A 225,482-nucleotide genomic window follows, 5' to 3' on the forward strand; every position below is an offset into this window, starting at 1 on the left:
CTAAGCCTTTCAGCGCCGATGGTACTGCAGGGGGGACCCTGTGGGAGAGTAGGACGCCGCCGAACAATTTTTAGCCTCAGTCTTCCCGGACCTTGTGTCCGGGGAGGCTGAGGCATTTTTGCGTTCACCACCCTTTTCCAGACCCGTGCCTATTCCATGCTCAGCCGATAGTGGATCACCGGGTGCTTCAGCAGCGGGCGTGGACCGGGACAGGGCCCGGTGGAGGCTCGCTCGCCGTGGCCGCCTTCTCGACCTCGGCCAGTAGCCGGGCGCGCTCGGCACGATCGATATGGCGGCCGGCGACGACGACCGAGTCGATACGGCGGGTATGGGAGATGTCGTCCAGCGGATTGGCGTCCAGAATCACCAGATCCGCGCGGTCGCTCTCCAGCCCCAGCACCCGGGCGGGGGCTGTCGTCGCCGAGGCCAGCACCCCGTCGGCACGGCAGCGGTGCCTCGCTCGGCCAGCCGGTCGAACAGCCGGCGGGCGCTGGCGGGGCCGTAGGTGCGGACCGCCTTGTGCTCCAGCGGGTGCACCTGGCGGAACCAGGAGCGGTAGCGCGCGAGGCTCGACGGCTCGCGCGGGTCCAGACGTACCCTCGCCAGCTCCCGGCGGATCTCCTGTCCCTTGACGAAGTCCGCGCCCTCGCGCTTGACCCGGCGTACGGCGCGGCGGGCCGAGGCCGCGTCGGGGACCTCGATCACCTCACTGCCGCTGTCCTGGGTGAAGAGGGTCGGCGGGCCGTCCAGGATCGGGCTCGCGATCACCCAGCGCGCGCCCTCGATGAGGGTGGCGCCCGTGAACGCGAGTGTGCGGTCGTGATCTCCCGAGTCGCGGGGAGCGGCGCGGGCGGTGTGAGCTGTGGGGTGAGCAGTGTGCTGCCCGCGGTGGCGGCCGTTGTGGTGAGGACGCGGCGTCGGGTCGGCATACGGAAACCCCCTGGGGCGGGCGGCCGTTGGACGGCCGCTGACACGACTCTGCCGTCCGGCGGGGGTGAAGTCAGGGGGCTCAGACCGGTGATGGGGGTGTATTCACGACCACCCGGCGGGTCAGTGACTCAGCGGTTCGGGCCAGCGGGCGCGGGCCTGTTCGGCCGAACGCAGGAGGACCAGGGTCGGCAGGCCCTGGTCCTGGCCGGTGGCCAGCAGCTCCGGGAGCCGGGGAAGGGGGGCCACCGCGGCGATGTCGTCCAGGACGAGGGCCATTGGTGGGTCGAGCCGGCCGGCGGATGACCGTGCGGCCATGCGGCGGCCGTGCTCGACCACGTCTGCTGCCAGTGCCGTGAGCAGAGGCATCGCTCCTGGGCGGGATCTGGGGTCCTCAATGGGTTCACCCACCAGATAGAGGGTTCCCCCTTCATCCGCAAATGATTCCAAGGTGAGGGAATCAGTTCGGTTCGGAGTGCATGCCTCGCGAATATGGATGGAGGAGAGTCCGGAGAGCGCGCGGGCCACCAGCTCCTGGGCGACCTCGCGTCGCTCGGGGTGGGCGATGAGCGCCGATTCCAGCAGCCCGGCGAGTCCGCCCGCGGCCTTCGGGTGCGTACGGAGGATGCGTACGGCCTCCTGGGCGCCGCCGCCCTGGGCCCAGCGGTGGACCTGTTTGACGGGGCGGCCGTCCACGGCGGCGGCATGCAGCCAGCAACGCAGCAGGGTCTCGGCGGTGTCGGCCATCGCGGCGTCGATCAGGGCGCGGGGGCGGACGGGTGCGAGGAGGGCGGTGGCGCGGGCCGCGGCGGTGTCGGCGTCCTCGCAGCGGGAGGTCGGGGACCAGTGGAGCCGGGCCGGGGTGTCGCAGAGGTGGCCCGGGTCGTAGACGAGGACCGGGCCGAGTTTGGCGCGGGCGTCCTTGGTCTCGGACCAGACGAGCGGGTCGGAGGTGACGACGACGGCCGGGCCCTCGGCGTCCAGGACGGCCTGGAGCGCCGCCGGGCGGCGGGTGGCGGGGTCGCCGTAGACGAGACGCGGTGCGCGCGGGGCGGGGACGGCGGCGGGCGGTTCGGCCGCCGCGGCGGTGGGAGCCGGTGTCGCGGCGGCCGCCGCGACGACGGGTACGGGATCGGCGGCTGTCGCGGTCGGCGCGGGATCGGCCGGGGCCGCGTGGGGTGCGGCTTCGCGGGGTGTGGCTTCCTTGGTCATGGCGACCGGGGGTGGTGCGGGCACCGGAGCGGCCGCGGGGGCTCGCTCGTATCCCCTGTCTCGTACGGCCTCCGCGTTCTGCCGGTCCTGCTCGCGGCGGACGGCGTCCTGGTGGAGCCGCTCCGCGCGGCGGGCCGCCCGGAGGGTCTTCCAGCGGGCCAGGGTGCCCAGCGCGAAGACCGTCAGGACCAGCAGCACCATCAGCTCGCCGATCGCGATGCCCCAGAACAGGCCGTACCCCGACAGCTCCGCCGCCGGGGTCCCGGGCCAGGCCGCGGGCAGGTCCTGTGGGGCGGTGACCAGGGAGCGCACCGCCTGGGGGGCGTTCTTGAAGGTGACGTGCGCCGGCCAGGAGCCATGGGCGAAGAGACCGGACAGACCGGTCGCCGTCCAGGCCAGCACCAGCGAGCTGACGCCGAGGCCGAGCAGGCCCAGCAACAGCCCGTCGGGGACGCCGCCCGCCCGCTCCCGGTCGTGGCGGAGTGGTTCGGAGCGGCGCATCACGCCACCGTCGACTCGGAGGATTCGTCCAGTTTATGACGTTCGATCAGGGCCGCGCGCTGTTCCGCCTCCCACTCCGCGGCTTCCAGATCCTCGGAGAGCACGGGGCCCGAGGACTCGGTCATGGCCCGGTCGGTGAAGACCAGGGGCCGTTCCGCCTCGGTGATCAGGTGTTTGACGACCTGCACATTGCCGTTCACGTCCCAGACGGCGATACCGGGGGTGAGGGTCGGAATGATCTCTACCGCCCAGCGGGGCAGTCCGAGGACGCGGCCGGTGGCCCGTGCCTCGTCGGCCTTCTGGGCGTAGATCGTCCGGGTGGAGGCCATCTTGAGGATCGCGGCGGCCTCCCGGGCCGCCGCGCCGTCGACGACGTCGGAGAGGTGGTGGACCACCGCCACGAAGGAGAGTCCGAGCCGGCGGCCGAACTTCAGCAGCCGCTGGAAGAGCTGGGCGACGAAGGGCGAGTTGATGATGTGCCAGGCCTCCTCGACCAGGAAGATGCGCTTCTTCCGGTCGGGGCGGATCCAGGTGTGCTCCAGCCAGACGCCGACGATCGCCATCAGGATGGGCATCGCGATCGAGTTGCGGTCGATGTGGGAGAGGTCGAAGACGATCAGCGGCGCGTCCAGGTCGATGCCCACCGTCGTCGGACCGTCGAACATGCCGCGCAGGTCGCCGTCGACCAGCCGGTCCAGCACCAGGGCGACGTCCAGGCCCCAGGCCCGTACATCGTCTATGTCGACGTTCATGGCCTCGGCGGACTCCGCCTCCGGGTGGCGCAGTTGTTCCACGATGTCGGTGAGGACCGGCTGTCGGTTGGTGATGGTCTCGTTGACGTAGGCGTGGGCGACCTTGAGGGCGAATCCGGCCCGCTCGTCCAGGCCGTGCCCCATCGCGACCTCGATGATGGTGCGGAGCAGGGCCAGCTGGCCGGTGGTGGTGATGGCGGGGTCGAGCGGGTTGAGCCGGATGCCGCCGTCGAGGGCGGTCATCGGGTCGAGCCGGATGGGGGTTATCCCCAGCTCCTGCGCGATGAGATTCCACTCGCCGACGCCGTCCTCGCCCTGGGCGTCGAGGACGACGACCTGCCGGTCCCGGAAGCGGAGCTGGCGCAGGACATAGGTCTTCTCCAGCGCCGACTTGCCGTTGCCGGACTCGCCGAGGACCAGCCAGTGCGGGGCCGGCAGCTGCTGGCCGTACAGCTGGAAGGGGTCGTAGATGTATCCCTTGCCGCTGTAGACCTCACGGCCGATGATCACGCCCGAGTCGCCGAGGCCCGGTGCCGCGGTGGGCAGATAGACGGCCTGCGCCTGCCCGGTGGAGGTGCGCACGGGAAGCCGGGTGGTCTCCACCTTCCCGAAGACGAAGGAGGTGAAGGCCTCGGTGAGGACGGACATCGGATCACGCATGAGGATCAGGGCCCCTAACGGCGGATGCCGGTCGCGAACGGCAGGGTGTTCACAAAGGCCCGGTGGTGCTCGCGGTCGCACCACTCCAGTTTCAGATACGACTTGCCCGCCGACGCCCTGATCGTCCGCTTGTCCCTGGCCAGCGCCTCGGGCGAGCGGGACGACACCGTGATGTACCCGACCAGGTTGACGCCCGCCGCACCGCTGGCGAGATCTTCACCCCGCTGGTCGAGCCGTCCGTGCGCGGCGATGTCGCGCGGGTCGACCGTACGGTTCATCTTGGCGGCGCGGCTGGCGTCGGCCTCGTCGTTGGTCTTCTCGGTGAGCATGCGCTCGATGGCGACCTCGGTGGGCTCCAGATCCATGGTGACCGCGACCGTACGGATCACATCGGGGGTGTGGACGAGGAGCGGGGCGAGGAAGTTGACGCCGACCGGGGTCATCGGCCACTCCTTCACCCAGGCGGTGGAGTGGCACCAGGGCGCGCGGGTGGAGGACTCGCGGGTCTTCGCCTGGAGATAGGTGGGCTCCACGGCGTCCAGCTCGGCCGGCCAGGCGTTCCGCTTGGTCATCGCCTGGATGTGGTCGATGGGGTGGTCGGGGTCGTACATGGAGTGCACGAGGGAGGCGAGCCGGCCCTGGCCGAGCGGCTGGCGGACCCGGATGTCGGCCTCGGCGAGCCGTGCGCAGATGTCCGTCAGCTCGCGGGCCATGACGACGGCGAGCCCGGCGTCCTTGTCGAGCTTGCGGCCCTTGTTGCCGGCGGCCGCGCGGGCGGCGCGCGCCATGGCGTTGGCCTCGGCGGCCAGCTCGCGGGTGTAGTGCATACAGGCCACGAGGTAGGCGCGGTGCTGCTCGCTGGAGGTGGAGACCATCGACTGGAGCTGGTCGTAGGACTCGCGCAGCCACGGCGGGGAGTGGGTGTCGCCGCGCTGGGTGACGTCCTTGGCGTGGGCGTCGGGGTCGGCGGGGAGGGTGCGGGCGAGGATCTGGAGGCGGGTCACGAAGCCGTCGCCGTTGGCGACGTGCTTGAGGAGGGTGCCGAAGCGGTCGACCAGGGCCTCCTGGTCCTCGCTGTCGCGCAGCCCGACGCCGGGGCCCTCGATCTCGATGGCGGCGGTGACGGTGCGGCGGTCGGCGTGCAGCAGTACGGCGATCTCGTCGGGGCCGAAGGGGGCGGCGAGCCAGTTGATCCGGCCGATGCCGGGCGGCGGGCCGACTTCGACCTCACGGCCGTCGAGGGCGGTGCCGGCCTCGACGGCGGAGGAGCGGTAGGCGGTCTTGCCGCCGCGCACACTGCGTTTGAAGCTGCGGTTGATCTCGAACCATTTGTAGAAGGTGCGGTGCTTGTACGGGACGTACACGGCGGCGAGCGCGAGCATGGGGAAGCCCATCAGCAGCACGATCCGCAGGGTGAGCACGGGGACGATCAGCCCGCTCATCATGCCGAGGAACGCGCCGGCGATGATCAGGGCGATCTCGCCCGTCTCGCGGTTCTTGCCGATGATCGCGTTCGGCCGGGCCCGGCCGATGAGATACGTCCGGCGGGGCGCGATGGGATGGGACTGGGTCGTCAACGCCCTCCACCTCCTGTGCTCTTGCGGTTGCTGTGCGGGGTGTTCGTGCTGGGGGCGCTGCTACGGGGCGGTGGCGCGGTGCTGCCGCCGCCCGCTCCGGATCCGGCCGGGGAGGCGGTGCCGGTGGGGCGGCTGCTGTGGGCGGCCATGCCGCCGCCGACCGGGTTGGCGGGGCGGGGGGCTGAGCCGCCGCCGCTGTCGCCGCCGCCGGGGTTGCCCCGGGCGCTGTGGGTCTTGATGCCCTGGGAGACGAGGGCGGCGGGGGAGCTGATGACCGCGGCGGCGCGGTTCTCGACCCCGCCCTGGACGCGGTTGTTGCGGGAGGCCACGATCTCGTCGCCGAAGCCGGGGACGAAGCGGTAGATCATCCCGGAGGCGATGATGGCGAGGATGATGATGGCGAGGCCGGAGACGATCGCGCCGATGGAGTCGGTCTTCTCGGAGTTGGTGAGGGCGCCCGCGAGGCCGAGGACGATGGCGATGATCGGTTTGACCAGAATGATCGCGATCATGATGCCGGCCCAGCGGCGGACATTGCCCCACATGTTCTTGTCGACGAGTCCGGAGTAGACGACGACGCCGAGGAGCGCGCCGACGTACAGGACGATGGCGCGGATGAACAGTTCGAGGTAGAGGACGCCGGCCGCCACGATGGTGACGAGCGAGACGACGATCTGCATGATCGGGCCGCCGCCGATGTCGTTGCCCTGTTTGAGGGCGGCGGAGAAGTTCCCGAAGAACTGGTCGGTCTGGTCGCCGGTGCCGCCGGTGATGACCTCGGTGACGCCGTCGGTCGCGGAGACCAGGGTGTAGAGGATCAGCGGGGTGAAGGCGGAGGCGAGGACGGCGAGCCAGAGGAAGCCGATGGCCTCGGTGAGGGCGGTGGTGAGGGGGACGCCGCGGATGGCTCGCTTGGCGACGGCGAGGAGCCAGAGGAGGAGGGTGAGGACGGTGGTGGCGGCGAAGACGATGGCGTACTGGGAGAGGAAGGTGGTGTTGGTGAAGTCGACGGTGGCGGTGGACTTCACCGCTTTGGAGAGGGTGTCGACGGTCCAGGAGGCGGCGTCGGTGCAGGCGCGGCCGAGGGCGCCGAGGGGGTCGGCGGCGCTGGTGGGGTCGAGGGAGTCGGCGCCGCGGGAGCCGGAGCCGCCGTTGTTCTCCTCTTCCTCGCAGTAGCGCTTGGCGTTGCCCCGGAGGTGCCGGCACTTGTCTTCCTGGCTCGGGCTGGGGCTCGGCGAGGGCGCCGGAGTGGGCGCGGCGGCGGCGCGGGACGCGAACAGCACGAGCGAGGTCTGTGCCGCCGCCAGCAGAGTGACGACGGTCGTGGTCCGTCCGCGTCGCCGGGCGCGGTCGGCGGGCTGCCGGGATGCGGCTGTCGGCCGTGCCGGGCCGGCCGTGCGAGGGCGGGGGCTACCGGGCATAAGTGAACCCTCCGAATTCCGCGACGGCCTTGCTGATCTCGTCAGAGGTGGAGGCGGGGACGTCTCCCGGCACGGGCGCGGGCCCGTCCTTGTCCGAGTCGGCCGCGATTCGCCAGTCGCCCGCCGTCCACTTCAGCTCGAAGGTCCAGGTCTTCCAGGTGGTGCGTACGGGGTCGGTGGAGCCGGGACCGGACATGCCGATCAGTCCCATGTACCAGACCGAGACCCGGGCGGTGTCCTTGTCGAAGCTCTCCGTCCTGGTGCCGACGGGGACGGTGCGGGAGACGAAGGTGCTCCCCTTGGGCGCCTGGCCGCGGGCGTCGAGCCCCATGGTGCTCAGGAAGTCCGCCGAGTAGGCCTCGTCCTGAGGCCCCTTCAGCTTGGCCGCCGCTGCGGGGGTGTAGACCGTGTCCACGATCGTGTGACGGGCCTCGGTGTTGAACATGCCGTTCGAGCCGAGGGCGATGGCGAAATTGGAGGCCGCGCTCTGCGCGCCCTGTTCGTCGTGGGCGTAGCCCGTCGGGATGCCCTGGGAGTGGCCCTTGACCGGTTTGACGCCGGTGGCGGCCGTGGGCGCGGATCCGGGGCGGGGGGTGGCGCCCGGGGCGGCGGAGTCGGTGTCGGCGCCGTCGCCGCCGCCCCGGTTGGCGAAGGCGATGGCGGCGATGAGCAGGACGACGACTCCGACGACGGTGATGACGGAGCGGGAGCCGCGGGGCTGCCTGCGCGGCTCTCCGTAGCCGTCGGTGTCGCCGGTGCCGGGCAGGCGGGTACGGGTCTGGCCCGAGCCGCCGAAGCCGTCGTCGCCGCGGCTGCCCGGATCGCTTCGGTAGCCGTGGTCGTCCCCGAGGCTCATCTCGCGTACTTCCCCTCGCTCCGCCGGGGGAGACGCCCTCCCTCAGCCAGGTGCGGACCCGTGCCGTATGACACGGAGTCATACGACGACGGTAGTCGCGCTGCTGTCCGCGCGGGCGCGGTGTGGTGACTCGACATCGGGGAGACGCAACCTCTGAGGGTGGGCCGGGCACACGGGGAGGAGGGAAGGGGGCCGGGGGAGTGGGGGCGGGAGTGGGGTCAGACGGCCATCCCGTACACGATGGTGAACACGGTGCCCAGGGAGCCGATGATGAAGACGCCGGCCAGTCCGGCGACGATCAGGCCCTTGCCCTGTTCCGCGCTGAAGGTGTCGCGCAGTGCCGTCGCGCCGATGCGCTGTTTGGCCGCGCCCCAGATCGCGATGCCGAGGCAGAGCAGGATGGCCACGGCCATCACTACCTCGATCATCACCCGGGCCTCGTTCCCCAGGCCTCCGAAAGGCCCCCAATTTGGAGCGATTCCGCCAATGATGGTGGTGATATCGCCCTTTTCGGCTGCCAGGATCATGTGTAACTCACCGCCCCTGTCGGGTTGTTCGCTGCCCGTGCCCCTCGGCATGGGCCATCGCTCTATCTTCGCTGATGAAACCGCTCTCGTATGCCGACTTGGCGGGTCTCTTTACCCGATCTCCGCACGTATGACCGATGCCACTGTCCTGACCTGCGGAGAACTGGATCAGATCGCGATGTGGAGCCCATACCGTCACTCTGTGTATCACGGAGCGTGACTCCGGGCAATGACTGTCGTTGTTCCACCTTTGGGGCGCTCCTCACGTTTCGGGCGCGCTCTGTCCTCTTTGATGACGGAGGCGTCCGTTCTGTCGGGTGGGGCGCGTGGGGCCGCGGGGGCGGTCCCGGGGGCCGGGGCGGGGGCCGGTCGGGGAGGGTTTCGGCAACCCCCTTTCCGGCGGTGCGCACTTGGGTACGGTGTCCGGGGTGACCGGACACCAGGACCTTCGCGGCCGGATCGACACCACCCGCCCGCACACCGCCCGTATCTGGAACTACTGGCTCGGCGGGAAGGACAACTACCCCGTCGACCGCGAGGCCGGCGACCGGATCCGGGCGATCCATCCCGGTATAGGGGAGTACGCCAGGGCCGACCGGCTCTTTCTGGGGCGGGCGGTGCACCATCTGGCCGCCGGGGCCGGTGTGCGGCAGTTCCTCGACATAGGCACCGGCCTGCCCAGCGCCGACAACACCCATGAGGTCGCCCAGCGGAGCGTTCCGGACGCCCGGATCGTATACGTCGACAACGACCCGCTCGTCCTGACCCACGCCCGGGCCCTGCTCACCAGCACCCCCGAGGGGCGTACGGACTATCTGGACGCGGATGTGCGCGACACGGACGCCATTCTGGAGCGGGCGGCCCGGACGCTGGACTTCTCCGAGCCCGTCGCGCTGATGCTGCTCGGCGTGGTGATCTTCATAGAGGACGACGAGACCTCGTACGAGGTGGTCCGGCGGCTGATGGCCGAGCTGCCGTCCGGCAGCCATCTGGTGCTCTCCCACACGATCGTCAGCCCCGCGATGCCGGAGGTGGACGCGGCGGTCGCCTTCTGGAACGAGCACGGCACCCCCCGGCTCACCCAGCGCACGCCCCGTCAGGTCGAGCGGTACTTCGACGGTCTGGAGCTGCTGGAGCCCGGGGTGGTCTCGTGCTCCCGCTGGCGGCCGGGGTCGGAGCCGGGGCCGGTGTCCTCGGCGGCCGGGCCCGGTGGACCGGAGGGGGCCGATGGGCCGGGCGGGTCCGGTGAGCCGGACGAGGTCGCCATGTTCGGCGGTGTGGCCGCGAAGCCCTGACGGCCCGTGGACACCCCGTTCCGTCCCCTTCGTCCACCTCCTTAATCGACTGCTCCCGACCTACACTGACGCGGGGCGACGTACTCCCCATGGGTGAAGGGCGGTTGACGGTGCGTAAGGCGTGGCTGATCGCGGGTGTGTCCGCGGGCATGGCCCTGGTGTTCGTCGCGCTGCTGGTGATCGGGACCTTCTCCGCCGCGGCCGGCCTCTTCGGCGGCGCGGTCAACGGCAAGAACGGGGCCGTCGGGCTGGCCAAGGGCGCGGTGCCCGCGCGCTATCAGCCGCTGGTGCAGAAGTGGGGCAATCTCTGCCCGGCCCTCAACCCCGCGCTGCTCGCCGCCCAGCTCTACCAGGAGAGCGGCTGGAACCCGCGCGCGCAGAGCCACGCCGCCGCGCAGGGCATCGCCCAGTTCATCCCCGGCACCTGGGCCACCCACGGCGTCGACGGGGACAACGACGGCGACCGCGACGTCTGGGACCCGGCCGACGCCATTCCGTCCGCCGCCACCTACGACTGCGCCCTGGCCGGCTATGTGAAGAAGGTCGGCGGCGACCCCACCAGCAATATGCTCGCCGCCTACAACGCGGGCCCGTACGCCGTCATCAAGTACGGCGGGGTCCCCCCGTACAAGGAGACCCAGAACTACGTCAAGATCATCCGTTCGCTGGAGAAGAGCTTCGCCCGGCCCATCGGGCGGGTCGATCCCTCGCGGCAGGCGGCCGGGGCGATCGAGTTCGCGCAGAAGCAGCTCGGCAAGCTGTATCTGTGGGGCGGGAACGGCACCCCCGAGCAGGACGGGCGCTTCGACTGCTCCGGGCTGACCCAGGCCGCGTTCCGGACGGTGGACATCGAGCTGCCCCGGGTCGCCAATGACCAGTACAACGCCGGACCGCACCCCTCGCGGGACGAGCTGCTCCCCGGCGATCTGGTCTTCTTCTCCGACGATCTGACCAATTCCCGGGCCATCCGGCACGTCGGCATCTATGTCGGCGGCGGATATATGATCAACGCTCCCCGTACCGGCGCCGTGATCCGCTTCGACAAGATCGACACTCCGGACTACTTCGGGGCCACCCGGGTGACCGAGGATGGCGCGAAATCGCTTCCCACGCACCCTCCGGCGGCCTGACAGGGGCGCGCGGCATGGCCGGAAGCATCTGGTGAGCCACGGTCCTGAGCTGCGGCGACGTATTTCTCTTCGATAACGTCATGGTGATCGTTCGGTGGAGAGCGGAACGTCGGGCGTGAGCGGGCCGTTTCCTGGACGGAACAGCCGCGCGGCGGCGATCGCGGAGCGGCGGCGGCGCGCCTCCCGCGCGCCGGGGCCGGGGCCGTGACGGGCGCCGGACGGCACACACCGAGCATTTCAGGGCGATACAAAGGCAAGGGGCCGCAGCAGATGGCTGGACTCGCATCGGGGATCCCCCTCGCGGAGCCAAGGACGGGGCTTCCCCTCGCGGAGGCGAGCAGCGGGTCGGGCGCCGATCTCAATCTGCTCTACGACATCAACGGCCTGTCCAAAGCCGCCCCGCCGTGGGTCGATCGCGTCATGGGTTTCGTCGGCGAGTACGGCATCATGCTCGGGCTCGTGGTCGTCGGCCTCTGGGCCTGGTGGAGCGTGCGCGGCCGCGGCACCGCCGAGGACTCCGTCGCCGCCGTCACCGCGCTGGTCTGGGCGCCGCTCGCGGCCGCCGCAGCGGTGGTGGTCAACATCCCCATCCGCGGCTTCGTGGAGCGGCCGAGACCGTTCGTCGACCACAAGGGTCTGGAAGTCCTGGTCTCCGGCAAGACCGACTACTCCTTCGTCAGCGACCACTCGACGATGGCCATGGCGATCGCGGTCGGCATCTTCCTCGCGCACCGCAGGCTTGGATTCGCCGCGCTCGGCCTGGCGCTCACCGAGGGCTTCCTCCGCGTCTACATGGGCGTGCACTACCCGACCGACGTCATCGGCGGCTTCGCGCTGGGCACGGCGGTGACCCTGCTGCTCGCGCCGCTCGCGATGGCGCTGCTCACCCCGGTGGTGTCGGCGATCGCCGGATCGAAGCACGGCGGGGTGCTCGTACGCTCCAAGCGGCCCCGCTCCGGCGGGGACGGCGACCGCGCCGAGCCGCTGGGCATTCCCGAGCCGAGGACCGAAGGCGGCGGCGAGAAGGATCTCGCGGCCTGAGCCGCGGCCGGCGGCGGCCCGGAGCCGCTGAGGCCGACCGGAGCGCCTGAGGCCGACCGGGAAGACCCGCTGGGCCGCCGGGAAGCCCCTACGGCGGTACTGAGAGCCCGTCCGGACCGTTCCCCCTCCCGGGGGCGGCCCGGGCGGGCTCTCGGCTTCTCTGCTTCCCCGCTTCTCGGCCTCTCGGACCTCTCAGCGCCGCCCGTTGCGGCTGCGGCGCTGGTGACGGCGGACTATCAGGACGGTGGAGGCCGCGGCGAGCGCTCCCGTGCCCGCGACGGAGAGCGAGCTTTCGACCGGGCCCTCCGGCTTGGCCGCGCTGGGCGCCGGGGCGGGGCCGTGCGGCGCGGCGGACGCCGTACTCCCGAGGGGGAGGGCGAGCACGAGGACGGCGGCGGCGGTGAGCACGGCCGCCCGGCCGCCGGGGAGCGCGGAGCGGCGGAGGGATCGCCGCACGGTTCGCGGCGGGGACGGTATGGGCCGCGGTATGGACGGCACGGGCCGGGACATGGGCGGCTGTACGGATCGCTCTGCGGATCGCTTCATGGGACGACGTCCTTGGGGCCGGCCGGCGAGCGGCCGTCGAAGGCGGGTCGGCGTTCTCGCGAACACCCTGGTGAGACAAGGGCACCGCCCCCGCGCCCCGGCGGCCATTCGGACACCCCCGTACGGGCTACCGGCCCGCCGGCCCGGCTCCCCGGCCTCAGCCCCCGGGCGGCCCCGCCGGCTCCGGCGCGTGCGCCCGGGCGTCCGCGCGGGCGCGCTCCCGGGAGCGCCGGGCCGGACCCGACCAGCCGCAGGAACAGCGGGCCACGGCGAAGGAGCCGCGCTCGGAGTCGGTGGTGCGGTGCGGCGCCGCCGCGGGCGCCGGGATCTCTGACGGAAGCACAGGACCACGGTACGGGGGCGGGCGCGCCCGGGCGTCCGCGGTACGGGTCCGGGCGCGCGCCCCGGTGTTCGCGGCGGCGTTCGCGGTACGGGGACCGGGCGGGCCGGGGGCGTCCGCGTGACGGCGGGCCCCGGTTCTCGTTAGGCGGGACGGGCGGAGGTCTCTGGAGAACAGCGGTCCGGTGTTGGGGGTTGGCAGGCGATGGTGGTGCAGCACAGGCGCACGGGCGGGGCGGTCGCGGCGGTCGCGGTACTGGGCGCGATGGCGGTCGGCGGCTGTTCGGCGGTCGGGGCCGGCCCCGCCGACGGCGGCCCGGGCCACGAGACCGTCCACGGACAGGCCGGACAGGTCGCGGACGGACGGTCCGGCGAGGTGCGTACGGCGGCGGACACGCTGATCGCGGCGGGCAGCGCCCGGACGCGCACCGAGATGGAGTCGGCGGCCGGGGGCACCCGGGTGACCATCCGGGCGGCGGGCGGCTACGACTTCACCCGGCGCGAGGGCCGGCTCACCGTGGTCCTGCCCAAGGACCCGGCCGGGACCGACGACCGCCGTCCGGTCACCGAGCTGCTCACGCCCGGGGCGCTGTACATGAAGAACCGGGGCGCCGGGGTGCCCGCCGACAAGTGGGTGCGGATCGACACGACGACCCTGGCGGACGGGAACCTGGTCACCGGGGGCGCGACCGATCCGCTGGCCGCCGCCGAGCTGCTGCGGAGCGCCCGGAACGTGGTTCTGCTGGGGGAGGAGCGGCTCGACGGCGTCACCGTCCGCCACTACCGGGGCGACGCCGACATCGCGCGCGCCGCCCTGGCCGCCCCGCCGCACGCGCGGGCCTCGCTCGCCGCGGCGGCGAAAGGGTTCGCCACGGACGCCGTCCCCTTCGACGCGTATCTCGACGAGCAGGGCCGGCTGCGCAAGGTCCGCCACCGCTTCAGCTTCGCCAACGGCCGCGGCGCGGTCGCGGTCACCTCGACCACACTGCTGTACGACTTCGGGGCCCCGGTCACCGTGCGCCTGCCCGACCGACGGGACATTTACGCCGGAAAGATCAGGGGCTAAATGGTCCGGACGTGCCATGCGCGGTCGTCTCGCCACTCCCTACGCTAGGGAGTCGGTAACGGCAGGAAGAGGTGAAATGCACGTGGCTCCGCCCAGTACGACATTGGTCCAGGACCACGTGGCCCTCGCCGAGATCGAGCTGTGCGGCGATCTGATCATCGCGGCGTCGGCCGCGGACGGGGAGCGGCTCAGCTTCGACCGTATCGACGAGGTGCTGAAGGTGGCGGCCGAGCGCTCCGCGCGGCAGGCCGGTCACGGGCAGGCGCAGCAGGTCCGGCGGCCCCGGCACGGCTGACGGGGTGGGGCCGGGGCGGCGGTGCGCCCCGGCCTCTCCGCGTACAGAGCCCCGGCCTCTCCGCGTACAGGATGCCGTTCTCCCCGCGTACGGGGCGCCGGTCTCCCCGCGGGCCCCGGTCTCTCCGCGTACCGGGCCCGGTCCCCTGCGCCGACCGGCCCCGGTCACGGGTGACGGGCCCGGGGCGTCCAGGGCCCGGGACGCCCGCATACCGCCTTTTACGTACTACGTACGCAGAAGACGGGCGATCGCCTTCGTCGCCTCCTCCACCTTGGAGTCGATCTCGTCGCCGCCCTTCACCGCCGCGTCCGCGACACAGTGCCGCAGGTGCTCCTCCAGAAGCTGGAGCGCGAAGGACTGGAGGGCCTTGGTGGACGCCGACACCTGAGTGAGTATGTCGATGCAGTAGACGTCCTCGTCGACCATCCGCTGAAGGCCCCGGATCTGGCCCTCGATCCTGCGCAGCCGCTTGAGGTGCTCGTCCTTCTGGTGGTGGTAGCCGTGGATGCCGCGGTCGTGGTCCGTGACCGGGCCGCCCGTCGCTGCGGCGGTGTCCGTGACCGGGGGGCCGGCCGCCTCGGTGGTCGTCATCGGGTCCTCCCGTAGTCCTGCGCTGCGTGTCCGAAAATGATGTGCTGAAAGTGCGGGGCCGTATACCCCTCATGGGTATATGGTACCCAACCGCCGGAGAAAGGGTCGGCCCGCGCGCCCGAGGGTCCCCCGCTCATCCGAGTCCAGGATGGGCGACACTGAGGAACACCGGTTGGCCGTGGCCGGATGAATGCGCCTAGCATCAGCCTGTCCGAACCCAGAGCACCCGAGGACCCCACGTGCGATTTCGTCTGACCCCCAGGGAGACGAGCTTCTACGACATGTTCGCCGCGTCCGCGGACAACATCGTCACGGGCTCCAAGCTCCTGATGGAACTGCTCGGGGCCGACGCACCCGGACGGGCCGAGATCGCGGAGCGGATGCGGGCCGCGGAACACGCGGGCGACGACGCCACCCATGCCATTTTCCACCAGCTGAACTCCTCGTTCATCACGCCGTTCGACCGCGAGGACATCTACCGTCTCGCCTCGTCCCTCGACGACATCATGGACTTCATGGAGGAGGCCGTCGACCTCGTCGTGCTCTACCAGGTCGAGGAGTTGCCCAAGGGAGTGGAGCAGCAGATCGAGGTGCTCGCCCGGGCGGCCGAGCTGACGGCGGAGGCCATGCCGCATCTGCGGACCATGGACCACCTCACCGAGTACTGGATCGAGGTCAACCGGCTGGAGAACCAGGCGGACCAGATCCACCGCCGGCTTCTCGCGACGCTCTTCAACGGGAAGTACGACGCGATCGAGGTGCTCAAGCTCAAGCAGATCGTGGATGTGCTGGAAGAGGCGGCCGACGCCTTCGAGCATGTGGCGAACACTGTGGAGACCATCGCGGTCAAGGAGTCCTGACACCCGTGGACACCTTCGCCCTGATCGTGACCATCGGTGTCGCGCTCGGATTCACCTACACCAACGGCTTCCACGACTCCGCGAACGCGATCGCGACCTCGGTCTCCACCCGGGCGCTGACGCCGAAGGCGGCGCTGGCGATGGCCGCGGTGATGAACCTCGTGGGCGCGTTCCTCGGACAGGGCGTGGCCAAGACGGTCAGCGAGGGCCTCATCGCCACCCCCCAGGGCAGCAAGGGGATGGGCATCCTCTTCGCCGCGCTGCTGGGCGCGATCGTCTGGAACCTGGTCACCTGGTACTTCGGTCTGCCGTCGTCCTCGTCCCACGCGCTGTTCGGCGGGATGGTCGGCGCGGCGCTGGCGGGCGGCACGGAGGTGATCTGGTCGGGCGTGCTGGAGAAGGTCGTCATCCCGATGTTCGTCTCGCCGCTGGTCGGGCTGGTCGCCGGTTATCTGGTGATGGTCGCCATCCTGTGGATGTTCCGCAAGGTCAATCCGCACAAGGCCAAGCGCGGCTTCCGGATCGCGCAGACGGTCTCGGCGGCGGCGATGGCCCTCGGCCACGGTCTCCAGGACGCGCAGAAGACGATGGGCATCGTGGTGATGGCGCTGGTCATCGCGGATGTGGAGCAGCAGGGCGACGAGATTCCGGTCTGGGTGAAGATCGCCTGTGCGGTGATGCTGTCGCTGGGGACGTACGCGGGCGGCTGGCGGATCATGCGGACCCTCGGCCGCAAGATCATCGAGCTGGATCCCCCGCAGGGGTTCGCGGCCGAGACCACGGGGGCCTCGATCATGTTCGGCTCCGCGTTCCTCTTCAACGCGCCGATCTCCACCACCCATGTGATCACCTCGGCGATCATGGGCGTGGGCGCGACGAAGCGGGTGAACGCGGTCCGCTGGGGCGTCGCGAAGAACATCGTCATGGGCTGGTTCATCACCATGCCGGCGGCCGCGGCGGTGGCCGCGATGAGCTACGGAGTGGTCTGGCTGGTCTTCGGCTGATCGGCCCGCCGCCGGGGCCGGGCGACGAACGGGCCCGGTTCCCCGGCCCGCCCCCCGCCGTTGCCGATACGGCGCGTCACGGCCCCGAGACCACCGTCCCCCGGTGGCCCGGGGCCGTTGCCGTGTCCCGCCCGCGCCCGTGCTCGCCGTTCCGCCCCTGAGCCCCCCAGCCCAGCCCCCACCCGCGCCGCGCCCGGCCGTCGTGGCGCCGTACGACCGTGCCGACCGCGCGCGCGGCGGCCTCGGGCGGCTGCCCGGACCGGACCGTGCCGCGCCGGGCGGACCGGGCCGCGCGCGGGCGGGTCAGGGGCCGGAGACGCGGGCGGGCCCGTCCTCGAGGGGAGAGGACGGGCCCTTCGCCTCGCGGTGGCACCGCCATGCAGCACCGCGAGACGTCGTGGGACGGGCCCCGGGCGTACCGGGGCCGGCCGGGGCGGGATCAGCCGAAGCGGCCGGAGATGTAGTCCTCCGTCGCCTGCACGGACGGATTGGCGAAGATCCGCTCGGTCTCGTCGATCTCGACGAGCCTGCCGGGCTGGCCGACCGCCGCCAGGTTGAAGAAGGCGGTGCGGTCGGAGACCCGGGCCGCCTGCTGCATGTTGTGGGTCACGATCACGATCGTGAACCGCTCCTTCAGCTCGCCGATCAGATCCTCGATCGCCAGGGTCGAGATGGGGTCCAGCGCCGAGCAGGGCTCGTCCATCAGCAGTACGTCCGGCTCGACCGCGATCGCGCGGGCGATGCACAGCCGCTGCTGCTGGCCGCCGGAGAGACCCGAGCCGGGCTTGTTCAGCCGGTCCTTGACCTCGTTCCAGAGGTTGGCGCTCCGCAGGGACTTCTCGACGATGTCGGCCAGCTCGTTCTTCTTGTACGAGCCGTTCAGCCGCAGCCCGGCCGCCACATTGTCGAAGATCGACATGGTGGGGAACGGGTTCGGCCGCTGGAAGACCATGCCGACCGTACGGCGTACGGCGACCGGGTCGACGTTCGACCCGTACAGGTTCTCGTCGTCCAGCAGCACCTTGCCCTCGACCCGGCCGCCGGGGGTGACCTCGTGCATCCGGTTGAGCGTGCGCAGGAAGGTGGACTTTCCGCAGCCGGAGGGGCCGATGAAGGCCGTCACCGAGCGGGGCTCCACCGTCATCGAGATGTCCTCGATCGCCTTGTGGGCGCCGTAGTAGGCCGTCAGCCCGCTGACGTCGATTCGCTTGGCCATTTCAGATCACTTCCAGGAGGCCGCTAGCGGCCGGTCTTCGGGGCTTTCCAGCGGGCGATGCCGCGGGCCACCAGGTTGAGGAGCATGACGAAGGCGATCAGGACCAGGGCGGCGGCCCAGGCGCGGTCGTACGACGCCTCGCTGCCGACCCGGTACTGCTCCCAGATGTAGAACGGGAGCGACGACTGCGCGCCCTCGAACGGATTGGCGTTGATCAGCTGGCTGCCGAAGACCAGCAGCATGATCGGCGCGGTCTCACCGGCGATACGCGCGATCGCGAGCATCACACCTGTGGTGATACCCCCGAGCGCGGTCGGGATCACCACCTTCAGGATCGTGCGCCACTTCGGCACCCCGAGGGCGAGCGCCGCCTCGCGCAGCTCGTTCGGCACGAGCTTGAGCATCTCCTCCGCGGAGCGGACGACCACCGGGATCATCAGGATCGCCAGCGCCAGCGCGCCCATCAGGCCGGAGGGGCTCAGCTCGAACATCAGCATGATCGAGAGGATGAAGAGTCCGGCGACGATCGAGGGGATGCCCGTCATGACGTCGACGAAGAAGGTGACGGCCTTGGCGAGCGCGCCCCGGCCGTACTCGACCAGGTAGATCGCGGTCAGCAGACCGATCGGCACCGAGAACACGGTGGCGAGACCCACCTGCTCCAGGGTGCCGATGATGGCGTGGTAGACGCCGCCGCCCGCCTCGAAGCCGGGCACCCCGGCCATGGAGTGGGTGAGGAAGTAGCCGTCGAGCACCTTCGCGCCCCGGCTGACCGTCACCCAGATCAGCGAGAAGAGCGGCACGATCGCGAGGATGAAGCAGACCCAGACCACGCTGGTCGCCAGCCGGTCCTTGGCCTGCCGCTTGTTCTCGACCGCGGAGGTCACCGTGTACGAGATGAGGACGAAGAACAGGGCGGAGACCAGGCCCCACTGCGTCTTGCTGTGCCAGCCGGCCACCGCGCCCAGTCCGCAGCCGAGCGCGACCGCCGCGGCGGCGAAGCCCAGCGGGGCCCAGCGGGGCAGCGTACGGCTGCTGAGGCTGGAGCGCGGCGGGGGCGGGGTGGGGGTGGGCCGGTCCTGTACGGCTGTCTGGCTCATGCGTTGGCCCCCGAGTACTCCTTGCGGCGGGCGATGATGAGGCGGGCCGCGCCATTGACCAGCAGGGTGAGGACGAAGAGGACGAGCCCGGAGGCGATCAGGGCGTCGCGCCCCAGCTCATTGGCCTCGTCGAACTTCGCCGCGATGTTCTGGGCGAAGGTTCCGCCGCCCGGGTTGAGCAGATGCAGGGAGATCACGAAGCTCGGGGAGAGGACCGTGGCCACGGCCATCGTCTCGCCGAGCGCCCGGCCGAGGCCCAGCATCGAGGCGGAGATGACGCCGGAGCGGCCGAAGGGCAGCACCGACATCTTGATGACCTCCCAGCGGGTGGCGCCGAGCGCCAGGGCGGCCTCCTCGTTCATCTTCGGGACCTGGAGGAAGACCTCGCGGCTGACGCTGGTCACGATCGGCAGGATCATGATCGCGAGCAGGATGCCCACGGTGAAGAGCGAGCGGGCGACCCCGATCTCGGTCTTCTCGAAGACATAGGTCCAGCCGAGGAACTCGTCGAGCCAGAGATTCAGCCCTTCGAGGTACGGCACCAGGCAGAGCGCGCCCCAGATGCCGTAGATGATCGACGGGACGGCCGCCAGGAGGTCGACCACGTAGGCGAGGGGGGCGGCCAGTCTGCGCGGGGCGTAGTGCGAGATGAACAGCGCGATGCCGACGGCGATCGGCACGGCGATCACCATCGCGACGATCGAGCTGACGACGGTGCCGAAGAGCAGGACCGCGATGCCGAAGACCGGCGGGTCGCCGGCCGGGTTCCAGTCGAAGGTGGTGAGGAAGTTGCCCTCGTCCTTCGAGATGGCGATGGCGGAGCGATAGGTGAGGAAGGCGGCGATCGACGCCATGATCACCAGGAGCAGGATGCCCGAGCCGCGCGACAGCCCGAGGAAGATCTTGTCGCCCGCGCGCCCGGTGGAGGCGCTCTTCTCCAGTGGGGCCGGCGGGACCGGCGGGAGGTCAGTGGGTGTGGTGGATGCCATGGTCTTTCCGGTCTGGGTGAGGGGAGCGGGGTGACTCCCCCGGCGGCGGTGCACCGGATGGGGCGGCGGGCGGGGAGTGTCGGTCCCCCGCCCGCCCGCCCGGATTACTTCAGGCCGGCGACGGTCTCGCGGACCTTCGCGTTGATCTCGGCGGGGATCGGGGCGTAGCCGGCGCCGGAGAGCACCTTCTGGCCGTCCTCGCTCGCGGCGTAGCCCAGGAAGGACTTCACCGTGTCCAGGGTCTCCGGCTTGTTGCCGGTGTCGCAGACGACCTCGTAGGTCACCAGGACGATCGGGTACGCGCCCTCGGCCTTGGTCGTGTAGTCCAGCTCCAGGGCCAGGTCCTTGCCGGTGCCCTTGACCTTGGCGGCGGCGATCGCCTTGGAGGCGTTCGCGGAGTTGGCCTCGACCGGGGCGGAGGCGCCGGTGTCGATGCTGACCGTGGGGATCGACTGCGAGCTGGCGTAGGACAGCTCGAAGTAGCCGATCGCGCCGTCGACCTGCTTGACCTGGGCAGCGACGCCGGAGGAGCCGGAGGCGGCCTGGCCGCCGGGGGCGGGCCACTTCTTCTCGGCCTCGTAGGGCCAGTCGGCCTTGGCGGTGGCTCCCAGGTACTTGCCCAGGTTCTGGGTGGTGCCCGAGTCCTCGGAGCGGTGGAAGGCCTGGATCGCCTTGTCCGGGAGGGGCGTGCCCTCGTTCAGCTTGGCGATCGCCGGGTCGTTCCACTTCTTGATCTTGCCGTTGAAGATCTTGGCGATGGTGGCGGCGTCCAGGTTCAGATCGTCCACGCCGGAGAGGTTGTAGCCGATCGCGATCGGGCCGCCGACCATGGGCAGGTTGATGCCCTGGCCGGTCTTGCAGATCTGCTTGGACTCGGCGACCTCTTCGGGCTTGAGCGCCGAGTCGGAGCCGGCGAAGCCGACCGTGCCCTTGTTGAAGGAGATGATCCCCTCACCGGAGGACGAGGACTTGTAGTTGATCTCCACGCCCGAGCAGGCCGCCATGTAGTCCTTGACCCACAGGTCCATGGCGTTCTTCTGCGCGCTGGAGCCGGAGGCGAGGAGCTTGCCCTGGGCGCCTTCGCAGTCGATGTTCGAAGCGGCGCTGGTCTTGCCGTCGCCGCCGCTGCCGCCTCCGGTGTTGTCGTCCGAACCACACGCCGTGAGGACCAGGGCGCCGGTGACGGCCAGGGCGCCGAGCGCGGTGGCGCGAAGCCCGTTCTTGCGCTGAAGCTTCACTTTCGGGTGTTCCTTCCAGAAGCCGCCGGGGCGCTCTCCGTTGCCGGGCGCTGGTGGCGGCGTGTGTCGGGGGGTGGGGAATCCGGCCTGCTGCCGGTTACCGCGTAAGGCCGAAATTAGGCAGATCAGGTGAAGCGGCCCACGGGGGCGAGTGAACGCGAGGTGAACCGTGTCGGGCGGCTGGGTGCGGGCCCGGCGGGGGCGTACGGGGCCCGCCCGGGGAGCGCGGGGCCGGGGCGTACGAGGTCCGTCCGGGGGAGGGCCGTACGGGCGGGCGGGCGGCCCGCGCCGGGCCCGGCCTCAGCGGGTCGGCCGTATCAGCTCTCCGGCGTCCGGCCGCTCGGCGGGCGCGGGCGCGCGGTCGGGGGAGGGGGTGTGGCGAACGGGCATGATCCGCGACCGTACACCCCTTGTCCGGTACGCGGGGCGGCGTCGAACAGGCGCTCGGGGCGCTCGGGCCGGGTGCGCGCGTTCCCGTCCGGACGGAGGTCCGGACGGCGGACCGGCGGAGGTCCGGGCGGCTGTCCGGCGGGAGGTCCGGCGGTGTCCGGGGACGGTCGGGAACGGTCGGGGTGCGCGGTCAGCGCCCGCCGGACTCCGGGTGCGCGCCGTCGAGGAAGGCGGTCACCAGCTCGCGGTCGCGTTCCTGGGTGAGCCGCTCCCGCGCCCGCCCGGGGGAGAGCCAGACCACCCGGTCGACCTCGCTGTTGGGGGCGAAGACGCCGCCGGTGGCCTCGGCGGCCCAGTAGCGGACCTCCTTGGGGCGGCCCTCGACCTGATAGCGGACGGCGGGCAGCTCCTTCCCGGGCGCGCAGGTCGAGCCGGTCTCCTCCAGCACCTCGCGCAGCGCGCCGTCCAGCGCGCTCTCCCCGTGCTTGAGCTTGCCCTTGGGGTGCGACCAGTCGTCGTACTTCGGCCGGTGCACGAGACAGATCTCCAGGCCGTCGCCGTCCCCGGCGCGCCGCCACAGCACGCATCCGGCGGCGAGCACCGGTTCGCCGGCCGCCGTCACCGTCCGGCTCCGGTCCGGACCGAGGAGGTCTCCCGCCAGGTCTCCTGGAAGGCGAACCGGACCGCCTCCACCTCGTGGCGCTGGTCCGCGTGGAGGACGCCCAGCGCGTACGCGGTGGCCGGGGCGATCCTCGGGGTGCGGGCGGCGGCAGCGGCGGCGGCGGCCGCCTCGGCGGCGTCCCGGTGGCGGTCCAGCAGCCGCCCGGCGCGGGCCAGCACCGGATCCGGCTCCGGGCCGAGCACCTCCAGGGCGTACCGGTGGAGCCGCAGCAGCCGGCGGACCCGGTGCCAGGGGGCGTCCTGGGCCTCCTCGGCGCTGGCGGTCAGACCGTGCACCAGGGCCTCGGCGTTGTACGGGAGTCCCGCGCGGGCGAGCGGGAGCGCGGCCACCGACTCCAGCAGCAGCCGCCCGGTGGTCTCGGCGGCCGGGGGGTGCGCCGGGGCGGGCGCGCCGGGCCGGGTGCGCGGGGCGGGCGGCAGCTCGGAGGCGAGGAGGGCGACGGAGTCGGCGACCGCGTGGAAGCGGGCGGAGCCGAGGGCCTGGAGGGCGGCGGAGTGGGCGCGGGTCCGGCCCAGGGTCAGCTGCCGCTCCAGCAGCGCCCCGGCCCGGGCGGCTCCCACGGTGAGCGCGCCGCCCTCGGCGGCGGGGGAGGGGCCGGGCCGCCGGGCCCGGGGGGCGGCGGCGGTCCCGGCCGGGGCCGCCGACCTCGTCAAGGCTCCGGACCCGCCCGAGGACCCGGCCGAGGCCCCTGACCCCGTAAAGGCTTCGGACCCCGCGAGGGCTCCGGACCCGGCCGGGGCTCCGGACCCGGTCACGGCGTCGCCCGGTCCGGCTGTCCCGGGCCCCGGGGCCCCCGACAGCCGGCCGAGCGCGGCCAGCAGCCGGTTCAGCCGGGAGACGCAGGCGTGCTCCTGGGCGAGCGTGGTGGCGAGCCAGGCCAGCTCGGCGCGGAGCCCGTCCGCCCAGACCGGCTCCAGCAGCGGCCGGAAGGTGTGCAGTGTGCCGCCGATCCGGCGGGAGGCGGTCCGCAGCGCGCGGGCCGCCTCCGCCGCCCCCGCCGTGTCCACACCGCTCTCGCCGTGCAGCCGCAGACCGCGCAGGAACTCGCCGGCCCGCGCGTGCAGATATCCGGCGAGCGCGTCCCCGGCCGGGGAAGGGGCCGGGGACGCGGCCGGGGCGGGGGCCCCGGCCTGGGCGGGCACTCGGGAGAGTTCAGGATTGAGCACGCCTTCGCCTCCGGGCGTCAATGAGCATCTCCTGGACATTGCGCAGCGGCTGACCGTCCTGGTCGTTCGCGTGCCGGGTCCAGGCGCCGTCCGGGCCCAGATGCCAGGAGGACGTGGAATCGGACATGCCGGTCTCCAGCAGCCGGGTGAGGGCCGCGCGGTGGGCCGGGTCGGTGACGCGCACCAGCGCCTCGATCCGGCGGTCGAGATTGCGGTGCATCATGTCGGCGCTGCCGAACCAGACCTCGGGCTCGCCGCCGTTGCCGAAGGCGAAGACCCGGGAGTGCTCCAGGAAGCGCCCGAGGACCGAGCGCACCCGGACGTTCTCGGAGAGCCCGGGGACGCCGGGGCGGATCGCGCAGATGCCGCGCACCCAGATGTCGACGGGCACGCCCGCCATCGACGCCCGGTAGCAGGCGTCGATGATCGCCTCGTCCACCATCGAGTTGACCTTGATGCGGACATAGGCGGGCCGGCCCGCCCGGTGGTGGGCGACCTCCTTGTTGATCCGGGAGATCAGACCGTCGCGGAGCGACTTGGGGGCGACCAGCAGCCGGCGGTAGGTCTCCCGCCGGGAGTATCCCGACAGCCGGTTGAAGAGGTCCGAGAGGTCCGCGCCGACCTGCGGATCGGTGGTCAGCAGCCCCAGGTCCTCGTACAGCCTGGCCGTCTTCGGGTGGTAGTTGCCGGTGCCGACGTGGGAGTAGCGGCGCAGGGTGTCGCCCTCCTGGCGCACCACCAGGGAGAGCTTGCAGTGGGTCTTCAGCCCGACGAGCCCGTACACCACATGGCAGCCCGCCTCCTCCAGCTTGCGGGCCCATTTGATGTTGGCCTGCTCGTCGAAGCGGGCCTTGATCTCGACCAGGACGAGGACCTGCTTGCCGGACTCGGCGGCGTCGATCAGGGCGTCGACTATGGGGGAGTCGCCGGAGGTGCGGTAGAGGGTCTGCTTGATCGCCAGTACGTCGGGGTCGGCCGCGGCCTGCTCCAGGAACGCCTGTACGGAGGTGGAGAACGAGTCGTACGGGTGGTGCAGCAGCACATCGCGCTCGCGCAGCGCCATGAAGATGTCGGGCGCGGACGCGGACTCGACCTCGGAGAGGTCGCGGTGGGTGCCGGCGATGAACTTGGGGAACTTCAGCTCGGGCCGGTCCAGCGCGGCGATTCCGAAGAGGCCGGTCAGATCGAGCGGCCCGGGCAGCGGATAGACCTCGGCGTCGGACACCTTCAGCTCGCGGACCAGCAGGTCGAGGACGTACGGGTCGATCGACTCCTCGACCTCCAGGCGCACCGGCGGTCCGAAGCGCCGCCGCATCAGCTCCTTCTCCAGGGCCTTGAGGAGGTTCTCGGCGTCGTCCTCCTCGACCTCCAGGTCCTCGTTCCTGGTCACCCGGAACATATGGTGCGCGAGCACCTCCATCCCGGGGAACAGCTCCTCCAGATGGGCGGCGATGACGTCCTCCAGCGGCACATACCGCTGCGGGGAGGCCTCCAGGAAGCGGGAGAGCAGCGGCGGCACCTTCACCCGGGCGAAGTGCCGGTGTCCGCTGACCGGGTTGCGCACGACGACCGCGAGGTTCAGCGAGAGGCCGGAGATGTACGGGAAGGGGTGCGCGGGGTCCACGGCCAGCGGGGTCAGCACCGGGAAGATCTGCTGCCGGAAGAGGGTGAACAGGCGGGCCTGCTCCTTCTCGGTGAGATCGGGCCAGCGGATGAGGTGGATGCCCTCGTCGGCGAGGGCGGGGGAGACGTCCTGCTGGAAGGCGGCGGCGTGCCGGGCCATCAGCTCGCGCGAGCGGGTCCAGATCAGGTCCAGCACCTCGCGGGGCTGGAGGCCGGAGGCGGAGCGGGTGGCGACCCCGGTGGCGATGCGCCGTTTGAGGCCGGCGACCCGGACCATGAAGAACTCGTCCAGGTTGGACGCGAAGATCGCGAGGAAGTTGGCGCGCTCCAGCAGCGGGGTGGCCGGGTCCTCGGCCAGTTCGAGGACGCGCTCGTTGAACGCGAGCCAGCTGCGCTCGCGGTCCAGGAAGCGTCCCTTGGGCAGCTCGGTGCCGGAGCCGCCGCGATCGTCCTCCTCGTACCCGTCGAGATCCGAGTCGAGATCGGGCTCCAGATCGGAGACCGTGGCGGCGACGGTGTGCGGTCGGTGCGCGGCTATGGAACCGACGGACGGCTGGGGGTGCTGGACCGATGCCTCGGCGGGCTGCTGACTCATAAGCCCATTCTTCCGCGCGAAGGGGGCGAGGGGCGCGTCGGAGCGGGCGGTGGTGATCATTCCGTTGACGGCGGAGGGGCCGGAGGCGGGCACGGCGGGCTGCATTGAGTGAGGGTCGCAGCGCTGTCTGAATGGCCGGTGAAGTCGGGATGACGGCTGGGCAGCGCCCCGGTGCCGGGCCGTGCGGCCCGGGCGCCGGGCCGCCCGGGAGCCCGTGCGGCCCGGCTCAGGGGCCCGCCCGTACGGGTTCCCCCGCGCCGGGCGGTGTCGCTCAGGACTCCGTGCGGTACATCAGATCGACCTCGTGCGTGGTGAAGCCGAGCCGTTCGTAGACCGTGACGGCGGCCGTGTTGTCGGCGTCGACGTAGAGCATCGCGGTGGGCAGCCCCCGGGCGGCCAGATGGCGCAGTCCGGTGGCGGTGAGCGCCTTGCCGAGGCCGCCGCCCTGGGCGTCGGGGCGGATGCCGACCACGTACACCTCGCCGAGCCGCTCGGCGGCGTGCGTCTTGGTCCAGTGGAAGCCGATGATCTCCCCGTCGCGTTCGGCGAGGAAGAACCCCTCGGGGTCGAACCACTCCTCGGCCTTGCGGTCGTCCAGGTCCCGCTGGGTGAGCGAGCCCTGCTCGGGGTGGTGGGCGAAGGCGGCGGCGTTCACCGCGAGCCAGGCGGCGTCGTCCTGGCCGGGGACGAAGGCGCGCACCGTGACGCCGGGCGGCAGGACGGGCTCGGCGATGTCGAGGGGCTGGAGGGGGCGGCGCAGCTGGCGCAGCTCCCGGAAGAGGGTCAGCCCCAGCACCTGGGCGAGGTGGCGGGCGGCGGAGCGGCCGCCGTGGGCCCAGACCCGGAGCCGTTTGCCGGAGGCGGCGAGCAGCGCGTTGCCGAGCGCCCGGCCGTGGCCCCGGCCCCGCTGGGAGGGGTGGACGACGAGTTCGGCGGCGGGGGCCTCCACCGGGTCGACGTCCTCCAGCTGGGCGTATCCGGCCAACTGGCCGTCGACGGTGAGCAGGAGGTGCCGTACGCCGTCGCGCCGGCCGCCGCGCAGCCGGAGCCGGCCCTGTTCGGAGACGGCCTGGGTGCCGTCGTTCTCGGCGGCTTCGGCGAGCAGGTCGAGGACCGCCCCGGCCTGCTCGGCGGTCAGCTCCTCGTACGTGCCGATCTGCCTGCCGGGTCCCGGGTTCGCTGCGTCAGTCGTCATGGGAAGAGCCTACGGCGGCGGCCGTCCCGGGCGGCGGTCGTGGTCAGGCGCAACCGTGTGACGGGCGTCGCACTCATCGTGGGGGACCGTGGCAGAGTGTGGGCGCACATCGCTATCACGCACAGGGAGGCGCGCCATGCCGCCGAGGAGCTATCCGACCGCCCGTCAGCGGCGGTTGGGGGCGGAGTTGCGCAAGCTGCGCGAGCGCGCGGGCATGTCGGGCAGCACCGCGGCGGCGTTCCTGGGCGGCGAGCGGGCGCAGATCAGCCATATCGAGTCGGGCCGGTACGGGGTGAGCGCCGAGCGCGTCCGCCGGCTCGCCGCGCACTACTCGGCGACCGACCGGCATCTGGTGGACGCGCTGGCGGGGATGGCGGAGGAGCGGACGAAGGGCTGGTGGGAGGCGTATCGGGGGGTGCTCTCGCCCGGTTTCCTGGATCTGGCCGAGCTGGAGCACCACGCCACCGCGCTGCGGCAGATCGAGATGCTGCACATTCCGGGGCTGCTCCAGACCAGGGAGTACGCGCGGGAGTTGATCCTCGGGGGGATCTCCGAGCCGCCGCTCGCCGAGGTGGGCCCCCGGGTGGAGCACCGGATCGCGCGGCGCTGCGTCTTCGACCGTCCCGCGCCCACCCGGTACGAGGCGCTGGTGCACGAGGCGGCGCTGCGGATGCGGTACTGCGCGGGCGGGGTGGTGCGCGAGCAGCTGGACTTCCTGCACGAGGTCTCGCAGTGGCCGAGCGTGACGCTGCGGATCATCCCCTTCGACGCGCAGATCACCGGCTCGGTGCACTCCGTGACGTATGCGGCGGCGACGGTCGCGCCGCTGGACACGGTGCAGCTCGACAGCGCGTTCGGGAGCGGTTTTCTGGACGCGGAGGCGCTGCTCGCGCGCTATCGGGTGCTCTTCGACGTGGTCGGGGCGGCGGCGCTGGATCCGGACGAGTCGCGTGCGACGCTGCGGCGCATAGCTCGGGAACGGTGAGTCGGGGAGCGATGAGCGGACCGATCAACTGGCAGAAGTCCTCGTTCTCGGGGTCGGACGACAGTCAGAACTGCGTCGAGGTGGCCGGTGTCGACGGGGTGATCCAGCTGCGGGAGAGCGAGGATCCCGGGCAGGTCATCACCATGCCGGTGGACCGGCTCCGGGCGTTTCTGCTCGGGGTCAAGGCGGGGGAGTTCGATCACCTGGTCTGACCGGGGCCGGGTCCGTCCGCGTCTCTCCGCCTCCCTCCCCGTCTCTCCCCGCCTCTCGCCCCGTCTCTCTCCGTCTCTTTCTCCGGCGGTACGGGCGGGGCGTGCGCCGGGGTGTTTCGGTGCAACGGTGTGACGTCCCACTGTTGCGACTTGCGCTGTGTGGCGATACGGTCGCTGTGCGTCGCCCTCTCGGGCCGGCTTCTCCGGCGCGGCCCCCGGATCTGGAGGCGAGACATGCTCGCACCGTCCCATCTGGCGATTCTCGATGACACCGGGCCGAGCGCCCGTCCCGCCGGGCCGCCGACGCGCCCGGGGCTCTGGTACGAACTGCTGCTGCACCGGCCCTGCGCCGAGCACGAGAACGAACGGAGCCCGGAGCCGCGGGAGCTGGCCGCGCCCGACAGTCCCCGCCAGGCGATCCGGATGCTCCGCGGCTCGGTCCGCGCCTGGGCCGGGCGGATGTCGCCGCGCGACCGGTACGCGATCCTCGAAGCCCTCGACGACCACAGCGACAACGGGCTCTCCGGCGATGTGCAGGCGGTCGCCGCGCTGCACCGGGGGCTGCCGGTCGGCTTCGCCCACACCGCGCAGAACGGCGAGCACCTGGAGTGGGTGGTGCGGCCGGTCCGCTTCCTCACCCTGGTGTGAGCCGGGGGGCCCGGCGGGCGCGCGGCCCGCCGGACCCGCTGTCGTGCGGTCGGACGTTCCTCCCGGGGCCGCCGCTCAGAACTTCGGCCGGGGCTTGGCCGCGGCGGTTCCGCAGAACGCCGCGTCGGTGATGTCGACGGGCATGGCCCAGTCGCCGTTGAGGTTGTACGAGAGCTGCCGCCGGCCGTCCTCCGTGGTGACCGCGCCCGAGAGCGAGCCCAGGATCCCGCCGCCGTGGCCCCACAGCTCGGTGCCGCAGCTCGTCCGCTGGCTGATGATGCCGAGGCCGTAGCGGTACTGGCCGCCGAAGGCGTCGGCGGGCACGGTCGTCTTCATGGCCTTGAGCTGCTTCTCCGGCAGCACCTGACCGCGCATCAGGGCCTTGAAGAAGCGGTTGAGGTCGCCCGCGGTGGAGATGATGTCGCCGTCGGCCCAGCCCTGGGACCCGTTCATCTCGGTGACGTCGTGGATCGTGGTCGAGTCCGGCAGGGCGAGCGTCGAGTACGCCCGGCCGCTCGGCCTCGGCATCTGGACGCTGTCGCCGGGCTGGCTGGTGCCGCGCAGCCCCAGCGGCTTGATGATCCGCTTCCGCACCTGGTCCTCGTAGTCGTCGCCCGAGACCTTCTCGATGATCATTCCGGCCAGGACATAGCCGGTGTTGGAGTACTGGAACCGGGCCCCGGGCGCGAAGTCCGGCCGGTGGGACATGGCCACCTTGACGTGGAACTCCGGCGGCAGGGTGTCGTAGCGGTGCTTCAGATAGCTCTCGCCCTCCAGATACTTCGCGGCGTACTCCGGGTCGGCGGTGTAGTTGAAGATCCCGCTGGTGTGGTTGAGCAGCTGCCGTACGGTGATCCGGCCGCCGTCGTTGCCGTTGCCCGCGACGACTCCGGGCAGGTGCTTCTCCACCTTGTCGTCGAGGTCGAGCCTGCCCTCGGCCTCCAGCTGGAGCAGCACGGTGGCGACGAAGGTCTTGGTGATGCTGGCGATCCGGAAGCGGTCGTTCGCCCCGCGTTCCCCGCCGGTCTCCCGGTCGCCGACGCCCGCCGTTCCCCGCCAGACGCGGCGGCCGTCCCGGGACTCGGCCAGCACCCCGGGTATCCCCGCCGCGACCGTCGCGTCCAGCGCCCGCTGGGTGGCGCCGTGCCCGGGGGCGGTCCCGGTCCGGTCCCGCTCCCCGGCCTGGGCGGGGACGGTGAAGGCGGTGGCGGCGACGGCCGCCGCGGCCAGTCCGACCAGGCCCGTGCGCGCCGCGTTCCGTGCGTTCATGCCGTACTCCTCATGCGGTCGTGGGTGGTGGAGGTCATCGGTGAAGGGGCGCGAAGCTCTGGGCCCCGGCGGCCCCGCCCCGGGGGGCGACGCCGCAGTACTCGGCCTCCACCACTTCCTCCAGGCCCGCGACGCTCCAGTCCCCGTTGGCGTTGTACGCGAGTGAGTGCCGGCCGTCGGCGGTGGTCAGCGCGTTGGAGAGGGAGCCGATCCAGCCGCCGCTGTGGCCCCACAGCTCGACGCCGCAGCTGGTGTTCACCCGGTCGAGGCCCAGCCCGTAGCCGCCGGAGGCGTGCTCCGAGTGCGCGGTGGTGGTCTTCATCGCCTTGAGCTGCTTCTTCGGGAGCAGCTTTCCGCGCAGCAGGGCGCTGTAGAAGCGGTTGAGGTCGCCCGCGCTGGAGATGATGTCGCCGTCGGCCCAGGACTGGGAGGCGTTCTGGAGCGTGGCGTCGTAGATCTTCGTGGCCGCCGGGTCGAAGCTCAGCTTCGAGTAGCCCCGGCTGCTCGGCGCCGGCATCGAGGAGTCGTTCCCGGGCACGGTGGTGGCCCTGAGCTTCAGCGGCTTGATGATCCGCTTCCGCACCTGGTTCTCGTACGAGTCCCCGGTCACCCGCTCGATGACCAGCCCGGCCAGCACATAGTTGGTGTTGGAGTACGCGTAGTCCGTGCCCGGGGCGAAGACGGGCGGGTGGGACATCGCGACCTTGATCGCGGACTCCGGCGAGCGGTAGGCGTAGCGGTTCTTCAGAAAGCCCTCGGCGAGCATGTACTTCCGGGCGTAGGCCTCGTCGCCGTAGAAGTCGAAGATCCCGCTGGTGTGGTTGAGCATCTGCCGCACGGTGATCCGGCTGCCGTCGTGCCCCTGGCCCCTGACGAGTCCGGGGAGGTGCTTCTCCACGGTGTCGTCGAGGTCGAGTCTGCCCTCGGCCTCCAGCTGGAGCAGCACGGTGGCGACGAAGGTCTTGGTGATGCTGGCGACCCGGAAGCGGTCGTCCTCGCCGCGCGGTGCGCCGGTCTTGAGGTTCCCGACCCCGGAGACGCCCTTCCAGACGCCGTGCCGGTCCCGGACCTGGCCGGTCGCCCCGGGGAGGCCGCCCGCGACGATGGCGTCCAGCGCCTGCTGGGTCGCCTGGTGCCGCGGCTTCGGCGGCTCGGTCGCCGCCCGGGCCGGCGCGGCGAACGCGGTGAGGCCCACCGCCGCCGCCAGGAGTCCGACCGTCCCGGTGTGTGCCCTGCGCCGTACTGACATGCCCTGCTCCTCACTCGGCCCCGGCTGTTTCCGGGGTGCGCGGCCGCTGTGCCGCTCCGGCGCGGCGGCGGTGTCCGGCTGCCGGGCCCGGGGCGGTCCGCGGACTGACCTGTGACTGTGCGACCGCGGCGGCCGCCGCGGGCCGGCATCGCCTGAAGTGACCCCGGCGGGGGGCGGGGTGGTTGACCGGCGTGCCGCCGAAGGGCACCGAATGGCCGAAGACAGCTGTTGGCCGAAAAAGCGTTATTTGACCGGAAGTAACAGCGAAGGCAACCAGATCGTCATCTCATTCCCCTGTCGCGCTACGCGCGTTGACCCTAGGCTGCGCTCGCAGCCCTCATATCCACCGCGCAACCACCAAGGGGAGCGATGTCAGCCAGACCGCACAGGACGGGACGCCCGTCCATCAACCGCCGGATACTCGCCGTGGTCGCCGGACTGACCACCGTCGGCGCGCTCGTCGCGGCCATGCCCGCCGGATCCCACGAGGCGCAGGAGCGCAGCCACGGCCACGGCCGGACGGTGGATGTGCAGCTGCTGTCCTTCAACGACCTCCACGGGCACCTCCAGCCGCCCTCCGGCTCCGGCGGCCGGGTCACCCACACCAACCCCGACGGCACCACCAAGACCATCGACGCGGGCGGCGTGGAGTACCTCGCCACCCATCTGCGCGACGCCCGCAAGGGCAACCGCTACTCCGTCACCGCCGCCGCGGGCGATCTGATCGGCGCGACGCCGATGCTCTCCGGTCTCTTCCACGACGAGCCCACCGTCGAGGCGCTGAACCGGCTGGACCTCGATGTCTCCTCCGTCGGCAACCACGAGTTCGACGACGGCGCCAAGGAGCTGGCCCGGATCCAGAACGGCGGCTGTCACCCCACCGAGGGCTGCTACGAGCAGGGCAAGAAGTTCAAGGGCGCGGACTTCCCGTACCTGACCGCCAATGTGACCCAGGAGAAGTCCGGCAAGCCGCTGCTGGACCCGTACTTCATCTGGAAGAAGAACGGCGTCAAGATCGGCTTCATCGGAGTGACCCTGGAGGGCACCCCGGACATCGTCAACGCCGGCGGCATCAAGGGCCTGAAGTTCGGCGACGAGATCGAGGCGATCAACAAGTACACCAAGATCCTGGAGCGCAAGGGCGTCAAGGCGATCGTCGCGCTGCTGCACGAGGGCGGCTACCCCGCGTCGACCTCGTACAACTACGACTGCGACAGCCCCGGCGCGGGCGACGGCATCTCCGGACCGATCGTGGACATCGCCAAGAACGTCAGCCCGCAGGTCGACGCGCTGGTCACCGGTCACACCCACGAGGCGTACGCGTGCACCATCCCGGACCCGTCCGGCAAGCCGCGCACCGTGACCTCCGCCGCGTCCGCCGGCCGGCTGTACACGGACACCACGCTGACCTACGACCGCCGCACCCGTGACGTCGTCCGCACCTCCGTCGAGGCCGCGAACCACGTCGTCACCCGTGACGTTCCCAAGGCCCCGGACATGACCCGGCTGATCGACCGCTGGAACACCCTGGCCGGCCCGATCGCCAACCGTCCCGTCGGCCACATCGCCGCCGACATCGAGACCTCGGCCACCGAGGAGAGCCCGCTCGGCAATCTGATCGCCGACGCCCAGCTCGAAGCGCTCGCCCCCGCCGACAAGGGCGGGGCCCAGCTCGCCCTGATGAACTCCAAGGGCATCCGCGCGAGCATGGTGCACAAGGCGTCCGGAGCCGAGGGCGACGGGGTGGTGACCTACGGCGAGGCGTTCACCGTCCAGCCGTTCACCAACATGATGAACGTGGTCGACCTGACCGGCGCCCAGGTGATCACCGCGCTCCAGCAGCAGGTCAGCGGCGCGAACCTGGAGACGCCGAAGATCCTCCAGATCTCCCGCGGCCTCACCTACACCCTGGACTGGACGAAGACCGGCGCGGACCGCGTCGTGGCCTCCTCCGTGAAGCTCGACGGCGTGCCCGTCGACCCGGCGAAGACCTACCGCGTCGCCATGAACGAGTTCCTCTCCGGCGGCGGCGACGGCTTCGCCGTGCTGAAGGACCACACCAACAAGGTCGTCGGCGCGTCCGACCTCGACGTCCTCATCGGCCACCTGGCCGCCCACTCCAGCGCCGCCTCCCCGCTGACCCCGCCGGCCGTCGGCCGGGTCACGGTCGTGAAGTAGCCCCGTACGGTACGGCGGCGGGGCGGCGGGTCCACGGACCGGCCGCCCCGCCGGCGTTCGTCCCCGCGTCCCCGCGCAGCGGCCGTACCGGTCCGGCTCAGGGGTGGGTGGACGGGGGCGGGACCGAGGCTCCGGGGAGGCGGACGACGGCCCGCGTGCCGCCGCCCGTGGCGCGTTCCAGACGGATCTCGCCGCCCGACTGCTGGACGGTGCGGGCCACGATGGAGAGACCGAGCCCCGAACCCGGCAGCGACCGCGCGGACGGCGAGCGCCAGAACCGCTCGAAGACATGCGGCAGCTCGTCGGCCGGGATGCCCGGACCGTGGTCCCGCACGGTGAGCGTGCCGCCCTGGAGCCGCACCTCCACCGTGCCGCCCGGCGGGGAGAACTTCACCGCGTTGTCCAGCACATTGACCAGCGCCCGCTCCAGCACCGCGGCCTCCGCCCGGACGTACCAGGGCGCGAGTTCGGTCGAGAAGACCAGCTCGGGGCCGCGCAGCCGGGCCCGGCCCAGCGCCGTCTCCAGGATGTCGTGCAGCGCGACCACCGTCACCGGACCGCCCCGGACCGCGTCCGGCCGGGACAGCTCCTGAAGATCGCCGATCAGCGCCGCCAACTCCGTCATCTGCGCCTTCACCGAGGCCAGCAGCGCCCGCCGGTCCGCCGGCGGGATCGCCCGGCCGGTGTCCTCGCTCCGTGCCAGCAGCTCGATATTGGTCCGCAGCGAGGTCAGCGGCGTCCGCAGCTCGTGGCCCGCGTCCGCGATCAGCCGGGCCTGCCGGTCCCGCGAGGAGGCCAGCGCGGCGGTCATCGCGTTGAACGAGCGCGACAGCCGGGCGATCTCGTCCTCGCCGTCGGCCGGGATGCGGACGGTCAGATCCTCCGTGCGCGCCACATGCTCCACGGTGTCGGTGAGCCGGTCCACCGGCCGCAGCCCGGTCCGCGCGACCAGCAGCCCGGCCGCGCCCGCGCCGATGACGCCGACCCCGGCGAGACCGCTGAGCAGCAGCGCGAGACGGTTCAGCGAGGTGCTGATCTCGTCCAGCGGCCGGGAGACGGAGACCGCGACCTCGATGCCGCGGCCGATCTGCATCAGCGTGGTGTGCACCCGCACCGGCGATCCGTCGTCCGTGACGCTGTCGTGCAGGGTGCTCTTCAGGGTGCCGTTCGCGACGCCCACGTCCGAGGGCCGCACCTTGACCGGCTCGGAGTACAGACCGACACAGCGCGCGCCGTCGGGCGTGACCAGCTGGGTGTACGCGAAGTTCGGGGAGTCCTTGTCGGCGGGCCGCACGTTGTAGCAGCTCTCGTACGCCTGCCGGACCATCTCCACCGGTGCGCTGGTGTTCCGCAGGGTGGTGTTCAGCTCTTCGTACAGCTGGGCCCGGGTCAGCAGCCAGGAGACCACGGACACGGCCGCGACGGCGACCGCGACGGCGGTGGCCACCAGCAGGGCGAGCCGGGACCTCAGGGGGAGTGTGCGGAACCGGCCGGCCAGGCCCGTCACCCCTCACCGCCGCCCGCGCGCAGGACATAGCCCACCCCGCGCACGGTGTGCACCAGCCGGGGTTCGCCGCCCGCCTCGGTCTTGCGCCGCAGATACATCACATACACATCCAGGGAGTTGGAGCTGGGCTCGAAGTCGAAGCCCCAGACGGACTTGAGGATCTGCTCCCGGGTGAGCACCTGCCGGGGGTGCGCCAGCAGCAGTTCGAGCAGCGTGAACTCGGTGCGGGTCAGCTCGACCGGGCGCTGCCCCCGGTGGACCTCGCGGGTGACCAGGTCCATCCGCAGATCGCCGAAGGACAGGACGTCGTGCCCGTCGTCGCCCCGGGTGGCCGCGCCGGCGGCCGAGGCGTACGCGCTGCGCCGCAGCAGGGCCCGGATCCGGGCGAACAGCTCGTCCAGCTCGAACGGTTTGACGAGATAGTCGTCGGCCCCGGCGTCCAGCCCGGTGACCCGGTCGCCGACGGTGTCCCGCGCGGTCAGCATCAGGACGGGCACGGTGGAGCCCGTGGCGCGGATCCGCCGGGCCGCGGTCAGACCGTCCATCCGGGGCATCTGGATGTCGAGGACGATCAGATCCGGCTGGTACGTCTCCACTTTCGCGAGGGCGTCGACGCCGTCGACGGCGACCTCCGTGCCGTACCCCTCGAAAGCGAGGCTGCGGCGGAGCGCCTCCAGGACGGCGGGCTCGTCGTCGACGATGAGGATGCGTTCGCCTTCACGCGGAGTTGTCATGCCACCAGCCTTGCACGCGGTCGCCGGGGTCAGGCGTCGCCGTCGCGGAGGCCGCCGAGGACGTCCTTGACCGTGTCGACGGGGATCGCGAAGCCGAGGCCGACGCTGCCCGCGGCGTCGCCCGCGGCGCTCGGCGCGTACATGGCGGAGTTGATGCCGACGATCTCCCCGCGCATATTGATCAGCGCGCCGCCTGAGTTCCCGGGGTTGAGCGAGGCGTCGGTCTGGATCGCCTTGTACGTGGTGGTCGAGTCGCCGGTGTCCCCGTTGAACTGCTGCCCGCCGAACTCGAAGGGCCATCCGGTGTCCGGCCGCTGCTGCTGCCGCTCGGGCTCCTTCGCCACGGTGACGTCACGGTCGAGCGCGGAGACGATCCCGCTGGTGACGGTGCCGGTCAGCCCCTCGGGGGAGCCGATGGCGACGACCTCCTCGCCCACCGCGAGCTTCCCGGAGTCCCCGAGGGCCGCGGCCTTCAGACCGCTCGCGCCGCGCAGCTGGAGCAGGGCGAGATCCTTGCCGGGGTCGGTGCCCACGACGTCGGCGGTGTACGACTCGCCGTCGCTGAGGCGGACCGACACGGTCTGCGCGCCCGAGACGACGTGGTTGTTGGTGATGATCTCCCCGTCGGAGCTGATGACCACTCCGGAGCCGGTCGATCGGCCCGAGGTCCCCTCCGCCCGGATCTCGGCGATGCTCGGCATGACGGCCTCGGCGACCCCGGCCACCGTGCCGGCGCTGGTCGTCGACACATTGGTGCCCGCGACCCCGGCGCCCGGCGAGCCGCTCTCCGTCCCGCCCGTCCGGTCCACCAGCGTCGCCACCCCGCCCCCGACGGTCGCGGCCACGATCGCCACCGCCAGCAGCAGCCCGACCGGCCGCCGCGCCCGGGCGCGGCGCGTCCGCGGCGGCTCGGGGGGCTGCTCGGGCGGGGGCGGCCAGGCCGTGTCGTACGCCTGCGGCTGGTAGGGCTGCTGGGGCTGCGCTCCATGGTGGTCCGTCATGGGTACGACTGTTCCGGGCCCGGATGAGAACCGTCTGAGGCTGCCGTAAGAAGCGGGCGAGAAGTCGGTGGGACCCGGGTAAGAGGACGGGCGGTCCCGGCGGGGCGGCGCGCGGGCGGGCGGGCGGAAGCGGCTCCGGCGGGGCGGCGCGCGGTCGCGGGGCGGCGGTCCCGCGCGGCCGGCCCCCCGGATAAGGGCGCGCGGTCCCCCCCGGTTAAGGGCGCGCGATCCCCGGCGGTCCTTGCGATCATGGGCGGTCCGCCGCCCTCGAAGGAGCCGATGCACCGTGCAGGCCGTTCCCGCCGACCCGACCGTGGTCCACCCGATGCCCGGACAGCCGCGTGTGGTGCTGCTGAAGCCGCTGATCACCTCGCCGCTGATCGAGGCGGGGGAGTACTCCTACTACGACGACCCCGACGATCCGACGGCCTTCGAGACCCGCAATGTGCTCTACCACTACGGGCCGGAGAAGCTGGTCATCGGCAAGTTCTGCGCCCTCGGCGAGGGCGTGCGGTTCATCATGAACGGCGCGAACCACCGTATGGACGGGCCCTCCACCTTCCCCTTCCCCATCATGGGCGGCTCCTGGTCCGACCACTTCGACCTGATCACCGGTCTCCCCGGCCGGGGCGACACCGTCGTCGGCCACGACGTCTGGTTCGGCTACCGCGCCACCGTGATGCCCGGCGTCCGCATCGGCCACGGCGCGGTCATCGCCTCCGGCTCCGTCGTCGTGGACGACGTCCCCGACTACGGAGTCGTCGGCGGCAACCCGGCCCGTCTCATCCGCCGCCGCCACAGCGACGCCGACATCGCCCGCCTGCTCGACATCGCCTGGTGGGACTGGCCCGCCGAGCACCTCACCGAGCACCTCCGCACGGTGATGTCGGGCACGGTCGACGAACTGGCGGCGGCCGCGCCCCGGCCCGCCGACGGATAGGGCCGCCGTACCGTCCGGTCGCCGACGGGCAGCGCCTCTCCGCCGGGCCGCGCGCGCCCCGCGACCGGACCCCGCTCGGCTGTGCCCGGCCCCGCCCCGCCCGCGGCGCGCTATCCGCAGCCGCAGGAGCTGCGGATCACCAGACCCGAGGGGAACTGGCGGACGCGTTCGCGGCGGGAGCCGGCCAGCCGCAGGCTCTCGTCGAGGACGAGGTCGACGGCGGCCCGCGCCATGGCGGGGCGGTCGGAGGAGACGGTGGTGAGGGGCGGGTCGGTGAGGTGGGCTTCCTTGACGTCGTCGAAGCCGGCCACCGCCAGCTCCCCGGGGACGTCGATCCGCAGCTCCCGGGCGGCCCGCAGCACCCCGATCGCCTGGTCGTCGGTGGAGCAGAAGATCGCGGGCGGCCGCTCCGGACCGGCCAGCAGCTTCAGGGCGACCTGATACGCCTCGTACCGGTTGAAGGGGGCCTTGAAGAGCCGGCCCTCCACCGAGCGGCCCGACTCCAGCATCGCCCGGCGCCAGCCCTCGACATGGTCGGTCACCGGGTCGCCGACGGGCGGGGTGGTGTCCGGGCCGCCGAAGCAGGCGACATAGGCGTAGCCGTGCTCCAGGAGATGGCGGGTGGCGAGCTGGGCGCCGCCGATGTCGTCCGTGACCACCGCGACGTCGTCGACTCCCTCGGGGCGCTCGTGCAGCAGCACCACCCGGGCCTCCCACGCCTCGATCTCCTGCGCCGCCTGCTCGGTCAGCCCCTGGCTGACCAGGATCAGTCCGGCGACCCGCATCCCGAGGAACGCGCGCAGATAGTGGACCTCGCGCTCACGGCGGTAGTCGGAGTTCCCGACCAGCACCATTTTCCCGCGCTCGGCCGCCGCCTGCTCCACCGCGTGCGCCATCTCCGCGAAGAACGGCTGGCGCGCGTCGGGGACGATCATGCCTATGAGGTCGGTCCGCCGCGATGCCATGGCCTGTGCGACCCGGTCCGGCCGGTACCCCAGCTCCTTGATCGCCGCGAGTACCCGCTCGCGCGTGGCCGGGGCGACCGGCCGGGGTCCGTTGTTGATGACATAGCTGACGACGGCGGTGGAAGTACCCGCCAGTCGCGCCACATCGTCCCGCGTCACCTTGGCCACGCGCGGCAGTCTACGCGTGGTGACCTACCTCTGGGCAGGTCGTACGGCGGCTTTCTGCTGCTCGGAGGCGTCCTCCGAACGGGCGATCGCCGAGGCCGCCTCGGCCGCCTCCCGCTCCGCCTTCTCCGGCGCCACGAAGCGGTAGCCAACATTCCGTACGGTCCCGATGAGCGACTCGTGCTCCGGGCCGAGCTTGGCGCGCAGCCGCCGCACATGGACGTCCACGGTCCGGGTGCCGCCGAAGTAGTCGTAGCCCCAGACCTCCTGGAGCAGCTGCGCCCGGGTGAACACCCGACCGGGGTGCTGCGCCAGATACTTCAGCAGTTCGAACTCCTTGAAGGTCAGATCGAGGACCCTGCCCTTCAGCTTGGCGCTGTAGGTGGCCTCGTCCACGGAGAGGTCGCCGTTGCGGATCTCCATGGGGGAGTCGTCCGAGGTGATCTGCCGGCGGCCCATCGCGAGCCGCAGCCGGGCCTCGACCTCGGCCGGTCCCGCCGTGTCGAGCAGGACGTCGTCGACGCCCCAGTCCGCGGTGACGGCGGCGAGTCCGCCCTCGGTCACCACGAGGATCAGCGGGCTGCCGGGGCCGGTGGAGCGCAGCAGCTGACAGAGCGACCTGATCTGGGGCAGATCGCGGCGGCCGTCCACCAGGATCACATCGGCGCCCGGGGTGTCGACCAGGGCGGGTCCCTCGGCGGGCGCCACCCGCACGCTGTGGAGCAGCAGTCCGAGGGCGGGGAGCACCTCCGCCGACGGCTGGAGGGCGTTGGTCAGCAGCAGGAGAGAGCTCATCGCGCTCCACCCGCCTGTGCCCGGAGTGTCGTCGTCCTGAGGTCGTGCACGGTTCGCTCACCCATAACGTCGGTTCCTCCTCGGTCCCTGCGAGGACGTGGTGCTGCGGCCCTGCTTCGTACGGTTGGTTCACCTGTCTGTAACAACAGACAGGAAACACAAAAGGACCCGGGGGCTGCGTCGCCCGGATCCTCTCCCGAGCACAATAGCTCACATACGTTCTGAGCCAGAGGGCCGATTTCACCCTGTGGACGCCTCTTCGATCCCAGGCGGCTCCTGGTACAAAACTACCCGTACCGCCCTTATCGCGTCGGACGGTGTACGGATCGACGCGCGGTACGCGCCCGATACGCGTCCGGTGCGCGTCCGGGAGGAGGGGCCCGCCGCTCCCGCCGCCGTCGTCGCGACCGGCCGCGCCGGGACCGCCGGCCGGACCGCCGGACACCGTGCGGCGTACGGCGTCCGCCCAGCGTGCGGCGGGGGCGGACGGGCTTCTTCCGGCTTCTTCCGGCTTTTCCCGGGGGCGCGGCCGGTCCGGCGGGGACCGCTCCGGCGGCGGCCCCGGCGCGTCCGGCCGCACGCCGGCCGGGCGCTCCCCGTCGCCGGGGGCGGCGGCGGCCGGCCGGGCGGCGATCCGCATCCCGAAACGGTTCCGGGAAAGTCCGGAACTCCGGGGGCGCACGGAAGCACGGACGGTGGTGCGGGGATCACCGGGGGCGTGGGAGGCGCACGGAGAGCGAGCGCCCGCCCGGGCCCCGGCCCCTCGACCGAGCCCCGGCCGCACGCGGCTCACCGGCCTCCGGCCGTACCCGGATGGCTCATGATGGATGCCGACGAAGGGAGTCGCGCATGCCGGCGGGGACGATCCGCTACTGGGCCGCGGCCAAGGCCGCGGCCGGGGTCGCGGAGGAGCCGTACACGGCGGCGACGCTCGCCGAGGCGCTCGACGGCGCGCGGCGCAGACATCCGGGGGAGCTGACGCGCGTCCTCGCCCGCTGCTCGTTCCTCATAGACGGCGATCCCGTCGGGACCCGGGACCATGAGACGGTACGGCTTGCCGAGGGCTGCACGGTCGAGGTGCTCCCTCCGTTCGCAGGAGGGTGAACCCCAGCATGAGCAGTGATCAGCAATATCCGTACGGGCGGCAACAGCAGCCGCCGCAGCAGCAGCCGTACCCGGGACAGCAGTACGACGACCCGTCCCGCCAGGGCCCGTACGACGGCGGCCCGCACCAGGGCCAGGGGCAGTACCAGGGCCAGTACCAGGGGCAGCCGCAGGGCCAGTACCCGCGGCAGGAGCCGTACCAGGACCCGTACGCGCACCAGGCGTACCCCCAGCAGCACCAGCAGCACCAGCAGCACCAGCAGTCCGCCCCGCACCAGGACGCGGCCGCGCAGACCTGGGAGGGCGAGACCTGGGACACCCAGTACCAGCCGACCGTGCCGCCCCTCCAGCGGCCCGCCCCGGTCGCGGCCGAGGAGACCGCCTACCTCCCGCCGGTCCAGGGCCACGCCCAGCCCATGCCGCCCGCGAACCAGGCCGGGGCCCCCGCTCCGTACCCGAACCGGGCCGGAGCCCCCGGAGCCGCGGCGCCGTACGCGAACCGGGCCGCCGCGCCCGCGCCCGCCCCCGTCGCCGCTTCCGCACCCGAGGCCGCCGCCGGATACAGCAGCCCCACCATGGGCGGGAACACCCGGGTCACCGACGCCCAGCGCGCCCGCGCCGAAGGCCGTTCGCCGATCATCCCGCCGGGCATCGAGCCCGCCGCGCTGACCGCCGGACTCGGCGTGCTGCTCGCCGTCGGCGCGGCCGTCGGCGCCTACGGACTGCTGGTCCCGCTCGTCCTGCTCCAGGCGGTCACCGCGGCCGGCTGGTTCCGGCTGAACGGCATGTGGCCCGCCCGGCAGGGCATCGCCCTCGCCTTCGCGGGCGGTCTCGCCGCCGACATCGCGCTGCTCGCGGTCGGTCGGGAGCACGCGCCCGCCGCGATCCTGGGCACGCTCGGCGTCTGGGTGCTGATCATCCTCGTACTCCAGCTGCGCAGCCGCGCGAGCGCGGACGAGCGGATGCAGGGGCTGATGGCGACCCTCGCCTCGGCCGCGCTCGCCGTCCTCGCCACCGGCCATCTGGCGGCCGCCGACTACGCCGTGATCACCGGCGGGTTCGCGGTCGCCGCCGCCGCCGTGCTCCGCGCGCTGCCGCTGCCCGCCCCCGTGTCCCTGGTGGCGTCGCTGCTGGCCGCCGCCGCCGCGGGCCTCGCGGCCGGCGGGCTGACCGCCCTCGGCCCGACCGGGGGCGCGCTGCTCGGACTGGCCGCCGGAGTGCTGGCCCTGGTCGGACTGCGGGTGGCGAGCTACGACTACCCCTCCCGCTTCGTCCACTTCACCGCCGGGGTGGCGCTGCCGCTGACCGCCGCCGCGCCCGCGGTCTACCTCCTCGGCCGGGTGCTCGCCCCCTGAGTCCGCCGGGTCGCCGGCTCATGGGCCGGCGACCCGCGCGCCCCGGCGCGGGATCCTCGCCGGGGCCGGGACGCGCCAGGAACCATTGGGGTCGCCCGAACGTCGATCAGTACCGAGAAGGCGTCGGCGGCCGGGCGGTTGTCCCGGCCGGGTGAGCGGGCGCGGAAGTCGGACGGACCAGGGTGGGAGACACCGGACAGTGCGCGCGCTGCGAATACTTCTGATCATGGCTGTGGTCCTGGGCGTCCTCTTCACCGCCGCGGACCGGCTCGCCGTCAATTTCGCGGAGTCCGAGGCGGCCGACAGGATCCGCAGCAGCCAGGGGCTCCCCTCGGCGCCCGAGGTGTCGATCAAGGGCTTCCCCTTCCTCACCCAGGTCATGGACAAGCGGCTGGACGACGTCGACATCAGCCTCACCGGCATCACCGCCCGGGCCGGCGGCCGCACGGTCGCGGTCACCGAGGTGAAGGCCGGGCTGGACGACGTCAGGATCGGCGCGGGCTACTCGTCGGCCGTCGCCGCCCGCGCCGAGGGCTCCGCCCATATCTCGTACGAGGACCTGAGCAAGTCCGCGCCCCGGGGCGCCTCCATCGTCTGGGCGGGCGCCGAGCGCTCCGCGAAGAACCAGGTGAAGCTGGTGGGCCCGCTGGTGGAGGTGCTGAAGGGCGCGGGCATCGAGGTGCCGGGCCCGGCCGCGGCCCTGATCGGGGACCGCGAGGTCACCGCCTACAGCACGGTCGAACTGAGCGGCGGCGGCACGGTGCGGATGAAGGCCGACGCCCTGCCGGAGCTTCCGGTCCCGGGCCTCGACGAGCAGCTGCGCCGGGTCGTCGACTACGACCTGAAGATCGAGGGCATGCCGTCCGGCATCGCGCTCGACCGGCTGGAGACGACGAAGGACGGGCTGCGGATCACGGGCACGGGCAAGGACGTGGTCCTGGCCGGTTAGCTCCGGTGCGCCCGGGCCCGGAGCCGGTGGGGGCCCGGGACTCCGAGGCCGGCACGGGCCCCGGGCCCCCAGCTCCGAGCGCCGGGCCTTCAGCTCCGAGCGCCGGGCCCCGGCCCCGAGACGGGGCCGAGCCCTTCGAGGACCTACGCGCCGCCCCGGCAGGCGGCGAGCAGCAGGCCCAGATGGCGGCCCGCCAGCAGCAGCGGGCGCTCGTCGCGGGAGACCTGGGCGGCGAGTTCCGCGCCCTCCAGGGCGCTGATCACGGTGACGGCCAGTTCGGCGGCCTCCGTCTCGGGGATGCCCGAGGCGCGGAGCTTGGCGACGACCAGCTCCTGCCAGCGGGTGAAGGCGTCCGCCGCGGCGCGCTGGATGTCGGGGAAGCGCCCGGCGGTGCCCAGGGCGGTGGCGGTCACCGGGCAGCCGTCGGCCCAGTCGGATTCGCGCAGCCCCTCGGCGAGCACGCGGGTGAGGGCGGCGAGGGCCTCGGCGGGATCGTCGTGGCCGTCGAGGATCTCCCGCAGGATGGCGGAGAACTCCTCGTCGCCCCGGTGGACGGCGGCGACGGCCAGCTCCTGCTTGCCGCCAGGGAAGAAGTGGTAGACGGAGCCCAGGGTCGCCCCGGCCTCCTGGGAGATCTGCTTGATCCCGGTGCCGTCGTACCCCTGGCGCTGCATCAGCGCCGAGGCCGCCCGTACGATCCGCTCCCGGGTGCCGGGCCGGTCGCCGGATCCCGGATCCCCCTGCTGCCGTGTCCTGGTCTGCATCCTGACGAATCTACTGGATGGAACGACCATTACAGAACCGTGCGGAGTCCGCCCCCGAGCGGTGCGCGACCGCTACGGAACAGCACGGTCCGGTGACTGGCCGCATGGTGAGACGTGCTTGTCCGAGGGGTAGAAGGCAGGGGAGCGCGAGCCGCCGAAGCGCCCTCCGGCGACCTTGTGCGCCCCTTCTTCGTATTGAATACTGGACGATCGCGTCTCAATATGCGACACACCGGTGACATCGCCCCCGAGTCGTCCCTACGATCGGGCGTATGAAGCAGCGACAGGCGGATCTCACGAAGCGGCGGGCAGTCGACCTGTGCCGCGTCGCCGCCATGCTCTGTCGCGCCGTCTGAGCGGAGCGTTCGCTCCCCGTCCCGTGGCCCTTCGACCTCTGATCAGGGCCGCCCCCCGTGCGGTACTGCCGCCACTGGCGTGTACCCGCGCAGCGTTCTTCGCACCACCCGCCGCACACTGCCCCGGAGGAGAAACAGCATGAGCCGCAGCGACGTCCTGGTCGACGCCGACTGGGTCGAGGCCCACCTCGACGATCCGCAGGTCGCCATTGTCGAGGTCGACGAGGACACCTCGGCCTACGAGAAGAACCACATCAAGAACGCGATCCGGATCGACTGGACCAAGGACCTCCAGGACCCGGTCCGCCGCGACTTCATCGACCAGGAGGGCTTCGAGAAGCTCCTCTCGGCCAAGGGCATCGGGAACGACACCACCGTCGTCCTCTACGGCGGCAACAACAACTGGTTCGCCTCCTACGCGTACTGGTACTTCAAGCTCTACGGCCACGACAACGTCAAGCTCCTCGACGGCGGCCGCAAGAAGTGGGAGCTGGACTCCCGCGACCTGGTCGACGCCGTTCCGTCCCGCCCGGCCACCGAGTACCGGGCCAAGCCGCAGAACCTCGCGATCCGCGCCTTCCGCGACGACGTCGTCGCCGCGATCGGCACGCAGAACCTGGTCGACGTGCGCTCCCCCGACGAGTTCAGCGGCAAGCTGCTCGCCCCGGCGCACCTCCCGCAGGAGCAGTCGCAGCGCCCCGGCCACGTGCCCAGCGCCCGCAACATCCCGTGGTCCAAGAACGCCAACGACGACGGCACCTTCAAGTCGGACGACGCCCTCAAGGCGCTCTACACCGACGAGCAGGTCGATCTGGCGAAGGACACCATCGCCTACTGCCGCATCGGCGAGCGCTCGGCCCTGACCTGGTTCGTCCTGCACGAGCTGCTCGGCGTCGAGAACGTCAAGAACTACGACGGCTCCTGGACCGAGTACGGCTCCCTGGTCGGCGTGCCGATCGAGCTCGGCGCCAACAAGTAACCCTGACCCGCGAGCATTTGGAGAGAGCTGTATGTGTGGAGCGAAGGCGGGCGGCCCCGACGCCTCGACGATCAAGCCCGGTGAGACGACGATCCAGGGACAGGTGACCCGCGACGGCGAGCCCGTCACCGGCTATGTCCGTCTGCTGGACTCCACGGGCGAGTTCACCGCCGAGGTCCCGACCTCGGCGACCGGTCAGTTCCGCTTCTACGCGGCCGAGGGCACCTGGACGCTTCGCGCCCTGGTCCCGGGCGGCACGGCGGACCGTACGGTCGTCGCGCAGACCGGTGGTCTCGCGGAGGTCGCGATCGCGGTCTGAGCGCCGGCACCGCGATCGCGGGTGACCTTCGCGGTCACACCGAAACGGCCGAAGGGCCGCACCCCCGGGGGTTGGACGCCACTGGAATCGGGGTGCGGCCCTTCGGTCGTTCCCGCCCGGCCCTCGCCGCGCGCGGGCATCCGGGGCACCGGGGGCGGTACGGGGGAGGGCCCTGCTCCACGGCCCCCGGCGACGGGCGTGTCGGGGGCGTTCCGCCGTACCCTGGAGGCATGTACGCACGGCGTCGGCGTGCCTATTTCCTGCTGATGGGCGGATGTCTCCTGCTCTTCGTCTCCGCCTGGGCCTTCGTGCGGCTCTGGTCGGTCCCCGCGGCCGTCGCCATGTGCGTGGTCGCCATGGTCATCCCGCCGATCGCGGCGATGGTCGCCAACCGGCGGGGCCCGGACGACCGCTGGTGGGACGACCCGTCCGGGGACCCCGAGTCCGACCGGTGGTGGGACGAGCTGGACGGCCGCCGCAGACCGGGCTCGGGAGACCGCCAGTAGCCCGCCCCGACGCGCCCGGGTGACCACGACGCGCCCGGGCGGTCCGGACCCGCCCGGGCGGTCCCGGCACGCCCTGTGGAGCGCCCGCCGGCGGGTCTCGTCGCGCCCGGGCGGAGGCCGGCGGCCCGGCAGGAGAGGTCCGTCAGTAGACGAGGGCCTGCGCGTCGTCCGCCATGATCTCGCTGACGAAGACCTGCGCCCCCGCGACGCGCACGCCCTCCAGCACATCCCCCTCGCCGATCTCCCGGCGCGCCGCGCACTGGGTGCACAGGGTGATCCGCCCGGCCGCCAGGATCGAATCGATCAGGTCCGGCAGCGGGGCCGCGTGCGGCAGCTCGAACTCGGCGGCCCGGCCCGGCAGCGCGAACCAGGAGGACTCCCCGGTCAGCCAGAGCGACACCTCCACCCCGCTGGCCACGGCGACCGCCGCCACCGTGAAGGCCTGGGAGCAGCGCTCGGGCGCGTCGGCGCCTGCGGTCACCTTGATCACGAGCTTTTTCGCCATGACCGCACTGTAGTGCGCGGCCCCGGCGGCGCGTCCGCGGCCGCCGGCGGGGCGACCTCACCGGGATCGCCGGGCCCCCACCCATTAGGCTGGGCCCCGGACCGGACGTACCGTCCGTCCCGCCCACCGCTCATCCGAGGAGCCCCCCGTGCTTGAGGCATTCTTCGAAGCCCTGCTGGTCCTGGTCTGCATCGGCGTCGGCGCCTTCGCCTTCCTGACCGTGAAGAAGCTGTACCAGGGTCAGCGCTAGCCGTACCGCGCGGACGCCCTCCCACCGCCCGACGGCGCACTCCGCCGACGTCCTACAGATCGCCAGAGCTGATCATGATCGAGATTCCGTCCGACCTGAACCCGGACCTCGTCCCCCTCGTCTTCCTCCTGGGCACATGGGAGGGTGCGGGCGTCTCCGACTTCCCCGGCGCCGAGAAGTGCAACTTCGGCCAGTCCGTGACCTTCAGCCATGACGGCCGGGACTTCCTGGAGTACGTCTCGCACAGCTGGGTCCTCGACGCCGAGGGCAACAAGGTCAGGCCGCTGGAGAGCGAGCACGGCTACTGGCGGATCGACAAGGACCGCAAGGTCGAGGTCGTCATGGTCCGCGACCAGGGCGTCGTGGAGATCTGGTACGGCGAGCTGGCCGACCAGAAGCCCCAGATCGACCTCGTCACCGACGCCGTCGCCCGCACCGCGGCCTCCGGCCCGTACAGCGGCGGCAAGCGGCTCTACGGCTATGTGAAGAGCGATCTGATGTGGGTCGGCGAGAAGTCCACCCCCGATGTGCCGCTGCGGCCGTACATGTCGGCGCATCTGAAGAAGGTCGTCACCGCCGACCAGGTCGAGAACTGGGCCAAGGACCTCGGCGACCTCCCGGACGACGGAATCGCCTTCTTCAAGTAGCCGGCGGCCCCGCGCGAGGCGCGGCGGGGCGACGCGACAACGGACCGGAACCCCGGCGCGGCCCGCCGCCGCCCCCGGGGCCCGGTCCGTTCCGTTTCACGGCCCGCCGCCGCCGCGGAATCCGTTCGCGGCATCGGCCCGCGCCGGTCTCCCGCCTACACTGAGGGCGTGGTGAGCACCGACTGGAAGAGCGATCTGCGGCAGCGCGGCTATCGGCTGACTCCGCAGCGCCAGCTTGTCCTGGAGGCCGTCGACAGGCTGGGGCACGCGGGCCCCGACGATATTCTGCACGAAGTGCGCAAAACCGCCGCCGGCGTCAATATCTCCACGGTCTACCGCACCCTGGAGCTGCTGGAGGAGCTGGGCCTGGTCGCCCACACGCACCTCGGCCACGGCTCCCCCACCTATCAGCTCGCCGACCGGCACCACCACATCCACATGGTCTGCCGGGACTGCACCCGGGTGATCGAGGTCGACGTCGAGATCGCCGCCGCCTTCACCGACAAGCTCCGCGCGGACTTCGGGTTCGACACCGACATGAAGCACTTCGCGATCTTCGGCCGCTGCGGTGACTGCACGGCTGAGGCTTCAACTACCGAGTCGTAGGCTTTCCCCATGGCCACTGTGAAGAGCCCCCTGCTGTCCCTCCCCGGCGCCGTGCCCGCCGAGGGATCCGACGAAGGCGTCGCCGCGCACTACGGCGACCTCTTCCGCGAACAGCGCGCCCTCGCCGACGGCGCCGGGATGGTCGACCTCTCCCACCGGGGCGTCGTCACCGTCACCGGCGACGACCGGCTGAGCTGGCTCCATCTGCTGCTCACCCAGCACATGACCGACCTCCCGGCCGGACGGGCCGCCGAGGCGCTGATCCTCACCGCCAACGGCCACATCGAGCACGCGCTCTATCTGGTCGACGACGGCACCACGGTCTGGGCGCATGTCGAGCCCGGGACCCAGGAGGCGCTGATCGCCTATCTGGAGTCGATGAAGTTCTTCTACCGGGTCGAGGTCGCCGACCGCACCGACGACATCGCGGTGGTCCACCTCCCGGCCGGCTCCATCGCCGACCTCCCGGCCGGAGTCCCCGTACGGGAGACCGCGTACGGCCGCGATCTCTTCCTGCCCCGCGCCGACCTGGAGGCGTACGCCTCCGTCCACGGCCCGCCGGCCGGGATCCTGGCGTACGAGGCGCTGCGCGTCGAGGGCCACCGGCCGCGCGTCGGCTTCGAGACCGACCACCGCACCATCCCGCACGAGCTGGGCTGGATCGGCACCGCCGTCCATCTGGACAAGGGCTGCTACCGGGGCCAGGAGACCGTCGCCCGCGTCCAGAACCTGGGCAAGCCGCCGCGCCGGCTGGTCTTTCTCCACCTGGACGGCAGCGAGGTGCATCTGCCCGGCCCCGGCACCCCGGTGCGGCTCGCGTCGGACGGCGAGGACGGCCGTCAGCTGGGCTTCGTCACCAGCTCCGCCCGCCATCACGAGCTGGGCCCGATCGCCCTCGCGCTGGTGAAGCGGAACGTTCCGCTCGACGCCCGGCTGCTGGCCGGGGAGACGGCGGCGGCCCAGGAGCCCGTGGTCGAGCCGTAGCCCCGGCCGCCCCCGGACCGCCTACAGGTCCAATACCACCGTGAACGGGCCCTGGTTCGTCAGCGAGACCCGCATGCTCGCGCCGAACCGGCCCGTCTCCACCCGCGCCCCCAGCTCCCGCAGCCGCGCGACCACCTCGTCGACCAGCGGCTCGGCCACCGGGCCGGGCGCCGCCGCGTTCCACGTCGGCCGACGGCCCTTCCGGGCGTCCCCGTAGAGAGTGAACTGCGAAATCACCAGCAAGGGCGCATTCACGTCCGAGCAGGACTTCTCACCCTCCAGAATCCGCAGCGACCACAGCTTGCGGGCCAGCCGCTCCGCCTGCTCCGGGGTGTCCTCATGGGTGACCCCCACCAGCACACACAGCCCCTCGCCGACGATCTCGCCGACCGTCTCGGACCCCGAATCGTCCGTCACGACGACGCTCGCGCCGTCGACTCTCTGCACCACCGCACGCATACGGACCAACCTATCCGGGGCTGAACGGGTGCAGAGCACCTGCGTCGGACGGCGGGGGAGTGGCACGATGCACGAAGGCGGGGTGCCGCACCGGTCGAGGGGACGGAATTACGCATATGAGCACATCTGGAACCGGGCAGCCGGCCGGTCCCTTCACCACTTCGGCCCACCCGCCCCCGACGGCCGCCAGAGCCGCCGCCACGGCCACCGTCCACCCCCCGCTCGGCGGACCGCACGCCCTGCGCCCGCCCCAGCAGCGCACCACCATGGACGCCTTCGCCGACCCGCCGCAGTACGATCTGCGCGCGCTGCGCCTGCCCGAACTGCGCACCCTGCGCCGGGACTCCCAGCGCGACGAGGCCGATCTCAGCTATGTACGGCGGCTGCTGCACGGCCGGATCGACATCCTCCGGGCCGAGCTGGCCCGGCGCACCCAGCCGCAGGCCGCCCCCGTCGTGGACCGGCTCGTGGTGGACCGGCTCTCCGAGATCCTCGCCGACGCTCCCTCGCGCCACCGCGCCTCCGCCCGCCATGTCACCCTCTCCACCCCGCACGGCGAGGAGTACCGGCGGCTCGCCTCCGACATGCTCGGCGATGTGGAGCTGTCGGACCTGACCGCCCGGACGGACGAGGAGCTGCACGCCGGAATGGGCCGGCTGATCCGATACGAGCAGCAGGTCTCCCGCCGCCGCCAGCTGCTCCAGCGCACCGCCGACGATTGCAGCGCGGAGATCGCCCGCAGGTACCGTGAGGGAGAAGCCCAAGTAGACGACCTGCTGATCTGAAGCGATCCTTCCGGAAGCGGGTTCCCACCCGCCCTGGAGACCGACCATGACCACCGCAGCCCCCGCCATACCCCCGGTCCTCGCCGACGTCGTACGATCCGGCTTCGTCGAGGGCCACCACCGGGGCTCCCTGGTCGTCCTGGCCGCCGACGGCAGTGTGGAGTTCGCGCTCGGCGACCCCGCCGCCCCCGTCTTCCCGCGCTCCTGCAACAAGCCCTTCCAGGCCGCCGCCGTGCTCCGGGCCGGTCTCGATCTGTCCGGCGAGCGCCTCGCGCTGGCCGCCGCCAGCCACTCCGGCGAGGACTTCCATCTCGACCTCGTCCGCACCATGCTCCACGAGCAGGGCATCGACGCCGATGAGCTGCGGACCCCGCCCGATCTGCCGCTGGACCCGGTCGAGGCCGAGCGCTATCTCGCGGCCGGCCGGACCCGCGACCGGATCACCATGAACTGCTCCGGCAAGCACACCGCGATGCTCGCGGTCTGCGCCCTCAACGGCTGGGACCGCCCCTCCTATCTCGACCCGGCCCACCCCTTGCAGCGGCTGGTCCACGAGGTCGTCGAGGAGGCGGCGGGCGAGCCGGTCGCGGCCGTGGGCGCCGACGGCTGCGGCGCGCCGCTGATGGCGATCAGCCTGACCGGCCTCGCCCGCGCCTTCCGCTCGCTGGTCCTCGCCGAGCCGGGATCGCCCGGCCGGCGGGTCGCGGACGCGATGCGCGCCCACCCCGAATATGTGGCGGGCACCCGCCGCCCCGACACCTGGCTGATGCGCGAGGTCCCGGGGGCGCTCTCCAAGATGGGCGCGGAGGCCGTACAGGCGGTGGCGCTCCCCGACGGCCGGGCCCTCGCGTTCAAGATCGACGACGGCTCGGGCCGGGCGCTCGGCCCGGTGCTGGCCCGCGCGCTGTCGCTGCTCGGGGTCGACTCCCCGGTGGTCTCCCGGATCGGGGACGCGCCGCTGCTCGGCGGGGGCGAGCGGGTCGGGGAGATCCGTCCGGCGTTCTGACCGGTACGGCGCGCTGACCCGGCCGCCCCGGGCCGGTCGTGCCGGGCCGCCCCGGACCCGGCCGCCCGGGACCCGGCCCGGGACCGGTCGCGCCGGGGTCCCAGGAGCGGTCGCGGTGAAGGGCGGCGGGGCGTGGGGATCGGTCGCGGCGGGGACCGGCGGCGGGTCGGGCCGGGTCGCCGCGAGGACCGGCGCCGGGGTCCCAGGAGCGGTCGTCGTGGGCGCCGGCTGCGGGCGGGAAGGCCGGGGAGGCCGGGCGGTGCGGGGCCGGGCGGTGCGGGGCCGGGCGGGTCCGGCGTACGGCCGCGCTCATCGGTTCCGTACCCGGAACAGGGCCGCCGACGCGGCCACCGACACGATGAGGATCCCGCCGCACCAGGCCAGCGCCGTCCACGGGTCGTTCCCCACCGGCTCGGAGAGCAGCAGCCCGCGCAGGGACTCGATCAGCGGGGTCGCCGGCTGGTGCTCCGAGAAGGCGTGCAGCCAGTCGGGCATGGTGTCGATCGGGACGAACGCGCTGCTGGGGTAGGGCAGGAACGACATGAAGAAGGTGAAGCCGCCCGCCGCCTCCGGGCTCCGCGCCAGCAGTCCGACCGCGGTGGAGAGCCAGGAGAGCGCCACCAGGAACGCGGTCAGCAGCCCCACGGCCGCCAGCCACGACGCCGGGGAGGCGGTCGGCCGGAAGCCGATCAGCAGCGCGGCGGCCACCACCAGGGCGGTGGAGAGCAGATTGCGCAGGGTGCTGGCGGCGACATGACCGGCCAGGATCGCCGTACCGCCCACCCCGAGCGAGCGGAAGCGGTCGACGATGCCGGTCTTCATGTCCTCCGACACCCCGATCGCGGTGGTGGCCGCGCCGAAGGCCGCGCACAGCACGAGGATGCCGGGGACGACATAGGTGACATAGGCCGTGCCCGTGTCGATCGCGCCGCCGAAGAAGTAGACGAAGACCACCATCAGCATCAGCGGCAGCGCCATCGAGGTGATGACGGCGTCGACATTGCGGACGCTGATCCGGATCCGGCGGCCGGTCATGGTCGCCATCCGGCCGAACGGACCGAGCGGGGCGAGGGTCTCAGACATGGGCGGGCTCCTGGCCGGTCAGGGTGAGGAAGACGTCGTCGAGAGTGGCCTGCTGGACGGAGAAGCGGAGCACATCGCACCGCTCGGGGTCGGCCCGGTCCAGCAGCGCCCGGATCCCGGCGGCGCTGCCGTCGGTGGGAAGGGCGATGGTCAGGCTGTCGGGGGAGTGCCGGATCTGCCAGGGCCCCTGTGCGGAGCTGTGGCCCGGGCCGTCGGCCCGGGCCGGGATCCCCCCGGCCTCGGGGCCCACCCGGGAGGCGACCCGCAGATAGGCGGCCGTGTCGGCGAGCACGAGGTCCAGACGGTGGCCCGCGACCTTCGCCTTCAGCTCGTCGGCGGTGCCCTGGGCGATCAGCCGCCCGCCGTCGACCAGCGCGATGCGGTCGGCCAGCCGGTCGGCCTCCTCCAGATACTGCGTGGTGAGGAAGACCGTCGCACCGCCCGCCGACAGCTCCCGCACCACGTCCCACAGACCCGCCCGGCTGCGCGGGTCGAGACCGGTCGTCGGCTCGTCGAGGAAGATCACCTCCGGTTCGCCGACCAGCCCGGCGGCGAGATCGAGCCGCCGGCGCATCCCGCCCGAGTAGGTCTCCGCACGGCGGCGGGCGGCCCCGGTCAGATCGAAGCGCTCCAGCAGCTCGCCGGCGCGGCGGCGGGCCGCGGGGCGGGAGAGACCGGAGAGCCGGGCCATCATCCGGAGGTTCTCCTCGGCCGTCTGCTTCTCGTCCACCGCGGCGAACTGCCCGGTCAGGCTGATGAAGCGGCGGACGCGGGCGCGCTCGGCGACCACGTCGTACCCGGCGACGCGCGCCCGGCCGCCGTCCGGGTCGGTCAGGGTGGCGAGGATGCGGACGGTGGTGGTCTTGCCCGCGCCGTTGGGGCCGAGGAGCGCGAAGACCTCGCCGCGCTCGACGCTGAGATCGACGCCGGCCAGGACTTTGACGGGGCCGAAGGACTTGGTGAGGCCGGTGGCCTCGATGGCCGTCGATCCGGCCCGGCCGCCCGCGGGGAGTCCGCGGCGGTGGGGCTGTTGGGGCGTGTGCCGTTCATGGCGCTGGTGCGCGGAGTGCCGCTGATGCATGGCCAACCCTTCTGCGTATGCCATACGCGTTATTGCGTAAGGTTTACGCATTACTAGGATGGGCGTCAAGCCGACGGCCGAAGGCGAGGGGTGATGAAGGACAGCAGTGACGCGGACACGGGCCTGCCCGCCAGCATCGAGGCGGCGTGGGGTCTGCGCGAGCGGCCCTCCAAGGGGCCGCGGCCGGGACTGAGTCTCGACCGCATCGTCGCCGCCGCGGTCGCGGTGGCGGCGGCGGAGGGGCTCGGCGCGGTGTCGATGGGCCGGGTCGCCAAGGAGCTGGGCGTCTCCACCATGTCCCTCTACCGCTATGTCGCGGCCAAGGACGAGCTGTACATCCTGATGCTGGAGGCGGCCGTGGGCCCGCCGCCCGCGCCCCCCGCCCCCGGGACGGGCTGGCGCGAGGCCATGACCGCCTGGGCCCTCGCCCACCGCGCCGCCCTGCGCCGCCATCTCTGGGCCCTGCGCATCCCGGTCTCGGGCCCGCCCGCCACGCCCAACTCGGTGGCCTGGTGGGAGCAGGGGCTCGTCGCCCTGGCGGAGACCGGGCTCGACGAGGGCGAGAAGCTGTACGTGATCATGCTCGTCACCGGTTACGTCCGTGACGAGGCCCTGGTGATGGCGGACGTCGACACCGCGATCGCCTCCACCGGGCTCACCGCCGACGAGGTCATGCGCCGTTACGGCCGCACCCTCCAGCGCCTCGCCGACCCGGCCCGCTACCCCTGTGTCGCCCGGGTCCTCGCCTCCGGCACCCTGCTCGAACCGGGCGAGCCCGACCGCGATTTCGCCTTCGGTCTGCGGGTCCTCCTGGACGGCGTCGAGGCGCTGATCGACCGGACGGCCGCGCGGGGGTGAGGGTGCGCGGGCCGTTCCCCGTTCCCTGTGCGGGGCCCGTTCCCCGCACCCGGACGGTGCCTCGTGCCCGGGCCGTTCCCCGTACCCGGACTGCGCCTCGTGCCCGGGCCGTTCCCCGTGTCCGGGCCGGGGCGGCCCTCCCCGTACGCTCGGCTCCATGAGCGGTGAGACGGGCGGTCTGCGGGAGCGCAAGAAGCGGCAGACATATCAGGCGATCTCCGATGCGGCGATCGCGCTCTTCCTGGCCAGGGGCTTCGACCGGGTCTCCGTCGCCGAGATCGCCGCCGCCGCCGGGATCTCCAAGCCGACCCTGTTCCGCTACTTCCCCGCCAAGGAGGACCTGGTCCTGCACCGGCTGGCGGACCACGAGGACGAGCCCGCCCGCGTGGTGGCCGCCCGGCCGCCGGGGACCTCGCCGCTCGACGCCCTCCTGGCCCACTTCCTCGCGGGCCTCGACCGCCACGACCCGGTGACCGGGGTCAACGACGAGCCGGAGGTGCTCGCCCTCCACCGGCTGCTGTACGGGACCCCCGGCCTCGTCGCCCGGCTGTACGCCTTTCAGGGCCGCTCCGAGCGGGCGCTCGCCGAGGCGCTCGGCGGCGGCGGGGTCCGGGAGCGGCTGGCCGCCGGGCAGATCGTCGCCGTACTGCGGATCCTCGCCGAGGAGAACGCGCGGCGGATCGCGTCGGGCCGGAGCGCCGACCAGGTGCGCCCCGGCGCGGCCGACGCCGCCCGGCTCGCCTTCGGCCAGCTCCGCGACGGGCTGGAGCGGCGAGAATTCTAAAACCCGGTTAAAAATGTAACTCAGTTACGCTAGCGTCGCCGCCATGACCGATCTGAGCCATGCCCTGAACCGGGAGCGCGCGCACCACGAAGCCTGCCGCGCGGCCCTGTCCCGAATGGCGGAGGACGCCGTGCGCGATGTCCGCACCGGGGAGAACGCCTTCGCGTCCGGAGCCGACGCCGAAGTCCTCGGCCGCCATCTTCGCGGCCGCGCCGAGGAATTGCGGGAGGAGCCCGACGGTCCTCTCTTCTTCGGCCGGCTCGACTTCGCCCACGACGACAGCGCGGGCGACCACCGCGCGCAGAGCTACCACATCGGCCGCCGCCGAATCGCCGAAAACCCCCTGAAACCACCCCTGGTCATCGACTGGCGCGCCCCTGTCGCCCGCGCCTTCTACCAGGCGAGCGCCCGCGATCCCCAGGGAGTCGCGGTCCGCCGCCGCTTCGGCTGGGCCCCCTTCGGCTCCGGTGAGCCGGCCGATCTCACGGGTCTGGAGGACGAGCGTCTGGGCGGCGCGGGGACGACTCTCCGGGACGGGCCCGCTTCTTCGGCCGGGTCCGCCTCGCCGGACGAGCCCGCCGGGTCCGCCGAGCCCGCCGGGTCCGCCGAGCCTGCCGAGCCTGCCGAGCCTGCCGGACCCGCCCGGCCCGCCGGGTCCACGGGGTCAGCCGGAGCCCTCGGCACCCTCGGCACCCTCGTCGCCGAGGAGATCGAGCGCCCGCGCCTCGGCCCCATGCGCGACATCGCCGCCACCATCCAGCCCGAACAGGACGACCTCGTACGCTCCCCCCTCGCCCAGTCCCTCTGCGTCCAGGGCGCGCCCGGCACCGGGAAGACCGCCGTCGGTCTGCACCGCGCCGCCTACCTCCTCTACACCCACCCCCGGCGCGTCCAGCGCTCCGGACTGCTGGTCCTCGGCCCGAACCGCGCGTTCCTCTCGTACATCGCCGAAGTCCTGCCCTCCCTCGGCGAGAGCGGCGTCCGGCAGTCCACCGTCGACGACGAGATCGCCCGCCACGAGGTGCGCGCCCGGGACAGCCCCGCCGCCGAGGCCGTCAAACACGACGCGCGCATGGCCGGGGTGCTCCACCGGGCGCTGTACGCGCGCGTGGTGCCGCCCGCCGACGGGATCACCGTCCCCGACGGCTCCTACCGCTGGCGGGTCCCCCGGGAGGAGCTGGACCGCGTCGTCGCCGAGGTGCGCGCCGAGACGCCCCCGTACGCCGTCGGTCGCGAACGCGTCCGCAGCCGCGCCGTCCGGGCGGTGCGGCTGACGGCCGAGCGACGGGCCGGGCCGAGGGGCGGGGCCTGGGAGCAGCGGATCGGGCGCTCCCGTCCGGTCGCCGCCTTCGTCGACGCGGTCTGGCCCGGCGTCCGGCCCGAGGAGGTGCTCGCCGCCCTGCTCGCCGACCCGGCCGACGAGGCGCTCCGCCCCGGCGAACGGGAGGCGATCCGCTGGGCCCGGCCGCCGCGCTCGTACCGCGCCGCGCGGTGGAGCGCGGCCGATCTGGTGCTGCTGGACGAGATCGCGGGGCTGATCGAACGGCCGGAGGGCTTCGGCCATGTCGTGGTGGACGAGGCCCAGGACCTGTCGCCGATGCAGTGCCGCGCGATCGCCCGGCGCGCCGGGTTCGGCTCGCTGACCGTCCTCGGCGACCTCGCCCAGGGCACCACCCCGTGGGCCGCCCGCAGCTGGCCCGAGCAACTCGCCCACCTGGGGCGGAAGGACGCCGCCGTGATCCCGCTGACCACCGGGTTCCGGGTGCCGGCCGTGATCGTCGAGCTGGCCAACCGGCTGATCGGCGGGCTCGGCGTCGAGGTGCCCGAGGCCCGGTCCCTGAGGGCCGGCGGCGAGCTGACGATCCGCCGCGTGGACGATCTCGTCGCGGCGACGGTCGACGCGGTGCGGTCCGCGCTCTCCCGCGACGGCTCGGTCGGGGTCGTCGCCGACGGGCCCGAGGTGCCCCGGCTGCGTACGGCGCTGGCCGCCGAGGGCATCGGGACGGCCGACGTCACCGGGCCGAACGGGCCCGGGGCGGCCCGGGTGACGGTCCTGCCCGCGACCCTCGCCAAGGGACTGGAGTACGAGCATGTCGTCGTGGTGGAGCCCGCCGCGATCGCGGGCGCCGAACCGCGCGGTCCGCACCGGCTGTACGTGGTCCTCACCCGCGCGGTCTCCCGTCTGGACGTCCTGCACCGCCGCCCGCTGCCGGCCGCACTGACGGACCCCGGCCCGGGTCCTGGCCCCGGTCCCGGTCCCGGCTCCCGCCCCGGTCCTGCTCCCGGCCCGGGCCCTGCTCCCGGTCCCGGCTCCCGCCCCGGTCCTGGATTCGGCCGGTGACCGGGGCCGGTGGTCGGTACGCGGGTCAGGCCGGGGCCGCCTCCCGGAGGAGAGGCACGGCCGGCGCGCCCTCGGCCAGCGGAAGGCCCCACCACCAGGCGACGACCGGGATGTCCAGCGGTACGTCCCGGTCGTCGGTGGGCGTGTCGCTGAAGGAGCTGGGCAGCTGGGCCGGGTCGTGCGGGGTGGTGTAGCGCAGAGAGCTGATGCCCCAGTCCTGCGCGCCTCTGATGAAGTGGGCCAGGCTGGTGAGATAGCGGCGCAGCTGGGGGCTCGCGGTCGCCATGAGCGAGTCGTTGAGCCGCAGATACCGGCACATCACCCGGTCGCGCTGGGCCACGGCGGTGGCGAGCGCCTGGCCCGGGCCCAGTCCGTGGTGGTGCTCCAGCACCCGGATCACATTGAGCCAGTAGCCCGGGCCGCGGCTCTCCTTGTGGTGGGACAGGAGGTCGTTGTCCCAGGTGATGATGAAGGACGCCATCTCGGCGGCGGCGCGGGTGGCGGGGCTGTCGCGCTCATGGGGCTGGAGTTCGTAGCCGTGGGCCATCTCCAGCAGCGGGAGGACGACGGTGGTGGCCCCGTCGTAGAGCCGCATGAGCGTGTAGTCGTTCAGGTCGGGCACGGTGCCGGCGCGGCGGTGGTCGGCCTCCCACGCGACGGAGAAGAAGTACTCGCGCAGCGCGTCGACCCAGCGGGCGGTCTGGCCGTGGGTGCCGTATCGGGAGACGCGGGCGCGCAGATCGCGGAGTCCGACGGCGAGCGGGTCGTGGGCGAGCAGCGGCGTCTCGGGGTTCTGCGCGATGCGCAGCAGCCGGTGCAGTACGGCGATCAGCTCGCCGGGGCGGTGCCCGAGGTCGCTCTCCTCGCAGTAGCCGTCGTCCACGCCGAAGAGCCAGAGGACGAAGTCGGAGAGCAGGGAGACGACCTCGTCGCGGCCCTCGGGGAGGATCATGGCCGAGAAGGTGCCTATGTCATGGCGGACGAGCCGGGCGCGGAGTTCGTCGGTGCCGATGCCGATGGTCTCGGCCCAGGCGGAGGTCTGGGCGTCGATGGCGGCGTGCCGGGGATGGATGGCGGGGGGTATCGGGGAGAAGATCGGCGGAACGGTCAGCTCGGGCCCCACCTTCGGCCACCTCTCTGCTGGACCGGATCCGGTCTGCGGGTCCGGTCTGCGAAACCTTCTTCGGAACCTTGTTCGGAACCTTCTGCGGAACCTTCTTCGGGGCGGCGGTCCGCCGGCGCGCCCGGCGGAGGGCGCTGTGCGGTCCGCTCTCGTGCGGTCGGGTCGTCGGCTGCCGGGGCGTCGGGGCGTCGGGGCGGTGGGGCGTGGGGTGTCGGGCGTTGTTCGGCCGGTCGGCCGTCGCCGCTCGGTGAAGGACTCTGGTGTGAAGGCCGGTGGTGGAGAGGCGGCGTCCGGACTGCCCCCGGGAGAGGACGATTTGCGGAACGCGCTGTGCGAAATGGTTCTCGGCGGTGCCTCTTTCGGGCCGGGTGACACCCTGCGACTGATCAACTACGGCGCATCGTACTCACCGGTCACACGGCTTCCAACAGGCCCTTTACGCCACCTCGGACCCCCTGCGCACCTCCCGTGCCGGGGTCGCCGTGCCGTCCGGAGCCCGGCCCCGGAGCGTGGCGGTGCTCTCGAACGCAACGGTTCTGAACGGAGATTCCCTGATGGCGGGGGATCGGTCCGCGGGGCCGGAGGGCGACACGCCGAAGCGGCGCTCGCGGGCCCGGGACGGCCGGCCGGTCGGCGCGGCACGGTTCCGGAGGAGCGGGTTCCCCGGAGAGCCGAACCGGCAAATCATCCGATACGGCCGGGGATCGGCGGCGTCGGCGGCCGTCCGGACCGCCTTCCCGGCGCCGATTCCCCGCGTGTCGACCTCGCGCCGGGCCGCCGCGAGCCCCTGGCGTGGCTGGAAGTGTTCGCTCTGATGTTCAGAGAGTTGCGGGCAGGTCTGGATTCCCTCCCGAGGCGGGTCCGGCGGGCGGTCCGCCGCCCATCACACGGTGATGGAAGAGGGCTTTCGGGCGGCGGCCGTTGCCCTCCGGGGCCTCTGTCCGGTTATCACTCATAGAATCTTCATAATGTGATGCAACCATTCACTCATCCCCCCTGTCTGGACGTTATGAGTCAGCAGACTCATAGACCTCCGGGCACCCAGAGGGCGCGTGTGTCGCGTCTCGGAGCCCCCTCTGAACTGGGAAAAATATGCGCATTCGTGCATCTGTCGCCGTGGTAACCGGCGCTCTGGCGCTCACTTCTCTGACCGCTCCCGCCGCTCAGGCAGATGACAGCCCCTCCGCGGCGGCCGCTCGTTCGGCGTCCGCCGCCAATGGCGCGAAGGGCGCGAACGATGTCCAGCTCGGCGACACCAAGATCTCCAAAGTCGTGATCAACGGCGGCAAGCCCGTCGTGGCCGCGACCGCCGACAAGACGATCAAGGTCTCCTTCACCGCCAGCGACAAGTCCGGCATCGAGAGCGCGGACGCCTTCCTCTGGCACGGCACGGAAGCCAACACCGACGGCTTCATCGGCGCCGTGGAGGACTCCGCCAAGTGCGGCAAGGGCACCACGCCGACCTGCACGCTGACCTTCGTCATCGAGCCCTGGTGGAATCTCAGCAAGAACTCGCTGGGCACCAACTGGAAGGTCGACGCCACCGCGTTCGGCAACGACGGCGACTTCACCATGCGGGACAACGTGAAGTCCTTCAACATCCTGCGCGCGGCCAAGCTCACCGTGAACGCCACGCCCGAGCCCGTGAAGAAGGGCAAGACCCTCACCGTCACCGGCGCCCTGACCCGGATCAACTGGGAGACGGAGAAGTACGCGGGCTACACCGTCCAGCCGGTGAAGCTCCAGTTCCGCAAGAAGGGCGCCAAGACCTACTCGACCCTCAAGACCGTGAAGACGGACAAGAAGGGCAATCTGAAGACCACGGTGAAGGCGACCGTCGACGGCGACTACCGCTACAGCTTCGCCGGCACCAACACCACCCAGGCCGTGGACTCCGGCGCCGACGCCATCGACGTCCGCTAGGTCCTTCGGGCCTCATCGGTCACACCCGCGCACGGAAGCGCCCGGGTCGCACACGGCAGTGCCCCGGCCCGTCGGGCCGGGGCACTGTGCCGCCGGGGCCGCCCGGCGCCGGGGGCCGCGCGGGGGCGCGGCCGGCCGGGCGGACCCGTACCTCGGGGAGCCGGGGGCTCCCGCACTACTTCTTGAACAGGGTCCCGTCGAACCGGGCCCAGTCGTACATCTGGTGCACGGCCTGGCCGAAGATCGGAATGCTGATGTGCTCGAAGACGTCCTCGAGGAGATCGATGTCACCGGTGGAGATCAGCGGCCCGTTGATGTTGATGAGTCCGCCGGACAGGGCGCCTGCGCGGGGCTCCTGCTCCTGAGCGTGCGCGGTACCGCCCGACATCGCCAGGGCGATGCCCGTGGCCACCGAGACCGCCAACCCCGCACTGCGTACGCGACGCTTCATTAGCTCTCCGATTCTGAGAATCCCAGGGTGTCCGGATCAGCCCAGCGCCAACCGCCCGTCGAGACGGGTGAGTTGAGGGTGTTGCCACTGGGGCTGAAGTTCCGTCAGCTTCCCATCGGGTCAAGGGCAAGTAAAGCGCCTGACAACAGGTTAATGATCATCGGCTGATTCTCGACCCGACGGCCTTCCGGCCTTGCTCCGCGTGGGATTGACGAGACGTCAGCGACGGCTCAGGATCTCGGTGATCCGGGTGAGACCGTCGCTCCCGCGGCCCCTTCCCGCGGCTCGGCGGGCCATGCCCTCGGCCGCGCGCATCACCCCCGCGCCGCCTCCTCGGGTCTGCGGGCGAGGAGGAACGCCTGCCTGCCCTGCGTGGCCCTCTCGCTCTCGTACGGCTCGCGGACCGTCCGGGCGGTCAGCACCAGGCCCGCCCCGCGCAGCAGCTCGGCGACGCGGCCGGGATCCGTCCAGTAGACGTCGAGCGAGAGTTCATGCCCGTACGCCCGGTCCAGCCGCCGGTGCAGATCCCCGGCCTTGAACGCCAGGAGCAGCCGCCCGCCCGGGGCCAGCACCCGGTGGAACTCGGCGAACACGCCCGGCAGCAGCTCCGGCGGGGTGTGGACGGTGGCGTACCAGGCGACGATCCCGCCGAGGGAGCCCGCCTCCAGATCGAGTCCGGTCATCGAGCCCTCCTCGAACCGGATCCCCGGGTGCGTCCGGCGGGCGACCTCCACCATCCCGGGCGACAGATCGACGCCGAACGCGTCCACGCCGAGCGCCCGCAGAAGGGCGGTGACGCGCCCGGCGCCGCAGCCGACATCGGCGACCGGTCCGGCCCCCGGCGTCCGGACGAGTTCGGAGAACGCGGTGAGCATCGCCCGGTCCAGCGGCTTGTCGTCCAACTCGCCCCGGGCGAGCCGCTCGTAGTCCACGGCGACGGTGTCGTAGGCCGCCCGGGTGGCGTTCACATGATCGGCTTCGGAAGTGGTCATGACCGCCGACCGTATCCCCGTCCCTGCCCCGGCCCCCCTCGATTCCGGCCGGTTCTTCGGATGTCGGAAGCCGGCCCTAGGGTGGTCGTCACACAGGTCCGCCGACCGGTTGGAGGCTCCATGTCCCTGCGGATGACCCTGAGCGCGGTAAACCTCGACTGCCCCGATCCGACGGCCCTGGCCGCGTTCTACCAGCGGGCCACCGGGCTGGAGCCCGATCCGAAGTCGACCGCCGAATTCGCCGGACTCCGCCGTTCGGACGGCTTCTACATCGGCTTTCAGCGAGTCGCCGGCCACCGGCCGCCGACCTGGCCCGACCCGGACGTTCCCCAGCAGCTCCACCTCTGCTTCGACGTCGTGGGCGCGGACCTCGACGAGGCCGAGGCCCGGCTGCTGGAGCTGGGCGCGGGCAGACCGGACCACCAGCCGAACGAGGACCGCTGGCGGGTCCTCACCGATCCGGCCGGGCACCCCTTCTGCATCATCGCCAGAGGCTGACCGGGAGCGGTCCGGGTATCACGCGCGCGATGCCGGACCCGGCGCGCTCTCCTGGAAGACTTCGACCGTGCCCACGTGGATAACCCCGCGCCGGTTAGGCGTGACCGCCGTCCTGTACGCCGTCTTCGTCGGCGGCTGGTTTCTCGGCCAGCCCCTTCACCAGGTCGGCTGTGAGCCCTCCGGGCCGCCGACCGCGGCCGCGCGGCCGGTGACGATCGCGGAACCCGGCGATGTCACCGACGACTTCTCCCGGATGGCGGTGCAGGTCACGACCATCGCCGACTACGAGATCATCCCCGCCGACGCGGTCGTCGCGTGCGACCTGTGGACGCCCCGCCCCCGTCTGGTGGCCTGGGTGATCGGCGACTGGCGCTGACCGGCTGACCGAACGGCCGGCTGACCGACTGGCCGCGCCGGGACCCGCGCCGCCGCCTTCGGGCCCGTACCCCGCTACAGCCAGTCGTGTTCGCGTGCGTAGCGCGCGGCCTCGTGCCGGGTCCGGGTCTGGGTTTTCCGCATGGCGTGCGAGAGATAGTTGCGTACGGTGCCCTCCGCCAGCCGGAGGCGGGCGGCGATCTCGGCGGCGGAGTACCCGTCGCCGGTGACGCGCAGGACGTCGATCTCGCGGTCGGTGAGCGGGCAGTCGTCGACGACCGCGAGCGCGGAGACGTCCGGGTCGATCCAGCGCCTGCCCTCGTGGAGGGTGTTGATCACCCAGGTGATGTGCGACGGCTCCGCCGACTTGGTGACGAATCCCTGGACGCCGAGTTTCAGCGCCTTGCGGAGCACTCCGGGCCTGGCGTGCCGGGTCAGCATCAGGACCACCTGGTCAGGGCGGGTACGGCGGATCTCCGCGACGGCGCCGAGCCCGTCCACCCCGGGCATCTCCAGATCGATGACGAGCACGTCGGGCCGGTGCCGCAGGGTCGCCCGGACGGCCGACTCGCCGTCGTGCGCCTCGGCGAGCACGGTGATCTCGCCCTCCAGGGTCAGCAGGGACGCCAGCGCCTTACGGAGCAGCGCCTCGTCGTCGGCGAGCACCACGGTGGTCATGGGCCGTCCTCCCGTGCGGCGGAACGCGATCTCGCGGAGGCCGCGCTCAGGGGGCGGGGCGCGGTCCCCGGGCGGGGCCCTGGCGAGCGGGGTCCGGGCGAGGGGGCCTCCTTCGCGGGGGCCTCCGCCGGGCCGGGCTCCGCCGAGGGGCGGGCCGCCGGGCGGGTCTCCGGTGAACGGGGTTCCGCCGGGCGGGGTTCCGGTGAACGAGATTCCGCCGGGCGGGCCTTCGGTGAACGAGGTTCCGCCGGGCGGGCCTCCGGCGGGCGCGGCGTCGTGGCGTCGCGCGGGCCGGGGAAGGACGCGGCCGTGAGAAAGCGCCCGTCCCGCTGCTCCACGGTCAGCTCGCCCCCCTCGTCGCCCACCCGCTCCCCGAGGGCCGCCAGCCCGCCGAGCGCCGGAAGGGGAGTCTCGGGCGCGCCGTCGTTGACGATGGAGATGCCCGAGTCCGAGAGCGTGATCCGCACCCGCGTGGCCCGCGCGTGGCGCAGGATGTTGGTCGTCGTCTCGCGCAGGACCTGGCCGAGCAGCGCCTTGACCCTCTCGTCGGCACCGGCACCGGCACCGGCACCGGCGCCCGTCCCGGACTCGCGGTTGACGCGTACACGGATCCCCGCGGCCTCGAAGAGGTTCCTCGCGTTCTCCAGCTCCACGGCGAGATTGAGCCGCCGCTGCGCGTGGGCCAGCTCCCTGGTCTCCGTGATGGTGTCGCCGACCAGGGCGTACACCTCCCGCAGCTCCCGCTCCGCGCGCTCCACATCGGTGCGCATCAGCTTCTCGGCCAGCATGATCTTCAGTTTCACCACATGCAGGGTGTGCCCCTGGATGTCGTGCAGATCCCCGGCGAACCGGATCCGCTCCCGGACGACGGCCAGCTCCGCCTCGCGTTCCCGCGCCTGCTCCATGAACGCGTAGAACAGCCGGTTGGCGAACATCAGCCCGGTCGCCACCACGGTGATGCCCGCCGGGATGAAGACGTACTGGATCAGCACGCCGGGCACATCGTCCGGGGACTCCAGCAGCTTCGCCGCGCCCACCGCGCCGACGAACGCGGTGAGCCCCAGAGCCGCCGCGCGCCGGTGGCGGGTCAGCCGGGGGACGAGATAGGGGCCCACGATCGTGATGCCGTAGTACGCGGTGTGACTGTCGGCCACCAGCACGCCGAACGGCCACACGGCCGCGGTGACGATCAGGCAGGGGAGCGCCACCCTGGAGGTGTCGCCCGCGGTCCACCGCTCGACGACCACCAGGGCCGCCAGTACGCCCACGGCCAGCACGACGGCTTCCCACCAGGTCCGCGCGTCGACCGCCACCAGCAGCGCCCCGACCGCCGCGAGCGGCGGGACGATCATGGTGAGGTTGAGTCTGCGCAGCCGTTCCTCCGTCGTCCTGATGTCCTCGGGCATCTCGTACGCGGTCGGCGGGGCGGGGCTCATCGGCCGTCTCCCGGCCGCCGCGCGGGGGCCGGCGGAGCGCTCGGCGCGGCGGGGGTCGCGGTGATTCCGGTCGGCCCCTGACTGTTCTCGGACCAGGGCTCCATTCAGCCAGGGTAGAGACCGAGGCGCTCCGCGTCATACGACGGCCGTTTCCCGGGCCGCCCCGGGGCTCCTCTCCCGACGAATGTCATGGCGAAGTGATGACACCACGCCACTGCCGGACGGACGCGACGGACGATGTGATCGGTGCATGACCTCGAACCCCGTCATCGACGTTGAACGTCTGAACCTCAGCTACGGCGACTTCCACGCCGTGAAGGATCTGTCCTTCCAGGTGGCGAAGGGGGAGCTGTACGCGCTGCTCGGCACCAACGGCGCCGGCAAGACCTCGGCCCTGGAGACCGTCGAGGGACACCGTACGGCCGACTCGGGCACCGTGCGGGTCTTCGGGCGGAACCCGCGGGACCGGCGCGCCGTGCGGCCCCGGATGGGCATCATGCTCCAGGAGAGCGGGTTCTCCCCGGACCTGACGGTGCGGGAATCGGTCCGGCTGATCGGCAAGCTCTCCCTGCGCGCCGACCGGGTCGAGCGGGTGCTCAGCCTCGTCGATCTCACGGAGAAGGCCGGCACCCTGGTGTCCCAGCTCTCCGGCGGCGAGAAGCGGCGGCTGGACTTCGCCACCGCCGTGTACGGACAGCCTGAGCTGATCTTCCTGGACGAACCCACCACCGGCCTGGACATCCAGTCCCGGGACGCGCTCTGGGACGCCGTGGACAGACTCCGCGAGGACGGGTCCACCATCGTGCTGACCACGCACTATCTGGAAGAGGCCCAGCAGCGCGCCGATCGCATCGGGCTCATGCACCAGGGCGTGCTCCACCGGGAAGGGACCGTCGCCGAGCTGACGCGGACCCTGCCCGCCGTCATCCGCTTCTCCCTCCTGGCCGCCGCGTCGTCGTCGCCGGTGCCGGTGCCGGTGCCGACGCTGCCGCTGCCCGCCGCGCGGGAGAGCGACGGGAGGTTCCTCGTCGAGACCTTCGGCCTGCAGAAGGACCTGCACACCCTGCTCGACTGGGCCCACGCCAACGGGATCGAGCTGGGAGAACTCCACGCCGGGCCGACCCGGCTCGACGATGTCTTCCGCTCCCTCGGCGACGGCTAGGGCCCTTCCTCCGGCTCCCCCGGACGCCCGCGCGCGTCGCCCCTCGGGCCGGCCCCGGCGCTCGGGGCGCCCGTCCCCTCCACCCCTCCCGGACGCTTCCGGAACGTCCCCGAAAGGACCTTCGCCATGCTCTCCATCGCTCTCGGCGAGCTGATCCAGATCTTCCGGAACCGGCTGGTTCTGGTCACCAGCATCCTGATGCCCGCGGCCGTCAGCGCGTACTTCATCTACCAGCACGAAGCCTTCGCGACCCTGGGCAGCCTCGGATACATCGCGGCGGTGGTGACGTTCACCGTGGGCGCCTTCGGGCTCTACACCACCACCGTCACCACCCTCGCCTCGCGCCGCCAGAACCTCTTCCTCAAGCGGCTGCGCTCCACCCCGGCGAGCGACGCCGGCATCCTCTCCGGGCTGATGCTCCCGGTCACCGTCCTCGCGGTGGTCCAGGTGATCGCCATCCTCACCGCGCTGGCCGTGGTCGCCGGCGGGCCGGCCAACGTCCTTCTCCTCGCGGCGGCGGTCCTCGCCACGGTGATCATGATGCTCGGCCTGGGGCTGGCCACGGCGGGTCTGACGAACTCCCCCGAACACGCCCAGGTGACCACGCTGCCCGTCAGCCTCGGCGCCATCGCCGTCGCGACCTGGGTGGGGATCTCCGGCACCGAGGAGCTGACCCTGCTCAAGCGGCTGCTCCCCGGTGGCGCGGCCACCGAACTGGTCCTCAACGCCTGGAACGGCGGCGTTCCCGTCGCCGACTCCCTGCTTCTCCTGCTCCCCACCCTGGGCTGGGTCGCCGTGGCCGTCGTCCTGGCCTCCCGCCTCTTCCGCTGGGAACCCCGCCGCTGACACCCCCGCCGCCGCCCCCGATTCCGATCGCGCCCCGGCCTCCCCAAGCGGCGACGGCCCCGCGCCTCCCCTCGGCGCGCGGCATCTGCCGGGCCGGTCGGGTGTTGAGCCGGGACACGGCGGTGGGAACCGGTGCGGTGAGGCGACCTGGCGGTTTCGACCTGCTGGGACGAGCACGTCGGAACCGTCGGGTCGCGCTTCCTGCGAGCTTCGGCGAATTGACGTACGTCGGCGCCGGCTGGATCGAAGGCACGCGGGCCCGGGGCGGAACCGTCTCGCACTCAGAAGTCCACGTCGCCTCCGGCCGTGTCGGCTCCTCCGCGTCGAGGCGTGCTCGGCAGGGCGTGCGCGAGCAGGGTCTTCGCCGCCGTCCGCGCGTGTCGGCCGTAGTCCGCCTCGCCGAGCACCATGGCGCGACTGGCCGCCCCGTCCGCGAGGGTGACCAGTTGTTCGGCGAGCGCGGCGGGTTCGTCGCAGCCCAGCTCCGTCACCAGCGCGGTGACCAGCCGTACCATCCGCAGTTTCTGTTCGCGGGCGTAGGAGTGGACCGCGCTCTCGGGGTCGGGGAACTCCGCTGCGGCGTCGATGAACGGGCATCCCCGTACCGGTATCGCGTCCGGCACGGGGTCGAACAGCCCGAGGATCCGCTCCAGCGGGGGCATGTCCTCGCGGTTCAGCACGTCTTCCAGCGTGGCACCCGACGCGGTGAGGTCCTGGAGGTGGGCGATCACCAGGTCGCTCTTGGTCCGGAAATGCGCGTAGAGCGTCCGTTTGGACACGGGCGCCGCCTCCGCGACCTGCTCCATGCCGGTCGCGTTGATGCCGTGGGTCGCGAACAGCTGGGCGGCGGCGGCCAGGATGCGCTCCCGTCCGCCCCGTCCCCGCCCCCTCGCGGATTCCGTAGTCGTCGCACTCATGCGTCAAGCATACGGAAGCGTTTACTTCGAGAGGGGATGCCTGCTAGGTTCCCGCAATGTAAACGATTGCGTTTACATTGATTGCCGTCGAGGAGTCCTTCGTGAGCCTGTTGGTCCCCACCGAGCCGAGCGACTGTGCGGAGAAGCTGATACGCGGCCGTCGCTCGACCCGCGCGTTCCGTCCGGAAGCCCTCCCCGAGGACACGATTCGTGCGATCTTCTCGCTGGCCGGCGCCGCGCCGTCCAACTCCAACGCACAGCCCTGGCGGGTGGAGGTGGCGAGCGGCGCCACGCGCGAACGCCTGGCCGACGCCTTGCGGGTCGCCCACGCCGAGAAGCGCGTCTCGGTCGACTTCCCGTATCCCGAGGGCCTGTACTCGCCGGTGCTCCAGGCGCGTCGGTCGGCGTTCGGCGCCCAGCTGTACGGAGCGCTGGGCATCGAAGCCGACGATCACGAGGCGCGGGCGGCCTACGACGCGGAAAGCCTGCGCTTCTACGGCGCGCCGCACGCCGCGTTCCTGTTCGTCACCGGGGACGGCGGGGCCCGGTCGGCCGCTGACGTCGGCGCCTATATGCAGACCCTGCTCCTGGCGATGACCGCCTACGGCGTGGCGAGTTGTCCACAAGGGCTGCTGAGCTTCTACGCCGACACGGTCCGCGCCGAACTCGCGGTCGGCGAAGGGCGGCTGCTCGTGGGCATCTCCTTCGGCTACGCCGACGGAGCGGCGCCCGTCAACCACGTCAGGACCGAGAGGGCTGCGCTCGAAGCGGTCACGACTTTCCACGGCTAGTCGGTGCGCACTGCTCCTGGTGCCGCGGCAGCCCCCGGCGCCGCTCCGGCCGCACCACCTCGGGCGACCGGCCGCGACGGCACGTCGGGCCGCCACGATGGTCGTCGACCGACTCCCCCGACTGCGGACCTGCCCTCGTCGGAACCCGAGATCGCGCCGCCCACGCCCCCGCGCCCCTGCCTGCCCGCGAACCCCGGGATCCCGGACTCCAGCCGTTCCGCGAGCTGATCTTGGGTCCAGCCGCTGCGGCCCGGTTCCGCCCAGTGGCGTTGTCCGCCGGGTGGCGGTACAGCGTGGTGGCCGGGTGGCGGCCGCATGTGATGGCGGCCCTGGAGGCGAGGGCGGCCTGGTCCCGCCCCATGACGGACCAGCTCGGTCTTCGGGGCCCGCGGTGCACCGCCCTTCACGCCGACACCGGCTACCCGGTGACGGGCCACGGGCCGGCCGGAGGAGCGTGAACGTCGTGCGGTTGCCCCCTGACCACCTGGACCTGCGGGACGTGCGTCGCCGTGTCGATGCGGTGCTGCAGGAGTTCCTCGACCACGAGGCCCTCCCCGGTCGTCCAGGCCCGCGTGTCCAGGAAAAGTCCAGCAGCGGCCCGGAGGGGCGGGCGTCCAGCCGGTGCGCCGCGGTCGACGGACTGCCCGGCACCGGCCCCTGGGCCACTCGGCCGGTGCGCGGGCCGAAGGGCCCGGTCGCTCAGGTTCCGCCGGGTTTGCCCGTCGAGACCAGCAGGAGGACGGACGAGCCCGGTGCCACCGGTTCTGCGCCGCCCCGGGGCTGACTGCTGATCACCTGCCCGGCGGGAGCGTTCCAGTCCGTGTGCCGCATGATCGTGCAGCTCAGTCCGAGTCCGCGCAGCAGGCTTCCGGCCTGTTCGACCGGCATGCCGGCCAGGTCCGGCAGCGCGATGCCCGCTCCCGCGGTCTGCTCCTGCTCCTGTGTCGGAGTCGGATCGGCGCTTCCGCTCTTGGGGGTGCCGGTGGCGAGCGGGGTGCACGCCCCGTTCGCCGGTGGGGACAGGGACGGGGAGGCGCCGGGCGCGGGCGGCACGGGCTTCAGCGCGAAGAACCCCACCGTGGCGCACGCCAGCACGCAGCACGCCGCAGCGGTGCCGAGGAGCGCCCGGCGGGTGCGGCTGCGGCTGACGGTTCGCTCGATCGCGGCCGCGTCGACGACCGGCGCCGTCGGCCCGTCGGCGAAGGAGGCCACCGCGGCACGCAGCTCGGCTTCGAGGCCCGGCTGGAACGGGGCCGGTCCGGACGACGTGTTCCTCACTTCGTACCTCCGAAAGCGGCCGACGGCGTGTGCGGCGCCTGGGCGCCCGATACGGAATCGCGCAGCTTGGCCAGGCCGCGGGCGAGCTGGGACCTCACCGCACTCGAAGAGATGTCCAGGACGTCGGCGACCTGCCGGGCGTCCAGATCGTGCAGGTAGTACAGGACCACCACGCTGCGCATGCCCATCGGCAGCCCGAGCAGTGCCTCGATCAGTTCCGCGCGCAGATCCACCTGCCCGAACCGGTCCCGGGGGTCGGCCGTCTCGGGCACCCCCGACAGCCCGGGGCGCTCGCCCCGGCGCGACAGCCGCCGCCAGCGGTCGTTGGCCAGGTTGACCAGCACTTTGCGCACGTACGCCTCCGGCGAGTCCGCCACCGCGACCTTCCGCCACTGTCGGCACGCCCGCTCCAGCGCCTCCTGCACCAGATCCTCGGCCACGTGCACGTCACCGGTCAGCGCATACGCGGTGCGGAACAACGCTCCCGACCGCTGTGCGACGAACTCCGTGAATCCGATGCCCGGACCGCTCCTGCGAAACCTCACCCGCCGACCTCCTCTCCTCGTCCCGTCCCGATCACTGCCCCCATGACGGCGGAACGGGGCCGAGTGCTGCACCGAGCCGCCGGCAGTGACGTGAATCACAGCCGGGACGGAAGGGTGTCCCAGGACCTCGCGCCGCTGCCGCCCGGGGTGCGGGCGGGGCCCGGCGAAGCGGAGGGCCGCCGGGCGGGCGGCCCGCAGTCGGCCGAGCCGTCAGAAACTCGACCGGCACCCCGGACCTCCAGGCAGTTGATCAACACGACTGCCGAAGGTTCAACCACCACGGAACCGCAGGTCAAAGGGCTCCGGAGAGCACGGAGGGCTTAGCGCCGGTTTTCGTTCCGATGTTCCTCAACCTCCGTTGCCCCGACAGCCAGTCCGAGCGGCCTCCAGCCGGCTGAAACCTCCCACGCGGCCCGCCGCGCTGGCCACGAAGCTTGAAACCTCGGCCAGAAACCCTGAACACACAGGCCGAGTGGCGTGAAACTGGCCAGTTGGCCTGCACAGTCTCATGTGGCGCGACACACTATTGCAAGCATCTGCTTGCAATAGTTAGCAAGGGTGGGGCACCATCGGGTCATGGCATCACTCAACGTCGGCAATCTCGGTGAGTACCTCCGCGAGCAGCGGCGCACCGCCCAGCTCTCGCTGCGGCAGCTCGCCGAGGCCGCCGGGGTGTCCAATCCGTATCTCAGTCAGATCGAGCGCGGGCTGCGCAAGCCGAGCGCGGAGGTGTTGCAGCAGGTCGCCAAGGCGCTGCGGATCTCCGCCGAGACGCTGTACGTGCGGGCCGGGATCCTCGACGAGCGGGACCGGGACGAGCTGGAGACGCGGGCCGTCATCATCGCGGACCCTTCGATCAATGAGCGGCAGAAGGCCGTTCTGCTCCAGATCTACGAGTCCTTCCGCAAGGAGAACGGATTCGAGACCGCGACGGGGTCGGACGACCCCGACGCGAGCGGACGAACGGAACCGGATCCGGGATCGGAGCCGGGACCGGCTTCGGCTCCGGATGCGGAGCCCGTGGCGGACAAGGGCTCCGGCACGGCCCAGGGCGCCGCTGCCGAGGGCCCCCGCAAGGGCGACGGCAGTGACGCCGGCCAACCCTCACACTGAACTGCTTTCCAGGAGGACCACAGCCATGGCCATCACCGATGACCTCCGCAAGACGTTCACCGACCCCACCCCCCTCTACTTCGCCGCCGGCACGGCCGACCTCGCCGTCCAGCAGGCCCGGAAGGTGCCCGCGCTGCTCGAACAGCTCGCGGCCGAGGCACCCGGCCGGATCGAGGCCGTGCGGAACGCCGATCCGAAGGTCGTGCAGTCCCGGGTGAGCAGCCAGGCCAAGGAGGCCCAGGCCACCGTGCAGGCCAAGGTCAACGAGGTCTTCGGCGGATTCGACGCCGATCTGAAGAAGCTGGGCGAGACCGCTCAGGACTTCGCCCTGCGCGGAGTCGGCGTCGCCGCCGAGTACGCGGTCAAGGCCCGGGAGACCTACGAGAAGGTCGCCGAGCACGGCGAGCAGACGGTCAGGACCTGGCGCGGCGAGGCGGCCGAGGAGATCACCGAGATCGCCGTCGCCGTCGAGCCCGAGCCGGCGAAGAAGGAGTCGGTGCGGACGGAGCCCGTCAAGCCCGCTCCGGCGAAGGCCGCGCCCGCCGGCTCCCCGTCCGCCAACGGCCGCCGGCCGAAGGACGCGGCCGCCGCGACGGACGCCGGCTCCGGGGCCGACAAGCCCGCGGCCCGCAAGCCCGCCGCCCGCCGCGCGGCCCCGAAGAAGAACACCCCGCCGGTCGCCTAGACCGTCTCGCGGGCCCCGGCCGGTCCTGAGGACGGTGCCGGGCGCGCGTGCGGGAGAACGGACCGGACGCCTTTGGGAGTGTCCGGTCCGTTCTCCGGGTACCGTGGCGGCGGGGCCCCTCTCTCACCCACTAGGCCTAGGCGGTGCTCAGCATGTTGCGCACGAGTTTCGAGTTGACTCTCTGGCTGGTCGTGGATCTGGTCTTCCTGGTCACCTCGGTGACCGCGCTGATCATGGCCGCGATCGCCCGCGAGGACGCCTATCGTGCTGCCGACAAGCAGACCAAGAGCTTCTGGCTGATCATCCTCGGCGTCACCGTCGCGCTGAATCTGACCGTCTCGATACTGTTCCTGTCGCTGGCGGGACTGATCGCGTCGATCGTCTTCTTCGTCGATGTACGGCCCGCCCTGGCGCAGGTCTCCGGCGGTGGCCGGGGGCGGCGCGGCGGGTCCAGCAGCGACGGCCCCTACGGTCCGTACAACGGCGGACGGTAGTCCGGCGCACCGCTCGGCGAGACTCCGGGGGCTCCTGTCGGCGGCCTTCCGGAGCGGCGCGTCCGGCGCTCCCGCGGCTCCGGACCGGCGCGCGCGGAGGCCGCCCGGGCCCGGCTCAGCCCCGGCTCAGCAGCAGGACCGCCACATCGTCCGTCAGCTCGCCGCCGTTGAGCTCGCGAGCCTCCGACACCGCCGACTCCAGCAGGGCCTCGCCCTCCAGCCCCGCCGACAGTCTGCGATTGATCATCCGCAGCATGCCCTCGTCGCCCAGGCGCTCCTTCTCTCCCGGGCCGGACCGTCCCTCGATCAGCCCGTCCGTGTAGAGCATCAGACTCCAGGCCCCGCCCAGCTCCACCTGCCGGCGCGGCCAGCGGGCGCGCGGCAGCAGCCCCAGCGCCGGGCCGCCGCTCTCGTACGGCAGCAGCTGCGCGGCCCGTCCGCCCCGGGTGATCAGCGGCGAGGGGTGACCCGCCAGACAGAGCCCCGCCCGCCGCCCGTCGGGGGCGATGTCGACCGTGCAGAGCGTCGCGAAGATCTCGTCGCTCTCCCGCTCGTGCTCCAGCACCCGCTGGAGCGTCGAGAGCAGCTCGTCCCCGCACAGCCCGGCGAAGGTCAGCGCCCGCCACGCTATGCGCAGCTCCACACCGAGCGCCGCCTCGTCCGGGCCGTGGCCGCAGACATCGCCGATCATCGCGTGGACCGTGCCGTCCGGGGTGCGGACGGTGTCGTAGAAGTCCCCGCCGAGGAGCGCCCGGGAGCGGCCGGGCCGATAGCGGGCGGCGAACCGCAGCCCCGAGCCCTGGAGCAGGGGAGTGGGCAGCAGTCCGCGCTCCAGCCGGGCGTTCTCCTGGGCGCGCAGCCGTGACTCGGCCAGCTTCATCTGCGCGGTGTCGGCGCGCTTGCGCTCCACCGCGTACCGCACGGTGCGGTGCAGCAGCCGGCCGTCCAGCTCGTCGCGGAAGAGATGGTCCTGGGCCCCCAGCCGGACGGCGTCGGCGGCGCGCTCCGCGTCGGCGGAGGTGGTCAGCGCCAGCACGGCCTGCCGGGGCGCGAGGCGCAGCACCTGGCGGAGCGCGCCCAGCTCCTCGTCGTCCGCCGGGCCGCCGGGCAGCGCCAGATCCACCAGCACGCAGTGGACGTCGTCGGTGAGCAGCCGCTCGGCCTCGGTGAGATTGCGGGCGCTGCGCACCCGGACCCGGGGACCCGCGGTGTCGGGCAGCTCGGGGACGGAGAAGGCGCCCGCCGGGTCGTCCTCGATCACCAGCAGGACGAGATCACCGCTGACGGCGCCGCCTTCTGCGGTCTCCGCGGCGGGGGCGGTGCGCTGACGCGGTACGGGTACGGCCATTGATCCGGGTTCCTTCCCTCCCCCCGAGGGCGCGACGGGACGCCGAACGACACCCCGCCAGACGGGGACCTTAGCGTCAGCCCCCGGGGCAGCGGAATGAGGAGACAGGTCACAGACGCCATATGCCGGGCATGGGCGGTCAGTTGGCGGGTCTGTCATGACGAACATCACCCCTCCGGGCAGGGCCTCTCACCCCTGCGGGCACGGTGGGTCGCCCTCTCCGTACGGTGTGCGCCCGCCGTGCGGCGCAGGTCACCCCGGTCGCAGCCGGTCCGCCGGGCCCGTCACCGGTCGGGGCGCACCACTCCGAGGATCTTCATCGAGCCGGCTCCGGCCACGGTGACGTCCCGCCCCGGCCGGGGGGCGTGCACGATCGATCCGTCGCCTATGTACAGCCCGACATGGCTCGCGTCCGCGTGGTAGATGATCAGATCGCCGGGGCGCAGATCCCCGACCGCGACCCTGGGCAGCTGCCGCCACTGCTCCTGCGAGGTGCGCGGGATGTTCCGTCCGGCGGCGGCCCAGGCCTGTGAGGTCAGTCCGGAGCAGTCGTAGGAGCCGGGGCCCTCGGCGCCCCATGAGTACGGCTTGCCCAGCTGCGCCGAGGCGAACTCGACCGCCTTCGCGCCCCCGGCGGTCGCCTTGCCGTCCCGGCCGCCGGCGCCGCCGTCCGGTGAGGCGTCCGTCCGCGCGTCGTCCGCGCGCCGGCGGTCGCGGGACTCCAGCCATTCGGCCTGGGCCTTCGCCGCCGCCTCGCGCTCCAGCTCCAGCAGCCGGGCGCGCTCCTTCTTCGCGAGGCGCTTCTCCAGCTTCTCCGCGGCGGTGATCTTTTCGGTGATCTTCTTCTTGGCCTCGTTCTGCCGGAGGCGGTTGCTCTCCAGGGTCTGCCACTGCGCTCCGGCGTCCCGGGCGTACGCCCGGAGATCGGCCTGGGCGCGGTCCAGCTCTCTCAGAAGATCCCTGGTGGCCTTCATGCCCTGCTTGACGCGGTCGACGCCGTCGAGGAAGAGACGGGGATCGTCGGTGAGCATCAGCTGGGCCTCGGCGGGCAGACCGCCGCCCTGGTACTGGGCGCGGGCTGTGGCTCCGGCGCGGTCCTTCAGCTCCTTGATGCGGTCCTCGCCCTTGTCGATGCGCTGCGCGAGCCGGGCGATCTCGCCGGACTGGCGCTCGGCCTCCTCCTTGGCGAGGTTGTACGCGTCGGTCGCGGACACCGCCTGGTGATAGAGGCCCTCTATCTCCATCCGCACCTCCTCCAGCGATCTGTCGCCGCCCTCCCGGCCGCGGTCCGGCGGCTCAGGGGCGCGGGGGAGCGGACCCGCCGAGGGCGCCGCCGGGGCGAGCGGCGCCGCGAACGCGGCGCCCGGTGCGACGAGCACGGTCAGGGCGCAGACCGCGGTGATCGCGGCGATGGCACAGCGGCGTCGGTTCACGACTCCCCCTCCGATGGCGACTGACTGCGGCGACCAGCTGATTTACCGTCAGTAACTTACGGACGCTGCCGCGATGGTGCCACGGCGGTCCGTGAATCGACAGAGGGCCGCCGGTGGGCCGCCCCCTTCTCCCTTCCCACGTCTCGCTGACGAACGGCGAGCCCCGCGTGTTCCCTGTTCGTACACGCGTTCACCCGTACGAGGGAGCGAGCGCCGCCCAAGCCACGGTGACCTCGCCCTGTCGCCACCGCTTGGGGCCGTCCGTCAGCGGCCAGTCGGCCGCCAGCTCGCGCACCGCCCGCATCCAGCGCTGCCGCGCCCCGAGCGAGGCGTACGGGGCCGCCGAGGCCCACGCGCGGTCGAAGTCGCGCAGGAACGCGTGCACCGGCTCGCCCGGGACATTGCGGTGGATCAGCGCCTTCGGCAGCCGTTCCGCCAGGTCGGAGGGGCGGTCCAGGGAGCCGAGCCGGGTCGCGAAGGTCACCGTGCGCGGGCCCTCGGGCCCCAGCGCGACCCAGACGTGCCGCCGCCCGATCTCGTCGCAGGTGCCCTCGACCAGCAGACCGTCCGGCGCGAGCCGTCCGCACAGCCGCGCCCAGACGGCGGCGACCTCGCCCTCCTCGTACTGCCGCAGCACGTTCGCCGCGCGGATGAGCAGAGGCCGGTCCGGCGCCGGCAGCTCGAAGCCGCCGTGGACGAAGCTGAGCCCTTCGCGTTCGTACGGCTTCGCGGAGGCGACCCGGCCGGGGTCGATCTCGATCCCGATCACTTCGCAGCGCGGGTCGGCGGTGCGCAGCCGCCGCAGCAGTTCGAGGGTGGTCCAGGGGGCCGAGCCGTATCCGAGGTCGACGGCGAGCGGCCGGTCGCTGCGGCGCAGCGCGGGGCCGTGGGCGGCGGCGATCCAGCGGTCCATCCGGCGCAGCCGGTTGGGGTTGGTCGTCCCGCGGGTCGGGGTGCCGACGGGGCGGGTCATGACAGCGAGCGTATGCGCCCGCCGGACCCGAGCCCCACGCCCCCGATGCCCGCATCGCCCCGCCGCCCGCCCGGCCCCACGCCCCCGACGCCCGCATCGCCCCGACGCCCGCCGAGCCCCACGCCCCCGACGTCTGCCGCGCCCGCACCGCCCCGCCGCCCGCCGGGGCCGCGAGCCCCCTGGGCCCCGGGGCCACCGCGCCCGGCCCCCACGCCCCCCGTACGCCCCTGAAGCCTTCCCCGCGCCCCCGGATCGCGCCCCGCGCCCCCACGGCCGCGCCCCGGCCCGGGAACCAAATCCGCCCGCCCAATCGTAATGATTTGGCAAAGTGCCGGAGCAGAGGAAATGGAAGAAGGTGCTCCACTGTTGTGCGCCGTGGAAACCCGGCTCTGCCCATGCCGGAACGAGGAGGAACGCCGACGTGAGCCAGTACGTCTCCCGCCTCGGCAGCGGCTTCCTGCCACCCCGGATCAGGTTTCCCGGCGGGCATCGCAAGCCGCGCCGGATCGCCATGCTCAGCGTCCACACCTCCCCGCTCCACCAGCCGGGCACCGGCGACGCGGGCGGGATGAACGTCTACATCGTCGAGCTGGCCAGACGGCTCGCCGCGATCAACATCGAGGTCGAGATCTTCACCCGGGCGACCGCCGGCGGGCTGCCCCCCTCGGTGGAGCTGGCCCCCGGGGTGCTCGTCCGCCATGTCGACGCCGGACCGTACGAGGGCCTCGCCAAGGAGGACCTGCCCGGTCAGCTCTGCGCCTTCACCCACGGGGTGATGCAGGCCTGGGCCCGCCACCGCCCCGGCCACTACGACCTCGTCCACTCCCACTACTGGCTCTCCGGCCATGTCGGCTGGCTCGCCGCCGAACGCTGGGGCGTCCCCCTCGTCCACGCCATGCACACCATGGCCAAGGTCAAGAACGCCTCCCTCGCCGAGGGCGACACCCCCGAACCGTCCTCGCGGGTCATCGGCGAGACCCAGATCGTCAACGCCTCCGACCGGCTGATCGCCAACACGGCGGAGGAGGCGGACGAGCTGGTCCGCTTCTACGACGCCGATCCGGCGAAGGTCGCCGTCGTCCACCCCGGGGTCAATCTCGACCGCTTCCGCCCGGCCGACGGCCGCGCCGCCGCCCGGGCCCGGCTCGGGGTCCCGCAGGACGCCTTCGTACCGCTCTTCGCCGGCCGGATACAGCCGCTGAAGGCCCCCGACATCCTGCTGCGCGCGGTCGCCCTGCTGCTGGAGGGGAATCCATCCCTCCGCTCCCGGCTCCATGTGCCCGTCGTCGGCGGCCCGAGCGGCAGCGGTCTGGCCAGACCCGAAGGGCTCCAGAAGCTCGCGGCGCGCCTCGGCATCGCCGATGTCGTCCACTTCCATCCGCCGGTCTCGCAGGAGACGCTCGCGGACTGGTTCCGCGCCGCGTCCGCGCTGGTGATGCCCTCGTACAGCGAATCCTTCGGCCTGGTGGCGATCGAGGCCCAGGCGGCGGGCACCCCGGTGGTCGCCGCGAGGGTCGGCGGCCTCCCGGTCGCCGTGCGCGACGGGGCGACCGGGCTGCTGGTCGACGGCCACGACCCCGCCCAGTACGCGCGGGCGCTCCACCGGCTGCTGATCCACCCCCCGCTCGCCGCCCGGATGGGCGCGGAGGCGGCCCGGCACGCCGAGTCCTTCGGCTGGGACACCGCCGCCGCCGTCACCTCCGACGTCTACACGGCGGCGATGTACGAACACCGCCGCCGGGTACGCTCGCACCATGTCTGACGAGCGCCGGCCCACGGAGATCATCGAGCGGGCCCTGGAAGACGCCGAGCTGACCTGGGAGAGCCCTGAGCCGGGCTCGTACGTGGTCACCCTTCCCGGCACCCGCAAGCTCTCCACCACCTGCTCCCTGCGGGTCGGCAGACACTCCCTCTCGGTGAACGCCTTCGTCATCCGCCACCCCGACGGCAACGACCCCGCCGTCCACCGCTGGCTGCTCGAACGGAACCTCCGGCTCTACGGGGTCGCGTACGGGATCGATCACCTCGGCGACATCTATCTGACCGGCCGGCTCCCGCTCTCCGTGATCGTCCCGGACGAGCTGGACCGCCTGCTGGGGTCGGTGCTGGAGGCCGCGGACGGGGCCTTCAACACCCTGCTGGAGCTGGGGTTCGCCGAGGCCATCCGCAAGGAGTACGCCTGGCGGGTCTCGCGCGGGGAGTCCACCAGGAACCTGGACGCGTTCACCCATCTGACCGGCGCCGCCCGCGACGCCGAGCCAGGCTGACCCCGCCCCGACACCCGCCCCCGCGCGACGCCGAGCCCGGCTGACCCCGCCCCGACACCCGCCCCCGCGCGACGCCGAGCAGAGCCGACCCCGGCCCCGACACCCGACCGCCCGCGCTGGTGTGCGGGAGATCTCGACGCGAGGCAGAATCCTGCCCATGCGCGACAAAACGGGCGGTTCCGGGGGTGGGTCGGGCTCCGGCCCCGCCACGCCCCCCTCCGAGGAGGCCGCCCCGGGGGCCCGGGGCCCCGCCGGGTCGGCGAACCAGACCCTGGCGCTCGCGGCGATGATGTTCGCCGTGGCGATGACCTTCATCGACCAGACGATCGTCGCCATCGCCGCCCCGGACATCACCGACGAACTCGGACTCACCGCGTCCGGCATGCGCTGGGTCGTCAACTCCTATCTGCTCGCGCTGGCGGCCTGCTTCGCGCTCGGCGGCCGGCTGGCCGACATCCACGGCCACCGCACGGTGATGCTGACCGGCACCCTGGTCTTCGTCATCGCCTCGGTGCTCTGCGGCTGCGTCCCCGCGAGCGGATTCGCCCAGACCTGGATGATCATCTTCCGTGCTGTTCAGGGGGCGGGGGCCGCGCTGATGTTCCCGGCCGCCCTCGCCGTCGTCACGGCGGTCTTCCCGGTGGAGCGCCGGGGCCGCGCGATCGCCCTCTTCTTCGGCGTCTCCGGCGGACTCACCGCGATCGGCCCGCTGCTCGGCGGTGTGCTCACCGCGTGGACCTGGCGGGCGATCTTCTGGGTGAACGTCCCGGTCGCCGTGATCGCGATCGTCCTCACGGTGCTGGCCCGCATCCCCGACGACGCGCGCAGGGAACGCCTCGATCTGCCGGGCGCGTTCCTGGTCGCGGCCGGGATGGGCCTGAGCGTGCTGGGACTCCAGCAGGCCTCCTCCTGGGGCTGGGGATCCCTCGCCACCTGGGGCTGCGTCATCGGCGGACTGCTGCTGCTGATCGCCTTCTGCGTCTACGAACTCCGGGTCCCCGAACAGCCCCTGATCAAGCTCCGGGTCTTCCGCGACCGGGCCTTCAGCGTCGATACGGCGGTGCTGTTCTTCGGGATGCTCGCCTTCGTCCCGCTGTTCTTCTTCGCCTCGGTCTACGCGCAGGTCTCGCTCCGGAAGACGCCGAACGAGGCGGCGCTGTATCTCCTCTACTTCTTCCTCGGCTTCGTCCTCGCCTCCCAGGTCGGCGGGCGGATGCTCGACAAACGGGGCGCGCGCCCGCCGCTGCTGCTGGGCACGGCGCTCGCCACGGCCGGCTTCGCCCTCTGGGCGGCGAAACTGACGGATCTGTCGTACGGCGCGCAGTGGCCCTATGTGGTGCTGTCCGGCGCGGGGATCGGCCTTCTGCTCGCCCCGGCCTCGACGGACTCGGTCAACCGGGCGATCGACGCCTCGTACGGGGAGGTCACCGGCATCACCCAGACGGCGCGCAACTACGCGGCGGCGGTGGGGCTCGCGGTGTACGGGACGGTGCTCAGCCATGTCACGGTCGACAAGGTGACCGCGACGCTCCACGCGCAGGGCCTGCCGCGGGACGAGGCCCGGCGCACCGCCCACGACATCGCCCAGTCGGTCGCCGGCCACGGGGACGGCCGGGGGACGGGCGACGGTTCGGTGACCTCCGCGATGCGGGAGACGGGGGACGCGGTACGGATGGACTTCGCCGAGGCCAACCAGTGGGTGTTCTACGGGATGGCGATCGCCCTGGCGCTGGCCTTCCTCTGCGCGCTGGCGCACCCGGGGACCCGCGTGACCTCCGCCGCCCCGGACCCCGGCCCCGCCGAGCGCTGACTCCCCGCCCTCCCCGCCGTCCGCCCGAGTCATCCCTCCCCGTATTTCCTTCCCTCCGCCCGGCGCGGACAACGGCCCCGCCCTGGCTCTCCCCCGCACCGGCCGAAAAGAACGGTCCACGGCCTGAATGCAGAGGAATCTTGAATACGGAATCCCCTATTCAAGGTGACCTGCGCCACATGTCTTGTACGGGGAGCGCAATCCGTTTCCGCCCGGCCGGATGAGGGGCGTACAGGCCAACCCCGTTGAACGGCTGTCACCTCGGCATTCCCCGCTCCCGGTGCGCCCTCGCGCGCGCCCCGACCGCGCTATTTACCCCCGTACGACTTCGGTGGACGATTCGATCACCAGCACCCACCCCAACAGCACCATCCGGCACTCGGAACAGCGCGATCGCACCTCATTTCACACACCACGTGACAGAAAAGGGATGCCAAGTGCGCCAGATGAGACGTACCGTTCTCTCCTCCCTCGCCGCCGCTGCCCTGGTCCTCGGATCGGGCCAGCTCGCCTCGGCCGAGTCCACCGCGCAGACCCCGCCGGCCGGTGACTCGTCCACCGTCAGCAAGACCGCCGAGCTGGCCGGTGGCGAGGGAGTCGACTCCCGCCGCGCCGCGCTGGAGGTCGAGAAGTACTGGACCGCCGAGCGTATGGCGCAGGCCATTCCGGCGGACAACTTCCTTCCCGCGCCCCCGGGATCGGGCAAGGGATCCGCGCGGAAGGCGGGCCCCACCGGAAAGCCCGGCACCACTCCCGCCGCCGCACCCGCGAAGAAGAGCAAGACCGGGGCCCGGGTGGCTGACTCGGCGGCGGTCGGCAAGGTGTTCTTCAAGAATCCGGCGGACGGCAAGAACTACGTCTGCTCGGCAGCCTCCATCAACAGCCCCTCGAAGCAGATGGTGACCACCGCCGGTCACTGCGTCAACGGAGGCGGCACGAACGGCACGGCCGGTCAGTGGATGCAGAATTGGACGTACGTCCCCCGCTATCGCGACGGGGTGCGGCCCTTCGGCACCTTCGCCGCCAAGCAGTTCCGCACCTTCACCAGCTGGACCAACAACAGCGATCTGGCGCGGGACGTGGCCATGGTGACCACCTGGCCGCTCAACAACAACAAGGTCGTCAATGTCACCGGCGGCCATGGACTCAGCTGGAACTTCAGCCAGAACCAGGCCACGACCGTCTTCGGATACCCCGGAAACCACAACAACGGCCAGGTCCAATGGGTCTGTCAGGGCACGACCCGCGCGGCGGGCGCGTCCTACAGTGAGCTGCAGTGCAACTTCGGCGGCGGATCCAGCGGCGGCCCCTGGCTGCGCACGTACAGCGAGGCGAACGGTCTCGGCTCGCAGAACGGCGTCATGAGCACCATCAGCGGCGGCGGCTGGAACCAGACGCCCTACTTCGACAACGCCGTCAAGCAGATGTTCGACGACCAGGGCAGCGTGACCTGACCCGCCGCCGCTTCGCCGGGGCGTCGGCCCCGGCGGGGCGGCCGACCGGTCAGACCCGCTTCACGGCCTCCGCCGCGCCGACCGCCTCCGCCGCACCGAGGCCCTTCGCCGCACCGGCCGCCTCCCCGCCGAGCGCCGCGCCGGCCGCCTCCCCGCCGACCTCCCCGCCGACCGCCTCCCCGCCGGCCGCCCCCCGCCCCGCCGCCGGAGCCTCCGGCCCCGCGGCGATCTCCTCCTCCGGACCCCGGGGAAGATTGCGCATCAGCGCCCAGTACCCGAGCCCCGCCGCCGTCCCCAGCACGGCGCACATCCCCCACAGCCACTCCGCGCCGAACCGGTCGATCACCACGCCCGCCACCAGCGGGGCGATCAGCGTCGCCACCGACCACGTCATCGTGTACATGCCCTGGTACCGGCCCCGGCCGTGCACCGGCGAGAGCCGCACCACCAGACCCGTCTGCGTCGGCGCGTTGACGATCTCGGCCAGCGTCCACACGACCACCGTCAGCGCGTACAGCCCGATCGACCCGGCGAACGCGGTGAGCCCGAACCCGTACCCGGCCAGCACCGACGAGAGGATCAGCAGCCGACGCGGGTCGCGGTGCTCGATGTACCGGGTCACCGGGATCTGGAGCACCACGACGAGTACGCCGTTGAGCGCCATCACCGTGCCGTAGTCCGAGGCCGACAGCCCGTCCTCGCCCATCGCCAGCGGCAGCCCGACATGCCCCTGCATGAAGATCAGGGCGATCGCGAAGGACAGTCCGACCACGCCCATGAACCGGCCGTCGCGCAGCACGGTCCCGAGTCCGACCTCCGGCACGGCCGCGCCGTCGGCCGCGGGGCGCTCCGGCCTCGACTCGGGCAGCTTCACGAAGATGAAGACCGCGCAGATCAGCGTCATCACGGCCTCGCCGAGGAAACCGGCCAGATAGCTGTACTCGGCGATGAAGCCCGCCGCGACCGCAGAGATCGCGAAACCCAGATTGATCGCCCAGTAGTTGAGCGAGAACGCCCGCACCCGGTCCTTCGGCGGCACGATGTCCGCCATCATCGCCTGGACGGCGGGCCGGGAGGCGTTGGACGCCGCGCCCACCGCGCACGCCACGGCCGCGATCGCCGCCGGATGGTGGACGAAGCCCAGGGCGGCGACGGACACGGCGGTCGCCGTCTGGGAGATCAGCAGCGTGGGCCGCCGCCCCAGCCGGTCGGCCATCACCCCGCCGCCGAGCGAGGCGACCACCCCGCCGAGCCCGTACAGCGAGACCACCAGACCGGCGTACGCGGCCGAGTGGCCCTGGTCCGAGGTGAGGTACAGCACCAGGAAGGTGGCGACGAAGCCCCCGAGCCGGTTGACCAGCGTGCTGGTCCACAGCCACCAGAACTCCCGGGGGAGCCCGGACACGCTCTCCGTGACGGCGCGGCGAACGCCTCTGAGCAGACCGGCTGTGGACATGGATCCCCCCAGGACCTACGACGGATGGCAGATGTAAGCGTCACTCTCCGAAAGAGAACGTTACGTAGGCCGTGGTCCCGGCGGCCAGTGGATTGACACGGATCGTCAAGAGTCGCGGCGGACCGCCGGGTGTACGCCCCCAAAGCCGGAGACGCCCACCGCCGGAGAGAGAGCCGTACACCCGTCCATTAGGCTCGGACACATGGCCGACGCACCGTACAAGCTGATCCTCCTCCGCCACGGCGAGAGCGAGTGGAACGCGAAGAACCTGTTCACCGGCTGGGTGGACGTCAATCTCACGGAGAAGGGCGAGAAGGAGGCGGTCCGCGGCGGTGAGCTGCTGAAGGACGCCGGTCTGCTCCCCGACGTACTGCACACCTCGCTCCAGAAGCGCGCCATCCGCACCGCCCAGCTCTCGCTGGAGGCCGCGGACCGCCACTGGATCCCCGTACACCGCTCCTGGCGGCTCAACGAGCGCCACTACGGCGCTCTCCAGGGCAAGGACAAGGCGCAGACGCTCGCCGAGTTCGGCGAGGAGCAGTTCATGCTCTGGCGCCGCTCGTACGACGTCCCGCCGCCGGCCCTCGAGGACGGCACGGAGTTCTCGCAGAGCGACGACCCCCGTTACGCCACCATCCCGCCGGAGCTGCGCCCGCGCACCGAGTGCCTGAAGGACGTCGGCGTCCGGATGCTGCCGTACTGGTACGACGGCATCGTCCCGGACCTGCTGGCCGGCCGGACCGTCCTGGTCGCGGCCCACGGCAACTCGCTGCGCGCGCTGGTCAAGCACCTCGACGGCGTCTCCGACGAGGACATCGCCGGGCTGAACATCCCGACCGGCATCCCGCTGGCGTACGAGCTGGACGCCGACTTCAAGCCGGTCAAGCCGGGCGGCACCTACCTCGACCCCGACGCGGCCGCCGCGGCGATCGAGGCCGTGAAGAACCAGGGCAAGAAGAAGTAGCCACGACACCCGGCATGCCCCCGGTCGCGGATCCCTCCGCGCCCGGGGGCATGTCGTGTGTCCGCCCCCGGACGCGCTCCGGCGAACGGCTCCGCGGCCCCGCAGGCCGTCCCGTGAAGAGGGCCCCGGCGTCCCGGACCGCTCCGGGACGCCGGGGCCCTCAGGGGCACTCGGTCGCGGCTAGCCGCAGCCGCCGCACTGGCACTGGCCGCCGGACTGGCAGCCGCACTGGCAGCCCGGTCCGCAGCTGCAGGACAGGACCGGCGAGAACGCCGTCCCGGCCGGGATCACGCGCCGGGGATCTGATGTCGGGGAATCGGCCATGGGCCCTCCTCATGAGCGTACGAGCCGTTCAGGACGTACGGAACATGTCCCACAGCGCTGTACGAGACGGTCCCGTACGCCGGTACGGGACGGCCCGTACCGCGGTGTACGGGGCATGGCTGTGCAGCGGGCGGTCAGGGAGCCCCGCCTCCCGCTATTGCACGCCAGCGCGGGCGGGCGCATCAACAGCGCGCGGAGGCACGCCGCCGATCCCCGAGTCTTCGCGCTACGCGCCCTCCACCTGAGTCGTCGCCTGAAGCTCGTCCGCGTGCTCGCCGGTGACGAGATAGACGACCCGCTTCGCCACCGACACCGCGTGGTCGGCGAACCGCTCGTAGTAGCGGCCGAGCAGCGTCACATCGACCGCCGTCTCGATGCCGTGCTTCCAGCGGTCGTCCATCAGATGCTGGAAGAGCGCGCGGTGCAGCAGATCCATCTCGTCGTCGTCCGTCTCCAGCTGAAGCGCCAGATCGACGTCCTTGGTGATGATCACCTCCGCCGCCTTCGCCATCAGCCGCTGCGCCAGCTGGCCCATCTCCAGGATCGTCGCCTGAAGATCCCTGGGCACCGCCGACTGCGGGAAGCGCAGCCGGGCCAGCTTCGCCACATGCTGCGCCAGATCGCCCGAACGCTCCAGGTCGGCGCTCATCCGCAGCGAGGTCACCACGATCCGCAGATCCGTGGCCACCGGCTGCTGGCGGGCCAGCAGGGCGATCGCCCGCGCCTCCAGATCGTGCTGGAGGTCATCGACCTTCTGGTCGGCCGCAATGACAGTTTCGGCCAATTTCAGGTCGGCATCGAGCATGGCCGTGGTGGCGCGCCCGATGGCCGACCCCACCAGCCTGGCCATTTCGACCAGGCCCTCGCCGATCGAATCCAGTTCCTCGTGGTACGCGTCCCGCATCGAGTTCCCTTTCAGCTGCCTGTGAACAGAGGTCCGGGTGGGGCTCTCGGACCCCCACGCTCCCACGGTGGGTCCGAAACGCGTCGAGGGCCTCCCGGTCACATGAACCGGCCCCGTCCCCTCGGTGAACTCTGGGCGACGACTGTTCGAGACGCCACCCGATTGGCTGTGACCATGTCCGTGGGCCCGCCTAACCTGGAAGCATGGACGTGAACGCGGCGGTCGCCGCAGTGGCTGCGATCGCCGGTCTGCTCACCGGCGTGATCGCCATGCTGGCGTTCCGCTGGAGCGAGCGGGAACAGCGCAGACCCACCCGCACCTCACTGCACACCGACGCCGTGCTGCCGCCCGGCGTCGACACCGTGCTGTCCGTGCTCCGCTCCTCCGCCGTCGTGCTCGACGAGAGCGACTCCGTCGTGAAGGCCAGCTCCGCGGCGTATGCGCTCGGTCTGGTCCGTGGCGGAAAACTGACGGTCGAGGCCATGCTCCAGATGGCCCGCGACACCCGGCGCGACGGTGAGATACGTCAGGTCGAGCTGGATCTCCCGCGCCGCGGCACCGGCCGCGGCGAGGCGCTCGCCGTCTCCGCCCGGGTCGCCCCCCTCGGCTCCCGTCTCGTCCTCCTCCTGGTCGAGGATCTCACCGAGGCCCGCCGGATCGAAGCGGTTCGGCGAGACTTCGTCGCCAATGTCAGCCATGAGCTGAAGACGCCCGTCGGCGCGCTCTCGCTGCTCTCCGAGGCGGTCATGGACGCGTCCGACGACCCCGAGGCGGTCTACCGCTTCGCCGGCCGGATGCAGATCGAGGCCACCCGGCTCACCAATCTCGTCCAGGAGCTGATCGACCTCTCCCGGGTGCAGAACGACGACCCGCTGGAGGACGCCGAGCCGGTCCGGGTGGACGAGCTGGTCGCCGAGGCGATCGACCGCTCCCGGCACCCCGCCTCCACCAAGCAGATCACCATGGCCAGCGGAGGCGCCTCCGGCCTCCACATCTGGGGCAATCGCGGCAAGCTCGCCGCGGCCCTGGGCAATCTGGTGGAGAACGCGGTCAACTACTCGCCGGCCCGCACCCGCGTCGGCATCTCGGCCCGCAGACTCCCCGCCCCCGGGGGCGAGGGCTCCCAGGGCGGCGGCTTCGGCGGGCTGATCGAGATCGCCGTCACCGACCAGGGCATCGGGATCCCCGAGAAGGACCGCGAGCGCATCTTCGAGCGGTTCTACCGGGTCGACCCGGCCCGCTCGCGCGCCACCGGAGGCACCGGCCTCGGACTCGCCATCGTGAAACATGTGGCAGCCTCGCACGGCGGGGAGGTCACGGTGTGGAGCACCGAAGGACAGGGTTCCACTTTCACCCTCAGACTTCCCGAAGCGGGCTCCGCCCGGGACCGTACGACCTCCGGACCCGACGCGACGCCCGAAGCCCCTTCCGGAACCGATCCCCATCCCCTCCCGGGGGCCGGCTCCGACACCGGAACCGGAACCGGATCTTCCATGGATCCGGGCCACCGCCCGGGGACCAGCACCACGACCAGCACCGCGACCAGCCCCGGGACCGACCCTCACCCCGGGACCGACCGCCCTCACCCCGGGACCGACCCTCGCCCCCGGACCGACCCTCACTCCGCAGCCGGCCCCGGGACCGACCCTCACCACGCCGGGACCGGCTCCCGGACCGGCGGCGGGACCGGAGCCCCTCCCGGGGCCGCCCCCGCCGCCGGAACCGACACCCCCCGCCCGGATCGCGTCGACCAGTACGACGACCGGCCCCGGCCCTACGACACCGATCCGCACACCGACATCCCTGCCCCGGAGGTCCTTCCGTGACCCGAGTGCTCGTCGTCGAGGATGAGGAATCATTCAGCGACGCCCTGTCCTACATGCTCCGCAAGGAAGGCTTCGAGGTCGCCGTCGCGACCACGGGCCCCGAGGGGCTCGACGAATTCGAACGCAACGGCGCCGACCTCGTCCTCCTCGATCTGATGCTGCCCGGGCTGCCGGGCACCGAGGTCTGTCGCCAGCTCCGCGGCCGCTCCAACGTCCCGGTCATCATGGTGACCGCCAAGGACAGCGAGATCGACAAGGTCGTCGGGCTGGAAATAGGAGCCGACGACTACGTCACCAAGCCCTTCTCCTCGCGGGAGCTGGTCGCCCGCATCCGCGCGGTGCTGCGCCGCCGCGGCGAGCCGGAGGAGGTCACCCCGGCGGCCCTGGAGGCCGGCCCGGTCCGGATGGACGTCGACCGCCATGTGGTCACCGTCTCGGGCGGCAAGGTCGATCTGCCGCTGAAGGAGTTCGACCTGCTGGAGATGCTGCTGCGCAACGCCGGCCGGGTGCTCACCCGGATGCAGCTCATCGACCGCGTCTGGGGCGCCGACTACGTGGGCGACACCAAGACCCTGGACGTCCACGTCAAACGGCTGCGCGCCAAGATCGAGCCGGACCCGGGCGCACCGCGCTATCTGGTGACGGTCCGCGGCCTGGGGTACAAGTTCGAGCCGTAGACCGTCCCGGGCCCGTACGGCGGCGTACGGGCCCCGCGCGGCGCGCGGCGTAAACGGGTGGGCCCCGCCGGAGAGATCCGGCGGGGCCCACCCGTATGGCCGCTGGGGCGTCGTATCAGCCCGTGGTCTCGGTCTCGGCGGCGTCCGGGGACTCCGCGCCCTCCGAGGCGGGGGCGGACGCCTCGCCGGACTCGTTCTCGCCGCCCGGCTCGCCGCTCGCGGGCGCCGACGCGCCGTCGGAGGGCGCGGCCGGTGTCTTGGACGCGGGCGGCGACGGCAGGCTGCTGGGGCCGAAGCCCTCGAAGTAGTCCGTCGCGGGCACCACGAACGTCTGGAGCTTCACATCGCCGGTCTCGCTGAGGCGGAAGACCGTCTCCTGGACGCCGCCGATGTTCTTCGTCAGCGCGGTGCCGTTGTCGATCACCGCGGAGGCGTTGCCCTTGCCGCCGATCACGATCGAGCCCTGCGCGGGCACGGTGAGCAGGCCGGAGCCCGTCGCCGGGGTGAGCTTCACCGCGTCGCCGCCGGTCAGCGTGATCGACTCGACGGTCTGCGGCTTGTCGCCCAGGTTGAAGACGGTCGCGGAGACGACCGCGGGGCCCTCGGCGCCGGACTCGGGCTGGGTGATCACATTCGCGTTCTGGATGGCGATCGTGTCGACCTTCGCCTCCGCGGTGTCCGGCTTGACGCCGAGGGTCTGCGCGTTGTTGCCCGCGCCGCAGGCGGTGAGGGCGGCGAACGAGAACGTGACGGCGGTCACGGCGAGGGCACGGCGTCGAAGGCGGAGGGCGCCGGCGGACGGAGTTCGGGGGAGGCTCACGACGGCGGCATCTCCTTGACGTACGGACTGACGGTTGACGGGTCGGTCGAACCGGCGTAATCGCGGTGGGGACCGCGTCGGTTCGCGATACCGTCCGAGATCAACTCAGTTCGCCGACAGATTACAGAGCCGTCGCTCCGGGGTCGCACCCGACCCGCCCCTTCGTGGCGCGGCCGCCCCGGGCGGCTCCCGTACGCCCGCCGCCGCCCGGCCCCGGACGAGCCGCGCCCGGCCGGCCCGCCCGGCGGCCCCCGGCCCGTTCCGCACGCTCCGCCCGCCGTTTCCCGCTTCCGTCCGGCGCCGGTCCGCCCGCCGGTCCACCTGGTGTTCCGTCGGGCGCCCGCCGGTTGTTCCGCCCACTGTTCCGCCCACTGTTCCGCCCGCTGTTCGGCCGGGCGCCCGCCCGCCGTTCCGGGGAGCCGTTCCGGGGGTCCGTTCCCGGGATCCGTTACGCCGCCGTTCCGGACACGCCGCGCGGAAGTTCCCGGAGGGCCGTTTCGGGGGCCGTTCGCATATCGGCGGTGATCAATTCCGTCGCCCGGAGGGCATTTTCCGTAATGCCTTCGGCGTGACTTCGTTGATCAATTCTGGATTCCCGGCCACCGGCGTCCGTACGGGTGACCGACGGCCGAACGGAGTAGACCAAGTTCACCGTCGGGAATCCGGCAAATCGGGACGTTCACCCACGTCTGAGGGGCTCACGGCCGGTGTGACGCGCCGGTTTCCCTCCCCATGTGCAGCCGCTCCCACCTGCGAATACCCCCTTCCGGAAGCCGCTCGCAGCACGTTCGTGTTGCTGTTGTCAAGCCCCGAGATATGCCCTGACCTGCGAAAACGCCATTCAGAAGAAGCTGTATCCGTGTTACCCTGGATAGCCACGGAAGGGGTACCTGTCACATGACGTTCAAGGTTGGCGACACCGTGGTCTATCCCCATCACGGGGCCGCGCTGATCGAGGCCATCGAAACTCGCCAGATCAAAGGCGTGGACAAGACCTACTTGGTGCTCAAGGTCGCTCAGGGCGACCTGACGGTTCGTGTGCCGGCGGACAATGCGGAGTTCGTCGGTGTCCGCGATGTGGTCGGTCAGGACGGGCTCGACCGGGTCTTCGAGGTGCTGCGCGCGCCGTACGCCGAAGAGCCGACGAACTGGTCCCGCCGCTACAAGGCAAATCTTGAGAAGCTCGCTTCCGGCGATGTCATCAAGGTCGCCGAAGTCGTGCGCGACCTGTGGCGTCGTGAGCGTGAGCGCGGTCTTTCCGCAGGTGAGAAGCGGATGCTCGCCAAGGCTCGCCAGATCCTGGTGAGCGAGCTCGCCCTCGCGGAGAACACCAACGAAGACAAGGCCGAGGCTCTGCTCGACGAGGTCCTCGCGTCCTGACGCACGACGCACCAATGCCGCGGTGCCCGCTGACATGCCATGATCATCTTTGATCACGGGTCTGTCGCCGGGCGCTGCGGCATGTTCGTATCCCCCCACAGGGGTCCTACGCACCACACCACGCACGCACAGCAGTACCTGACTCCTGTGGTGTGCCGGGCCCGGGCGACTGGCGCAGACCAGTGGTCACGGAAGGGTCAGACAAGGCGTCGCGCCCGGCACGCTGTGGCCATACCCATGTCGGCCAAGGAAACAAACCTGCCGGAGTACAACCGATGACAGACGCATCGCAGCCGCCCCGCACCGCAGCCGTGATTCCGGCCGCCGGAAGAGGGGTACGACTGGGCCCCGGCGCCCCCAAGGCGCTCCGCGTGCTCAACGGCACGCCCATGCTCGTCCACGCCGTACGAGCCATGGCGGCCTCCAACGCCGTCTCGCTCGTCGTGGTCGTCGCCCCGCCCGAGGACACCCCTTCGGTGAAGACCCTCCTCACCGATCTCACCCTCCCCGACCGCACCGACATCGTCGTCGTCCCCGGCGGCGAGAACCGCCAGGAGTCGGTACGCCTCGGTCTCGCGGCCCTCCCCGACGACATCGGCACCGTCCTCGTCCACGACGCCGCCCGCCCCCTGGTGCCCGTCGACACCGTCGACGCGGTCATCGAGGCCGTACGCGACGGAGCGCCGGCCGTCGTCCCGGCCCTGCCCCTCGCCGACACCGTCAAAGAGGTCGAGCCGGGCGAGGGCGGCGCGCCCGAACCCGTCGTCGCCACCCCCGAGCGGGCCCGGCTGCGCGCCGTGCAGACCCCGCAGGGATTCGACCGCGCCACCCTCGTCCGCGCCCACGCCGAACGCCCCGGCGACGGCGGCGACGGCGCGACCGACTGCGCCGGACTGGTCGAGGCGCTCGGCGAGCCCGTCGTGGTCGTGCCCGGACACGAGGAGGCGTTCAAGGTGACCCGCCCGCTCGATCTCGTACTGGCCGAGGCCGTGCTCGCCCGCAGGAGGGCCAATGACGGCTTCTGACACCCCGCCGGTCCCGCTCCCGCCGATCCCGCTCGTCGGCGTCGGCACCGACGTCCACGCCTTCGAGGCCGGCCGCGAGCTGTGGTGCGCCGGGCTGCTCTGGGAGGGCGAGGACGGCCTCGCCGGGCACTCCGACGGCGATGTCGCCGCCCACGCCGCCTGCGACGCCCTCTTCTCCGCCGCCGGCGTCGGCGACCTCGGCGCGCACTTCGGCACCGGCCGCCCCGAGTGGTCCGGCGCGTCCGGCGTCGCCCTGCTGACCGAGGCCGCCCGGATCGTCCGCGCCGAGGGCTTCGAGATCGGCAATGTCGCCATCCAGGTCATCGGCGTACGACCGAAGATCGGCAAGCGCCGGGCGGAGGCGCAGAAGGCGCTGTCCGCCGCCGTCGGCGCCCCGGTCTCGGTGTCCGGGACGACGACGGACGGCCTCGGGCTCACCGGCCGCGCCGAGGGCCTCGCCGCGCTCGCCACCGCGCTGGTGCTCCCCCGTCGCCCCGCGCCGGGGGCCTGAGCGGGCCCGAGCCCGTACGCCGCGCGTACCCGCCGGGGCCCGGGCGGGCCCGCGCTTCTGCGCCGGACGGACGGAAATCCCCGCCGGGTGTGGTGCGCCTCACCCGGCGGGTACTGGTAACCCGTACCGCCCGTGTGATCAGTTCGCGTCCATCCACCAGAAAGGCCGCACCCATGACCGCCGCGCTCTCGGACGAGCTGAAGACGCTGCTCGACAGCCCCGTCTTCGTGAACATCGCGACCATCCAGCCCGACGGCAGTCCCCAGGTGTCGCCGGTATGGGTGAAGAGGGACGGGGACGACCTCCTCGTCTCCACCACCCTGGGCCGCCGCAAGGAGAAGAACCTCCGCCGCGACCCGCGGGTCACCGTCGTCGTGCAGCCCTTCGACGCCCCCTACACCTACGCCGAGATCCGCGGCACCGCCGCCCTCGACACCGAGGGCGGACAGGAGCTGATCGACGAGCTGGCCGTGAAATACACCGGCAAGCGGTACGCGGAATTCAACCCCGCCGCGGGCGAGGACGCGCCCCGCGTGGTCGTCCGGATCACCCCGCGCAAGATCGTCGGTCGTATCTGATCGCACAGCGGGCTTGTACGGGTGCACAAAGTTCCGCCCCGCGGTCCGCAAGGGTCGCGGGGCACGGCCGTACGGCCACTACCCTTGTCGCGTGACTATTCGCCTGTACGACACCAGCGCCCGGCAGATCCGTGACTTCACCCCGCTCGTCCCGGGCTGCGTCTCGATCTACCTCTGTGGTGCGACCGTGCAGGCCGCCCCGCACATCGGGCACATCCGGTCCGGGCTGAACTTCGACATCATGCGCCGCTGGTTCGAGTACCGCGGCTACGACGTGACGTTCATCCGCAATGTCACGGACATCGACGACAAGATCATCCAGAAGTCCGCGGAACAGAACCGCCCCTGGTGGTCCATCGGATACGCCAACGAGCGCGCCTTCAACGAGGGCTATGACGCCCTCGGCTGCCTGCCGCCCAGCTATGAACCGCGCGCCACCGGCCACATCACCGAGATGGTCGAGATGATGCGCGGCCTCATCGAGCGCGGACACGCCTACGAGGCCGACGGCAATGTGTACTTCGACGTCCGGTCCTTCCCCGGCTATCTCCAGCTCTCCAACCAGGAGCTGGACGATCTGCGCCAGCCCTCCGGCGAGGGCGAGACCGGCAAGCGCGACCAGCGCGACTTCGCCATGTGGAAGGCGACCAAGCCCGGCGAGCCCAGCTGGGAGACCCCGTGGGGCCGCGGCCGCCCCGGCTGGCACCTGGAGTGCTCCGCCATGGCGCACAAGTACCTGGGCGCCGCCTTCGACGTCCACGGCGGCGGGCTCGACCTCATCTTCCCGCACCACGAGAACGAGATCGCCCAGGCCAAGGCCTTCGGCGACGAATTCGCGCGCTACTGGGTGCACAACGCCTGGGTCACCATGAGCGGCGAGAAGATGTCCAAGTCGCTCGGCAACTCGGTGCTGGTCTCCGAGATGGTCAAGCACTGGAAGCCCATCGTGCTGCGCTACTACCTCGGCACCCCGCACTACCGCTCGATGATCGAGTACAGCGAGGAGGCGCTGCGCGAGGCCGAGTCCGCGTTCGCCCGGATCGCCGGCTTCATGCAGCGCGTCTGCGAGAAGACCGGGGGGCCGGTCGACGCCGCCGACGAGGTGCCGCTCGCCTTCGCCGAGGCCATGGACGACGACCTCGGCGTCCCGCAGGCCCTCGCCGTCATCCACACCACCGTCCGCCAGGGCAATTCGGCGCTCGCCGCCGACGACAAGGAGACCGCGGTCGCCCGCCTGGCCGAGGTGCGCGCCATGCTCGGCGTCCTCGGGCTCGACCCGTTCGACCCGCACTGGGCGGGCGACGCCGACGGCGGCGAGGATCTGCACGGCGCGGTCGACACGCTCGTACGCCTGGTCCTCCAGCAGCGCGAGGCGGCCCGGGCCCGCAAGGACTGGGCCACCGCCGACGCCATCCGCGACCAGCTCCAGCAGTCCGGGCTCGTCATCGAGGACGGTCCGGACGGTCCGCGCTGGACGCTCGGCCCCCGCTGAGCCAGGACGAATGTGCCGCCCGGCCGTCCGGGCGGCACACTGTCATACGTACACACATACGAGGATTCAGGAACAGGTAACAGTCATGGCCGGGAACAGCCAGCGCAGAAACCGCCGCACGTCCAACAAGAAGGGCGCGCAGGTCGGCAGCGGTGGCCAGCGACGCCGCGGCCTTGAGGGCAAGGGCCCGACCCCGCCCGCCTCCGCCCGCAAGGGGCACGTGAAGAATCGCGTGGCCAACGCCAAGGCCCGGCAGACCACCCGGCGGCCCGTCGCCCGCCGCGGCGGCAAGGGCACGTCCGAGATGGTCGTCGGCCGCAACCCGGTCTTCGAGGCGCTGCGCGACGGAGTGCCCGCCACCACGCTCTTCATCCAGCAGTACATCGACAACGACGAGCGCGTCCGCGAGGCGATCCAGCTCGCCACCGGCCGGGGCAACCTCCACATCATGGAGGCCCCCCGCCCGGAGCTGGACCGGATGACCAACGGGCTCAACCACCAGGGGCTCGTCCTCCAGGTCCCGCCGTACGAGTACGCGCACCCCGAGGACCTCGTCGCCACCGCCGCCGACCACGGGGAGACCCCGCTGATCGTCGCGCTCGACGGGGTCACCGACCCGCGCAACCTCGGCGCCGTCGTCCGCTCCGTCTCCGCCTTCGGCGGGCACGGCGTCGTCGTCCCCGAGCGCCGTGCCGCGGGCATGACCGCCGGCGCGTGGAAGACCTCCGCCGGCACCGCCGCGCGCACCCCGGTGGCCCGCGCCACCAATCTGACCCGCGCGCTGGAGGGCTACCAGAAGGCCGGTCTCACCGTCGTCGGCCTGGCCGCCGACGGCGAGCACGAGGTCGGCGACCTGGCGGCGCTCGGCAATCCGCTGGTCATCGTCGTCGGCAGCGAGGGCAAGGGCCTCTCCCGCCTCGTCGGCGAGACCTGCGACTATCTGGTCCGCATCCCGATGCCCGGCGGCGCGGAGTCGCTGAACGCGGGCGTCGCGGCCGGTGTGGTGCTGTACGAGGCGGCCAAGCGGCGCGCCTGACCCGGCGCCCGCCCGCTCCGGCGTCCCCGCCTCCCTCGCACCGAGGGGCGCGGGGACGCGGTCTTTCCGGCGGGGGCGCGCGCGGAGGCTTGACGGCGCGCGTACGACAGGTTGACGCCGGGAGGGCACACCTCCGCCAACCCTCTCACCAGCCTTGACGGGTCTCGGACAGATAGGGCCGGTCGCGGCAGTGTCCAAACTCCATGTCACTCGGTTAGATGAGTGTGGACACCAGAACGCCCCGGTCCGGGTTCGACGATCAGCCCGCGCTGAGCATGATCAAGGTTGACTGCGACCCCGCGCAGGTCATCGTGAACCACGCCAGCTTCCGGGTGCAGCTCGCCCAGAGGCCGCGCCCCGCGCGAGCCATGGCGGACACCGCCATGATCCCCGGGGCGGCGGTGCGGCGGCGGGCGCCCGTCGTCTGGAGCGGCAGATCCGCCCCTGGCGACTCGGGCGCGACCGGTCTGCTCCAGGCCGTGCGCAACAGCACCGCCACCGCCGAGCGCGACGGCTACGCCCCGCACGACGCGGGCTCGACCCAGGTCATCCCCCGGGTCCGGCTCCCCGAGGGCGCGTCCGGCGCGGACGACACCGCGCCCAACCCGGTCGCCGGATCCTCCGGGCGACCGCTGCTGCCGCCGATGCGGCAGGCGGTCGGCGCGTACGACGCGTACCCCACGTACGACTCGGGACCCTACGACGACGAGCCGGAGGACGGGGACGAGGCCGCGGGCGACGGCCGCACCCAGCGCCACGGCAACGACGTGGTGCGGCACGCGTACTACCCGGGCCGCCGGATGAACCTCGGCGTGGTGCTGCTGCCGCTGCGGGTCTTCCTCGGCTTCATCTCCATCTACGCGGGCATGGGCAAGCTCTGCGACCCCGTCTACTTCGACGGCGGCGAGCGCGGGTCCATGGTGAAGTGGCTCAACTCGCTGCACCCGTGGGCGCTCGCCGAGCCGCTGCGCGACTTCGCGCTCTCCCACCCGGTGGGGGCGGGGCTCACCGTCGCCTTCCTCCAGGTCGTCGTCGGCGTGCTCACCGTCCTCGGGCTGTGGCAGCGGGTCGCGGCCGTCGTCGGCGCGCTGCTCTCCGCCGCGCTGATCCTCACGGTCACCTGGAAGACCGTGCCCGCGTACGACGCGCCCGACATCATCTACCTCGCCGCCTGGTCGCCGCTGATCATCGCGGGGGCCCCCGTCTACTCCATCGACGGGCGGCTCGCGGGCGAGGCGTGGCGGACGCTCGGGCCGCGGTCCGAGCTGTGGCAGCTGCGGCAGCGGGTGCTGCGGCGCGGCGCGGTCGTCACCACCGTGGTGGTCGGGCTCACGCTGCTCATCGGCTCGATGCTCGGCGGGGCGGTCCGCTCCACCGAGATGGTCACCGTGCCCGGGCCCAACCAGGACCCGACCAACCACCTCCCCGGCTCCCCGCTCCGCGAGGACCGGCCGTCCGGCGCGAGCGCGTCGGCGGGGCCGAGCGGGGACGGCGAGAAGCGGAAGAAGAAGCCCTCGCCGACCGCGAGCCGGCCCGGCGGCACGCCGGAGCGGCAGCGGTCCACGCCCTCCTCGACCGCCGGGGCCACGGTCCCGGAGACGGCGTCCACCGGGGCCGGGCGGCCCAGCCAGACCCAGGGCACGGGCAGCGGCCAGCAGCAGCCCACCCGCTCCCAGCCCGCCCAGCAGCAACAGCAGCCGGCCACCGGCACGGACCCGTCCACCGGGGGCGGGGGCACGGGGAGCGGGGGGTCCGGGAGCGCGCCGGGGACGAGTACGGATGGGACGGGGGCTACGGGGGGCGGGTCGAGTACGGGGGAGACGTCGACCGGGGGCAAGGTCATCGGCGGCCTCCTGGGCTGACCCGGCCTCTCCCTGCCCGGGGCCTCGCGCCCCGGGCATTTCCAGCCCGTCACGGTGCCGAACCCACTCGTCGTGGTGCCGAACCCACCCGTCGTGGTGACGAACCCAGCCCGTCTCGGGGGACAGACCCAGCGGTCGCGGTGACGAACCCAGCCCGTCTCGGGGGCAAACCCAGCCCGTCCGGCGATTGAGGACGGACCTCGGATCGGAGGTCCCGGGTCGGACAGGCGCCCCTTGCCTCGGCGCGCTCCTGCCTGTCCGGTGACCGAGTCCAGCCCGTCTTGGGGGCAAACCCAGCCCGTCCGGCGATTGAGGACGGACCTCCGCCCCGGAGACCCCGCACGGGACCCGCCCCGGGTGCGCCCTCAGGCAGCCCCACAATCCCCCGGCCCGGCGCAGGGCCCCCCGGGGGCCCGGGGGCCGTGGTGGCCTCTCCAGCGCCCGTACAGGGCTGTTGAACGGTGGAGGGGGTTGTTCCGTGCGGGGTCCTCGGATGCAGGTCCGTCCTCAATCGCCGGACGGGCTGAGAATGCCGGTGCGAAGGTTCCCGTTCTGTGCGGGGTCTCCGGCCCGAGGTCCGTCCTCAATCGCCGGACGGGCTGGGATTGCCCCCGAGGCGGGCTCGGTTTGTCCGCCGGGCGGGCTGAGAGTGCCGGTGCGGAGGTCGCTGTTCCGCGCGGGGTCTCCGGCCCGAGGTCCGTCCTCAAACGCCGGACGGGCTGGATTTGTCCCCGAGGCGGGCTGGGGTTGGCCCGGGACGGGCAGGGTTTGCCCCCGAGACGGGCGGGGGTTGGCCCGGGAGGGTCAGTGGGGGTGGGAGGAGAGTTCTTTGGCGGCTTCGGTGAGGTCTTTGGCGGTGTCGATGGCGCGCCAATACGCCCCGTTCGGCAGCGGGAAACCCGCCAGCCTGCGCTCCCGGGCCAGCCCGGGGAAGGTGGTCCGCTCATGGTCGCCGCGCTCGGGGAGCAGCTCGGTGAAGGACGCGGAGAAGACGTACACGCCCGCGTTGATCAGATACGGCGACGGCGGCGACTCGATGAAGTCGGTGATGTGCCCAAAGGCGTCGGTCTCCACCGCGCCCCAGGGAATTCGCGGCCGGGCCAGCGCGAGGGTGGCGACGGCGTCGCGCTCGGCGTGGAAGGCGGCCATCTCGCGGAGCGAGAACCGGGTCCAGATGTCGCCGTTGGTCGCGTACCAGGGCTGCTCGGGGTGGGGCAGCCGGGCCGCCGCGTGGCGGAGGCCGCCGCCGCGGCCGAGCGGCTCGGGCTCCACGACGGTGGTGACGCGCAGCGGCAGTTCGGCGCCGGCGAGCCACTCCTGGAGGACTTCGGCGAGGTGGCCGCAGGAGACGACGGCGTCGGTCACGCCCTCCGAGGCCAGCCAGGACAGCTGATGGCCGATGATCGGGGTCCCGGTTCCGGGGATCTCGACCATCGGCTTGGGGCGGTCGTCGGTGTACGGGCGCAGCCGGGAGCCCTGGCCGCCCGCCAGGACCACGGCCTGCGTCGGATACGTAGGCGTATGCATGCCGTGAACGATATGCGCAGCGGGGCCGCGGCGGCCCGTCAGCTCCCCTGGGTCTGCTGGGCGACGCCGGAGGCGAAGGAGGTGTCGCAGACGGGCTTGGAGTAGACCTGGGCGCGGGCGGGGCCGAAGCGCTGCACGGCGGCGCGGCCGAGGGAGCGGGCGATCGACATGCAGTGCTTGGCGAGGGAGGGGCGGGCCTCCACCTCGCGCTGGAGGCGGGTGAGGGCGGTGCCGGGGTCCTTCTCCTGGAGTTCGGTCAGGAGCCGGTCGCGCAGCACGTCCTGCGGGGCACGGGACTTGGCGCGTACGGAGACGTTCTGGGAGGAGGCGGTGAGGATCTGCTCGCCGGTCTGCCCGGCCCACGGGACGCTGGTGACCGCGAGGGTTCCGGAGAGCACCAGGACGACGGGCAGAACGAGGGCGAGTGAGCGGCCGATTCGGCGTGCTGAGTGGGTCACGCGAGCGAGCGTAGCGGGCGGTGATGATTTGGCGACATTTAGTCACTCACGTGGGGGACGGTTCGAGGGGGCCTTTCGATTTCGCGGTTGACGGCTGATGGCGAAATGCCCGTAGTGGTGGTTTATTTCGCCGGATACGTGTAACGGCCCCGCGGATTCCGCGGGGCCGTCGCAGTCGTTCTCGTGGGGCGCGTCAGTCGGTGAGGCGCTCGCCGGTGGAGGTCGCGAAGACGTGGATCTCGTCCGGACGCGGCACGACGTGCAGCTCCGAGCCCTTCTCGGGCACGGACCGGCCGCCGACGCGGACGACCAGTTCCTTGTCCTCGCCGCCGACCTTGGAGGCGCCGTAGACGAAGCCGTCGGAGCCCAGCTCCTCCACGACGTTCACCAGCACGGCGAGGCCGGCCGGGGCGTCCTGGGAGTCCTTGGTGAGGGACTTGGCGGCGGCGCCGTTGTGCTCGACCACGTCGAAGTGCTCGGGGCGGATGCCGACGGTGACGGTCTTGTCGCCGCGGTCGGCGGCGGCGGTCAGCGCGGTGCGGGAGACCGGGACGACGCTGTTGCCGAACTTCACGCCGCCGTCGGTGATCGGGACCTCGATCAGGTTCATGGCGGGGGAGCCGATGAAGCCGGCGACGAAGAGGTTGGCCGGGCGGTCGTACATGGTGCGCGGCGAGTCGACCTGCTGGAGCAGACCGTCCTTGAGGACCGCGACGCGGTCGCCCATGGTGAGGGCCTCGGTCTGGTCGTGGGTGACGTAGACCGTGGTGATGCCCAGGCGGCGCTGGAGCGAGGCGATCTGCGTACGGGTGGAGACACGCAGCTTGGCGTCGAGGTTCGACAGCGGCTCGTCCATGAGGAACACCTGCGGCTCGCGGACGATGGCACGGCCCATCGCCACACGCTGCCGCTGACCGCCGGAGAGCGCCTTGGGCTTGCGGTCGAGGTACGGGGTGAGGTCGAGGATCTTCGCGGCCTCTTCGACCTTCTTGCGGATCTCCGCCTTGTTGACGCCGGCGATCTTGAGCGCGAAGCCCATGTTGTCGGCGACGGTCATGTGCGGGTAGAGCGCGTAGTTCTGGAACACCATGGCGATGTCCCGGTCCTTGGGCGGCAGATGCGTGACATCGCGCTCGCCGATGCGGATCGCTCCGCCGTTGACGTCCTCGAGACCCGCGAGCATGCGCAGGGAGGTCGACTTGCCACAGCCGGAGGGGCCGACGAGGACGAGGAACTCGCCGTCCGCGATCTCGATCTCCAGCTGGTCCACAGCGGGCTTCTCGGTGCCCGGGTAGACCCGGGTCGCCTTGTCGAAAGTGACAGTTGCCATGGCGGTATGTCCCTCCACCGGCAGGAACGTGCCGGACGATCCGAGTAAAGGATTGGTGTAGTCCACCCGTGTGGACTGGTGGTGACGCTACCTGGCCTTTTCTGTTCTGTCAGTAACAGGAAGGGAACGAGATTTCCGTCCGGGCGCGCACGGCGGTTTGGTTACACTGCTACGGCTGCCTCCTTAGCTCAGATGGCCAGAGCAACGCACTTGTAATGCGTAGGTCGTCGGTTCGAATCCGACAGGGGGCTCTGATCAAGCCCGGCTCAGACACTGTCTGAGCTGGGCTTTCTTCATGCGGCGGCTAGGCCGGCGGTGGCGGGGCGGCCGCCGGGTCCGGTGCGGGGCCGGGCCAGACCAGCAGGACCGGGCACGGGGCGTGGTCGACGACGAAGCGGGTGGCCGGGCCGAGGCTGTGCGGGCCGGGGCGGGTGCGGTCGCCGTCGCGGGCCAGGACGAGCAGCGCGGCGCCCTCGGCCGCGGACACCACCTCGCGTTCGGGCCGGCCGGTGCGGTCCAGCAGGATCGCGGGGCGGTCCAGCCGGGCGGCCGCGCCGGCGAGCAGGCGTTCGGCGGCGGAGGCCGCCAGGCTCTCCAGCGGGACGGCCGGATCGCGGTCGGGGCGGGAGCGGCCGAGCAGTCCGGCGTAGGCGCCCCGGGCGGCGTCCGCCGCCTCCGGTCCTGTGACATGGAGCAGCAGGACGTCGTCGTCGCGGGGCGCGTGCGCGCGGACCGCGTCCACGCACGCGGCCCAGGTGCCCTCCACGATCCAGGCGATGACGGTCACTTCAGCCTCCGACGACGCTCAGCGACACCCACAGTGCCACGACCGAGAGCACCAGCGCGGCAGGCACGGTGAGCAGACCGAGCCGGGTGAACTCCCCGAGCCCCACCTCCGTGTCGTGGGCGTGCACGATCCGCCGCCACAGCAGGGTGGCCAGGGAGCCCGCGTAGGTGAGGTTGGGGCCGATGTTCGCCCCCAGGAGCACCGCCAGGACCGCCCCGGGCCCGGTCGGCGCGGTCAGCGGCAGCAGCACCAGCACGGCGGGCAGATTGTTGATCAGATTCGCCAGCACGGCGGCGAGGACGGCGATCCCGAGCAGCGCCGCGAGCCCGGTCCCCTCCGGGACCAGCAGGCCCAGCGCGTCGCCCAGCCCGTTGTCGACCACGGCCCGCACCACGACGCCGAGGGCCAGGACGAAGGCGAGGAAGGGCACGGCGGCGGCGCGCGTCAGGGCCGCCGGGGAGGTGCGCCGCCGGATCAGGGCGCGGACGGCGAGCACCGAGGCCCCGGCCGCCGCCGCCCAGGCCGGCTCGATGCCGACGGCGGAGGTGAGGACGAATCCGGCCAGGGTGCAGACCACGGTGACGAGGGCGAACACCGGCACCGGGACCGGCGGCCCGTCGTCGGCCGGGGCGTCCGCGCCCGCCGCCAGATCCACCGCGAAGAAGCGGCGGAAGACCGCGTACTCCACCGCGATCGCCGCCAGCCACGGCAGCGTCATCAGGGCGGCGAAGCGGGTGAAGCTCAGCCCGCTCGCGGCGAACGCGAGCAGATTGGTCAGATTGGAGACCGGGAGCAGCAGCGAGGCCGTGTTCGACAGATGGGTGCAGGCGTAGACGTGCGGCCGGGGCCGGGCCCCGAGGCGGGCGGCGGTCGCGAACACCACCGGCGTCAGCAGGACGACGGTGGCGTCCAGGCTCAGCACGGCGGTGATCGAGGACGCGGCGGCGAACACATACGCCAGCAGGGTGCGCGGCCGGCGGCGCGCGGCCCGCGCCATCCACGCCCCGCAGGCGCGGAACAGCCCCTCGTCGTCGCAGAGCTGGGCCAGCACCAGGATCGCGGCGAGGAAGCCGACCACCGGGGCCAGCTGTTCGGCCTCCGCGAGGGCGTCGTGCGGTGAGATCGCGCCCGCGGCGACCACCACCAGGGCCGCGGGGACGGCGACCACCGCCTCCGGCCATCCCCAGGGCCGGACGACCGCACAGGCCAGGATCGCGATCAGCAGGACGACGGAGAGCGTCTCCGCGAACGGGGCGTTCAGGGCAGGACCCTTCTCTGCGGGGGGCGAGTGACCCTTCATCATCCGTCCGCCGGGGCCGGCCCGCGCCGCCGGGCCGCCTTCTCCGGCGTCCGGATACCGCGTCCGGGTCAGTGGCGTCCGGGTCAGTGGCGGCCCGAGATCCGGTCGGCCAGCCGGGCGATCCGGTCCGTCTCGGCCGAGCGGGCCGCCGACTCGCGCCGGTCCGCGGCCCGGTACGCCGCGTACATCGCCCGCACCCCCAGCCAGCGCAGCGGCTCCGGCTCCCAGCCGCGCACCCGGTGGTTCACCCAGGGCAGCGTGGTCAGCGCGGTCGCGCCGGTCTGCCCGGAGTCCTGCTGGATCAGATCGCGCAGGGTGCGGGCGGCGAGATTGGCGGTGGCCACGCCCGAGCCGACATAGCCGCCGGCCCAGCCCAGACCGGTGGAGCGGTCGAGGGCGACCGTGGCGCACCAGTCCCTCGGCACCCCGAGCACCCCCGACCAGGCGTGGTCGACGCGTACGCCCGCGGCGGTGGGGAAGAGCCGCCCGAGCATGTCGCGCAGCGCCTCGACCGTGGCGGGCCGGGTGCGCCCGTCGTCGTCGGTGCGCGAGCCGTAGCGGTAGGGGACGCCCCGGCCGCCGAGCGCGATCCGGTCGTCGGCGGTGCGCTGGGCGTAGACATAGGCGTGCGCCAGATCGCCGAGGGTCTCGCGGCCCTCCCAGCCGATGGTCTCCCACATCTCGGGAGGCAGCGGCTCGGTGGCGATCATGGAGGAGTTCATGGGGAGCCAGTCGCGCCGGCGGCCCTTGAGGGCGGCGGTGAACCCCTCGGTGCAGCGCAGGATGTACGGCGCGCGGACCGTGCCGTACGGAGTGACCGCGTGCTTCGGCCGGATCTCGGTGACCGGGGTCGACTCGTGGATCGTGACGCCGAGCGCCGTCACGGCCCGGGCGAGGCCCTTGACCAGCTTGGCCGGGTGGAGCCGGGCCCCGTGCGGGGTCCAGCCGGAGGCGATCGCGCCGCGGACCCGGACGCGTTCGGCGGTCTCCCGCGCGCCGTACAGGACGCGGTCCGTCTCGCCGAAGGCCAGTTCCACCGCGTGGAACGCCCGCAGCCGGGCCGCCTGCGCGGGGGAGCGGGCGACCTCCAGCACCCCGCCGCGGTGGATGTCCGCGTCGATGCCCTCCTCGGCGGCGACCTCCACGACCTCGTCCACCGACTCGTTCATGGCCCGCTGGAGCCGCACGGCCGCGTCATGGCCGTGCAGCCGGGCGTACCGCTCCCGTCCCGCGACGCCGTTGTAGAGCCAGCCGCCGTTGCGCCCGGACGCCCCGTATCCGCAGAAGGCGGCCTCCAGGACGGTGATGTTCAGAAACGGGACGGCCTTCTTCAGGTAGTACGCCGTCCACAGGCCGGTGTAGCCGCCGCCCACGACGCAGACGTCCGCCGAGGCGTCGCCGGGGAGCGGCTCGCGGGGCTCGGGCAGGCCCTCGTGCGCGTACCAGAACGAGATGCCGCCGTTGACGGTGTTGTCCCTGGTCATGGTGTCCCTAGCTGCTCGGGGGCCGGGTGTGCGGACGACTGTACGCATCCGGCGCGGGCCGGGAAATCGATGGAGCGGGCCAGGGCCCGGGCGTACCGTCGGGGCATGATCGAGGTCCCGGACGCGCTCGCCGACAGTCACCGTCTGCACGGGGGCGGGGCGAGCCGGGCCTTCATCGCCGGACTCCCCGGCCGGACCGCGCGTTTCCTCGATCGCTGGGAGCTGCGGCAGGACGGGCCGCCCCTGCACGGCATGGTCGCGCTCGCGCTGCCCGTCCGGGGCCGCGACGGCACGCCCGCCGTGCTCAAACTCCAGCCGCTGGACGAGGAGACCGCGGGCGAGGCGGACGCGCTGCGGATCTGGGACGGGGACGGCGCGGCCCGGCTGCTCGGCCACGATCCCGAGACCGGCACCATGCTGCTGGAACGGCTGGACTTCGGCCGCCCGCTCGCGGCGGAGCCGGACTCGCGCGAGGCGGTCCGGATCCTCGCGGAGCTGCTCGCCCGGCTCACCGCCGGGCCCGCGCCCGCCGGGATGCGAAGGCTCGGCGACCTCGCGGCCGAGATGACCCGCGACGCCCCGGACGCGGTGCGGGCGCTGGCCGACGAGGCCGGCCGGCGGCTGCTGCTGGACTGCGCGGCGGCCGTACGGGAGGTCGCGGACGAGCCGGGCGACCGGCTCCTCCACTGGGACCTGCACTACGGCAACGTGCTGGCCGCCGAGCGCGAACCCTGGCTCGCCATCGACCCCAAACCGCTCGCCGGGGACCCGGGCTTCGATCTCTTCCCCGCCCTCGTCAACCGGTACGACCCGGCCGAGACGCTCTGGCGGTTCGACCTGATGACCGAGACGCTGGGGCTGGACCGGGAGCGGAGCCGGGCGTGGACGCTCGGCCGGGTGCTCCAGAACGCCCTGTGGGGGCTGGAGGACGCCGACGGCGACGGCGAACTGGACGAGGAGCAGGCCGCGATCGCCAGGGCGCTGCTGGGACGCGGCTGACGCACCCCTGCCGGACGGCCCCGGTACGGGAACGGGGTGGCGCGCCCGATCTTGTCTCGGGCACCCTGACCTCATGATTCGTACAGCTGTCCCGGGGGACGTCCCCGCGATCCACCGCATGGTCCGTGAACTCGCCGAGTACGAGAAGGCCCTGGACGAGGTCCGCGCCACCGAGGAGCAACTACGCGAGGCGCTCTTCGGCGAGCGGCCGGCCGCCTTCGCGCACATCGCCGAGAGCGACGACGGCGAGGTCGTCGGATTCGCGCTCTGGTTCCTGAACTTCTCCACCTGGCGCGGCGTGCACGGGATCTATCTGGAGGATCTGTACGTCCGTCCCGAGCGCCGGGGCGGCGGGCACGGCAAGGCGCTGCTGACCGAGCTGGCCCGGATCTGTGTGGAGCGCGGCTATGAGCGGCTGGAGTGGTCCGTCCTGGACTGGAACGCTCCGTCGATCGACTTCTACCGGTCGCTCGGCGCGCGGCCGCAGGACGAGTGGACGGTGTACCGGCTGACGGACGAGGCGCTCACGGCGCTGGGGTCGTAGGCCGGTCCGGGCCGGGGCCCGCCGGGTCCGGTCGGGTGGCCGTCGGGTCGGGCCGGGTCCCGCCGGGTCGGGTCCGGTCGGGTGGCCGTCGGGTCCGGTCGGGCGGCGGTCCCGGTCCTGCGGGGCCTTCCGGGGGCTTCCGGGACCCTCCGGGCCCGGGGCGACGGGGGCCCCGGCCTCCTCGGGGCAGGAGGACGGGGTTCCCCGGGCTCACGGGATCAGGACGACCTTGCCGACGGTGTCCCGGGTCTCCATCGCGCGGTGCGCGCGGGCCGCGTCCGCGAGCGGGAAGCGGTGCACGACGGGCCGGAGCCTGCCCGCCGCGGCCTCCGCGAGGGAGCGTTCCTCCAGACCGCGCAGTCCGCCCTCGGCCCGCTCCAGCATCACCGGGCCGAGGACCATCTCGGAGGTGATCCCGCGCTCGGCCAGCTCCTCCTCGGGGAAGGTCAGCGGGGAGCCGCTGCGCAGACCCTCGCTCGCCCAGCCGAAGACGAGATGCTTGCCGCCCTTGGCGAGAAGGTCGACGGCGGCGCGGCCGGTCGCGCCGCCGACCGAGTCGAAGACGACGGTGGCGCGCCGCTCGCCCAGGTAGTCGCGGACCTGCTCGGGCCAGTCGGGCTGCTTGTAGTCGACGGCGATGTCGGCCCCGTTGGCCAGCACGCTGGCGACCTTGGTCGGCCCGCCCGCCAGGCCGACGGCGGTCGCGCCGGCGTTCTTGGCGTACTGCACGAGCAGGGTGCCGATGCCTCCGGCCGCCGCCGGGACGATCGCGATGTCGTCCTCGCCCAGCTCGGCGAATTGAAGGATCCCCAGTGCGGTCCGGCCGGTGCCGATCATGGCGACCGCCTCGGCCGGGTCGAGTCCGCCGGGGATCTCGTGGAGCCGGTCGGCGCCGGTGACGGCGAGTTCGGCGTATCCGCCGGGGGCCATGCCCAGATGGGCGACGACCGTTCTGCCGAGCCAGGCCGGGTCCGTGCCCTCGCCGAGCGCGTCGACCACGCCGGCGACCTCGCGGCCCGGGACGGTCGGCAGCTCGACCGGCGCGGGGTAGGGGCCCGCCATGCCCTCCCGCAGCGCGGTGTCCAGGAGGTGGACGCCCGACGCGGCGACGGAGATCCGCACCTGGCCGGGGCCCGGGACCGGGTCCTCGATCCGCTCGTGGACGAGGTTCTCGGCGGGGCCGAAGGAGTGGAGACGGATGGCGCGCATGACGGGCTCCCCTGAGTGCGGTGGTCGTGGTGTCGTGGACAACTGTTCATCCTCAAGGAAGCTTGAGGTCAAGGGGCGAGCCCGCCCGGTTCGCGCCGCCTCCCTGAGCCCGCCCGGTTCGCGCCGCCGCCCTGGCCCGCCGGGACCGTGCCGCCTCCCTGAGCCGCCGGGACCGTGCCGCCGCGCCGGCCCGCCGGGCCCGCCCCCGCCCGCTCCCTCAGCAGCGACACCGCCCGCAGCGCGCTGCTGAACGACACCTCGCAGAGCAGCCCCGGTGCCGCGACCTGGTCCCCCACCAGATACACGCCGTCGCCCCGGTCGATCGCGGGCCGGTCCCGCCAGGTGGTCCCCGGCCGGTCCAGCGCCCCCGTACGCCCCTGGGAGAGCGCCTCGCGCCGCCACTCCGAGCGTTCGCGCCAGCCCGGGAAGCCCAGATCGAGCAGGGCCTCCGCATGGGCGACCCCGTCCGCCTTCGACCGGCCGGGGGCGATCGGCAACTGCCCCTGGACCAGGGAACGGCCGGCCGGTGCGAGCGTGCGGTCCTGGGCGGTGAAACGCTCCAGCCAGCCCGGCGCGTCCAGGTCGGAGACGATGAACGCGTCCTTCCGGCCGGTGCGCAGCGCCAGGTCGACCAGGACGGCGCGACCGCTCTCCCAGCGCAGGGAGTCGTCCTTCAGCAGTCCGCGCGCGGCGTCCAGCGAGGTCGCGACGATCACCGGACCGCTGTTCCCGGGCAGGGCCTCCACCCGGGACCCCGTCTCCACGCGCACGCCCAGATCCAGCGCGCGGCGCGTCATCCGGTCGACGATCCCGCCCCAGCCGCCGCGCGGGTATCGCGCCTCCGGCGGCAGACCGGCGGCGCGCCGCAGCCGCTCCTGCACGAAGGCGGCGGAGAGGGAGCCGGGGTCGTGGTGGAAGAGGGCCACCCCGACGTAGTGGGCGGCGGCCCGCGCGCCCGCCTCGCCGACGCGCGCCGCGCCCCAGCTCAGGAAGTCGGCGTCGACGGGGGCGGATCCCGGTCGGCTGCGCGCCAACCGCACCACGGCGAGCGGCGGGAACCGGCGCAGCGCGCCGCCGTGCCGGAAGCGGAAGCGGGCCCCCTCCAGCGGGGGGATCGCGGCGAGCGGGCCGATCAGATTCCGGCCGGCCAGCCAGGCCCAGTGGGGGCCGCCCCGGTAGAGGGCGTGCGGGCCCTCGTTGGTCCGGTACGGGCCGTCGGCGGTCCGGGCCCGGCCGCCCGGGGCGCGGTGGGACTCGTACAGCGTGACCCTGAATCCGGACTCGGCGGCGGCGATGGCCGCGGTGAGCCCGGCGAAGCCGCCGCCGACGATGGTGACGCGGTGCATGGCTGCCCTTTCCTCGTCCTCGGGGAGCTGTCGGGTGCTCCGGGAAGAGAGACGGGCGGCGGGGCGCGGTTTGTGACATCGCGCGGCGCGGACCGCGATGCGGCGCGCGGGGGCGTACGAAGGGGGCGGCCCCGGGACCCGGCGGCGCGGGCGGGGGACGCGCACGGCGGCCGTGCGGGAGGCGTACGACGGCGGCGCGTGCGGCCGGGGTGCGCGCGTGCGGCCGGGGTGCGCGCGGGCGTACGGCGGGGTCGCGCCCGGGCCCGTCAGATGCGCGGGAAGCGCGCCATCAGGTCCCAGACGACGGGGTTCTCGCCGAGGTCCTCGTGCAGATCGGTCAGATCCGCGATCACGTCCTGGAGGAAGTCCCTCGCCTCACGCCGCAGCTCGCTGTGGCTGAAGCTGAGCGGCGGCTCGTCCCGGCGCATCCAGTCGGCCTCCACGTCGACCCAGCCGAATCGCCGCTCGAAGAGCATCCGGTCGGCGGACTCGGTGAAGTCCAGCTCGGCGCGCTGGGGCGCGGCGGCCCTGCTGCCCCTGGGGTCGCGGTCGAGGCGCTCGACGATGTCGCACAGGGCCCACGCGAAGTCGAGGACCGGGACCCATCCCCAGGCTGTGGAGACCTCGCGGTCGGCCTTGGTGTCGGCGAGATAGACGTCGCCGCAGAAGAGGTCGTGGCGCAGGTCCGTGGTGTCGGCCCGGCGGTAGTCGGTCTGCGGGGGGTCCGGGAAGCGCGGGGAGAGGGAGTAGCCGATGTCGAGCACGCTCCCGATGGTGTCACGCCCGCCGCCGGTGCACGCTCCCCGGGCCCGGCCGGACCCGGGGAGCGCGGCCCGGCGGACGGCGGACGGGGCGGGTCCTCGGCGAAGGACCCGCCCGGCCTGCTCAGAAGCGGTTGGGCTGGGGGAGGAGCGGGGAGGAGGGGGCCGTTCCCGACTTACGGGGGGCCGGGGCGGTGCAGGTGGTGTCCTTGGCGGGGAGCTTCCCGGTGGTCAGGTAGTCCGTGCCCGCCTTGTCCGCGCAGGCGCTGCCGCCGAAGAGGTAGACGCCGTGGCCCTCGCCGTTCTTGACGGTGACCATCTTCGCGCCGCGCATCGCCTTGCGCAGTCCGAGACCGGCGGAGAGCGGGGTCTGCGAGTCCCACTCGTTCTGGATGATCAGCGAGCCGACCTTGTTGTCGACCTTGGTCGCGGCCTCGCCGGACTTGTTCCAGAACGCGCACGGCTTGATGTTGGACGCGAAGTCCCCGTACAGCGGGTAGCGCGCCTTGTCGCGGATCGCGTCCTTGCGGTAGCGCTCGGTGTCGCGCGACCAGGCGGCGGAGTTGTCCCCGCAGGCGACGGCCCAGAAGACCGCGTCACCGTTGTCGGCCGGCGCGGGCTTCAGGAAGGCGGGCCGGGGGGCCTGCGGCAGCGGCAGGGCACGGCCGGAGGTCTTCTTCGCGGAGGCGTACTTCTTCAGCTCCACGACGATGTCGGCGGCGGCGCGCACATTGAAGAACTGCTGCCGCATGATGTCGCGCAGCGCGTACCCGTCGTACTTCTCGCCCTCGATGTCGATCGGCTTGCGGTCCGCCTGCGCGATCAGGTCCCAGAAGGTCTTGCTGACCTTCGCGGGCGAGTTTCCGAGCTTGTACGTGGCGGAGCGCTCCGCCGTCCACTTCGTCCACCGCTGGAAGGCGGGCTCGACGCCCTCGGCCCACACCTGGATCATGCCGCGCCAGGCGAGCTTGGGGTCGACGGCGCTGTCCAGGACGAAACGGCCGGTCTGCTTCGGGAACATCTGGCCGTAGACGGCGCCGAGGTAGGTGCCGTAGGAGTAGCCCAGGTAGTTCAGCTTCTTCTCGCCGAGGACGGTGCGGATCAGATCCATGTCCCGGGCGGTGTTGCGGGTGGTGACGTGCGGGAGCTTGTCCCCGGCCTTCTTGCGGCACTTGTCGGCGACGCCCTTGGCCCAGGCGACGTCCTTGGTGAAGGTCTTCGCCTGGTACGGGCGTGGCCAGCGCATGTCGCCGTCGGAGAGCCCGCAGCTGATGGCGGCGGACTGGCCGACGCCGCGGGGGCTGAAGCCGATGAGGTCGTACCGCTCCGTCACGGACTTGGGCAGCGCCCCCTTCAACTCCAGCGGCAGGCTGAGACCGTCCCCGCCGGGGCCGCCGGGGTTGGAGAGCAGCACGCCGTGCCGCTTGCCCTTGACGCTCGTGTTGTAGCGGGATATCGCCACGTCTATCTTCTTGCCGCCCGGCTTGGCGTAGTTGAGCGGCGCCTTGATCTTCGCGCACTGGAACGCGGCGGGCAGCTCCGGGGAGCACCGCTTCCACGACGGCTTCTGCTTGGCGTACTGGGCCAGGGGACTCGCGGGGGCCGGGGCGGCGTTCGCGGTGGTGGCGACCGCGGGGGCCAGCGTCGCCATGACGCTCACCGCCAGCACGGGCACGAGTCGTCGTCTCTGCATCGAGTACGTCCTTAAGGGCAGTTGAACGGGTCAGGGCTGACCCTCTCGCGCCGTCCGGCTCCGGTAAACATCCGGCCGGACGGTCATTCGCTACGCCTCAGGATGGACGCCGCCGCGAGGAATCGTTCGCGCGGGGTAGCGGTACGGGGGCGAAAACCCTTTAAGGAAGGGGCTCCTGGGGCGCCGCCCCGGCCAGCAGCCCGGCCAGCTCCCTGACCCGCGCGACCAGCTCCGGGGGCTCGTGCACCTCGAAGCGGAATCCGAACAGCGCCACATACAACGCCAGTTCGTCCAGCGAGTCGGAGCCCGCGTGGAGGACGCAGCTGTGCTCGTCGACCTCCTCCAGGACGCCCGTCGTCGGCGGGATCCGCTCCGCCGCCGCCGCGATCGGCGCCCGCAGGGTGAACCGGCCCCGGTAGCGGTACGCCGAGGTCGAGATCCCCCGGGCCGTATGGCCCGCGAAGCCCCCCTCCGGGGCCTCGCGCGGGGTGAAGCGCGGTCCCGTCGGGACCCGGGGGCGGAGCCGGTCGACGCGGAAGGTGCGCCAGTCGTCGCGGTCCAGGTCCCAGGCGACGACGTACCAGAGGCGGCCGGTGTGGACGAGCCGGTGCGGTTCGGTGCGGCGGACGGCCTGCTGTCCGTCCCGGTCGGCGTAGTCGAAGCGGAACTGCTCGCGGGCGCGGCAGACGGCGGCCACCGCGGTCAGTACGGCGGGGTCGACGGCGGGTCCGCCGGACGGCAGGGCGTCCATGACCGACTGGAGGGTGTCGACCCGGTGCCGGACCCGGGCGGGGAGCATCTGCCGGAGCTTGGCGAGCGCGCGCAGGGAGCTTTCCGCGATGCCCGAGACGCCGCCGGCCGCCGCGGCGCGCAGACCGACGGCGACGGCGACCGCCTCCTCGTCGTCCAGCAGCAGCGGCGGGAGCTTGGCGCCCGGGCCCAGCCGGTAGCCGGCCGCGCCGGGCGTGGCGTGCACGGGATAGCCCAGCTCGCGCAGTTTGTCGATGTCACGGCGGACGGTACGGGGATCGACGCCGAGCCGGGCGGCGAGCTCGGCGCCCGGGGCGTCGGCCCGCTCCTGGAGCAGGGAGAGCAGCCGGAGGAGTCGGGCGGAGGCGGCGGTCGGCATGACCTTCCAGAGCTGGGGCGGAAACTGTCCTAGGCGGATCCTACGGTGGTGTCATGACGAACGACGAAGCCATCACCCCCTTCCGGATCGACGTCCCGCAGTCCGAGCTGGACGCGCTGCACGCCCGGCTGGACACCGCCCGGTGGGCCGCCCCGCTGCCCGGCGAGGTGACGGGGGAGCGGGCGGGGAGCTGGGGCGCCGGGGTCCCGTCCGGCTGGCTGCGCGAGCTGGCCGACTACTGGCGGCATGGCTACGACTGGCGCCGTGCCGAGCGCGAGCTGAACGGTTTTCCCCAGTTCACCACCGTGATCGACGGCCAGCGGGTGCACTTTCTCCATGTGCGCTCGGCCCGGCCGGACGCCACCGCGCTGATCCTCACCCACGGCTGGCCCGGCTCGGTGGTGGAGTTCCTCGATCTGATCGGCCCGCTCACCGACCCGGTCGCCCACGGCGGACGCGCCGAGGACGCCTTCCATGTGGTGATCCCCTCGCTGCCCGGCTTCGGCTTCTCCGGCCCGGTCGCCGACGCGGGCTGGGACACGGCGCGGATCGCCCGGGCCTGGGCGGAGCTGATGCGCAGACTCGGATACGAGCGGTACGGCGCGCAGGGCGGCGACATCGGCGCGGCGGTCGCGCCGGAGCTGGGCCGGGCCGAGCCCGGCCGGGTCGTCGGCGTCCATGTGAACGGCGGCCCGGGGCCCATGCCCCCGATGCCGCTGCCGGAGGAGGAGCGCGCGGCGCTGACCCCGCTGGAGCTGGACCGGGCGGCGCGGATCGAGGCCTTCATGGCCGAGGAGTTCGGCTATATCTCGATCCAGTCCACCCGCCCGCAGACCCTCGCCCACGGACTGGTCGACTCCCCGGTCGGACAGCTGGCCTGGATCATGGACAAGTTCCGCGAGTGGACGCATCCGAGGACGGCGCTGCCGGACGAGGTGATCGACCGCGACCGGCTGCTGACCAATGTGATGCTGTACTGGCTGACCGGCACGGCGGGCTCGGCGGCGTACGTCGGGTACGCGCAGGAGTCCGGCTGGGGCGAGGCGGCGGAGAACTCCGGCGTGCCGACGGCGGCGATCGTCTTCGCGCACGACGTCGGCATCCGGCGGTACGCCGAGACCGAGCACACCATCACGCGCTGGACGGATGTGGAGGGCCGGGGCGGGCACTTCGCCGCGCTGGAGGAGCCCGCGCTGCTCACCTCGGACATCAGGGAGTTCTTCCGCCCGCTGCGGTGACCGCGGGCGGATCACCGCGGCGGGCGGCCGGCGGGAGCGCCGCGCCGGGCCCGCCGGCCGCGAGCGGGCCGCCGGCCGCCGACCGTCCGCCGCGACCGGCCTGGACCGTCCGGCACGCCGAAGGGCGGCACCCCCTGGGAGAGGGGTGCCGCCCTTCGTACTGCTGGAGCTGCCGATCCGCGGGGGATCAGAAGTCCATGTCACCGCCCGGCATGCCGCCCGGAGCGCCGCCCGCGGCGGCCTTCTCCGGCTTGTCGGCGATGACGGCCTCGGTGGTCAGGAACAGCGCCGCGATGGAGGCCGCGTTCTGCAGGGCAGAGCGGGTCACCTTCGCGGGGTCGATGATGCCTTCGGCGATCATGTCGACGTACTCGCCGGTCGCGGCGTTCAGGCCGTGACCGATGGGCAGGTTGCGCACCTTCTCGACGATGACGCCGCCCTCGAGACCGCCGTTGACGGCGATCTGCTTGAGCGGGGCCTCCAGCGCGAGCCGCACGGCGTTCGCGCCGGTCGCCTCGTCGCCCTCGAGGTCCAGCTTCTCGAAGACCGAGGAAGCCTGGATCAGCGCCACGCCGCCGCCGGCGACGATGCCCTCCTCGACGGCCGCCTTCGCGTTGCGAACGGCGTCCTCGATGCGGTGCTTGCGCTCCTTGAGCTCGACCTCGGTCGCCGCGCCGGCCTTGATGACGGCCACGCCGCCGGCCAGCTTCGCGAGGCGCTCCTGGAGCTTCTCGCGGTCGTAGTCCGAGTCGGAGTTCTCGATCTCGGCACGGATCTGGTTGACCCGGCCGGCGACCTGGTCGCTGTCGCCGGAGCCGTCGACGATGGTGGTCTCGTCCTTGGTGATGACGACCTTGCGGGCGCGGCCCAGCAGGTCCAGGCCGGCGTTCTCGAGCTTGAGACCGACCTCCTCGGAGATGACCGTGCCGCCCGTGAGGATGGCGATGTCGTTCAGCATCGCCTTGCGGCGGTCGCCGAAGCCCGGAGCCTTGACGGCGACGGACTTGAAGGTGCCGCGGATCTTGTTCACGACCAGCGTGGACAGAGCCTCGCCCTCGACGTCCTCGGCGATGATCAGCAGGGGCTTGCCCGACTGCATGACCTTCTCCAGCAGCGGAAGGAGGTCCTTCACGTTGCCGACCTTGGAGTTCACGATCAGGATGTACGGGTCGTCCAGGGACGCCTCCATACGCTCCATGTCGGTGGCGAAGTACGCCGAGATGTAGCCCTTGTCGAAGCGCATGCCCTCGGTGAGCTCGAGCTCCAGACCGAAGGTCTGGGACTCCTCGACGGTGATGACGCCTTCCTTGCCGACCTTGTCCATGGCCTCGGCGATCAGCTCGCCGATCTGGGTGTCGGCGGCGGAGATGGAGGCGGTCGAAGCGATCTGCTCCTTGGTCTCCACGTCCTTGGCCTGCTCCAGCAGGGCACCGGAGACGGCCTCGACGGCCTTCTCGATGCCGCGCTTGAGGGCCATCGGGTTGGCGCCGGCGGCCACGTTGCGCAGACCCTCGCGGACGAGAGCCTGGGCGAGAACGGTCGCGGTGGTGGTCCCGTCGCCGGCGACGTCGTCCGTCTTCTTGGCGACTTCCTTGACCAGCTCGGCGCCGATCTTCTCGTACGGGTCCTCGAGCTCGATCTCCTTGGCGATGGAAACACCATCGTTGGTGATCGTGGGCGCGCCCCACTTCTTCTCAAGGACGACGTTGCGGCCCTTGGGACCGAGGGTGACCTTGACGGCGTCGGCGAGCTGGTTCATCCCGCGCTCAAGGCCGCGCCGCGCCTCCTCGTCGAACGCGATGATCTTTGCCATGTGAAGTGTCCTCCACGGACTGGTGGGAAGCTCTGGCCGGACCGCGCTGGCGCCCGCGACGGACGGTCTGCGCGCCGTGTGGTTCTCTGCCCCACCGGCCCGCGGACCTCACCTACTCGATCCATGTTCTGTCACTCTCACTAGGAGAGTGCTAACGCCAATGATTAGCACTCGACCCCTCCGAGTGCAAGCGCCTTCGGGAGAACCGGCCCCTCGGGCGGTCCCCCGGCCGGCCCCCCGAACGCCTCGAACGCACCCCGGACGCCTCCCGCGCCCCCGTGCGCGGACCCCACACACATGTGGGGTCCGCACCCCGTTTCCGGGATGCGGACCCCACATGCGTGAGCGCGTCGGTGGCCGATCGCGTCGCAGGTGTCGCAGGTGTGGATCGGACCGCGGGATCAGACCGCGAGCTTCACCATGTCCGCCTGCGGACCCTTCTGTCCCTGCGAGATTTCGAACTCGACTCGCTGACCCTCCTCCAGGGTGCGGTATCCGTCCATCTGGATCGCGCTGTAGTGGACGAATACATCCGCACCACCGTCGACCGCGATGAAGCCATACCCCTTCTCCGCGTTGAACCACTTGACGGTGCCCTGAGCCATGCCTAACTCCCCTATTACTGGCCCTTGCGCAGGACCGCACCTCGCGGACCCGGGTCAGACCTCACCCGCCGTGAACCGCCCCTCCAGTGACGGAGGAAGGCCCCACAGGTGTGCGCCGGAACGCGTCGACCGCGGCTGAATGTATCTGCCCAACTGCCCTCTGCAACAGGTCAATCGGACGAGAAATCAGGGCATGGCCGATCCTGAAATTAGCCTGAATTCAAGAAATTCCGGGGCAAGTCGGGCCCGGCAAAGGAGACTTAAGAGACAAATCAAGCGCACACATTGGCTGCTTCTTATCGCGCGCGGCGCATTCTCATATGCCAGGGGGCGCGCTCAGCCGAGGGGCGTTCCCCAACTGTAGCGCGTTCAACCCTGCAGAATTGCCCCCTCCGTTTCTCTCCCGGAGGGGGCAATCGATGGGACGGCGGGCGGGCGCGGCGAACGCCCGGCGGATCAGCCTCCGGCGACCGCCGGAATGATCGAGATTCCCGCGCCGTCCGGCGTCGCGGTGGAGAGTCCCTGCTCGAAGCGGACGTCGTCGTCGTTGACGTACACATTCACAAAGCGGCGCAGCTTGCCCGTCTCGTCCAGGACGCGCGCGGCGATCCCCGCGTGGTTCTTCTCCAGGTCCGTGATCACCTCGGAGAGGGTGGCGCCCTCGGCCGTGACCTCGGCCCGGCCGCCGGTGTAGGTGCGCAGAATGGTCGGGATACGGACGGTGACGCTCATGTTCAGCTCTCCCAGGGGTTTCAGTGGGCCAGGCCGGCGTCGCGGAACGCGTCCAGGCTGGGGCGGATGGTCGCGCTGGGTCCGGTGGTCGGGGCCACCGCGTCCAGGGTCTTGAGGCCGTCTCCGGTGTTCAGCACGACCGTGGTCAGCGACGGGTCGAGCAGACCGGACTCGATCAGCTTGCGGGTCACGCCCACGGTCACCCCGCCCGCGGTCTCCGCGAAGATGCCCTCCGTACGGGCCAGCAGCTTGATCGCGTCCACGATCTCCGCGTCGGTGACGTCCTCGACCGCGCCGCCGGTGCGGCGGGCGATGTCCAGGACGTACGGCCCGTCGGCGGGGTTGCCGATCGCCAGCGACTTGGCGATGGTGTCCGGCTTCACCGGGCGCACCACGTCATGACCGGCCTTGAAGGCCGCCGACACCGGCGAGCAGCCCTCCGCCTGCGCTCCGAAGATCTTGTAGGGCCGGTCCTCGACCAGCCCCAGCTTGATCAGCTCCTGGAGCCCCTTGTCGATCTTGGTGAGCTGGGAGCCCGAGGCGATCGGGATCACGATCTGATCGGGCAGCCGCCAGCCGAGCTGCTCGCAGATCTCGTACGCCAGCGTCTTGGAGCCCTCGCCGTAGTACGGGCGGAGGTTGACGTTGACGAAGCCCCAGCCCTCGCCGAGCGGGTCGCCGATCAGCTCCGAGCAGAAACGGTTCACATCGTCGTAGTTGCCCTCGATGCCGACCAGTTCGCCGCCGTAGACGGCGGCCATGACGACCTTGCCCTGCTCCAGGTCGTGCGGGATGAAGACGCAGGAGCGGAAGCCCGCCCGCGCCGCCGCCGCGCCGACCGCGCCCGCCAGATTCCCGGTGGAGGAGCAGGACAGGGTGGTGAAGCCGAAGGCGCGGGCCGCCTCGACGGCGATCGCGACGACGCGGTCCTTGAAGGAGTGCGTCGGGTTCCCGGAGTCGTCCTTGACGAACAGACCGCCGGTCACGCCCAGTTCACGGGCGAGGTTGTCCGCCTTGACGAGCTTGGTGAAACCGGGGTCCAGGCTCGGCTTGTCCGCCACGTCGGCGGGGACGGGCAGCAGCGGCGCGTACCGCCAGATGTTCTCCGGACCGGCCTCGATCCGGGCGCGCAGCGCCTCGGGGCCGTCGGAGGGAAGGTCGTAGGCGACTTCCAGGGGGCCGAAACAGGAAGCACAGGCGAAGATCGGGCCCAGTTCGAAGCGCTCACCGCACTCGCGGCACGACAGCGCCGCGGCGGGGCCGAGATCGACGGAGGCGGCGGGGGTGACCGGGGTGGCGGGATCAGTCTGCACAGGCATGGAGGGAGGCCCTTTCTCCTCATCTTTCCCATGGCGAGGCTCGCCATGAGACGGATTTGGCACCTTCCCGAGCCGGGAGCCTCACGCGCTGAACAGCGACTGAGACCGGCTGGAGGGTTGCCGGGGCTTCAACGGGCCGTATCCCTCTGCCCCTCTGGATGAGCGGTATTCGATTGTGGAACGCGGGACCGACCCCGACATGCGACGGGCGTCCGCGTTGTTCAAGACTGTAACCGAAGGCATGGACGGTTGAGATAGTCGTCCGCACCGCGAGATGCGTCACAGGGCTGCTGTGGGGAGTGGGTACACGTGCTCGATGAAGTGGAGCACTGGCTGACCAGGAGGTCCTGGTCGGCCGCCGACCGCCCGCTGCCGAGGCTGCTGGCGGCCAAGCGGTCGGCGTCGGCCACCGTGAGCGTGGTGCTGCCCGCGCTCAACGAGGAGGCGACGGTCGGCGACATCGTCACCGTCATCCGACGGGAGCTGATGGGGTCCGCCGCGCTCGTGGACGAGCTGGTGGTGATCGACTCCGGTTCCACCGACCGTACGGCCGAGACCGCCGCCGCGGCCGGGGCGCGGGTGGTGCACCGGGACGCGATACTGCCCCGGCTGCCGGCCGTCCCCGGCAAGGGCGAGGTGCTCTGGCGGTCGCTGATGGTGACCCGCGGTGACATCGTGTGCTTCGTCGACGCGGATCTGCGGGACTTCTCGGCCGACTTCGTCTCCGGGATCGTCGGACCGCTGCTCACCGATCCGCGGGTCGACTTCGTCAAGGCGATGTACGACCGCCCCCTCGACGACCTCCCGGGGCAGGGCGGCCGGGTCACCGAGCTGGTCGCCCGCCCGCTGCTCAATCTGCACTGGCCGCTGCTGGCCGGGTTCGTCCAGCCGCTGGGCGGCGAGTACGCGGCCCGGCGCTCGCTCCTGGAGCGGCTGCCCTTCCCGGTCGGCTACGGGGTGGAGCTGGGGCTCCTGGTGGACGCGCTGCGCGCGGTGGGCCTGGACGCGCTCGCCCAGGTCGACGTCGGCTCCCGCAAACACCGCCACCAGGACGGGCAGGCGCTCGGCCGGATGGCGGCCGCGATCTACCGTACGGCGCAGCTCAGGCTGGAGCGCGGCCATCTGGTGCGGCCGTCGCTGACCCAGTTCGAGCGCGGCGCGGACGGCTTTGTGCCGCGTACGCATCCGGTGGACACCGAGGAGCGGCCGCCGATGCGGGAGATCCGCGAGTACACGGCGCGTCGCGCGGCCTGAGTCCGGTCCGCTCGCCGAACATCCTAAATATGAACTATGCGCGTCATGCCGGTCATGTCCGCCGCATTCGTCGTGTCCGTCGTGTCCGTCGTGTCCGTCGAGACCCTTGCGGGGGGCGGGCCGGCCGTGTCCGCCGGATGGCGGCGGCGCCGGTCGTCGCCCTGCTCGCCGGCGCCGTTCTGCACGGCCCGGCGGCGGCCGACGGCCCGGCCGCCCGCGGCGGCGGAGCGGGGGCCGGCGCCGGGGCCGAGCGGCTGTGGCTGCTCGGCGGGCTCGCCCTGAGCCTCGCCGCCGCCGCGGTCGTCGCCTTCGCGGCAGCGCGGGGCCGCCGCCACGAGTGAACCGGGCGGGGGCGCGCCGGGCCGGCGCGGGCGAGCCGCCCGGGGCCGCGCGTGAGCCACTCGCCCCCGCGCCCGACCCGCCCGCCCCCGCGCCCGACCCGCCCGGTGCCGCGCCTGACCCGCCCGCCCCCGCGCCCGACCCGCCCGGTGCCGCGCCTGACCCGCCCGCCCCCGCGCCCGACCCGCCCGGTGCCGCGCCTGACCCGCCCGGTGCCGCGCCTGACCCGCCCGGTGCCGCGCCTGACCCGCCCGCCCCCGCGCCTGACCCGTCCGGCGTCGCGCCCGACCCGCCCGCCCCCGCGCCTGACCCGCCCGCCCCCGCGCCCGACCCGCTCGGTGCCGCGCCTGAGTCCCCCTGCCGTCGGGAGCGAGCCGCTCGCCCTCCCGCCTGAGCCGCCCGGCGTCGCGCCTGAGTCCCCCTGCCGTCGGGAGCGCGCCGCCCGCCGTCGGGAGTGAGCCACCCGGAGACACGGCCGCCGTACGCACGTTTGAGGGCCCACCCCACGGGCTAGGTTTCGCGACATGGTCTCCGAGCCCCCCGCAGCACCGGTCCGCGCCCAGATCCTCGTCGCGTCGAACCGGGGCCCGATCTCCTACACGCTGGGCGACGACGGCGCCCTCGACGCCCGTCGCGGCGGCGGCGGACTGGTCTCCGGCCTCTCCGCCATCGGCTCCGACGAGGACGCCCTGTGGGTCTGCTCCGCGCTCGGCGACGGCGACCGCGAGGCGGTCCGGCGCGGGATCGGCGAGCCCGGCGTGCTCATGCTCGACATCGACGCGGAGACCCACGCCGCCGCGTACAACGGCGTCGCCAACTCCGTCCTCTGGTTCGTCCACCACCTGCTCTACCAGACCCCGCTGGAGCCGGTCTTCGACGCGGACTTCCGCCGGCAGTGGAGCGCGTACGAGAGCTACAACCGCGACTTCGCCCGCGCCCTGGCCGACCACGCCGCCGACGGGGCCGCCGTGCTGGTGCAGGACTACCATCTGGCGCTGGTGCCCGGACTGCTCCGCGAGCTGAGGCCCGATCTGCGGATCGGCCACTTCTCGCACACCCCCTGGGCCCCCGCCGACTACTTCCGGCTGCTCCCCGACGACATCGCCGAACAGCTGCTGCGCGGACTCCTCGGCGCGGACCGCACCTGCTTCCTCACCCGCCGCTGGGCCGACCTCTTCACCGACTGCGCCACCCGGGTGCTCGGCGAGAAGGCCGTCGCCGGGGCCCGGATCGGGGTGCACGGACTCGGCGCGGACGCCGGCTTCCTCACCGAGCGGGCGCACCGGCCCGACGTCGACGAGCGGATGGCGGCCCTGCGCGAGCAGATCGGACCCGACCGGAAGACGATCGTCCGGGTGGACCGCACCGAGCTGTCCAAGAACATCGTGCGCGGACTGCTCGCCTACCGGGAGCTGCTCGACACCCGCCCCGAGTGGCGCGGACGCGTGGTGCACGTGGCCTTCGCCTACCCCTCCCGGCAGGATCTGGCGGTCTACCGCGACTACACGGCCGAGGTGCGCCGGGTCGCCGACTCGATCAACGAGGAGTACGGCGACGAGGGCTGGACGCCGGTCGTCCTCCATGTGAAGGACGACTTCGCCCGCTCGCTCGCCGCCTACCGGCTGGCCGACGTCGCCCTGGTCAACCCGATCAGGGACGGGATGAACCTGGTCGCCAAGGAGATCCCCGTCGTCTCCGACGCGGGCTGCGCGCTGGTGCTGTCCCGGGAGGCGGGGGCGTACGAGGAGCTGGGCGAGGACGCGATCACGGTCAATCCGTACGACGTCACCGGCACCGCCGAGGCCCTGCACCGGGCGCTGACCATGCCCGCTGACGAACGGTCCCGCCGCACCGCCCGGCTCGCCGCCGCGGCGACCGCCCTGCCGCCGCACCGCTGGTTCCTGGACCAGCTGGAGGCGCTGCGCGCGCTGTAGCGGCCGGGTCCGGGCCCGCCGGGGGCCCGGACCCGGGCGGCTACAGCCGGTCCGCCAGCGCGGCCAGGAACTCCACCACCGAGGCCGGGCCCGGGAGCAGCAGATCGGCCCGTTCGGCCAGCTCGGGCACCTCCGTGCCGCCGCTGCACACCAGCAGCCCGGCCGCCCCGTCCGAGCGGAGCTTCTCCACCGCCGCGAAGGCGGGCAGATCGCCGAGGTCGTCCCCCGCGTACAGCACCGTCTCGGCGCCCGTCTCGCGTACGTACTCGGCGAGGGCGACGCCCTTGTCCATGCCCGGCGGGCGCAGCTCCAGGACCATCCGGCCCGGCTCCAGGACGAGGCCGTGGCGGGCCGCGAGCGCGCCGAGCGGCTCGCGCAGGGCCTCGAAGGCGGCCAGGGGGTCCTGGGCGCGCCGGGTGTGGACGGCGAGCGCCCGGCCCTTCTCCTCGATCCAGACGCCCCGCCAGGCCCCGATCCGGTCGAGGAAGCCGGGCAGTTCGGCGCGGACGGCGGCGACGCCCGGGTGCGGGGCGGGGGTGTTCACGGCGCCGGTGACGGCGTCCCACCGCTCCGAGCCGTAGTGGCCGAGGACCACCAGCCGGTCCAGGCCGGGCGCCCCGGCGAAGCCGCCGTGGCGGACCGCGACCCCGGCCGGGCGGCCGGTGACCACCGCCACCGACGCGACCTTCGGCGCGAGGCGCGCCAGCGCGGGCACCGCGCCGGGGTGGGCCCGGGCCTGTTCGGGGTCCGGCACGATCTCGGCGAGGGTGCCGTCGAAGTCGAGCGCGACGACGGCGCTTCGGGGCCGTGCGAGGAGCGCGGCGAGACCGTCCCGGCCCGCGGGCGTCGACGGCGACGGCAGTGGATGCGCGTACGGGGAGCTGCCCATGCCCCCGACCCTATCGGCGCTCGCGTTTCTCGTCTCTGACCCGGCGCAGCCGATTGACGGTGACGGGATCGTGCCGCAGGGCGCGCGCGTCGTCGAGCAGGGCGTTGAGGAGCTGGTAGTAGCGGACCGGGGAGATCCCGAGCCGCTCCCTGATGGCGCGCTCCTTGGCGCCGGGGCCGGCCCAGGAGCGGTGCTCCATGGCCAGGACGGCCCGCTCGCGCTCGCTGAGCGGCTCGATGTCGGTCATACGTCCAACATAGCCATGCGGGCGGGAGCGGGCCGGGGGGCGTCGGGCTTCGGGGCGGGCCGGGCTCGTGGCGTGCCGGTCCGGCGGCCCCGTGCCGGGCGCTCGCTACTCCTCTTCCCTGGCCTCGGCCGCCGTCGCGTTCTGCGCTATCCCCTCCAGCACCTTGGCCGGGGAGGCGCCGGGCGCGACCGCCTTGCCGATGTTCCGCTTGATGTCGTCGCTGACGGAGGCCCAGGAGGTCTTGTCGACCGGGGGCAGCTGCGCGCTGGGCAGCTCTTGCAGGAACTCCCGCAGATCCTTGTGCTGCGGGTCGGTCTCCATCGCCTCGGAGGCGGAGACGGTCACCGGCAGCAGATCGTTCTGCGAGGCGAAGGCGAGGACGTTCTTGTCGCTGAAGAGGAAGTTCAGGAAGTCGCCGATCTCGTCCTTGTTGCCGTTCTCCTTGAAGCCCATGATCCAGTCGGCGACGCCGAGCGGGGCCTTCGTCTTGCCGTCGCGGCCTGGGACCGGGACCTTGCCCAGCTCGATGCCGGCCTTCTCGGCCTGCTTCATCAGCGAGGGGTGGCCGTTCAACATCCCGACCTCGCCCTTGGTGAAGGCGGCGAAGGCCTCCTTGCGGTTCAGCTCTCCGGGGGCCCCGGGGCCGGTCAGCTCGGTGTCGACCAGATTCTTCTTGATCCAGTCGAGGACGGCGGTGTTGTCGGCGGTGTCGATGGAGTAGTTGCCGCTGGGGTCCACATAGCCGGCCGAGTCACCGCCGAGCAGCCACATCATGGTCTCGATCTGGGCCTCTTCGGGGCCCAGCGGCAGGGCGTACGGATGGGTGACGTCCGTCTGGTCCTTCAGCAGCTCGGCGGCCTGTCGCAGGTCCGCCCAGGTCTCGGGGGCCTTCTCCACCCCCGCCCGCGCGAACAGCTCCTTGTTGTAGAAGAGCAGCCGGGTGGAGGCGGCGAACGGCAGTCCGTACTGCACCCGGCGCTGTTCGCCCGCGCTCACCAGCGGGCCGAGGAAGTTCGACTGCACCGGTACGGAAAGGAGTTGGTCGGCGCTGTAGAGCTTGTCGGCGGCCGCGTAGTCGGCGTACGCGCCGATCTGCGCCATGTCGGGAGCCTTGCCCTCCTTGACGAGTTCCGCGACCTTTCGGTCCACGTCCGTCCAGGGTTCGATCTGGACCTCGACTTCGATGTCGGCGTTCTGCGACTCGAATTCCTCGATGAGTCCGGTCCAGTAATTCTTGCTGCTCTGGCCGCCGTTGACGTCGTAGTCCGCGGCGACGAGGGTAAGGGTGACCTTGTCCGAGGATCCGCCGGAGGCTCCGCACCCCGTAAGAGCGACGGCCGTTCCCAGTGCGGCCGCCGCGGCCGTCAGTTTCAGGAAGTGCCGTTGCACAGCTCTTCTCCCACCTTGCCGATTGCTGGATGCGCGCCGGTCTGTCACGGCCCCGCCCGTCCGGGCGAGCTGCGATTTTCCACCATCGGCGGTTGAGTGGTCTATGCCGCGCGGTCTCACTTCTGCAACGTCTGTTCCGCAGAAGGGTTTTGTAAACCACCCTCGCTGGGTGCCATTGCCCGGATGTGTCCGGGCCTGCTAAGCACGTCTCGGCACGAAGTGGTCAAGTGCCGGTCCGTATGCACGTGTACGCGCTAGGAGCCATGCCGCATGTCCCGTACCGCAACAGAGATAGCGACTCAACCGGCCTGCTGGCGCCGGGCCGAACAGGCCGCGGCGGACTTCGGCGGGCTCCCGAGGCCGGGGGAGCGGGTGGCCGTCACCGGCTGCGGGACGTCCTGGTTCATGGCGATCGCCTACGCGGCGCTGCGGGAGGCCGCGGGCCAGGGGGAGACGGACGCGTTCGCGTCGTCGGAGTTCCCGGTGGGGCGCGGGTACGACCGGGTGGTGGCGATCACCCGTTCGGGTACGACCACGGAGGTGCTGGAGCTGCTCGCCGCCCTCCGGGGCACGGTCGCGACGACGGCGCTGACCGCCGACCCGAAGACGCCGGTGATGGAGGCGGCGGACGCGGTGGCGGTGCTGGACTGGGCGGACGAGGAGTCGGTGGTCCAGACCCGGTTTGCGACGACCGCGCTGGCGTTCCTGCGCGCGGGGCTCGGCGAGGTCCCGGGGCTGAAGCCGGTCGCCGACGCGGCGGTGGACGCCGAGCTGGCGGTCACCGAGCCCCTGCCGGAGGCGGTGGTGGGCGCGGAGCAGTGGACCTTCCTGGGCCGGGGCTGGACGTACGGGCTGGCGCTGGAGGCGGGGCTGAAGATGCGCGAGGCGGCGGGGGCGTGGACGGAGTCCTACCCCGCGATGGAGTACCGCCACGGCCCGATCGCGATCACCGGGCCCGGTCGGGTGGCCTGGGTCTTCGGCGACCTGCCCGAGGGCCTCGCGGGCGACGTCGCCCGGGTCGGCGGCGAACTGGTCGCCCGCCCCGGCGTCGACCCCCTCGCCGAGCTGGTCCGCGCACAGCGCCTCGCGGTCGCCCTCGCCGAGGCGAAGGGGTTCGACCCGGACCGCCCGCGCAATCTCTCACGGAGCGTGATCCTCTCCCCTGAGGCGTAAGCGCCCGCGCGGCGCGACGGGACACCCCTCCCACAGCGCCCCGGCCCCCTGCCCGCCGCGCGGCGCTCGCTCCCCGGGTCCGCCTTTCCCCGGCAGGTGCGGCCCCGCACGGGTCGCCCGCCTCCGTGCGGGTGCGCCTGGCTCCGTGCGGCCGGGCCCGCGCCCTCGCGCGGGGCTCGCTCGCCGGGCCCGGCTTGAGGCGCCTCTGCCCGGGGCGGGCCCCCGCACGGGCGTGTACGCCTCGCTCCTCGCGGTCGGGTCCTTCGCGGGCTCGTTCCCTCGCCGCGCGGTGTCCGCTCCCCGGGTCCGCCTTGAGGCGCGTCTCTCCCGGGGAGGGTGTGGCCCCGCGCGGGGTCGCCCGCGTCCGGGCGGGTGCGCCTCGCTCCGTGCGGTCGGGCCCGCGCCCCCGCGCGGGGCTCGCTCGCCGGGCCTGCCTTGAGGCGCGTCTCTGCCCGGGGCGGCCCCGCACGGCTCGCCCGCGTCCGTGCGGGTGCGCCTCGCTCCGTGCGGTCGGGCCCGCGCCCCCGCGCGGGGCTCGCTCCCCGGGTCTGCCTTGAGGCGCGTCTCTGCCCGGGGCGGCTCCGCACGGGTCGCCCGCGTCGGGGCGTGTACGCCTGGCTCCGTGCGGTCGGGCCCGCGTCCGTCGCGCGGGGCTTGCTCCCCGGGCCTGCGTTGAGGCGCGTCTCTCCCGGGGAGGGTGTGGCTCCGCGCGGGGTCGCCCGCTTCCGTGCGTGTACGCCTGGCTCCGTGCGGCCGGGTCCCTCGCGGACCCGCCCCCTGCCCCCCGCCGCGCGGTGCCCGCTCCCCGGGAGGCCACGGCCTCCCGGCGGGCCCGCGCCCGCCGAGGGGCCCGCGTCCGGGTGGGCGCGGGCCCCGGGCCGGGCCCGGGCCCCGGCGGCCACCACCCCCCGGCCCCCGCCGGCCCCCGGGCCGCCCCCCCGTCCGCACGAAGCGCGGGCCGGATCCCGTTGGTCGGCAATTGGCCCCGGGGGCTGGATCCGTGCGGGGGGAGAGGGGGATTCGCGGGGTGTGGAGGGGGTGGTTCCGCGGGGTTGGGAGGGGTGGATTCGGAGGGGGTGATGTGTGGTGGAAGGGCGTGCGACCTGCGAAGGAGTTTGTACGGTTGCGCAACAATCGGGTGTAGTGGACTAGACCTTTCGGGGCCTCTCGCGCGAGACTGTCCACGTGAGACACGTCATCGCCCTCGATGTGGGCGGCACCGGCATGAAAGCCGCCCTTGTCGGCGCGGACGGGACCCTCCTCCATGAGGCCCGGCGCGCCACGGGGCGGGAACGTGGCGCCGAGGCCGTCGTGCAGTCCATCCTCGACTTCGCCGGCGACCTTCGCGCGTACGGCCAGGAACACCTCGGAGGGTCCGCACTCGCCGCCGGCGTCGCCATCCCCGGAATCGTCGACTCCGACAAGGGCGTGGCGGTGTACGCCGCCAACCTCGGATGGCGTGACGTCCCCCTGCGCGCACTGCTGAGCGAGCGACTCGACGGAGTCCCCGTCGCCCTCGGCCACGATGTCCGTACGGGCGGACTCGCCGAGGGCCGGATCGGCGCCGGGCAGGGTGCCGACCGCTTCTTCTTCGTACCGCTGGGCACCGGGATCGCGGGCGCGATCGGCATCGACGGCGCCATCGAGGCCGGGGCCCACGGCTACGCGGGCGAGATCGGCCATGTCGTCGTCCGCCCCGACGGCCCCGACTGCGGCTGCGGCCAGCGCGGCTGTCTGGAGACCCTCGCCTCCGCCGCCGCCGTCACCCGCGCCTGGGCCCTCGCCAGCGGCGACTCCGCCGCCGACGCCGCCGACTGCGCCAAGGCCGTCGAATCGGGCGATCCCCGAGCCGTCGCCGTCTGGCGCGACGCCGTCGACGCCCTCGCCGCCGGACTGGTCACCGCGCTCACCCTGCTGGACCCGCGCACCATCATCATCGGTGGCGGTCTCGCGGAGGCCGGGGAAACCTTGTTCACACCACTGCGGGCCGCCGTCGCGGAGCGAGTCACGTTCCAGAAGCTGCCCTCCATCGTTCCGGCCGCCCTCGGAGACACCGCTGGATGTCTGGGCGCCGGGCTGCTCGCCTGGGATCTGATCGCCACCGACTCGGAGGTAACCGCCTAATGGCCGCTCGCGCAGCACTCGCCGACAGCGCCGCCCGCGCCGACAGCACCGTCCTCACCGGGGCCCGGGTCGTCCTGCCGACCGGCACCGTGGAGAACGGCCGGGTGACTGTCGACGGTACGAAGATCGCCGCCGTCGCCCCCGACGACGCCCCCGCCCGTGATCTGTCCGGTCACTGGATCGTGCCCGGCTTCGTCGACCTCCACAACCACGGCGGCGGCGGCGCCTCCTTCACCGGAGGCACCACCGAGGACGTCCTGCGCGGTGTCCGCACCCACCGCGAGCACGGCACCACCACCCTCGTCGCCTCCCTGGTCACCGCCGAGACCGACTTCCTCGCCCGCCGCGCCGGCGCCCTCTCCGAACTGGTCGAGCAGGGCGATCTCGCCGGCATCCACTTCGAGGGCCCCTTCATCTCCCCCTGCCGCAAGGGCGCGCACAGCGAGGAACTGCTGCGCGACCCCGACCCGGCCGAGGTGCGCAAGCTGATCGACGCCGCGCGCGGCACCGCCCGGATGGTCACGCTGGCCACCGAGCGCCCCGGCGGCCTCGACTCCGTACGGCTGCTCGCCGAGCACGGCGTGATCGCCGCCGTCGGGCACACGGACGCCACCTACGAGCAGACCGTCGCGGCCATCGACGCGGGCGCGACCGTCGCGACCCACCTCTTCAACGCGATGCCGCAGATCGGCCACCGGGCCCCCGGCCCGATCGCCGCCCTGCTGGAGGACGAGCGGGTCACCGTCGAGCTGATCAACGACGGCACCCATCTGCACCCCGCCGCCCTCGAACTCGCCTTCCACCGCGCGGGCGCGGGCCGGGTCGCCTTCATCACCGACGCCATGGACGCGGCGGGCTTCGGGGACGGGCGCTACCAGCTCGGCCCGCTCGCCGTCGACGTCGTGGACGGCGTCGCGCGCCTCGCCGAGGGCGGGGCCATCGCGGGCTCCACGCTCACCCTGGACACCGCCTTCAGACGGGCCGCCACCGTCGACCGCATCCCGGTCGAGGACATCGTCCGGGCGATCTCCGCCAACCCCGCGAAGCTCCTCGGCGTCGACGACCGGGTCGGCTCCCTGGAGACCGGCAAGGACGCCGACCTCGTCGTCCTGGACGAGTCGTTCCGCCTCAAGGGCGTGATGCGGAAGGGCGCCTGGGTGATCGAGCCCTAGCGTCCCGGCCCAACGGGTGCGCCGACAGGGGCACATGGGTGATTCGCCCCAGTTGGGGTGAAGGCATGGCAAAGCATGGCAAGGCGGTTGGCCCAGGGTCTGGGCCAACCGCCTTCCTTTTGGCATGATCAGGACCTGATCAGGACGTGCATCAGCGCAGTCGGCCGAAGGGGTGTCGCGGTGATTCTGACGGTCACGCTCAACACCGCGCTCGACATCACCTACACCGTCGGTGCCCTCACCCCGCACACCAGCCACCGCGTCGGCGAGGTCACCGAACGCCCCGGCGGCAAGGGCCTCAACGTCGCCCGGGTGCTCTCCGCGCTGGGCCACGAGTCCGTCGTCACCGGCTTCGCGGGCGGCCCGGTCGGCGAGGTGCTGCGCGGCCTCCTCGCCCCCCTCCCGCCGCGCGACGCCCTCGTCCCCACCGCCGGCGGCACCCGCCGCACCATCGCCGTCGTGGACAGCGCCACCGGCGACACCACCCAGCTCAACGAGCCGGGACCGGTCGTCGCCCCCGAGGAGTGGGCCGCCTTCCTGGAGCGGTACGCCGCACTCCTGCGGGACGCGGACGCGGTCGCCCTCTGCGGCAGCCTGCCGCCCGGAATCCATGTCGGGGCGTACGCCGAACTCGTCCGCCGGGCCCGCGCGGCCGGGGTGCCCGTCCTGCTCGACACCAGCGGGGAACCGCTGCGCCGGGGCGTCGCCGCCCGCCCCGACCTGGTCAAGCCCAACGCCGAGGAACTCGCCCGGCTGACCGGCGCCCGGGAGCCCCTGCGCGCCGCCCGCGACGCCCGCCGCCGGGGCGCGCGCACCGTCGTCGCCTCCCTCGGCCCCGACGGGCTGCTCGCCGCCGGCCCGGACGGCGTCTGGCAGGCGGCCCTGCCCGAACCGGTCCGGGGCAATCCCACCGGAGCCGGCGACTCCGCCGTCGCGGCCCTGCTCGCCGGAGCGGTGGAGGGCCTGCCCCGCTCCGAGTGCCTGGCCCGCGCCGTCGCCCTGTCCGCCGCGACCGTCCTGGCCCCGGCGGCGGGCGAGTTCGACCGGGAGGCGTACGAACGGCTGCTGCCGCGCGTGAGGGTGACGGAGCGCCCGGGACCCGCATGACACCCGACGCGGCCCTGTCCGCCGTACGGGCCCGGCGGACGCGACCCCGCGCCGCCGGGGCGTGACGAACGGGCCCGCGCCCGGGAAGTGAGAACGGACCATGCCACTCGTCAGCACCGCTGAACTCGTCTCCGCCGCCGTCGCCGGGCGGCGCGGCGTCGCCGCCTTCAACGTCATCACCCTGGAGCACGCGGAGGCGATCGCCGCCGGCGCGGAGAGCGCCGGCGCGCCCGCCGTCCTGCAGATCTCCGAGAACGCGGTCCGCTTCCACGGCGGCGAACTCTCCGCCATCGCCGCCGCGAGCGCCGCCGTCGCCCGCGCGTCGAGCGTCCCGCTCGCCCTCCACCTCGACCATGTGGTCTCCGCCGGGCTGCTGCGCGCCGCCGAGGGGCACGGCTTCAGCTCGGTCATGTTCGACGCGTCGAAGCTGCCGTACGAGGAGAATGTGCGGGCCACGGCGGACGCGGTGCGCTGGGGCCATGAGCGCGGCATCTGGGTCGAGGCCGAGCTGGGGAGGGTCGGCGGCAAGGAGGGCGAGGCCCCGCTCGGCGCGCACGCCCCCGGGGTCCGCACCGACCCCGCCGAGGCGGCCGCCTACACCGCCGCGACCGGCGTCGACGCGTTGGCGGTGGCCGTGGGCTCCTCGCACGCGATGACCGAGCGCACCGCCGCCCTGGACCACGAGCTGATCGCCCGGCTGCGGGACGCGGTCCCCGTACCGCTGGTGCTGCACGGCTCCTCGGGCGTCCCGGACGCCGAGATCCGCGCGGCGGTCGCGGCCGGGATGGTCAAGATCAATGTGGGTACGGCGCTGAACGCGGCGTTCACCGGCGCGGTACGGGACTTCCTGGCGGCCGGGCCGGGGACGGTCGACCCCCGGAAGTATCTGGCCCCGGCCCGTACGGCGATGGCCGGGACCGTGGCGGGCTTTCTGGGGCTGCTGGGCGCCCCGGACGGCGGCCCGGGTTCAGTGCCGGGACCGGCCGGGCCCCGGACGCCGGATCAGAGCGCCCCGTCGCTGACCTGAAGCCAGTCGAGCACGGCGTCGCACTGATTGCCCTGCTCGCACGAGATCCTGATCTCGTTCTCGCCGTCCTTCAGCGTCACCGGCGCCCAGGTCGTCTGCCAGTTCTTCTCCCACTCCGCGTCGCTGGAGTTGATGAAGTCCTTGAGGCCCAGCGGGTTGGTGTTCGCCTTGCCGTTGATCGTCAGGGTCGCGTTGGCGTCCTTGTTGGGGATGGCGTAGCGGACATAGAGCCGGTAGTCGCCCGCGCTCGGGACCTTCGCCTTCCAGGTGACCGACGCGCCGACGGTGTTGAAGGCGCTGACGTACGCCCCTCCGGTGCCCTGCGCGCCCTCGATGTCCTTGCTGGTCGCCGCGCCCCCGCCGAGCCGCAGGGTGATGGCGTCCTGCTTGGGCAGGGCCTCGGCGGGCTCCTCGGCGGACTCGGACGGCTCGGTGCTGGGCTTCCCCGGCTCGGCCGGGGCGGAGGACCCGGTCTGCTGCGGCTCCTTGTCCCCGTCGGACTGGTTCTTCTTGTCGTCGTCCTTCCCCAGCACGGCGATGGTGATGCCGATCACCACGACGGCCACCACGGCGATCGCGCCGATCAGCAGACCCTTGGTGTTGGGCCCCCGGCCGCCGGAACCGCGGCCGCCCTGGTGGGGCACGGTCTGGGTGGGCGGGCCCCCGGCGTGGGCCTCGGGCGCGGCGTACTGGGCGTAACCCTGCTGGGGATGGCCCTGCTGCTGCGGATGACCCTGCTGGGGGTATCCCTGCTGCGGGTGGCCGGGCTGCTGGGGGTAACCCTGTTGCTGCGGGTAGCCCTGCTGCTGCGGGGCGTACTGCTGAGGGCCGCCGTACTGGCGCTCGCCGACCGCCCGGACATGGTTGTACGAGGTCCTGGGGACTCCGGGCTGAGGCGCCGCGGGACCCGGGTAGCCGTAGCCGCGCCCCCGGCCCGAGGGCGATGTGGCGCCCGCCGCGTGCCCGTCCTCGTACAGATATCCGAACGGATCGTCGTCCTCCGGCGTGCTCGCGCCGTTGTTCCCGGCCGTCATCCCTGGTCCCTCCTCACCGTCGTCAGCCCTACGCCGACGCGGGCGAGCCTACCCGGTTCGGCGTAACGGAATGGGTGGCGTTGACCCCAATCGGGGCCATCGTCACAAGACCAGAACATGACAGCCGGTGGCGTCAGCCGGCCCGCCGGTGCACCTTCGACCGGGACCGCTTCTCGATGTACATCCGCTGGTCGGCGGATTGCAGCACTTCCTCGACGGACATGCCGCAACTCGCCCAGCTGATGCCGAAACTGGCCCCGACCCGCACCCCGCGACCGCCCACCCGAATCGGCAGAATGATCGCGTTCCGCAGCCGTACGGCGAGATCCGCCGCGTCCGCCGCGCCGAGGCCGTCGGCCAGGACGACGAACTCGTCGCCGCCGAGCCGGGCCACGGTGTCGCCCTCGCGCACCCCGCGGGTGAGCCGCCGGGCCACCTCGACCAGCACCGCGTCACCGGTCTGGTGCCCGAACCGGTCGTTGATCGACTTGAAGCCGTCCAGGTCGCAGAAGAGCACCGCGAGTCCCTTCGTGCCGTCGTCCACCTCGTCGTCGGGCGCGATCGCGTGCACATGGTGGTCGTACGCGGCGCCCACGGGGCCGAAGTCGAAGCCGTCCGCGTTGAACAGCGCGCCGCTCTCCGGGTCGAACGCGCCGTCGCCGCCCTCCTCCGGGGAGCCGGGCGCGGCGGGCGGCCGCTCGCAGAGCTTGGCGCTGAGCCGGGCGCGCAGCTCCGCGCTGTTGGGCAGCCCGGTGAGCGCGTCGTGCGAGGCGCGGTGCGCGAGCGCCAGCTCGTGGCGCTTGCGGTCCTCGATGTCCTCGACATGGGTGAGCAGGAAGCGCGGGCCGTCGGTGGTGTCGGCGACGACCGAGTTCCGCAGCGAGACCCAGACATAGCTGCCGTCGCGGCGGCCGAGCCGCAGCTCGGCCCTGCCCCCCTCGGCGGAGGTGCGCAGCAGCGTGCCGACGTCCTCGGGGTGCACGAGGTCCGCGAAGGAGTACCGCCGCATCGCGGAGGCGGGGCGGCCCAGCAGCCGGCACAGCGCGTCATTGGTGCGCAGCAGCCGCCCGTGCTGGTCGCCGCCCATCTCGGCGATCGCCATCCCGCTGGGCGCGTACTCGAAGGCCTGGCGGAAGGACTCCTCGCTGGCGCGCAGCGCCTGCTGCTCGCGTTCGAGGCGGACGAGGGCGCGCTGCATGTTTGCTCGCAGCCGGGCGTTGCTGATCGCAATGGCGGCCTGGGAGGCGTACATCTGGAGGGCTTCCTGCCCCCAGGGGCCCGGACGGCGGCCGTTGCGCGGCCGGTCGACGGAGATGACGCCGAGCAGTTCGCGGCCGCCGCCGGAGGTGAACATGGGCGCGTAGAGCCGGTCCTGGGGGTGCCACTCGTCCTCGAAGCGGGGATCGGGGCCCTCGGTGTGCCACTGCGGCACATCGTCCTCGATGAGCACCCAGCCCTCGGTGTGCGGGATGAACCGCAGCTCTCCCCAGGCCTCGCCCATGGACAGCCGGCGCTCCCAGGAGGGCCGGGAGCCGACGCGGCCGGTGATCAGAGCCTCCGCGGCGGCGCTGCCGGCGAAGGCGGCGACGACCAGATCCCCGTCGGGGCGTACGAGATTGACGCACGCCAGCTCATAGCCGAGGCCGGCCACGATGCCGTCGGCGACGGTCTGCAGAGTGTCGGCCAGGCTGCGGGCGGTGTTGAGATCGGCGACCACTTTGTGCAGCTGCCGCAGGGTCGCAAGACGGACGTACGGCTCCGACTCGGTCTCCATGCTCGCTCTCCCCGAGACCTCGACAGCAGACTCCAGGTTTCTCTTCGGCCTTCTTGTGCGGTCTTCTCGTTGCGGTATCCCGGCCACTGAATCACAGCGAGCTGTCCACCCGGTACACAGGGTCAACAAATAAGCCCCTCTGTGACTCAAGTCACATGGGCGGGTGAATGGCCGCCGGAGCGGGTGTACGGGCGTACGGGCCGCTCCGGCGTCTCCGAACGCAAATCCGGCGTCCGGCCGGGCCGGAAGTCCTAGGACCACGTTGGTCCCCTGGTCCGATGCGCGACGGGCGACGACGAGGCTAGCGTGCCCCGTGTGCCGCAGACGACGATCGCTTCCGAGACCAGCGGGCCCCTCGGCCCCGATTCCGACAGCGCGATCCCGCATCCTGATGGGGTGAGCAACGAGGAGTTCCGTGCGGCCATGGCCCGTCTGGCCGCGGGAGTGGTGCTGGTGACCGCCCACGACCCCGACGAGGGGCCCAGGGGCGAGGACATCGGCATGACGGCCACCGCCTTCGTGTCCGTGTCGCTGGACCCGCCGCTGGTGATGGTGAGCCTGCGCAACGGCTCCCGGATGGACGACCTCCTCGCCGAGCAGCCGCACTGGGCGGTCTCGGTCCTCTCCGGCAGCCAGCGGCACATCGCGGGACGATTCGCCATGAAGGGCCGGGTCAGCGACCGGCTGCTGTTCGAGGACATCCCCTGGAGCCGGGGCGAGGTGAGCGGCGCGCCCCTGGTGGGCGGGGCCCTGACCACCCTGGAGTGCCGCACCGAGCAGCGCGTGGTCGCCGGTGACCACACCCTGGTCATCGGGCGGGTGCTGAAGGTGGGGCCGGCGGGCGCGGACGGCGGTCCGCTGACGTACTTCCAGGGGAAGTACCGGCAGCTGGGCTGAGCCGCGGCGGGTGTCCGGCCGGGCCGGGCCGGGATCACCGTGGGATAGCCGGGGGTCGTTCCGGGGCGTCCGGGAGCGCTCCCACGGGTTTGCCGCGCATGGACTTCCCTCCCACGGGTTTGCCGCGCATGGACTTCCCTCCCGCGGGTTCGCCGGGCATGGGCTCCTCGTCCGCGGGCGTCCCGCCCGCGGGCTTCCGTACGCCGGGCGGCGGGGGTTCCCGTACGCCGTGCGGTCCGTACGCCGTGCGGGCGCGGCGCGCCCGTCAGTGCCAGTCGCGGCCCGACCGTCCGCGCTTGGTGTCCGAGCGCTGCTTCTTCTGCCGCAGCCGCCGCTCGTTGAGCCCGCGCGGGATCTTGCGCGCCCGGCGCGGCTTCGGCGGCGGGGCCGTCGCCTCCGCCAGCAGCGCCGCCAGGCGCACCGCGGCGCTCTCGCGATTGCGCCACTGGGAGCGGTGCTCCGAGGAGCGGACCGAGACCACCCCGCCCACCAGCCGGCCCGCCAGCCGCTCCAGCGCCCGCTCCTTCCACACCGGAGGCAGCGCCTCCGTGCGGGCGAGGTCGAAGCGCAGCTCCACCTGGGAGTCGCTGGTGTTCACATGCTGACCGCCCGGTCCGGACGATCTGGAGAATCGCCAGATCAGCTCGGACTCCGGCAGGGAGACCGAGCCGCGGACGACATAGGGACCGGACATGCCCCCATGGTCGCGTGTCCGTGATGTTCACGTCATCTCGATTTCTCTGGAACCGGCGCTTCCGCAAGGAACCCGCGGCTGCCTTGTCTGCGTTAAGACGGGTACCGGCGGATCCGGGAAGGCCCGGACCGGCGCACATCCGCACACGAAGGGGACTTCCCAATGGCAGTAAGCCTGACCAAGGGCGGCAACATCTCTCTGACCAAGGAGGCCCCGGGCCTGACCGCCGTCACCGTCGGCCTCGGCTGGGACGTCCGCACCACCACCGGCACGGACTTCGACCTCGACGCCTCCGCGATCGGGGTGGACGGAGCGGGCAAGGTCGCCTCCGACGCGCACTTCGTCTTCTTCAACAACCGCGCCACGCCCGACCAGACCATCGTCCACACCGGTGACAACCGCACCGGCGAGGGCGGCGGCGACGACGAGCAGATCAACGTCAATCTGGCCGGTCTCCCCGCCAATGTCGCCAAGATCGTCTTCCCGGTCTCCATCTACGACGCCGTCGCCCGCACCCAGAACTTCGGCCAGGTGCGCAACGCGTACATCCGCGTCGTCAATCAGGCCGGCGGCGCCGAGATCGCGCGCTACGACCTGAGCGAGGACGCGGCCGTCGAGACCGCGATGGTCTTCGGCGAGCTGTACCGCAGCGGCGCGGAGTGGAAGTTCCGCGCGGTCGGCCAGGGGTACGCCTCGGGCCTGGAGGGCATCGCCCGGGACTTCGGCGTCAACCTCTGAGCCGGTGATTCACCCTGGGTCGCCGAGCCGGAGAGTCTCTGAACCGCTGGGTCCCTGAACCGCTGAGCCTCTCGGTCCGGTGCGGCCCCGGTCTCCCGCGCGTCCGCGCGGAGGGCCGGGGCCGCTCCCTCAGGAGGCCGACGGCGCCGACGGGGCCGACGGAGCCGACGGGTTCCTCGGCGGGAAGAGCCGCTCCCGCAGCGTCTTGATCGCGTCCCCGGTGGCCACCAGGTCCAGCGTCTCGAAGGACAGCTCCCAGTCCACCGCGCCGCGCTCGCCGAGGGTGAACTGCTCGACGATCCCGTACGTCACCGTGCTCGCCGACGACTCGGTCGGGCCGACCTTCGCGTGGCCCACCCACTCCTGGTAGACCGTGCGGCCCTTGCGCACGGTGTGGCCCGGCTCCAGCTTCATCGGGCCGTGGACCCTGCCGTAGAACCGGCCGAGATACTCCTGGGCCGTCGCCGTGGACGTGATCGGACCGCTCAGCCCCGGGCCGGTCAGCCGCAGCCCGCGCGCGTCCGGCACCAGCGCGGACATGTCACCGCTGTTCCACGCCCGCTTCCGCCGCTCCTTCCACTCCGCCGTGCCCGGCTTCGGCTGCTGCCGTGCCGCCGCCGGCGGCACCGGCTTGTGGCGCGGAGCGCCGGCGTCCGGCCGCCCCTGCGGGCCCGCCGGACCCAGCCCCTCGAAGAGCCGGGGCAGGCTCGGCTCCAGCGGACGGAACAGCTCCGTCTGGTCCCAGAACCGCCGCCCCTGTTCCACCAGCTCGCCCCGCAGCACCAGCCGGTGCGTGGTCACGTAGTCGACCTCGGCGGAGGTCCCGTTCGCGGCGGTCACGGTGCCCGTGTTGCGGGCCTTGACGAAGATCACCCGGCCGTCCGGGGAGGAGTCCGCCGACAGCGGCACGAAACGGTAGTCCGGCATGACGGTCAGGACCGCCTTCATCTGCTCCTCGATGGCGGCGAGGCCGATCGGCGCGGGGAGACCGGTGTCCATCAGAGTGCCGTCCCGGGTGAAGAGCTTCAGATACTCGCAGACCGTCGGCTTGTCCCCCCAGGCGGTGTAGGCGGCCATGAACGCCGCCGCGTTCGGCGGCAGCGGCGACTTCCGGCCGGCCTCCCCGGCCCGGACCGGGGCCTCGGCCGGGGCCGGGGCCGCGCACGGCGCGGGGGCGGACGACGCCGAGGCGGCGCCCGTGCTCAGCGGCAGCATCGCGGCGGCGGTCAGAAGAACCAGCAGAGGGCGGATACGCGACGACATGAGGTGCTCCGGTCTCTTCGGACTCAAGGGCCCCGGGCCCGGTCGGGGCCGCCGAGGCGGTACGGACTCACAGGCCCTCACGGGCCTTGCGGGCGACTCGTGCGCCCTGACGCAGAGTCTGTCCGCGGCCCGCCGCCCGGTCGATGACGTCCGAGGTAATGCCGCCGGCCCCGTCTTCCGCCTCCGGCCCGCTCTCGCCCCTGCCTTCTGCCTCGGCCGTGCGCCCACGCCCTCTGCCCGTCACCCCTCTGCCCGTCACCCCTCTGCCCGTCGCCCCCGTGCCCCGCTCAGGGCCCGGGCGGCCGGCCCTCCCCGTACAGCCAGACGTCCCACACCCCGTCGAGATCCCGGCCCGAGACCCTCTCGGCGTACGCGGTGAAATCGGCGGTCGACGCGTTCCCGTGCCGGTGCTCGCGCGCCCACCCCCGCAGCAGCCGGAAGAAGACCTCGTCCCCCACCGCCAGCCGCACCTGGTGCAGGACCATCGCGCCCCGCTCGTACACCGGATCGTCCGAGATCCGGGCCGCCGACGGCGGGCGCGCGGGCGGGAAGTCCCAATTGCCCGAGTCCGCGAACGCCCGGTCGAAGCTCCGCCCGACCGGGGTGGAGCCGAACTCCTCCGCCCACAGCCACTCCGCGTAGGTCGCGAACCCCTCGTTCAGCCACATGTCCCGCCACGACGAAGGCGTCACCGAATCGCCGAACCACTGATGGGCGATCTCGTGCGCCAGGATCTCCGGCGTGAACGACCCCGCCGGGAAGACCGGCCGGCTCTGCGTCTCCAGGGCATAGCCCACCGCCTCGTCCGGCACCACGATCGCCCCGGCGGACGAGAAGGGATACGGGCCGAAAAGGCCCTCCGCCCACTCCAGCGCCTCCGGGATCCGCCGCGACAGACTCTCCGACACCGCCTCGTCGACCGCCGTCACCACCGGCACACCCGACCGCGTCCGCGACGACCCGACCTCGAACCGGCCGATCGCCAGCGTCGCCAGATAGCTCGCCATCGGCTCCTTCGACCGCCACCCGAACGTCGTCCGGCCCCCGGAGGTCCGCTCGCCCGCCGGCTCGCCGTTGGAGACCGCCTCCAGCCCCTCCGGAACCGTCACCGACAGGTCGTACGTCGCCTTGTCGCTCGGATGGTGATTCCCCGGGAACCAGGCCATCGAGCCCATCGGCTCCCCCACCGCCAGCGCGCCGTCCGGAGTCCTCAGCCAGCCCTCCTCCGAACCGTCCGCGTCGGTGATCGCGCTCGGCGCGCCCGCGTACCGCACGACGGTACGGAACAGCCGGCCCGCGGCGACCGGCTCCGCCGGACGCACCGCCAGCTCGTCGCCGTCATGACCGGTCCGCGCCCCCGCGCCGTCCACCGTCACCTCCGACGCGGAGAGCCGGTGCAGATCCAGATGGAAGACGTCCAGCTCCCGGGTCGCCCGCGCCAGGATCTCCGCCGTGCCCGCCAGCCGGCCCGACCCCGGGTCGTACTCCAGCGTCAGCAGATAGTGCCGGACGTCATAGCCCCCGTTGCCCAGCGTGGGGAAGAGCGGATCGCCCACCCCCGCCGCGTCCGGCCCGCCCCCGACAGCGGTCTGCCCGCCGCCGGAGCACCCCGCGAGGAGGAGCACCGCGACGGCGGGCGAGAGAAGACGCGTACGAGCTGACCGGCCCACGCGGGCGATCCTAGGGCTTGGCCGACGGGGCGGCGCGGACCCGAGCGGGCCGGGTCTGAGCGGGCGGACCGGGGCGGACCGGAGCGGGCCGGAGCGGGCCGGAGCGGGCCGGAGCGGGCCGGAGCGGGCGGCCGGGTCCCGGCCCGGCGACGCCCGCGCCCGAGCGCCGGCTGCCCGAGTGCCCGCGGGCCCGGGCCCCGCTGCCCGAGTGCCCGCGGGCCCGTCAGCCGTCCGAGCCCGCCCGCCGTCAGCGGGCCAGCGCCGCCACGCCAGCCTTCGCGAACTCCTCGTCCTGCGCGCCGCTCGGCGCGCCCGCCACCCCGATACCCGCGATCGGAGCGCCCTTGACCTGCACCGGGGCGCCGCCGCCCAGGAACAGCGTGCCCGGGATGTCCTTCAGATTCGGCGTCGACTCCAGCCGCTTCACCAGCTCCGACGTCGGCGCGTTCCACGACACCGCCGTGAACGCCTTCCGCTCCGCCGACTCGTACGACTGCGGGCCCGCGCCGTCGCCGCGCAGCGTCACCAGCGTGTTGCCGTTCCGGTCCACCACCGCGACCGTCACCCGCTGGCCCGCCCGCTCCGCCGCGTCCAGCGTCGCCTGCGCCGCCCTCGACGCCGCGTCCACCGTCAGATGCGTGGTCTGCTGCAGATGACGGTTCGAGGTGTCCGCCTTCACCGCGGCACGCGACTCGGCGGCGGGGGTGGAGGCGTTCGCGGAGACCGCGCCGAACGTGCCCGCGCCCAGCGCGGCGGCGGCGACGGCGCCGGTGAGGACACGGGTGCGGGTCGACATCTTCTTCATGATCCTTGGCTCCTGTGGCTGGATGCGGGATGACCGGTCGGCCGGGTCCGGCGGACTCGCCGATCCCTCTGCCACCGATCCTCCGGCGGCGGGACCGCCCCGGCCGTCGGCGTACCGGCTGCTCCGCGCAGGCATGATGGACGAGGCCCGGGTCGACCGATCGGCTGATGCGGGGATCCCCGCGCCGGGTCACGATGCGGGGAGCGGGGCCGGTCGCACGGCGGGCCCGAGCGTCAGCGGTCCGCCGAAGCAGGAGAGAACGTCATGTCCCAGCCCCGCCGGCCCCCGGACGCCCAGGAGGCCCCGGCACAGGACGTCCCCGCCGCCGACCGGGACGTCCGCGCCCCGGCACAGGACATCCGCGCCGCCGACCGGGACGACCGATGGCTCGACACCGTCATGAACACGGCCTTCATCGCCCTGCTCGCCGGAGCCCTCGTCCGCTACCTGATCAAGCACCCGGAGAGCCCCCGGGCGCCCTGGGTCATCTCCCTCAGCGCCGCCCTCGCCGCCCTTCAGCTCGCCGGACACCGGCTCACCGCCCGCGCCCACGGCCGCGGCGAACGCCTCCGCCTCGGGCTCGTCGTCGGCTGCTGGGTCGTGATCGTGCTGCTCGCGCCCAGCTTCGCCTGGTGCGCCGTACCCCTCATCTACACCGGGCTCAGATCCCTGCCCACCCGCGCCGCCGTCGCCCTCGTCGCCGTGCTCTGCGCCCTCGTCATGCTCGCCGAATGGCGGCTGCGGCAGGGCCTCGACCCCAACCTCTTCCTGCTGCCGCCCGTCGTCGCCGTCCTCGCCACCGCCGTCTTCCTCCACATGCGCCGCCAGGCCGACCGGCTGCGGAACCTCGTCGACGACCTCCTCCGCACCCGCCGCGAGCTGGCCGCCACCGAACGGCGCGAAGGCGCGCTCGCCGAACGCCAGCGGCTCTCCATGGAGATCCACGACACCCTCGCCCAGAACCTCTCCAGCCAGCAGATGCTGCTCCAGGCCGCCGAACGCACCTGGGACAGCGACCCCGGACGCGCCCGCGGCCATGTCCGCACCGCCGAGTCCATCGCCGAACGCAGCCTCGCCGAGGCCCGCCGCTTCGTCCACGACCTCGCCCCCGCCGAACTCGCCGAGGGCGGCGGCCTCGCCCAGGCGCTGCGCACCCTCGCCGAACGCGAGAGCGCCGACGCCCTGCCCGTCCGCTTCCACCTCGACGGGACCCCCGGCGAACTGCCCGACCGGGTGCAGTCCGCACTCCTGCGCATCGCCCAGGGCGCGCTCGCGAACGTACGCGAACACGCCGGAGCGACCTCCGCGACGCTCACCCTCAGCCACCTCGACGACCAGGTCGTCCTCGACATCGCCGACGACGGCGTGGGATTCCGCCCCGCCGAGCGGGCCCCCGGCGTACGCGACCCGGGAGTACGGGGGCACGGCCTCGCCGCCATGCGCGCCCGGCTCCGGCAGCTCGGCGGCGTCCTCACCGTCGAATCCGCGCCCGGCGAAGGCACCGTCCTCTCCGCCGCGATCCCCCTCGAACGTCCCCTGGAGGACCGATGACCGCCGTACGGATCCTGCTCTGCGACGACCACGCCGTCGTCCGCGCCGGGCTGCTCGCCCTGCTCGGCAGCGAACCCGACATCGAGGTCGTGGGGGAGGCGGGCAGCGGGGAGGAGGCGGTGGCCATGGCGGCGAAGCTGCGGCCCGACGTGGTGCTGATGGATCTTCAGCTCGGGGCCGGGATCGACGGCGTGGAGGCGACCCGCCGGATCGCCGCCCCCGACGTCCACGTCCTCGTCCTCACCACGTACGACACCGACGCCGACATCACCCGCGCCATCGAGGCCGGCGCGACCGGCTACCTCCTCAAGGCCGAACGCCCCGAGGAGCTGTTCACCGCGATCCACGCCGCCGCCCAGGGCCGCACCGTCCTCTCGCCGCCCGTCGCGACCCGCGTCATGGACCGCATGCGCGGCGCGGGGCGGCCCACCCTCACCGACCGCGAACGCGACATCCTCGGCCAGCTCGCCCGCGGCCTCGGCAACCGCGAGATCGCCCGCGCCCTCTTCATCAGCGAGGCCACCGTCAAAACCCACCTCGGCCGCATCTACGCCAAACTCAACGTCGACACCCGCACCGGCGCCGTCTCCACCGCGAAGGAACTCCGCCTCCTCCCCTGACCACCGACGCCCTACCGAACTGCCCCCCCAGCCCCGCCGGCGTCACACCCGGCCCGGGCGGCGTCATCCCCAGCCCCGCCGGTGTCATACCTGACCCGCGCGGTGTCATCCCCAGCCCCGCCGGCGTTTGAGGCGCGTCACATGGGCCTGCGCTGAACCGTGCCCTGCCGGTGTCATACCTGGCCTCGTCGGCGCGATACCCGGCCCGGGCGGCGTCATCCCCAGCCCCGCCGGCGTTTGAGGCGCGTCACATGGACCTGCGCCGAACCGTGCCCTGCCGGTGTCATACCTGGCCTCGCCAGCGCGATACCTGGCCCGGGCGGTGCCATTCCCAGCCTCGCCGGCGTTTGAGGCGCGTCACGTGGGCCTGCGCTGAACCGTGCCCTGCGGGCGTCATACCTGGCCTCGTCGGCGCGGTACCTGGCCCGGGCGGTCTCACCCAGCCCCGCCGGCGTTTGAGGCGCGTCACATGGGCCCGCGCTGAACCGTGCCCTGCGGGCGTCATCCCCAGCCCCGCCGGCGTTTGAGGCGCGCGAGTCGGGCCCGCGCCGAACCGAGCCCCGCCGGCACACCACCCACCCCCCTCCGAAAAGACGGTGCGGCGCGCCCGGTCCACGGCGAGACTCGGCGTATGAATACGAAGATCAACCGAATCAACCCCGAGAAGCTCCACCAGACCCCCGGCTACCACCACATCACCGTCGTCGACTCCGGCCCCGTCGCCCATCTCTCCGGCCAGTGCCCCCTGGCCCCCTCCGGGGATCTCGTGGGCGACGGCGATCTCGACGCCCAGATCGACCAGGTCGTCGCCAACACCCTCGCCGCGCTCGCGGAGCTCGACGCACAGCCCGAGGACGTCGTGCGCTCGGTGATCTATGTGGTGGGCACCGAGTCCGAGACGCTGGCCGGGGCGTGGCACCGGCTGAACGCCTCGGCGATCGGCGGCGCGTTCTCCACCGCCAGCACCCTGCTCGGCGTCACCGTGCTCGGCTACTCGGGTCAGCTGATCGAGGTCGATCTGACGGTCGCACTGCCCGGCTGACGGGCCGCCAGCCCCAGCACCGGCCCCTCCGGGGTGTGGAGGAGACCGTCGTGGAAGCGGTGGCCCGCGCGGGCGGCTGCGGCGGGCAGATCGTCGACCGTGACCGTCAGCCGCCAGCCCGGCGGGCCCCCGGCGGCGAACTCGGCGAGGTGCGGCTCCGCGCCGAGTACGTCCCGGTAGAAGCGGCGGGCCCCGTCGGGGTCGGCGCGGCCGAGGACCATCGGGCGCGGCTCGGTCCAGCCGCTGAAGGTCCGGGCCTGCCAGAAGGACACCGCCGCGCCGAAGGGATCGAGCAGGGTCGCCATCCGCCCCTGGTCGCCCGCGTCGAACGGAGGCACCACGAGCCGCGCCCCGCGCCCGGTCGCCGCCTCGGCCCGCCGGTCCACGTCGTCGACGGCGAGATAGTGCGCGAGGTGCGCGGGGGTGCCCGGCGGATAGACCGGGTCCGAGAGGTCGCTGACCCCGCCGATCGGCTCGCCGTCCGCGTAGATCTTGGTCGCCCGCCGCCAGTCGTTCTCGTCGACGGCGAAGCGCCAGCCGAGCACATGGGTGAGGAACTCGGCGGCGCTGTGCGGGTCATGGGCTTTGAGGTCCATCCAACAGAACGTGTTCACCTCGCCGTGATAGCCGCTCCCAAAGAGGGTCGGCAACCGAATTCCGGTGTCAACTTTCGGGTACGGGAGGTTCCGCGTCCCGTACCCGAAGGGCGCGGGACCACGCGACCTCCGGGCGACGCGCGCCGGGCCCCCGCCGGGAGAGCGTGGCCCCATGGGCAGCGAGAGCGGGGAGGACCGGATGGCGTCGCCGGAGGCGAACTGGAGCGTCGTGGGGGTGCTGGGCGCCGCCCGGGGCGCGACGGGCGGCGGGGACACGATCGGCACCGAGCATCTGCTCGTCGCGATCGCGGACGTCCGGGGCGACGCGGGCCGGGCGCTCTGCGTGGCGGGCGCGACCGTCGCCGCCCAGCTGGCCGTCCTGCGCGGCCGGGACGAGGGATCGTGGCTCAGCGCGGACGACCGGGAGGCAAGCCTGCCGTCGGAGCGGGTGCTGGGCGACGACGGCGACAGCGGGCGGCTCAGCGGGGCCGCGATCCGGGCGTTCCGCTTCGCGATGGGGCGGGCGCGGGAGGAGAACGCGAAGAAGTACACGGCCGAGCAGCTGCTGCGCGGGCTGCTGGACGACGCCGAAGGCCGGGCCGCCGAGGTGCTCCGGATCTGCGGCTCGTCCCCGGAAGAGGTGCTCCGGGCGCTCGACGGCGCGCCGCCGGAGGACGGGATCGACCCGCTGCTGAGGCCCACCCGCGACGCCCTCCTCGGCCGCCGTGCGCGGAAGCCTCCCTTCTGGAAGCGGCTGCTGCTCGTCTTCACCAAGGGCGTCAACCTGGCCGCCGCGCCGGTGACCTGGGTCGGGCTCGACTGTCTGGAGCAGTCCCGCGGGCTCGGCCAGGAGGCGGGCACCGAGCATGTGCTGCTCGCCGTCCTCGCCACCCACGAGGCCGGTCTGCGCCATCCGCACATGGCGGCCGAGGGCGGGGCCGATCCGGAGGTCCGCCGGGCGGGCGGGGCGCGGCTGGCCCGGATGGGCGTCGACTACGCGTCGGTGTACCGGGCGGTCGAGCGCGCCGACTTCGACCTCGGGTCGGACGAGCGGGACTTCGACGCCTTTCTCGACGCCGCGGAGGGCGACGAGGGAACCGGCCCCCTGGTGGACGCCCTCCTGCGGGGCGACACTCGGGCCCGGCGGCTCCTCGAGTCGCTGGGCTTCGCCGTCGACCGGACGGGCCCCCCGCCGAGCGGCCCGATGAGCGGCCCGATCTGACCGGGGTCCGCGAGGGATCGGCCGGCTCGGCGCCGGGGCGTTCGCCCGTGCGACACCGTCGGTCCGCTCGGACCAGGACTGAGGAGTGACCTCATGAACCGTCCCGCGCGAACGCCGCTCTTCATCGACGGCGCGTACACCGAGGGTTCCGGATCGCGGACCTTCGAAGTGATCAGCCCCGCCACCGGCGAGCCCGTCGGCTCGATCCCGCTGCCCGGCGCGGCCGAGCTGGAGACCGCCGTACGCTCCGCACACCGCGCCCAGCGCTCCTGGGCCGCCGTGAACGTGTGGGAGCGGGCGGCCGTCTGCCATCGGATCGCCGACGGGATCGACGCCGGACGGGACGAGCTGGCGCTGCTCCAGACCCTGGAGCAGGGCAAGCCGCTCGCCGAGTCCGTCGCCGACGTCACCGAGGCCGCGCAGCTCTTCCGGCTGCACGCCGAGGACGCCGTACGGCTCAACGGGGAGACGCTGCTCTCCCGTGACAGCTCCAAACGGATGTTCACCTTCCACCGTCCGGTGGGCGTCTGGGGGATCATCACGCCCTGGAACTTCCCGCTGCTGATGTTCGCCGAGTTCGCCGCCCCCGGGCTCGCCACCGGCAACGCGCTGGTGGTGAAGCCCCCGGCGCACACCCCGCTCACCGTGCTGCGCGCGATGGAGGCCGTGACGGCCGCCGGGCTGCCCCCGGGGCTGGTCTCGGTGCTCCCCGGCGACGGGGAGTTCGGCGGCGCCCTCGTCCGCCACCGGGGCGTCGACGCCATCGGCTTCATCGGCTCCTCCGCCACCGGCGCGAGGATCCAGGCCGCCGCCGGGCTCAAGCGCTCCCTGATGGAGTGCTCGGGCAACGGCCCGCTGGTGGTCCTCGCCGACGCCGACGTCGGGGCCGCCGCGAAGGCCGCCGTGGACGGCGCGTACCCCTGCGCGGGCCAGGTCTGCTGCGCCACCGAACGGGTCGTGGTCCACGCCGAGGTGCACGACGCCTTCGTGGCGGCCGTGCTGCGCGAGTCCGAGCGGGTGGTGCTCGGGGATCCGCTGGACCCGGCCACCGTGCTCGGCCCGCTCAACAACGAGGGCGTCGCGCGGAAGATGGACCGCCATCTCGCCGACGCGCGGGAGCGGGGCGCGCGGGTCCTCACCGGCGGCCGGCGGCGGGCGGGGATGCCGACGGAGCTGTACTACGAGTTCACCGTGGTGGACCGGGTGCCCGAGGACAGCCTGCTGGCGAAGGAGGAGTCCTTCGGCCCCGTCGTCCCGGTCATCGCCGGCCGGGACGAGGACGATCTGCTGCGGATCGCCAACGACGACGAACTCGGACTCCAGGGCGCGGTCTTCACCCGCAGCATGACGTCCGCGTTCCGGTTCATCGAGGAGATGCAGGTGGGCCAGGTCGTCGTCAACGACACCAACAACTGGTGGGACATCAACATGCCGTTCGGCGGGGCCGGGGGCCGGTCCACCGGCTGGGGGCGCATCGGCGGCAGGTGGACCCTGATGGACATGACCGACACCCGGACCGGGGTGATCAGTCTGTAGGGGCGGCCGCGCCCGCCGGGGCGGGGAGACCGCGCAGGCCGAACCAGTACGTGGCGCAGAACCCGGCCGCGTACCCGGTCAGCAGCCCGCCCGCGTACACCGCGACCGTCGTGCCCGGGCCGTGGCTGCCCTGGAGCAGCGGGAACAGCGCCCACCCCGACGGGCCGATCGCCGTCGAGCCCACCGTGTCGCCGAACATGTGGAAGAGCCCGATGAAGCCGCCGCCGAACGCCCCGCCGACACAGGCGGTGACGAACGGGCGGCCCAGCGGCAGCGAGACGCCGTAGATCAGCGGCTCGCCCACGCCCAGCAGCCCCGCCGGGAGGGCCGAGCGGATGGTGGTCCGCAGCGCCGGGTCGTGGGGGAGCCGTACGTACACCGCCATCGCCGCGCCGACCTGCCCCGCGCCCGCCATCGCCAGGATGGGCAGGAGGACGGTGAAGCCCTGCTGGTCGATGAGGGTGGCGTGGATCGGGATCAGGGCCTGGTGCAGACCGAGCATGACCAGCGGCAGGAACAGCCCGCCGAGGACGAAACCGGCGATCGCGCCGCCGGTCGCGAGCAGCGCTCCCGCGAGGTCGCCGATGGCGGCCGAGACCGCGCCGGCCGCGTACATCAGCCCGTAGAGCGTGACCAGTCCGGAGACGAGGACGGTGACCGTCGGCGTCACCAGGACGTCCAGGGCGGCGGGCACGGTCGCGCGGCAGGCCCGCTCCACGTACACCGCGAGCACCGCCGCGCCCAGCGCGCCGAGGACGCCGCCCTGGCCGGGGGAGAGCCGCTGCCCGAACGCCTCGACGTTCGCGACGCCGGGGAAGACGACGACGGCGGCGACCGCGCCGCCGAGGATGGGCGTGCCGCCGAACTCCTTCGCCGTGAGGTAGCCGACGAAGACCGCGATCAGCGCCATGAAGCCGCCGGCGAGCGCGGTGAGGGCGGGGGTGAGCCCGGGCAGCAGACCGAGATTGATGAGGAGGCCGTTGAGCCCGGCGATGATGCCGCAGCCGATGAGGGCGGGGATCAGCGGGACGAAGACGTTCGCCACCCGCCGCAGGAGCAGCTTGCCGGGGGTGGCGTTACGGGCCCGCTGATCCGCCCGGATGGCCGCGCCGCGCTCGGCGAGCCCGGGGCCGGCGCCGGGGCCCGGTCCCGGTGCGGCGACCGGCGCCGGGTCGGCGGCCGCCAGCAGCGCCTGGAGTTCGGGGGTGACCCTGGCGACCGTGCCCGGTCCGAGGACGATCTGATACGTGTCGTCCTCGACCACGCCGAGCACCGCGGGCAGCGCCCTGAGCCGCTCGTCCTGGACGAGGGAGCGGTCGCGCAGCCCCAGGCGGAGCCGGGTCATGCAGTGGGCGACGGAGGAGATGTTCGCCGCGCCGCCGACGAGGGGGAGGATCGCGGCGGCTACGGCACGGTGCTCTGATCGGTCCATGTGGGGGCGCCTCGCGGTGCGGTCATTCTCTGGTGGCGGAGCGGAGCGCGGCGCGCAGATGGCCGCCGTTCTCGGTGAGCAGCCGGGCGGCGGTGGGGGCGTCGACCCGGCCGAGGAGGCTGAGGATGGCGTTCTTCACCTCGCCGTCGGCGGCGGCGAGCGCGGACTCGATCTCGCCGTCCGGCGCGCCGGTGGCGAGGGAGACGATCCGGCGGGAGCGGGCGTGCAGCTTCTCGTTGGAGGCGCGGAGGTCGACCATGAGATTTCCGTAGGTCTTGCCGAGCCGGATCATGGTGATGGTCGAGATCATGTTGAGGACGAGCTTCTGGGCGGTGCCCGCCTTCAGCCGGGTGGAGGCGGTGAGGAGTTCGGGCCCGGTGACCACCTCGATGCCGTGGTCGGCGGCGGCGGCCAGCGGGGAGCCCGCGTTGCCGGAGAGCCCGACGGTGAGCGCGCCGAGGGAGCGGGCGTGGGCGACCGCTCCGACGGCGTACGGGGTGCGCCCCGAGGCGGAGATCCCGACGACGGTGTCGTCGGGACCGAGCCGCAGGGCGTCGAGATCGGCCGCGGCCAGCTCGGCGCTGTCCTCCGCCCCCTCGGCGGCCCGGACGACGGCGTCCGGGCCGCCCGCGATCAGCCCCACGACCTCGCCGGGCGCGGTGTTGAAGGTGGGCGGGCACTCGCTGGCGTCCAGCACCCCCATCCGGCCGGGGGTGCCCGCGCCCGCGTAGATCAGCCGGCCGCCGCGCGCCATCCGCTCGGCGGTGGCGTCGATGGCGGCGGCGATCAGCGGGAGCTGGGCGGCGACGGCGTCCGGCACGGTCCGGTCCTCGCCGTTCATGATGCGGGCGATGTCCAGGGTGGGGAGCCGGTCGATGTCGGCGAGTTCGGGCCGGAACGCCTCGGTCGTGAGCGAGTCGAGCTGGGCGCGGAGTTCGCCGTATGCGGAGGAGGTGGAGGTCATCGTGCGCGTTTCCTTCGACTCGTCAGCGGGCGGTGCGCGGGCTGTGGCGGTGGGCGAGCGCCTCGTAGGAGGCGGCGAGCGCGGGGGCCGCCGTCTCGTAGGTCCGCTGGGCGACGCCTATGAAGAGACAGTCGACGACGAGGAGCTGGCTGGTCCTGGAGGACATCGCGGCGGGCCGCAGCTCGCTCTCGCGGGCGGTGGAGGTGGTCAGCAGATGGTCGGCGTAGCTGGCGACGGGCCCGTCGGGGCGGCCGGTGATGGCGACGGTCGTCGCGCCGTGCTCGAAGGCGGTGCGCAGCGGTTCGATCACATCGCCGGTGGAGCCGGAGTGGGTGATGGCGATGGCGACGTCGCCGGGGCGCAGCTGTACGGCGTTGGTGACGGCGAGGTGGGGGTCGGTGTGGGCGTGGGCGATCAGGCCGATGCGGAGGAGTTTCTGCGCGAGGTCCTGGCCGACGAGGGAGGAGGCGCCGACGCCGTAGATGTCGATGCGGCGGGCGGTCGCGGCGGCGGCGACGGCGGCGGCGAGCTGCGCGGTGTCGAGTCCGGCGGCGGTGTCGGCGAGGGTCTGCTGTTCGTCGTGGGCGAGTTTGGCGACGACGTCGGCGAGCGGGTCGTCGACGGCGATGTCGGCGGTGACGCTGGGCGCGCGGCCGGACTGCTGGTGGGCGGCGAGCCCGGCGAGGGCGAGGCGCAGATCGCGGTAGCCGGGGTAGCCCAGCAACCGGGCGGTGCGGACGACGGTGGCCTCGCTGGTGCCGGTCAGCTCGGCGAGCCCGGTGACCGTGAGGGCGGCGCAGCCCGCCGGGTCGTCGGCGACGGCTCCGGCGACGCGCTGCATGGAGCGGGTCATGGAGGGGGTGAGGGTCCGGACCTTGGCGGCGAGGGCGGCGGGGGCCGGAGGGGCTTCGGCGGGCAGTCCGGCGCTGAAAATTTCCTTCAGTGAGTCGGTCACATATGAAAGATATTTTCACATTTCGGGTGGGGTCAACCCCTGGCGGGCGGACGGGGCGCCGGCCGTCCGGGGTGACAATGGCTGTATGGACGACGCCAACCCTCATGAGCAGGCCCTGCACGCCGCCCGCGCCCTGATCCTCGCCGATCTGGCGGCCCGCGATGTCGCGGACCCGGGGGTGGTGTCGCTGGTCGAGACGTCGGTGACGCACCGCCGCTGGTGGGTGCGGGAGTGGCCGCAGGGCGCGGAGTACGTCACCGGTCTGATCGCCCAGGACGTCCAGGACGCCCTGCTGGAGCGGCACGGCCGCTGGCCGCTCTGCCCGGTCTGCGACACGGGCGATCCGCACGCCCTGGAGATCGAGCCGGAGCTGGGGCCCGATCCCCGGTGGGTCTGCCACAAGGCGGGCGTGGTGGTGGCCCCGGTCGGCGGACTGACATGAGCGCGCCGGGCGGCCGCCGGTGACCGTCTACATCGACCCGCCGACCTGGCCGGGCCATGGGCTCATGTGGTCCCACCTGGTCAGCGATGTCTCGTACGAGGAGCTGCACCGGTTCGCCTCGTCCATCGGCTGCCCCCGCCGCGCCTTCGAACGCGACCACTACGACCTGCCCTCCCACCGCTACCCGGCCGCGCTCGCGGCGGGCGCGGTGGAGGTGTCGAGTCGCGAGGTGGTCCGTCTGCTGGTGGACGCGGGGCTGCGCCGGCCGAAGGGGCGGCCCCGCTGAGGTACGGGCCCTGAGGCGCGGGGCCCGGTGTCCGGGCCCCGCGCCTCTCGGTGTCGGGCGGTGTCGGGCGGCTATCGCACCGGCTGGGCCGGCAGGGTCTGCTCGGCGGCGAGGGCCGGGGAGGAGGCCACGGTGCGGGAACGGCCCTGGAGCCGGAGCGAGACGGCGACCAGGGCGAGGGCGACGACGGTCATGGCCGCGCCCGCCCAGGCCGTCGCGGGGTAGCCGAAGTCCGCGTCGATGACCGTGCCGCCCAGCCAGGGGCCGCCGGTGTTGCCCAGGTTGAACGCGGCGGTGGTGGTCGCGCCCGCCAGGGTGGGGGCCGCGCCCGCGACGTTGAACATCCGGGCGTTGAGCGCGGGGGCGGTGTAGAACGCGGAGACGCCCAGGAGGAACGCGAGCGAGACGGTGACCACCGGGTTGGGGGCGAAGATCGCCAGTGCTGCCAGGAACACGGTGGAGGCGGCGATTCCGCTGAACATCACCCCGAAGAGATGGGCGTCCGCGACCCGGCCGCCCACCCAGGTGCCGATCAGCGCGCCGAGCCCGAAGAGTCCGAGGACGCCCGGCACCCAGCTCGCCCCGATCCCGGCGACGTCGGTCAGCAGCGGGGCGAGATAGGAGAAGGCGCAGAACACTCCGCCGCCGGCCAGCGCCGTGATCACCACGGAGAGCCAGACCTGGCGGTCGCCGTAGATCGACAGCTCCCGCTTGAGACGCGGCCGCTCGGCGGGGACCGGAATACGGGGGATCAGCGTCACCACGCCGACCAGCGCGATCGCGGAGGCGAGCCCCACCGCCCAGAACGCGGACCGCCAGCCCAGATGGTCGCCGAGGAAGGCCCCGGCGGGGACGCCGAGCACATTGGCGATGGAGAGCCCGCCGATCATCACCGCCATCGCCCGCGCCCGCGAGTTCACCGGCACCATCGCGATGGCGACCGCCGCTCCGACGGCCCAGAAGCCCGCGCAGGCGAGCGCGCTGATCACCCGGGAGGCGAAGAGGATCTCGTACGAGGGGGCCAGCGCGCCCGCGACCTGCCCGATGCCGAAGACCGAGATCAGGGCGACCAGCGTGGTCTTCCGGGGGAGTCGCAGGGTGGCCACGGCGAGCAGCGGGGCGCCGACGACCATGCCGATCGCGAAGGCGGATATCAGCAGTCCCGCCTGCGGAATGGAGACGTCCATGTCCTCCGCGATCGGCGGCAGAAGACCGGAGAGCATGAACTCGCTCGTACCGAGCGCGAAGACGGAGAGGCCGAGGATGTAGACGGCGAGGGGCATACGGGAGCGCGGCTGGGCGGAGTCGGGCATGACACGGGTAACAGTGCGCGTCGCGCCTGACATTCCCGGTGGCGGAGGTTTTTCCGCGGGCTGTGCGACGGCGCGCCGGGCCCGGGCCGGTGCTTGTGCCGCTGCTTGTGTGCCCGGCCGCTGGTCGTCCCGCCGCTGCCGTGGTCCTGTCACGGCGGCGGTCGCCCGTCGCTGTCGCCGCTGTCGTCGTCCTTGCGCTGGCGCTGTCGCTGTCGCGGTGGCGGTCGCGGTGCTGGTCGCCCGTCGCCGTCGCCGCTGTCGTTCCGGCGCGGTCGCCCGGTCGCCCCGTCGCCCGCCGCTCAGCCGAGGAGCGTCAGCTCCGTCGTGAGATTGCGGCGGGCCGCCGCCTCCCATTCCCGCTCGCCGTGGGGCGTCCGGAACAGCCGCGGCAGATCGAGCAGCCGGCGCAGCACCGCCGCGCGCCCCGCCCGGAAGGCGTCGTCCGGGACGAATCCGTACTCCTCGCGCACGGCGGCCGCGTACGCCGCGTACCGCTCTGGTCCGGACGCCAGGATCGCGAGGTCCGCGTCGCACAGGACCGCGCCGTCGGCGTCGCCGTCCTCGGGGTCGTGGGCGACGGTGAGCCGGACCAGCCGGGCGACCTCGCGGACGCCGCCCGGCCCGAGCCCCGCCTCGGTCAGCGCCCGCTCGGCGAGCCGGGCCGAGCGCTCCTCGTTCTCCGAGCGGTCGGGGAGATAGACCGCGTCGTGGAACCAGACGGCCAGCCGGACGAGATCCGGCGCGGCGGCGTACCCGGCGAGGGTGTCGACATGGCCGAGCACGGCCGTCAGATGCGCGGTGGTGTGATACCTGCGCCGGGGCTCGGCCCAGCGGGCGAGGAGATCCTCGGCGTACGGAGCCGGATCGGGGGCCGTGCCGGGGACGGGGTCGGCCGCCCGGGCCGCCAGCAGGGTGCGCGACCAGCGGGCGCGGAGGTCGGGGCTCATGCGGCCGACTCTAGGGCCTTTCCTTCGCATCCCGCCGGGCCGATCCGGAAGCCGGGACATGGCCCGCTCGGGTGAACCCCGCCCGGGTGCTGTCGCAGCCCTCCGCGGCCGCCCCGTCCCCGTCCGCCGCCGGGGATCCGCGGCGGTCCCGGCCGGCGAGCGGGGAGCGGATCGGTACCCCTTCGGCTGAAGAAAGTGGCGAAACGGGGTCACACTGGGATCGAAGGAGCATGTGTCGATCCCCATTCCTGGAGGCGGACACCATGGTCACAGTGATCATCATCATCGGGATCGTCCTGGTGGGCATCCTGACGGCGGGCTTGTTCTGGGACTCGGTCCGCCGGGAGAAGTTCGTACCTCCGAAGCCGGAGGAGCAGCCGCACAAGCCCGATCACCGGGAGCACATCGAGGAAGTACGGGAGGAGGACGCCGACACCTTCCCGCACGAGGGAGAGGACCGGCTCCTCCCGTACAACATGAGGACCCACAGCAGCCACAGCACGGGCAAGGGCCGGGAGGCGCGGCCCGACCACGGCCCGAATGTCGGCGGCGGGGCGTTCGGCAGCGGCGGCTACCACTGACCGCGCGGACACGGAAGCGGGGCCCCGGCCGACCGGCCCGGGCCCCGCTTCCCTCTGGTGTCCGCCGCGTCCGCCCCTGGGGGCTCCGCGCGGTGTGACGACGCCGCCCTGCCGCGGCGCCGCCGTGTTACGACGCTGCCTTGAAGCCCCGCAGCCGCAGGCTGTTGCCGACGACGAAGACGGAGGAGAAGGCCATCGCCGCACCCGCGATCATCGGGCTGAGCAGGCCCAGCGCCGCGAGCGGCAGGGCGGCGACGTTGTAGGCGAAGGCCCAGAACAGATTGGTCCGGATCGTGCCCAGGGTGCGGCGGGCCAGCCGGATGGCGTCGGCCGCCGCCCGCAGGTCGCCCCGGACCAGGGTCAGGTCGCTCGCCTCGATCGCGGCGTCCGTGCCCGTGCCCATCGCCAGTCCCAGATCGGCCTGGGCGAGCGCCGCCGCGTCGTTCACGCCGTCGCCGACCATGGCGACGCTGCGTCCCTCGTCCTGGAGCCGCTTGACGACGTCGACCTTGTCCTCGGGCATGACCTCGGCGATCACCTCGTCGATGCCGACCTCGGCCGCCACCGCCTCGGCCACGGCCCGGTTGTCGCCGGTCAGCAGGATCGGGGTCAGGCCCAGCGCCCGCAGCCGGGTGATGGCCTCGGCGCTGGTGTCCTTGACCGCGTCGGCGACCTCCAGCACCGCCCGCGCCTCGCCGTCCCAGGCGACCGCGATGGCCGTGCGGCCGCCCGTCTCGGCCTTCAGCTTGGCTTCGAGCAGCGCCGCCGGGAGGTGGATCTCCCACTCGGCGAGCAGCTTCTCGCGGCCCACCAGGACGGCGTGGCCGTCCACGATGCCCTGGACGCCGAGTCCGGGCACATTGACGAAGTCCTCGGGGGTGTCCAGCATCCCGATCCGCTCCGCCGCGCCGGCGGCCACCGCCTGGGCGATGGGGTGCTCGGAGGCGTTCTCCAGCGCGCCGGCCAGCCGCAGGACCTCGGACTCGTCGGTGGAGCCGGCGGTGTGGACGGCGAGCAGGGTCATCTTGCCGGTGGTGACGGTTCCGGTCTTGTCCAGGACGACGGTGTCGACCTTGCGGGTGGTCTCCAGGACCTCGGGACCCTTGATGAGGATGCCGAGCTGGGCTCCCCGGCCGGTGCCCACCATCAGCGCGGTCGGCGTGGCCAGGCCCAGGGCGCAGGGGCAGGCGATGATCAGTACGGCGACGGCGGCGGTGAAGGCGGCGGCCCAGCCCTCGCCGGTGGCCAGCCAGACGCCGAGGGTGCCGAGCGCCAGCAGGATCACGATCGGGACGAAGACGGCGGAGATCCGGTCGGCGAGCCGCTGCGCGGACGCCTTGCCGTTCTGGGCGTCCTCGACCAGCTTCGCCATCCGGGACAGCTGGGTGTCGGCGCCGATGCGGGTGGCCTCCACGACGAGCCGGCCGCCGGCGTTGAGGGTGGCTCCGGTGACGCTGTCGCCGACGGTGACCTCGACGGGGACGGACTCGCCGGTGAGCATGGAGGCGTCGACGGCGGAGGAGCCCTCGACCACGGTGCCGTCGGTGGCGATCTTCTCGCCGGGGCGGACGACGAACCGGTCGCCGACGCTCAGCTCGGCGGTCGGGACCCGGACCTCCTGTCCGTCGCGCAGTACGGTGACCTCCTTCGCGCCCAGCTCCATCAGGGCCCTGAGGGCGGCCCCGGCCTTCCGCTTGGACCGGGCCTCGAAGTAGCGCCCCGCCAGGATGAAGGCGGTGACGCCCGCGGCGGCCTCCAGATAGATGTTGGACGCGCCGTCGGTGCGGGAGATCGTCAGCTCGAAGGGGTGGATCATGCCGGGCATGCCCGCGTGGCCGAAGAACAGGGCGTACAGCGACCAGAGGAACGCGGCCGTGGTGCCCACCGAGACCAGCGTGTCCATGGTGGCCGCGCCGTGCTTCAGATTGGTCCAGGCGGCGCGGTGGAAGGGCCAGCCCGCGTAGACGACGACGGGGGCGGCCAGGGTGAGGGAGAGCCACTGCCAGTACTCGAACTGGAGGGGCGGGATCATCGCCATCGCGATGACGGGGACGGAGAGGATCACCGCGGTGAGCACGCGCTCGCGCAGCGCCCGCAGCTCGCGGTCGTCCTCAGGGGCCTCCTCGCCGTCGGACTGCCGGGGGCCGGCCTCCTTCGGCTTGGGCTCCGTCGCGCTGTATCCGGTCGCCTCGACGGTGCCGATCAGGTCCTGTACGGAGATGTCCTCGCCGCGGAAGGTGACCTTGGCCTTCTCGGTGGCGTAGTTGACGGTGGCCTCGACCCCGTCCATGCGGTTGAGCTTCTTCTCGATACGGGCCGCACAGGAGGCGCACGTCATGCCGCCGATGGCGAGCTCGACCTCTTGGTGGGTGGCTGTGTGCGCCACGGTTCCTCCCTGTCCGGTGACTGATACCCCTGGGGGGTACTCCTTATGACTCCATGTATACCCCCCCAAGGTACCTCGCGCAAGTCTGGAACCAGCCCCGCGTCCCCCGGGGCGCGGGTGCGCTCGCCGGGTGTGCGCACTAGGCTGGCATTGGACTAGACCTATTTGAATGCATTAGCCGTCTCCCAGGAGGAATGGGGTTCCCATGAGCAACCGTGCGGTCCTGGAGGTGATCGCGCTGGACGCGGCGGACGCGGTCGCGGCGCAGTCCGGCGGCGCCGACCGGCTGGAGCTGGTCGCGGACATGGCGGCGGACGGGCTGACGCCGTCGCGGGAGACATTCGGGCGGATCCGTGCGGCGGTCGACATTCCGCTCCGCGTGATGCTGCGGCTGGCCGACGGATTCTCGGCCGGCACCCCCGAGCAGGCGGAGGCGCTGGTGCGCGCCACCGCCGAGCTGCGGGCGGAGGGCGCCGAGGAATTCGTGCTCGGCTTCCTCGACGAGGCCGGCGATCCGGACCTCGTCATCGTGGAACGCCTCGTCGCCGAGATGGCGGGCAGCCCCTGGACCTTCCACCGGGCGATCGACCGGGCGGCCGACCGGGACGCGCTCCGCAAGCGGCTCGCGGACCTCCCCGGCCTGGACACCTATCTCACGGCGGGCGCGGCGACCGGGGTCGACGACGGCCTCCCCACGCTGCTCGCCGAGGTGGCCCGCGCCGGAGAGCCGGGCTACGAGCCCCTCATCCTCGTCGGCGGCGGACTGCGCCTCGAACACGTCCCCCAGTTGCTGGCCGCCGGCGTCACCGGCTTCCACATCGGCGGGGCCGCCCGCCCCGACGGCTGGTCCGGCCCGGCGGACGCGTCCTCCGTCCGGGAATGGCGCAAGGTCCTGGACGGGTAGCGCACCCGGGCCGCGGGCCCGGGGCGCGAGCCCCGGGCCTACCGGCTGCGGGCGATCGTGATGATCTCCCGCCCGCGATCCGTCACCGGCTCCCGGCCCCAGTCGCCGAACCGCTCCTCCACCGTGAAACCCGCCTCGGCCAGAAACCCGTCGAGCGCCGGGACCCCGAGGAACCGCACGCTCTCCCGCAGGACCCGGAGCACCGTGCCGTCCGGCTCGGCCAGCGTCCCGTGGAACGTCACCACCTCGCCGTCGACGGAGTCGACGTCGTGCCAGTACCGCAGGGCCCGCCCGGCGGCGTCGACGACCTCGGCCACGTCGTCCGGGTTCGCCGCGCTCCACCCCTCCCAGGCCCGCGCCCGCGGATTCCGGGTGTCGAACACGAAACGGCCCCCTCGGCGCAGCGCCCCGTGGATCGCGGCGAGCGACGCGCGTACGTCATCGTCGGTGACCAGGTCCTGAAAGGCGCGCCCCGTCATGGTCGCCAGCTCAAACCCCTCCCCGCGCGGCGCCTCCGCCGCGACGCCCTCCACCCACTCGACATCCCCCCGCCTCCGCGCCCGCTCCAGCGCGGCCCGGTCCGGATCCAGCCCCATGAGCCGCCCACGATGCCCCCGCTCCCGCGCGAGCCCCAACATCGCACCGGTCCCGCACCCGATGTCCAGGACCGAGCCCGCGCTCATGATCAGCGGTGAGTAGAAACGGTCTTCGGGGAGACGGGCGTCGGGCCAGGGGTTCAACAGGTCGTACAGCGCTGCGACTTCTGCGTCCGAGTACACGCCGCCAGTCTCCGGGGGGTGGTGCGGCGGGGCAAGGGGGGGGCGTCCCGGTGCGCCCGGGTGCCGGAGGGCGCGGGCTCCTGGGGTGCGGGTCCGTCCTCAAGCGCCGGACGGGCTGGGTTTTGCCCGCGCGCCGTCTTCCAGCGCGTCGACGTCGCCGACGCGGGGTGTCGGCCGGGCTCAAGCCGTACGGGCAAGCTCCGGCCCTGCGGCCGACTTGAGCCTTGCCGGCGTTTGAGGCGTGGGGGCCGGGGTGGTGCGCCCGGGTGCCGGAGGGCGCGGGCTCCTGGGGTGCGGGTCCGTCCTCAAGCGCCGGACGGGCTGGGTTTTGCCCGCGCGCCGTCTTCCAGTGCGTCGACGTCGCCGACGCGGGGTGTCGGCCGGGCTCAAGCCGTACGGGCTGGGTTTGTTCGGGGGCGGTGAGGTGTGCGCACAGTGCCTTTCGTCGAAAGCTCCCGCCTGGGACTGTGCGGCACACGGCGCGGGAAGCGAATCCCCGATGTTTTCGGTACTGAACTCCGGTTCGTCGGTTCCGCGACAGCGAGCGTCTCCGCGAAATGCCCGAGCCGCGCGAACACCGGTGGGGTCCGTGAACCCGCGACTCACGCTCTCACTCGACGGGCCGGGCGGCCGGCCCGGTGAAGTGGGGGCTCTAGTTCCGGACACGTTGTCGGCGTGAACGTGAACACGACACATTGCTCTGTTGAGGATGTTTTTCATGGGGCGGGGGTGATTCTCATGGAATCTTCAGCCCGACGCCTCCCCGCTTCCGGCCGACCATCCCATGCGAAAGGAATCAGCCATCGATTGTCCAGTTTCAAAATGACCATTTCACACTGAACCGATAATTCATCCCTTCTCCGGCGCTCCGGCGGCCCTGTACTCATGGCGAAAGCGGCCCGAAGTCATCATCCGGCCGCGTACCGCCATGAATCAGGGGGATTTCTGTCATGTCCAAACTCACCCGACGCCAGGCCGTCGGCACCGTCGCGGGCGTCGCGGCGGGCGTGGCCGTGGCCGGAGTGGCCGCGGCTTCCGCGAACGCCGCACCGGAGAAGGCCGGCAAGTCCGCCGCCGCGGGAGCCGGGGCCGGAACCGGCGCGAAACACCACCCCGCAGACGGCCCGGCCCCCTTCAGCGAGGTCTTCGAAGGGCGTCGTATCCAGGGCATACCCGGCGACGCGAACGCCAAGGCGCACGGGCAGCACCACCACGCATCCGCCTCCGGCTATCGCGTCCTGATCGACGGCCGGGAACTGCATGTGATGCAGAAGCCGGACGGCAGCTGGACCAGCGTGATCAACCACTATCAGACGTTCCCGGACCCACACGCCGCCGCCCGCGCCGCCGTGACCTCGCTCATGGGCGCCGGCCTCGTCCCCCACACCCCCACCGCCTGAACCGGGAGCAGCCGCCATGACCGTACGGAAGAATCAGGCGAACCTCACCGCCGCCGAGAAACGAGCCTTCGTCAACGCCGTTGTGGAACTCAAGCGGAGAGGCCGGTACGACGCCTTCGTCACCACTCATCGCGAGATCTTCGTCTCCGACATGACGGGTCCGATACAGCAGGGGCACAATTCACCGTCCTTCCTGCCGTGGCACCGCCAATATCTGATCGACTTCGAGCGGGCGCTCCAGTCCGTCAATCCCGATGTGTCCATCCCGTACTGGGACTGGACGAGGGACCGGACCACCGTCTCCTCCCTCTGGTCCGCCAACTTCCTCGGTGGAAACGGCCGGAGGCCGGACGGGCAGGTCATGAACGGCCCCTTCGCCCACTCCACCGGCAACTGGACCATCACCGTGCAGGACGACGACGCGCCCTTCCTCCGGCGCTCCATGGCACCGCCGGGCATGCCCCTGCCGACCAGGGCCGAGCTGAACACCGTTCTCGCCGTCACGCCGTACGACACCGCGCCGTGGGACTTCAACTCCCCCGGATTCCGGAGCAACCTCGAAGGCGGGACCGGCCCGGGGCCCCACAACGGGGTGCACAACTGGGTCGGCGGGCAGATGATGCAGAGCGTGTCGCCCAATGATCCGGTCTTCTGGCTGCATCACTGTTTCGTGGACAAGATCTGGGCGGACTGGCAGCGGCGCCACCGACAGCACTCCTATCTGCCCGCCACGAGCGCCACCGGCGTGGTCGCGCTGAACCAGGCCATGGCCCCCTGGAACAACGTCACCCCGGCCGCGATGCTCGACCACACGCGCTTCTACACCTACGCCTAGGAGCGCGCGCGCTCCCGCCGCCCTCCCCCTCGCCGCCGACGCGGCCCAACTCCACTTCTGCCGAACGAACGTGAGCCCCACCGGCAGACTCAGGCCCGTCGGCCAGCTCAAGCCCCGCCGACGATTGAGGCGCGGGGGGTGCGGGTCCGTCCTCAATCGCCGGACGGGCTGGGTTGGTGGTCGGGATGATGTCAGCCTCTCCGGCGATTGAGGAGCGGGGTTCGGGGCAGAGCCCCGAGGTGGGCCAGGGGTGGGCGCGGTGCCCGCCCCGTGGGCGGGGCCCGTCGTGAGGCGCGGGCACGGAGAGAGGGGTGTCGCCGGTGCTCCCGGTCGGAGATCAGCGGGGCAACACCCTCACCCGCCTCGTCCACCGCCCCGAGACCGATCCCCCCGCCGACGCCCCCACCCCCTTCGCGCTGGTCGCGCTGCGGCTGGGCGGGCGGACGCTCATGGCGTACCACCGGGGGAGGGACGCGTGGGAGCTGCCGGGCGGGATGATCGATCCGGGGGAGAGCGCCCGCGAGGCCGCCGTACGCGAACTGTTCGAGGAGACGGCCCAGCGACCGGACGGCCGGCTGGACTTCGTCGGGTACGCGGCCTTCGTCCTGGGCCCGGGGCGGCGCGCCGAGTACGGAGCGCTGTTCACGGGCCGGGCGGAGCGCCCCCGGGACTTCCGTCCGAACGACGAGATGTCCGCCATCGCCTGGTGGGATCCGCGCCTGCCGCTGCCGGGCCGGGTGCAGCCGATCGACGCGTATCTCGCCGTCCACGCGGCCGCTGCGCGAGGAGGTCGAGGAGCGCGAGAAGGGCAGTGAACCGCCGCCCGCCGGGCGGAAACTCCGGGGCCCCCGCCCGGCCCCCGGCGTAGCCTTGCTGATCCACTGCCGGCCGCCCGCACCCGTGAGGACCACTATGCGCATCCGACCCGCCGCCGCCCCCGACGCGGACTTCCTGGGCCGTGTCCTGCTGGAGGCGTACAACTGGGACGGCACGCCGAGATTCACGCTGGAGGGGCTGCTGGCGGATCCGGCGAGCGCGCACTATGTGACGGGCTGGCCCAGGTCCGGCGATTTCGGGGTGGTGGCCGAGGACGCGTCGGGGACGCCGGTCGGCGCGGCCTGGGCGCGGATCTTCCCCGAGGGCGATCAGGGCTATGGATTCGTCGCCGCCGATGTGCCGGAGCTGACGCTCGGGGTGCTGCCGGAGCACCGGGGGCGCGGGGTGGGCCGCGCGCTGATGGCGGAGCTGGTGGCGGCGGCCGCGGCCCGGGAGGGCGTCGACCGGATCAGCCTCAGCGTGGAGGACGGCAATCGCGCGGTACGGCTCTACGAGTCGTGCGGATTCCGGACCGTCGGCCGCAACGGCGGTTCGGACACGATGGTGCTGAGCGTCGGATAACCGGGCCGCGGCCGAGGGGCCCCGCCGGAGGCGGAGCCCCCCGAAGCGCTAGCGGACGTCGACGAAGTCGCCGCCGTTGGTGACCGCGGGGGTGGTCGAGGTGCCCGCGAAGCTGTAGCGGTAGGTGCCGTCGGAACCGGCCTTGACGGTGGTCCTCAGATTGCCCTTGCTGTCCGTCCTGACGGTCTTGACCGTAGTGAAGGTCTTGCCGCCCTTCTTGCGGAACTGGAGCTTCACCGGCTGCTTGGTGTACCCGGCGTACTTGCCGGTCTCCCAGTTGGCGCGGGTCAGCGACCCGGTGATCGTGAGGTCCTTGCCCTTCTTCACGGGCTCGGGCGCGGCGTTGATGGAGATCTTCGACAGCCGCTGCATGTTGAAGGACTTGGCGTTGTACCTCACCTGGTAGTTGTTGTCCCGGGACACGGCGCCGACGAGGGTCTTCCACCCGCCGGCCAGGCTGTTCTTGTACAGGTGGTACGTCGGGTCGATGACGAAGGTCATCTTGCAGCTCGCCTTCGTGCCCTTGCCGCACTTGGCCTTGCCGCCCTGGGGCTCGACGCCGCTCTCCTCCGCGTTGATGTTCTTGCCGTACCAGAGGGCGCCCAGACCCTCCTTGATGCCCGAGTTGTCGCTGGCGGTGAAGGTCACCGTGACGGTCTTCTTGGCGGAGGTGCCGAGCACGACCGCCTTGCCGCCGTTGACGACGACGTTCGAGATCTTCGTGTTGCCGACCGCTTCGTCGGCCTGGGCGGCCGGAGCGGACAGAGCGGTGAGGGCCAGAGCGCCGGTGACCACGGCGGCGGATACACGAAAACGCATGTTTTCCCGGTTCGGAGAGGGGCCGCCGGCGGCGCGTCGGAACGCGCCGGCCGAGAGCCCGGGCTTGTCGAGCCTGCTGACTCAACAAGTCCAGACATAGGAGTCATAGAAATGGTTGTACGGCATCATGCATTTTCTTGGGCGATCTCTCCGGGACCGGCTCAGACCTCGCCCAGCTGCGCGGGCAGCGGCTCCCGGTGCAGCACGGTCAGCCCCGACACCGCACGGGTCAGCGCGACATAGAGCCGGCGCAGGCCCGTGCGCTCGTCCGGCTCCCCGGCGACCACCGCGGCCGGTTCGTCCAGGACGACGTAGTCGTACTCCAGACCCTTCGCCAGCGAGGCGGGCACCAGCGTCAGCCGCGACTCGGCGGTCGTCTCCGAACCGGGCGTGAGCGTGGTGAGACCGGCCGCCGCGAGGGCCGCGCCGAGCGTCTCCACCCGGGCGTCGGCCGCGATCAGACCGATCGAGCCCTCCTGGCCGAGCGCCTCCCGGCAGGCCGCCACCACCGCCCCGTCCAGCTCCTCCGTCCCACCGGCCCCCTCGGGAGCCGCCCCCTCGGGAGCCTCCGCCCCCTCCAGAGCCTCCGGCGACTCCCCTACCTCCTGTGCCGTCCGTACCTGCCGTACCTGCCGTACCTGCCGTACCTGCCGTACCTGCCGTACCTCCAGCGACCCCGGCGACTCCCGCACCGAGTGGACCTCCGCCAGCCCCGGCGACATGTGCGGCAGCAGCCGCGAGGCGTACGAGATCACCTCGCGCGGCACCCGGAAACCGGCCGTCAGCTCCTCCACCGCCGCGTCCGGCTTGCCCAGATGCTCCAGCGCCTCCCGCCAGCTTCCGGTGGCCCACGGCGTGGTGCCCTGCGCCAGATCCCCGAGGACCGTCGCGGAACCCGTCGTACAGCGCCGTCCCACCGCCCGGTACTGCATCGGGGAGAGGTCCTGCGCCTCGTCCAGCACCACATGCCCCAGCGAATGCGTCCGCCGCACCAGATCCGTCGCCTCGTCGATCAGCACCGCGTCCGCCGCCGACCACTTCGCCGCGCGGACGCTCCGCACCGGCTTCGGCCACAGCACGGCCCGCTGCTCCTCCTCGCTCAGCACCCCCTCGGCGTGCGCCGCGAGGAACTCCGCGTCCGAGAGCAGCCGCAGCACCAGCTTCGCCGGATCCACCGGCGGCCACACCGCCTTCACCGCCGCCTTCACCGCCGGATTGCGCGCCACCGCGTCCTGCACCCGGTCGTCCGGAGCCTCCCCCGACTCCTCCATCCGCACCAGGACGGAGTGCGCGATCCGCTGGGGCAGCGCCTCGCGGGCCGCCCCGTACCGCATGTCGCGCGCGAGCAGCTCCTCGACGATCTCCGCCAGCTCGTACGCGGGAATCCGCCACCGCCGGGAGCCGCGCACCACGACCACCGGCTCGGTGGGGGCCGTGACATGCGAGCGGACGGCGCGCCGCAGCACCACGGCCATCCGGGCATCGCCCTTGATCACCGCCGTGGCGGCGGGATCCGTGCCGCGCAGTTCGACATGGCCCACCAGATCGTCGACGGTGGACTGCTTGACCTCCAGCTCGCCGAGGGCGGGCAGCACCTGCTCGATGTAGTGGAGGAAGGACCGGTTCGGCCCGATGACCAGCGTCCCGGTCCGCGCCAGCCGCTCCCGGTGCGCGTACAGCAGATACGCCACCCGGTGCAGCCCCACCGCGGTCTTCCCGGTGCCGGGGCCGCCCTGGACGCAGACCGTGCCGCCGAGACCGGACCGGACGATCTCGTCCTGCTCCGGCTGGATCGTCGCCACGATGTCCCGCATCGGGCCCACACGCGGACGCTCGATCTCCGCCTGGAGGAGTCTGCTGGTACGGGACTCCTCGGCCGGGTCCGTCAGCCGCTCGTCCTCGTACGCCGACAGCTCGCCGCCCGTGTAGCCGAACCGGCGGCGCAGCCCGACGTTCAGCGGATCCTTCCGGGAGGCCCGGTAGAACGGCTGCGACACCGGGGCGCGCCAGTCCACCACCATCGGGTCGCCGTCCGCGTCATGGACGTGCCGCCGGCCGATGTAGAACCGGAACGCGCCCTGCTCGCCGCCGGACCCGGCGCCCGGACCGTTCTCCGGCTCCCCGGCCCCCGGACCGTTCTCCGGCTCCCCGGTGCGCAGATAGTCGAGGCGGCCGAAGAAGAGCGGGGTGTGCGAGAGATCCGCCAGCTCCTTGATCCGGGTCGTCATCTGCGACTCCAGGACCCGGGAGTTGACCCAGTTCGCCGTGACGTTGGAGAGGTCGAGCGCCTCGACGCCCTCACGCATCACCCGCAGCGCGGTGCGCGACGCCGACAGATGGGCGCGCTCCCGGGCCAGCGGCTGATCGGCCTCGGGGTGCTCAGAGGCGTCGGCGAGGTCGGGGGCGTCGGCGCGCCCGGGGGCGTCGGCGTGGTCAGGGGCATACGCGGGCACAGGTCGCCTCCGGAGGAAGGAACAGCGTGGGCATGAGCGTGGGCATGACCGGCCGGTTTCCGTCCGGACGGCGGCGCTCCGCGACAAGCGGGAGGCGGGGGAACGCAGGAGTCTACTCAGCGCTCCGGAGGACGGCGAACCGATTTCTCGGCGGCAGGGAGGACACCGCTCTCCTCCTCAGGTGCCGCACCCTGAGGGAAACCCCTATACCTGGAGTCGTAGGAAGTCAGGGAAGGGTTTCACCCCCGGGGGCGATGTCTCACAAGACCGCCCGAACCACTATGGACCCATGAACACAGCGACTTTCTCCCACAGCGCCCAGGCCCCTCTCACCCACGGCGACAGCGCCGGTGACAACCACGCCGCGCAGGGCGTCGGCGGTGCGCTGCGCGCGCTGAAGGTGTTCGCCGGAGCGATCTTCAGCGTGGCCGTGCTCGGGGAGTACGCGGAGGACGCGGGCGTACGCCGCCACTGAGCGCGCGCCCCCGCCGACCGACCGGGCCCCGGCCGCACCCCCGACCCGCGCCCCCGTCCCTCCCGCTACCGCCGCGCCGCCCGCGCACGGCTCACTTCAGCAGCTCGTCCGCGTCCACGATCCGGTACGCGTAGCCCTGCTCCGCCAGGAACCGCTGGCGGTGCGCCGCGAAGTCCTGGTCGATAGTGTCCCGGGCGACCACCGAGTAGAACCGGGCCTCGTGCCCGTCCGCCTTCGGCCGCAGCACCCGGCCCAGCCGCTGGGCCTCCTCCTGGCGTGAACCGAAGGTGCCCGACACCTGGATGGCGACCGTCGCCTCCGGCAGGTCGATGGAGAAGTTCGCCACCTTCGAGACCACGAGCACCGAGATCTCGCCCTGACGGAACGCGTCGAAGAGCTTCTCGCGCTGCGCGTTCGACGTCTCACCCTTGATCACGGGCGCGTCCAGATGCTCGCCCAGCTCGTCCAGCTGGTCGATGTACTGGCCGATGACCAGCGTCTGCTCGCCCTGATGCTTGGCGACCAGGGCCTCCGTCACCTTCCGCTTGGTCGCGGTGGTGGCGCAGAAGCGGTACTTCTCCTCCGTCTCGGCGGTGGCGTACGCGAGCCGCTCGGAGTCGGTGAGATTGACCCGCACCTCCACACAGTCCGCGGGCGCGATGTACCCCTGCGCCTCGATCTCCTTCCACGGGGCGTCGAAGCGCTTCGGCCCGATGAGCGAGAACACGTCCGACTCGCGCCCGTCCTCCCGCACCAGCGTGGCCGTGAGGCCGAGCCTGCGGCGCGCCTGGAGGTCGGCGGTGAACTTGAAGACCGGCGCGGGCAGCAGATGGACCTCGTCGTAGACGATCAGGCCCCAGTCGCGGGAGTCGAACAGCTCCAGATGCGGGTAGATGCCCTTCCGCTTGGTCGTCAGCACCTGGTAGGTGGCGATGGTGACCGGGCGGATCTCCTTCCGCGTACCGCTGTACTCGCCGATCTCGTCCTCGGTGAGCGAGGTGCGCTTCACCAGCTCGTGCTTCCACTGGCGGGCCGAGACGGTGTTGGTGACGAGGATCAGCGTCGTCGCCTTCGCCTGCGCCATCGCCCCGGCCCCGACCAGCGTCTTGCCCGCGCCGCAGGGCAGCACGACCACCCCGGAGCCGCCGTGCCAGAAGCCCTCGACGGCCTGCTTCTGATACGGGCGCAGCCCCCAGCCGTTCTCGTCCAGATCGATCCGGTGGGCCTCGCCGTCGACGTATCCGGCGTGGTCCTCGGCCGGCCAGCCCAGCTTCAGCAGGGTCTGCTTGATCTGCCCGCGCTCGGAGGGGTGCACCACCACCGTGTCGGGGTCCAGCCGCTCCCCGACCAGCGGCTGGACCTTCTTCGAGCGGAGGATCTCCTCCAGTACGGGCCGGTCGGTCGAGGTCAGCACGAGACCGTGGACGGGATGCTTGGAGAGGGTGAGCCGGCCGTAGCGGGCCATCGTCTCGGCGACGTCCACCAGCAGCGCGTGCGGCACCGGATAGCGGCTGTACTGCACCAGCGCGTCCACGACCTGCTCGGCGTCGTGTCCGGCGGCGCGGGCGTTCCACAGGCCGAGCGGGGTGATCCGGTAGGTGTGGATGTGCTCCGGGGCGCGCTCCAGCTCCGCGAAGGGGGCGATGACGCGGCGGCAGGCGTCGGCCTGCTCGTGGTCGACCTCCAGGAGGAGCGTCTTGTCGCTTTGCACGATGAGGGGACCGTTCACACCCGCGCCTTTCGGTAGGCCAAACCTCCAGTGTGCCGTACTCGCCCCGAGTATCCGCCGGTACGGAGCCGAGTACGCGCGCGGTGCCGGGCCGGGCCGGGGGCCGGTCGGGTGGCTGGTCGGGCGGCCCGACGGGTGGCCGGTGGGGCGGCCGGCCGGTGGGCGCGGGGGACGATCGGGGAAGTTCCGGCCTGATCGCGGGCGGGCGGGGCACCCGCGAGTCATGACCGGACTGCGGAAGCGGGAGAAGACTCAAGGCCCCCGGGGCCCCGAAGGCGCGGAAGGCCCCCGGGGCTCGGAGGGCGCGGACGGGCGGCCTGCGGACAGGGGCAGGCACAGGGGCAGCTACAGGGACAGGGGCACGGGCGCGACGGCGCGGACGACCCGGGGCAGAGCCGCCCTCCGGGTGCTGATCATGGTGGTGGGCGCGATCGCGCTGGTGGGGTTCTCCGTGGTGCTGGCCCGGCTGACGCTCACCCCGTCGGCCGCGTCCGCCGACATCGCGGGGGCCAATCTGCGGCCGGGGCGCTCACTGCGGGAGTACGCCGAGAACTACACCTTCCTCGCGGCGTGCAAGCAGATCGGCGGCAATCTGCTGCTCGGTGCTCCGTTCGGGCTGATTCTGCCGGTGCTGGTGCAGCGCAGGATGCGCATGGTGCGGGTGGTGCTGCTGACCGCCGTCGTCATGGCGCTGGTCGAGCTGATCCAGGGCGCGCTCGTCGAGGGACGGGCCTTCGACGTGGACGACGTGTTCCTCAACACCGGCGGGGCGCTGATCGCCTATCTGCTGCTGGGGCGGCGGATCGGGCATCACTTCCACGCGCTGGCCGGGCCGCCGCCGGGCGCCCGCGAGCCGGGACCGCCGCCGGCCGCTCAGGACCCGGGGCCGCGGCCGGGTGCGCAGGACCCGGGGCCCCCGCCGGGCACTCCGCCGGAGGCGGTCCCCGCCGCACCCGTAGCACCCGCCGCATCCGACGGTCCCCGGCCGGGCGACCGGGCCCCGGGGCGCGGGCTCATGGCCAGGCTCACCAGGCTCAGGCGGGATCGTCCGCCAGCTCCGCGACGCCCGTGATGCGATGCAGCGGATAGGTGCGGACCTCGTCCGCCGTATGGTCGTACGCGGTCACGAAACCGCCCTCGACCCGCACCGGCGCGATCACCCGCTGGCTCGCCGCCCCCTCCGCGTTGACATAGCCGATCCACAGCGCGGACCCCGTCATCACCGCCGCCTGGACGGTCGCCAGCGTCTCCGCCGAGGTCGAACGGGGCAGCCCGCCGCCCGGACCCGCCGGCCGGGCCGCCGGTTCGGCGGCGGGCTTGCGCTCCACCGTCGCTGCCAGGTCCCCGGCGCGGATCGCCCGCACCGCCGCCGCCAGCAGCGTGCCGTCCGGCGCCGGCGGACCGTCCGGCACCGGCACGGGCGGGGTGCGCGGCCCCGTCCGGTGGGCATGGGCGCGGGTGATGAGGACATCGCCCTGCGCCGACTCCGCCGAAGGGGCGTACCCGATCGACCGCAGACTCTGCAGCAGCGTCGACGGATCGGCCTGGGCGGCCAGCACCGTGGGCGCGAGCCGGCGCAGCCCCAGCCCCTGGGAACGCTTGTCCGCGAGGATCTCCTCCAGCAGCGCGTCGTCGTCGCAGCGCAGATACGCCGAGGCCGCGCCGATCCGCAGATGGCCGTGGCGGCGGGCGACGTCGTCGATGAGATAGCTGAGCGGCTGCGGCACCGGAGTACGGGAGTGCGCCGCCAGGAACGTGTGCAGATCGGACGCCGAGCGGCCCGCGTCCAAAGCCCGGCGCACCGAGCCGGGCGTGAAGCGGTACACCGTCGCCCCGCCCTTGGACTCCACATCCGCCAGGACCGCGAGAGTCTCCGCGAGCGGTCGCTCCAGCGGCCCGGGAGCCACGGCCGTCAGATCGGCCTGGAGCAGCACATGGTCGAGCGGCGTCGGCAGCAGCGGCGCGAGCGCGGCGGCGGCGTTCCCGGCGGCCGCGGCCGCCGCGGCGCTCCGGGCCTCCCGGTCCGGGTCCCCCGCGGTGTCGTCCGCCGCACCCAACAGCGCCCGCCCGTGCGCCGACAGCGCGCCCCGGCCGGTCACGCCCAGCGTCTCCGCCTCCGTCAGCGTCCACGCCACCAGCCGCGAACGGAGATCCACCACGCCGTCCGCCCCGGCCGCCGCGCCCGCCCGCAGCGGGCGCTCCCATCTCAGCCGGGCGAGCACGGTCTCCGGATCCGCCGCCGTCCCCGCGGGCAGCGACGCCAGCAGATCCAGCACCCGCCGCCGGACCTCGGGAGCCGCCGAACGGTCCATCTCGGGCCCCAGCGCCGCCAGCGCCCTGCCCTTGCCGTCATGGCCGCCGACCAGCCCGGCGGTCCGGGTGGCGGTGAGCCACGCCTCCGCCAGCAGCGCCCAGCGCTCGGCGGCCGGCAGGGTGAGCCACTCGTCGTACACCGGCGTGGGGGCGTACCGCTCGTCCGCCTCGCCGTCCGAGGCCAGCAGACCTGCCGTGTACGCCAGCTCCAGCCAGAACGCGGCCATCTGCTCGCCCGTGTCCAGCGCGGCCGCGGTCCGCTTGAGGTCGCGTACCGCGATCCCCCCGGCCCGCAGCACCGGCGGGCCGCCCTCGTGCCAGTCCTGCAACAGCTCCTCGACCGTCGACAGAGCGGTGTACGCCTGACCCGCCGCCGTGCTGTCCACAGCCTGGGGACGGCCCGACGCCGACACGGCGGGGACGATCTCGGGCGGCGCGGGCTCCGCGATCCGGTGCGCCCGGCCCGCCCGCAGATGGAGCGCCGCCTCGCGCGGCAGCACGACCGTGCGCGGCGACGCCGGCAGCAGCAGACCATGGTCCCGCAGCCAGCGCACCGGCGGCGTGGGAGTCGCCGTCACCTCCCCGTACGGCGGGCCCCACACCAGCCGGTCCAGCACCGTCAGCGCCTCCGGCGGGGCCTCGTCCAGCAGCGCGCCCATCCGCCGCCGATCGGTGAAGAGCGACGTCAACGCGGTGACCGCCGACACCGGATCGTGCGTCGTCGGCAGCCCGTTCGCGGCCAGAATCTCCTGGAGCCGCCCCGGCGACATCCCCGCCGTCGCCTCCGCGACCGCCGGCCCGAGCCCCGTCGGGGACGGCCGGGCCGGCGACGGCGTCAGCAGCTCCCGCGCCGTGCGCACCAGCCGCAGCCGGTCGTCGCCGCCCCACACCAGCGCCTGCGTCCGCAGACCCGCCAGTGCCCCCGGCAGCGCCGCCTCCACCGCCGGATCGCCGTCGTCGCCGCCCAGCAGCGCCAGCAGCGCGCCGTAGGACGCCGGATCGGGGGCGACCGCCAGCGCCTCGGCGGTCTGGAGGGTGAACCGGTCGAGCCGTTCCAGCGCCCGTACGACCGAGGCGCGGGTGCCCGCGCGGGTGGCGAGCTGCGTCAGATCGCCGGGCACCGGATTCAGCAGATCGGGGCGGGCGCGCAACAGCGCGGCCAGCTCCGTCTCGCCGCGGGTGCGCAGGGCCTCGGCCAGCGTGCGCGGACTGCTTCCTTCGGGCGTGGTCCCCATCCGCACCACGTTAGTCGCTGCGGGGGCTCGTAGAGTCCCCGGAGCGCTGAGGGCGCGCTACCGTCGGCAGGCAACATCCGGGAACGTCAGGGGAAACGGCCGTGGGGATCGAGAGTGACCAGCTCGTCTACGACTATCTGAGCCGGGTCGGCGATCTGGCCCAGCAGCGCCAGCTGCCGTCCGGGGACCGGATGCGGCTGGTCGCGTCGCTGCGCGGCGAGATCGACCGGCGGCGGGCCGGGGCGGCGCCGGACAGCCCGGCCGCCGTGCGGCGGATCCTCGATCGGATGGGGACGCCGGACGAGGTGGTGGAGTCGGCGGGCGCGGGCGGGGGCGCCGCCCCGGCGTCCGGCGCCTCTGCGTCCGGCGCCCCGGGCCCGGCCCGCCCGGCGCCGGCCGCCTCCGGCTCCGGGCCGGCCGTCCCCGAGGCCGCCGCCGAGCTGCCCCGGCAGCGGATGCGCCGGCGGATTCCGCGCCCCCGCAGGACCGCGGCCCAGCGGCCCACCGCCCCGCCGTCCCCGCCGCCGGCCCCGGCGGGCGCTCTGCCGCCCCATCTCGCCGGGCTGGACGAACTGGGCTCCTCCGACGCGGACGTCGACTGGTGGAGCGTGACCCCGCAGCCGTTCGGGCCGGGGGAACGGGTGGCCGGGTTCACCGGCGGGGTCGAGATCCCCGAGATACTGACGCCTCCGCCGGCGGAGGACGACCAGGACGCGGTCGGGGAGAAGGCGGCGAAGGACGAAGGGGCGGCGAAGGGGAAGACCACCGGGGATCCGGCGCCGGACGCCCCCGGGGCGGGTCGGCGTCTGGCGGGGCTGCTGCGCCGACGCCGGGCCGCCGACGCGCCCGTCGAGGCCGAGGCCGTACCCGACGAGGGCGGGCCCGAGCCCCGAGCCCTGTTCGCCAACCCGCTGCTGCTGCTCGCCGCCGCGCTGCTGGTCGGCGGCGCGCTCTTCGGCTCCTGGATCGCGCTCGGACTCGGCTGGGTCCTGGCGTATCTCTCGCGCCGGCTCACCCCCGTCGAGACGAAGATCGCGGTCTTCGGGCTGCCCGGTACGGCTCTGGCGGCCGGGGCGGTCTGGCTGTGGGGGCGGACCGAGGGGCGCTGGGGCGAGCCGGTGCCCCAGGAGGGGATGGCCGAGGCGATCTCCGCGGCGTGGCCCTGGGTGCTGAAGGGGGCGGCTCTCGCCTCCGCCGTCTATCTGGTCTGGCGGGCGCGGAGGCGCTGAGCGGGTTCGGCGGGGTGCGTGGTGCGCGGGGCGCGGTGCGCGGGGCGCGGTGCGCGGGGCGCGTGGCGCGTGGTGTGCGGGGTGCTGGGTGCGGGGTCCGCTCCGGGGTCGCGCCGGGACTGCATGATTTACGGCGCGTGCGGGCGCCCCGATCCGCTCGGGCCCCTCAGCGCCACAAATCACGCTCTATGTCCCGACACCACCCCTGCGCGGCCCCCTCCCGGAGACTCGACAGTTGCTCTCCTGGTTCCGTACCGCGTCTGTGCGGATCCTTCCCGGGGATTCGACAGTTGCTCTCCGCGCTGGTTCCGCAATGTCCCCTGATGCGGGTACGTGTCGCTTTCGCAGGGGGGCGGGGGTGTCAGGGGGCGGGGTTCTTCGCGGTGGTGGCGGGTGGGCGGGGGGTGGGGACGTAAGGGGCGGCGGGTACCACCAGGGGGGAGCCGGTCACCGGGTCCGGGACCACCACCGACTCCAGGCCGAAGACCTCGCGCACCAGCTCCGCGGTGACGACCTCCTCGGGCGGGCCCTCCTGCACGATCCGGCCCTCCTTCATCGCGACCAGATGGTCGGCGTAACGGGCCGCCTGGTTGAGATCGTGGAGCACCGCGACGACGGTCCGCCCGCGCTCGTGGTTGAGCCGGCGGACCAGGTCGAGGACCTCCACCTGGTGGGATATGTCGAGGAACGTCGTCGGCTCGTCCAGCAGCAGCACCTCCGTCTCCTGGGCGAGCGCCATCGCGATCCACACCCGCTGGCGCTGCCCGCCGGAGAGTTCGTCCACCGAGCGCTCGGCGAGCGCCGTGACGTCGGTGCGCTCCATCGCGTCCGTGACCGCCCGCTCGTCCTCCGCCGACCACTGCTTCCACCACGCCTGGTGGGGCTGCCGGCCCCGGGAGACCAGATCGGCCACCGTGATCGCCTCCGGGGCCACCGGGGACTGCGGCAGCAGCCCGATGGAGCGCGCGATCGTCTTGGTGGGGATCCGGGCCAGCTCGGCCCCGTCCAGGAGCACCGCCCCGCCCTTCGGCTTCAGCAGCCGCCCCAGCGCCCGCAGCGTGGTCGACTTCCCGCAGGCGTTCGGCCCGACGATCACGGTCACCCGGCCGTCGGGGATCGCGAGATCGATGCCGTGGACGACGGTGCGATCCTCGTAGGCGAGCGTCAGCTCGCGCGCCATGAGTCTGCTCACGCGTTTCCTCCGGTGGTACGGCTGCGCATGAGCAGCCAGATCAGATACGGGGCGCCGACGGCGGCCGTCAGCACCCCCACGGGCAGTTCGGTGGGGGCGAGGATCCTGCGGGCGAGCAGATCGGCCAGCACCACGATCACCGCCCCGGCCAGCGCCGAGGACAGCAGGGGGATCTGCGCGGTACGGGTCAGCCTGCGGGCGATCTGCGGTGCGAGCAGCGCCACGAAGTCGACGGGCCCGGCCGCGCCCGTCGCCACGGACGCCAGCACCACACCGGTGAGGACCAGCCCGAGCCGTACCCGGCCCAGCCGGATGCCCAGCGAGGTGGCGGTGTCGTCGTCCAGGGAGACGTTCCGCTGGGCGCGGGCCGCCCACAGCACGGCGGGGAGCAGGGCGAGCAGGGTCCAGCCGAGCGGGGCCGCCTCCTCCCAGCCGCGGCCGTTGACGGAGCCGGACATCCAGATCTGCGCCTGCTGGGCGACGACATGGTCGGCCTTCGTCATGAAGAGCAGGGTCAGCGAGCGCAGCGCGACGCCGAAGCCGATGCCGATGAGGACGAAGCGGGTGGCGTGCAGTCCGCCGCGCCAGGCGAAGACATAGACCAGGAGCGCGGCCGCCAGGCCCCCGGCGACGGAGAGATACGGCAGCAGGGCCGCCGAGCTGATGCCGAAGGCGAGCCCGGCGACGGTGACCGCCGTCGCGCCCTGGCTGATGCCGATGATGTCGGGGCTGGCGAGCGGATTGCGGGCCACGGTCTGGATCAGCGCGCCCGCGACCCCGAACGCGAGGCCGACCAGCAGCGCGACGGTCATCCGGGGCAGCCGCAGGGTGCCGACGACCAGTTCGTGGGCCGAGGGCTGCCCGAAGACCACCTTCACCACCTCGCCCGGGGCGACGAAGCTCTCCCCGACGGAGAGGTACACCACGCAGACGGCGGCCAGCAGCGCGCCCAGCGCGGTGGCGGTCAGCGCGGCCCGCCGGTGCAGCAGGAAGGCGGCGGGTCCCCTTCTCAGGACGGTGTAGCCCGCGGGGCGGACGGTGGTGCTCATGTGCGGGCCCCCGGGGGATTGGCGACGCCTCTGCGGGCGGGCGTGGACGTGGCGTCGGCGGCCGGAAGCGGCGGGCGGGTCGTCACGCGGGCACCGCCTTGCGGCGGACGAGGGCGACGAGGAAGGGGACGCCGATCAGCGCCGTCGTCACGCCCGCGGGTATCTCCCCCGGCGGGAAGACCACCCGGCCGATCACATCGGCCGTCAGCAGGATCACCGGGCCGATCAGCGCCGCCAGCGGCAGCACCCAGCGGTGGTCCGTGCCCACGATCGCGCGGGCGATGTGCGGGACGGCCAGGCCGACGAAGGCGATCGGGCCCGCCGCCGCCACGCCCGCCCCGGTCAGCACGGTCGCCCCGACACCGCCCACGATCCGCACCGAGGCGATGTTCTGGCCCAGCCCTTTCGCCATGTCCTCGCCGAGCGCCAGGGCGTCCAGACCGCGCGCGACCGACACCACCAGCACCGTGCCGAGCAGCAGGAACGGCCAGACCTGGTGCACGATTTCCATCTCCCGCCCGGCGACCGACCCCACCTGCCAGAAGCGGAACTCGTCCAGCGTCGACGACTTCGTGGTCAGCACCCCCGTCGTCACGGACGCCAGCAGCGCGTTGATCGCCGCGCCGCCGAGCGCCAGCTTCACCGGAGTGGCCCCGCCGCGCCCGCTGGAGGCGATCGCGTACACCGCCACCGACGTCAGCGCCGCGCCCGCGAAGGCGAACCAGACGTACCCGGACAGCGTGTGCACGCCCGCGAAGGCGATCGCCAGGACCACGCCCATCGACGCGCCCTGGCTGATGCCGAGGATGCCCGGGTCGGCGATGGGATTGCGGGTGATGCCCTGGAGCGCCGTGCCCGCGATCGCGAGCCCCGCGCCGACCAGGACGGCGATGATCGTGCGCGGTACGCGCATCTCCAGAACGACCCGGGCGTCGTCGCCGCCGCCCCCGTTCCACAGGGCGTCGAGCACGGTGGACGGCGCGATGGACCGCGCCCCCACCCCGAGACTGAGCAGGACCGCGACGAGCAGGGCCGCCAGGGCCGCCACCGTCCAGCCGATGCGTCGGAGCGCGAGCGCGCGTCTGGCTGACATGGGCACCAATCAGGGAGTGGAACCGGCGGGGTTGGTAAGGCTTGGCTAAGTGTAAAGGTGCCGGTGTAGCGGGCACCGATAGGCACAATTGGCCCCATGGACCCCATGGAATCCCTTGCCCCGGACCCGCTCCGCGCCCCGGCCCCGGACGCCCGATCCCTGGCCGCCGAACCCTTCACCGTGGGCTTCGACCTCGATATGACCCTGATCGACTCCCGCCCCGGCATCCGCGCCGCCTATCGCGCGCTCACCGCCGAGACGGGGGTGTGGATCGACGCGGACCTCGCCGTCACCCGGCTGGGCCCGCCCCTGGAGCAGGAGCTGGCGCACTGGTTTCCCGATGATCAGATTCAGGCCATGGGCGACCGCTACCGCGAGCTGTACCCGGCGTACGCGATCGAGCCCACCCGGGCGCTGCCCGGCGCCCGTGAGGCCGTCGCCGCGGTCCGGGCCGCCGGCGGCCGGGCGATCGTCGTCACGGCCAAGCACGAGCCGAACGCGGTGCTCCACCTCGACGCCCTCGGCATCGCCCCCGACGCGGTCATCGGCTGGCTCTGGGCCGAGGCCAAGGCGGAGGCGCTGCGCGAGCACGGCGCGAGCGTCTACGTCGGCGACCACCTCGGCGACGTACGCGGCGCGCATACCGCGAGCGCCCTCTCCGTCGCCGTGCCCACCGGACCGTGCACCGCCGATGAGCTGCGGAAAGAAGGCGCGGACGTGGTCCTCGGCGATCTCACCGAATTCCCCGCGTGGCTGCGCGGCCACCTCGCCGCGAAGGGCTAGGCGACGGACTTCGCGGCGCGCCGCTGAGCCGCGATCGAACGCAGCACCCCCGCCCCGGAGATCATGAAGCCGACGCCCATCAGCATGCACACCCCGTAGGCGATCGGCGGAAAGGGCTCGGTGCCCAGAAAGAGCGGCGCCATGGTGACCAGAGTGGCCACTGCGCCGACGATGAAGACAATGCCACCGGTACGGACCAGTCCGTCACCCGGCGCGGTAGGAGTAGCAGTCATCCAGCCAGGGTAGTTCCCAGCGGGTAGGAACCGATCGGCGACGTCTTGTCAGCGGCCCCTGGACCATTAGCCTTGGGGCAGCGGGTCGGACGGCCCGCCGCGGTGCTTCCCGAGCCGAATTCGGCGACACGCTTCCGGCGGCCCCAGCGCCCCAATGAGTACGAGGACGAGGACAGACGTGCCCACCGGCAAGGTCAAATGGTTCAACAGCGAGAAAGGCTTCGGCTTTCTCTCCCGTGACGACGGCGGCGACGTCTTCGTGCACTCGTCCGTGCTGCCCGACGGGGTCGATTCGCTCAAGCCCGGTCAGCGTGTCGAATTCGGCGTGGTCGCCGGCCAGCGCGGCGACCAGGCCCTCTCCGTGACGATTCTCGACCCCACCCCGTCCGTCGCGGCGGCCCAGCGGCGCAAGCCGGACGAGCTGGCCTCCATCGTGCAGGACCTGACGACGCTGCTGGAGAACATCACCCCGATGCTGGAGCGCGGTCGCTACCCCGACAAGGCGCACGGCGCGAAGATCGCGGGCCTGCTGCGCGCGGTGGCCGACCAGCTCGACGTCTGATCCCCTCGGCGCGTCGGCCTCCCGACGCGCCGCCGCGTCCCTCCCCGGGACAGTCCGGCGGCCTCCCGCGGGGACGCCGCCGCCCCCGTGCCCGTACGGACGCCCGACGGCCCGGACCGACCGCCCGCACGTCAGCCGAGGGCGAGCGCCCCGGGAGCCAGCGGCGGTACGAGTCCCTCGGCCGCCGCCCGGGTGAGCAGCCCGCGGACCGCCGCGTAGCCGTCCTCCCCGAGATCCGCGGTGAACTCGTTGACGTACAGCCCGATGTGCTGGTCCGCCACCGCCGGATCCATCTCCTGGGCGTGCTCGCGGACATACGGGCGGGACGCCTCCGGGTCGTCCCACGCCATCCGCACCGAGGCCCGGGCCGAGGCCGCCAGCAGCTCCAGCGTCTCGCGGCCCAGCGACCGCCGGGCGATGATCGCGCCAAGCGGGATGGGCAGCCCGGTGACGGTCTCCCAGTGCTCGCCCAGATCGGCCAGGCGGCGCAGCCCGTACGACCCGTAGGTGAACCGGGCCTCGTGGATGACGAGTCCGGCGTCGACCTTCCCGTCCCGCACCGCGGGCATGATCTCGTGGAACGGCATCACGACCACCTCGCCGACCCCGCCGGGGACCTGGTCGGCGGCCCAGAGCCGGAACAGCAGATACGCCGTCGAACGCTCGCTCGGCACCGCGACGGTCCGCCCCCGCAGATCCCCGGACGCGCCCTCGCGGGTGAGCACCAGCGGCCCGCAGCCCCGGCCCAGCGCGCCGCCGCAGGGCAGCAGCGCGTACTCGTCCAGCACCCACGGCAGCACGGCGTACGACACCTTCAGCACGTCGCCCTCACCGCGTTCGGCCATGCCGTTGGTGATGTCGATGTCCGCGAACGTGACGTCCAGCTCGGGCGCGCCGGGGACCCGGCCGTGCGCCCACGCGTCGAACACGAAGGTGTCGTTGGGGCAGGGCGAGTACGCGATCCGCAGGGTCATGACGTCTCCTCGAAGAGCGGTCCGAGCCGTTCGAAGCCGGTGCGCAGCGCGGCCAGCGCGTCGCCGACGCGCCAGGCGGCGCGGTCGCGCGGGCCCACCGCGTTCGAGATCGCCCGGATCTCCAGCACCGGGACGCCGTGCGCGGCGGCGGCCTCGGCGACGCCGAAGCCCTCCATCGCCTCGGCGGCGGCCCGGGGGTGACGTGCGCTCAGCTCGGCGGCGCGGGCGGCCGTGCCGGTCACCGTGGAGACGGTCAGCACCGGCGCGACGAGGGCTCCGGTCGCGTCGGCGACGCGGGCGGCCAGGGCGGCGGGCGGCAGATGGGCGGTGCGGCCGAAGCCGAGTTCTTCGACGGTCAGAAAGCCGTCGGGGGTGTCGGCGCCCAGATCGGCGGCGACGATCGCGTCGGCGACCACCAGGGAGCCGACGGGCGCGTGGGGCCGGAAGCCGCCGCCGATTCCGGCGGAGACGACCAGACCGTACGGGGCGTTCGAGGCGGCGGCGCGGGCCAGCGCCGTGGCGGTGGACGCGGCGGCGGCGGCCGGTCCGACCCCGCCGGCCAGCACCGTGGGGCCGGTCCGCGCCCGCTGCCCGGCCGCGAGCCCGGCGGCGGCGGACTCCGCCTCCGCCGTCACCGCGGTCACCACCAGTACGCGCACGACCGGGCCCGCCGGGGTCACTTCTTCTCGAGCGTGAACAGCCAGATGCCGATGAGCTTCTTGCCGTCCGTCTCGACGATGCTGATCTTCGTCTTGTTGGTGGTCTCGCCGGTCTGCGAGGTGAAGAAGGCGCTCGCGGGGATGGTCCGGTACGTCTTCTTGAACGGCTCCTGCTCGGCGGGCTGTCCGCCGATGAACAGGGTCCAGCCGTTCTCCGCGATCTCCGGGTCGACACCGAAGCGGATCTTGTCGTCCAGCGAGACCTTGACGGTCTTTCCGCTGTCCTTGTTCAGGCAGCCCTGGACCAGGGACTCCTTGATGGCCTTGCCGTCGTTGTAGCAGGCGGCCTCGGAGTTGACGGACTCCGTCCCGACCGTGACGGTCGCGAGCGGCGTCGGCTTTTCGCAGGCCGAGAGGACGAGGAGCCCGGCGGAGACGGCGCCGATGGTGGCAGCGGCCCGGCGGCGCTTGCCCGAGAAGAACGCAACGGTCATGGCCGAAAGGCTATCGGTCCCGCCTGCCCTTCCCGCGCGGGGGTCCGGCGCGCCGTCCGCCCGGTCCGCGGGGCCGGCCCCGTGACCCGCCGCCGCGCTCACGCCACCCGGGGCCTGGACCGGCCGCTCTGCCGCCCCGCCCCCACCAGACCGGGGGCCGCCAGCGCCGCCCCCGTACCGACGATGCCCGCCGCGACCGACATCCCCAGCACCCCGTTCAGCGGCAGCACGATCCCGATCGCACCGCCCACCACCCACGACATCTGGAGCAGCGTCTCCGAGCGGGCGAACGCCGACGTCCGCACCTCCTCGGGGACATCGCGCTGGATCAGCGCGTCCAGCGACAGCTTCGCCAGCGCCTGGCAGAGCCCCGCCGTCGCGGCGAGCACCGCCACCATCCCGGCCCCGAAGAACACCGCCGCGCCCGTCGCCGCCAGCGGCACCAGCCCGAGCACCGCCGCGATGATCATCTCCGGGCGGCGGGTCCGCAGCCAGGCCCCGACGGCCGTCCCCAGGGCGTTGCCCAGCCCCGCGGCGACGCCCACGATGCCCAGCGACACGGCCGCGCTCTGCCCGGCCAGCGGATGATCCCGCAGCAGGAACGCGAGGAAGAAGATGAGAAACCCGGAGAGCATCCGGAAGGACGCGTTCGCCTGGAGTCCGTGCAGCACCGACGGGCCGACCGTCCGCAGACTCGGCCGCTTCGTGCCGTGCGGCAGGATCACCGCCTTGCGCTCGCCCTTCGCCGAATCCACCTTCGGCGGCAGCCGCAGCGCCCAGTACGTGCCGAGCGCGAACAGCGCGCACGCCCCGTACAGCGTCCACTCCGGACCGATCCGGTGCAGCGCCGCGCCGATCGGCGCCGCCGCGCCCGTCGCCAGCAGGCCCGCCAGAGTGACCCGGGAGTTCGCCTTCACCAGCGAGAAGGCGGGCGGCAGCAGCCGGGGCACCACGGCGCTGCGGACCACCCCGTACGCCTTGGAGGCGACCAGCACCCCCAGGGCCGCCGGATACAGCTCCAGACCGCCCGTGGCCACCGCCCCGGACAGACCCAGCGCCAGCAGCGCCCGGGTCAGCATCGCCGCCGCCATCGCCGCCCGGCGGCCGTGCGGGATCCGGTCCAGCAGCGGGCCGATCACCGGGGCGAGCAGGGCGAAGGGGGCGAGGGTGATGGCGAGGTACAGGGTGACCCGGCCGCGCGCCTCGTCGGTCGGCACCGAGAAGAAGACCGTGGACGCCAGCGCGACGGTGATCATGACATCGCCCGCGCCGTTCACCGCGTGCAGCTCGATCAGTCTTCCGAGGCCCGACTCGCCCGCGCCGTGCGCGTGCGTCGCCCTCCGGATCCGTCGGGCGGTGCAGGTGAAAGGCGCGCGCAGGGCACGGCCCACCGCCCGGCCCGCTCTGGAGAGCGCTCCGGGCCCTTCGGACGACCTGGCGGCTGCCACCTCGCCATACTGCCCCAAGCTCCTGTGAGAACACGTGCGATGCGCCGGAGTCGGGGCCCGGTCGCCCCCTCGGCGGACCTCTTGTTGGAGCGCGCAGGTGGGCGCGGGGCTGTGGAAGGGGTAGCGTGCGTAGCGCGCCACCGGCGATTGTTCTCGGCCGCGCGCCTCTTCGGCATCCCGCAGAATGGATGGCGGTAGGTGTGCCCGGGACGGGTTGGTCTGGGCGCGGACGTCGATGCGGCCCCCTGGTCCGCTCCGCCTGCGGCCCGTACCTCACGACTCGGCAGGCGCACCCGTGAGACGGCGTAGGAGAGAAGCGAGACCTGTGAGTGCTGCGACGACGCGAAGCCGAACCCCCGACCGTCTGTGCGCCGAGGCGGTAGACCTCGCCCGGTCGGCCGCAGAGGAGACCGCGGCCCCGGGGGTGGTGGGCGAGCATGTGTCCCTTGTCTCGGAGGGGGAGCGGGTCGTCACCCACTTCTTCGAGTGCAAGGAACCCGGCTACCGGGGCTGGCGCTGGGCCGTGACGGTCGCGAGAGCCTCCCGCGCCAAGAACGTCACCCTCGACGAGACCGTGCTGCTGCCCGGGCCCGACGCGCTGCTCGCGCCCGAGTGGGTGCCCTGGAGCGAGCGGCTGCGGCCGGGGGACCTGGGCCCCGGGGACCTGCTGCCCACCGAGGCGGAGGATCTCCGGCTGGAGCCGGGCTTCACCGGCGAGGACGCGCCCCCGCCGAACTCGGTGCTCGCCGGGACCTCGCCCGATCTCGCCGAGCGGGTCGAGGCCGAGGACGCGGAGCTGATCGACCGGGCCCCCGCGGACACCGTCGCGAACGCCCGCGGGGAGATCGCGGCGGTCGCGGAGGAGCTGGGCATGCGGCGGGCGCGGGTGCTGTCGCGCTACGGGCTGCATGTCGCCGCGGACCGCTGGGAGGAGTCCTTCGGGGCGAAGACCCCGATGGCGCAGGCCGCGCCGGCGGCGTGTGTGACCTGTGGGTTCCTGATGCCGATCGCCGGGTCGCTGGGGCAGGCGTTCGGGGTGTGCGCGAATGAGTTCTCGCCGGCGGACGGGAGGGTGGTGTCGCTGTCGTACGGGTGCGGTGGGCATTCGGAGGCGGCCGTGATGCCGAAGGCGCCGCAGCCGCCGCTGCCGGTCTTCGACTCGCTCGCCACCGACGCCTTCCCCCTCGGCCCCGACCGCGACCCCGACTCCGGCTCCGTCCTCACCACCACCTCCCCCGACGACGACCTCGGCCACTCCTAGCCCCCTGCCCGGGAGCCCCCGCCCTTCAGGTGCTCTGAGCGGCGGGGTGGGGTTTGTGTGCGCGCGCGGGTGCGTGTGTCCTCAAGCGCCGGACGGGCTGGGTTGTTCGGGCAGCCGTGGGGATTTCAGCCCCTCCGGCGTTTGAGGAGCGGGGTTCGGGGCGGAGCCCCGGGGTGGGGTGGGGCTCGGTGTGTCCGGGTGCGGGCTCCCGGGGTGCGGGTCCGTCCTCAAGCGCCGGACGGGCTGAGGAGCCGCCGGGCTCGGGCTCCCGGGATACAGGTCCGTCCTCAAGCGCCGGACGGGCTGGTTGTCGTCTGGTTCGGGCTCCCGGGATACGGGTCCGTCCTCAATCGCCGGACGGACTGGGAGGCCGCTGGGCTTCCGGACGGGGTGGGATCGAGGCGGTACGGGGTCCGTGCTCGGCCGCCGGGTCGTTGGGATCGACGCGCCCTGGGGTGTCCTCAATCGCCGGACGGGCTCATACCGCCCCCCGATGCCCCGATCCTGAGCCCCATCCCCTCCGTCACCGCCCTCCTTGACCCCGAACGGTGCACCACCCCCACCCCGTCCGCCCCCAGACCCCGGACCGTTTGCCACCCCAGCCCGTCCGGCGTTTGAGGACGGACCTTGGGCCTGGTGCCTGATGGGGGCGAGGTCGCCATTTGCAGCCCGTCCGGCGTTTGAGGACGGACCTGTATCCCGGGGTCCCGGGCCGGACGACTTCCCAGCCCGTCCGGCGTTTGAGGACGGACCTGTATCCCGGGGTCCCGGGCCCGGCGATTCCCCAGCCCGTCCGGCGTTTGAGGACGGACCTGCACCCCGGGGTCCCGGGCCAATCGACTCCTCAGCCCGTCCGGCGTTTGAGGACGGACCTGCACCCCGGGGTCCCGGGCCAATCGACTCCCCAGCCTGTCCGGCGTTTGAGGACGGACCTGTATCCCGGGGCCCCGGGGCGAGCCCGGACCCCGGGTCCGCCGGGGGGTGGAGAGGCCGACCGGGTGTACGCGGTACCTTCACCGGGGGCCAATCGGCACAGCACAACGCACAGCCCACAGAGCGGAGCACAGCGTGAGCGTCACTACCACTGAGTGGGCCGATCCCTTCGGAACCGCGCGCCTGCGGCGCGGAGTGCTCGACGCCTGGACCGCGAGCCCCGCCCGCTTCCGGGAGGACGCCAACGCCGAGGAGGACCTCGTCCTCGGCGGCTACCGCGACCGCCTCGTCGTCGAACTCGCCCAGAACGCCGCCGACGCCGCCGCCCGCACCGGCGCCCCCGGCCGCCTCCGCCTCACCCTCAGGCCCGCCGAGGGCGACTCCCCGGCCGTCCTGGCGGTCGCCAACACCGGCGCCCCCCTCGACGCCGCCGGCACCGAGTCCCTCAGCACCCTGCGCGCCTCCGCCAAACGCGGCGACGACAGCGTCGGCCGCTTCGGCGTCGGCTTCGCCGCCGTCCTCGCCGTCAGCGACGAACCCGCCGTCCTCGGCCGGAACGGTGGCGTCCGCTGGTCCCTCGCCGAGGCCAGGTCCCTCACCGAGGAGGCCGCCGCCGCCACCCCCGGCCTCGCCGACGAACTCCGCCGCCGCGACGGCCAGGTCCCCCTGCTGCGCCTCCCGCTGCCCGCCGAGGGCCCCGCCCCCGACGGCTACGACACCGTCGTCGTCCTCCCGCTGCGCGACGGCGCGGCCGTCGACCTCGTGGAGCGCCTGCTCACCGCCGTCGACGACGCCCTCCTCCTCACCCTCCCCGGCCTCGCCGAGATCGCGATCGAGACCACCGAGGGCGTACGGACCCTGCGGCGCTCCGCCGAGGGCCCCTACGTCCGCGTCCGGGACAGCGAGCACGGCGAGGGCCGCTGGCGGTCCGTCACCCACACCGGCCCCCTCGACGCGGAACTGCTCAAGGACCGCCCGATCGAGGAGCGGCTGCGCCCCCACTGGTCCGTCACCTGGGCCGTGCCCGTGGACGCCGACGGCGCGCCCGTCCGGCCGCGTACCGCCCCCGTCGTCCACGCGCCGACCCCGACCGACGAGCCGCTCGGCGTACCGGCCCTGCTGATCGCCTCCTTCCCGCTGGACACCACCCGCCGCCACCCCGCCCCCGGGCCCCTCACCGACTTCGTGGTCCGCCGCTCGGCCGAGGCGTACGCCGGACTCCTGGCCGACTGGCGGCCGGTGACCACCGGTCTCATCGACCTGGTCCCGGGCCCCCTCGGCAAGGGCGAGCTGGACGGCGCGCTGCGCGCCGCGATCCTGGAGCTGCTGCCGCGCACCGCGTTCCTGGAGGCCGCCGCCCCCCGGGACGACGCGGACGAGGAGGACACCGGACTCCCCGGCCGCAGCGCCCCCGCCGCGCTGCGGCCCATCGAGGCCGAGGTGCTGGAGGGCGCCGGCGCGGACACCGTACGCGTGCTCGCCGAGGTGCTGCCGAGCCTGCTGCCCGCGGGCCTGGAGCGCCGGGCCGAGCTGCGCACCCTCGGCGTCGCCCGGGTCCCGCTCACCGAGGCCGTGGACCGCCTGGCCGGTCTGGAGCGCGAACCCTCCTGGTGGCGCAGGCTCTACGACAGCCTCGCGGGCGTCGACCCGGAACGCCTCTCCGGCCTCCCCGTCCCGCTGACCGATCTGCGGACCGTCATCGGCCCCCGGCAGACCCTGCTCCCGCTCGCCGACACGCCCGGCCATCTCGCCCGGCTGGGGCTCAAGGTCGTCCACCCGGACGCCGCCCACCCCCTGCTGGAGAAGCTCGGCGCGCTCCCCGCCACCCCCCGTGCCGTGCTGACCACTCCTCAGGTCCGCGCCGCCGTCGCCGGCTCGCTCGACGCGGGCGAGGTCTGGGACGAGGACGCACTGGACGCCGACGAGCTGATCGACACCGTGCTCGCGCTGGTGCGGGACGCGGATCTGGAACCGGGCGACGAGCCCTGGCTCGGCGCGCTCGCCCTCCCCGACGAAGAGGGCGAGCCCACCCCGGCGGGCGAGCTGGTGCTCCCCGGCAGCCCCTTCGCCCAGGTGATGCGCGAGGACGAACTCGCGCTCTGCGACGCCGACCTCGCCGCCCGCTGGGGCGAGCACCCGCTGGCCGCCTGCGGAGTGCTGGCCGACTTCACCCTCGTACGCGCCACGGACGTCGTCCTGGACCCGGACGAGCTGGAGCCCCGCGACGGCGACTACGCCGAACCGGACGACGCCGGACTGCTGGACGCCGTCGACGTGTGGTGCGAGGACGTGCTCGACCGGCTGCCCGACACCCCCGTACCGCCGGTCGCCACCGAGATCGTCGCCGTCCGCGATCTCGACCTGGTGGACGACGACCACTGGCCGCGGGCCCTGGCGCTGCTCGCCCGGCCGCCGCTGCGCGACGCGCTCACCCAGCCGGTGCGCGTACTGCTCCCCGACGGCACCACCCAGTCCGTACGCTCCTACACCGCCTGGTGGCTGCGCGACCACCCCGTGCTGGACGGCCGCCGCCCCGCCGGACTGCGGGCCGCGGGCGGCGACCCGCTGCTGGACGGCCTGTACGAGCCGGTGGACGCCCGGGGCTTTGACGACACCCAGGTGCTGAGGGCGCTCGGGGTGCGGACCTCGGCCGCCGATCTGCTGGACGAGCCGGGCGGCGCCGCCGAGCTGCTGGGCCGCCTCGCGGACCCGGAGCGCCCGGTGCGCCCCGCCCAGCTGCACGGTCTGTACGGCGCGCTGGCGGACGTGGACCCCGAGCAGGTCACCCTCCCCGACGAGCTGCGGGCCGTCGTGGACGGCCGGACGCGGGTCGTGGACGCGCGCGACGCGGTGGTCGCGGACGCCCCCGATCTGCTGCCGCTCACCGGCGGGATCCCGCTGCTCCCGGTCGCCCCGGAGCGCGCCGCGGACCTGGCCGAGCTGCTCCAGGTCCGCCGGCTGAGCGAGATCCTCCCGGCGGAGGTGACCACCGAGGGCGAGGAGCACGAGGTGCCGGACTCCGTCCGGGTGCTGCTCGGCCCCGCCGCCCCGGTCTCGTACACCGAGCACGAGGAGCTGGTCGCGGGCGGCGTGGAGCTGCCCTGGCGGCGCACGCCCGACGGGGTGCTGCACGCCTCGACGGTGGAGGGCGTGGCGGCCGGACTGGCCTGGGCGGCGGGGCAGTGGCCCCGGCGCTTCGAGGTCGCGGCGCTGCTGGAGGATCCCTCGCGTACGGAGGAGCTGGCCCGGGACCGCTGGTTCGACCCCAGCTGACCGGCCGGCGCGGTACGGGCCCGGCCGGCCCGGTCCCGTACCACTGCTCCGGTGACCGCTGCGGTGGCCGAAAACCGCTTGGGACGGCCGGTGCGCGCATGGTTGGTTGAGCCGGTGACCGACGACAGGCGCACCCCTGAGAACACCGCAGCCGCCGAGGAGTACGCCGCGCTGCTGGGCCGTACCAGACGCGACCGGCGGGTCCTCGGGCTGGTGCTCACCGGCTCCCGGGCCCGCGAGGGCACCGCCACCGAGGGTTCCGACTACGACGTGTACATCGTCGCGGCGGACGGACCGGAGGGCGCGCCCCTCGCGGCCGAGTCCCGCCGGGACGGGCGGCTGGATGTGATGGTGCTGCCGCTGGCCGAGTTCCGCGCCCACGCCCTGCCCGGTTCCGGGACCGAGTGGAATCGTTACGCCTTCGCCCACGCCGAGGTGGCGAAGGACACCGCCGGCGGGCTGATCGCCGAACTCGTCGCCGCCAAGGGCCGGCTCTCCCCGGCGGAGGCCGCCGCGATCGCCCCGGAGTTCCTGGACGCCTTCCTCAACAGCGTCTACCGCGCGCTGAAGAGCGACCGCGACGGCCGCGCGCTCGCGGCCCGCCTGGACGGCGCGGAGGCCGTGCCGTACTTCCTCGCCTATGTCTTCGCCCTGCACAACCGGGTCCGGCCGTACAACAAGTATCTGGAGTGGGAGCTGCGCCATCACCCGCTCAGCCGGCCGGAGTGGGCCCCGGACCGGCTGCTGCCGCTGCTGGCCCGGGCGCTGTCGGAGCAGGGGCCGTCCGCCGTGCGCGGGCTCTTCCGGGAACTGGAGCCGCACGCCCGCGCCTTCGGGCACGGACCGGTGCTGGACGCCTGGGGCGACGACGTGGGGCTGATGCGCGGGACGGCGGACTCGGAGGGGCCCTGAGCCGGGCGGGGCGGCTGGTTCAGGCGTTGACGAAGTCCTCCAGGATGCCGTCCAGTTCGGCGAGGGTCTGCTCCACCGTGGCGACCTCGCGCTGGTGCAGGATGCCGATGCAGGTGGCGGTGTACTCGGCGAGGTCCACGATGAGGTCGCAGAACCCCTCCTGGTCCTCGACGAAGGCGTCGGTGAGCACCTGCGCGGATCGCCGCATCGGATCCTCCAGTAGGAGACTGCGCATCACCAGGGTGATGTCCGGCGTCGTGCCGTCCGGGTCCATGTCGTCCTTGGCGGCGTCGAGATGGTCGAGGAAGGCCTCCGCCGACATGTTCCGCTGCTGGGCGAGGAGCATGGTGAGCCCCGTCGCGGAGACCGCCGCGCCGGTGGCGAGCAGGACCACCCGGCTGTTGCCGCCCTCGTCGGCGTCGGCGCGGGCCGCGGCGATCACCACCCGGCAGGCGGGGGAGTCGATCCGCAGCCGTGCCGTACGGGAGGCGGGGTCCATGGAGGCCCGGATCAGATCCATGACGGGCTGATGGGATTTCGGCATGAGCGCATGCTGACAGCCGCCGGACGCCGCTGTCGGCGACTCGGCAAACCCGGACGTCGCCGAACAATCGCGTTGAGGAAACAGACATCCCCCGACAGTCTCAGTCAGCCGCAGACAGCGCAGGCAGCCTCAGGCAAACACAGACGGGCACGGTCAGGCATCGACGGCGGCGGTCGGCCGAGGTCCGGGTCCTTGGCCGGCGGCTGTACGGGCGGGCCGCACGGGCCGGCTGTACGGGCTGTACGGGCTGTACGGGCTGTACGGGCGGGGCGGGGCTCAGGCGGGCTGTCTCCGGTCCACCCACCGCCAGCCGGCCTCCAGCAGCGCGGCCCCGGCCGCCGCGATCCCGACCGCCGCCCACGGCAGCACCGTCCCCACCAGCCTCAGCGCGAAGAAGTCCTGGAGCCACGGCACCGCCAGCACCACCACGAAACAGAGCCCCATCGCCGCCACCAGACCGACCCGCCACCAGGTGTAGGGCCGGGCGATGATCGCGAGGACCCACATCGAGACCAGGAACAGCGTCAGCGTCGCCGCGCTGGTCTCCGCCTCCAGCGCGCCCGGCCCGCTGTAGTGGGACCGGGCCAGCAGATAGGTGCAGAAGGTGGCCGCCGCCGCGATGACGCCCGCCGGGAAGGCGTACCGCATCACTCGCCGGACGAAGTGCGGCCGGGCGCGCTCCTTGTTGGGGGCGAGCGCGAGGAAGAACGCGGGCACCCCGATCGTCAGCGTGGACAGCAGCGTCAGATGCCGGGGCAGGAAGGGGTACTCGACCTGGCTGCACACCACCAGGATCGCCAGCAGCACCGAGTAGACCGTCTTGGTGAGGAAGAGGGTGGCGACCCGGGTGATGTTGCCGATCACCCGGCGGCCCTCGGCCACCACCGAGGGCAGGGTGGCGAAGCTGTTGTTCAGCAGCACGATCTGGGCGACGGCGCGGGTGGCCTCCGAGCCCGAGCCCATGGCCACGCCGATGTCCGCGTCCTTGAGCGCGAGGACGTCGTTGACGCCGTCGCCGGTCATGGCGACCGTGTGCCCCCGGGACTGGAGCGCCCCCACCATGTCCCGCTTCTGCCGGGGGGCGACCCGGCCGAAGACCGCGTGGGACTCCAGTTCGGCCGCCATCGCGGCGGGATCCTCGGGCAGGGTGCGCGCGTCGACGGTGTGGTCCGCGCCGGGGAGGCCGAGCTTGCCCGCCACCGCGCCCACGGAGACCGCGTTGTCGCCGGAGAGGACCTTGGCGGCCACCCCCTGCTCGTCGAAGTACCGCAGGGTGTCGGCGGCGTCGGGCCGCAGCCGCTGCTCCAGGACGACGAGCGCGGCGGGCTCCGTGCCCTCGGCGGCCTCGGGGGAGTCCAGCGGCCCGGCGGCCCGGGCCAGCAGCAGCACCCGCAGACCCTGTTCGTTGAGCCGGCCGATCCCGGCCGGCTCCGGGCGCCCGGGGGGCAGCAGCACATCGGGCGCGCCGAGCAGCCAGGTGACGGTCTCGCCGCCGTCCTCCTCGAAGCTCGCGCCGCTGTACTTGCGGGCGGAGGAGAAGGGCAGGGCGGCGGTGAGCCGCGCGGCGGAGTCCGCCGGGGCGGGGAAGGCGTCGACGATCGCCTGGAGGGAGGCGTTGGGGCGCGGGTCCGACGCCCCGAGCGCGCCGAGGACCGCGTGTACGGCCGACTCGTCCGCGCCGTTCAGCGGCCGTACCTCGGTGACGTCCATCCCGCCCTCGGTGAGGGTGCCGGTCTTGTCGAGACAGACCACGTTCACCCGGGCGAGTCCCTCGATGGCGGGCAGCTCCTGCACCAGGCACTGTTTGCGGCCCAGCCGGATCACCCCGATCGCGAAGGCGACGGAGGTCAGCAGGACCAGTCCCTCGGGGATCATCGGCACGATGCCGCCGACGGTCCGGGCGACGGAGTCCTTGAGGTCGGTGTCCTTGACGACGAGCTGGCTGATGACCAGCCCGGTCGCGGTCGGGACCATCATCCAGGTCACGTACTTGAGGATGGTGCTGATGCCGCCGCGCAGTTCGGAGTGGACGAGGGTGAAGCGGGACGCCTCCTCGGCGAGCTGGGCGGCGTACGCCTCCCGCCCCACCTTCGTCGCGGTGAACGCGCCGCCGCCCGCCACCACGAAGCTGCCCGACATCACGGGGTCGCCCGGCCGTTTCAGCACCGGGTCCGCCTCGCCGGTCAGCAGCGACTCGTCGATCTCCAGGCTCTCGGCCTCCGCGATCTCGCCGTCCACCACGACCTTGTCGCCGGGGCCCAGTTCCACGAGGTCGCCGAGGACGATCTCGGAGGTGGAGACCTCGGCGGCGGTCCCGTCACGCCGGACCGTGGGGCGGACCTCGCCGATGACCGCGAGCCCGTCCAGGGTCTTCTTGGCGCGCAGCTCCTGGATGATGCCGATGCCGGTGTTCGCGACGATCACAAAGCCGAACAGGCTGTCCTGGATCGGCGCCACGATCAGCATGATCACCCACAACACCCCGATCAGGGCGTTGAACCGGGTGAGGACATTCGCCCGGACGATCTCGCCCACAGACCGCGACGACCGCACCGGCACGTCATTGACCTCGCCCCGCGCCACCCGCTCCGCGACCTCGCCCGCGCTGAGGCCGCCGTGGCGGCGCCGGGGCGCGGGGGGCGGCACAGGATGCACAGGGTCCAGCTCCGCCCCGGCGTCAATGGGCATGCTCCCGGCCCCCCGGGCAGCCTCTGCCGCCTCTGCCTCCGCCGCCGCGTGCCCGGTGGCGGCCGGGTTGCTCGGGTCTGGGCCGTCCGTGGCGATGCCTGCCCGTTGGGTCATGGTTTGTACGGTACGGAAGGGGTGGGGGGATTACCCGTCGAGAGGGGTGGGGGTCTTTGGGGGGCTCCGCGTGTCGTCCGGCCCGGGATCCCGGGGTGCGGGTTCGTCCTCAATCGCCGGACGGGCTGGGGAGTCGCCGGGCTCGGGCCCCGCAGGTTCGTCCTTGAGCGCCGGGCGGGCTGGGGTTGGGGATTTCAGCCCCTCCGGCGTTTGAGGAGCGAGGTTCGGGGCGGAGCCCCGGGGTGGGGTGGGGCTTGGTGTGTCGGGTGCGGGCCCCTGGGGTGCGTGTCTGCCCTCAAGCGCCGGGCGGGCTGGGTGGGCTGGGTTGTTCGGGCAGTCGTGGGAATTTCAGCCCCTCCGGCGTTTGAGGAGCGGGGTTCGGGGCGGAGCCCCGGGGTGGGCTGGGGCTCGGTGTGTCCGGTGCGGCCCCCTGGGGCGCGGGTTCGTCCTCAAGCGCCGGACGGGCTGGGAGGTCGCCTGAGCGCGGGCCTCCCGGGGTGCGGGGGCGTCCTCAAGCGCCGACGGGCTGGGGTGTCGGCGCGGTCAGGGGGTGGGGGAGTCGGGCTGTGGCGGGGGTGAGGGGGCCGCGCGCTTGAGCGCGGCGTCGCGTTTGCGGACGTACCAGATCCCGATCAGCCCGAGCCCCGCCCCGGCCAGACACGTCCACACCCACCACAACAGATCGCGTTCCTCGAACCAGCCGTAGAACGGGATCTGCACCAGGAAGAGGACGAACCAGAGGATCGTGCCACCGGTGATGGTGGCGACCACCGGCCCCTCCAGGGGCTCGGGCGCCTCATGCTGCGGAGTCCACTTCGCCATGCGGACAGTGTAGGCACCCCGGGCCCGGGGGCCCGCCGACCCGGTCGGCCCAGTCGCCGCACGTATCTACGCGCGAAGATGGCGATCTTCCGTTCATATGTTCATACTGAAACGGTTTGCCCCTGACCTGTTTCGTTCGTAGGAACATCCAAGCCCCGTGATGAGGATGGAATGACCCCGTCGGCCACCGCCGCCGCCCCCGAGCATCAGCCGAAGGGCTCTCCCAGCGGCCTGGACCGCTACTTCAAGATCTCCGAGCGCGGCTCCACGGTCGGGCGCGAGGTCCGTGGCGGCTTCGCCACCTTCTTCGCGATGGCCTACATCATCGTGCTGAACCCGATCATCCTCGGCAGCGCCGAGGACATGTACGGGCACCAGCTCGACAACGGCCAGCTGGTCACCGCCACCGTGCTGACCGCCGCCTTCTCCACCCTCCTCATGGGCGTCATCGGCAATGTCCCGATCGCGCTGGCGGCCGGACTCGGCGTGAACACCGTCGTCGCCCTCCAGCTCGCGCCCAGGATGTCCTGGGCGGACGCGATGGGCATGGTGGTCCTCGCCGGCTTCGTGGTGATGCTGCTGGTCGCCTCGGGCCTGCGCGAACGGGTGATGAACGCCGTCCCGCGCAGCCTCCGCAAGGGCATCGCGATCGGCATCGGCCTCTTCATCATGCTCATCGGCCTGGTGGACGCGGGCTTCGTCTCCCGGATCCCGGACGCCGCCGGGACCGCCGTCCCGCTGACCCTCGGCAGCGCCGGCCATCTGATGGGCTGGCCGGTCCTGGTCTTCGTGCTCGGCGCGCTGCTCACCCTGGTGCTGATCATCCGCAAGGTGCCGGGCGCGATCCTGATCTCCATCGTCGCCATGACGGCCGTCGCGATGGTCATCGAGGCCGTGGCGGACGTCCCGAGCTGGGGTCTGACCACCCCCGAGTGGCCCGGCAATCCGCTCTCCACCCCCGACTTCGGGCTGGTCGGCGAGGTCAGCCTGTTCGGCGGCTTCGAGAAGGTCGGCATCCTCACCGGCGGGCTCTTCGTCTTCACCGTGCTGCTGTCCTGCTTCTTCGACGCGATGGGCACCATCCTCGGCGTCGGCGACGAGGCCAAGCTGATGGACAAGGACGGCAACTTCCCCGGCATCAACAAGGTGCTCTTCGTGGACGGCATCGCGGTCGCCTCCGGCGGCGCGACCTCGTCCTCGGCGACCACCTGCTTCGTGGAGTCCACGGCCGGCGTCGGCGAGGGGGCCAGGACCGGCCTCGCGTCGGTGGTCACCGGCGCCCTCTTCTCGGTGGCGCTCTTCCTCACCCCGCTCGCCACCATGGTCCCCTCCCAGGCGGCCACCCCCGCGCTGCTCGCGGTCGGCTTCCTGATCCTGGCCGGATCGATCCGGGACATCGACTGGAGCGATTTCACGCTCTCGGTCCCCGCGTTCCTGGCGATGGTGATGATGCCCTTCACCTACTCGATCACCAACGGCATCGGCATCGGCTTCATCGCCTTCAGCGTGCTGCGGCTCGCCTCGGGCCGCGGCCGCGAGGTGCCGATCGCGATGTACGCGGTCTCGGCGGTCTTCGTCTTCTACTACGCGATGCCCGCCCTGGGCCTCACCTAGGCCGAAGCCGGGAAGCCGGGAAGCCGCGAAGCCCGGGCCCGAAGCCCGGGCCCGAAGCCCCCGGGCTCCCCGCGGCCCCCGCCCCACCCCCCGGACGGGCGTCCGGACCACCACTGGTCCCGGGCGCCCGTCCGGCGTTTCCGCGCCGCGCCGGACCGCCCGATTCCGGTCGCTCTCCGTACCCGTTCGGACCGTGTCGGCGACGGTGTTTTCGACTGGTCTTTAGTTAGAGTAATGAGTTATGCTAACAAACATGTCCGACCAGACCCGCGGCGGCGCCGACGACGACACCGCCCGCACGGCGGCCGATGCCGCCGCAGGCGCGATCGCCCCCGACGACGTCGCCGCCATCAGCGCCCTGCGCTCCGCCGTCATGCGGCTGGGCCGCCGTCTCAAGCACCAGCGCGTCGACGAGTCGCTGAGCCCCACCGAGATGTCGGTGCTCGGCACCCTCGCCCGCTGCGGCTCGGCCACCCCCGGCGAGCTGGCCCGCAAGGAGCACGTCCAGCCGCCGTCCATGACCCGGATCGTGGCGCTGCTGGAGGCCAAGGGCCTGGTCCGGCTGGAGCCGCACCCCGACGACCGCCGGCAGAAGGTCGTCAGCCAGACCGAGCAGGCCGAAGCCATGCTCGAAGAGAGCCGCCGCAAGCGGAACGCCTGGCTGGCCACCCTCGCCGAGGGCCTGGACGAGGACGAATGGGCCAAGCTGCGCGCGGCCGCCCCCGTTCTGGAGAAGCTCGCCCATCTGTAACGAACACCTTTGAGGAGGCGAACCCTTTTGCGTACGGGACCCGGAGCAGACTCCGCACCCGCACCCGCCCCTACTACGTCCATGTTCAGCTCGCTGAGGATCCGCAACTACCGGCTCTTCGCCACCGGCCAGGTGGTCTCCAACACCGGCACCTGGATGCAGCGCATCGCCCAGGACTGGCTGGTGCTGACGCTGACCGGCTCGGCGTCCGCGGTCGGCATCACGATCGCCCTCCAGTTCCTGCCCATGCTGCTCTTCGGCCTGTACGGCGGAGTCCTCGCCGACCGGCTGCCCAAACGGCCCCTGCTGCTGGCCACCCAGTCCGCGATGGCCATGACCGGCATCGCGCTCGCCGTCCTCACCCTCACCGGCGAGGTCCAGGTCTGGCACGTCTACCTCACGGCCTTCCTGCTCGGCCTGGTCACCGTGGTCGACAACCCGGCCCGCCAGACCTTCGTCTCCGAGATGGTCGGCCCGGACCAGCTCGCCAACGCCGTCAGCCTGAACTCCGCCAACTTCCAGTCCGCCCGGCTGATCGGCCCGGCCGTCGCCGGTGTGCTGATCACCGCCGTCGGCAGCGGCTACGCCTTCCTCTTCAACGGACTCTCCTTCCTCGCCCCCATCGCCTCGCTGCTGCTCATGCGCCCGGCCGAACTCCACCGGGTCGAGCGCGCGCCGCGCGGAAAGGGCCAGCTGAGGGAGGGGCTGCGCTATGTCTCCTCGCGCCCCGAGCTGATCTGGCCGATCGTCCTCGTCGGCTTCATCGGCACCTTCGGCTTCAACTTCCCGATCTGGCTCACCGCCTTCGTCCACGACGTCTACGACTCGGGCGCCGGCACCTACGGTCTGCTGAACACCCTGATGGCGGTCGGCTCCCTGGCGGGCGCCCTGCTCGCCGCCCGGCGCGCCGCCTCACGGCTGCGCGTCCTGGTGGGCGCGGCGGTCCTCTTCGGCGCGCTGGAGATCGTGGCCGCCGTCGCCCCGAGCTTCTGGATCTTCGCCCTGGTGATGGTGCTGGTCGGCATGTTCGGCCTCACCGTCAACGTCACCGCCAACTCCAGCGTCCAGATGGCCACCGACCCGGCCGTCCGTGGCCGGGTCATGAGCCTGTTCATGATGGTGTTCGTGGGCGGTACGCCGCTGGGCGGGCCGCTCTTCGGCTGGATCACGGACGCGTACGGGCCGAGGGTCGGGCTCGCGCTGGGCGGAGCGATATCGCTGGCCGCGGCGCTCACCGTCGGCATCCTGCTGGCCCGCGCCGGCGGGCTGCGGCTCAAGGTGGATCTGCGCCGGGGCCACAAGCACCTCGACTTCGTGCCCCGGCAGCGCGCCGAGCGCCTGCCCAGCGCGGTCTGAGCCGGGCGGAGATCCGGACCGGCGGCCGTACGGCCGTACGCGGCGGCCGGGTCCCGGCCGGGTCCCGTGAAGGGCCCCCGGCGGATCCGGGCGCTGGGCGAGACTCGTCCGTATGAGACTCTTCGCCGCTGTACTCCCCCCGGCCGGGGCGGTCGCCGAACTCGGCGCGGCCGTCGACGGGCTGCGGGCGCTGCCCGGCTCGGACGGTCTGCGCTGGACCGGCCGGGAGGGCTGGCACTTCACCCTCGCCTTCCTCGGCGAGGTGGACGAACGGCTGCTGCCCGAGCTGACCGCCCGCCTGGCCCGGGCCGCCCGCCGGGCGGGCGTCCGGATGGCGGAGCACCGCCGCTACCAGGCCCATCTCACGATCGCCCGCGGCCGGACGGAGGAGGTGTCCCTCACACCGTTCGTGAGCGGGCTGAGCGGTTTCGAGGGGGCCTCGTGGCCGGTCTCCCGGTTCGCTCTGGTCCGCAGCGATCCGCCCGAGCCCGGGGCGGCGGGCGCCCGCCCCCGGTACGAGACGGTCGCCGAGTGGCACCTGGGCGCGGAGGAGACCGAGGGGCCGGGTTAACCTCGTGGGGTGAACTCCAAGACCAGAAACAAGATCATGGCGGGCGTCCTCGTACTCATGTTCGCGGTCATCGCGGTGGCGGCCGTCGCCGGATAGCGGCGGACGGATCCGTCGCCCGGCCGCCCCCGGGCGACGGCCGCCCCGTGTGCGGGCCGGGCCGCTACCAGGCGAAGGCCTCCGGCGAGGGCCCGGTCTCCGGGAAGATCTCCTCCAGCGCGGCCAGCAGCTCCGCGTCCAGCTCCAGCTCCAGCGCGCGCACCGCGCCCGCCAACTGCTCCGCGGTCCGCGGTCCGACGATGGGCCCGGTGACCCCGGGGCGGGTCAGCAGCCACGCGAGCGCGACCTCGGCCGGGTCCAGACCGTGCCGGCCGAGCAGCTCCTCGTACCGCTGGATCCGCTCCCGTACCGACGCGTCGGCCAGCTGCTGGGCGGCGAGTCCGCCGGCCCGCCGGCCGCCCTGGGCCTCCTTCTTGAGCACTCCGCCGAGGAGGCCGCCGTGCAGCGGCGACCAGGGGATGATCCCGAGGCCGTACTCCCGCGCGGCGGGGATGACCTCCATTTCGGCCCGGCGCTCGAAGAGGTTGTACAGACACTGCTCGCTGACCAGGCCGTACGAGCCTGTGCGCCGGGCCGCCTCATTGGCCTGGGCGATCTTCCAGCCGGGGAAGTTCGACGAACCGGCGTAGAGAATCTTTCCCTGTCCGATCAGGGTGTCGACGGCCTGCCAGATCTCCTCGACCGGGGTGTGCCGGTCGATGTGGTGGAACTGATAGAGATCGATGTAATCCGTGCCCAGCCGCTTCAGACTGGCCTCGACGGACCGGCGGATGTTGAGCGCGGAGAGCCGGTCGTGATTGGGCCAGGCGCCTTTGTCGGCGGTCATGTCGCCGTACACCTTCGTGCCGAGCACGACCTTGTCGCGGTCGCCGCCCCGGGCGAACCAACTGCCGATGATCTTCTCGGTGTCGCCCTTGTTCTCGCCCCAGCCGTAGACATTGGCCGTGTCGAAGAAATTGATTCCGGCGTCGAGCGCCGCGTCCATGATCGCGTGACTTCCGGCCTCGTCGGTATGAGGCCCGAAGTTCATCGTCCCGAGGACGAGTCGGCCGACCTTGAGTCCCGTGCGTCCGAGCTGCGTGTACTTCATGGTCGACAAGCCAACGCCTTGGAGCCCGCTCCAGGCAAGGGGGGTGTGCCGCCCGGGGGACGGCCGGCCGCCGTGTCCGACGATACGCACGGCGGCCGGGTCACGCTCGGGCCGGAGCCCGGCCGCTTCCCGGCGTACGGGGGAGGTCGGTTCGGCGTCGGGCTCTGGGTGCGGCGGAGGAGCAGGGTCGCCGTGACCGCCAGGGCGAGGAGGGCGAGGGAGGAGCCGAGGGCGATCAGGGCCAGGCCGTCGGCGAAGGCGTCGCGGGCCGTCTCCAGGAGGCGGGCGCCGGGGGCGGCGGGCAGGGCGGCGGCGGGCAGGGCGGCGGCGGTTTCGAGGGCGGCGGGGAGATTGTCGGCGACCGGGGCCCGGTCCGCCGCCGGTACGCCGTCCTGCGGGGAGCCCGACATCCGTTCCCGGTAGAGGGCGTTGAGGGCGCTGCCGAGCACCGCGACGCCGAGCGCCCCGCCCAGTTCCTGGGTGGTCTCGCCGACCGCCGCCGCCGAACCGGCCCGCTCCGGCGGGGCCGCCGCCACGATCATGCCGATGCCCAGGGACGACACCGGCATCAGCCCGATGAAGAGCATGGTCGCGCCGGTCACCGCCGGACCGATCCCGCTGTCGCCGTTCAGCCGGGTCAGCACGGCGAACCCGGCCGCGGCGACGGTGAGTCCCGCGCCGAAGACATGGGCCGTGCCCACCCGGGGAGCGAGCGCCTGGGCGGCGAACATGGCGACGGCGCCGCCCGCGACCATCGGCAGGCTCCACACCGCGGACTCCAGCGGATCGAGCCCCGCCACCATCTGGAGGTACTGGCCGATCAGGAACTGACCGCCCAGCATGAACACCACCGTCAGGGTCAGCGTGCCGAGCGAGACGCTGAAGCCCCGGTCGGCGAAGAGCCGCAGATCCAGCAGGGGGCTGGTCAGCCGCAGCTGCCGCCGGACGAAGACGAGTCCGAGCGCCGCGCCCGCCGCCAGGGACAGCGCCGGGGTCGCCCCGAAGCCGCCGGACGCCAGTTCCTTGAGGCCGAGGACGGTGAGCAGCACGGCGGCGAGCGACAGGGCCGCGCTGGTCGTATCGAGCCGCCCCGCCCGCGGATCGCGGACCTCGGGCAGCACCAGCGGGCCCACTGCCAGCAGGAACACCATGACGGGCACGGCGAGCAGAAAGACCGAGCCCCACCAGAAGAACTCCAGCAGCACCCCGCCCGCCAGCGGTCCGAGCGCGCCGCCGAGCAGGAAGGAGGTCATCCACACGGTGATGGCCAGCGACCGCTGTCCGGGGTCCTGGAACAGCGCGCCGATCAGCGCCAGGGTGGAGGGCCCCAGCGCAGCTCCGGCCAGGCCGAGCAGCGCGCGGGCGGCGATCAGGGTCTCGGCGGTGGGGGCGTGGGCGGCGAGCACGGAGGCGAGTCCGAAGGCGGCGGCCCCGATCAGCAGGATCCGCCGACGGCCGACGCGGTCGCCGAGCGTGCCCATGGTGATCAGCGCTCCGGCGATGACGAAACCGTAGACGTCGGTGATCCAGAGCAGTTGCGATCCGCTGGGGGACAGGTCCTCGCTCAGCGCGGGCAGCGCCAGATGGAGCACGCTCATGTCCATGATCACGAGCATCGCGGGGAGCGACAGCGCCGCCAGCCCCACCCACTCGCGCACGCCCGCGCGCCGGGCGGCGTTCTCCGGTGTCAGGAGGGTGTTCACCAGTTCCCCTTTCCGGGTCCGCGCGGACCCGATCGGGGCCCACCGTAGGAAAGGGGCTTACTTTTGGTAAGGGCTTACCCGAGGGTGCGCCCCGCACCCCGGGGAGAGCGCGCAGGCGGCGGCCCCGGACCGGCCCCGCGATGTGAGCCGGACCACGCGGAGCCCGCCCCGCCGAGCACGCCCCGCGCCGAACGCGCCCGCCCCGCGCCAGGGCCGAGGACGCCCCGCGCCCCGCCGAGCACGCCCGCGCCGAACGCGCCCCCGGCGCCTCACCCCCGCCCGTCGTGCCGTTCGCGCGCCGTCAGCACGTCGTCGATCCGGAGCGTGATCCAGTCCACCAGCCCGCCGAGCACCGCCGACAGCTCCCGGCCCAGCGGCGTGAGCGTGTACGTCACCCGGGGCGGGGTCGTCGGCTCGACCGCGCGGTCGACCAGACCGTCCCGTACGAACACCCGCAGATTCTGCGACAGCATCTTCTCGCTGATCCCGCCGATCCGGTCGCGCAGCACATGGAACCGCATCGGCCCCTCGCCGAGCGCCGCCAGAATGAGCACGCCCCACCGGCTGCTCACATGGTTCAGCACACCGCGGGCCGGACAGTCGGCGGTGAAGGCGTCGCTCAGCGCGCCGGCCTCAGAGACATCCCGGGACATGGACATGAACGCCAGCCTAGGCGGCGGGGCTTACCCGGGCACTGCCCCTTACCCATAGTAAGTTCCACCGGCGTGAACCTTCCGGGCCCCTGCGGTCAACAGAGGGATGACAGGCATGACCGCTTGACCCGTGGAGCTGATGTGACCGGACCGCCGGCCGCCCTCGATGACGCCGAGGTGATCGCCCAATCCCTGGCGCACCCCGACGTCTTCGCCCTGCTCTACGACCGGCACGCGTCCGACATCCACCGCTACGCCGCGCGCCGCCTGGGGGAGGGAGCCGCGGAGGACATCATGGCGGAGACGTTTCTGATCGCCTTCCGGGGCCGCCGCCGCTACGACACCAGCCGGTTGAGCGCCCGCCCCTGGCTCTACGGAATCGCCGCGAAGCTCATCGGGGGCCACCGGCGCAGCGAGGAACGGGCGCTGCGGGCCATGGCCCGCAGCGGGGAGGATCCGCTCGCCGAGGCCTGGAGCGACCGCTCGGACGACCGGCTGGCGGCTCAGGCCCCGCTGGCCGGCGCGCTCGCCCGGCTGTCGCCGGGGGACCGGCATGTCCTGCTGCTCATCGCCTGGGCCGACCTCGGCTACCAGGAGACCGCCGAGGCGCTCGGCATTCCCCTGGGCACCGTCCGGTCCCGGCTCAACCGCGCCCGTCGCAAGGTGCGCGAGGCCCTGATCGCCGACCCCGCGTTCGCCCCCGATGCCACGGAGCTGACCCCGTCATGGACGAAATGACCCGGGTGCGCGAACTGCGCGCGCACACCCCCGCTCCCGATCACGCCGTGATCGCGGCCGGCCGCCGCCGGCTCGCCGAGGGCATCGCCGCCGAGGGCCGTGACGGCGCGCGGGCCCGGCCGAAGGCCTTCCGGCGGCTCGGCGGCGGACTGCGCGGGCTGGGCTCCGACTGGCGGATCGCCGCGCTCGGCGCCGCCGCGGCCATCACCGCGGCCGCCCTGCTCGCCACCCACATCGGGGCCGAGCCCGTCCGCGAGCACTCGGACGCGGCCGCCACCCGGGTGCTGGGCGACGCGAACAAGGTGCTCATGAAGGCGGCGGAGACGGTCGCGGCGCAGCGGACGCCCGCCGAGCCCGGCGACAGCCAGTGGATCTACATCCGGCAGGTGAGAGCCGACCCGCGGGAGCGGACCGACCGCGAGCCGGAGGGGCCGCCGGCGCAGCAGGACCCCGAGAGCTGGATCCCGTACGCCAACCCCGCGGCCGAGCGGGACGCCTCGGACGACGACCGCTCGGCCCGCGAGATCTACCGGCTCGCCGAGTCGCTCTCCAAGGACCCGGCGAAGGCGCAGGCGCAGGCCCGCGAGTTCTATCCGACCGGCGACGGCGAGACCGGCCCGCGCGAGACGGAGCCCGAGCACAGCTTCCGGGCGCTGTGGGTGATGGCCGAGTCCTATCCGCTCTCCTCCTCGGCGCGGTCCAGGCTCTACCGGGCCATGGCCGTCGTCCCCGGCGTCACCGTCGGCGAACGGCTGGTGCGGGACGCCGCGGGCCGTCAGGCCATCGCCGTCACCCTCGCCGAGGCGACCGGATCCGAGGCCGCCGGGAAGGGCGAGCCCGTGAGCGCGCCGACGCGGAGCGAGTACCTCATCGACCCGCACGACTACCGCTATCTGGGCCACCGGATGGTCGCGGCAAGCGGCCGATCGGCCGATGAGCCCAATGAGATGAACGAACCGAGCCACCGAATCGACGAAGGCGACGTCCTCTACAGCGAGGCCCGAACTGATGTGGCCGTAGTGAATGCAGAGGGCCAGACGCCATGACCCAGGGGGAAGCCGCGCCACGGGGGCGCAGAATTCCCGGCTCACGCCGGGTTGCCTGCGCACTATATAGCTCACGTCACATCGAGCGATGAATCCGGATCCGTCCGGAAGCGGTTTGGCCCTGAGCTAGGGAAACAGCGATGCCAGAGATTTCGATTGTCGTACCGTGCTTCAACGAGAGCGAGGTGATCGAGACTTTCCACACCACGCTGGTCGGCGTTCTCGAGTCGACGGGGAAGAGTTTTGAATTGTGTTACGTGGACGACGGGAGCAGTGACCACACCCGTGCCCACCTCCAGGAACTCGCCGCCGCCGACCGCCGTACCCGCTATACGTCCTTCAGCCGGAACTTCGGCAAGGAATCGGCCATGCTGGCCGGTCTGCGGATGACCCGGGGGAAGGCCGTCATCCTCATGGACGCCGACCTCCAGCATCCGCCGAGCCTGATCCCCCGCATGCTGGAACTGCGCGGGCACGGCTACGACCAGGTCGTCGCCCAGCGCGACCGCGCCGGCGAGGGGATCGTGCGGACCCGGCTCAGCCAGGCGTACTACCGGCTGGTGCGGCGGTTCATGGACGTCGAGGTCATCGACGGCGCGGGGGACTTCCGGCTGCTGTCCCGGCGGGCGGTGAACGCGCTCCTCTCGCTCCCGGAGAGCAATCGCTTCTCCAAGGGGCTTTTCTCCTGGATCGGCTTCGACACCGTCAGCTTCGCCTACGAGAATGTGGAGCGGGCGGCCGGATCGTCCAAGTGGGGCGGCCGCAGACTGCTCAACTACGGCATCGACGGGCTGCTCTCCTTCAACAGCCGCCCGCTGCGGCTGGCGATCCACGCGGGCCTGTGGCTCTTTCTCTCCGCCCTCGCGTACGCCCTGTGGATCGTGGCCAATGTCGTCGTCGACGGCGTCGACACACCCGGCTACGCCACGCTGATCGCGGTCATCGTGGGAATGAGCGGGGTGCAGATCGCCACGATGGGAGTCATCGGGGAGTACGTGGGCCGGATCTATCACGAGTCCAAGCGCAGACCGCATTACGTCGTCCGGGAGACCGACGGCTCCGAACCGCCCGGGCCGCTGCCCGGCGGCGCGCTCGCCGTACCGGCCCGGCTCGGCGAAGGGCGGCTGTGACATGCCGGTCGAGACACCGCGCACCACGGCCGCGCACCGCGACCCGGCCCCCGCCGACGGAGGCCCGAAACCCTCGCGGTGGCGGGCGTACTGGCCGCTCGGACTCGCCCTGCTGCCGCTGGCCCTGCTGGCGCAGGCCTCCTTCTACGGCCGCCATGTGCGGCCCAGCGCGGACGAGTGGTGCTTCGTGCCCGTGGTCCGCGACGACGGGGTGTGGGGCCTGGTCGACAAGTTCTACACGCTGGACAACGGACGGCTGGGCAACGGTCTGCTCGTCGGTCTGTACGCGAAGTTCCCGGTCGCCGGGCACCAGTGGTACGGCGTGATCAGCGGGGTGCTGATGTTGGCGCTGCTGTGGGCGCTCGTCGTCGCGCTGCTGCGGATCAGCGGTACGCGGACCCCGCGCGGGCTGCCGCTGCTGGTGGCCGGGATGGTCGCGGCGGTCTTCCTGTTCGCCACGACCAACACGTACAAGACGTTCTACTGGCCGGCCGCCTCCGTCTCGCACACCCTCGCGCCGGTGCTCTGCGTCGCGGTCGCGGTCCCGCTGCTGCGGGCGCGCGGCCGGCGCGGCCGGATCGCGGCCGTCGTGACGGCGGCCGTCGCCGGGGTGTTCATGGGGACGCTCTCGGAGGAGGCCTCGGTCGTCTCGCTGGTGGTCCTCGGGACGCTGGTGCTCTTCGCCGGAACGCTCTTCACCGAGCCGTTCCGCCGGTCGGCGCGGATCTGGTCGCTCGCGGGCATGGCGGGCATCGCGATCGGCACCCTGCTGCTGATCACCTCCCCGGGCTCCCGCCACCGCCGCAGCCGCTTCGACGCGGAGAGCGTCTCGATGCTCGCGCCGGAGTCGCTGTGGGGATCGCTGCGCGGATTCGTGGAGATCCTCGGCACGGTCGTCACCACCTGGCAGTACGTGGGCGCGCTGGCCGCGGGGGTGCTGCTCGGTCTGCTCGGCCGGCCGGGCCCGGGGCGGGACCGCTCGCCCTTCCGGCCGGTCCGTCCGCTGCCGCTGCTGGCGCTCGGCACGGCCGCGTTCCTGGTCGCCGGCTATCTCTGCACGGTGATCACCTACCCCGTGTTCGGCGAGCGCGTGGTGACCACCGAGCGCACCTGGAACGACTATCTGCTGATGTTCGTGCTGCTCCTGGTGGCCGCGGGCATTCCGCTGGGCCGCCTGCTGCGCGACCGCGCCCCGCGGACCGCCGGATTCGCCGCCGCGGGCGGGGCGCTGGTCTGCGCCGTGACCGTCGCCGGGCTGATCGTGCCGCTCGCCGGTCTCGGCGACCGGATGGAGGTCCGGGCCGAGCGGTGGGAGCGCCAGGACGCCTCGCTGCGGGCCGCCGCGGCGCGCGGCGAGACGGTGATGCCGTACACGCCGACGCGGGTGGAGCGGATGAAGGAGCCGTTCGGCCGCGACGGGAAGCTCAAGTGGCCCGCGCAGTGCGTGGCGGACTACTACCACCTGGAGAAGGTGACGTACGCGCCCCGGCAGAACTGAGCACGGCGGGGGCGGGGGACTCCTCCCCCGCCCCCGCCGTTCCCGTCGCCCCCGGCCCCCGAAGTCCTCGCGGCCCGCGCTCCGCCGGGCCGCTCGCCGGATCAGCCGCGGAGCCGGTCGCGAAGCCGGTCCGGAGCCGGTCGCGGAATCAGGCGGGGAATCAGGCGCGGAATCAGTCGCCGATGAAGGACAGCACCTCGCGCTCGAAGCGCTCCCGCTCCTCCAGCTGCGGAAGATGGCCGCAGTCCGTCAGCTCCACCAGCCGCGCGCCCGGGATCGCGGCGGCTGCGCGCCTGCCCAACAGCGGGAAGTCGCCGAGCTTGGCCCGGTTCTCCGGGGTGGCGTACGACTTGCCGATCGCCGCCCGGTCCTTCTGCCCGATCACCAGCAGCACCGGCAGCCGCAGCTTCGGCAGATCCGCCAGCACCGGCTGGTGGTAGGCCATCTGATACGTACGGGCCGACGCCAGCGCCCAGCGCGGGTACTCGCCGCCGAGGGTGACGCGGTACCGCAGCTCCACATTCCGCTCGTACGCCCGCCGCCAGCGCACCACATAGCCGCGGTAGAAGGCGCGGATGCCCTCCAGACCGGTGTTGGCCAGCTCGTCGGCGAACAGGCGCTCGGTGCTCAGCGCGGGCACCAGCTCGCGGTAGTCCTCCAGCCCGACCGGATTGGCCAGCACCAGCCGCCCGGTGCGCCCCGGGTGCTCCAGGGCGAAGCGCACCCCGAGCATCCCGCCCATCGAGTGCCCGATCACCTCGGCGCGCTCCACGCCCAGATGGTCGAGGAGCGCGACGGTGTTCCTGGCCAGCAGCTCGAAGCTGTACTCCAGGGCGGGCTTCGAGGAGCGCCCGAAGCCGATCTGGTCGGGGACCACGACCCGGTGCCCGGCGGCGGCGAGGGCGCGGGCGGTCGGCTCCCAGGCCCCGCCGTCGAAGTTCTTGCCGTGCAGCAGCAGTACGGTGCGGCCGGAGGCGTCCGGCCCGTCGGGAGCGATGTCGAGATAGGCCATGTTGACCGTCTCGCCCTGATTGACCAGGCGGAGGAAACGCACCGGGAAGGCGCTCGGGTAGCCCTCCATGGCGATGCCCAGCGGCTCGCCGTAGACGGGGTCGGGGCGGCTGTGCAGGGCGGCCGCCGCGCTCGCGGGCCCCGCCGTCACGGTTCCCGCGCCCACCGCGGCGACCGTGGTGGCGCCGACGGCCAGAAAGGTCCGGCGTGTGTTGCTCACATCTCTCCCAGAAGGGTCGTCCATCGGATCCGGAGTCTGCATCAACGTCCTTGGCGCACTGAAGGAGTTGAACGAGGGCCCGGGCGTTCCCTTTCCAGGGCGGCGGATTCGGCCGAACCGGAACCGGAATCGGACCGTCGGGCCGGGGGCAGGGACGGAAGCGCCGGTGTTACGCGCGTAAGCGGAGCCGCCGGTGCGGAACGGCGCGGGTACGGGGGAGGCCGGCGCGAGGGGGTGCGGGCGCGGGCGCCGGGAGGGCGGGCCCCGTGGGCCCGCTCCCACGAGGACCGGCCGCTACGGGCGGGGCCGGTAGGGCCCGCCCAGCCCCCACGCCTGGTGCATCGCCGTCGCGAAGGCCGCCGCCAGCTTGTGCTCGCCCGAGGGCCCGGGGTGGGTGCCGTCGTAGGTGTCCCGATCGATCGCGTACTCCTTGGGCGGCGACGCCAGCAGGATCGGCGAGGACGGCGTGCCGAGATCCGCGACCTCCTTCGCCAGCCGCACGTTGAAGTGCTCGCACTCCGCCGCGAACGGCGCGTCGCCCCGGGCCCGGACGTTCGGGATCACCGGCAGCAGGACCATCCGCAGCCGCGGGGCGGCGGCGCGGGCCCCGGCGACGAAGGCCCGGACGTTGTCGGCGGTCTGGGCGCTGTTCGTGTAGAAGCCGAGGTCGATCAGGCCCAGCGAGACCAGCAGCACATCCGGCCGGTGCTCCTTCGCCACCGGTCCGATCAGCGGCGCGAGATGGACCCAGCCCTCGCCCCAGCCCGCGAGATGGCGGCGGGCCGCCGGCGGGAAGGGGGCCGCGTAGGCGGTGGAGACGGCCGCGTCCGCCTCGGCGTCGTACAGCAGCGAACGCGGGCCGACGATCTCGTGCGGGCCGTCGTCGCACCCGCTCAGGTGCTGCCACATCCGGTAGCGCCAGGTGAAGTCGCCGGCGCGCCCGATGGTCATGCTGTCGCCGACGAAGAGAAAACGCATGGGGGCCATCATCGCCGATCACGCCGCGCGCGCGGGCTGTGACACCGGCCACGGGCGCTCCGTGCCCCGCCCGGCCCACCGCTTCATGAGGGGTACGGTCCGGCGGGATGGCAGGCTGGTGCCATGCGTTCGCTTCCGTGCGTCACCGGCGCCGCCGCCGTTCTCCTGCTCGCGCTCTCCGCGTCGCCCGCCCGGGCCGCCGACGACTCCGGCTTCGTCATCGAGGACCCGAGGATCAAGGAGTCCAGCGGCCTCGCCGCCAGCCGGGCGCACCCCGGCGTGTACTGGACGCACAACGACCAGGACGAGCCGAGGGTCTTCGCGGTCGACTCCCGCACCGGGAAGACCGTCGCCACGGTCACCCTGCGCGGCGTCGGCGCGCCCCGGGACATGGAGGCCGTCTCGGTCGGCTCCGACGGCCGGGTGTACGTCGGGGACATCGGCGACAATCTCAACGGCACCTGGAAGCACGTCTGGATCTACGCCTTCCCGGAGCCGAAGACGCTCGGGGACACCACCGTACGGGCGACGCAGTACACGGTGAAGTACGCCGACGGGCCGCGCAACGCCGAGGCGCTGATGATCCACCCCACGACCGGCCGGGCCTACATCGCCTCCAAGAACGAGGACGGCGGCGGGCTGTACGAGGGTCCGGAGCGGCTCTCCGCGTCGGGGACGAATGTGTTCCGGCGGATCGGCGAGGTGCCGTGGGTGACGGACGGGGCGTTCTCGCCGGACGGGAAGGAGCTGGTGCTGCGCTCGTACTTCAGCGCGCGCGGCTACGAGTGGAAGAACGGACGTCTCGGCGCCGACGAGCGGGTCCGCGCGCCCATCCAGCGGCAGTCGGAGTCCGTGACGTACACGGCGGACGGCGGTGCGCTGATGTTCGGCTCGGAGGGCGAGGGCAGCGAGGTGGAGCGGGTCGGGCTGAAGAAGAGCGGCGGCGGTGACGCGCCGGCCAGGGCGTCCGGGGCGGCCGCGGGCTCGGACGGCGGCGCGGACGGGGGCGAGCCCGGCGACCGCACGGTGACCTACGGCGTCCTCGCCGTCGGGGCCGCCGTCGTCCTTCTCCTGGGCCTCAAGCGTCTCTTCCGTCGCACTTGACCCGCGCGGTCCGAAGAGTCCGCCCCGGGAGCGCGGCTCCCGCCAGGGCCGGAGCGGGCGGTTCGCGTGAGCCGTCAGCCGTCAGCCGTCAGCCGTCAGCCGTCAGCCGTCAGCCGTCAGTCGGCTTCCGGCTTCCGGGGCGGGGGCCGGGCCCGCGCCCGGCGGGTCCCCGTCACCGGTGCGCTCGCGCTCGCGCACCAGCGCGGCGAATCCGTCCAGCAGTCTCGCCAGACCGAATTCGAAGTGGTCGAACTCGTCGCTGAAGGCGTCCGCCTGGAGTGAGGCGATCAGCGGATACTCCCCGCCGGCCAGCGCCCGTTCCAGAAAGGGCTGCTGGCGCTCCCAGAACTCGTCGTGGCTCTGCCCGGTCGCCTCCGCCGCCTCGACGGCCTGCGCCTCCACCCGGGCGACCCCGCTCACGAAGCTCTGCGTCGCCATGATCACGGAGATCAGCTCGGCGTCGGTCAGACCCATGCCCCGCAGCCCGGTCAGCGCGGCCTCCAGGCTTTTGAGCGCGCTGGGCCCGAGCACCGTTCTGGCCTGGTTGACCTTGAGCAGCCAGGGGTGCGCCCGGTAGAGGACGAGATAGCCGCGGGCCATGACGTTCACCGCCTCCCGCCAGTCGCCGCCCTCGCCGGGGGCGGGCGGCTCCCAGGGGCCCGGGTCGGTGACCCGGTCGAGCATCAGATCGAGCAGCTCGGCCTTGCCGGGGACGTATCGGTAGAGGCTCATCGTGCCGGTGCCCAGCTCGGTGGCGATCCGGCGCATGGAGACCGCGCCCAGCCCCTCCGCGTCGGCGATCTCGACGGCGGCGGTCACGATCCGGTCGAGGGTCAGTCCGGGCTTGGGGCCCCGGCTCGGACGCCCGGCCGTGCCCCACAGGAGTTCCAGGCTGCGTGTGACATCGCCGCTGCCGCTCGTTTCGACCGTCATGACCTCACCTTATGCCGGGCTCGGGAAAGCCCCTGGACAAGAACTGGGTACGGTGTACTCTCTAAAGGGTACAGCGTACGCAGTCTCGCTGTGCCCCTCCCTTCCGTGCCCTCCCTTCCGTGCCCGCGCCGCCCCGCCCCTCGCGCCGACGAATCTGGAGCCCCCGTGAACGAGTACGCCGTCCATGCCGAAGCCCTGGAGAAGCGGTACGGCGAGAAGCGCGCCCTGGCCGGCTTCGACCTCGCCGTCCGCCCGGGCACCGTCCACGGACTCCTCGGCCCCAACGGCGCGGGCAAGACCACCGCCGTCCGCGCGCTCGCCACCCTGCTCACCTTCGACTCGGGCACCGCCCGGGTGGCGGGCCTCGATGTGCGGCGCGAGCCCCGGCGCGTACGGAGCAGGATCGGCCTCACCGGCCAGTACGCCGCCGTGGACGAGGTGATGACCGGCCGGCAGAACCTGGAGATGTTCGGCCGGCTCTTCCATCTGGGCGCCCGGCGGGCCCGGCTGCGCGCCGTGGAGCTGCTGGAGCAGTTCGACCTGGTGGAGGCGGCCGACAAGGGCGCGGGCGGCTACAGCGGCGGGATGCGCCGCCGGCTCGACCTCGCCTCCTCCATGATCCTCGCCCCCGATGTGCTCTTCCTCGACGAGCCGACGACCGGGCTCGACCCGCGCGGGCGCGGCGAGGTGTGGGAGGCGGTCCGCGCGCTGGTCGCGGGCGGTACGACCGTGCTGCTCACCACTCAGTACCTGGAGGAGGCCGACCAGCTCGCCTCCCGGATCACCGTCATCGACCAGGGCCGCGCGATCGCCGACGACACCCCCGACGGGCTGAAGAACCGGGTCGGCGGCGACCGGATCGAGGTCGTGGCGACCGACGCCGCCGACCTGGAGACCGTCCGCGCCGTGATCGCCCGGGTCGCCGGGGCCGAGCCCACGACCGACCGGACCGAGCGCCGGGTCCACGCGACCGTCACCGACCGGGTCGCCGCCCTCACCGAGGTGGCGCGCACCCTCCAGGACCAGGGGATCGGGGTGGAGGACATCGGGCTGCGCAGGCCCAGCCTGGACGACGTCTTCCTCCGCCTCACCGGACACCGCCCCGAGGCCGAGAAGACGCGGACGGCCGAGAACGCGAAGAACACCGAGAGCGCCGAGAGCGCCGAGAACGCGAAGAACACCGAGAAGAAGGAGGCCGCCGCATGAGCGAGGTCCTTCAGCGGAGCGCGCCCGCCGCCGCCCCGGGCGGGCCCGCCGGGAAAGCCCCCGGCCGGGTCGACCTGACCGTGGGCGACGCCGACGAACGCCGGCTGTACTGGGCGGTCGTGGACAGCTGGACCGTGGTCCGCCGCGGGCTCATCCACTACCGGCGCCAGCCCATCATCCTCGTCTGGCAGCTCGGCTTCCCGATCCTCTCGGTGCTGCTGTACGCCTATGTCTTCGGCGGCGCGATGAAGTCGCCCGGCGGGGACTACCGCGACTATCTGATGCCCGGCATGTTCGCGATGACGATGGCCATCGGCTTCATGAACACGGCGACCGTAGTGGTCCACGACGCCACCCAGGGCGTCATCGACCGCTTCCGCGCGATGCCCATGGCGCCCTCCGCCGTGGTCGCCGGGCGCGGCGGGAACGACGTCCTGGCGGCCGTCGCCGAGCTGGCCATCCTCGCGGCGACGGCGGCCCTCACCGGCTGGCGCTCCGACGGCGGCTTCCTCGCCACCCTCTCCGCCTTCGCCCTGCTGATCCTGCTCCGCTTCGCGCTCATCTGGCTCGGCATCTGGCTCGGCCTGATGATCCCCACCCCGGAGGCGGCGGGCGGGCTCTACGCCATCGTCTTCCCCATGACGATGATCTCCAGCATCTTCGTCCCGCCGTCCACCATGCCCGACTGGCTGGGCGTGGTCGCGGCCTGGAACCCGATCTCCTCCACCGCCGCGGCCACCCGTGAGCTGTTCGGCAATCCGGTGGCGAGCGACGGCAGCTGGATCCAGGAGAACGCGGTGCTGATGGCGGTCGTCTGGCCGCTGGTGCTGACCGCGATCTTCCTGCCCCTGGCCGTCCGGCGCTTCCACCGGCTCAGCCGCTGACCCGGCACGCGCGAGGGCCCCGGCGGAATCGCTTCCGCCGGGGCCCTCACCCGTACACCGTCAACAGATCACAGCTGCTCGATCACATAGTCCACGCACGCGGTCAGCGCCTCGACGTCGGCCGGGTCGACCGCCGGGAACATCGCCACCCGCAGCTGGTTCTTCCCCAGCTTCCGGTACGGCTCGGTGTCCACGATCCCGTTCGCCCGCAGCGTCTTGGCGATCACCGCCGCGTCGATGTCGTCCTCGAAGTCGATGGTGCCGATGACCTGCGAACGCTTCGCCGGGTCCGTCACGAACGGCGTCGCGTGCTTGGACGCCTCGGCCCAGCCGTACAGCGCCCGCGCGGAGGCCGCCGTACGCTCCACCGCCCAGTCCAGACCGCCCTGGCCGTTGATCCACTTCAGCTGCTCGTTGAGCAGGAAGAGCGTGGAGAGGGCGGGGGTGTTGTACGTCTGGTTCTTCAGCGAGTTGTCGATCGCGGTCGGCAGGCTGAAGAATTCCGGAATGTGCCGTCCCGAGGCGTGGACGCGCGCCGCGCGCTCCAGGGCGGCCGGGGAGAAGACCCCGATCCACAGACCGCCGTCGGCGGCGAAGCTCTTCTGCGGGGCGAAGTAGTAGACGTCGGACTCGGTGATGTCCACGGGCAGACCGCCCGCGCCGGAGGTCGCGTCCACCAGCACCAGCGCGCCCTCGTCCGCGCCCGCGACCCGCTTCACGGGGGCGGCGACGCCGGTCGAGGTCTCGTTGTGGGTGAGGGCGTACACATCGACGCCCGCCTCCGCGACCGGCTCCGGGTGCGTGCCCGGGTCGGAGGAGACGACGGTCGGCTCGGCCAGCCACGGGGCGAGCTTGGCGGCCTTCGCGAACTTGGAGGAGAACTCGCCGAAGCTCAGGTGCTGGGACTTGTTCTCGATCAGACCGTGCGTCGCGATGTCCCAGAACGCGGTGGAGCCGCCGTTGCCGAGGACGACCTCATAGCCCTCGGGGAGCCGGAAGAGATCGCGTACGCCGGTGCGCACCTCGCCGACCAGGTTCTTGACCGGGGCCTGGCGGTGGGAAGTGCCGAGGAGGGAGGTGCCGGTGGCGGCGAGCGCGTCCACCGCCTCCGTACGCACCTTGGAGGGGCCCGCGCCGAAACGGCCGTCGGCGGGCTTGATGTCAGCGGGAATCTGGATATCAGCCACGCCTCGGAGCGTATCGGGTCCGTGCCCGGCCCGGACGGCCGGTCCGTCGGCTGAGACACCCGGTCCGTGCCCGGCCCGGACGCCCGGAGCGGGCGCGGACCGGGCCCGCCTCAGCCCTTCTGGTGCACAGACAGCGCGTGCAGATGCTCCACCAGCGCGATCAGCACGAACTTGCTGGAGGAGTGGTCCCGGGCGTCGAACTCCACCAGCGGCACGTCCGGCCCCAGCGCCAGCGCCTGCCGGATGTGCTCGTCGCTGTGGAGCGGCCCGCCGAAGTCGTTGACCGCCACGATGTACGGCATCCCGTGGTACTCCAGCCGGTCCAGCGCGTACCAGGCGTCCGTGGGCCGGCGGGTGTCCACCAGCACCACCGCGCCGATCGTCCCCGAGAGCAAGCGCTCCCACAGGAACCAGAACCGCTCCTGACCCGGCGCGCCGAACAGATAGAGCACGGTCCGGTCGTCGATGGTGATCCGGCCGAAGTCGAAGGCCACCGTCGTGGCGCTCTTGGCCGTGACCCGGCTGGTGTCGTCCAGGGTGCGGCCGGCGCGGCTCATCACCTCCTCCGTGTGCAGCGGACGTATCTCGCTGACGGAGCGGACCATGGTGGTCTTCCCGACCCCGAATCCGCCGACCACGGCGATCTTCAGGGCGTTCTCGGCCGCCCCGGGGAGCATCACGCCTCGCTCGGCCGGGTTGACCGCCCGCGTACCGCGGGTCATCGCTTCTGGGCGGTGCCGGTCATCGAGTGTTGCCTTCCGAGGGGTGGCGGGGGCATAACTGGAGCCGCTAGTTCCTGATCAAGTTGTCGTCACTATAGGAGAATTGGCGATCACTTTGGGCGCTGGACCCTTGCTTTGCCAAGGGTCCGGCGGACGCAATGGTCCCAACCGGCATGTTTCCTTCCCTCGCGAAGGCCCCCGGCGGGGCATCCTGAGACACATGGCCGAACAGCGACCGAACCGGGAACTCGCCCTGGAGCTGCGCCGGGCGGTGCGCGGCGGAGTCGACTTCTCCGCCGCCGCCCGCGCCCTGATGACCATGGACGCGTCCAACTACCGCCGGGTCCCCGCCGGGGTCGTCGCCCCGCGCGACGCGGACGACGTGGCCGCCGCGCTGGAGGTCTGCCGCCGCTTCGGCGTCCCCGTGGTGCCGCGCGGCGGCGGTACGTCGATCGCCGGGCAGGCCACCGGTACCGGAGTCGTGCTGGACTTCACCCGCCATATGAACGCCGTTGTTGACGTCGACGCCGGGGCGGGTACGGCGCGCGTCCAGCCCGGGGTCGTCCTGGACACCCTGAGGGAAGCGGTACGCCCCCTCGGGCTCACCTTCGGACCCGACCCCTCCACCCACTCCCGCTGCACCCTCGGCGGAATGATCGGCAACAACGCCTGCGGGGCGCACTCGGTGGCGTGGGGGACCACCGCCGACAACGTACGGGCCCTGGACGTGATCACCTACGGCGGGGTCCCGCACCGGCTCGCGCCGGGGGAGGGCGGACCGCCCGGAGTCCGCGCCCTCGTCGGGGCCCATCTCGCCGCGCTGCGCACCGGCTACCCCGAAGGGCTCCCGCGCAGGATCTCCGGCTACGCGCTCGACGCGCTGCTGCCCGAGAACGGCCCCGACCCCGCCCGCGCGTTCTGCGGCAGCGAGGGCACCCTCGCCGTGCTGACCGAGGCGACCGTACGGCTGGTGCGCGCCCCGCGCGCGCGGGCGCTCGCCGTCATCGGCCACACCGACGAGAGCGCGGCCGCCGACGCCGCGGCCGGACTCCTCCCGTACGGCCCGCTGACCGTCGAGGGCATGGCCCGCGATCTGGTCCCCGGGGCGCACGGGCTGCCGCGCGGCGGGGCCTGGCTCTTCGTGGAGACCGGCGGCGACACCCCCGCCGCCGCGCGCGCCGCCGCCCTGGCCCTGCTGCGCGCCTCGGACGCGCTGGACGGCGCGGTGGTGGACGATCCGGCCGCCGTGCGCGCCCTGTGGCGGATCCGCGAGGACGCCGCCGGCACGGCGACCCGCACCCCCGACGGCGCGGAGGCCTGGCCCGGCTGGGAGGACTGCGCGGTGCCGCCCGCCCGGCTCGGCGCGTATCTGCGCGACTTCCGCGCCCTGCTCACCGCCCACGGGCTGCGCGGAGCCCCCTACGGCCACTTCGGCGACGGCTGTATCCACGTCCGTATCGACTTCGATCTGCTGACCGCGCCGGGCGTCCGCGCCTTCCGCCGCTTCTCCGAGGAGCTGGCCGGCCTCGTCGTCGCCCACGGCGGCTCGCTCTCCGGCGAGCACGGCGACGGAAAGGCCCGCGCGGAGCTGCTGCCGAGGATGTACGGGGACGAACTGGTCGCCCTCTTCGCCCGGTACAAGGACCTGTGGGACCCGGACGGCGGGATGAACCCGGGCATGCTGGTGCGCCCGGAGCCGCTCGACACGGGCCTGCGGTTCGCGGCGCTGCCGCGCGAGCCGGTCGACGTCGTCTTCGGATACCCGGACGACGGCGGCGACTTCGCCGCGGCGGTCCGGCGCTGCGTCGGCGTCGCCAAGTGCCGGACCGGCGAGCCCGGCACGGACACGGTGATGTGCCCCTCCTACCGCGTCACCGGCGAGGAGGCGCACTCCACCCGGGGCCGCGCCCGGCTGCTCCACGAGATGCTCGCGGGCGAGGTCGTACGGGACGGCTGGCGCTCGCCGGAGGTGCGCGACGCGCTCGATCTCTGCCTCGGGTGCAAGGGGTGCCGCAGCGACTGCCCGGTCGGCGTGGACATGGCCACCTACAAGGCGGAGTTCCTCCACCACCACTACGCGGGCCGGCTCCGGCCGCGCGCCCACTACGCGATGGGACGGCTGCCGCGCTGGCTGCGGGCCGCCGCGCCGCTGGCCCGCCCGCTCAACGCGCTGGCCCGGGCGCGCCCGGCGGCGGCCCTCGCGAAGCGGCTCGCGGGCATCGCCCCCGAACGCGACCTCCCGGCCCTCGCGCCGAGGACGCTCACCCGGCTGCTGGCGGAGAGGGCGGGCGCGGGGGGCGCCGACGGTCCGGGCGGCGCGGGTGGCGCGGGCGGTGCTGACGGTCCCGGTGGCGCGGGCGGTGCTGACGGTCCCGGTGGCGCGGGCGGTGTTGACGGTCCCGGTGGTGCGGGCGGTGTTGACGGCGCGGGCCTCCGTCGTCCCGGCGTGGTGCTCTGGCCGGACACCTTCACGCAGTACCTCGACCCGGCCCCGGGCCTGGCGGCGGTCCGCGTGCTGGAGGCGGCCGGCCTGGCGGTCGCGCTCCCGCCCGGACCCGTGTGCTGCGGACTCACCCATGTCTCCACCGGCCAGCTCACCCGCGCCCGCGCGGTGCTGCGCCGCACCCTGGACGCCGTCGAGCCGCTGCTCGGCCCCGGCGTCCCCGTGACCGTCCTGGAGCCCAGCTGCGCCGCCGCCCTGCGGACCGACCTCCCGGAGCTGCTCCCGGACGACCCGCGCGCGGCCCGGCTGGCCGCCTCGGTCCGCACCTTCGCCCAGACCCTGGAGGAGTGCGCGCCGAGGTGGGCGCCGCCCGGGATCGACCGCGCGGCGGCCGGTCAGACCCACTGCCACCAGCACGCCGTCCTCGGCGACGCCGCCGAGCGCCGACTGCGCGAACGCGCGGGCCTCGACGGCGAACTGAGCGGCGGCTGCTGCGGTCTGGCGGGGAACTTCGGCTTCGAGCGCGGCCATTACGACGTCTCCGTCGCCTGCGCGGAGGAGCAGCTCCTCCCGGCGGTCCGGGCGGCGGGCCCGGACGCGGAGATCCTCGCCGACGGCTTCTCCTGCCGCACCCAGCTGGCACAGCTCGCGGGCGTACGGGCCCGCCATCTGGCGGAGGTGCTGGCGGAGGGCCTGGAGCGGTGAGGTGACTCCGTTGACACCACTCCAACCGTAGTACTACATTCAAACCACTTCAGTTGCAGTGCTACGGATGGGGTCCCCGCATGCGAAAGCTCGTGTACTACGTCGCCGTCACCCTCGACGGCCGCATCGCCGGGCCCGGCGGGGAGTTCGACTTCTTCCCGGTCGGCGAGGGGGAGGCGCTCGCCGCCTACTCGGGGTGGGTCAACGCCCGCTACCCCGAGACCGTCCCCACCCCCGCCCGCGCCGGGGCGGGCCTGGCGGACGCGCCCAACCGGCGCTTCGACACGGTGCTGATGGGGCACGGGACCTACCGGGCGGGGCTGCCGGCGGGCTTCACCAGCCCGTACGCCCATCTGCGCCAGTACGTCGTCTCCAGCACCCTCGCGCCCGACACCGAGCCGACCGTCACCGTGGTCCCGAAGGACCCGCTGGGCCTGGTCCGCGAACTCAAGCGGGAGGAGGAGGGCCTGGACATCTGGCTCTGCGGCGGCGGCCGGCTCGCGGGCGCGCTGCTGCCCGAGATCGACGAGCTGATCGTCAAGAGCTATCCGGTGGTCGCGGGGGCCGGGATCCCGCTGTTCGAGGGGGAGTTCGCCCCCACGCTCTTCACGGTCGCCGACCGCGCCTCGTTCGACAACGGCGTGACGGTCAGCCACTTCGCCCGGCGCTGAGGCCCGCCCGGGGGCCGCCCGGCTCAACGCGCGGGCGCGATACGGGCGTCGTCGCGGTCAGCGGGAGCGGTACGGGCGCGGTGCGGGCGTCGTCGCGGTCAGCGGGCGCGGCCGGGCGCCGGGACCTCGGGGGCCGCCGGCCGGCGGGAGCGCCCGCGTGCCAGCGCGCCGATCTCGGCGAGCACATGCCCGCCCCGCCCGGGCTCGCCGCCGCACCACCACACCGCCCGCTCCCCGCGCTCGACGGCGTGCGCGCCGAGCCCGTGCCCGGCGCACAGCGGCCACACCTTCCGGTCCAGCTCCATCGACTCCTCCTGGACCGCCTCCGCGACCGCCGCCACCGCCCCGGCCGTCCGGTCGCCCGCCGTCGCGCTCAGCGTCCCGCCGCCCCCGAGCAGCCGCCCGTCGGCCAGCGCCACCCCCGCCGCCGGGGGGAACGCGTCCGCGAGCACCACGAGTTCCGGCTCCCCCTCGATCCCGGCCGCCCACAGATCCCGCGCGACCACCCCGAGCGCCCGCCGCAGCACCTCCAGCCGCTCCGGCGCCCCCGCGAACCCCGGATCGAACCCGGTCTCCGCCAGCACCCGCCGTGCCAGCCCCGCCGACTCCACCGCCCCCCACCGCCCGGGATCCCCCGCCACCGCCTCCCGCACGGCCTCCCCCTCATGCCCCCACTCCATGAGCCCACAGGCCGGCTCGACCACCTCGCCCGGCCCGAGCGTCCCGTCGCGCAACCCGGCGTACACCCGCGCGCACATGTCCTCGACCACCGATTCCGTCTCCACGCGCCCAGTATCCCGAGCCGCCCGCCGCCGCACGACCGCGCTCGCGCGGGTGCTCCCGCCCGGTATTCGGCGAGGGCCGGGGCTTGCCTGTCTTTCCTCGTCGCCGTCGTCGCCGCGCGGCCGGTGACCGGTCGGTGGACCGATTACTCCTCCCGTCCCGCCGCCGTGGTGTCGGCCCGTCATCGGGAGCAGATGAGCAGGCCGCCCCGGCAGGTGATCTCGGGCGTACGGGAGCGCGCCCGCGCGTTCCTACCGGGTCAGCTCCCGGGCCAGGGCGATCAGATCGGGCAGTGCCGGGTGGTTCGCGCCCGCCCGGTGGGCGAGGAGGACGGGGACGGGGGGCGCGTCCGGGAGCGGGCGGTAGACGACGCCGGGGTGGGGGTGCATCTGGGCGGTGGAGGCCACCGAGACGCCCGCGCCCCGGCCCGCCGCGATCGCGGCGAGCCAGTCGTCGGTGTTGGTGACGGTGAGATGGGAGACGGGCCGGGCGTCCGGCGGCCACAGGTCCAGGGTGGTGATCCCGGAGACCTCGTTGACCAGCACCGGGCCGGTGGCCAGATCGGCGAGGGTGAGCCGGGGGAGGGCGGCGAGCGGGCCGTCGGAGGTGACGGCGGCGACCCGGTCCTCCAGGAAGAGCGGCTCGGTCACCAGCCCGGGATCCCGCACCGGTCCGCGCAGCACCGCCGCGTCCACCTCGCCCCGGGCCAGCCCCGCGGTCCGGTCGTCGATCCGGAGCAGCTCCAGCGGGGTGTCCGGGTGCTCCCGCTCCCAGCGGCGCAGCAGCGGGGTGGTGTACGGGCCGAGCGCCGACCAGGCGTGGCCGAGCCGCAGCGGCCAGCGGCGCAGCCGGGCCGAGTCGAGCGCCTCGTCGAAGGCGGCGACCGCGGCCGCCGCCTTGTCGCGGAAGATCCTGCCCTCGGCGGTGAGCGCGACATGGTGGGTGGAGCGGTCCACCAGCCGCACGCCGACCTGTTTCTCCAGGGCCGCCAGCGCCCGGGAGACCGCGGGCTGTGTCAGATGCAGCCGCCGCGCGGCCCTCGTCACGCTCGATTCCTCGGCGATGGCGAGGAAGCAGCGGAGATGGCGCAGCTCGATGCTCATGCGCCCGGAGCATAATCGCAGCCCAGTCGGCATTTCACGCGCCACGCGGCGGCCCGTAGCGTGGTGGTGTCGTCGTGGGTGTGGTCAGTGGAGGGAGCAGTCGGTGGACGAGGTCCGCGGTCCTGTGGTGGGCGTCGCCGAGCCGGAGGCCGCCGCCGCGCTCGCGGCCCAGGGGGGCTCCGGCGCGCCGGGCGGCCGCCGGCGTCTCGGTCCGGTCGGGCTGGTGGTCGCGGGCGGGCTGTCGGTCCAGTTCGGCGCGGCCCTCGCGGTGCTGCTGATGCCGCGCGCGGGCGCGCTCGGCGTCGTCACGCTGCGGCTGGTGCTCGCCGCCGTGGTCCTGCTGATCATCTGCCGTCCCCGGCTGCGCGGGCACTCCCGGGCCGACTGGGGCACGGTGGTCGCGTTCGGCGCGGCGATGGCGGCCATGAACATCCTCTTCTACCAGGCCGCCGACCGGATCCCGCTGGGCGCGGCCGTCACCCTGGAGGTGCTGGGCCCGCTCGCGCTCTCCGTGATCGTCTCCCGGCGGCTGGTGAATCTGGTCTGGGCGGGGCTCGCGCTCGGCGGGGTGCTGCTCCTCAGCGGCGGGGGCTTCGACCGGCTCGATCCGGTCGGCGCGGCGTTCGCGCTGGCGGCGGGCGTGATGTGGGCCGCGTACATCGTCTTCAGCGCCCGTACCGGCCGCCGGTTCCCGCAGGCCGACGGGCTGGCGATGGCCATGGCGGTCGGCGCGGTGATCAGTCTCCCGCTGGGGATCATGGAGTCCGGTACGAAGCTGGTCGAGCCGTCGATCCTGGTGCTGGGGCTCGGGGTCGCGCTGATGTCGTCCGTGCTGCCGTACACGCTGGAGCTGCTGGCGCTGCGCCGGCTGCCCGCGCCGACGTTCGCGGTGCTGATGAGCCTGGAGCCGGCGATCGCGGCGGCGGCCGGATTCCTCGTGCTCCACCAGGCGCTGTCCTTCACCGACGCGTCGGCGATCGCGCTGGTCATCGCGGCCAGCATGGGCGCGGTGCGCACTCAGGCGCGGGCGGTGGACGGCACGGTCGAGGCCGTCAGGGACGGGAAAAAGTAAAGCAAGCGTGCTTGATTGTTTCTAGGTCCGCTGCCATGCTCCGGGGCACACAACGCCGTGTCCCGAGGGAGCGCACCCGTGCCCGATCCCACCGCCGCCGTCCTCGGCGAGCTGTGCGAGGAGAGCGACGAACTCGACCGTCTGGTGCGGGGAGCGGACCCGGAGCGGTGGGCGCGGGCCACCCCCGCGCCCGGCTGGAGCGTCGCCCATCAGATCGCCCACCTCGCCTGGACCGACGCGGCGGCCCTGCTCGCCGTCACCGACCCGGCCGCCTTCGCCGCCGAGGCCGCGAAGGCGCTGCGCGCGCCGGACTCCTTCGTGGACGAGGGCGCGCGGGACGGCGCGCGGCTGCCGCCCGCCGAGCTGCTCGCCCGCTGGCGGACCGGCCGGGAAGCGCTGCGCGCGGCCCTGCTCGCCGCCCCCGCCGGGAGCCGTTTCCCCTGGTACGGCCCGCCCATGGCGGCCGCGTCCCTGGCGACCGCGCGGCTCATGGAGACCTGGGCGCACGGCCGGGACGTCGCCGAAGCGCTCGGCGCGGTGACCGGACCGACCGTACGGCTGCGGCACATCGCCCGCCTCGGCGTCCGCACCCGCGACCACGCGTACGGGGTCCGCGCGCTGCCCCCGCCCGCCGAGCCGTTCCGGGTGGAGCTGACCGGCCCGGGCGGCGAACTGTGGGCGTACGGGCCGCCGGACGCGCCCCAGCGGGTCACCGGGCCCGCGCTCGACTTCTGTCTGCTGGTCACCCGGCGCGCCCACCGCGCCGATCTCGCCGTGCGCGCGCAGGGCCCGGACGCCGACCGCTGGCTGGACATCGCCCAGGCCTTCGCGGGCCCGCCCGGCCCGGACCGCGCCCCCCGGGGCCCGTCCCCGTCCGGCACCGGCCCGGACCGCGCGCCCGGAGCGTTATCCGCCCCAGCGCCAGGCCCCGCCCCCGCCCCCGAGGCCCTGTCCGCGCCCGGCCGGGCCGCCGGACCCGCCCCGCGCGAGAGGGCCTGAGCGCCCGTGGACACCGGGAACGACACCCCGAAGACCGCGCACCAGGCGCGGGACACCCCGTACGCCCCGGATATTCCGGACGCCTCGGACGGCGTGCTCCGGATCGGCAACGCCTCCGGCTTCTACGGCGACCGCTTCGACGCCATGCGCGACATGCTCACCGACGGCCCCCTCGACGTCCTCACCGGCGACTATCTCGCCGAGCTGACCATGCTCGTCCTCGGCCGCGACCGCCAGAAGAACCCTGCCCTCGGCTACGCGAAGACGTTTCTGCGCCAGCTGGAGGAGTGCCTCGGACTCGCCCACGACCGGGGTGTGAAGATCGTCGCCAACGCGGGCGGACTCAACCCCGAGGCCCTCGCCGACGCCGTACGCGCCCTCGCCGCCCGGCTCGGTCTGCCCGCCGAGGTCGCCCATGTCGAGGGGGACGATCTGCCGGCCCACGACTGGGGCCCGGAGGTGCTCACCGCCAACGCCTACCTCGGCGGCGCGGGCATCGCCGCCTGTCTGCGGGCCGGCGCGGACATCGTCGTCACCGGGCGGGTCACCGACGCGGCCCTCGTCAGCGGGCCCGCCGCCGCCCGCTTCGGCTGGGGCCCCGAGGACCTCGACGCGCTCGCGGGCGCGGTCGTCGCCGGGCGGGTGCTGGAGTGCGGCTCCGAGGCCACCGGCGGCGACCACGCCTTCTTCACCGGGATCGACGCCCACGCCCTGCGCAGACCCGGCTTCCCGCTCGCCGAGATCCACCCGGACGGCGTCTCCGTCATCACCAAGCACCCGGGCACGGGCGGACTGATCGACGTCGGCACGGTCACCGCGCAGCTGCTGTACGGGACCGGGGGAGCCCGTCACGCCGGGCCGGACGTCACCGCCCGCCTCGACACCGTACGGCTGGCGCAGGAGGGCCCCGACCGGGTCAGGATCTCCGGAGTGCGCGGGGAGCCGCCGCCGCCCACGCTCAAGGTCGGCCTCAACCGGATCGGCGGCTGGCGCAACGAGGCCGTCTTCGTCCTCACCGGGCCTGACATCGATGCCAGGGCGCGGTGTCTGCGGGACCGGCTGGAGGACGCCCTCGGCCGCGAGGGCACGGCGGCGGGCGCGGCCCGCCCCGCCGAGGTGCGCTGGGAACTGGCCCGCGCCGGGCGCTCCGGCGGCGGCGAGGAGCGCGCCGGCGCCTATCTGCGGCTCGTCGTCCGCGACGGCGACCCGGCGAAGGTGGGCCGGGCGATGAGCGGCGCGACGGCCGAACCGGCCCTCGGCGGCGACCCCGGCCTCCGGCTCACCGCGCCGCCCGGCAAGGGCGCGCCGTACGGGGTGTTCGAGGCCCGGTACGTGGACGCCGACGCCGTGCCGCACATCGCCGTACTGCCGGACGGCCGCCGGATGGGGATACCGGGCCCGGCCCGCACCGGCGGGACCGCCCCGGCCGGGCCCGAGGTGCGGCTGCCCGAGCCCTGGCCGCCCGGCCCGGTCCGCTGTGTGCCGCTCGGCCTGATCGCCGGGGCCCGCAGCGGGGACCGGGGCGGCGACGCCACGCTCGGGGTGTGGGCCCGCTCGGACGACGCCTGGCGCTGGCTCGCCCACGAGCTGACCGCGGACTGTCTGCGGGGGCTGCTCCCCGAGACCGCCGGACTCCCCGTCGTCCGCCAGGTGCTGCCCCATCTGCGGGCGCTCAACTTCACCGTCCTCGGCGAGGGCGTCGCGGGCCGCGCCCGCTTCGACCCGAGGGGCAAGGCGCTCGGCGAACAGCTCCGCGCCCGCTACATCGAGATCCCCGAGGCCCTGCTGTGAGCGGACCCGCCGGGCCGTGACGCGGGCCCGCCCGCACCGGGGCCGTGACGGGGGCCGTGAACGCGGGCCGTGAACGCGGGCCGCCCGGATCGCGCCGGCCCGGCGGAGGCAGGGCCCCGGTCCGAGGCAGGGCCCCGGTCCGGCGAGGTACGGCCCCCGGTCCGGCGGCGCCGGCCCGGCTCCCGGCCCGGCACCCGTCGCTCCCCGGGGCTCCCCAAGTCGTACCGACAGCGGCGATTCTGGCCGGACACCCAGTGAAGGGGCTCCGATGGCCGACCACGAGCACGTCTTCCACAGCCGGTATCCCGACGTCACGCCCGTCAGCCTGCCCATCCACGAAGCGGTCCTCGGCCGGGCCGCCGCGTACGGGGACACCGTCGCCCTGATCGACGCGGTGAACGGCACGACCGTCAGCTACGCCGAACTCGACCGGAGCCATCGCTCGATCGCCGCCGCGCTCGCCGACGCCGGGCTCCGCAAGGGCGATGTGCTGGCCCTGCACAGTCCCAACTCGGTGCTCTACCCGAGCGTCCTCTACGGCGCGACGCGCGCCGGGGCCTCGGTGACCACCGTCCATCCGCTCGCCACCGCCGAGGAGCTGGCCACCCAGCTCAGAGACGCCTCGGCCCGCTGGATCGTCACCGTGGCCCCGCTGCTGGAGACCGCCCGCCGGGCCGCCGAACTGGCCCCCGGGATCGTGGAGATCTTCGTCTGCGACCGGGCCGACGGACATGTCTGCGTGGCGGACATGGCGCTCTCGACCGCGCCCGAGCCCGCCGTCGACATCGACCCGGACGAGGACGTCGCGGTGCTGCCGTTCTCCTCCGGCACCACCGGCGTCCCCAAGGGCGTCATGCTCACCCACCGCTCCGTCGCCACCAATCTGGCGCAGCTGGAGGCCCCGCTGCCGATGCGGCCCGGCGACCGGATCCTCGCCGTGCTGCCGTTCTTCCACATCTACGGCCTCACCGCGCTGATGAACGCCCCGCTGCGGAGCGGCGCGACCGTCGTCGTCCTGCCCCGCTTCGAACTCGACCGGCTGCTCCGGGCGATCGAGCACCACCGCGTCACCGGCCTGTTCGTCGCCCCGCCGATCGTCCACGCGCTGGCCAGGCACCCGCTGACGGGACGGTACGACCTCTCCTCGCTGCGGTACATCGTCAGCTCGGCCGCCCCGCTCGACGCCGCCACGGCCGCCGCCTGCTCGGCCAGGCTCGGGCTGCCGCCGGTGGTGCAGGCGTACGGGATGACGGAACTCTCGCCCGCCACGCACGCCGTCCCCCTCGGCGCCGCCGCCCCGCCGGGCACCGTCGGCAGGCTGATCCCCTCGACCCGGCTGCGGCTGCTGGCGCTGGACGGCTCCGAACGGCCGCCGGGCCCCGGCGAGGAGGGCGAGATCGCGATTCGGGGGCCGCAGGTGATGAAGGGCTATCTCGGCCGCCCCGACGCCACCGCCGACATGATCGACGAGGACGGCTGGCTGCGCACCGGGGACGTCGGACGGGTCGACGGGGACGGCTGGCTGTACATCGTCGACCGGGTCAAGGAACTGATCAAGTACAAGGGGTTCCAGGTCGCGCCCGCCGAGCTGGAGGCGCTGCTGCTCACCCACGACTCCGTGGCGGACGCGGCGGTCGTCGGCGTGCGGGACGAGGACGGCTCGGAGATCCCGAAGGCGTACGTCGTACGGCGGCCGGGGGCGGCGGAGCTGACCGAGGAGGCGGTGATGGCCTTCGTGGCGCGGCGGGTCGCCCCGTACAAGAAGATCCGCCGGGTGTCGTTCGTCGCGGCGGTGCCCCGCTCGGCCTCGGGGAAGATCCTCCGGCGCAGGCTGAGGGAGGCGGAGCACCCGCTGTGAACCGGAGCGGTTCGCCGGGCCGCCCGCGCGCCGGCCCGCCGGCGGGAGGGCCCTCCCCGCGATCGGGCCGCCCGCGCGCCGGGGCGCGCGCCCCGGCGGGACCCGGAGGAAAGGCCCTAGGGTGCTGATGCCCGCGCACGCCCGGCGCCGTCGTCCGTGGCGGCCGGGGCGCGCGAGGGCCGGACGGCCTTCCTCGAACGACGGGAACCCGTATGGCAGTCGGAGCCAGCACCCCCAAGCAGGACCGCAGCCGGGCGACCCGGCGGCGGCTGCTGGAGGCGGCCGTCGCCTGTCTGGCCGAGACCGGCTGGGCGGGCTCCACGGTCGCGGCGGTCGCCGAGCGCGCGGGCGTCTCCCGGGGCGCGGCGCAGCACCACTTCCCCACCCGCGAGGGCCTGTTCACGGCCGCCGTCGAGTATGTCGCCGAGCAGCGCTCCACGGCGCTGCGCGCGCTCCCCGGCGGCGACCGCGCCTCGGCGGTCGCCGCCCTGGTCGGCCTCTACACCGGCCCCCTCTTCCGCGCGGCCCTCCAGCTGTGGGTCGCCGCCGCGCACGAGCCCCAGCTCCATGTCCGGGTCGCCGAGCTGGAGGCCAGGGTCGGCCGCGAGGCCCATCGCATCGCCGTCCGGCTGCTCGCCGTGGACGAGTCCGCCCCGGGCGTCCGGGAGACGGTCCAGGGCCTGCTGGACATGGCGCGCGGCCTGGGCCTGGCGAATCTGCTCACGGACGACACGGCCCGGCGCGAGCGGGTGGTGCGCCAGTGGACGGGACTGCTGGAGACGGCGCTGAGCGGGGGCGCGGGCGGGGGCGGAGGCGGCTGAGCGGCACGGCCCCCGCCCCGGGCGCGGCGGCGGTACGGGGACGGTCACGGGCACGCGGGCGGCGGCGCGCCCGGGCGCGGCGGATTCCCGGCACTCCGTGCCGGGCCCGGCGGGCCGCTGGGGCAGGATGGCGGACGTGACCGACGACGCCGCCCAGAATCCCACGCCGGACCCCGCTGTGATGCGCGAGCGCTATCTCTCCACGCCGCTGGTGGAGTCGGAGCTGGCCGCCACCCCGATGGAACAGTTCGCCGACTGGTTCCGCCAGGCCGTCTCCCGGGGGCTGCGCGAGCCCAACGCCATGGTGGTCTCCACCGCCACCCCCGACGGCCGGCCGTCCTCGCGCACGGTGCTGCTGAAGCGGTACGACGAGCGGGGGTTCGTCTTCTTCACCAACTACCGCTCCCGCAAGGGCCGTGAGCTGGAGGCGAATCCGCGGATCTCGCTGCTCTTCCCCTGGCATTCGATCACCCGCCAGATCATGGTGACCGGCACGGCCGCGCGTACCGGCCGGGACGAGACGGCCGCGTACTTCCGCACCCGTCCGCACGGGTCCCAGCTCGGCGCGTGGGCGAGCGACCAGTCCTCGGTGATCGGCTCCCGGGACGAGATCCTGGGCCGGTACGAGGAGCTGGCGGCGCGCTATCCCGAGGGGGAGCAGGTGCCCGCGCCGCCTGAGTGGGGCGGCATCCGGGTGGCGCCGGAGACGGTGGAGTTCTGGCAGGGTCACGAGAACCGGCTGCACGACCGGCTGCGGTACGTCCGCGCGGGCGCCGCCTGGCGGGTCGAGCGGCTCGCGCCCTGAACCGCGTACTCACGTCCGTACGTCCGTCCCGACGCCCGTGCCCCCTCCGAGCGGACGTCCGTCCGTCTGTTCGTCCGTCCGGACGGAAACCGGAACGCTCCGGGGGCCTCGGCGCTCCGGGCCCGGGAACGCAGACGACCCGTGGGCTGTTTCCTCCGTACGGAACGGAGGAAGCCGGTCGGACCACCGGCAGCCCACGGGTCGGGTGACTGCATTGGGATTGCGGCAGGAGGCCTGCCGACAGCACAGAGTGCGACAGCAGGCCTCTAGCCCGCAGTCACCTCACGCATCCGAAACGAATTCACTTCCGGATCACCTCCTTTCGTCGTGTGCTCCACACCCTAGAAGCACCCCGCGAAGGCGCTCAACCGAATTAATCGAGCCGTTCTCACGGTGTTCCACGGACAACGAATAGCCGGAACCTGGTGTGTCGTGGGTCACGTTCGAGTTGAATGTGATCCGACAGGGGGCCGGAATGAGTGCTTCGAAGAGTGAGCCGACGCTGACGGCGACGGCGGGCGCGGGGGCGGAGCTGCTGGCCGCCCTTCTGGACGGGATGGACGCGGCCCTCTGCGCCTTCGGCGCGGACGGCACGATCACCCACTGGAACCGCGAGGCCGAGCGCGTCCTCGGCTGGCCGGCCCGCGAGGCCGTCGGCCGGCGCGGGTTCACCGGCTGGGCGGTCCGCTCCGCCGACGCCGCCGACGTGGAGGCGCGGCTGACGGCCGCGATGAGCGCGCCGGGGCGTACGGTCCATGAGTTCCCGCTGCTCCGCAAGGACGGCGGCCGGGTGCTGGTCCGCGCCCAGTCGGCCCGGGTGCCCGGGGCCGACGGCGAACCGGCGGGGGTGTACTGCGCGTTCAACGAGGCGCAGACCCAGATCGGGCTGGAGCGGTCGATCGCGCTGAGCGAGGCCCTCTTCGACGACACCTCCTGGGGCGTCGTCCTGGTCGACGTCGATCTGCGGCCGACCGTCGTCAACGCCTGCGCCGCCGAGGCGCTGGGCGCCGGCCGCGCCTCCCCGCTCGGCAGGCCGCTGGGCGAGCTGGTCGTCGAGGGCGTCGGAGAACTGGAGGCGGCCCTCCACCACGTCCTGGCGGAGGGCGAGCCGCGCGGCGTCGGCGAGATGTGGGTGACGCTGGCGGGAGCCGACGGCGGGCCCGGGCGGCGGCGCTGCTGGCGCAGCGGCTTTCTGCGGCTCTCGTCCCCGCTCACGGAGGAGCCCGTGCCGCTGGGCGTCGGCTGGCTGTTCCAGGACGTCACCGGGGCGAAGCTCGCCGAACAGGAGGCGGACCGGCTGCGGTTCCGCGCCAGCCAGCTGCACCGGGCGGCCCGGGCGGCGGGCGAGTGCGAGGACCCGATGGAGGCCGCCACCGCCTATCTCGACTTCGCGCTCGCGGGCTTCGCCGATCATGTCCTCGTCGACCTGGTGGAACCGGGGGAACGGGGGCGGCTGGTGCGCACGGCGGCCACCCCGGCGAGCGTCCCCGGGCCCTGTGTCCCGGTCGCGGGCGGCGGCATCCCGGTGCGCTATCCGGCCGGGCACCCGGCGCTCCAGGCGGCGGAGCGCACCGGCTCGGTCCGCGCGAGCGCGCCGTCCGGAGGCCCCGCGCCCGTCCCGGGCTCCGGCCCCGCCGCCGCCTTCGGCCAGGGCCCCGCGTCCACGGGCTCCCCTGCCACGGGCGGTACGGGCTCCGCGTCCACGGGCGGTACGGCGGGACCGGCCGGACCCGCGCCGGGCAACTGGTCCAAGGAGCGCCAGTGGCCCGCCGACATGAACCACGCCCTGTGCACGGTCCTGCGCAGCCGGGGCCGCACCCTGGGCGTGGTGACCTTTCTGCGCGGCGGACCCCGCCCGGCCTTCGAGCGCGCGGACGCCGTGTACGCGGAGAGCATGACGGCCATGGCGGCGCTCGCCCTCGATCTCGCCGCCCCCGCCGCCGGCGGCGGGGCCTGAGGCGAAACGTGTCGGCCGGGGCGGGCCGGGTCTCCCCCGGCCCGCCCCGGCCGACACGGTGCGGCTGCCCGGCTGCCCGGCTGCCCGGGCGGTCCGTCAGCGGTCCGTCAGCTGTTCAGCGGCTGCTCGGGGGCTGTTCAGCGGCGGTAGAAGATCCGGTCGCCGTACTCCTTCATGACCCGGCCGTTCCACTCGTGCCCGCCGTCCACGTTCCCCGACCGCAGCATCGGCGGCTCGACGCCGCGCTCCACCAGCAGCTCGGCCGCCGCCGCCAGCGTCGCCTGCATCAGGGCGCTGGTGACCACGGTGGACGCCGGGGCGAAGGGGGCCTCGATGCCCTCGTGGGTCAGCTCCGCGTCCCCGACGGCGATCTTGGAGTCGAGGACGACGTCGCAGTGGTCCCGGAGGAAGGTGCCCGAGGTGTGCCGGGACCGGGTCTCGTCCGCGTACGCCACCGAGGTCACTCCGATGACCTTGATGCCGAGCGCCCGGGCGTTCATCGCCATCTCGACGGGGAGCGCGTTCCGCCCGGAGAGCGAGATGATCACCAGGGTGTCGCCGCTCCGCAGCGGGCTGGTGTCGAGCACCGCCGCCGCGAGTCCGTCCACCCGCTCCAGGGCGGAGCCCAGCGTCGCGGGCATCACGTCGACGCCCACCACGCCCGGCACGGCGAGCAGATTCATGAGGGCGAGTCCGCCGGCCCGGTAGACGACGTCCTGGGCGGCGAGCGAGGAGTGCCCCGCGCCGAAGGCGAAGAGTCTGCCCCCCGACGCGACGGTGTCCGCGATGACCTCTCCGGCGGCCGCGACGTTCCCGGCCTCCTCGTCCCGTACTCGCTGCAGCAGACCGATCGCGGCGTCGAAGAACTGACCGGCCAGCTTGCTCTCGCTCATCATTGAGCCCTCTCCGGGGTGCGGGGACGCGGATGCGGGGCGCGCGTACCCGGTACGTGTGGAACATGGAGCGCGCCGGGGAATACCCGTGCCGCCGATCACGTTGCGGTCTGGACCATTGCCCTGTCAATACTGTCTCTACAGTCTCTGGCACCGGGCTCGCCCGGCGGCTTGGGCCTGCGCGGCACGGTTGTCAGCGGGATGCGTAAGAATTGACTTCGGGGCCGCAGCGCACGATT

207 protein-coding genes, 1 tRNA gene and 1 riboswitch are annotated in these 225,482 nt (G+C 73.0%); of the genes, 105 read left to right on the forward strand and 103 right to left on the reverse strand.

The annotated features are described in order from the left end of the window. Positions 1–187: 187 nt before the first annotated feature. The 8 genes from ACF089_RS26455 to ACF089_RS26490 all read right to left on the reverse strand — a co-directional run bounded on the left by ACF089_RS26455 (position 188) and on the right by ACF089_RS26490 (position 8,433). Complete coding sequence (locus ACF089_RS26455; RefSeq protein WP_392031317.1) at positions 188–400, reverse strand: hypothetical protein; 213 nt, start codon at positions 398–400, stop codon at positions 188–190. Beyond that, positions 364–768 (reverse strand): hypothetical protein, encoded by a 405-nt coding sequence (locus tag ACF089_RS26460; protein ID WP_392031319.1) that lies wholly within the window; start codon positions 766–768, stop codon positions 364–366. Before ACF089_RS26460 ends, ACF089_RS26455 begins: the two co-directional genes overlap by 37 nt. A gap of 282 nt (positions 769–1,050) precedes the next feature. Beyond that, a complete protein-coding gene (locus ACF089_RS26465) occupies positions 1,051–2,640 on the reverse strand; it encodes a type IV secretory system conjugative DNA transfer family protein (protein ID WP_392031321.1) in 1,590 nt (529 codons plus the stop codon). Continuing rightward, the gene (locus ACF089_RS26470; RefSeq protein ID WP_392031323.1) at positions 2,640–4,052 is read right to left on the reverse strand and encodes an ATP-binding protein; all 1,413 of its coding nucleotides are present in this window, start codon (positions 4,050–4,052) and stop codon (positions 2,640–2,642) included. Before ACF089_RS26470 ends, ACF089_RS26465 begins: the two co-directional genes overlap by 1 nt. A 14-nt stretch (positions 4,053–4,066) precedes the next feature. Then, positions 4,067–5,629, reverse strand: coding sequence for an SCO6880 family protein (locus ACF089_RS26475; protein WP_392031326.1), 1,563 nt, complete (start codon positions 5,627–5,629; stop codon positions 4,067–4,069). Then, a complete protein-coding gene (locus ACF089_RS26480; protein ID WP_392031329.1) occupies positions 5,626–7,050 on the reverse strand; it encodes a hypothetical protein in 1,425 nt (474 codons plus the stop codon). Before ACF089_RS26480 ends, ACF089_RS26475 begins: the two co-directional genes overlap by 4 nt. Beyond that, positions 7,040–7,906: a hypothetical protein gene (locus ACF089_RS26485; protein WP_392031331.1), complete on the reverse strand. Its 867-nt coding sequence runs from the start codon at positions 7,904–7,906 to the stop codon at positions 7,040–7,042. Before ACF089_RS26485 ends, ACF089_RS26480 begins: the two co-directional genes overlap by 11 nt. A gap of 218 nt (positions 7,907–8,124) precedes the next feature. Beyond that, positions 8,125–8,433 carry a hypothetical protein gene (locus ACF089_RS26490; protein ID WP_392031334.1) on the reverse strand — a complete coding sequence of 103 codons (309 nt, stop codon included), beginning with the start codon at positions 8,431–8,433 and terminating at the stop codon, positions 8,125–8,127. A gap of 419 nt (positions 8,434–8,852) precedes the next feature. On the opposite strand from ACF089_RS26490, the gene ACF089_RS26495 reads away from it, so the two are divergent. From ACF089_RS26495 to ACF089_RS26505, 3 genes are all read left to right on the forward strand, one after another. Then, entirely contained in the window at positions 8,853–9,728 is an 876-nt protein-coding gene (locus tag ACF089_RS26495) for an SAM-dependent methyltransferase (RefSeq protein WP_392031871.1), read from the forward strand. Positions 9,729–9,877: 149 nt separating this feature from the next. Beyond that, positions 9,878–10,858 (forward strand): NlpC/P60 family protein, encoded by a 981-nt coding sequence (locus ACF089_RS26500; protein WP_392031873.1) that lies wholly within the window; start codon positions 9,878–9,880, stop codon positions 10,856–10,858. Between the two features lie 270 nt (positions 10,859–11,128). Further along, positions 11,129–11,899 (forward strand): phosphatase PAP2 family protein, encoded by a 771-nt coding sequence (locus ACF089_RS26505; protein WP_392031337.1) that lies wholly within the window; start codon positions 11,129–11,131, stop codon positions 11,897–11,899. 192 nt (positions 11,900–12,091) lie between these two features. On the opposite strand, the gene ACF089_RS26510 is transcribed toward ACF089_RS26505, so the two are convergent. Both ACF089_RS26510 and ACF089_RS26515 read right to left on the reverse strand, forming a co-directional pair. Further along, positions 12,092–12,355, reverse strand: coding sequence for a hypothetical protein (locus ACF089_RS26510; RefSeq protein ID WP_392031340.1), 264 nt, complete (start codon positions 12,353–12,355; stop codon positions 12,092–12,094). A gap of 247 nt (positions 12,356–12,602) precedes the next feature. After that, positions 12,603–12,788 (reverse strand): hypothetical protein, encoded by a 186-nt coding sequence (locus ACF089_RS26515; RefSeq protein WP_392031342.1) that lies wholly within the window; start codon positions 12,786–12,788, stop codon positions 12,603–12,605. Between the two features lie 201 nt (positions 12,789–12,989). Between ACF089_RS26515 and ACF089_RS26520 the strand changes: the two genes are divergently transcribed. Further along, positions 12,990–13,850: a hypothetical protein gene (locus ACF089_RS26520; protein ID WP_392031345.1), complete on the forward strand. Its 861-nt coding sequence runs from the start codon at positions 12,990–12,992 to the stop codon at positions 13,848–13,850. A 76-nt stretch (positions 13,851–13,926) separates the two neighbouring features. Continuing rightward, entirely contained in the window at positions 13,927–14,145 is a 219-nt protein-coding gene (locus ACF089_RS26525; protein ID WP_392031348.1) for a hypothetical protein, read from the forward strand. Positions 14,146–14,370: 225 nt separating this feature from the next. On the opposite strand, the gene ACF089_RS26530 is transcribed toward ACF089_RS26525, so the two are convergent. Beyond that, entirely contained in the window at positions 14,371–14,736 is a 366-nt protein-coding gene (locus ACF089_RS26530) for a metal-sensitive transcriptional regulator (RefSeq protein WP_392031351.1), read from the reverse strand. A 239-nt stretch (positions 14,737–14,975) separates the two neighbouring features. Here ACF089_RS26530 and ACF089_RS26535 point away from each other — a divergent pair, with 239 nt between their 5' ends. Next, complete coding sequence (locus ACF089_RS26535) at positions 14,976–15,596, forward strand: DUF47 domain-containing protein (RefSeq protein ID WP_392031353.1); 621 nt, start codon at positions 14,976–14,978, stop codon at positions 15,594–15,596. A 5-nt stretch (positions 15,597–15,601) separates the two neighbouring features. Next, entirely contained in the window at positions 15,602–16,600 is a 999-nt protein-coding gene (locus tag ACF089_RS26540) for an anion permease (RefSeq protein WP_392031356.1), read from the forward strand. 439 nt (positions 16,601–17,039) lie between these two features. On the opposite strand, the gene pstB is transcribed toward ACF089_RS26540, so the two are convergent. The 8 genes from pstB to mshD form a co-directional block, all read right to left on the reverse strand. Continuing rightward, entirely contained in the window at positions 17,040–17,816 is a 777-nt protein-coding gene (pstB, locus tag ACF089_RS26545; protein ID WP_392031359.1) for a phosphate ABC transporter ATP-binding protein PstB, read from the reverse strand. Positions 17,817–17,839: 23 nt separating this feature from the next. Then, positions 17,840–18,916, reverse strand: coding sequence for a phosphate ABC transporter permease PstA (pstA, locus tag ACF089_RS26550; RefSeq protein WP_392031362.1), 1,077 nt, complete (start codon positions 18,914–18,916; stop codon positions 17,840–17,842). Then, a complete protein-coding gene (gene pstC, locus ACF089_RS26555) occupies positions 18,913–19,905 on the reverse strand; it encodes a phosphate ABC transporter permease subunit PstC (protein WP_392031365.1) in 993 nt (330 codons plus the stop codon). The genes pstA and pstC overlap by 4 nt, the downstream gene beginning before the upstream one ends. A gap of 104 nt (positions 19,906–20,009) precedes the next feature. Next, positions 20,010–21,143 carry a phosphate ABC transporter substrate-binding protein PstS gene (gene pstS, locus ACF089_RS26560; protein WP_392031368.1) on the reverse strand — a complete coding sequence of 378 codons (1,134 nt, stop codon included), beginning with the start codon at positions 21,141–21,143 and terminating at the stop codon, positions 20,010–20,012. Positions 21,144–21,723: 580 nt separating this feature from the next. After that, entirely contained in the window at positions 21,724–22,155 is a 432-nt protein-coding gene (locus ACF089_RS26565) for an NUDIX hydrolase (protein WP_392031371.1), read from the reverse strand. Beyond that, a complete protein-coding gene (locus tag ACF089_RS26570; protein WP_392031374.1) occupies positions 22,152–23,402 on the reverse strand; it encodes a CHAD domain-containing protein in 1,251 nt (416 codons plus the stop codon). The genes ACF089_RS26565 and ACF089_RS26570 overlap by 4 nt, the downstream gene beginning before the upstream one ends. Further along, entirely contained in the window at positions 23,368–25,599 is a 2,232-nt protein-coding gene (locus ACF089_RS26575) for an RNA degradosome polyphosphate kinase (protein ID WP_392031875.1), read from the reverse strand. The genes ACF089_RS26570 and ACF089_RS26575 overlap by 35 nt, the downstream gene beginning before the upstream one ends. 271 nt (positions 25,600–25,870) lie before the next feature. After that, positions 25,871–26,794, reverse strand: a complete 924-nt coding sequence (gene mshD, locus ACF089_RS26580; protein ID WP_392031377.1) for a mycothiol synthase — start codon at positions 26,792–26,794, stop codon at positions 25,871–25,873. A 136-nt stretch (positions 26,795–26,930) separates the two neighbouring features. On the opposite strand from mshD, the gene ACF089_RS26585 reads away from it, so the two are divergent. The 3 genes from ACF089_RS26585 to ACF089_RS26595 all read left to right on the forward strand — a co-directional run bounded on the left by ACF089_RS26585 (position 26,931) and on the right by ACF089_RS26595 (position 28,639). Then, complete coding sequence (locus ACF089_RS26585; protein ID WP_392031379.1) at positions 26,931–27,779, forward strand: helix-turn-helix domain-containing protein; 849 nt, start codon at positions 26,931–26,933, stop codon at positions 27,777–27,779. Between the two features lie 11 nt (positions 27,780–27,790). Next, on the forward strand, positions 27,791–27,991 hold the full coding sequence (locus ACF089_RS26590) for a DUF397 domain-containing protein (RefSeq protein ID WP_392031382.1): 201 nt from the start codon (positions 27,791–27,793) through the stop codon (positions 27,989–27,991). A 234-nt stretch (positions 27,992–28,225) separates the two neighbouring features. Then, positions 28,226–28,639 (forward strand): hypothetical protein, encoded by a 414-nt coding sequence (locus tag ACF089_RS26595; RefSeq protein ID WP_392031384.1) that lies wholly within the window; start codon positions 28,226–28,228, stop codon positions 28,637–28,639. A 75-nt stretch (positions 28,640–28,714) separates the two neighbouring features. Here the strand turns inward: ACF089_RS26595 and ACF089_RS26600 are convergent, their stop codons facing one another. Both ACF089_RS26600 and ACF089_RS26605 read right to left on the reverse strand, forming a co-directional pair. Next, on the reverse strand, positions 28,715–29,908 hold the full coding sequence (locus ACF089_RS26600; RefSeq protein WP_392031387.1) for a serine hydrolase domain-containing protein: 1,194 nt from the start codon (positions 29,906–29,908) through the stop codon (positions 28,715–28,717). Positions 29,909–29,942: 34 nt separating this feature from the next. Further along, the gene (locus ACF089_RS26605; protein ID WP_392031390.1) at positions 29,943–31,157 is read right to left on the reverse strand and encodes a serine hydrolase domain-containing protein; all 1,215 of its coding nucleotides are present in this window, start codon (positions 31,155–31,157) and stop codon (positions 29,943–29,945) included. A gap of 369 nt (positions 31,158–31,526) precedes the next feature. On the opposite strand from ACF089_RS26605, the gene ACF089_RS26610 reads away from it, so the two are divergent. Continuing rightward, positions 31,527–33,335 carry a bifunctional metallophosphatase/5'-nucleotidase gene (locus ACF089_RS26610; RefSeq protein WP_392031393.1) on the forward strand — a complete coding sequence of 603 codons (1,809 nt, stop codon included), beginning with the start codon at positions 31,527–31,529 and terminating at the stop codon, positions 33,333–33,335. Between the two features lie 97 nt (positions 33,336–33,432). On the opposite strand, the gene ACF089_RS26615 is transcribed toward ACF089_RS26610, so the two are convergent. From ACF089_RS26615 to ACF089_RS26625, 3 genes are read right to left on the reverse strand one after another with little or no spacing between them, the layout of a single operon-like run. Continuing rightward, positions 33,433–34,842 (reverse strand): sensor histidine kinase, encoded by a 1,410-nt coding sequence (locus ACF089_RS26615; protein WP_392031396.1) that lies wholly within the window; start codon positions 34,840–34,842, stop codon positions 33,433–33,435. Continuing rightward, entirely contained in the window at positions 34,839–35,576 is a 738-nt protein-coding gene (locus tag ACF089_RS26620) for a response regulator transcription factor (RefSeq protein ID WP_392031399.1), read from the reverse strand. Before ACF089_RS26620 ends, ACF089_RS26615 begins: the two co-directional genes overlap by 4 nt. A gap of 29 nt (positions 35,577–35,605) precedes the next feature. After that, positions 35,606–36,577: a S1C family serine protease gene (locus tag ACF089_RS26625; protein ID WP_392031402.1), complete on the reverse strand. Its 972-nt coding sequence runs from the start codon at positions 36,575–36,577 to the stop codon at positions 35,606–35,608. Between the two features lie 325 nt (positions 36,578–36,902). On the opposite strand from ACF089_RS26625, the gene ACF089_RS26630 reads away from it, so the two are divergent. Further along, positions 36,903–37,517: a CatB-related O-acetyltransferase gene (locus ACF089_RS26630; RefSeq protein ID WP_392031877.1), complete on the forward strand. Its 615-nt coding sequence runs from the start codon at positions 36,903–36,905 to the stop codon at positions 37,515–37,517. A gap of 110 nt (positions 37,518–37,627) precedes the next feature. Here ACF089_RS26630 and ACF089_RS26635 read toward each other — a convergent pair whose 3' ends face one another. Together ACF089_RS26635 and ACF089_RS26640 are read right to left on the reverse strand one after the other, a co-directional pair. Continuing rightward, positions 37,628–38,650: a LacI family DNA-binding transcriptional regulator gene (locus tag ACF089_RS26635; RefSeq protein WP_392031405.1), complete on the reverse strand. Its 1,023-nt coding sequence runs from the start codon at positions 38,648–38,650 to the stop codon at positions 37,628–37,630. Positions 38,651–38,674: 24 nt separating this feature from the next. After that, on the reverse strand, positions 38,675–39,442 hold the full coding sequence (locus tag ACF089_RS26640) for a response regulator transcription factor (protein ID WP_392031408.1): 768 nt from the start codon (positions 39,440–39,442) through the stop codon (positions 38,675–38,677). 849 nt (positions 39,443–40,291) lie between these two features. On the opposite strand from ACF089_RS26640, the gene ACF089_RS26645 reads away from it, so the two are divergent. From ACF089_RS26645 to ACF089_RS26655, 3 genes are all read left to right on the forward strand, one after another. Next, positions 40,292–40,546, forward strand: a complete 255-nt coding sequence (locus ACF089_RS26645; RefSeq protein WP_392031411.1) for a MoaD/ThiS family protein — start codon at positions 40,292–40,294, stop codon at positions 40,544–40,546. An 8-nt stretch (positions 40,547–40,554) separates the two neighbouring features. After that, positions 40,555–41,901: a hypothetical protein gene (locus tag ACF089_RS26650; RefSeq protein WP_392031414.1), complete on the forward strand. Its 1,347-nt coding sequence runs from the start codon at positions 40,555–40,557 to the stop codon at positions 41,899–41,901. Positions 41,902–42,127: 226 nt separating this feature from the next. Then, entirely contained in the window at positions 42,128–42,850 is a 723-nt protein-coding gene (locus tag ACF089_RS26655; RefSeq protein ID WP_392031416.1) for a DUF2993 domain-containing protein, read from the forward strand. Between the two features lie 143 nt (positions 42,851–42,993). On the opposite strand, the gene ACF089_RS26660 is transcribed toward ACF089_RS26655, so the two are convergent. After that, positions 42,994–43,614, reverse strand: a complete 621-nt coding sequence (locus ACF089_RS26660; RefSeq protein WP_392031418.1) for a TetR/AcrR family transcriptional regulator — start codon at positions 43,612–43,614, stop codon at positions 42,994–42,996. A 272-nt stretch (positions 43,615–43,886) separates the two neighbouring features. On the opposite strand from ACF089_RS26660, the gene ACF089_RS26665 reads away from it, so the two are divergent. The 4 genes from ACF089_RS26665 to ACF089_RS26680 all read left to right on the forward strand — a co-directional run bounded on the left by ACF089_RS26665 (position 43,887) and on the right by ACF089_RS26680 (position 45,774). Then, entirely contained in the window at positions 43,887–43,970 is an 84-nt protein-coding gene (locus tag ACF089_RS26665; RefSeq protein WP_350807544.1) for a putative leader peptide, read from the forward strand. 139 nt (positions 43,971–44,109) lie between these two features. Then, a complete protein-coding gene (locus ACF089_RS26670; RefSeq protein WP_392031421.1) occupies positions 44,110–44,949 on the forward strand; it encodes a sulfurtransferase in 840 nt (279 codons plus the stop codon). A 31-nt stretch (positions 44,950–44,980) separates the two neighbouring features. After that, positions 44,981–45,268: a DUF1416 domain-containing protein gene (locus tag ACF089_RS26675; RefSeq protein ID WP_127832476.1), complete on the forward strand. Its 288-nt coding sequence runs from the start codon at positions 44,981–44,983 to the stop codon at positions 45,266–45,268. A gap of 230 nt (positions 45,269–45,498) precedes the next feature. Next, a complete protein-coding gene (locus ACF089_RS26680; protein WP_392031424.1) occupies positions 45,499–45,774 on the forward strand; it encodes a DUF3099 domain-containing protein in 276 nt (91 codons plus the stop codon). Positions 45,775–45,916: 142 nt separating this feature from the next. Here the strand turns inward: ACF089_RS26680 and ACF089_RS26685 are convergent, their stop codons facing one another. Next, a complete protein-coding gene (locus ACF089_RS26685; protein WP_392031426.1) occupies positions 45,917–46,279 on the reverse strand; it encodes a DsrE family protein in 363 nt (120 codons plus the stop codon). Between the two features lie 324 nt (positions 46,280–46,603). Between ACF089_RS26685 and ACF089_RS26690 the strand changes: the two genes are divergently transcribed. From ACF089_RS26690 to ACF089_RS26700, 3 genes are all read left to right on the forward strand, one after another. After that, positions 46,604–47,176 (forward strand): FABP family protein, encoded by a 573-nt coding sequence (locus ACF089_RS26690; RefSeq protein WP_392031428.1) that lies wholly within the window; start codon positions 46,604–46,606, stop codon positions 47,174–47,176. A gap of 168 nt (positions 47,177–47,344) precedes the next feature. Continuing rightward, entirely contained in the window at positions 47,345–47,782 is a 438-nt protein-coding gene (locus tag ACF089_RS26695; protein WP_392031431.1) for a Fur family transcriptional regulator, read from the forward strand. A gap of 18 nt (positions 47,783–47,800) precedes the next feature. Further along, the gene (locus ACF089_RS26700; protein ID WP_392031879.1) at positions 47,801–48,766 is read left to right on the forward strand and encodes a YgfZ/GcvT domain-containing protein; all 966 of its coding nucleotides are present in this window, start codon (positions 47,801–47,803) and stop codon (positions 48,764–48,766) included. 21 nt (positions 48,767–48,787) lie between these two features. Here the strand turns inward: ACF089_RS26700 and dtd are convergent, their stop codons facing one another. Continuing rightward, entirely contained in the window at positions 48,788–49,225 is a 438-nt protein-coding gene (gene dtd, locus ACF089_RS26705) for a D-aminoacyl-tRNA deacylase (protein ID WP_392031433.1), read from the reverse strand. A 116-nt stretch (positions 49,226–49,341) separates the two neighbouring features. On the opposite strand from dtd, the gene ACF089_RS26710 reads away from it, so the two are divergent. Then, on the forward strand, positions 49,342–50,010 hold the full coding sequence (locus tag ACF089_RS26710; protein WP_392031436.1) for an ABC transporter substrate-binding protein: 669 nt from the start codon (positions 49,342–49,344) through the stop codon (positions 50,008–50,010). A 46-nt stretch (positions 50,011–50,056) separates the two neighbouring features. Continuing rightward, positions 50,057–51,016: an asparaginase gene (locus ACF089_RS26715; protein WP_392031438.1), complete on the forward strand. Its 960-nt coding sequence runs from the start codon at positions 50,057–50,059 to the stop codon at positions 51,014–51,016. A 309-nt stretch (positions 51,017–51,325) separates the two neighbouring features. Here the strand turns inward: ACF089_RS26715 and ACF089_RS26720 are convergent, their stop codons facing one another. After that, complete coding sequence (locus tag ACF089_RS26720) at positions 51,326–52,099, reverse strand: ABC transporter permease (protein ID WP_392031441.1); 774 nt, start codon at positions 52,097–52,099, stop codon at positions 51,326–51,328. Continuing rightward, a complete protein-coding gene (locus tag ACF089_RS26725; protein WP_392031444.1) occupies positions 52,092–53,204 on the reverse strand; it encodes an ATP-binding cassette domain-containing protein in 1,113 nt (370 codons plus the stop codon). The genes ACF089_RS26720 and ACF089_RS26725 overlap by 8 nt, the downstream gene beginning before the upstream one ends. 69 nt (positions 53,205–53,273) lie before the next feature. Between ACF089_RS26725 and ACF089_RS26730 the strand changes: the two genes are divergently transcribed. From ACF089_RS26730 to ACF089_RS26740, 3 genes are all read left to right on the forward strand, one after another. After that, positions 53,274–54,038, forward strand: a complete 765-nt coding sequence (locus ACF089_RS26730) for a TetR/AcrR family transcriptional regulator (protein WP_392031446.1) — start codon at positions 53,274–53,276, stop codon at positions 54,036–54,038. Between the two features lie 157 nt (positions 54,039–54,195). Beyond that, on the forward strand, positions 54,196–54,822 hold the full coding sequence (locus tag ACF089_RS26735) for a TetR/AcrR family transcriptional regulator (RefSeq protein WP_392031449.1): 627 nt from the start codon (positions 54,196–54,198) through the stop codon (positions 54,820–54,822). Between the two features lie 43 nt (positions 54,823–54,865). Next, complete coding sequence (locus ACF089_RS26740; protein ID WP_392031452.1) at positions 54,866–57,163, forward strand: HelD family protein; 2,298 nt, start codon at positions 54,866–54,868, stop codon at positions 57,161–57,163. A gap of 25 nt (positions 57,164–57,188) precedes the next feature. Here ACF089_RS26740 and ACF089_RS26745 read toward each other — a convergent pair whose 3' ends face one another. After that, a complete protein-coding gene (locus tag ACF089_RS26745) occupies positions 57,189–58,286 on the reverse strand; it encodes a selina-4(15),7(11)-diene synthase (RefSeq protein WP_392031455.1) in 1,098 nt (365 codons plus the stop codon). A 1,116-nt stretch (positions 58,287–59,402) separates the two neighbouring features. Here ACF089_RS26745 and ACF089_RS26750 point away from each other — a divergent pair. Further along, positions 59,403–60,209: a calcium-binding protein gene (locus tag ACF089_RS26750; protein WP_392031458.1), complete on the forward strand. Its 807-nt coding sequence runs from the start codon at positions 59,403–59,405 to the stop codon at positions 60,207–60,209. Between the two features lie 175 nt (positions 60,210–60,384). On the opposite strand, the gene ACF089_RS26755 is transcribed toward ACF089_RS26750, so the two are convergent. Together ACF089_RS26755 and ACF089_RS26760 are read right to left on the reverse strand one after the other, a co-directional pair. Then, a complete protein-coding gene (locus tag ACF089_RS26755) occupies positions 60,385–60,660 on the reverse strand; it encodes a hypothetical protein (RefSeq protein WP_392031461.1) in 276 nt (91 codons plus the stop codon). A gap of 314 nt (positions 60,661–60,974) precedes the next feature. Continuing rightward, positions 60,975–61,652 carry a methyltransferase domain-containing protein gene (locus ACF089_RS26760; RefSeq protein WP_392031464.1) on the reverse strand — a complete coding sequence of 226 codons (678 nt, stop codon included), beginning with the start codon at positions 61,650–61,652 and terminating at the stop codon, positions 60,975–60,977. Between the two features lie 120 nt (positions 61,653–61,772). Here ACF089_RS26760 and ACF089_RS26765 point away from each other — a divergent pair, with 120 nt between their 5' ends. Both ACF089_RS26765 and ACF089_RS26770 read left to right on the forward strand, forming a co-directional pair. Beyond that, complete coding sequence (locus ACF089_RS26765; RefSeq protein ID WP_392031467.1) at positions 61,773–62,150, forward strand: VOC family protein; 378 nt, start codon at positions 61,773–61,775, stop codon at positions 62,148–62,150. Positions 62,151–62,250: 100 nt separating this feature from the next. Continuing rightward, a complete protein-coding gene (locus ACF089_RS26770; RefSeq protein WP_392031470.1) occupies positions 62,251–62,526 on the forward strand; it encodes a hypothetical protein in 276 nt (91 codons plus the stop codon). Between the two features lie 74 nt (positions 62,527–62,600). On the opposite strand, the gene ACF089_RS26775 is transcribed toward ACF089_RS26770, so the two are convergent. Together ACF089_RS26775 and ACF089_RS26780 are read right to left on the reverse strand one after the other, a co-directional pair. Further along, on the reverse strand, positions 62,601–63,203 hold the full coding sequence (locus ACF089_RS26775) for a DNA-binding response regulator (RefSeq protein ID WP_392031473.1): 603 nt from the start codon (positions 63,201–63,203) through the stop codon (positions 62,601–62,603). Further along, positions 63,200–64,639 carry a histidine kinase gene (locus ACF089_RS26780; RefSeq protein ID WP_392031476.1) on the reverse strand — a complete coding sequence of 480 codons (1,440 nt, stop codon included), beginning with the start codon at positions 64,637–64,639 and terminating at the stop codon, positions 63,200–63,202. The genes ACF089_RS26775 and ACF089_RS26780 overlap by 4 nt, the downstream gene beginning before the upstream one ends. 250 nt (positions 64,640–64,889) lie before the next feature. Between ACF089_RS26780 and ACF089_RS26785 the strand changes: the two genes are divergently transcribed. Both ACF089_RS26785 and ACF089_RS26790 read left to right on the forward strand, forming a co-directional pair. Next, positions 64,890–65,801: an ABC transporter ATP-binding protein gene (locus ACF089_RS26785; protein WP_392031479.1), complete on the forward strand. Its 912-nt coding sequence runs from the start codon at positions 64,890–64,892 to the stop codon at positions 65,799–65,801. Between the two features lie 126 nt (positions 65,802–65,927). Then, a complete protein-coding gene (locus ACF089_RS26790) occupies positions 65,928–66,647 on the forward strand; it encodes an ABC transporter permease (RefSeq protein ID WP_392031482.1) in 720 nt (239 codons plus the stop codon). A gap of 281 nt (positions 66,648–66,928) precedes the next feature. Here the strand turns inward: ACF089_RS26790 and ACF089_RS26795 are convergent, their stop codons facing one another. Beyond that, positions 66,929–67,564 carry a TetR/AcrR family transcriptional regulator gene (locus ACF089_RS26795; protein ID WP_392031485.1) on the reverse strand — a complete coding sequence of 212 codons (636 nt, stop codon included), beginning with the start codon at positions 67,562–67,564 and terminating at the stop codon, positions 66,929–66,931. Positions 67,565–67,665: 101 nt separating this feature from the next. Here ACF089_RS26795 and ACF089_RS26800 point away from each other — a divergent pair, with 101 nt between their 5' ends. Further along, positions 67,666–68,355 (forward strand): nitroreductase, encoded by a 690-nt coding sequence (locus ACF089_RS26800; RefSeq protein ID WP_392031488.1) that lies wholly within the window; start codon positions 67,666–67,668, stop codon positions 68,353–68,355. A 699-nt stretch (positions 68,356–69,054) separates the two neighbouring features. Here the strand turns inward: ACF089_RS26800 and ACF089_RS26805 are convergent. Together ACF089_RS26805 and ACF089_RS26810 are read right to left on the reverse strand one after the other, a co-directional pair. Then, complete coding sequence (locus tag ACF089_RS26805; protein ID WP_392031491.1) at positions 69,055–69,633, reverse strand: PASTA domain-containing protein; 579 nt, start codon at positions 69,631–69,633, stop codon at positions 69,055–69,057. Further along, positions 69,630–70,151 (reverse strand): SigE family RNA polymerase sigma factor, encoded by a 522-nt coding sequence (locus ACF089_RS26810; RefSeq protein ID WP_366262326.1) that lies wholly within the window; start codon positions 70,149–70,151, stop codon positions 69,630–69,632. The genes ACF089_RS26805 and ACF089_RS26810 overlap by 4 nt, the downstream gene beginning before the upstream one ends. Before the next feature lie 603 nt (positions 70,152–70,754). Between ACF089_RS26810 and ACF089_RS26815 the strand changes: the two genes are divergently transcribed. From ACF089_RS26815 to ACF089_RS26825, 3 genes are all read left to right on the forward strand, one after another. Further along, complete coding sequence (locus tag ACF089_RS26815) at positions 70,755–71,291, forward strand: helix-turn-helix domain-containing protein (RefSeq protein ID WP_392031494.1); 537 nt, start codon at positions 70,755–70,757, stop codon at positions 71,289–71,291. A 25-nt stretch (positions 71,292–71,316) separates the two neighbouring features. Further along, complete coding sequence (locus ACF089_RS26820; protein WP_392031497.1) at positions 71,317–71,976, forward strand: hypothetical protein; 660 nt, start codon at positions 71,317–71,319, stop codon at positions 71,974–71,976. Between the two features lie 152 nt (positions 71,977–72,128). After that, entirely contained in the window at positions 72,129–72,470 is a 342-nt protein-coding gene (locus tag ACF089_RS26825; RefSeq protein ID WP_392031500.1) for a DUF2516 family protein, read from the forward strand. A gap of 115 nt (positions 72,471–72,585) precedes the next feature. Here the strand turns inward: ACF089_RS26825 and ACF089_RS26830 are convergent, their stop codons facing one another. From ACF089_RS26830 to ACF089_RS26840, 3 genes are all read right to left on the reverse strand, one after another. Next, on the reverse strand, positions 72,586–73,818 hold the full coding sequence (locus tag ACF089_RS26830) for a PP2C family protein-serine/threonine phosphatase (protein ID WP_392031503.1): 1,233 nt from the start codon (positions 73,816–73,818) through the stop codon (positions 72,586–72,588). Positions 73,819–74,102: 284 nt separating this feature from the next. Continuing rightward, positions 74,103–75,251 carry an NlpC/P60 family protein gene (locus ACF089_RS26835; RefSeq protein ID WP_392031506.1) on the reverse strand — a complete coding sequence of 383 codons (1,149 nt, stop codon included), beginning with the start codon at positions 75,249–75,251 and terminating at the stop codon, positions 74,103–74,105. A 190-nt stretch (positions 75,252–75,441) separates the two neighbouring features. Then, positions 75,442–76,224 carry a class I SAM-dependent methyltransferase gene (locus ACF089_RS26840; protein ID WP_392031508.1) on the reverse strand — a complete coding sequence of 261 codons (783 nt, stop codon included), beginning with the start codon at positions 76,222–76,224 and terminating at the stop codon, positions 75,442–75,444. A gap of 421 nt (positions 76,225–76,645) precedes the next feature. On the opposite strand from ACF089_RS26840, the gene mshA reads away from it, so the two are divergent. The 4 genes from mshA (at position 76,646) to ACF089_RS26860 (ending at position 81,755) form a co-directional block, all read left to right on the forward strand. Then, positions 76,646–77,986, forward strand: a complete 1,341-nt coding sequence (gene mshA, locus ACF089_RS26845; protein WP_392031510.1) for a D-inositol-3-phosphate glycosyltransferase — start codon at positions 76,646–76,648, stop codon at positions 77,984–77,986. Further along, positions 77,979–78,491, forward strand: coding sequence for a YbjN domain-containing protein (locus tag ACF089_RS26850; protein WP_392031512.1), 513 nt, complete (start codon positions 77,979–77,981; stop codon positions 78,489–78,491). Before mshA ends, ACF089_RS26850 begins: the two co-directional genes overlap by 8 nt. 157 nt (positions 78,492–78,648) lie before the next feature. Continuing rightward, positions 78,649–80,301, forward strand: a complete 1,653-nt coding sequence (locus tag ACF089_RS26855; RefSeq protein ID WP_392031515.1) for an MFS transporter — start codon at positions 78,649–78,651, stop codon at positions 80,299–80,301. 446 nt (positions 80,302–80,747) lie between these two features. Beyond that, positions 80,748–81,755, forward strand: a complete 1,008-nt coding sequence (locus ACF089_RS26860; protein ID WP_392031518.1) for a hypothetical protein — start codon at positions 80,748–80,750, stop codon at positions 81,753–81,755. Positions 81,756–81,804: 49 nt separating this feature from the next. Here ACF089_RS26860 and ACF089_RS26865 read toward each other — a convergent pair whose 3' ends face one another. After that, the gene (locus ACF089_RS26865) at positions 81,805–83,211 is read right to left on the reverse strand and encodes an MDR family MFS transporter (protein ID WP_392031521.1); all 1,407 of its coding nucleotides are present in this window, start codon (positions 83,209–83,211) and stop codon (positions 81,805–81,807) included. Between the two features lie 202 nt (positions 83,212–83,413). Between ACF089_RS26865 and ACF089_RS26870 the strand changes: the two genes are divergently transcribed. Beyond that, positions 83,414–84,175: a phosphoglyceromutase gene (locus tag ACF089_RS26870; protein ID WP_392031523.1), complete on the forward strand. Its 762-nt coding sequence runs from the start codon at positions 83,414–83,416 to the stop codon at positions 84,173–84,175. Positions 84,176–84,725: 550 nt separating this feature from the next. Here the strand turns inward: ACF089_RS26870 and phoU are convergent. After that, positions 84,726–85,403, reverse strand: a complete 678-nt coding sequence (gene phoU, locus ACF089_RS26875; protein ID WP_392031526.1) for a phosphate signaling complex protein PhoU — start codon at positions 85,401–85,403, stop codon at positions 84,726–84,728. Positions 85,404–85,606: 203 nt separating this feature from the next. Between phoU and ACF089_RS26880 the strand changes: the two genes are divergently transcribed. Both ACF089_RS26880 and ACF089_RS26885 read left to right on the forward strand, forming a co-directional pair. Then, positions 85,607–87,229, forward strand: a complete 1,623-nt coding sequence (locus tag ACF089_RS26880; RefSeq protein ID WP_392031529.1) for an ATP-binding protein — start codon at positions 85,607–85,609, stop codon at positions 87,227–87,229. Beyond that, positions 87,226–87,906, forward strand: a complete 681-nt coding sequence (locus tag ACF089_RS26885) for a response regulator transcription factor (protein ID WP_018847140.1) — start codon at positions 87,226–87,228, stop codon at positions 87,904–87,906. Before ACF089_RS26880 ends, ACF089_RS26885 begins: the two co-directional genes overlap by 4 nt. Positions 87,907–88,021: 115 nt before the next feature. Here ACF089_RS26885 and ACF089_RS26890 read toward each other — a convergent pair whose 3' ends face one another. Next, positions 88,022–88,726 (reverse strand): hypothetical protein, encoded by a 705-nt coding sequence (locus tag ACF089_RS26890; protein WP_392031532.1) that lies wholly within the window; start codon positions 88,724–88,726, stop codon positions 88,022–88,024. A gap of 897 nt (positions 88,727–89,623) precedes the next feature. Between ACF089_RS26890 and ACF089_RS26895 the strand changes: the two genes are divergently transcribed. The 7 genes from ACF089_RS26895 (at position 89,624) to ACF089_RS26925 (ending at position 96,610) form a co-directional block, all read left to right on the forward strand. Continuing rightward, a complete protein-coding gene (locus ACF089_RS26895) occupies positions 89,624–90,106 on the forward strand; it encodes a CarD family transcriptional regulator (RefSeq protein ID WP_003953493.1) in 483 nt (160 codons plus the stop codon). 275 nt (positions 90,107–90,381) lie between these two features. Beyond that, positions 90,382–91,131 (forward strand): 2-C-methyl-D-erythritol 4-phosphate cytidylyltransferase, encoded by a 750-nt coding sequence (ispD, locus tag ACF089_RS26900; RefSeq protein ID WP_392031536.1) that lies wholly within the window; start codon positions 90,382–90,384, stop codon positions 91,129–91,131. Then, a complete protein-coding gene (ispF, locus tag ACF089_RS26905) occupies positions 91,118–91,642 on the forward strand; it encodes a 2-C-methyl-D-erythritol 2,4-cyclodiphosphate synthase (protein ID WP_392031539.1) in 525 nt (174 codons plus the stop codon). Before ispD ends, ispF begins: the two co-directional genes overlap by 14 nt. Before the next feature lie 173 nt (positions 91,643–91,815). After that, positions 91,816–92,220 carry a PPOX class F420-dependent oxidoreductase gene (locus ACF089_RS26910; protein WP_392031542.1) on the forward strand — a complete coding sequence of 135 codons (405 nt, stop codon included), beginning with the start codon at positions 91,816–91,818 and terminating at the stop codon, positions 92,218–92,220. 91 nt (positions 92,221–92,311) lie between these two features. Continuing rightward, positions 92,312–93,712 (forward strand): cysteine--tRNA ligase, encoded by a 1,401-nt coding sequence (cysS, locus tag ACF089_RS26915; RefSeq protein WP_392031545.1) that lies wholly within the window; start codon positions 92,312–92,314, stop codon positions 93,710–93,712. Positions 93,713–93,797: 85 nt separating this feature from the next. Beyond that, the gene (gene rlmB / locus ACF089_RS26920; RefSeq protein ID WP_392031548.1) at positions 93,798–94,748 is read left to right on the forward strand and encodes a 23S rRNA (guanosine(2251)-2'-O)-methyltransferase RlmB; all 951 of its coding nucleotides are present in this window, start codon (positions 93,798–93,800) and stop codon (positions 94,746–94,748) included. Positions 94,749–94,966: 218 nt separating this feature from the next. After that, positions 94,967–96,610 (forward strand): DoxX family membrane protein, encoded by a 1,644-nt coding sequence (locus ACF089_RS26925; protein ID WP_392031551.1) that lies wholly within the window; start codon positions 94,967–94,969, stop codon positions 96,608–96,610. Positions 96,611–97,414: 804 nt separating this feature from the next. Here ACF089_RS26925 and ACF089_RS26930 read toward each other — a convergent pair. The 3 genes from ACF089_RS26930 to ACF089_RS26940 form a co-directional block, all read right to left on the reverse strand. Further along, positions 97,415–98,137, reverse strand: coding sequence for an NDP-sugar synthase (locus tag ACF089_RS26930; protein ID WP_392031554.1), 723 nt, complete (start codon positions 98,135–98,137; stop codon positions 97,415–97,417). Positions 98,138–98,175: 38 nt separating this feature from the next. After that, entirely contained in the window at positions 98,176–98,595 is a 420-nt protein-coding gene (locus ACF089_RS26935) for a hypothetical protein (protein ID WP_392031557.1), read from the reverse strand. A gap of 193 nt (positions 98,596–98,788) precedes the next feature. Continuing rightward, complete coding sequence (locus ACF089_RS26940) at positions 98,789–99,925, reverse strand: ABC transporter ATP-binding protein (RefSeq protein ID WP_392031560.1); 1,137 nt, start codon at positions 99,923–99,925, stop codon at positions 98,789–98,791. A gap of 177 nt (positions 99,926–100,102) precedes the next feature. On the opposite strand from ACF089_RS26940, the gene ACF089_RS26945 reads away from it, so the two are divergent. Then, positions 100,103–100,176 (forward strand) — tRNA-Thr (locus ACF089_RS26945). Between the two features lie 53 nt (positions 100,177–100,229). Here the strand turns inward: ACF089_RS26945 and ACF089_RS26950 are convergent. The 3 genes from ACF089_RS26950 to ACF089_RS26960 all read right to left on the reverse strand — a co-directional run bounded on the left by ACF089_RS26950 (position 100,230) and on the right by ACF089_RS26960 (position 103,496). Then, the gene (locus ACF089_RS26950) at positions 100,230–100,712 is read right to left on the reverse strand and encodes a universal stress protein (RefSeq protein ID WP_392031563.1); all 483 of its coding nucleotides are present in this window, start codon (positions 100,710–100,712) and stop codon (positions 100,230–100,232) included. Between the two features lies 1 nt (position 100,713). Then, a complete protein-coding gene (locus ACF089_RS26955; protein ID WP_392031566.1) occupies positions 100,714–102,012 on the reverse strand; it encodes an SLC13 family permease in 1,299 nt (432 codons plus the stop codon). 83 nt (positions 102,013–102,095) lie between these two features. Next, complete coding sequence (locus tag ACF089_RS26960) at positions 102,096–103,496, reverse strand: NAD(P)/FAD-dependent oxidoreductase (protein WP_392031568.1); 1,401 nt, start codon at positions 103,494–103,496, stop codon at positions 102,096–102,098. Positions 103,497–103,601: 105 nt separating this feature from the next. On the opposite strand from ACF089_RS26960, the gene ACF089_RS26965 reads away from it, so the two are divergent. Beyond that, entirely contained in the window at positions 103,602–104,495 is an 894-nt protein-coding gene (locus ACF089_RS26965) for an aminoglycoside phosphotransferase family protein (RefSeq protein WP_392031571.1), read from the forward strand. A gap of 73 nt (positions 104,496–104,568) precedes the next feature. Then, complete coding sequence (locus tag ACF089_RS26970) at positions 104,569–105,039, forward strand: GNAT family N-acetyltransferase (RefSeq protein WP_392031573.1); 471 nt, start codon at positions 104,569–104,571, stop codon at positions 105,037–105,039. Between the two features lie 210 nt (positions 105,040–105,249). On the opposite strand, the gene ACF089_RS26975 is transcribed toward ACF089_RS26970, so the two are convergent. The 5 genes from ACF089_RS26975 to ACF089_RS26995 form a co-directional block, all read right to left on the reverse strand. Next, complete coding sequence (locus ACF089_RS26975; RefSeq protein WP_392031576.1) at positions 105,250–106,248, reverse strand: zinc-binding dehydrogenase; 999 nt, start codon at positions 106,246–106,248, stop codon at positions 105,250–105,252. Between the two features lie 68 nt (positions 106,249–106,316). After that, positions 106,317–107,594 carry an FAD-dependent oxidoreductase gene (locus tag ACF089_RS26980; RefSeq protein ID WP_392031579.1) on the reverse strand — a complete coding sequence of 426 codons (1,278 nt, stop codon included), beginning with the start codon at positions 107,592–107,594 and terminating at the stop codon, positions 106,317–106,319. A gap of 266 nt (positions 107,595–107,860) precedes the next feature. Continuing rightward, complete coding sequence (locus ACF089_RS26985; protein WP_392031582.1) at positions 107,861–108,358, reverse strand: hypothetical protein; 498 nt, start codon at positions 108,356–108,358, stop codon at positions 107,861–107,863. Positions 108,359–108,479: 121 nt separating this feature from the next. Then, the gene (locus tag ACF089_RS26990) at positions 108,480–110,048 is read right to left on the reverse strand and encodes an alpha/beta hydrolase (RefSeq protein ID WP_392031584.1); all 1,569 of its coding nucleotides are present in this window, start codon (positions 110,046–110,048) and stop codon (positions 108,480–108,482) included. A gap of 160 nt (positions 110,049–110,208) precedes the next feature. After that, a complete protein-coding gene (locus ACF089_RS26995; protein ID WP_392031587.1) occupies positions 110,209–111,177 on the reverse strand; it encodes a helix-turn-helix transcriptional regulator in 969 nt (322 codons plus the stop codon). A 53-nt stretch (positions 111,178–111,230) separates the two neighbouring features. On the opposite strand from ACF089_RS26995, the gene ACF089_RS27000 reads away from it, so the two are divergent. Beyond that, positions 111,231–112,415 carry an epoxide hydrolase family protein gene (locus ACF089_RS27000; RefSeq protein WP_392031590.1) on the forward strand — a complete coding sequence of 395 codons (1,185 nt, stop codon included), beginning with the start codon at positions 111,231–111,233 and terminating at the stop codon, positions 112,413–112,415. Between the two features lie 187 nt (positions 112,416–112,602). Here ACF089_RS27000 and groL read toward each other — a convergent pair whose 3' ends face one another. The 4 genes from groL to thrC all read right to left on the reverse strand — a co-directional run bounded on the left by groL (position 112,603) and on the right by thrC (position 116,884). Next, complete coding sequence (gene groL, locus ACF089_RS27005) at positions 112,603–114,228, reverse strand: chaperonin GroEL (protein ID WP_190124892.1); 1,626 nt, start codon at positions 114,226–114,228, stop codon at positions 112,603–112,605. Positions 114,229–114,629: 401 nt separating this feature from the next. Then, positions 114,630–114,833 carry a cold-shock protein gene (locus tag ACF089_RS27010; RefSeq protein WP_005315736.1) on the reverse strand — a complete coding sequence of 68 codons (204 nt, stop codon included), beginning with the start codon at positions 114,831–114,833 and terminating at the stop codon, positions 114,630–114,632. 456 nt (positions 114,834–115,289) lie between these two features. Beyond that, positions 115,290–115,565 carry a MoaD/ThiS family protein gene (locus tag ACF089_RS27015; protein WP_392031595.1) on the reverse strand — a complete coding sequence of 92 codons (276 nt, stop codon included), beginning with the start codon at positions 115,563–115,565 and terminating at the stop codon, positions 115,290–115,292. Between the two features lie 20 nt (positions 115,566–115,585). Continuing rightward, entirely contained in the window at positions 115,586–116,884 is a 1,299-nt protein-coding gene (gene thrC / locus ACF089_RS27020) for a threonine synthase (RefSeq protein ID WP_392031598.1), read from the reverse strand. Between the two features lie 16 nt (positions 116,885–116,900). Further along, a riboswitch (SAM riboswitch) is annotated at positions 116,901–117,049 on the reverse strand. Between the two features lie 144 nt (positions 117,050–117,193). Here thrC and ACF089_RS27025 point away from each other — a divergent pair. From ACF089_RS27025 to ACF089_RS27035, 3 genes are all read left to right on the forward strand, one after another. Continuing rightward, a complete protein-coding gene (locus ACF089_RS27025) occupies positions 117,194–118,138 on the forward strand; it encodes a glucosyl-3-phosphoglycerate synthase (RefSeq protein ID WP_392031601.1) in 945 nt (314 codons plus the stop codon). Between the two features lie 137 nt (positions 118,139–118,275). Further along, complete coding sequence (locus ACF089_RS27030) at positions 118,276–118,479, forward strand: hypothetical protein (protein ID WP_392031604.1); 204 nt, start codon at positions 118,276–118,278, stop codon at positions 118,477–118,479. A gap of 522 nt (positions 118,480–119,001) precedes the next feature. After that, a complete protein-coding gene (locus ACF089_RS27035) occupies positions 119,002–120,411 on the forward strand; it encodes a trehalose-6-phosphate synthase (protein WP_392031606.1) in 1,410 nt (469 codons plus the stop codon). Positions 120,412–120,451: 40 nt separating this feature from the next. On the opposite strand, the gene otsB is transcribed toward ACF089_RS27035, so the two are convergent. The 3 genes from otsB to ACF089_RS27050 all read right to left on the reverse strand — a co-directional run bounded on the left by otsB (position 120,452) and on the right by ACF089_RS27050 (position 122,936). Further along, on the reverse strand, positions 120,452–121,300 hold the full coding sequence (otsB, locus tag ACF089_RS27040) for a trehalose-phosphatase (protein ID WP_392031609.1): 849 nt from the start codon (positions 121,298–121,300) through the stop codon (positions 120,452–120,454). A gap of 10 nt (positions 121,301–121,310) precedes the next feature. Next, the gene (locus tag ACF089_RS27045) at positions 121,311–121,547 is read right to left on the reverse strand and encodes a DUF3263 domain-containing protein (protein WP_392031612.1); all 237 of its coding nucleotides are present in this window, start codon (positions 121,545–121,547) and stop codon (positions 121,311–121,313) included. Positions 121,548–121,652: 105 nt separating this feature from the next. Next, the gene (locus ACF089_RS27050) at positions 121,653–122,936 is read right to left on the reverse strand and encodes an ABC transporter substrate-binding protein (RefSeq protein ID WP_392031615.1); all 1,284 of its coding nucleotides are present in this window, start codon (positions 122,934–122,936) and stop codon (positions 121,653–121,655) included. Between the two features lie 270 nt (positions 122,937–123,206). Here ACF089_RS27050 and ACF089_RS27055 point away from each other — a divergent pair, with 270 nt between their 5' ends. The 5 genes from ACF089_RS27055 to ACF089_RS27075 all read left to right on the forward strand — a co-directional run bounded on the left by ACF089_RS27055 (position 123,207) and on the right by ACF089_RS27075 (position 129,539). Next, entirely contained in the window at positions 123,207–124,109 is a 903-nt protein-coding gene (locus ACF089_RS27055; RefSeq protein WP_392031618.1) for an SIS domain-containing protein, read from the forward strand. Positions 124,110–125,294: 1,185 nt separating this feature from the next. Next, on the forward strand, positions 125,295–126,233 hold the full coding sequence (locus tag ACF089_RS27060; protein WP_392031620.1) for an ROK family protein: 939 nt from the start codon (positions 125,295–125,297) through the stop codon (positions 126,231–126,233). After that, positions 126,233–127,405: an N-acetylglucosamine-6-phosphate deacetylase gene (gene nagA / locus ACF089_RS27065; protein ID WP_392031623.1), complete on the forward strand. Its 1,173-nt coding sequence runs from the start codon at positions 126,233–126,235 to the stop codon at positions 127,403–127,405. Before ACF089_RS27060 ends, nagA begins: the two co-directional genes overlap by 1 nt. A gap of 180 nt (positions 127,406–127,585) precedes the next feature. After that, entirely contained in the window at positions 127,586–128,512 is a 927-nt protein-coding gene (locus tag ACF089_RS27070; protein WP_392031626.1) for a 1-phosphofructokinase family hexose kinase, read from the forward strand. A 100-nt stretch (positions 128,513–128,612) separates the two neighbouring features. Then, a complete protein-coding gene (locus ACF089_RS27075) occupies positions 128,613–129,539 on the forward strand; it encodes a ketose-bisphosphate aldolase (RefSeq protein ID WP_392031629.1) in 927 nt (308 codons plus the stop codon). On the opposite strand, the gene ACF089_RS27080 is transcribed toward ACF089_RS27075, so the two are convergent. Then, complete coding sequence (locus tag ACF089_RS27080) at positions 129,515–130,573, reverse strand: CBM35 domain-containing protein (protein WP_392031632.1); 1,059 nt, start codon at positions 130,571–130,573, stop codon at positions 129,515–129,517. The two genes, ACF089_RS27075 and ACF089_RS27080, sit on opposite strands and share 25 nt — an antisense overlap. 133 nt (positions 130,574–130,706) lie before the next feature. Further along, complete coding sequence (gene cdgB, locus ACF089_RS27085; protein WP_392031635.1) at positions 130,707–132,347, reverse strand: diguanylate cyclase CdgB; 1,641 nt, start codon at positions 132,345–132,347, stop codon at positions 130,707–130,709. A gap of 330 nt (positions 132,348–132,677) precedes the next feature. Between cdgB and ACF089_RS27090 the strand changes: the two genes are divergently transcribed. After that, a complete protein-coding gene (locus ACF089_RS27090; protein WP_392031881.1) occupies positions 132,678–133,244 on the forward strand; it encodes a flavin reductase family protein in 567 nt (188 codons plus the stop codon). Between the two features lie 265 nt (positions 133,245–133,509). On the opposite strand, the gene arfB is transcribed toward ACF089_RS27090, so the two are convergent. Beyond that, on the reverse strand, positions 133,510–133,938 hold the full coding sequence (arfB, locus tag ACF089_RS27095; RefSeq protein WP_392031638.1) for an alternative ribosome rescue aminoacyl-tRNA hydrolase ArfB: 429 nt from the start codon (positions 133,936–133,938) through the stop codon (positions 133,510–133,512). 162 nt (positions 133,939–134,100) lie between these two features. Between arfB and ACF089_RS27100 the strand changes: the two genes are divergently transcribed. Then, complete coding sequence (locus ACF089_RS27100; RefSeq protein ID WP_392031642.1) at positions 134,101–134,676, forward strand: TerD family protein; 576 nt, start codon at positions 134,101–134,103, stop codon at positions 134,674–134,676. Positions 134,677–134,805: 129 nt separating this feature from the next. Here the strand turns inward: ACF089_RS27100 and ACF089_RS27105 are convergent, their stop codons facing one another. From ACF089_RS27105 to ACF089_RS27115, 3 genes are all read right to left on the reverse strand, one after another. Further along, positions 134,806–135,939: a nuclear transport factor 2 family protein gene (locus ACF089_RS27105; protein WP_392031645.1), complete on the reverse strand. Its 1,134-nt coding sequence runs from the start codon at positions 135,937–135,939 to the stop codon at positions 134,806–134,808. Between the two features lie 287 nt (positions 135,940–136,226). Continuing rightward, a complete protein-coding gene (locus tag ACF089_RS27110) occupies positions 136,227–137,609 on the reverse strand; it encodes a M1 family metallopeptidase (RefSeq protein ID WP_392031648.1) in 1,383 nt (460 codons plus the stop codon). Between the two features lie 247 nt (positions 137,610–137,856). Next, the gene (locus tag ACF089_RS27115) at positions 137,857–138,414 is read right to left on the reverse strand and encodes a heme-binding protein (RefSeq protein WP_392031652.1); all 558 of its coding nucleotides are present in this window, start codon (positions 138,412–138,414) and stop codon (positions 137,857–137,859) included. Positions 138,415–138,678: 264 nt separating this feature from the next. Between ACF089_RS27115 and ACF089_RS27120 the strand changes: the two genes are divergently transcribed. From ACF089_RS27120 to ACF089_RS27130, 3 genes are all read left to right on the forward strand, one after another. Continuing rightward, a complete protein-coding gene (locus tag ACF089_RS27120) occupies positions 138,679–139,965 on the forward strand; it encodes a sensor histidine kinase (RefSeq protein ID WP_392031655.1) in 1,287 nt (428 codons plus the stop codon). After that, positions 139,962–140,585: a response regulator gene (locus tag ACF089_RS27125; RefSeq protein ID WP_392031658.1), complete on the forward strand. Its 624-nt coding sequence runs from the start codon at positions 139,962–139,964 to the stop codon at positions 140,583–140,585. The genes ACF089_RS27120 and ACF089_RS27125 overlap by 4 nt, the downstream gene beginning before the upstream one ends. Positions 140,586–141,216: 631 nt before the next feature. Beyond that, positions 141,217–141,627 carry a RidA family protein gene (locus ACF089_RS27130; protein ID WP_392031661.1) on the forward strand — a complete coding sequence of 137 codons (411 nt, stop codon included), beginning with the start codon at positions 141,217–141,219 and terminating at the stop codon, positions 141,625–141,627. Here the strand turns inward: ACF089_RS27130 and ACF089_RS27135 are convergent. After that, positions 141,585–142,223: a VOC family protein gene (locus ACF089_RS27135; protein WP_392031664.1), complete on the reverse strand. Its 639-nt coding sequence runs from the start codon at positions 142,221–142,223 to the stop codon at positions 141,585–141,587. The genes ACF089_RS27130 and ACF089_RS27135 overlap by 43 nt on opposite strands. Positions 142,224–142,395: 172 nt before the next feature. Between ACF089_RS27135 and ACF089_RS27140 the strand changes: the two genes are divergently transcribed. Next, positions 142,396–143,445 (forward strand): Clp protease N-terminal domain-containing protein, encoded by a 1,050-nt coding sequence (locus ACF089_RS27140; protein ID WP_392031666.1) that lies wholly within the window; start codon positions 142,396–142,398, stop codon positions 143,443–143,445. A gap of 93 nt (positions 143,446–143,538) precedes the next feature. After that, positions 143,539–144,981, forward strand: coding sequence for an aldehyde dehydrogenase family protein (locus ACF089_RS27145; protein ID WP_392031669.1), 1,443 nt, complete (start codon positions 143,539–143,541; stop codon positions 144,979–144,981). Here ACF089_RS27145 and ACF089_RS27150 read toward each other — a convergent pair. The 3 genes from ACF089_RS27150 to ACF089_RS27160 are packed head-to-tail and all read right to left on the reverse strand — an operon-like array spanning position 144,971 to position 148,332. Continuing rightward, the gene (locus tag ACF089_RS27150) at positions 144,971–146,413 is read right to left on the reverse strand and encodes a PTS transporter subunit EIIC (RefSeq protein ID WP_392031672.1); all 1,443 of its coding nucleotides are present in this window, start codon (positions 146,411–146,413) and stop codon (positions 144,971–144,973) included. The genes ACF089_RS27145 and ACF089_RS27150 overlap by 11 nt on opposite strands. A 22-nt stretch (positions 146,414–146,435) precedes the next feature. Beyond that, positions 146,436–147,377, reverse strand: coding sequence for an N-acetylmuramic acid 6-phosphate etherase (gene murQ, locus ACF089_RS27155; protein ID WP_392031675.1), 942 nt, complete (start codon positions 147,375–147,377; stop codon positions 146,436–146,438). A gap of 22 nt (positions 147,378–147,399) precedes the next feature. Further along, a complete protein-coding gene (locus ACF089_RS27160; RefSeq protein WP_392031678.1) occupies positions 147,400–148,332 on the reverse strand; it encodes a MurR/RpiR family transcriptional regulator in 933 nt (310 codons plus the stop codon). An 85-nt stretch (positions 148,333–148,417) separates the two neighbouring features. Here ACF089_RS27160 and ACF089_RS27165 point away from each other — a divergent pair, with 85 nt between their 5' ends. After that, positions 148,418–148,774 carry a hypothetical protein gene (locus tag ACF089_RS27165; RefSeq protein WP_392031681.1) on the forward strand — a complete coding sequence of 119 codons (357 nt, stop codon included), beginning with the start codon at positions 148,418–148,420 and terminating at the stop codon, positions 148,772–148,774. Positions 148,775–148,793: 19 nt separating this feature from the next. Continuing rightward, positions 148,794–149,060, forward strand: a complete 267-nt coding sequence (locus tag ACF089_RS27170) for a DUF4031 domain-containing protein (protein ID WP_392031684.1) — start codon at positions 148,794–148,796, stop codon at positions 149,058–149,060. 71 nt (positions 149,061–149,131) lie between these two features. On the opposite strand, the gene ACF089_RS27175 is transcribed toward ACF089_RS27170, so the two are convergent. Both ACF089_RS27175 and ACF089_RS27180 read right to left on the reverse strand, forming a co-directional pair. Beyond that, positions 149,132–150,343 carry a Cmx/CmrA family chloramphenicol efflux MFS transporter gene (locus ACF089_RS27175; RefSeq protein ID WP_392031883.1) on the reverse strand — a complete coding sequence of 404 codons (1,212 nt, stop codon included), beginning with the start codon at positions 150,341–150,343 and terminating at the stop codon, positions 149,132–149,134. Positions 150,344–150,672: 329 nt separating this feature from the next. Beyond that, on the reverse strand, positions 150,673–151,320 hold the full coding sequence (locus ACF089_RS27180; RefSeq protein ID WP_392031688.1) for a hypothetical protein: 648 nt from the start codon (positions 151,318–151,320) through the stop codon (positions 150,673–150,675). Positions 151,321–151,550: 230 nt separating this feature from the next. Between ACF089_RS27180 and ACF089_RS27185 the strand changes: the two genes are divergently transcribed. Further along, positions 151,551–151,901 (forward strand): DUF6479 family protein, encoded by a 351-nt coding sequence (locus ACF089_RS27185; RefSeq protein ID WP_392031691.1) that lies wholly within the window; start codon positions 151,551–151,553, stop codon positions 151,899–151,901. 127 nt (positions 151,902–152,028) lie between these two features. On the opposite strand, the gene ACF089_RS27190 is transcribed toward ACF089_RS27185, so the two are convergent. After that, entirely contained in the window at positions 152,029–154,239 is a 2,211-nt protein-coding gene (locus tag ACF089_RS27190) for a heavy metal translocating P-type ATPase (RefSeq protein WP_392031885.1), read from the reverse strand. A gap of 253 nt (positions 154,240–154,492) precedes the next feature. Between ACF089_RS27190 and ACF089_RS27195 the strand changes: the two genes are divergently transcribed. Beyond that, the gene (locus ACF089_RS27195; protein WP_392031694.1) at positions 154,493–155,191 is read left to right on the forward strand and encodes a copper homeostasis protein CutC; all 699 of its coding nucleotides are present in this window, start codon (positions 154,493–154,495) and stop codon (positions 155,189–155,191) included. A 38-nt stretch (positions 155,192–155,229) separates the two neighbouring features. Here ACF089_RS27195 and ACF089_RS27200 read toward each other — a convergent pair whose 3' ends face one another. After that, positions 155,230–155,970, reverse strand: a complete 741-nt coding sequence (locus ACF089_RS27200; protein ID WP_392031697.1) for a class I SAM-dependent methyltransferase — start codon at positions 155,968–155,970, stop codon at positions 155,230–155,232. A 950-nt stretch (positions 155,971–156,920) separates the two neighbouring features. On the opposite strand from ACF089_RS27200, the gene ACF089_RS27205 reads away from it, so the two are divergent. From ACF089_RS27205 to ACF089_RS27220, 4 genes are all read left to right on the forward strand, one after another. After that, the gene (locus tag ACF089_RS27205) at positions 156,921–157,370 is read left to right on the forward strand and encodes a tyrosinase cofactor (RefSeq protein WP_392031699.1); all 450 of its coding nucleotides are present in this window, start codon (positions 156,921–156,923) and stop codon (positions 157,368–157,370) included. Between the two features lie 16 nt (positions 157,371–157,386). Further along, the gene (locus ACF089_RS27210) at positions 157,387–158,205 is read left to right on the forward strand and encodes a tyrosinase family protein (RefSeq protein ID WP_392031702.1); all 819 of its coding nucleotides are present in this window, start codon (positions 157,387–157,389) and stop codon (positions 158,203–158,205) included. A gap of 320 nt (positions 158,206–158,525) precedes the next feature. Continuing rightward, entirely contained in the window at positions 158,526–159,020 is a 495-nt protein-coding gene (locus tag ACF089_RS27215) for an NUDIX domain-containing protein (protein ID WP_392031705.1), read from the forward strand. A 97-nt stretch (positions 159,021–159,117) separates the two neighbouring features. After that, complete coding sequence (locus ACF089_RS27220; RefSeq protein ID WP_392031708.1) at positions 159,118–159,603, forward strand: GNAT family N-acetyltransferase; 486 nt, start codon at positions 159,118–159,120, stop codon at positions 159,601–159,603. A 48-nt stretch (positions 159,604–159,651) separates the two neighbouring features. Here ACF089_RS27220 and ACF089_RS27225 read toward each other — a convergent pair whose 3' ends face one another. Both ACF089_RS27225 and ACF089_RS27230 read right to left on the reverse strand, forming a co-directional pair. Beyond that, positions 159,652–160,422, reverse strand: a complete 771-nt coding sequence (locus ACF089_RS27225; protein WP_392031710.1) for a calcium-binding protein — start codon at positions 160,420–160,422, stop codon at positions 159,652–159,654. A gap of 161 nt (positions 160,423–160,583) precedes the next feature. After that, on the reverse strand, positions 160,584–162,728 hold the full coding sequence (locus ACF089_RS27230; protein WP_392031887.1) for a HelD family protein: 2,145 nt from the start codon (positions 162,726–162,728) through the stop codon (positions 160,584–160,586). Between the two features lie 436 nt (positions 162,729–163,164). Between ACF089_RS27230 and ACF089_RS27235 the strand changes: the two genes are divergently transcribed. Next, complete coding sequence (locus tag ACF089_RS27235) at positions 163,165–163,350, forward strand: hypothetical protein (protein WP_392031713.1); 186 nt, start codon at positions 163,165–163,167, stop codon at positions 163,348–163,350. 91 nt (positions 163,351–163,441) lie between these two features. On the opposite strand, the gene ACF089_RS27240 is transcribed toward ACF089_RS27235, so the two are convergent. Then, on the reverse strand, positions 163,442–165,079 hold the full coding sequence (locus ACF089_RS27240; protein ID WP_392031716.1) for a DNA repair helicase XPB: 1,638 nt from the start codon (positions 165,077–165,079) through the stop codon (positions 163,442–163,444). A gap of 415 nt (positions 165,080–165,494) precedes the next feature. Between ACF089_RS27240 and ACF089_RS27245 the strand changes: the two genes are divergently transcribed. Further along, positions 165,495–166,151, forward strand: coding sequence for a VanZ family protein (locus ACF089_RS27245; protein WP_392031890.1), 657 nt, complete (start codon positions 165,495–165,497; stop codon positions 166,149–166,151). Here ACF089_RS27245 and ACF089_RS27250 read toward each other — a convergent pair. Beyond that, positions 166,114–168,627 (reverse strand): helicase-associated domain-containing protein, encoded by a 2,514-nt coding sequence (locus tag ACF089_RS27250; RefSeq protein WP_392031719.1) that lies wholly within the window; start codon positions 168,625–168,627, stop codon positions 166,114–166,116. The genes ACF089_RS27245 and ACF089_RS27250 overlap by 38 nt on opposite strands. Positions 168,628–168,728: 101 nt before the next feature. Between ACF089_RS27250 and ACF089_RS27255 the strand changes: the two genes are divergently transcribed. Further along, a complete protein-coding gene (locus ACF089_RS27255) occupies positions 168,729–169,856 on the forward strand; it encodes a hypothetical protein (RefSeq protein WP_392031722.1) in 1,128 nt (375 codons plus the stop codon). A 361-nt stretch (positions 169,857–170,217) separates the two neighbouring features. Here ACF089_RS27255 and ACF089_RS27260 read toward each other — a convergent pair whose 3' ends face one another. From ACF089_RS27260 to ACF089_RS27270, 3 genes are all read right to left on the reverse strand, one after another. Continuing rightward, entirely contained in the window at positions 170,218–171,036 is an 819-nt protein-coding gene (locus ACF089_RS27260) for an ABC transporter ATP-binding protein (RefSeq protein WP_392031893.1), read from the reverse strand. 8 nt (positions 171,037–171,044) lie between these two features. Further along, positions 171,045–172,097, reverse strand: coding sequence for a FecCD family ABC transporter permease (locus ACF089_RS27265; protein ID WP_392031725.1), 1,053 nt, complete (start codon positions 172,095–172,097; stop codon positions 171,045–171,047). A gap of 82 nt (positions 172,098–172,179) precedes the next feature. Further along, complete coding sequence (locus tag ACF089_RS27270; RefSeq protein WP_392031728.1) at positions 172,180–173,190, reverse strand: FecCD family ABC transporter permease; 1,011 nt, start codon at positions 173,188–173,190, stop codon at positions 172,180–172,182. A 198-nt stretch (positions 173,191–173,388) separates the two neighbouring features. Here ACF089_RS27270 and ACF089_RS27275 point away from each other — a divergent pair, with 198 nt between their 5' ends. Beyond that, a complete protein-coding gene (locus tag ACF089_RS27275) occupies positions 173,389–173,973 on the forward strand; it encodes an HAD family hydrolase (RefSeq protein WP_392031896.1) in 585 nt (194 codons plus the stop codon). Here the strand turns inward: ACF089_RS27275 and ACF089_RS27280 are convergent. Further along, entirely contained in the window at positions 173,970–174,206 is a 237-nt protein-coding gene (locus tag ACF089_RS27280) for a hypothetical protein (protein ID WP_392031731.1), read from the reverse strand. The two genes, ACF089_RS27275 and ACF089_RS27280, sit on opposite strands and share 4 nt — an antisense overlap. A gap of 178 nt (positions 174,207–174,384) precedes the next feature. On the opposite strand from ACF089_RS27280, the gene ACF089_RS27285 reads away from it, so the two are divergent. Next, positions 174,385–174,768 carry a cold-shock protein gene (locus ACF089_RS27285; protein ID WP_392031734.1) on the forward strand — a complete coding sequence of 128 codons (384 nt, stop codon included), beginning with the start codon at positions 174,385–174,387 and terminating at the stop codon, positions 174,766–174,768. 131 nt (positions 174,769–174,899) lie between these two features. Here the strand turns inward: ACF089_RS27285 and ACF089_RS27290 are convergent, their stop codons facing one another. From ACF089_RS27290 to ACF089_RS27305, 4 genes are all read right to left on the reverse strand, one after another. Further along, positions 174,900–175,742 carry a 1,4-dihydroxy-6-naphthoate synthase gene (locus ACF089_RS27290; RefSeq protein WP_392031737.1) on the reverse strand — a complete coding sequence of 281 codons (843 nt, stop codon included), beginning with the start codon at positions 175,740–175,742 and terminating at the stop codon, positions 174,900–174,902. Beyond that, complete coding sequence (locus tag ACF089_RS27295; protein WP_392031899.1) at positions 175,739–176,401, reverse strand: futalosine hydrolase; 663 nt, start codon at positions 176,399–176,401, stop codon at positions 175,739–175,741. Before ACF089_RS27295 ends, ACF089_RS27290 begins: the two co-directional genes overlap by 4 nt. A 17-nt stretch (positions 176,402–176,418) precedes the next feature. After that, complete coding sequence (locus ACF089_RS27300; protein ID WP_392031740.1) at positions 176,419–176,895, reverse strand: DUF2771 domain-containing protein; 477 nt, start codon at positions 176,893–176,895, stop codon at positions 176,419–176,421. 98 nt (positions 176,896–176,993) lie between these two features. After that, positions 176,994–178,343, reverse strand: a complete 1,350-nt coding sequence (locus tag ACF089_RS27305) for an MFS transporter (RefSeq protein ID WP_392031744.1) — start codon at positions 178,341–178,343, stop codon at positions 176,994–176,996. A 325-nt stretch (positions 178,344–178,668) separates the two neighbouring features. Here ACF089_RS27305 and ACF089_RS27310 point away from each other — a divergent pair, with 325 nt between their 5' ends. From ACF089_RS27310 to ACF089_RS27320, 3 genes are all read left to right on the forward strand, one after another. Then, positions 178,669–179,604, forward strand: a complete 936-nt coding sequence (locus ACF089_RS27310; RefSeq protein WP_392031747.1) for a DUF3027 domain-containing protein — start codon at positions 178,669–178,671, stop codon at positions 179,602–179,604. Positions 179,605–180,672: 1,068 nt separating this feature from the next. Beyond that, complete coding sequence (locus ACF089_RS27315) at positions 180,673–183,810, forward strand: sacsin N-terminal ATP-binding-like domain-containing protein (protein WP_392031750.1); 3,138 nt, start codon at positions 180,673–180,675, stop codon at positions 183,808–183,810. A gap of 114 nt (positions 183,811–183,924) precedes the next feature. Continuing rightward, positions 183,925–184,722 (forward strand): hypothetical protein, encoded by a 798-nt coding sequence (locus ACF089_RS27320; protein WP_392031753.1) that lies wholly within the window; start codon positions 183,925–183,927, stop codon positions 184,720–184,722. A 19-nt stretch (positions 184,723–184,741) separates the two neighbouring features. On the opposite strand, the gene ACF089_RS27325 is transcribed toward ACF089_RS27320, so the two are convergent. The 3 genes from ACF089_RS27325 to ACF089_RS27335 all read right to left on the reverse strand — a co-directional run bounded on the left by ACF089_RS27325 (position 184,742) and on the right by ACF089_RS27335 (position 188,890). Beyond that, complete coding sequence (locus ACF089_RS27325; protein ID WP_392031756.1) at positions 184,742–185,266, reverse strand: hypothetical protein; 525 nt, start codon at positions 185,264–185,266, stop codon at positions 184,742–184,744. Positions 185,267–185,542: 276 nt separating this feature from the next. Then, the gene (locus ACF089_RS27330) at positions 185,543–188,068 is read right to left on the reverse strand and encodes an HAD-IC family P-type ATPase (RefSeq protein WP_392031759.1); all 2,526 of its coding nucleotides are present in this window, start codon (positions 188,066–188,068) and stop codon (positions 185,543–185,545) included. A gap of 543 nt (positions 188,069–188,611) precedes the next feature. Further along, entirely contained in the window at positions 188,612–188,890 is a 279-nt protein-coding gene (locus ACF089_RS27335) for a DUF2530 domain-containing protein (protein WP_392031761.1), read from the reverse strand. A 171-nt stretch (positions 188,891–189,061) separates the two neighbouring features. Here ACF089_RS27335 and ACF089_RS27340 point away from each other — a divergent pair, with 171 nt between their 5' ends. The 4 genes from ACF089_RS27340 (at position 189,062) to ACF089_RS27355 (ending at position 193,182) form a co-directional block, all read left to right on the forward strand. Then, the gene (locus tag ACF089_RS27340; protein WP_392031764.1) at positions 189,062–190,504 is read left to right on the forward strand and encodes an NCS2 family permease; all 1,443 of its coding nucleotides are present in this window, start codon (positions 189,062–189,064) and stop codon (positions 190,502–190,504) included. 253 nt (positions 190,505–190,757) lie between these two features. Further along, positions 190,758–191,255, forward strand: a complete 498-nt coding sequence (locus ACF089_RS27345; RefSeq protein ID WP_392031767.1) for a MarR family winged helix-turn-helix transcriptional regulator — start codon at positions 190,758–190,760, stop codon at positions 191,253–191,255. Positions 191,256–191,282: 27 nt separating this feature from the next. Then, positions 191,283–192,611: an MFS transporter gene (locus ACF089_RS27350; protein WP_392031770.1), complete on the forward strand. Its 1,329-nt coding sequence runs from the start codon at positions 191,283–191,285 to the stop codon at positions 192,609–192,611. Between the two features lie 112 nt (positions 192,612–192,723). Beyond that, on the forward strand, positions 192,724–193,182 hold the full coding sequence (locus tag ACF089_RS27355) for a 2'-5' RNA ligase family protein (RefSeq protein ID WP_392031773.1): 459 nt from the start codon (positions 192,724–192,726) through the stop codon (positions 193,180–193,182). A 160-nt stretch (positions 193,183–193,342) separates the two neighbouring features. Here the strand turns inward: ACF089_RS27355 and ACF089_RS27360 are convergent, their stop codons facing one another. The 3 genes from ACF089_RS27360 to ACF089_RS27370 all read right to left on the reverse strand — a co-directional run bounded on the left by ACF089_RS27360 (position 193,343) and on the right by ACF089_RS27370 (position 196,691). Further along, on the reverse strand, positions 193,343–194,329 hold the full coding sequence (locus ACF089_RS27360) for an aldo/keto reductase (protein WP_392031776.1): 987 nt from the start codon (positions 194,327–194,329) through the stop codon (positions 193,343–193,345). Continuing rightward, positions 194,326–195,945 (reverse strand): MFS transporter, encoded by a 1,620-nt coding sequence (locus ACF089_RS27365; protein ID WP_392031902.1) that lies wholly within the window; start codon positions 195,943–195,945, stop codon positions 194,326–194,328. Before ACF089_RS27365 ends, ACF089_RS27360 begins: the two co-directional genes overlap by 4 nt. Before the next feature lie 356 nt (positions 195,946–196,301). After that, a complete protein-coding gene (locus ACF089_RS27370) occupies positions 196,302–196,691 on the reverse strand; it encodes a winged helix-turn-helix transcriptional regulator (RefSeq protein ID WP_392031778.1) in 390 nt (129 codons plus the stop codon). A gap of 135 nt (positions 196,692–196,826) precedes the next feature. Between ACF089_RS27370 and ACF089_RS27375 the strand changes: the two genes are divergently transcribed. From ACF089_RS27375 to ACF089_RS27390, 4 genes are all read left to right on the forward strand, one after another. Continuing rightward, the gene (locus ACF089_RS27375) at positions 196,827–197,423 is read left to right on the forward strand and encodes an RNA polymerase sigma factor (protein WP_392031781.1); all 597 of its coding nucleotides are present in this window, start codon (positions 196,827–196,829) and stop codon (positions 197,421–197,423) included. Further along, positions 197,411–198,469, forward strand: a complete 1,059-nt coding sequence (locus ACF089_RS27380) for a CU044_5270 family protein (protein ID WP_392031783.1) — start codon at positions 197,411–197,413, stop codon at positions 198,467–198,469. The genes ACF089_RS27375 and ACF089_RS27380 overlap by 13 nt, the downstream gene beginning before the upstream one ends. Positions 198,470–198,609: 140 nt before the next feature. Continuing rightward, positions 198,610–199,599, forward strand: coding sequence for a glycosyltransferase family 2 protein (locus ACF089_RS27385; RefSeq protein WP_392031786.1), 990 nt, complete (start codon positions 198,610–198,612; stop codon positions 199,597–199,599). Position 199,600: 1 nt separating this feature from the next. Continuing rightward, the gene (locus tag ACF089_RS27390; protein WP_392031789.1) at positions 199,601–201,097 is read left to right on the forward strand and encodes a DUF6056 family protein; all 1,497 of its coding nucleotides are present in this window, start codon (positions 199,601–199,603) and stop codon (positions 201,095–201,097) included. A 172-nt stretch (positions 201,098–201,269) separates the two neighbouring features. On the opposite strand, the gene ACF089_RS27395 is transcribed toward ACF089_RS27390, so the two are convergent. Together ACF089_RS27395 and ACF089_RS27400 are read right to left on the reverse strand one after the other, a co-directional pair. Beyond that, complete coding sequence (locus ACF089_RS27395) at positions 201,270–202,328, reverse strand: alpha/beta fold hydrolase (protein ID WP_392031792.1); 1,059 nt, start codon at positions 202,326–202,328, stop codon at positions 201,270–201,272. 294 nt (positions 202,329–202,622) lie between these two features. After that, entirely contained in the window at positions 202,623–203,306 is a 684-nt protein-coding gene (locus ACF089_RS27400; RefSeq protein WP_392031795.1) for a GDSL-type esterase/lipase family protein, read from the reverse strand. Positions 203,307–203,429: 123 nt separating this feature from the next. On the opposite strand from ACF089_RS27400, the gene ACF089_RS27405 reads away from it, so the two are divergent. Further along, complete coding sequence (locus ACF089_RS27405) at positions 203,430–204,410, forward strand: WD40 repeat domain-containing protein (protein WP_392031798.1); 981 nt, start codon at positions 203,430–203,432, stop codon at positions 204,408–204,410. Between the two features lie 102 nt (positions 204,411–204,512). Here ACF089_RS27405 and ACF089_RS27410 read toward each other — a convergent pair whose 3' ends face one another. Then, the gene (locus ACF089_RS27410; protein WP_392031801.1) at positions 204,513–205,343 is read right to left on the reverse strand and encodes a TetR/AcrR family transcriptional regulator; all 831 of its coding nucleotides are present in this window, start codon (positions 205,341–205,343) and stop codon (positions 204,513–204,515) included. 165 nt (positions 205,344–205,508) lie between these two features. Between ACF089_RS27410 and ACF089_RS27415 the strand changes: the two genes are divergently transcribed. Next, positions 205,509–206,549, forward strand: a complete 1,041-nt coding sequence (locus tag ACF089_RS27415; RefSeq protein ID WP_392031803.1) for an ATP-binding cassette domain-containing protein — start codon at positions 205,509–205,511, stop codon at positions 206,547–206,549. Next, complete coding sequence (locus ACF089_RS27420) at positions 206,546–207,433, forward strand: ABC transporter permease (protein ID WP_392031806.1); 888 nt, start codon at positions 206,546–206,548, stop codon at positions 207,431–207,433. Before ACF089_RS27415 ends, ACF089_RS27420 begins: the two co-directional genes overlap by 4 nt. A 68-nt stretch (positions 207,434–207,501) precedes the next feature. Here the strand turns inward: ACF089_RS27420 and serC are convergent, their stop codons facing one another. Then, positions 207,502–208,620: a phosphoserine transaminase gene (serC, locus tag ACF089_RS27425; protein WP_392031809.1), complete on the reverse strand. Its 1,119-nt coding sequence runs from the start codon at positions 208,618–208,620 to the stop codon at positions 207,502–207,504. A 110-nt stretch (positions 208,621–208,730) separates the two neighbouring features. Then, a complete protein-coding gene (locus ACF089_RS27430; RefSeq protein WP_392031812.1) occupies positions 208,731–209,342 on the reverse strand; it encodes an ATP/GTP-binding protein in 612 nt (203 codons plus the stop codon). 220 nt (positions 209,343–209,562) lie between these two features. Here ACF089_RS27430 and ACF089_RS27435 point away from each other — a divergent pair, with 220 nt between their 5' ends. Together ACF089_RS27435 and ACF089_RS27440 are read left to right on the forward strand one after the other, a co-directional pair. Then, positions 209,563–212,490 carry an FAD-binding and (Fe-S)-binding domain-containing protein gene (locus ACF089_RS27435; RefSeq protein WP_392031815.1) on the forward strand — a complete coding sequence of 976 codons (2,928 nt, stop codon included), beginning with the start codon at positions 209,563–209,565 and terminating at the stop codon, positions 212,488–212,490. Positions 212,491–212,570: 80 nt separating this feature from the next. After that, entirely contained in the window at positions 212,571–213,161 is a 591-nt protein-coding gene (locus tag ACF089_RS27440) for a dihydrofolate reductase family protein (RefSeq protein ID WP_392031818.1), read from the forward strand. Between the two features lie 98 nt (positions 213,162–213,259). Here the strand turns inward: ACF089_RS27440 and ACF089_RS27445 are convergent, their stop codons facing one another. After that, a complete protein-coding gene (locus ACF089_RS27445; RefSeq protein ID WP_392031821.1) occupies positions 213,260–213,946 on the reverse strand; it encodes a hypothetical protein in 687 nt (228 codons plus the stop codon). Positions 213,947–214,195: 249 nt separating this feature from the next. Continuing rightward, on the reverse strand, positions 214,196–215,047 hold the full coding sequence (locus tag ACF089_RS27450; RefSeq protein WP_392031824.1) for a LysR family transcriptional regulator: 852 nt from the start codon (positions 215,045–215,047) through the stop codon (positions 214,196–214,198). Between the two features lie 103 nt (positions 215,048–215,150). Here ACF089_RS27450 and ACF089_RS27455 point away from each other — a divergent pair, with 103 nt between their 5' ends. The 7 genes from ACF089_RS27455 to ACF089_RS27485 all read left to right on the forward strand — a co-directional run bounded on the left by ACF089_RS27455 (position 215,151) and on the right by ACF089_RS27485 (position 224,350). After that, on the forward strand, positions 215,151–216,119 hold the full coding sequence (locus ACF089_RS27455) for a DMT family transporter (protein WP_392031827.1): 969 nt from the start codon (positions 215,151–215,153) through the stop codon (positions 216,117–216,119). Positions 216,120–216,197: 78 nt separating this feature from the next. Then, positions 216,198–217,118, forward strand: a complete 921-nt coding sequence (locus ACF089_RS27460) for a TIGR03084 family metal-binding protein (protein ID WP_392031830.1) — start codon at positions 216,198–216,200, stop codon at positions 217,116–217,118. A 72-nt stretch (positions 217,119–217,190) separates the two neighbouring features. After that, the gene (locus tag ACF089_RS27465) at positions 217,191–218,909 is read left to right on the forward strand and encodes an acyclic terpene utilization AtuA family protein (protein ID WP_392031905.1); all 1,719 of its coding nucleotides are present in this window, start codon (positions 217,191–217,193) and stop codon (positions 218,907–218,909) included. A 268-nt stretch (positions 218,910–219,177) separates the two neighbouring features. Beyond that, the gene (locus ACF089_RS27470) at positions 219,178–220,767 is read left to right on the forward strand and encodes a 4-coumarate--CoA ligase family protein (RefSeq protein WP_392031833.1); all 1,590 of its coding nucleotides are present in this window, start codon (positions 219,178–219,180) and stop codon (positions 220,765–220,767) included. 212 nt (positions 220,768–220,979) lie between these two features. Next, positions 220,980–221,588, forward strand: coding sequence for a TetR/AcrR family transcriptional regulator (locus ACF089_RS27475; protein WP_392031836.1), 609 nt, complete (start codon positions 220,980–220,982; stop codon positions 221,586–221,588). Between the two features lie 127 nt (positions 221,589–221,715). Beyond that, positions 221,716–222,393, forward strand: coding sequence for a pyridoxamine 5'-phosphate oxidase (gene pdxH, locus ACF089_RS27480; RefSeq protein ID WP_392031839.1), 678 nt, complete (start codon positions 221,716–221,718; stop codon positions 222,391–222,393). Positions 222,394–222,868: 475 nt separating this feature from the next. Next, positions 222,869–224,350 (forward strand): PAS domain-containing protein, encoded by a 1,482-nt coding sequence (locus ACF089_RS27485; protein WP_392031842.1) that lies wholly within the window; start codon positions 222,869–222,871, stop codon positions 224,348–224,350. A gap of 137 nt (positions 224,351–224,487) precedes the next feature. Here ACF089_RS27485 and ACF089_RS27490 read toward each other — a convergent pair whose 3' ends face one another. Then, positions 224,488–225,243 (reverse strand): SIS domain-containing protein, encoded by a 756-nt coding sequence (locus ACF089_RS27490; RefSeq protein WP_392031845.1) that lies wholly within the window; start codon positions 225,241–225,243, stop codon positions 224,488–224,490. Positions 225,244–225,482: the final 239 nt, after the last annotated feature.

The sequence above is a fragment of the Streptomyces sp. NPDC014894 genome (assembly GCF_043080985.1).
Lineage (GTDB): Bacteria > Actinomycetota > Actinomycetes > Streptomycetales > Streptomycetaceae > Streptomyces.

Excerpts from the sequence above, each read along its gene's own strand:
- ACF089_RS26465 (WP_392031321.1), bottom strand. The coding sequence starts at position 2,640 with ATGCGCCGCTCCGAACCACTCCGCCACGACCGGGAGCGGGCGGGCGGC.
- ACF089_RS26470 (WP_392031323.1), bottom strand. The coding sequence starts at position 4,052 with ATGCGTGATCCGATGTCCGTCCTCACCGAGGCCTTCACCTCCTTCGTC.
- ACF089_RS26480 (WP_392031329.1), bottom strand. The coding sequence starts at position 7,050 with ATGCCCGGTAGCCCCCGCCCTCGCACGGCCGGCCCGGCACGGCCGACA.
- ACF089_RS26485 (WP_392031331.1), bottom strand. The coding sequence starts at position 7,906 with ATGAGCCTCGGGGACGACCACGGCTACCGAAGCGATCCGGGCAGCCGC.
- ACF089_RS26490 (WP_392031334.1), bottom strand. The coding sequence starts at position 8,433 with ATGATCCTGGCAGCCGAAAAGGGCGATATCACCACCATCATTGGCGGA.
- ACF089_RS26500 (WP_392031873.1), top strand. The coding sequence starts at position 9,878 with ATGGCCCTGGTGTTCGTCGCGCTGCTGGTGATCGGGACCTTCTCCGCC.
- ACF089_RS26505 (WP_392031337.1), top strand. The coding sequence starts at position 11,129 with ATGGCTGGACTCGCATCGGGGATCCCCCTCGCGGAGCCAAGGACGGGG.
- ACF089_RS26520 (WP_392031345.1), top strand. The coding sequence starts at position 12,990 with ATGGTGGTGCAGCACAGGCGCACGGGCGGGGCGGTCGCGGCGGTCGCG.
- ACF089_RS26525 (WP_392031348.1), top strand. The coding sequence starts at position 13,927 with ATGCACGTGGCTCCGCCCAGTACGACATTGGTCCAGGACCACGTGGCC.
- ACF089_RS26530 (WP_392031351.1), bottom strand. The coding sequence starts at position 14,736 with ATGACGACCACCGAGGCGGCCGGCCCCCCGGTCACGGACACCGCCGCA.
- pstB (WP_392031359.1), bottom strand. The coding sequence starts at position 17,816 with ATGGCCAAGCGAATCGACGTCAGCGGGCTGACGGCCTACTACGGCGCC.
- pstA (WP_392031362.1), bottom strand. The coding sequence starts at position 18,916 with ATGAGCCAGACAGCCGTACAGGACCGGCCCACCCCCACCCCGCCCCCG.
- pstC (WP_392031365.1), bottom strand. The coding sequence starts at position 19,905 with ATGGCATCCACCACACCCACTGACCTCCCGCCGGTCCCGCCGGCCCCA.
- ACF089_RS26575 (WP_392031875.1), bottom strand. The coding sequence starts at position 25,599 with ATGAGTCAGCAGCCCGCCGAGGCATCGGTCCAGCACCCCCAGCCGTCC.
- mshD (WP_392031377.1), bottom strand. The coding sequence starts at position 26,794 with ATGACGACTGACGCAGCGAACCCGGGACCCGGCAGGCAGATCGGCACG.
- ACF089_RS26585 (WP_392031379.1), top strand. The coding sequence starts at position 26,931 with ATGCCGCCGAGGAGCTATCCGACCGCCCGTCAGCGGCGGTTGGGGGCG.
- ACF089_RS26590 (WP_392031382.1), top strand. The coding sequence starts at position 27,791 with ATGAGCGGACCGATCAACTGGCAGAAGTCCTCGTTCTCGGGGTCGGAC.
- ACF089_RS26595 (WP_392031384.1), top strand. The coding sequence starts at position 28,226 with ATGCTCGCACCGTCCCATCTGGCGATTCTCGATGACACCGGGCCGAGC.
- ACF089_RS26600 (WP_392031387.1), bottom strand. The coding sequence starts at position 29,908 with ATGAACGCACGGAACGCGGCGCGCACGGGCCTGGTCGGACTGGCCGCG.
- ACF089_RS26605 (WP_392031390.1), bottom strand. The coding sequence starts at position 31,157 with ATGTCAGTACGGCGCAGGGCACACACCGGGACGGTCGGACTCCTGGCG.
- ACF089_RS26610 (WP_392031393.1), top strand. The coding sequence starts at position 31,527 with ATGTCAGCCAGACCGCACAGGACGGGACGCCCGTCCATCAACCGCCGG.
- ACF089_RS26620 (WP_392031399.1), bottom strand. The coding sequence starts at position 35,576 with ATGACAACTCCGCGTGAAGGCGAACGCATCCTCATCGTCGACGACGAG.
- ACF089_RS26625 (WP_392031402.1), bottom strand. The coding sequence starts at position 36,577 with ATGACGGACCACCATGGAGCGCAGCCCCAGCAGCCCTACCAGCCGCAG.
- ACF089_RS26630 (WP_392031877.1), top strand. The coding sequence starts at position 36,903 with ATGCCCGGACAGCCGCGTGTGGTGCTGCTGAAGCCGCTGATCACCTCG.
- ACF089_RS26640 (WP_392031408.1), bottom strand. The coding sequence starts at position 39,442 with ATGAGCTCTCTCCTGCTGCTGACCAACGCCCTCCAGCCGTCGGCGGAG.
- ACF089_RS26645 (WP_392031411.1), top strand. The coding sequence starts at position 40,292 with ATGCCGGCGGGGACGATCCGCTACTGGGCCGCGGCCAAGGCCGCGGCC.
- ACF089_RS26650 (WP_392031414.1), top strand. The coding sequence starts at position 40,555 with ATGAGCAGTGATCAGCAATATCCGTACGGGCGGCAACAGCAGCCGCCG.
- ACF089_RS26655 (WP_392031416.1), top strand. The coding sequence starts at position 42,128 with ATGGCTGTGGTCCTGGGCGTCCTCTTCACCGCCGCGGACCGGCTCGCC.
- ACF089_RS26660 (WP_392031418.1), bottom strand. The coding sequence starts at position 43,614 with ATGCAGACCAGGACACGGCAGCAGGGGGATCCGGGATCCGGCGACCGG.
- ACF089_RS26665 (WP_350807544.1), top strand. The coding sequence starts at position 43,887 with ATGAAGCAGCGACAGGCGGATCTCACGAAGCGGCGGGCAGTCGACCTG.
- ACF089_RS26670 (WP_392031421.1), top strand. The coding sequence starts at position 44,110 with ATGAGCCGCAGCGACGTCCTGGTCGACGCCGACTGGGTCGAGGCCCAC.
- ACF089_RS26675 (WP_127832476.1), top strand. The coding sequence starts at position 44,981 with ATGTGTGGAGCGAAGGCGGGCGGCCCCGACGCCTCGACGATCAAGCCC.
- ACF089_RS26680 (WP_392031424.1), top strand. The coding sequence starts at position 45,499 with ATGTACGCACGGCGTCGGCGTGCCTATTTCCTGCTGATGGGCGGATGT.
- ACF089_RS26685 (WP_392031426.1), bottom strand. The coding sequence starts at position 46,279 with ATGGCGAAAAAGCTCGTGATCAAGGTGACCGCAGGCGCCGACGCGCCC.
- ACF089_RS26690 (WP_392031428.1), top strand. The coding sequence starts at position 46,604 with ATGATCGAGATTCCGTCCGACCTGAACCCGGACCTCGTCCCCCTCGTC.
- dtd (WP_392031433.1), bottom strand. The coding sequence starts at position 49,225 with ATGCGTGCGGTGGTGCAGAGAGTCGACGGCGCGAGCGTCGTCGTGACG.
- ACF089_RS26710 (WP_392031436.1), top strand. The coding sequence starts at position 49,342 with ATGAGCACATCTGGAACCGGGCAGCCGGCCGGTCCCTTCACCACTTCG.
- ACF089_RS26715 (WP_392031438.1), top strand. The coding sequence starts at position 50,057 with ATGACCACCGCAGCCCCCGCCATACCCCCGGTCCTCGCCGACGTCGTA.
- ACF089_RS26720 (WP_392031441.1), bottom strand. The coding sequence starts at position 52,099 with ATGTCTGAGACCCTCGCCCCGCTCGGTCCGTTCGGCCGGATGGCGACC.
- ACF089_RS26725 (WP_392031444.1), bottom strand. The coding sequence starts at position 53,204 with ATGGCATACGCAGAAGGGTTGGCCATGCATCAGCGGCACTCCGCGCAC.
- ACF089_RS26730 (WP_392031446.1), top strand. The coding sequence starts at position 53,274 with ATGAAGGACAGCAGTGACGCGGACACGGGCCTGCCCGCCAGCATCGAG.
- ACF089_RS26735 (WP_392031449.1), top strand. The coding sequence starts at position 54,196 with ATGAGCGGTGAGACGGGCGGTCTGCGGGAGCGCAAGAAGCGGCAGACA.
- ACF089_RS26740 (WP_392031452.1), top strand. The coding sequence starts at position 54,866 with ATGACCGATCTGAGCCATGCCCTGAACCGGGAGCGCGCGCACCACGAA.
- ACF089_RS26755 (WP_392031461.1), bottom strand. The coding sequence starts at position 60,660 with ATGAAGCGTCGCGTACGCAGTGCGGGGTTGGCGGTCTCGGTGGCCACG.
- ACF089_RS26760 (WP_392031464.1), bottom strand. The coding sequence starts at position 61,652 with ATGACCACTTCCGAAGCCGATCATGTGAACGCCACCCGGGCGGCCTAC.
- ACF089_RS26765 (WP_392031467.1), top strand. The coding sequence starts at position 61,773 with ATGTCCCTGCGGATGACCCTGAGCGCGGTAAACCTCGACTGCCCCGAT.
- ACF089_RS26775 (WP_392031473.1), bottom strand. The coding sequence starts at position 63,203 with ATGACCACCGTGGTGCTCGCCGACGACGAGGCGCTGCTCCGTAAGGCG.
- ACF089_RS26780 (WP_392031476.1), bottom strand. The coding sequence starts at position 64,639 with ATGAGCCCCGCCCCGCCGACCGCGTACGAGATGCCCGAGGACATCAGG.
- ACF089_RS26785 (WP_392031479.1), top strand. The coding sequence starts at position 64,890 with ATGACCTCGAACCCCGTCATCGACGTTGAACGTCTGAACCTCAGCTAC.
- ACF089_RS26790 (WP_392031482.1), top strand. The coding sequence starts at position 65,928 with ATGCTCTCCATCGCTCTCGGCGAGCTGATCCAGATCTTCCGGAACCGG.
- ACF089_RS26795 (WP_392031485.1), bottom strand. The coding sequence starts at position 67,564 with ATGAGTGCGACGACTACGGAATCCGCGAGGGGGCGGGGACGGGGCGGA.
- ACF089_RS26815 (WP_392031494.1), top strand. The coding sequence starts at position 70,755 with ATGGCATCACTCAACGTCGGCAATCTCGGTGAGTACCTCCGCGAGCAG.
- ACF089_RS26820 (WP_392031497.1), top strand. The coding sequence starts at position 71,317 with ATGGCCATCACCGATGACCTCCGCAAGACGTTCACCGACCCCACCCCC.
- ACF089_RS26825 (WP_392031500.1), top strand. The coding sequence starts at position 72,129 with ATGTTGCGCACGAGTTTCGAGTTGACTCTCTGGCTGGTCGTGGATCTG.
- ACF089_RS26830 (WP_392031503.1), bottom strand. The coding sequence starts at position 73,818 with ATGGCCGTACCCGTACCGCGTCAGCGCACCGCCCCCGCCGCGGAGACC.
- ACF089_RS26840 (WP_392031508.1), bottom strand. The coding sequence starts at position 76,224 with ATGACCCGCCCCGTCGGCACCCCGACCCGCGGGACGACCAACCCCAAC.
- ACF089_RS26850 (WP_392031512.1), top strand. The coding sequence starts at position 77,979 with ATGTCTGACGAGCGCCGGCCCACGGAGATCATCGAGCGGGCCCTGGAA.
- ACF089_RS26855 (WP_392031515.1), top strand. The coding sequence starts at position 78,649 with ATGCGCGACAAAACGGGCGGTTCCGGGGGTGGGTCGGGCTCCGGCCCC.
- ACF089_RS26860 (WP_392031518.1), top strand. The coding sequence starts at position 80,748 with ATGAGACGTACCGTTCTCTCCTCCCTCGCCGCCGCTGCCCTGGTCCTC.
- ACF089_RS26865 (WP_392031521.1), bottom strand. The coding sequence starts at position 83,211 with ATGTCCACAGCCGGTCTGCTCAGAGGCGTTCGCCGCGCCGTCACGGAG.
- ACF089_RS26870 (WP_392031523.1), top strand. The coding sequence starts at position 83,414 with ATGGCCGACGCACCGTACAAGCTGATCCTCCTCCGCCACGGCGAGAGC.
- phoU (WP_392031526.1), bottom strand. The coding sequence starts at position 85,403 with ATGCGGGACGCGTACCACGAGGAACTGGATTCGATCGGCGAGGGCCTG.
- ACF089_RS26880 (WP_392031529.1), top strand. The coding sequence starts at position 85,607 with ATGGACGTGAACGCGGCGGTCGCCGCAGTGGCTGCGATCGCCGGTCTG.
- ACF089_RS26895 (WP_003953493.1), top strand. The coding sequence starts at position 89,624 with ATGACGTTCAAGGTTGGCGACACCGTGGTCTATCCCCATCACGGGGCC.
- ispD (WP_392031536.1), top strand. The coding sequence starts at position 90,382 with ATGACAGACGCATCGCAGCCGCCCCGCACCGCAGCCGTGATTCCGGCC.
- ispF (WP_392031539.1), top strand. The coding sequence starts at position 91,118 with ATGACGGCTTCTGACACCCCGCCGGTCCCGCTCCCGCCGATCCCGCTC.
- ACF089_RS26910 (WP_392031542.1), top strand. The coding sequence starts at position 91,816 with ATGACCGCCGCGCTCTCGGACGAGCTGAAGACGCTGCTCGACAGCCCC.
- rlmB (WP_392031548.1), top strand. The coding sequence starts at position 93,798 with ATGGCCGGGAACAGCCAGCGCAGAAACCGCCGCACGTCCAACAAGAAG.
- ACF089_RS26925 (WP_392031551.1), top strand. The coding sequence starts at position 94,967 with ATGAGTGTGGACACCAGAACGCCCCGGTCCGGGTTCGACGATCAGCCC.
- ACF089_RS26930 (WP_392031554.1), bottom strand. The coding sequence starts at position 98,137 with ATGCATACGCCTACGTATCCGACGCAGGCCGTGGTCCTGGCGGGCGGC.
- ACF089_RS26940 (WP_392031560.1), bottom strand. The coding sequence starts at position 99,925 with ATGGCAACTGTCACTTTCGACAAGGCGACCCGGGTCTACCCGGGCACC.
- ACF089_RS26955 (WP_392031566.1), bottom strand. The coding sequence starts at position 102,012 with ATGAAGGGTCACTCGCCCCCCGCAGAGAAGGGTCCTGCCCTGAACGCC.
- ACF089_RS26960 (WP_392031568.1), bottom strand. The coding sequence starts at position 103,496 with ATGACCAGGGACAACACCGTCAACGGCGGCATCTCGTTCTGGTACGCG.
- ACF089_RS26965 (WP_392031571.1), top strand. The coding sequence starts at position 103,602 with ATGATCGAGGTCCCGGACGCGCTCGCCGACAGTCACCGTCTGCACGGG.
- ACF089_RS26970 (WP_392031573.1), top strand. The coding sequence starts at position 104,569 with ATGATTCGTACAGCTGTCCCGGGGGACGTCCCCGCGATCCACCGCATG.
- ACF089_RS26975 (WP_392031576.1), bottom strand. The coding sequence starts at position 106,248 with ATGCGCGCCATCCGTCTCCACTCCTTCGGCCCCGCCGAGAACCTCGTC.
- ACF089_RS26980 (WP_392031579.1), bottom strand. The coding sequence starts at position 107,594 with ATGCACCGCGTCACCATCGTCGGCGGCGGCTTCGCCGGGCTCACCGCG.
- ACF089_RS26990 (WP_392031584.1), bottom strand. The coding sequence starts at position 110,048 with ATGCAGAGACGACGACTCGTGCCCGTGCTGGCGGTGAGCGTCATGGCG.
- ACF089_RS26995 (WP_392031587.1), bottom strand. The coding sequence starts at position 111,177 with ATGCCGACCGCCGCCTCCGCCCGACTCCTCCGGCTGCTCTCCCTGCTC.
- ACF089_RS27000 (WP_392031590.1), top strand. The coding sequence starts at position 111,231 with ATGACGAACGACGAAGCCATCACCCCCTTCCGGATCGACGTCCCGCAG.
- groL (WP_190124892.1), bottom strand. The coding sequence starts at position 114,228 with ATGGCAAAGATCATCGCGTTCGACGAGGAGGCGCGGCGCGGCCTTGAG.
- ACF089_RS27010 (WP_005315736.1), bottom strand. The coding sequence starts at position 114,833 with ATGGCTCAGGGCACCGTCAAGTGGTTCAACGCGGAGAAGGGGTATGGC.
- ACF089_RS27015 (WP_392031595.1), bottom strand. The coding sequence starts at position 115,565 with ATGAGCGTCACCGTCCGTATCCCGACCATTCTGCGCACCTACACCGGC.
- thrC (WP_392031598.1), bottom strand. The coding sequence starts at position 116,884 with ATGCCTGTGCAGACTGATCCCGCCACCCCGGTCACCCCCGCCGCCTCC.
- ACF089_RS27030 (WP_392031604.1), top strand. The coding sequence starts at position 118,276 with ATGGCGGCGGCGCCGGTCGTCGCCCTGCTCGCCGGCGCCGTTCTGCAC.
- ACF089_RS27035 (WP_392031606.1), top strand. The coding sequence starts at position 119,002 with ATGGTCTCCGAGCCCCCCGCAGCACCGGTCCGCGCCCAGATCCTCGTC.
- otsB (WP_392031609.1), bottom strand. The coding sequence starts at position 121,300 with ATGGGCAGCTCCCCGTACGCGCATCCACTGCCGTCGCCGTCGACGCCC.
- ACF089_RS27045 (WP_392031612.1), bottom strand. The coding sequence starts at position 121,547 with ATGACCGACATCGAGCCGCTCAGCGAGCGCGAGCGGGCCGTCCTGGCC.
- ACF089_RS27055 (WP_392031618.1), top strand. The coding sequence starts at position 123,207 with ATGTCCCGTACCGCAACAGAGATAGCGACTCAACCGGCCTGCTGGCGC.
- nagA (WP_392031623.1), top strand. The coding sequence starts at position 126,233 with ATGGCCGCTCGCGCAGCACTCGCCGACAGCGCCGCCCGCGCCGACAGC.
- ACF089_RS27075 (WP_392031629.1), top strand. The coding sequence starts at position 128,613 with ATGCCACTCGTCAGCACCGCTGAACTCGTCTCCGCCGCCGTCGCCGGG.
- ACF089_RS27080 (WP_392031632.1), bottom strand. The coding sequence starts at position 130,573 with ATGACGGCCGGGAACAACGGCGCGAGCACGCCGGAGGACGACGATCCG.
- cdgB (WP_392031635.1), bottom strand. The coding sequence starts at position 132,347 with ATGGAGACCGAGTCGGAGCCGTACGTCCGTCTTGCGACCCTGCGGCAG.
- arfB (WP_392031638.1), bottom strand. The coding sequence starts at position 133,938 with ATGTCCGGTCCCTATGTCGTCCGCGGCTCGGTCTCCCTGCCGGAGTCC.
- ACF089_RS27100 (WP_392031642.1), top strand. The coding sequence starts at position 134,101 with ATGGCAGTAAGCCTGACCAAGGGCGGCAACATCTCTCTGACCAAGGAG.
- ACF089_RS27105 (WP_392031645.1), bottom strand. The coding sequence starts at position 135,939 with ATGTCGTCGCGTATCCGCCCTCTGCTGGTTCTTCTGACCGCCGCCGCG.
- ACF089_RS27115 (WP_392031652.1), bottom strand. The coding sequence starts at position 138,414 with ATGAAGAAGATGTCGACCCGCACCCGTGTCCTCACCGGCGCCGTCGCC.
- ACF089_RS27120 (WP_392031655.1), top strand. The coding sequence starts at position 138,679 with ATGTCCCAGCCCCGCCGGCCCCCGGACGCCCAGGAGGCCCCGGCACAG.
- ACF089_RS27125 (WP_392031658.1), top strand. The coding sequence starts at position 139,962 with ATGACCGCCGTACGGATCCTGCTCTGCGACGACCACGCCGTCGTCCGC.
- ACF089_RS27130 (WP_392031661.1), top strand. The coding sequence starts at position 141,217 with ATGAATACGAAGATCAACCGAATCAACCCCGAGAAGCTCCACCAGACC.
- ACF089_RS27135 (WP_392031664.1), bottom strand. The coding sequence starts at position 142,223 with ATGGACCTCAAAGCCCATGACCCGCACAGCGCCGCCGAGTTCCTCACC.
- ACF089_RS27140 (WP_392031666.1), top strand. The coding sequence starts at position 142,396 with ATGGGCAGCGAGAGCGGGGAGGACCGGATGGCGTCGCCGGAGGCGAAC.
- ACF089_RS27145 (WP_392031669.1), top strand. The coding sequence starts at position 143,539 with ATGAACCGTCCCGCGCGAACGCCGCTCTTCATCGACGGCGCGTACACC.
- ACF089_RS27150 (WP_392031672.1), bottom strand. The coding sequence starts at position 146,413 with ATGGACCGATCAGAGCACCGTGCCGTAGCCGCCGCGATCCTCCCCCTC.
- murQ (WP_392031675.1), bottom strand. The coding sequence starts at position 147,377 with ATGACCTCCACCTCCTCCGCATACGGCGAACTCCGCGCCCAGCTCGAC.
- ACF089_RS27165 (WP_392031681.1), top strand. The coding sequence starts at position 148,418 with ATGGACGACGCCAACCCTCATGAGCAGGCCCTGCACGCCGCCCGCGCC.
- ACF089_RS27175 (WP_392031883.1), bottom strand. The coding sequence starts at position 150,343 with ATGCCCCTCGCCGTCTACATCCTCGGCCTCTCCGTCTTCGCGCTCGGT.
- ACF089_RS27180 (WP_392031688.1), bottom strand. The coding sequence starts at position 151,320 with ATGAGCCCCGACCTCCGCGCCCGCTGGTCGCGCACCCTGCTGGCGGCC.
- ACF089_RS27185 (WP_392031691.1), top strand. The coding sequence starts at position 151,551 with ATGTGTCGATCCCCATTCCTGGAGGCGGACACCATGGTCACAGTGATC.
- ACF089_RS27190 (WP_392031885.1), bottom strand. The coding sequence starts at position 154,239 with ATGACGTGCGCCTCCTGTGCGGCCCGTATCGAGAAGAAGCTCAACCGC.
- ACF089_RS27195 (WP_392031694.1), top strand. The coding sequence starts at position 154,493 with ATGAGCAACCGTGCGGTCCTGGAGGTGATCGCGCTGGACGCGGCGGAC.
- ACF089_RS27205 (WP_392031699.1), top strand. The coding sequence starts at position 156,921 with ATGTCCAAACTCACCCGACGCCAGGCCGTCGGCACCGTCGCGGGCGTC.
- ACF089_RS27210 (WP_392031702.1), top strand. The coding sequence starts at position 157,387 with ATGACCGTACGGAAGAATCAGGCGAACCTCACCGCCGCCGAGAAACGA.
- ACF089_RS27220 (WP_392031708.1), top strand. The coding sequence starts at position 159,118 with ATGCGCATCCGACCCGCCGCCGCCCCCGACGCGGACTTCCTGGGCCGT.
- ACF089_RS27225 (WP_392031710.1), bottom strand. The coding sequence starts at position 160,422 with ATGCGTTTTCGTGTATCCGCCGCCGTGGTCACCGGCGCTCTGGCCCTC.
- ACF089_RS27230 (WP_392031887.1), bottom strand. The coding sequence starts at position 162,728 with ATGCGTGAGGGCGTCGAGGCGCTCGACCTCTCCAACGTCACGGCGAAC.
- ACF089_RS27235 (WP_392031713.1), top strand. The coding sequence starts at position 163,165 with ATGAACACAGCGACTTTCTCCCACAGCGCCCAGGCCCCTCTCACCCAC.
- ACF089_RS27245 (WP_392031890.1), top strand. The coding sequence starts at position 165,495 with ATGGTGGTGGGCGCGATCGCGCTGGTGGGGTTCTCCGTGGTGCTGGCC.
- ACF089_RS27250 (WP_392031719.1), bottom strand. The coding sequence starts at position 168,627 with ATGGGGACCACGCCCGAAGGAAGCAGTCCGCGCACGCTGGCCGAGGCC.
- ACF089_RS27260 (WP_392031893.1), bottom strand. The coding sequence starts at position 171,036 with ATGGCGCGCGAGCTGACGCTCGCCTACGAGGATCGCACCGTCGTCCAC.
- ACF089_RS27265 (WP_392031725.1), bottom strand. The coding sequence starts at position 172,097 with ATGAGCACCACCGTCCGCCCCGCGGGCTACACCGTCCTGAGAAGGGGA.
- ACF089_RS27270 (WP_392031728.1), bottom strand. The coding sequence starts at position 173,190 with ATGTCAGCCAGACGCGCGCTCGCGCTCCGACGCATCGGCTGGACGGTG.
- ACF089_RS27275 (WP_392031896.1), top strand. The coding sequence starts at position 173,389 with ATGACCCTGATCGACTCCCGCCCCGGCATCCGCGCCGCCTATCGCGCG.
- ACF089_RS27280 (WP_392031731.1), bottom strand. The coding sequence starts at position 174,206 with ATGACTGCTACTCCTACCGCGCCGGGTGACGGACTGGTCCGTACCGGT.
- ACF089_RS27290 (WP_392031737.1), bottom strand. The coding sequence starts at position 175,742 with ATGACCCTGCGGATCGCGTACTCGCCCTGCCCCAACGACACCTTCGTG.
- ACF089_RS27300 (WP_392031740.1), bottom strand. The coding sequence starts at position 176,895 with ATGACCGTTGCGTTCTTCTCGGGCAAGCGCCGCCGGGCCGCTGCCACC.
- ACF089_RS27325 (WP_392031756.1), bottom strand. The coding sequence starts at position 185,266 with ATGCCGAAATCCCATCAGCCCGTCATGGATCTGATCCGGGCCTCCATG.
- ACF089_RS27330 (WP_392031759.1), bottom strand. The coding sequence starts at position 188,068 with ATGACCCAACGGGCAGGCATCGCCACGGACGGCCCAGACCCGAGCAAC.
- ACF089_RS27335 (WP_392031761.1), bottom strand. The coding sequence starts at position 188,890 with ATGGCGAAGTGGACTCCGCAGCATGAGGCGCCCGAGCCCCTGGAGGGG.
- ACF089_RS27340 (WP_392031764.1), top strand. The coding sequence starts at position 189,062 with ATGACCCCGTCGGCCACCGCCGCCGCCCCCGAGCATCAGCCGAAGGGC.
- ACF089_RS27345 (WP_392031767.1), top strand. The coding sequence starts at position 190,758 with ATGTCCGACCAGACCCGCGGCGGCGCCGACGACGACACCGCCCGCACG.
- ACF089_RS27355 (WP_392031773.1), top strand. The coding sequence starts at position 192,724 with ATGAGACTCTTCGCCGCTGTACTCCCCCCGGCCGGGGCGGTCGCCGAA.
- ACF089_RS27360 (WP_392031776.1), bottom strand. The coding sequence starts at position 194,329 with ATGAAGTACACGCAGCTCGGACGCACGGGACTCAAGGTCGGCCGACTC.
- ACF089_RS27365 (WP_392031902.1), bottom strand. The coding sequence starts at position 195,945 with ATGCTCGTGATCATGGACATGAGCGTGCTCCATCTGGCGCTGCCCGCG.
- ACF089_RS27370 (WP_392031778.1), bottom strand. The coding sequence starts at position 196,691 with ATGTCCATGTCCCGGGATGTCTCTGAGGCCGGCGCGCTGAGCGACGCC.
- ACF089_RS27380 (WP_392031783.1), top strand. The coding sequence starts at position 197,411 with ATGGACGAAATGACCCGGGTGCGCGAACTGCGCGCGCACACCCCCGCT.
- ACF089_RS27385 (WP_392031786.1), top strand. The coding sequence starts at position 198,610 with ATGCCAGAGATTTCGATTGTCGTACCGTGCTTCAACGAGAGCGAGGTG.
- ACF089_RS27390 (WP_392031789.1), top strand. The coding sequence starts at position 199,601 with ATGCCGGTCGAGACACCGCGCACCACGGCCGCGCACCGCGACCCGGCC.
- ACF089_RS27400 (WP_392031795.1), bottom strand. The coding sequence starts at position 203,306 with ATGCGTTTTCTCTTCGTCGGCGACAGCATGACCATCGGGCGCGCCGGC.
- ACF089_RS27405 (WP_392031798.1), top strand. The coding sequence starts at position 203,430 with ATGCGTTCGCTTCCGTGCGTCACCGGCGCCGCCGCCGTTCTCCTGCTC.
- ACF089_RS27410 (WP_392031801.1), bottom strand. The coding sequence starts at position 205,343 with ATGACGGTCGAAACGAGCGGCAGCGGCGATGTCACACGCAGCCTGGAA.
- ACF089_RS27420 (WP_392031806.1), top strand. The coding sequence starts at position 206,546 with ATGAGCGAGGTCCTTCAGCGGAGCGCGCCCGCCGCCGCCCCGGGCGGG.
- ACF089_RS27430 (WP_392031812.1), bottom strand. The coding sequence starts at position 209,342 with ATGACCCGCGGTACGCGGGCGGTCAACCCGGCCGAGCGAGGCGTGATG.
- ACF089_RS27435 (WP_392031815.1), top strand. The coding sequence starts at position 209,563 with ATGGCCGAACAGCGACCGAACCGGGAACTCGCCCTGGAGCTGCGCCGG.
- ACF089_RS27440 (WP_392031818.1), top strand. The coding sequence starts at position 212,571 with ATGCGAAAGCTCGTGTACTACGTCGCCGTCACCCTCGACGGCCGCATC.
- ACF089_RS27450 (WP_392031824.1), bottom strand. The coding sequence starts at position 215,047 with ATGAGCATCGAGCTGCGCCATCTCCGCTGCTTCCTCGCCATCGCCGAG.
- ACF089_RS27470 (WP_392031833.1), top strand. The coding sequence starts at position 219,178 with ATGGCCGACCACGAGCACGTCTTCCACAGCCGGTATCCCGACGTCACG.
- ACF089_RS27475 (WP_392031836.1), top strand. The coding sequence starts at position 220,980 with ATGGCAGTCGGAGCCAGCACCCCCAAGCAGGACCGCAGCCGGGCGACC.
- pdxH (WP_392031839.1), top strand. The coding sequence starts at position 221,716 with ATGGCGGACGTGACCGACGACGCCGCCCAGAATCCCACGCCGGACCCC.
- ACF089_RS27485 (WP_392031842.1), top strand. The coding sequence starts at position 222,869 with ATGAGTGCTTCGAAGAGTGAGCCGACGCTGACGGCGACGGCGGGCGCG.
- ACF089_RS27490 (WP_392031845.1), bottom strand. The coding sequence starts at position 225,243 with ATGAGCGAGAGCAAGCTGGCCGGTCAGTTCTTCGACGCCGCGATCGGT.